Origin of the sequence: Flavobacterium sp. CECT 9288, assembly GCF_918731615.1 — a bacterium.
In the GTDB taxonomy this organism is placed as follows: Bacteria; Bacteroidota; Bacteroidia; order Flavobacteriales; family Flavobacteriaceae; genus Flavobacterium.
Genome location: NZ_OU957226.1, coordinates 2,566,543 through 2,797,228, shown reverse-complemented (window position 1 = coordinate 2,797,228; position 230,686 = coordinate 2,566,543). Strand labels below are relative to the sequence as shown.

Sequence of the window (230,686 nt, the reverse complement as noted above, 5' to 3'; positions counted from 1 at the left end):
TAATTGAACAAGTTTTTACCGAAGTGAAAGCTTATGGTCATGAAGATCCAAGAAAGAAATTAATTGCAGGTATTGTATTAACTGGTGGTGGAGCTCAGTTGAAACATATAAAACAACTAGTAGAATATATTACAGGAATGGATACCAGAATAGGATATCCAAATGAGCACCTAGCAGGGAATTCAGATGAGGAAATATCAAGTCCTTTATATGCAACAGCTGTGGGGTTAGTAATGAAAAGTATAGAAAACAAAACTCAAAGTGCAGTACGATTGGATCTTGTTGCTCCAGTAAAAGAGCAACCAGTTTATAGAGCGCCCGTGGCTGTGGCACCAACTCCTGTAAATGAAGTGTCTGAAATTGCAATAGAGGAAGAATACCATATTAAAGAGAAACAACCGGATTCTACCGCAACTAGAATTCAAAAAAACTTCTTTGATCGTTATGTGGATAGGATCAAAGAATTTCTTGATAATGCAGAATAAAACTCAAAAAAGAAGCTAAGAATTAATAATAATTTCAAAAAACCCAAAATTATGCCAAGCAACACAGAATTTGGAAGTATTTCATTTGATTTACCTAAAAACCAATCAAATGTAATAAAAGTTATAGGGGTCGGTGGAGGCGGAAGTAACGCTATCAACCACATGTTTAAGCAAGGAATAAAAGGCGTTGACTTCATAGTGTGTAATACAGATTCTCAAGCTTTACATAGCAGTTCAGTGCCAAATAAAATACAGTTGGGTGTTCATCTTACCGAGGGGTTAGGCGCAGGTGCTAATCCTGATGTAGGACAGCAGTCAGCTATAGAGAGCATCTCCGAAATTGAAAAAATGTTGGATCAAAATACCAAGATGGTTTTTATTACCGCTGGTATGGGTGGTGGTACAGGTACCGGTGCAGCTCCAGTAATTGCTCAACTAGCTAAGGAAAGAGATATTTTAACAGTAGGTATAGTTACGCTACCGTTTCTTTTTGAAGGTAAAGTGCGTCAAGAGCAAGCTTTAATTGGAATTGAAAAATTACGTAAACAAGTAGATTCCTTAATTGTTATAAACAATAACAAACTAAGAGAAGTTTATGGAAACCTTGGTTTTAAAGCAGGATTTTCTAAAGCGGATGAAGTCTTGGCAACTGCTTCACGCGGAATTGCCGAAGTAATTACGCATCACTATACTCAAAATATCGATTTAAGAGATGCTAAAACGGTTTTGTATAATAGTGGAACCGCAATTATGGGTTCATCAGTTTCATCAGGTGAGAACAGAGCAAAAGAGGCTATTATTGCAGCTCTAGATTCGCCATTATTAAACGATAACAAAATTACTGGTGCCAAAAACGTATTGTTGCTTATCGTTTCTGGTACTAATGAAATTACTATCGATGAAATTGGGGAAATCAATGATCACATTCAAAACGAAGCGGGACATAATGCCAATATCATCATGGGTGTAGGTGAGGATGAGTCTCTTGGTGATGCTATTGCAGTAACTATTATTGCAACAGGATTTGATATAGAACAACAAAATGAGATTGTAAACACAGAGCCTAAAAAGATAATTCATACGCTAGGGGATGAGCAAAAAAGTGTGTACAATTTAATAAACAATTCTGTAACTGCATTTGACTTAAATATGGAGACTCCAAAAGCGTCTTCTGCAAATGATAGAATTGTATTTGATTTAATGGAGGACGAAGTAGTTGTAAAAACTCCAGTTGTAAACACACCAACGATCAATAATGAAGACTTGGTTGAAATGTCTGATTTTATAAACAATTTAGACGTAACATTCGAAATTGTTTCACCTATTACTGATATCGATTTTATAGTTTCTACTCCAGCAGTAGAGCCACAATTGGTGCAAGCAAAAACAACAGAAAAACAAGAGCAAACATCATTTTCATTTGATTTACCTCTTTTTAAATCAGAAGTGTCAGAACAAAAACAAGACAATAACGTAATTTTTGAATTGACAAATGAGACTAAAGAAATTAAAGTAAATGAAGCAGTTCAATTTGTACCAGTAACAGAGCTTTCAGACAATGGAATTATCAAATATTCGTTAGAGGAGTATATGGATGAAGAACCAGAGTTTATGCCAAAAGCTGCAGTAAAAGCAACTGAAGTGGTTACGCCAGCTGAATTGAATATCACTTTGAAACAAGTAGATACTACAACAGCTGAGCATATGGATTTTGAAAGCATTGCTCCTACAGAAATGACGATTGAAGAATCATTACGAATGAGAGCTGATGAGCGTAGAAAGAAATTAAAAGATTTCAATTATAAGTTCCATAATAATGTTTCTAAAATTGATGAATATGAGAAAGAACCTGCTTACAAACGATTGGGTATAAATATCTCAAATAATCAAATGAATACTGCAAATTCAAGGATATCTGTTGGTACAGATAGTAACAATGATTTGCAATTGCGTTCTAATAATTCGTATTTACACGATAACGTAGATTAAGGTGTTAATTAATTCTAGGAAACCCGAAAATTAATATGATTTTCGGGTTTCTTTTTTTACTACAATCCACCAGATAGCAGTTGCTATTCCCGTTAAAATACTGTAATTTTGTTGGGCCTGAATCCAGCTGTTGTTGCAAGCTTTTTGTACAAAACGCTTTTTTTCTACAGTCTTAAAAGAGCTTCTTTCAGTCGCTTTTTAACTCTTAGAAAAAAATTGCTTTTTGCCCTAAAAAGGCTTTTCACGACCATCTGGGGCAGTAAGCAACAGTGCGCCGTAACTGCTGTTTCATCATAATTGAAAAAACAAAGACATAAGATATGAGTTTATCAACATTAATCATGGACGAAATGAAGACCGCCATGAGAGCTAAAGATACCGTTGCACTTGAAGCATTAAGAGCAATAAAATCAGAACTATTACTAGCACAAACGGCAACAGGATCTAAAGAAGAAATTTCAGAAGACGATGAAGTAAAGTTGCTACAAAAACTTGTAAAAACACGTAAAGAAAGTGCCCGAATCTTCACAGAGCAAAACCGTTTAGATCTTGCTGAACCAGAATTAGCGCAAATAGCAGTTATTGAGAAATTCTTACCAGCTCAACTAAGTGAAGCAGAAGTTGAAGCCGTTATTGCAGCAATTATTGCCGAAACCGGAGCATCAGGTATTGCTTCTATGGGGAAAGTTATGGGATTAGCATCAGCAAAACTTGGTGGAACTGCTGAAGGGAAAACGATTTCTACAATAGTTAAAAAATTATTGACCTAAATTTTAAGATACAAGATTAACAATTATAAATCTAGAATCGTTAATCACAAATCTCTAATCAAATGGCTGTGTAGTTCAACTGGATAGAATATCAGATTTCGACTCTGAGGGTTGCAGGTTCGAACCCTGTCGCGGCCACTTTTTAACTTTTAAATGCCTTAGAAAATTACAAGTTATCTTGAGTTTTTTGAGGCATTTTTTTAATGAATTACTTTAATATGGTTGTCCAAGTAGTTTTGACAGTTTTTATAGGTCTCTTTTTTCTTTTATTTATACTGTTTAATGTTATTGAGCCCTCTTATATGATGTTCTTTAATAAGCCATTGTTCATACATTGGTATCCTTTCTCTAAAAGACTGAAGCCACATCAGCGTAAAATTTTATCAGACGATTTTCCTTATTACAGTACCTTATCGGCTAAAAGAAAAGAGTATTTTGAACATAGAATACTTATGTTCACAAAACAATATCAATTTATAGGTAAAGATCTTGTAGTTACAGAGCAAATGCGATTGCTAATAGCAGCTACTTATGTCATGCTTACCTTTGGGATGCGTAATTATCTTGTTCCGTTGTTCAAGCGAATTGTTATTTATCCTACGGCTTACTTCTCAACCGAAAATGAAGTTTTTCACAAAGGCGAGTTTAATCCCATGATGAAAGCAGTAGTTTTTTCTTGGGAGGATTTTATCTTAGGTCATTTAAGTTCAACTGATAATTTGAATCTAGGATTACATGAATTTACGCATGTACTGCATTTTCATTGTATGAAAAATAACGATCCCAGTTCTATTATCTTTTTTGATGCCTTTAATGAAGTAGTCAAGTATTTTTCTGATTCGGTTTTAAGCTCCTCATTAAGCGATGCTCAGTATTTTAGATCCTATGCGTATGAAAATCAATTTGAATTTTTAGCAGTAGTTTTAGAACATTTCTTTGAAACACCAGCTCAATTTAAAACCGTACATCCAGATTTGTATGATCATGTTGTTACCATGATAAACTACAGAGAAAATCAATAAAAATGGCGCACTAGGCGCCATTTTGTATTAAAAAGTAGTAAGCTTTTTTAGATCTTGAATTGTTTGTACAGGGTCTGTTGCTTTAAAAACAAAACTTCCTGCAACAAGAACATCGGCTCCAGCTTCAACAAGTTGTTTTGCATTAGCACTAGTTACACCTCCATCAACTTCAATAAGGGTGTCTGCTCCTTTTCTTGTAATTAAGGCTTTTAGTTTTTCAACTTTAGAATAGGTGTTTTCAATAAATGATTGACCACCAAAACCAGGATTCACACTCATGATACAAACCAAATCAATGTCATTAATCACATCTTCTAACAAATCAATTGGAGTATGCGGATTGATGGCAACTCCAGCTTTCATTCGTTCTGCTTTTATGGCCTGTAGTGTTCTGTGCAAGTGTGTACACGCTTCGTAATGTACGCTAAGGATATTGGCTCCAAGTCCAGCAAATGTTTTGATGTAGCGATCTGGATCTACAATCATTAAATGGACATCAATTGTTTTGGTAGCGTGTTTAGCAATGGCTTCAAGTACTGGCATTCCGTATGAAATATTAGGTACAAAAACGCCGTCCATGATGTCTATATGAAACCAATCGGCTTCACTATTGTTGATCATTTCAATGTCTCGCTGTAGGTTTCCAAAATCAGCCGCTAATACTGATGGAGCAATAAGTGTATTTTTCATTGTGTAGTTGTTTAAGCTGAATATGTTTTCAGATTCTTAAGTTGTTGTTGGTGCAAAAATAGTTTTTTTAGACCAATTGAGGTGCTTTTTCATCAATAAGAAACAACGACTTTTAGTAACGAAGGTTGCGTAAGGGATAGAAGCGGCATCCTCGTAGTTCAACGGAGAGATACAGCGAATAGCCCGACCCGAAGTTTTTACGGAAGGTTACGCCTTTAAAGTGAGAAGTGAATAGTGAGTAGTGAACAGTATTCAGTGATTCGTTCTCAGTAAATAGTGATTTGTGGTTATATTGAAAAAAATGAAATCTCGGAAACCCGATCTGCCGTGGCGGAGAACAGACCGAGGTTTTATTAAAAAAATAAAACCTCGGTAATCAGCCGAGGTTTCAATCATCAATCAAAAAACGAACAGTTAATCAGACTGTTGTTTGCTTTAAAAAAGTTTCAAGTTTAAGGTTTCAAGATGTTTTGAGCAACTTGAAACTTGAAACAAATATAGTTATCCTAAATAGGTTTTTAAAATTTTACTTCTAGAAGTATGTTTTAATCTACGGATTGCTTTTTCCTTGATTTGACGCACACGCTCACGAGTTAGGTCGAAAGTTTCTCCAATTTCTTCTAAAGTCATTGGGTGTTGGTCACCAAGACCAAAGTACAAACGAACTACATCAGCCTCACGAGGTGTAAGAGTTTCAAGAGAACGCTCAATTTCGGTGCGTAATGACTCGTGAATTAACTCTCTATCTGGGTTTGGAGACTCTCCAGAACGCAATACATCGTAAAGGTTAGAATCTTCACCTTCTACAAGTGGAGCATCCATTGATAAGTGACGACCAGAGTTTTTCATAGACTCTTTTACATCATTTACGGTCATGTCAAGTTCTTTTGCAATTTCCTCAGCAGATGGCGGACGCTCGTTAGATTGCTCTAGTAAAGCGTACATCTTGTTAATTTTATTGATAGAACCAATTTTGTTCAAAGGCAAACGTACAATACGAGACTGCTCAGCCAAAGCTTGCAAAATCGATTGACGAATCCACCATACAGCATACGAAATGAATTTGAAACCACGAGTTTCATCAAAACGTTGTGCTGCTTTTATAAGCCCAAGATTTCCTTCATTAATTAAATCGGGAAGGGTTAAACCTTGATTTTGATATTGTTTTGCCACCGATACTACGAAACGTAAGTTGGCTTTTGTTAATTTCTCTAAGGCGCGCTGGTCACCAGCTTTAATCTTTTGTGCTAACTCTACCTCTTCATCAGCCGTGATAAGATCAACTTTTCCAATTTCTTGTAAGTATTTGTCTAATGATGCAGTTTCACGATTCGTTACCTGCTTGGTAATTTTAAGTTGTCTCATGGTGTTGTCTCCTCAATTTTAAAGTGTACAAATAGTTATACGTAAGGAGTTGCAAAAAAGTTACATTTATTTTTAAATTTTATTTTAAAACGTTTTTTTTGGGCATTTTCGCCGCGGCGAATCGGGCTATACGTTACAATCTTTTTATTCGCCGCGACGAATAAAAAGGATTTTCACTGCTATCCCTAATGCGGAGTCTTTCTTTTTTAGAACGTTATGTGCTTTAATAAAAACAAAAATCCCGTTCGCAATGCGAACGGGATTTTCTATAAATAAACCTTTAGTAAACTAAGATCTGATTACTCTTTTTTCTCCTCACGTGGAGGTCTTGGTAAAAGAGCTTTTTTTGATACTTTCTCTTTTCTAGTTTTAGTATCAAGTCCTGGGTATTTTACTTGGAATACATCGCCCATGTTTACTACAGCATTAACGTTTTAAGTACGTTCCCAAGCTAATTCAGATACGTGTATAAGAAAGTGTGTTTTTTTGTACGCGTTGTAAAAACGTGTATAAATAAGTTGTATTTTTATACACAAAAATAGATTTTTTGGAACGTGAACTTAAAATTCATCGACACACGGCAAGAACCTATTTGAATGCTTTGGCTGATGATGAAAATAAGTTTTTGACTAAAATTAAAATTGGAAAGAGTAATTATTTTATCAATGAAAAATTACTTACAGTTCTTAAAAACAGGTAAAAACAAAAGTTCCACTTACCATAGCGCACGGGTGTTTTCTTTTTCAAACCACCATCCACTAGGTTAGGTTTTTGGTAAATGGTTGAACAAATAATGAATCACTGCCCTTAAATAAAAAAATCATCCGATAATTGACTCTTTGCTTTTAGAATTACACTTACATTTAATAAAACGGAAAGGCTATCATAGAATGTGTGGTTTCTTTGTGTCTTTACACCCTATTAAGTGCCCTACTATTCATTTGCTTTAGTGCTGCACTATAAAAAAATAAGATAAACCCAGACTTGCTCTGTGTTTTTTATTTATAAATTTAATCCCAAAACAAAAATCCCGTTCGCATTGACGAACGGGATTTTCTATAAATAAACCTTTAGTAAACTAAGATCTGATTACTCTTTTTTCTCCTCGCGTGGAGGTCTAGCGATAAGTGCTTTACGAGACACTTTTTCTTTTCTAGTTTTTGGATCAAGTCCTAGGTATTTCACTTGAAACACATCGCCCATGTTTACAACATCAGTAACGTTTTCAGTTCTTTCCCAAGCTAGTTCAGATACGTGTAATAAAACTTCATTTCCTGGAGCTGCTGTATATTCTACAACCGCACCAAAATCAAGCATTTTAATTACTTTCACTTCGTAAGCTTCACCCATTTGTGGTTTGAAGGTAATAGATTGAATTTTAGCCAATACTGCTTCAATTCCAGCAGGATCAGTACCTAAAATTTCAATAACACCTTGCTCGTCTACCTCATTGATTACGATAGTAGTTCCTGTAGCTTTTTGTAATTCTTGAATCACTTTTCCACCAGGTCCAATTAAAGCACCAATAAAGTTACCAGGAATAGTTCTAGTGATAATTTTTGGAGCGTATGGTTTCACATCTTCTTTTGGAGCAGCAAGAGTTTCAATTAATTTTCCAAGAATATGCAAACGACCGTCACGAGCTTGAGCTAATGCAGCTTCCATAATCTCGTATTTCAAACCGTCAATCTTGATGTCCATTTGGCAAGCGGTAATTCCTTCAGAAGTTCCAGTTACTTTAAAGTCCATGTCTCCTAAATGATCTTCGTCACCAAGAATATCAGACAATACAGCAAAACGTTCTCCGTCTGTAATTAATCCCATAGCAATTCCAGAAACTGGACGGATCATTTGGATACCAGCATCCATTAATGATAATGTACCAGCACAAACGGTAGCCATAGAGGATGAACCATTCGATTCTAATACTTCAGAAACTACACGAATTGTATAAGGACAATCAGCAGGGATCATGTTTTTCAAGGCACGTTGTGCCAAGTTTCCGTGACCAACTTCTCTTCTTGAAGTTCCTCTTAAAGGACGAGCTTCACCAGTTGAGAAAGGAGGGAAGTTGTAATGCAAGTAGAATTTTTCTTCACCTTGTTCAGATGGAGAATCAATTTGGTTTGCTTCTCTAGAAGTTCCTAAAGTAGCTGTAGCCAAAGCTTGTGTTTCTCCACGTGTAAACAATGCAGATCCGTGTACTGATGGTAAATAATCTACCTCACACCAGATTGGTCTGATTTCTGTAGTTTTTCTTCCGTCTAAACGAGTTCCTAAATCTAGGGTTACGTTACGAACAGCTTCTTTATTGGTTTTATAGAAGTATTTAGAAACTAAATCTCCGTTTTCAGCCAATTCTTCTTCAGTAAATAAAGCTTTTACTTCTTCTTTTACTTCTGCAAATGCAGCAGTACGTTCTTGTTTAGAAGAACCTTTGCTAGCAATAGCATATATTTTATCGTAAGCTGCTTCCTTTACTTTAGCGTAAATAGCATCATCAGATTTTTCATTTTCGTATTCACGTACTTCTTTTTTTCCAAAAGCGGCAGCTAATCTTTCTTGCGCAGCAATTTGTACTTTAATGTGTTCGTGAGCAAATTTAATTGCTTCTAACATTTCTGCTTCTGAAATCTCTTTCATTTCTCCTTCTACCATGGCGATAGAATCGGTTGAAGCTCCAATCATCATGTCAATGTCTGACAAAGCTAATTGAGCGCGAGAAGGGTTGATAATGAATTTACCATCAATACGACCAACTCTAGCTTCAGAAATTAAAGTTTCAAATGGAATATCAGATAATGCAAGTGCTGCCGAAGCTGCTAATCCTGCTAATGCATCTGGCATTACATCCTCATCATGAGACATCAATTGAATCATAACTTGAACTTCAGCATGGTAATCATCTGGGAAAAGCGGACGCAATACACGGTCTACCAATCTCATGGTTAATACTTCGCTATCACTAGGGCGTGCTTCTCTTTTGAAGAAACCACCAGGGAAACGACCTGCTGCAGCAAATTTTTCACGATAATCTACCGTTAAAGGTAAAAAATCAATACCTGGACTTGCTTTTCTTGCGGAAACAACTGTACCTAAAATAACAGTTTTTCCAATTCTTACTACTACAGATCCATCAGCTTGTTTGGCTAAACGACCTGTCTCGATTGTGATGCTTCTGCCATCACCTAAATCGATACTTTCTACAAATAATTGTGGAATCATAAATTTAATTTTTTAGTTAAACATGGGTTCTAGTTGTGTTGTAGTTGTTGTTGTGCGTAGTTAATGCCTAAAACCCAATGAAAAACCAAACTTTTTTTAATAATCAATCTAAATGGATTGATTTTGTGGTTTTGTCTTAGCTCTAATCCCTTTTGTGTCAGGACTTCTGTAATGATTTAAGACAATAATATATAAAATAAAAAAAGAGGCACTTTCGCACCTCTTTTCTATTGATTATTTTCTGATATTCAATACTTTGATAATTTCACGGTATCTGTTGATTTCTTTCTTTTTCAAGTAATCTAACAACGATCTTCTTTTACCTACTAGTAATACTAATGAGCGCTCTGTGTTATAATCATGACGATTTTTTTTCAAGTGCTCCGTTAAGTGACTAATTCTGTAAGTAAACAAAGCGATTTGCGCTTCAGCTTTTCCAGTATTCGTTTTTTCTCCGTGTTGTGCGAAGATTTCTTCTTTAATCTCTTTAGTTAAATACATTCCAATATTATTTAATGATTCTTATGTATGTCTGCCATCTATTGGTAGACGGGTGCAAAAGTATAAAATAATTATGAATAAGGAAACAATAATGGCTATTTATTTTTTGAGGTTATTGTAAATTATCTTGAGCCTTGTAGTGAAATAGGTATGGAATATAGTACTCGTACTTTTTGACCCCTTAGAATTCCTGGTTTCCATTTTCCGTAACTTTTTACAACTCTAATTGCCTCACGATCTAAAGTGTCAATTAGGGATTTGAGAGTTTTTAATTCGATCAATTCTCCTGTTTTTTCAACAATAAAAGAAGTTATTATTTTTCCTTTTAGATTGTCATAAGCCCTTGGAATTTGGAAATTTTTACCAATGTGTTTGTAAAAGTCATTTATTCCCTTTAGTGGCTCAGGATTAATTTTCAAATCTGTATATCTGTATTCGTTATTTTCATCATCTGTGCTTGTACCTGATTTCAATTTACCATTTTCGTATTCTTCGGTATAGCTTTTGCCATTATTGAAAGATCCAGTCCATACTCCCTCTTTAAAACCATTTTTGTAATTGCCTTTATCAAGACAACCTTCAGTTGTATTTTCAAAAGAACCATTTCCATTTACCACTGTTTGAGTACCATCGGATTTCCAAAAGTTTTTCATTTTTTGTACTGTAGAAAATTGGTCATCCGTTTCTAGATATTCTGATTCAGATTCCTTTGTACCGTTTTCGTGCCAAAGCTCTTCGTTTCCAATTATTCTACCTTTGAGGTAGTTAGTAACGCTCTTTTTATTTCCGTTTTCGTAATAATTAATGAACTCTCCTGATCGATTTTGAGCATTGTCCGTGAGTGCTTGACCTGACATTGATATGGCTCCGGATTTATAATACTCTTTAAAACTATACAAATTCGTCGTCGTATCGAAAGATTCAATCACACGATAGTACAAGTGATTATCGTAGTTTGTTTCTACACCCAGTGAGTCAAGATATATTTTTTTACCGACTGATTCTTGACCGAAGCCTAATACAGGTACTAAAATTAAACACCAAAGGATAAGTTTTGAGTATTTATTGACTTGTTTTTTATTTTTCATGCTAAAATAATGTTGCTACCTCTTGATTTACAAATTCCAAGAAACGCTCATCTTCTTCAGTAAAGGGATCTATAACATGGCTGTCAATATCAATTTGACCTATGTTTTGTCCATTTACAAAAAGAGGTACAACGATTTCAGATTTTACAGTAAAACTACAAGCAATATAATTGTCTTGAGCGCTTACATCGGGCACCACAAAATTTGCATTTGACTCGGCAACTTGTCCGCAAATTCCTTTTCCGAAAGGGATTACAGTGTGATCTGTTTCTGCGCCTACATAAGGACCTAAATGTAGAGTTTTGGCTTCATGGTTGGCAAAATAAAAGCCTACCCAATTGTAATAGGAAATAGAGCTGCTTAATAGTTGGCAAATTTCTAATAATTTTTCATCCCTTGTTTGTTCAGGACGTGCTATGATTTCGGATACTTTTGGTTTTAAATCTTGAAATGTCATTTTTCTTAAATTTTAGTTAGTACAAAAGTATTTAAAGAGATTTCTATATTTTACATAAATTTGTTAAAAAAATTATTTTGAAAAAATATTTAGAACGCTACAAACCCTTTTTACAATTCTTAGGTTTGTTTTTTATAAGTTATTTGGTTTTTACATTGTGTTATCAATATTATCTTGGAACTTTTGAAAATAATGAAGTTGATGGATTTACTAGAGTTGTGAGTATAAATACGGCCCAAGTACTTCAAGTTTTCACAGAGGGATCTTATGTGATCAAAGATGCATCTCAAGATTATATCAAATTGATTTATTGTGGAAAATACGTAGCTAAAATTGTGGAGGGTTGCAATGCTATGAGTGTCGTTATTTTATTTGCCTCGTTTATAATTGCTTTTTCAGGAAGATTCAAACCAACGTTTTTATATATTGTTTTGGGTAGTTTATTTATTTACATACTCAATGTGATACGAATAGCATTGTTAAGTTCGTTGATTTTTCATTATCCTGAACAAGAACCTTTATTGCATGGGGTAATTTTTCCGCTGTACATTTATGGTGTTGTTTTTATTTTATGGATTTATTGGGTTCAAAAACATTCAAAGTATGCGTCAAAAAAAACAAAATAAAGTATTTAGAATCTTAGCCATTGTAACATTGGTTTTTCTAATAATTCTAGTTAGAGCATTCGAAAATCAATTGTTTAATGATCCTTTATTGGAGTTTTTTAAAAAGGATTTTTCTAGTTTGAGTCTGCCTGATGTTTCAAATTATGCTTATTTTATTGTGTTGTTTTTTCGATATGCCATAAATACGATGTTGTCATTAGGTATTATTTATTTTGTATTTAATGAAATTGAATTGGTAAAATTATCTCTGGTTTTATATTTGTTGTTTTTTGCGCTTTTGATCATTGGTTTTTTTACTGTTGCCAATATTTCGTACGAGAATCAAAAATGGCATCTGTTTTACATTAGAAGATTTATCATACAGCCGATTTTTTTATTGCTGTTTGTTGCTGGTTTTTACTATCAAAAGAGAGGATTGCGGTAGTTTTGTTGCATAGTAACCGTTAATAAAACTTTAAAATAAAGTATTATATTGCTCCAGAAACTTATTATGCTTACTTTCACGCACTATAAATTTAGGTTTAAAATATTTTTAGAATGAACGAATTTGATTGGAAAAATTTAATTGACCCGCTTTTTTACATCCATTTTGACATAAACGGAATCAAGTTGGGAATTTATATAGTTTTATTTATTGTTTTTGCTGAAACCGGACTTTTTGCAGGTTTCTTTCTGCCAGGTGATAGTTTGTTGTTTTTGGCTGGGATCTACAGTCGAGAATTAATTGAAAATATATTTATAATTGACAATGATTTTTTGAATGTAGTTTTGTTATCTACTTTGGTAGCTTTAGCTGGAATTTTAGGAAACATCGTAGGCTACTGGTTTGGTTCTAAAAGCGGCTATTACTTATACAATAAAGAAGATAGCTTTTGGTTTAAACGCAAATATTTGGTTCAGTCTAAAGATTTCTTTGAAAAATATGGTGGTAAGGCAATTATTTTTGCTCGTTTTTTACCAATTTTTAGAACATTTGCGCCTATAGTTGCAGGAATTGTATCAATGGATAAGAACAAGTTTATGTTTTATAACATCCTAAGTTCTTTTATTTGGTCATTTACTTTAATTTTCGCAGGACATTATTTGTATGGTTTTTTGTTAGAGAATTATCAAATTGATTTAAAAGAGCATATAGAGCTGATTGTATTAGCTTTAGTGGGTATTACAGTTCTACCAGTGATTTATAAGTTTAGTAAAAAATCAAAGGTTCAAGAGTGATTTAATTGGGACTTTAATAGCAATTGATTAACATGAAAAAGGATGTAGTTTATAGAAAACTACATCCTTTTTTTTATGTTGAAATTTTAGGAGTTTAAGAGTATTATATTTTCAAGAAAAAGTCTTTAGAATTTCCACAGATAAAAATAATCTGAAATTGTATGATCTAATCAGGATATACTATATTTTTCATTTCTTTATGGACTAAAAAAAACCCGAAGCAATTTGCTTCGGGTTTAGTTATTTTTTAATGATAACTCTTAAATAAAGATTACATCATCCCTGGCATACCACCACCCATTGGCATTCCGCCACCAGCGTTTTCTTCTTTAATGTCAATTAGAGCACATTCGGTAGTTAAAATCATACCAGCTACTGATGCAGCATTTTCTAAAGCTACACGTGTTACTTTTTTAGGATCAATAATACCAGCAGCAAGCATATCTACATATTCGTCAGTTTTAGCATTGTAGCCAAAATCTCCTGAACCTTCAGCAACTTTTGCTACTACTACTGAACCTTCAAGACCAGCATTTTCTACAATAGTTCTCAACGGAGCTTCTACAGCGCGGGATACAATTTGTATTCCTGTTGCTTCATCAGCATTGTCTGCAATAATTGAGCTTAGAACATTTTTAGCTCTTAATAATGCAACACCACCACCAGCAACAATACCTTCTTCTACTGCAGCACGAGTTGCGTGTAAAGCATCATCAACTCTGTCTTTCTTTTCTTTCATTTCAACTTCAGATGCAGCTCCTACATAAAGTACAGCAACACCACCAGCTAATTTAGCCAAGCGCTCTTGTAATTTTTCTTTATCGTAATCAGATGTTGTTGCTTCCATCTGACCTTTGATTTGGTTTACACGGTTTTTAATCATGTCTGCATCCCCAGCACCACTTACAATAGTCGTATTGTCTTTATCAATAGTTACTTTTTTAGAAGTACCTAACATTTCAATAGTAGTGTTTTCAAGAGTGTATCCTCTTTCTTCAGAAATTACAGTTCCACCAGTTAAGATAGCGATGTCTTCTAACATTGCTTTTCTTCTGTCACCAAAACCAGGTGCTTTTACAGCAGCGATTTTCAAGGCTCCACGTAATTTATTTACTACTAGTGTTGATAAAGCTTCTCCATCTACATCTTCAGCGATAATCAATAATGGTTTTCCAGATTGAGCAACTGGCTCAAGAACTGGTAATAATTCTTTCAGTGAAGAAACCTTTTTGTCATATAAAAGTATGTATGGATTTTCCAATTCTACTTCCATTTTTTCAGAATTAGTTACAAAATAAGGAGAAAGGTATCCTCTGTCAAATTGCATTCCTTCTACTACATCAACATACGTATCAGTACCTTTAGCTTCTTCAACCGTAATCACTCCTTCTTTTCCAACTTTTGCGAAAGCAGTAGCGATTAACTCACCAATTACTTCATCATTGTTAGCAGAGATAGAAGCAATTTGTTTGATTTTCTCAGAATCACTTCCTACTACTTTTGCTTGCTGTGCTAAGTCGGCAACGATGGCTTCAACCGCTTTGTCAATTCCTCTCTTTAAGTCCATTGGATTTGCTCCTGCAGCTACGTTTTTCAAGCCTTCTTTTACGATTGCTTGTGCCAAAACAGTTGCAGTTGTAGTTCCGTCTCCAGCTAAATCATTTGTTTTAGAAGCGACTTCTTTTACCATTTGAGCTCCCATGTTTTCTAATGGGTCTTTCAATTCAATTTCTTTGGCTACAGTAACACCATCTTTGGTTACGTTTGGTCCACCAAATGCCTTTCCAATGATTACATTACGTCCTTTTGGTCCTAATGTTACTTTTACAGCATTTGCTAATGCATCAACACCACGTTTTAATCCGTCACGTGCTTCTATATCAAATTTTATATCTTTTGCCATTTTTTCAAAAATTGTTTAATTGTTTTAAGTATTGAAAGTTTCAATTTTTTTTATTGCCTTTATGGGATTCTCTAGACTATACTATCGCTAGAATGTCGTCTTCACGCATAATTAAGTAGTCAACACCTTCTAGTTTCAATTCTGTACCAGCATATTTGCCATAAAGTACGGTATCTCCAATTTTCACTGTCATCGTATGCTCTTTTGTTCCGTTTCCTACCGCAACAACGGTTCCTTTTTGAGGTTTTTCCTTGGCAGTATCAGGAATATAGATGCCAGATGCTGTTTTTGTTTCAGCAGCCATAGGCTCAATTAGAACTCTATCCGAAAGTGGTTTAATGTTTAAATTCATGGTCGTATGTTTTTATATAAAATTAAAAAGTTGTGATTATGTTTTTTCAGAAATTGTGCCATCTTGCTTGAACTGACATATTTTCCTAAAAAAAATGCCAGCTTTGACAGGCTGGCATTTAATATATATGTAATATTATTTATTTTGCTGGAGCTGGAGTAGCTGGAGCGTTTTGTACTGGTACAGCTGGAGTAGTTGGCGCAGTAGTACTTGTATTTTCAATTATCTTAGAATCAGTATCGCTAAGCGTTCCTGTAAAACTTAAACTTGAAAACAAGATCAATAATATAAGGATTGTTGCTAAAGTCCATGTACTTTTATCTAAAAAATCAGTAGTTTTTTGAACTCCGCCTAACATTTGAGAACCTCCAATGTTTGAAGATAATCCACCACCTTTAGGGTTTTGAACCATTATAACTACGATTAATAAAAAACATACTATAGTTATTAAAACTAAAAAAATTGAAAATGTGCTCATTGTTTAATTATTATTATGTTGTAAAATCTTAATATCCGAAATGCGGTTCGCAAAGAAACTACTTTTTTCTGGATATTTCAAAATTAATATTTCATAAGCTTGAATTGCTTTTTGATATTTTTTTTGTTCCAAATATACTCGTGCGAGCGTTTCGGTCATTAATGATGAATTATCAGTTGTATTGATATCAATGGTAATAGGTGTTGTTACTCCATGTTTTCCGGGTGTGATTTTTGGACTGGTCTCAATAAACTTGTCAATTAGTTCTAGTTTTTTTCTTTTTTCCTCATCCATTAAAGTTTCTGGTTCAGGTGCTGTTTCGTCACGTTTTATAGGCTCGGTACGAGATAATTGAAGCCATTCTTGAAACGAATGTTGCTCTTGTTTTGAAAAATCAAGTGGAGTTCCTATGGCCAGTTTTTCCTCTATTTGATGGGATCGTTCCGCAGGTTCAACAATACTAGATTTAGTAATGGAATTTAAAATTGATTTTTCAAGAGTATTTACACTTGGTTCTACTTTTTTTTCTGGAGCAATAATTTCACTGTCAATTACTTGAATCTCTTGAATTTCCTTTGCTTTTTTCTCATACAAGCTAGTATGAATAGAAATAAAAGTTTCGGATGTTATGAAATCAAATAATATAGATCTATCTGTGGTGTGGGCAGCTGTACGTTTAAGTGCGTAATTATATTTGTAACTGTCTTGGTTATAAAGTCCTTTTAATTGAAGCGCTCTTGCACTTTGAAAATACGGAAATTCATCTATTATCTGATCTAAATCTTGTGTTTGTTGCACCTGAATGGAATCCGGATTGTTGATTAAGTGGGTAAAGTCAGTTACATTCATGGTATTAATTGTTTCAGTTATTCCTATTCAACTATAGAATTTTTGTACTTTTAAACATTTGGTTACTTACCATTTTGCTAATGATTCATTAAAAATTTCTTGTGTAATTCTTTCAAAAATTTCTTTTAAAGCATTGTTTAATGTTGCTCCAGTAAGTTGTTGATCAGCTGGGTAGTCAAAGAAAAATGAGAATGGTTTTTCAAAATTATCTGTTTCTTTCTTTTTATTTGTAAAACGTACATTTACTCTTACTGTTAGTCGGTTTTGCGCAGCACGTTGATCAGCAGTAGCGGTCATGGGACTAATACGGTATTCTACTATTTCTCCCTCATAAGTCAAATCGGCACTGTTTTTTACTAAGTTTAAATTAGTTTGATTTTGAATTAAATCCTGAAGTTCAAGTGTAAAAGTTCTATCAATACCAGGTTCAATAAGTTCAGCATTGTTTTGAAAAAAACCAACCTGAAAAGTTTCGGCGTCTATTTTGCCAGTTCCTGTGAAGTTATACACGGAGCATCCTTGGAAAGAAGAAGCAAATAATAATACAAGTACGAATTTTAAATATTTCATGTAAAAGAGTAAAAGTTAATTTCGATTTGTTTGACCTGTTAAGTCTAGTGACATTAAATTACAAGTCAAATTGTTTAATTTTTCTATATAAAGTACGTTCGGATATTCCTAGTTCATCAGCAGCGGCTTTTCGTTTTCCTTTGTTTTTTTCTAATGATTTTTTGATCATTTCTATTTCTTTCTGCTCGAGTCTCAGGGTTTCTTCTTCCTCGATTGTTTCGGCAAATAAATAATTATCTTCAGGTTCTTGGTACAAACTTTCGTTATTCAAGGTTGTAATTTGGTTGGTTCTAGGGGATTCTTCAAAGTCTATTTCGTTGTCATTTTCCTTAGAACCGTATATTTTTTTGATCAAACTTTGATTGGTCTCTTGCACTTTTGAACTTCCATTCTGAATCAGTTCCAGAGTCAATTTTTTCAAGTCATTCAAATCACTTTTCATATCAAAAAGGACTTTGTATAAAATTTCTCTTTCGGTACTGAAATCGTTTTCACTTTTTTTATCCTTGATTACAGAGGGTAGGTTGCTGCCTTGTTCTGGTAAGTAAGATTGTAAAGTAGAGGAGGTGATGTCTCTGCTTGTTTCTAAAACTGAAATTTGTTCAGCCACGTTTCGCAACTGACGAATGTTACCACTCCAACGAAATTTTTGCAACAAGTGAACAGCACTTTCCTCTAATTTTAGTGGTGGCATTTTATATTTGTGTGCAAAATCAGCAACAAACTTTCTGAATAATAAGTGAATATCGTCTTTTCTATCTCTTAAAGGAGGCAAGGTGATATCAACGGTACTCAATCTGTAGTATAAATCTTCTCTGAATTTTCCTTTTTCTATGGCGTCAAATAAATTAACATTGGTAGCTGCCACAATTCGAACATCAGTTTTCTGTACCTGAGAGGAACCTACCTTAATAAACTCACCATTTTCAAGAACACGCAACAAGCGTACTTGGGTGGTAAGGGGTAATTCGCCCACTTCATCAAGGAAAATGGTACCACCATCAGCTACTTCAAAGTAGCCTTCTCTGGTACTTGTAGCGCCTGTAAACGCTCCTTTTTCATGACCAAAAAGTTCACTATCTATGGTTCCCTCTGGAATTGCTCCACAGTTTACGGCAATGTATTTTCCGTGTTTTCTATGAGAAAGCGAGTGTATGATTCTAGGTATGTTTTCTTTTCCTACGCCGCTTTCACCGGTTACCAGCACGGTAATATCAGTTGGGGCAACTTGTATGGCTTTTTCAATGGCACGATTCAGTTTTGGGTCATTCCCAATAATCTCGAAGCGCTGTTTTATTGATTGTACTGATTCCATTTGATTTTTGTTTAAAGTTTTTTTTGTTTCAGGTTTCAAGTTATAATGTGAACTTTAAACCTGAAACTTGAAACTAACTTTTCTAATTCATTTCAGAATATCCAACCGCTTCCCCTTTTAAAGTTCCGCTTGTGCAAGAAGTAATTTTGACATTTACAAAATCTCCAATGTTGTAATTCTCTTTTGGAAAAACTACCGTTATACTCTGCGAATTTCTTCCAGAGAATTCTTCTGTTGATTTTTTAGAAACTTTTTCGACTAAAACTTCTACTGTTTGACCTATGAATTCTTCACTTCTAAACCAAGCGTGTTTCTGTTGTAAATCTACAATTTCTTGTAATCTACGGGCTTTAGTTTCTTCTGGGACATCATCTTCCATTTTTCTTCCAGCCAATGTTCCTGGACGTTCAGAATACGAATACATATAGCCAAAATTATACTTCACGTACTCCATTAAACTCATTGTGTCTTTATGATCCTCTTCAGTTTCTGTTGGAAATCCTGCAATCATATCTTGCGAAATAGAGCAATTTGGTATTATAGTCCTAATTTTATCTATCAAAGTCATGTATTCTTCACGAGTGTGTAAACGATTCATTTCTTTGAGGATTCGGTTACTTCCAGACTGAACCGGTAAATGAATGTGCTTGCAAATATTAGGATGCTTAGCAATTACATGCAATACACTTTCATGCATGTCTTGTGGGTTAGAAGTTGAAAATCGAATTCTCATTTTAGGGAAACCTACAGCAACCATCTCAAGCAATTGATCAAAATCAACAGCTGTAGCTTTTTGCATTTCGCTAGCATTTTCAAAATCCTTTTTCAAACCACCACCGTACCAGAGGTAGCTATCTACATTTTGTCCAAGTAATGTAATTTCTTTAAATCCTTTGTCCCATAAATCTTGAACTTCTGCCATGATACTTTGAGGTTCACGACTGCGTTCACGTCCACGGGTAAAAGGCACTACACAAAAAGTACACATATTATCGCAACCACGAGTGATAGAAACTAAGGCCGTAATCCCATTGCTCATCAATCTAACCGGAGAAATATCGCCATAGGTTTCGTCTTTTGATAAAATAACATTTATAGCATCTCTGCCTTCCTCAACTTCTTGTAATAAATTGGGTAAATCTTTGTAAGCATCAGGACCTACAACAAGATCTACAATTTTTTCTTCCTCAAGAAATTGACTTTTCAAACGCTCTGCCATACACCCCAAAACCCCAACTTTCATTTTAGGGTTAATGCGTTTAACGGCATTGTATTTTTCTAAACGTTTTCTAATGGTTTGCTCTGCTTTATCGCGTATAGAACAGGTATTTACCAGAACTAAGTCGGCATCCTCCAGAACTTGAGTGGTATTATATCCATTTCCAGATAAAATGGAAGCTACAATTTCGCTATCCGAAAAATTCATCGCACAGCCATAGCTTTCTATAAAAAGTTTCTTTGTATTCTCAGGTTTATTCTCTAAAACGAGACTTTCGCCTTGTTTGCTTTCTTCAATAATCTTTTCCATGCTATTTTTTCAAAGCACAAAGATAAGCTAAAACAAATAAATATGACAACTTGTCAGATTAAGAATTAACAGTATTTTATGTTTGATTTTTTATAGCTATTCTTGTTTTTCAATTTATTCTTTTTCTTAACGGTCGCCAATAAAAAGATCACTTTCTGGTTATTGATTTAAACGGGAAATACCACTTTTTAGCTCACTTATTTAGTGTTTAATTGATATTATTATTCACAAGATATGCAATATACATAGTGTCCAATAAACATCCTCAAAAAGGGGCAATGATCACAAGAAAGTCTCTGGCAATAAGTTTCAATTCATTCAAATGTTATTTCAAAAGCTTAATATTTAAAAAAAATAGATACTTTTGTCCCAGAAAAATAGACGAATGGCAAAGAATTTAGTTATAGTAGAGTCCCCAGCAAAGGCAAAAACAATCGAAAAATTCCTAGGTACAGATTATCAAGTGGAGTCCAGTTACGGGCACATTGCTGATCTACCTTCAAAGGAAATAGGAGTAGATGTAGATCATAATTTCAAGCCTAAGTATGAGGTTTCTGCTGATAAAAAAGCTTTGGTCACCAAGCTGAAAGGGTTAGCTAAGAAAGCCGATATGGTTTGGTTAGCAAGTGATGAGGATCGCGAGGGTGAGGCTATTTCTTGGCACCTTGCCGAAGAGCTTAATTTAGATAAAAACAAAACCAAAAGAATTGTTTTTCATGAAATTACAAAAACAGCTATTTTAAAAGCAATTGATAATCCAAGAGAGATTGACTACAATTTAGTTAATGCACAACAAGCGAGACGTGTTTTAGATCGTTTAGTTGGTTATGAATTATCTCCTGTTTTGTGGAGAAAAATTAAGGGTGGTTTATCTGCAGGTCGTGTCCAGTCAGTATCTGTGCGTTTAATTGTAGAACGCGAACGAGAAATTCAAAATTTCAAAGCCGTTGCCACCTACTCAGTTGTTGCCGAGTTTACAAATGAGTCTGGAAAAATATTCAAGGCTAAATTGCCTAAAAATTTTAATACAAAACAAGAAGCTCAAGATTTTTTAAACAAAAATATTGGTTCTACATATAAGGTATCAGATTTAGAAACAAAACCTACCAAAAAATCTCCAACAGGTCCTTTTACTACTTCTACTTTACAACAAGAAGCAGCACGTAAACTGTATTTGCCAGTGGGTATAACCATGCAACTTGCACAGCGTTTGTATGAAGCGGGATTGATTACCTACATGAGAACGGATAGCGTTAATTTATCCAAAGATGCAATGGAAGCTGCTCAAGCTGAAATCATCAAATCCTACGGAAAAGAGTTTTCGAAACCAAGAACGTTTACTAATAAAAGCAAAGGAGCACAAGAGGCGCACGAGGCAATTCGTCCAACGGATATGTCACGTCATACAGTAGACATTGACCGTGATCAAGCACGTTTGTATGATTTGATTTGGAAAAGGACATTGGCCTCGCAAATGAGTGATGCGCAATTAGAACGTACCAATGTAAAAATTGAAGCCAGCAATCACAATGAAATATTCACTGCGTCTGGAGAGGTATTGCTTTTTGAAGGTTTCTTAAAAGTGTATCTGGAAGGGCATGATGATGATGAGGAAGAGCAGGAGGGAATGTTGCCCGCAATGAAAGTGAACGAAAAATTGCAAAACAATTATATCACAGCAACTGAGAGGTATTCTAGAGCTCCAGCTCGTTTTACCGAAGCTTCTTTGGTAAAAAAACTAGAAGAACTAGGAATAGGTCGTCCATCTACTTATGCACCTACAATTTCTACCATCATTAACAGGAATTACGTTGAAAAAGGAAATTTAGACGGTCAAGAGCGTAATTATACACAGTTGATTTTGCAATCTGGTAAGGTAGATGAGAAAGCACTTAAAGAAAACACTGGATCAGATAAAGGGAAATTAGTACCAACTGATATCGGAACTATTGTAACGGACTTCCTTGTCAAGAATTTCGGAAATATTCTAGATTATAATTTTACGGCAAAAGTAGAGCAGGACTTTGATGAAATTGCCGAAGGAAATATTGTTTGGACCAAAATGATGCAGGAGTTTTACGATAAATTTCATCCAACGGTGAAAGATGTAGAAGCGAATGCTGAGCGAGAAAGTGGCGAAAGAATTCTAGGGACTGACCCTAAAACAGGAAAACCAGTTTCTGTTCGTTTGGGGAAATTTGGACCGATGGCTCAAATAGGAGCTCCTGATGATGAAGATAAAAAGTTCGCCAGTTTGATGAACGATCAAAACATTGGTAATATTACTCTTGAAGAAACTTTAAATTTATTTTTATTACCAAAGAATTTAGGAGAGTATAAAGGAGAAGAAGTTGAGGTGAGTAATGGTCGTTATGGTCCTTATATTCGTCATGGCGCTGCATTTGTATCTTTGCCAAAAGGAGAGAACCCATTAGATGTTGATTATAAAAGAGCTCAAGAATTAATTGATGAAAAAGCTTTGGCAGATGCGCCTATTGCTGTTTATAAAGGTGAAGGTGTTCAAAAAGGTGTTGGTCGATTTGGGGCTTTTATCAAATGGAGCGGATTGTTTATCAATGTGAGCAAAAAATACAATTTTGATAATTTATCTCAATCAGATATTGAGGCCTTGATTGAAGATAAGCTTCAAAAAAATATTGATAAAGTATTACACAATTGGGAAGAAGAAGGAATTCTTGTAGAAAAAGCACGTTGGGGACGCTCGGTTATTACAAAAGGCAAAATTAAAATTGAATTAAGTAAAGATGTTGATGCGTCAAAACTAACACTTGAAGAAGTTCAAGAAATGATTGCCAAAAAAACACCTGCTAAAAAAGTAGCTGCTAAAAAAGCACCTGCAACAAAGGCAACTGCAAAGAAAGCCGCCGTAAAAAAACCGGCCGTTAAAAAGAAATAATTAATAATTTAATTTGTTCGCTACACAATTTTAAGTAAACAATGTAGTGAAGATGAAAAAAGAATAAATGGAATTTGATTTTTTAAACCCCGTTGATGATGAGGTTCTAGAATTTTGTTTTGGATTGACTTCACAACAACTTGGTAGTAAGGTTGTGATGCATACACAGGATCAATTTCCAGATGTAAACAAAATCAAATTAGCAATTATAGGAGTTTTAGATAATAGAGGACAATCTGTTGAAACTAAGAATGTATGTTTAATTTCTTTAAGAAAGGAACTATATAGCTTGTTTCCTGGCAACTGGGAAACGTCAATTGCTGATTTAGGAAACATACTAGCTGGAAATACAGTGTCCGACACTCATTTTGCGGTTAAAAAAATCGCATCAGAACTCTTGAAATCAGGAGTAATTCCTATTGTCTTGGGAGGTTCTCAAGATATCACGTATGGCCTGTATAGAGCTTATGACGTGTTGGAGCAAATGGTTAATATAGTTTCAATTGATAGTAAATTTGATTTTGGAAAAGATGAAGAAGAACTATCATCTACATCTTATTTAACAAAAATTATTGTCGATGAGCCAAATAATTTATTTAATTTTTGTAATTTAGGCTATCAAACGTATTTTAACTCTCAGGAAGAAATTGATTTAATTGAAAAATTATTTTTTGATGCCTATCGCCTTGGTGAGGTTTCAAATAATATTTTGATAACAGAACCTGTTTTTAGGGATGCTGACCTTGTAAGTGTAGATTTAAATGCTGTTAAATCTTCGGATTCTGGGAATTTTATTTCGTTTCAGCCAAATGGTTTTAATGGTAAAGAAATATGTTCTTTGGCTCGTTATGCAGGTATTAGCGATAAGGTAAGTTCTTTTGGAGTTTTTAATTTTAATGGAACACGTCAAGAATCTATACTTGTTGCACAAATAATTTGGTATTTTATTGAAGGAGTTCAATACAGATCAAATGAATACCCTTTTGGCAGTAAAGAGTCTTATTTAAAGTACATTGTGCCGCTGGATGAAGAAGAATTGATATTTTATAAAAGTGATAAAACAGAAAGATGGTGGATTGAAATACCATTTATTTCAAATGTTAATAATAAATTAAAAAGAAATACGTTATTACCATGTTCTTACGATGAATATCTCCTTGCATGCAATAATGAGTTGCCAGAAAGGTGGTGGAAAGCACAAAGAAAAAACCTTGTTTAGAGATATTTAACATAGATATATGATTTTTTTATAAAAAACGATTTGTTTAGTATAAAAAAATTGTTTTTGTTAAAAATAATAAATAGGTTTACACCCTCAAATTTAATGAATAGATAACCGAAATTATATGAATAAGTTCATAGCTTTTACGACGATTTTAACCCTATTGATTAGCTGTGCTAAATCAAGTGATAAAGGGGAATTAGTTGGTGTTAATGGTGGAAAGTGGCACCCTGAGAAACCATACGGAATGACTTTAGTCCCTGGAGGCTCATTTATTATGGGTAAATCAGACGCAGATTTAGCAAATGTTGAGGATGCTCCTACAAAAACAGTAACGGTGCGTTCATTTTATATGGATGAAACTGAAATTACAAATAGTGAATACCGTCAGTTTGTAGAATGGGTTAAAGATTCAACCATAAGAGTTAAATTAGCAATAATGGCTGATTTAAATGGTCAACCTGCTACAACTGGATCTGGTAAAGGAAGTAAATCAGGAAGTATAGCTGATTATGCTTTTAGCGATTCAGATACTACAAAGATGACTGCATATGACAAATATATGTATGACAACTATTATAGTATTGGTACTGAAGATGATCAATATGCTGGTAGAAAATTAAATAGAAAAGTAAAGCTTGCTAAAGGACCGAAAGAATATCCTGATGCAGCGTATACTGAGGTAATGGATTCGATGTATCTTCCAAGCGAAGAATCATATAATGGTTTGAGAACAATTGACGTAAATAAATTAAAATTTCGTTATTCTTGGATGGATATACAGGCAGCTGCAAAAGCTAAAGTAGGTCGTAGAAAAGATTTTATCAAAACGGAAGAGGTAAACGTATATCCTGATACTACTGTTTGGATTAAAGATTTCGCTTATTCTTATAATGAGCCAATGCACAACGATTATTTTTGGCACAAAGCATACGGGGATTATCCAGTAGTAGGGGTTAAGTGGACTCAAGCAAAAGCATTTTGTGCTTGGAGAACATTAAATAAAAATAGTTATATTAAATCTAAAACTAAAGGTCAAGATTTAATTAATCAATTTAGATTGCCTACAGAGGCAGAATGGGAATATTCTGCAAGAGGTGGTTTAGAATCAGCAACCTATCCATGGGGTGGTCCTTACACTAAAAATGATAGAGGTTGTTTTTTAGCTAATTTTAAGCCTAATAGAGGAGATTATGCTGCGGATGAGGCTTTGTATACAGTTGAGGCTAAATCTTATGAGCCTAATGGTTATAATTTATACAACATGGCTGGAAATGTGTCAGAGTGGACTGACTCTGCGTATGATTCAAATGCTTATGAATACGTTTCTTCAATGAATCCTAATGTTTTAGATGCTTCTAACAAACGTAAAGTATTAAGAGGCGGATCATGGAAAGATGTTGCTTACTTCTTACAAGTAAGTACTAGAGACTATGAATATGCTGATTCTGCAAGAAGTTATATTGGCTTTAGAACAGTTCAGGATTACATGGGCTTGCAAACCACTGGTAACAGTAAAAAAAAGAAATAAAATAAACAAAAACCCAATCTATTAAAATTTAAAATTTATTATTATGGCATTATTAGGAAAAAAAGCAATGAATTTCGCTTACGGTATGGGGGCTGCGGTTGTAATCCTTGGAGCATTATTTAAAATTACTCACATTGAATTTGGTTTTTTAACAGGTAATTTGATGCTTACTATTGGTCTTGTTGTTGAGGCTTTGATTTTCGCATTATCTGCTTTTGAACCTGTTGATGATGAGTTGGACTGGACTTTAGTTTATCCTGAATTAGCAAATGGACAAGCTAAACCTGCTACTAAAAAAGTAGAGACTATAGCTGATACGCAAGGTTTATTGTCGCAAAAGTTAGATGCTATGCTTAAAGATGCTAAAATTGATGGTGAATTAATGGCAAGTTTAGGAAGCAGTATCAAGAATTTTGAATCAGCTGCAAAAGGAATTGCTCCTACAGTAGATTCAATTGCTTCTACAAAAAAATACAGTGAAGAGTTAACTCTTGCTGCATCTCAAATGGAATCTTTAAACAGTTTATATAAGGTACAATTGGAAAGTGCTTCTAGAAATGCTCAAATCAATGAGGAAGTAGCGCAAAACAATATGAAGCTTAAAGAGCAAATGCAATCTTTAACTTCAAACTTATCTTCTTTGAATTCAGTTTACGGAGGAATGCTTTCTGCTATGAACAATAAAGGATAATTAGTTTCGAACTATTATATTAATTTAAACTAATTATTAGAAAATATGGCAGGAGGAAAACTAACCCCTAGACAGAAGATGATAAACCTGATGTACTTGGTTTTCATCGCAATGTTAGCATTAAATATGTCCAAAGAAGTATTATCTGCTTTTGGAATTATGAATGAAAAATTTGAAGGTTCTAATAGTGCTGCAGAGCAATCAAATGCACAAATGTTGATGAGTTTAGATGCTAAGGCTGCTGAAGCCGGTGGTGAATTTACTGCTGCATCTGGAACCGCACATAAAGTAGAAGCCATCACAAAGAAGTTTTACGATTACATCGCTAATTTAAAAGTAGATGTTTTAAAAGGAACCGAAGTTGATCCAGAAACGGGTAAATTACCTTATGAGTCAATGGATAAGGGCGATAACTTAGATCAATCTTGGTTTGGTCCTGCAGGATATTCTGCAAAAGGGAACGAAGTTGTTAAAACTGTAGAGCAATACAAAGCAGATATGAAAGCTGCATTAGGAGATAATAAAAAACTTTCTGCAATTGTTTCTGAAGTTGAATCTAAATTCTCTTTACAACCTGTTAAAAATAAAGACGGAATTTCTATTCCTTATTTAGATTACAATTTCAAAGGTTTTCCAGCTGTTGCATCATTAGCTAAATTATCTGCTTGGCAAAATGATGTTAAGAAAATGGAGACTGATGTTTATAATACGTTGTTAGGAAAAGCGGCCGTTGCTGCTGCTTCATACAGTAATTATCAAGCAATTGTTGTATTAGATAAAAGTGCATATTTTCAAGGAGAGCAAGTTACTGGTAAAGTAGTTTTAGGAAGATATGATGAAAATACAAAACCTACTTCATTTTCAGGACCAGGTAAAATTGTTAACGGTCAAGCTGTTATTGCTATGACTGCTGGAAATGTAGGTGAGCAATCTATCAATGGACAATTTACTTTCCTTGAGGATGGTAAAAACATTCCATTAAAATTCGCTGGTAAATATGTTGTAGTTCCTAGACCAAATTCGGCTACTATCTCTGCTGATAAAATGAATGTTGTTTATAGAGGTGTTCAAAACCCTATAACAATTTCATTTGCAGGTATTCCAGATAATCAAGTAAATGCATCGGCACCTGGATTATCAAAAGTAGGTAATGGTAAATATGTTATGTCTCCTGGAGCAGGTAATGAAGTTATTATCAATGTTTCTGGTAAAATGGCTGACGGTAAAGTAGCTTCTGATAAAAAAGTATTTAGAATTAAAGGAATCCCTGGTCCAACAGGAACAATTAGAGGAGAAATGGGTGTTGTTAAAGGGCCTAAATCTAACTTAGAAATTTCTACTGTAGGAGCTAAACTTGTTGACTTTGATTTTGAAGTGGGACTAAGTGTTATTGGTTTTAACCTTAAGGTTACAGGCCAGCCAACAGTAGTTGTACAAGGAAACAAATTGAATGCGCAGTGTAAAGCTGTACTTTCTAAGGCAGGTAGAGGTGATCAAGTTACCATTTCCGAAATAAAAACAAAACTTGATGGTGCTGGTAGTTATTTATTACCAAGAACTGCTCCGGTTATTTTTGAAATACAATAATAAATTGTATTTTATAAATCCTTTTCAATATCAATAAGAATACCACTATGAATATCAAAAATTTATTTATCGCAATCGTCGCTTTATCGGGTTGTTTTGTGTCAAGTGCACAATCCAATTTATTGAATGCGAAAACTCCAGATCAAATTGGATTAAAAACAGCTGCGCAACTTGACTCGGATAATGATAAGCCCCTTGCTTATGGTTATGTTCATGATAGAGATGTGTTGATGGGTAAAACAACGTGGGAAATTATAGATCTTAGTGAAAAGATTAATTTTTCTTTGTATTTCCCTATTGATACTGCCAATATCGGTAATGATAGAAGATCTTTGTATGATGTATTGTCTAAAGCAATTAAAAGTGGTAAAATAACTGAAGTGTATACGGATAGTTATTTTAATACAAAAAAATCGCTTAAAGATATCCAAGCTTCATTAACAAGAATTGATACAACGGATGCAGGTAGAGAGCAAATTAATGCTGGAAGTAAAGTTTCTGAAGAGTATATATTAACAGAAAATCTTTCTGCTCAAGATGTAACACAATATAAAATCAAAGGGTATTGGTATTTTGACAAACGTCAAAGTGAATTGAAATATCGTTTGTTAGGTATTTGTCCTGTTACTCCAGATGTGTATACTATGAACAGTGAAGAGAAAGATTATATTGAATTATTTTGGATCTTTTTCCCAGCTGCTAGAGAGGTATTGCATGATGCTAAAGCTTTTAATGATAAAAACTCTGCATTGCCAATTTCATTTGATCAAATTTTAAACTCAAGACGTTTCAATGCCACAATTTATAAAGAGGAAAATGTTTATGGTGACAGAAGAATTGATGAGTACATGAAAGACAATGCTCAAAATCAATTATTAGAATCTGAAAGAGTGAAAGATAAAATTCGAAACTTTGAATCAGATATGTGGAACTACTAGTAGTTTTCAATAAGTATAAAAAAACTCTTACCACAAGGTAAGAGTTTTTTGTTTGAAGCTCTTTTCTTTAAAATTTATTTTATTTAAATGTTAGATTATATTATAGTTGGTTCTGGTTTAGCTGGTTTGTCATTTGCTGAATATGCCTTGCGCAATCATAAATCTATTATGGTTTTTGACAATAATTCTCAAAACTCATCTAAAATTGCAGGAGGTTTATACAATCCTGTTATTTTAAAGCGATTCAGTGAAGTCTGGAATGCGCAACAACAATTGGATGTTATGAATGAATTTTATACCATTTTAGAAAAAAAACTAAATAAACAATTTGATTTTAAGACTCCTATTTTAAGGAAATTTTATTCTGTTGAAGAACAAAATAATTGGTTTCTAGCGGCAGATAAAAAAGGTTTAGAGCCTTTTCTTTCCACTAATTTAATTTATAAAAATGTAAATGGAATAGATGCTCCCTTTGGTTATGGAGAAGTTTTACAAACGGGTTATGTAGACACTGCTTCTTTTTTAGAATCTTTCTGTTTTTATTTAAAAAAACTAGACGTATTTATCCCTGAAAGTTTTGATTACAATGAATTAATTCAAGATCAAGATGGGGTTTCTTATAATGGTTTAAAAGCAAGACATATTGTTTTTGCGGAAGGTTTTGGGCTATATGCCAATCCTTATTTTAATTATTTACCGTTGGATGGAACTAAGGGTGAATTATTTATTATAAAAGCAAGTAATCTAGATCTAGACGTAATTATTAATACTAGTGTTTTTATTTTACCATTAGGAAATGATTTATTCAAAGTGGGAGCTACTTACAATTGGCGAGAGAAAGATGATCTTCCCACAGAAGCTGGTAAAATTGAACTGATTGATCGGATTAAAGAAATTTTAGCTTGTGATTTTACGATAGAAGCCCATTTTGCAGGAGTAAGGCCAACAGTTAAGGATAGGAGACCTCTTATTGGTACGCATCCAGAATACAAGCGTTTTCATGTTTTAAATGGTCTTGGGACACGTGGAGTAATGCTGGGACCTGCTATGGCTCAAGAACTATTCAACCATATTGAAAACCAAAAAATATTAGAACCCGTTATTGATATTAAACGGTATGAATCTAAATATTATTCTTAATTCTTTTTTATAGTTGCATTTGGATCGTAAGAAATAAACATGTTGATGTATATATTTCTGGACCATCTAAGGACAAATGGAAAAGTTATAATGAGGGTAGCTATAATGGCAGCGAAAGCTATTTTTAAGTTTGTATTAAATAAAATAAATGAGACAACAAATGCTGCTATACCTAAAGCAACATTAAGTCCGTAACTAACATACATGGCTCCATAAAAAAATGAAGGTTCTATTTGGTAACGCAATCCACAATGACTACAATTTTCTTTCATTTTTAGAATTTTTGTCAATTGAAATGGATTTTTTTCCAAATACATGCTCTCATTCTGGCATTTAGGACAAGTTCCTGTTAAAATGCTATATAATTTGGATCCTTTTTTTAACATTTGCAAAAAATTAATTTTTTCTTTTTGAAAAGCAGTGTTTGTTGTTACAAATTTACACATTCATTAAGGAAATAAATCATAATACATGCTTAATATACACAATTTATCTGTTTCTTTTGGTGGTACTTATTTGTTTGAAGAAGTTACTTTTCGTCTAGGTGCTGGGGACAGAGTAGGCCTTGTTGGAAAAAATGGAGCGGGGAAGTCTACCATGCTTAAAATGTTGGCAAGAGATTTTGCACCAGATTCAGGTGTGATTTCACAAGAGAAAGACATTAGAATGGGTTTTTTGCGTCAAGATATTGATTTTGAGCAAGGAAGAACAGTTCTTGAAGAAGCGTATGAAGCTTTTACTGAAATTAAAATTGTTGAAAAAAAGCTTGAAGAAATAAACCATCTGTTGGTTACTAGAACAGATTATGAAAGTGATGCTTACAGCCAAATTATTGAAGATTTATCAGATTACACCCATCGATTTGAGCTTTTAGGAGGATATAATTATGTGGGAGACACCGAAAAAATCTTGTTGGGATTGGGTTTTAAAAGAGAAGTTTTTGACAATCAAACTGAAACTTTTTCTGGAGGTTGGAGAATGCGAATTGAACTAGCAAAATTATTACTTCAGGCGAATGATGTATTGTTATTGGATGAGCCAACAAACCACTTAGATATCGAGAGTATTATTTGGTTGGAAAGTTTTTTAAGAAATTATCCAGGTGTTGTTGTAATTGTTTCGCATGATAAAATGTTTCTTGATAACGTTACGAATAGAACTATTGAGATTTCTCTAGGGAAGGCTTATGATTTCAATAAACCGTATTCACAATATCTTGAACTTCGTCATGAAATTCGAGAAAAGCAATTGGCAACTCAAAAAAACCAAGCTAAAAAAATTGAAGAGACCGAAAAATTGATCGAAAAATTTCGTGCCAAAGCCTCTAAGGCATCGATGGCTCAGTCTTTAATAAAAAAACTAGATAAAGTTGAACGTATAGAGGTTGACGAAGATGATAATTCGGTAATGAATATTTCTTTTCCAGTTTCTAAAGAACCGGGCAGAGTTGTTATTGAGGCCGAAGATGTAACCAAAAGTTATGGTGACAATACTATTTTAAAAGACATTAGTTTATTAGTAGAACGCGGAAGTAAAATTGCTTTTGTAGGTCAAAATGGTCAAGGTAAATCTACATTCATAAAAGCAATCGTAAACGAATTTGAGTATCAAGGGACTATTAAACTAGGACACAATGTGCAATTGGGTTATTTTGCTCAAAATCAAGCAGAATATCTTGATGGTGAAATTACATTGTTACAGACTATGGAAGATGCCGCTGCAGATACGAACCGTATGAAGGTTAGGGATATGTTGGGTTCGTTTTTGTTTAGAGGAGACGATGTTGAGAAAAAAGTAAAGGTACTTTCAGGAGGTGAAAGAAACCGTCTTGCGTTGTGTAAATTATTATTACAGCCTATCAATGTACTGTTGATGGATGAGCCTACGAATCACTTAGATATTAAGTCAAAAAATGTTTTGAAAGCTGCCTTGCAAAAATTTGGAGGAACATTATTATTGGTTTCTCACGATCGTGATTTTTTACAAGGAATGTCTAATATTGTGTATGAATTTAAAGATCAAAAAATTAAGGAGTATTTAGGAGATATCAATTATTTCTTAGAACAGCGCAATTTGGAAAACATGCGCGAAGTAGAGAAAAAAGATATTGAAAAGGCTGCTGCACCAAAGGAGAGCAATAAAACCTCTTATGAAGATCAAAAAAAGGGTAAAGCACTTCAAAATAAATTGAGTAAAATAGAGAGTCAAATTAAACAATTAGAACGCGACATTCAGCAGGATGATAAGATGCTGACTTCTAATTATGACAAACATATAGAAGATGCTAAGTTTTTTACGGCTTACAATAAAAAGAAAACAGAACTGGACCAGTTATTGTTAGACTGGGAAATAATTCAAGAAGAAATTGATAATTTATAATGTTACTTAGAGCTCCTTTTGGAGCTCTTTTTTTTTAGTTGATAATACCAATAGATTTAGAATGAGAAATCGCCTCGCTACTTTCCTTAAAATAGCACACAGCAACGTTAAGTGAAGTTAAGTTGTTTAAAACTAAACTGACTTTTTCTTTTTTTGAACTGCCTGTTTGCCTGATGTAAACCGCTTTTACCGTTACAGGAAATATTTTACAAATGGATTCGTATAAATAAGGATCATGCTGAGAGTCATCACCAAGTAGTACATATTCAAGATTGGGGTAAAATTCAAGAATATGTTTTATTTTTTCGAATTTGTGATTGTGACCGCCTCTGCCCGTCATAAAAAAATCGGTTAAACTGCTTTTAATATCTTTTAATAACAACACCGCTTTTGGGAGTTTGTGAATTGCCGTAAAATTGATAATAAAACGGTATAAATTCCATTCACTACTAGAAACATAAAAAAAAGCATTGAATTCGGACTCGTTATTTCTTCCCGCAGAGCTCAACGCTTGGTAATGAGTAACTACATCATCGTAAATTTTGCGTTTGTTTATGTTTTTAAACAGAAGGACATACAACTTCAATAAAGGATTGAAGGTATAGGAAACCAGAAAGGTATCATCAATATCTGATATGATTCCTAAATTTCCCTTGTGCGGCCTGATATAGCTTTCTTTTTTTATGATGGTTTCTTTTTCATAAGTCATGCTTACTTCATAGTCAATCCATCCATAATCGCTGTTGGGATCTAGAGGAATACAAAACTTAAAATAGCCATCATCAAGCGTTTTAGTGTGTATTTTAGAACCATTTAGTTCTAAGTAAACATCGGCATTGGCTTGTGTTTTCATCTGAAACATTTTGATTACCGATGTAGCATTTTTGAGGTTTTTCTTTTGAAAATTATACTCTTCTAACGTAGTTGGTTTAAATACATGACCCATGACAATTAATTCTTGTTCATTTGCATAACCACGGTATAATTTTAAAATAGGCTTCATAAATTTTGTATTTTTGAAAAAAGTTAAAGTAGAGGTTTTAATCGAAAAAAAGAAAAGAAATTTGAAAAAGAATATCTTATTTGTTGTAAATCCTATTTCTGGAGATATTGATAAATCAGCCTTGATAGAATCTGTATCTCAATTTGCCGCAAAAGAAAATTTGAATATCATAGTTTATACAACTACAGGTGAAAATGATATTCAAAATATAAAAGACCTATATACTAACTATAAGCCTGCACGCATAATCGTTGCAGGAGGTGATGGTACCATCAAAATGGTTGCCGAAGCCATGGAAAAAGAGGATGTGATATTAGGAATATTACCAGCAGGCTCTGCCAATGGTTTGGCTGTTGATCTCAATTTACCTACAACTGTAGAGGAGAATCTATCAATTGCATTTTTGAATGATTACTTAGCTATTGATATGATTTCAATCAACGGAAAAAAAAGTATTCATTTAAGTGATATTGGTCTTAATGCAGCATTGGTAAAAAATTATGAAAGCAGTAGTGTAAGAGGAATGTGGGGTTATGCTTTGCAAACCGTGTCTACATTAATGGAGCTTGATGATCCTTTTATAGCCACTATTACTGGAGATTTTCCAACTATTGTGAGCGAAGCTAGAATGGTGGTTATAGCTAATTCTCAAAAATATGGTACTGGTGTTACTATAAATCCTCATGGAGTAATGAACGATGGAAAATTTGAATTGGTAGTGTTGAAAAATATGGATTTACTCTTGTTGGGTAAAATAATAACGGGAAATATGCCTCTTGATGATGAGGATGTTGCTATTATATCAACAAATAAAGCTCAAATTTCGCTCAATGTACCTGCAGACTTTCAAATAGATGGTGAGTATTGTGGTAAAGAAACCAAATTAAATATTGAAATACTTAAAGGACAAATGAAAGTGGCTATTCCTGATATTGATAGCTCAATTATTTAAAAGGATTACGCTCTTGCCAAATGGTTTCGGGTTCTAAGTATCTGAATACTTTTGGTAATAAAAGATTAAATATAGAAGATTCATGGCGCATCAAACCAAATACTATCTCCGGTTTAGCACCTACAGAACTTTTTATTTCTAATGCTGTTCTGGCAAATACAATTGATTTAAATTTTTTATTTATAGAATAAGCTATCATATCATAAAGCATATTCAAATAAAGCATCTTTTCTCGTTGAATGGTTTCATCATAGCCCAAAAAATAGGTATCCATAATAGATCCGTTTTTTATTAATGTGTTGAAACCAATGAGTTTTCCGTTCAAGAAATATCCATAAAAAAGAAATTTATCCTTAAACTGCTCTTTAAAAACACTAAAATGATTTTTGGGTAGAAAAAAAGTGTTAAAAGGTGCATTTTTTGCCACATAAAGATACAATTCGTAGATAGTGTCTTCAAGGGCTATGATTTCCTCTAGAGGTAATTTTCTTTTTTCAATTCCAATAGCCCTTTTACGACCTCTTTTATATTGATCTCTGTATTTTTTCGATAATGAATTGATATAATCAGTTTCTTGGTGCCAATTAGTATCAATTGTAAAAATCATATTGGGCTGAGTAGAAAACTTGAAATCTTTTCTAAAAGCGGGGATTCTAAACAGTTCGAATTCTTTGGAATTATAATCCTTAAAAGATGTAATGTGTATTTTTATACCTTTTTGTGCAAATTTATTTTTTAATTCTTGAACCGCTTCATGTAACGATTGAATTGCTTTTGCAGGATTAGCATTCGAGCTTAAGGAAAAAGAATTTTGGCCTGTGAGCATGTTGTTGCCAACAATCAATACATGCGAAGCTATTTTTTTAAAAACAAAATTCCGGATCCTATTCTTGATACTGTTATCACGTTCGCCAAAGCTATCTAGTGCATTTAAATCAATAAATTGAGAAATAGCAATCCCAATTAAGTCATCTTGGTTGAAGATACCAATGAAATGGCATTGCATATTTGTAGGGCAAGCATTTTCAAGTACTTGAAGGTATTTTTTGGATAAAAAAACAGTCGTAGAAGCAAGATTATCCCAATTTAAGGGTAATAAAGCGGTATTATCGAAAATTTTGAACGAATATGATGAATCCAAATTGAATGTAAATATTTATACAAAATTAGTTATTTATGTTCAATGATTTACATTAAAGTATTGTTCTAAAAATTGATGTATATATAAAGTAAAATTTAATACAGGAAACCAGAAGTTTATTTGAATAGTATACAAAGGGATGCTTAAACAATAGTTGATATTATTAGTCAATGGGGTGTAATTGTTGTATCTTTAGCAATACACATTTAGGGATTATAAATCAATTTAATATTTATGAAAACATATACTGAAACAACTATTCAAAAGGAATTGGTTGCATTGCAAGATTGGAACTTTATTGAGAATGCATTAGAGAAAAAATATGTTTTTAAGAATTTTACTCAAGCAATGGGTTTTATAGTTCAAGTAGGTATTATTGCTACCTCTTTTGATCACCATCCTGATTGGTCAAATTCCTATAATAAAGTGCATCTTAAACTCAGTACACATGATGCTGGTGGAGTAACACTTAAAGACATCCAGCTTGCAACAGCTATAAATGAAATACCTTAATTTGCTAGCAGACAATGAATTTGTGTTTTTGAATAGTAGAGTTTTAATGTTCATTAGTAATTGTAAACAAATTTTTAATATTTAAATATTTTATATTAACAGTATTAGATCATAGTGTTTTAATTGAATTCATAAAAATGTAGGACTTTAGTCCAATAAAAATCTAAAAAGATGTAGTTCGTCGATTTTATTTGCTGTATAACTATAAAAAAACTAATTTTATGTTAATATGTAACGTAACAATCAAGGTATGAAAAGAGCTATACTGTTTTTATTGATTCTTTTGAGCAGTAATGTAATTACTGCAGCAATCTCTCCAAAAGAAAAAGAGGCTTTGATAAAATTGTACCAAGTTACAGGTGGTCCACAATGGAAAGTAAAGTGGGATTTAAAAACTTCAGAAACATCATGGTACGGTGTTAAAATTGAGGGTAATAAAGTTATTGCGTTAGATCTATCAGATAATAATTTAACAGGCAAGATTCCTAGTGAAATTTCTAATTTAGTGAATTTGCAGGTTTTAAATTTACACAAAAATCAACTTTCAGGGAACATACCTCAATCTTTAGGGAAGTTAAAGTTATTAAGAATTTTGGACCTTTCGTTCAATCAGTTATTTGGGCCAATTCCTACTTCATTATGTCAATTAGATAAATTGAATACACTTGATTTGTATATGAATAATTTATCTGGTACTCTACCAAGTCAGTTGGGATTATTAACACAATTAGAAAACTTGTCCCTTTTTAATAATGAAATTACAGGGGAGATTCCTAGCTCACTTTATGAACTTAAAGGATTAAAAACATTAATGTTAAACAGTAATAAATTAATAGGAAGCTTGAGTAAAGATATTGAAAATATGATTTTTTTAGAAAACTTAAGTTTGTTTGATAACAATATGAATGGTCAAGTTCCTATGGAATTAAAAAAGTTAAGCAGGTTAAAGGAAATGAATTTGTCTTATAATAAATTTAATGGATTTGTGTCCAAAGATTTAGCAGTGTTAGATGTTATGAATATGACAATGTTGAATGAAAAAGGTTTGGCTGTGGCTTTAACGGTAGTTTCCGATAGGAATTCTGCAATCGTATCAGAAGATTAAAGTTTAATAAATAATTTAGTTGGTTTTAAATTTAATAAACGTAGTTGAATTAAATCTGTAAGTAATTACAGGTTTTTTTTTGTGGAGTAGTTTTTGAGATACGCGCTAACAGTTTCTATTTTTTCTTTTTGAATGGGTTTTAGTGTGCATTTAGGTGAGAACTTGATAGTGTATAACTTCTTTTGAGGCTATTGTATAAATATTTCGTGATTGAAAGAGCTTTTTCAAAGTAGTCTGAAACAAAAAAACACCAGCTTTTTCAACTGGTGTTTTCTTAATAGTTCTAATAGTATAATTCCCAAACCGTTTTATAAAGATATAAAGATATTGAAACTGTAAAATGATTAATTCAAAATTTTTTGAATTTTCCAGCAATGCTAGGTTAATACTTTTATAATTCAGTTTGTAAAACCTTTTTAGAATTATTTGGTTTTAGAAAAAGAAATAACCTACAGATACTTGAAATACTTCGTTTCTATATTTACTAGAAGAATTATCTAAATTATTAATGTTTGATAATCCAAAATTATATCTTGCTCCAAAATTAAGTCCGTTTTCTAGTTTGTAACCAATTCCTAAATTAGCAGCTAAGTCAACTTTCTTAAACGTATCTTTTACGTTTGTGCTTTCATTTTTGGCCGAAAGTAAATACCCAATTTGTGGTCCAGCTTCAAGACTCAACCCTTTTGTTAGATAATATTTTGCCATTAACGGAACGTTTAAATAATTTAATCCAACAATGTTTCCGTCACTTCCTTTAAAGCTGTAACCTTGACCGGAAAGCATAAGTTCTGGTTGAAAAGAAAATTTTTTCGCAATTGGAATCTCAGTTACTAATCCGAAATTAAAGGCAGAAACAGGTTCAAGACTGCTGGTGTTATCACCAGTAATGCTACTAATGTTAATACCTACTTTTGCACCAAATTTAATTTTTTGCGCGTTTGCATTTGTAAATCCTAAAACTGTAAGAACAGCTAGTACTAAAAATTTTTTCATAAAAATTGTTTTTTAATTATTGAAGTGCAAAACTCACACAAGAAGAACTAGAAAAGGTGCCAAAAACTTCAAATTGTATAAATCGGTACTTATTTATTAGAATTCCGATACTCATTTGGTGTTTGACCAGTAGCTTTTTTAAAAGCTTTGTAAAAAGTGGTTTTTGAAGTAAAACCGGACTCTAGTCCCATCGTCAATAAATTGTAATTTTCATATTCAGAATTAGAGATCATTTCCTTCACCGCTTCAACCCGATATTGATTGATGTAATTGGCAAAGTTGTCACCTGTTACCGTATTTACAATTTGTGAAACATATCCAGCACTTATGCCTAGTTTTTCAGCAATTTTTTCTCTGTTCAAGGTACAATCGGTATAAATGTGATGTTCCTTACAAAGAAGATCAAGTTTTTGAAAATAAAGATTATCTACTGTGATAGATTCCCGATATTCTTCTGGGCTGTCATTTTCATTAATTTCCAAATTACTGTATGAAATAGTTAAATCGTTATTTAGAAAAGTAGAGATAGCATCCTTGTTTTTTGCGAGTCTGTACTTGTAAATGCCTACATATGCTGTCCAATGAATAATGAAAGTTGCAGATAAAGCCACGATACTCATAGCAGAAGAAATATCATATTGAAGAAATATGGCGACTAACCAGGTAATAATCCAAGAGAATAACAAAGATGTAAAAAGGGTTAATAACGTAACTACCCATTTTTTTTCTTCTGAATCCTTTAAATGTTTCATCATAAAATAAGAGTAAATCAACAGAAAAGGGATGAATGTAAGGACTAAAAAAAGATGAAATAGACTCAGTGTTTCAATGATAACAATTCCTGGTTTTGGAATAGTATAAATTCCTGCTACACGATCAAGATCGTTTGTAATGTTGAGTACAGCGGAAAATGCAAATGGAACAAAACATAAATATATTTTTTGTTTGCTTTTTACAGTGTCATCAATCCGATTTACAATATATAGGAATAGGAATGCAGGTAATAGTAATGCCCACTCTACATTGTCAATAAAATGTAGAAAAGGATAGGGAGTATATGCTTCTTCTAATTCAAAGACATAATTCAGTAAAAGGATAGAAAGTGTAAATAGCAAGTATGCCACATATTTATTTGAATTACTATTAAATAAGGAAGACCTTAAAATAACTAATCCCAAGACTATTCCCTGAAAAATGGCGATATTTAAAAGTGTAGTATAAATCAATTTCTTATTATAAAAGTTATTTTTCTAATCTGTTTTCGGATACCATTGAAAGGAGTCGTTTTTTAAAACATGACTTATTTCATACGAATTCACGGAACGAATTTATAACAATACAGATAACTTTCTTATGGGATTATGAAATGATTAACTAAAAGGACAAGCTGCCTCAAGAGTCCCAATGATAAGACAAAGGTCTTCTTTGTGCGCACAATCTAAGTATTTTTGTCCTTTGAACGAGATAACAAAAAAGCTTCAGATTTCTCTGAAGCTTTTCAAGTAGTGGTAAATGGTGAAATAGCTACCAATTGTTTTTTTTACGAAATATTTTTCAAGAAGTGTAAAAGTTTTATTTCCTTTTGGATGAATCGTATCATAAAAAATGCAAATAGAAATAAAAATATATATCCGCTTAATAAAATGTAAAGATAAAAGCCTCTTGAGAAAATGGATTTAAAAACAGGTAAAAGCAATGTAAATCCAGCAGTATACGTGAGGTAAATGATAGGAGTAAGGATGTAATGTATTTTTTTTCTCCAAGTATAAAACTGATGTGCTAGTTTACTGTATTCTATTAATGTGAGATCAGTATTTAAATTGGCTAGCTTTTTTACACTGATCCATTCTAAGGCTACACGGCTCACAAGCATGGCAATCATAATGCACAAGCCAATACTAAATTGAACATTTCTATAAGCACCTGACCAGATATAATAGAAGATTAATATTACAGAAGTCAAGCTCAAAATTACTCTGGTCCAGAAATGACCGCGTTTAATTTTTTTAGTATGTGACTCCGCTTTTTTTATGATTTCGGTGGGAGTTGGTTGTGATTCAGATGCTGTCTGCTGATCCCAGATATTTTGTAATTCTTCAAATGTTTTCATTTTGTACACATTGAGTTAAACTTTTTTTGATTCTGTGAATTCTAACGCGAAGTGTTTCTTCGGTTATCCCGATTACTTCTGATATTTCCTGATATTCTAAACCGTCTAAAGTCATCAGGATGATCATCTTGTTCGTTTCTTCCAATTTTTGTATGCATTGATACATTTGTCTAAGCTGCTCATCTTTTTCGCTAGAATAGTTTTCTGCAACAACCTGAGGCAGAATATCGGTCCTGATTTCTTTCTTTGTAGATGATTTTCTCAAATAAAGAAGGCAAGTGTTTACTGCAATTCTGTAAATCCAAGTGCTGATATTTGATTCATTTCTAAAAGTGTCTAACTTCTCCCAGACTTTGATGAAGATTTCCTGAGTCGCATCAGAGGCCAATGCCGTATCGCCACAAAAATATCCTTTGCACAATCGAAACACTTTATTGTAATGCTTATAGTATATCTCGTCGAATAGTTCTTTTTTAGCCACCTTATTTTAATTCAAGTTTTACTTTATCCATAAACCATTCCGGTTGATCGTACATAACAAAATGAGCGGAGTTTGCTGCATATTCAATTTTAACAGAAGGCAGATTTTCATACTGGGCTTTATAAGTGTTTTGTACTGTGGTAAGATCTGGATTTGAAGCAGCTAAAATTACAACAGGAATTTTAATTTTAGAAATTTCTTTTCGTAGGTCTAAATTTAGCATGTCAATATAACCGTGAACGTAAGTTTTTCTGTCCACAAGACGCATCCATTCATTGATTGTTTTTTGTTTTTCTTTGTTCATACACATAAAAGAAGTCGACTGCGAATTCATTCCGTCAAACGCTTTTAGATCCATGTTAAGCATCATTTTACTTTGCGGATTGTCATACGGTATAATTTCTCCTTTGTAGTTAGGTATCATTAAAGCGGCAGTCGCAGGCAAAGCATCAACAATAATTAATTTTTTGAACAAATTGGTTTCCTGAGAGGCTAACCACAAACTTAAAGTACCTCCTAAACTATGACCAATTAATGTAGCATTCTTAATTTTTTTTGTTTTTACATAGGAAATGACTTGATCTTTGATGGTAGCTAACCAAGGAGTTTCTATTGGTGGGACATTGCCAAATCCAGCAAAAGTAAAAATATGACATTCGTTATTTTTAGAAAGCTCTGCTACTGTTTCATTCCAAACTTCTCCGGTGCAGCCAAAACCAGGAAACAACATTACGGGAGCTCCTTTTCCTTTTACCTCTACTTTGAAGGCAGTTTGAGCAAAAACAGATTTTGAGATCAAAAGGAAAAATGCAATAATTAAAATAGATTTTGTTTTCATAAGATATATTTTTTTAAAGTTTACCTTTTGATACAGTACTATATTAATTGTTACCTCAAAAAAGCATTTTTTTTTTAAATTTTTTTTCGAGAATCAAATTTTGGGTTTAAAGTCCAGTAAATGAGAGTGATTGGTGTTTTTTTAAAAGCAAAAAACACCAGCTTTTCAAGTGTTGTTTTCGTAATAGTTCTCTCTCTTTCAGAAACGTGTCATATAAAAAGCTGTGGAGAGTGTCTCCGACTTCGCACTCGTAATCTGAATCAATCTTTATTAAATCTATGATAACCGCAGATTAAATAATACCGATAGAACGAATAAGTCTGTACACCCCGCTCTCCGAAGAATATCTTATTAAAAGCTATGCGAACGTCTCCGACTTCGCACCCGCAATCTGAATAATCTTTATTAAATCTAATATAACCACAGATTCGCAGATTAAAATAATGCCATAATCTGCGAATTTGCGGTGCAACACAATATAAAATTACGCGAAATCAGAGACATTCGCGGAGTAGAGTAAGATAGGAGAAAATTTAAAAAAATAATGGTTGTTAAACATAAACCCATGATGCTGTAGGAATGAGACATTCAGGCGCTGCAGCCCAATTAGAAAAATATTATTCTAAAATAAGTGATTAAATATGAGGAAATTAACTTTAAGTGATAGGTTTTTACCACATCAATTTATTAGAATTGAAAATGAAGCTGGTATTAAAATACCTGATAACATTAAAGATTTTATTTCAAAGTATGCTGATTTGTCTGTAAAGGAAAATAAGTTTATAAATAACGATGGAAAGTTATTTGAAATTTCACAATTTATAACTTACAGGATTATGTACGATTTTATTAAAGAATTCAAAGAAGAAGGTTTGGGTAAAAAACTACCTTTTGCTATTGATAATGGAGGTTGGGTATTTTGCATATCATTTGATAAAGAATCAATTGATAAAATTTTGTTATATCAAATGGAAGTGGAATGGGTTACAAAAAATGATGCTTTTGAATTAGTAGCTAATAGCTTAGAAGAATTTATAAATGGCTTGCAGGTAGAAACTGCTAACGATTTATAGAACTCGCTCTCCGAAGAATATCTTTTCAAATGCTGTGCGAATGTCTCCGCAATCTGAATAATCTTCATTAAAGCTAAGATAAACAAAAAAAGCTCCAGATTTCTCTGAAGCTTTCCTAGTAGTCCGCCGTGGCGGAGACTCGAACCTGTGTCCGCCGCGGCGCATAAGAGCCCGACTAGTTATATAATTTGAGAATTAAATTTTTAATAAACTCCCTGCCAATTCCTGACTTTAAATATTTTTCTCTTTTCATGGCCTCAGCTTTAGAAGAGAAAAATTCAACATAAATTACAGTCCAAGGTCTAAATTTCAAGGTGTGTCCTTTGGTGCCTAAAACGTTATGTGATTTGAAACGTTCTATGAGATTAGATGTAAATCCTGTATAGTTTTTATTGAATTTTTCAGAATATAAAATGTAAACCACAAATTCATCCATGATAGAAAGTTTTTAAAAACAAAAAACACCAGCTTTTTCTGAAGCTTTTATAGTAGTCTCGCACTGGTGGAGACTCGTATCTGTGTCCGCCGTGGCGGATATGAGCCCTCCTAATTCGTGTCGACAATCTGAATCAAGCTTCATTAAAGCTAAGATAAACAAAAAAAGCTTCAGATTTCTCTGAAGCTTTTCTAGTAGCGGGAACAGGACTCGAACCTGTGACCTTCGGGTTATGAGCCCGACGAGCTGCCTACTGCTCTATCCCGCGATGTGCGTTTGTATTTTCAATAAGATTACATTTTTGAACCTGTGTCCGCCGTGGCGGATATGAGCCCGACGAGCTGCCTACTGCTCTATCCCGCGATGTGCGTTTTGTAATCTCAGTAAAACTAACTTAGTAGCGGGAACAGGACTCGAACCTGTGACCTTCGGGTTATGAGCCCGACGAGCTGCCTACTGCTCTATCCCGCGATATATTTTTAATCAATGTTTCAGAACTTGTGTCCGCCGTGGCGAATATGAAACCCTACGAAAGCATTACTGCTCTATCCCGCGTTGTTTCGGGTGCAAAGATACAATCAATTTCTGCATTTCACAACATTATTTTAAAAAAATGTTTTATTTCGTCTATTCACTTGATATGACTACCTTTGTGGCATAAATTTTAGTAGAAATGTCACATAAAGCAGGTTTTGTAAACATCATCGGGAATCCAAATGTTGGTAAATCAACATTAATGAATGCCTTTGTTGGAGAGCGATTATCAATTATTACATCAAAAGCACAAACAACTCGTCATAGAATTCTAGGTATTGTAAACGGTGAGGATTTTCAAATGATCTTATCGGATACGCCAGGAATCATTAAGCCTGCCTACGAAATGCAGGAATCAATGATGAACTTCGTGAAATCGGCTTTTGAAGATGCTGATGTGTTGATTTACATGGTCGAAATAGGGGAGCAGGAACTTAAGGATGAAGCGTTTTTTAATAAAATCATCCACTCGAAAATTCCAGTTTTGTTATTGCTTAATAAAATTGACAATTCGAACCAAGAACAATTAGAGCAACAAGTGGCTTTTTGGACAGAGAAAGTGCCGAATGCTGAAATATATCCAATATCAGCGTTGCAAAATTTTAATGTCCCTGAGGTTTTTCAAAGAATCATTACACTTTTGCCAGAGTCGCCTGCGTATTACCCAAAGGATCAGTTGACGGATAAGCCAGAGCGTTTTTTTGTGAATGAAACCATTCGTGAAAAAATCTTGTTGAATTATAGCAAAGAGATTCCGTACGCAGTTGAAATTGTTACCGAAGAATTTTTTGAAGACGATAATATCATTCGCATTCGTTCTTTGATTATGGTGGAACGCGAAACTCAAAAAGGAATTGTGATTGGTCATAAAGGTGCCGCTTTAAAAAAGGTAGGAACTGAGGCGCGTGAAGATTTAGAGAAGTTCTTTGGAAAACAAATTCACATTGAGCTTTACGTAAAAGTGAACAAAAACTGGAGAAGTAACGCGAATATGTTGAAGCGTTTTGGGTATAATCAATAGTGAGGAGTGAGAGGTGAGAGGTGAGAGGTGAGAGGTGAAAAGTGAGAAGTGAAAAGTGAGAAGTGAAAAGTGAGAATTGAAAAGTTAGGAGTGAGAGGTGAGAAGTGAAAAGTGAGAGGTGAGGAGTGAATTGATGGTAATTTTTTAGTTTTCATTTAAATGCAATATTTAAAATCAGTACTAGAGTTAGTCTCTTGTACTGATTTTTTTTTAGCCCAGAGCGAAAAGGAAACCCCGCAGCGAAAAAAAGGATGCTGTTGCTGCGCGTGCAGAGCGACCAAAGGAAGCTCCTGCACGGGCTTTGCAACAGCTCCTTGAGGCGCGAGGAGTTGTATTGTAGTGCTGGAATAGCTCCTAAAGACTTTAAAAGCGATAAAAATATTTTGATAAATGATGTATTTTTATTGTTTATCAATAAATATTGATATATTTGTGTTTTAATTTTAAATACTTTGTATCATGTCTAGAAAAACCAATTTTGTTTTTAAAGTACTGCAAGTGGTATCTTGGATTATTTTTGTGGGGCTGTGCATCCAGGCGGGTGGCTTTATTTTCAACACTGTTTTTACGTTGCTGCTCAATCCAGCTGGGGCAAGTAAGTTTTGGACAGAGGTTGATTTGGAAGCTTTGTATTACTTCAACCAGTCGCATTATGTGACTTTGACTGTTTTAATGTGTATTGTTGCGGTGTTGAAAGCGATCTTGTTTTATACTATTGTACTAGTTTTTCACAATAAAAAAATCAATTTGGCGCAGCCTTTTAATGATTCTTTGAAGAAATTTATTGATTTGGTGGCTACTATTTCTTTTGGAATCGGGCTTTTTTCTTTGTGGGGAGCAGGCTTTACACAGAATTTAATTAAAGGCGGACTACAAATGCCTAATGTTGCCGATTTAAGTTTTGGTGGTGGTGATGTGTGGTGGTTTACGAGTGTCATTTTATTGGTAATTGGGCAAATTATAAAAAAGGGAATCGAAATGCAGCAAGAAAACGAACTAACCATTTAAGTTATGGCAATAATTGTAAACCTAGATGTGATGATGGCCAAGCGGAAGATGTCATTGAACGAGCTTTCGGAGAAGGTGGATTTAACCTTGTCAAATTTATCCATATTAAAAACAGGAAAGGCTAAGGCGGTTCGGTTTAGTACTTTGGAAGCTATTTGTAAAGCCTTAGATTGCCAGCCAGGCGATATTTTAGAATATTCGAAGAACGAATAAATACATAGGGTAGTGGTACGGTTGTGAGTTTTGTTTTGAAGATGAGGTGGTTAGGTTTTGCTAATGTGGCTAATATTCGAAAAAAATTGATAATCACGCTTTTAAACACTACCTTTGCCACCCGAAACGGAAAAATAAGGTTTCGGAAAAACGAATTTTCAAATTATATTATGAATAACATTGTTGCGATAGTAGGAAGACCTAATGTGGGGAAATCGACCCTTTTTAATAGGCTGATACAAAGAAGAGAAGCTATTGTAGATTCAGTATCTGGGGTGACCCGCGATAGAAACTATGGTAAAAGCGAGTGGAACGGAAAAGAATTTTCTGTAATTGATACTGGTGGTTACATAAAAGGTTCTGATGACGTGTTTGAGGGCGAGATCCGCAAGCAAGTTGAACTGGCTATTGATGAGGCCGATGTAATCATTTTTGTGGTTGATGTTGAGGAAGGCATTACGCCTATGGATGATGTTGTGGCGCGCTTGTTGCGTAAAGTGACTAAGCCGGTTTTGCTGGCGGTAAACAAGGTAGACAACGCCATGCGTGAGAAAGATGCCTTAGAGTTTTACAACTTAGGTTTAGGTGAATACTATACGTTTGCGAGTATATCAGGTAGTGGAACAGGAGATTTATTGGATGCCTTAATTGATGCTTTTCCAGTAAAACCAGAACCGGTTCAAGAGGAAGTGGTATTGCCACGTTTTGCAGTAGTTGGGCGACCAAATGCTGGTAAATCAAGTTTTATCAATGCCTTGATTGGTAAAGAACGTTTTATGGTTACGGACATTGCGGGTACTACGCGTGATGCTATTGATACGAAGTTTGACCGTTTTGGGTTTGAATTTAACTTGGTGGATACTGCGGGAATTCGTCGTAAGGCTAAGGTTAAGGAAGATTTAGAATTTTACTCGGTAATGCGTTCTGTACGTGCTATTGAACATGCTGATATTTGTATCCTTGTCATTGACGCCACGCGTGGATTTGAAGGACAAGACCAAAGTATTTTTTGGTTGGCCGAAAAAAACCGCAAAGGTGTTGTAATCTTGGTAAACAAATGGGATTTGGTTGAAAAAGATACCATGTCAACCCGCGATTACGAAGAGAAAATCAAGAAAGAATTAATGCCGTTTACGGATGTGCCAATTCTTTTTGTTTCGGCTTTGACCAAGCAGCGTTTGCTAAAAGCATTAGAAGCAACGGTAAAAGTGTATGAAAACAGACAGCAGCGTATTGCGACTTCTAAATTTAACGAATTCATGCTTAAGGTAATTGAGGCCTATCCGCCACCAGCTACCAAAGGGAAATATGTAAAAATTAAATATTGCATGCAGTTGCCTACACAAACGCCTCAGTTTGTATTTTTTGCCAACATGCCACAATATGTTAAGGAACCGTACAAACGTTACCTTGAAAATAAAATTAGAGAAAATTGGGATTTTTCAGGAGTGCCAATTGATATTTATATTAGAGAGAAATAAAACTAGAAAACCACTTTGTAACGAAGTGGTTTTTTTGTTTTAGCAGATACCAAAAGCCTAAGATTTTATTCTTGGGCTTTTTTTGTAGTATGTATTACTAGTTTTCGGATTTGTAAGTTATTGGAAGATTTCTATTGTTAAGAAAATTATTATGATTATTTTCGTAGAAATAAGAGCTATTGAAATGGTATGAAGCTATCTATATTAGGAAAGATTGGATTTGTTTCATAAAACATATTGATTAGTTATATGCAATCTTAAAAAACTACATAATAAAAAACAAACAGACAATATGGAACCAATAACATTAATTACAACAGCCATTTCATTAGCAACACCTTACCTACTTAAAACAGGAGAAAGTATTGCAGAAGGAATTGGAGAAGATATATGGAAATTAATCAAAAAACCTTTCACAAAAGACAAAGAAACTGAATTTTTAATTGATGTTAACATAAAAGAAGAAAGAGACAAGTTATCCAACCTTTTATTAGAAGTAATAAGCAAAGACAATATTTTCAAACAAGAACTTGAGAAAGCTGTAGAAAAAGGACAAAAGAATTTAAATTTTTATTATCAACAAAACATTAACAACAATGGAGAAATAGAAAAGCAAATTAATATTCAACATAACACAGGAAATATTCAGATGTAATGAGTCAGAATATAGACAATAATAGTAATCAAATTCAGAATCAATTAAACATTGGCGTCAATCAAGCTCCAATTTATTTAATAAAACAAACAAGGTTTGCTAAACGATTTGAAAAACTAAATAAAGAAGTTGCAAGTGATGAAAGATATGAGGGTATTATGGAATCATTAAAATATTATCTAACAAGTCGTGATGGTATTGATATGCCAACAAAACTTCAAGATGGTGGCTTTAAAGAAAGTGAGATTATTGAAGCTACTCGAAAAAAAGAAAAATTTGCTAAACGTCTTGAACTTAATAAGTTTTTTGAATCTGCACAGTGGATAGATTGCCAATTATTCGGTAAAATTAAAATGGACTTTGAAGCGTTTGTTTTGCCATTAGTAAATGGAGAAGCAACAAAGGACGAAATTCTAAAAGAAGTAGTTATAAAAGTTGTTCAACCAGTTCTTGATTTAATAAATATAGAGGGAGAAAATGATGAAGTTTTAAATTATAATGCTGACGATATTTTTGGTATGGTTTATTACTTAACAGGGCAATGTCACTTAAATTGGAAAAATTATGATAGTATATAATCAAGCTTTTGACCTCTATCATACTATTTTTAGACTTCTTCATTTTCTAAATAAATTTGAAAATGAAACAATTTTAGAAATTGAAAGAGTTAGAATATGGGATTTTTACTTGCTTTTCCCAAGTAAAATTCACGATATACGTTTAAAACAAAACGAATCAGATATTAGAAGAATCAGAAAAGAGTTTATTAAAGATTATAATAATCCTTATGAACGTATACCAGAGAATAGAAAGATTTTTGAAAAAATCAGACCTTATCAACAAGCTGCACTTAATTGCATTGCCTCCTACGGTATAATTGATAAATCATTATTAAATCAACAAAGAATTTCAATAATTAACAAAGGTATTCTTGTTGATTTTGTCAATAATTTTGAAGAATTAACGCCGAAGGAAAAAAATGTGATTGCCTTAATGACTTCACATTTTAATCAAGTTTCATTATTTGGAACTGATGGATTAAAAAATAGAACAAACCTACTAGAAAGCAAATACGATGCGTAATAATATTTTTCTAAATAGACTACGAATTATAACGGACGATAATAAAATAGCTTATGATGAAAAATTTCATAAGGGAGTTAATATCATTAGAGGAGATAATAGTAGTGGTAAATCAACAATTACACATTTTATATTTTATGTATTAGGTGGCGCTTTCAATGATTTTGTTCCTGAAGCTAGATTGTGTTCGCAAGCAATTGCAGAAGTAGAAATGAATAATGCAATATTTACAATAAAACGTGATATTGTAAAAGATGAAGATGGAAACATAAGTACTCAAACTCCTCTCTATTTTTATTGGGGTAATATGGAAGAGAGTTTTAACCCTCCTTTTGATAAGGGATGGCAAAAATTCGGCTATAAAACAACCGAAACAAGCAAAAGCTTCTCAAATGTGTTATTTGATAATCTTGGCTTACCAATTGTTAAAGGAGATAATAATATTACGTTTCACCAAATTTTGCGACTATTATATATTGATCAAGATTCGCCAACTAGTTCGTTGTTTTACTATGAACATTTTGACAGTCAATTAACTAGAGAAACTGTTTCAGACTTGTTACTTGGTGTCTATAATGAAAAATTGTATGAAAATAAGAAACGTTTAATATCAGCCGAGAAAGAATTTGAGGGGATAAAAAGTGAAATAAAAGCTACATCTCACTTTTTTTCTGACCCTTTATCTTTAAGTCCTGTTCATTTAACGACGGCTATTGAGAACAGAGAAAAAGATATATCAGATATTCAGGATGAAATTGTATCTATAAGAAATAAAGAGAAAGAAGTAAATTATGAAGAGGGTTCTAAGTTATCTTTCCAAAAATTAACCGAAGATTCAATTATTCAAAGAAAAATTGTAATTGATTTAGAAGAACAAATCTCTTTTTTGAATAATGAGATTGAGGATTCTACATATTTTGTAGAAACATTAAGCAAAAAGATTAAAGCCTTAAAAAATTCAATTCATACAAGAGAGTTTTTAGGTAATCTGCCTTTAGAATATTGTCCTGAATGCCTCACTAGAATTAAACCAAAAGAAGACGGTTCAAATTGTAAATTGTGTAAAGAACCAATTGATGAATCATTTGGTGTTGTTCAAGCTAGAAGAATGGAATTAGAAATTGGTTTTCAAATTAATGAATCGCAAAAATTACTAGAACTGAATAAACGTAATTTATTAACAATAGAGTCAAAATATACTGCCGAAATTGGCAAACTTCAAGACTTGCAAAAACAGGTAAATATTGCATTGGTAGATGTAAAGTCATTCAATGAAGAAACTATTGATAATCTTAATAGTAAAAAAGGATTTATTGACGGGGAAATTCTTCAATATAGAACTATGTTAGAAAATGCAGAACTTTATGATAAGTTAATCCAAAAAAAGAATCAACTTGAAAAAGAGGTAAATTTTTTAAAAACTTATATATTTAGAGCTGAAAAGGCTCAAGTAAAATTAAAAGAAGCAATTAATGAGAAAATCCGAGAAGAGGGCGTTTACTTACTTAACAATGACTTGGATAGACAAGACGAATTTAAGAATGCAAGCGACTTCTTTATTGACTATTCTAATAATATAGCATTCTTATCAAATAAATTCTCAAAATATTCAGCAAGTTCAAATTTCTATTTGAAGGTTTCTGCAAGATTCTCCATTTTTTTAGCATCATTACATATAGATGGTATGAGATACCCAAGATTCATATTTGCAGATAATATGGAGGACAAAGGTATAGAAACGAAAAGAGCTCAAAATCTACAAAAATTATTAATTGACAGAGTTGGGAATTACGACCCAAATAGCTACCAAATGATTTATACAACTTCTTACATTACAGACGAACTAAACCAGAGTAATCTAGTTGTTGGAGAATATTATACGAAAGAAAATCCAAGTTTGAAAAACATCCCTAAACAATAAAGACTGCATATAACAGCTAGTGAGCAATAGGCTGGAATCAGGCTTAACGGGAAGATTGTTTTGTATTTGTAATATTTTGCAAATCCAAAGAATTAGCTTAATTTAGTCATAAATCAGCTATATTACCAAGAACGATAGTCCCGAAGAAATTCGGGATTATTTTTAGGATTTGTTTTTCCAATTCAAACGATGAAAAACACTCAATCGGATAATATCACGATCAAAAAAATCAACACCGCTAGGTCGCCTTTGATAACTGTTGAGGTAGCCTAACTCATACGAAAAATGGTTGCTAGCTTGAAAATGTATCGCTGCGTAAATTCTGTTTTGGTCAAAGGTGTTTTTACGGGTTGATTTTCCAGCATTCAACATGATTTCATCAGAGAGAATGGCTTTAATAGCTTGGTTTTCTTTTTTCCAAAACGTATAATCTCCCTGTAGGCGGTATCTAAAACGCCATGAAAAAGTACTTCCGGGTAGTAATCCCGCGGCATTAGCGTTGTGAATAAAACGTTCCTCTACCTGAAAACGCTGGTTGAGCACTAGTTTTTTGCCGCTGATTCTCCAAGTCAAGTCTTGTTGCCCGCGGTATTCAGGAATTCTAAAGTCGGGATTGATTTCTGGGATTTGCGTAGTAACAGAAAAATGAGCTAAACCAGCACCGGTTTCCAGATGGCTGTTTATTCTGTAACGTCCTTGCATACGCAACACGTAAACATTTTGCTGAATGGGTTTTGTGAAAACTCTATTGTCAATTTCAGAATGTAAGGACCATTTTTCACTCAACAGCAATTGGTTGTAATAGCGCGTCCATACAATACTTTGGTGGTCCACTTTTTTTACGGTTTGTGCTTGTAGCCCCAAACAGAGTAGTGTACAAATGAAAAGGAATTTATGAGTCATTAGTTTTAAAAATGGTTGCAAATGTACACAAAGTCAGCCATTTTAAAGCAGTTAGGTATCTGTTGATTTAATTCATTACTTATAAAAAAAACAGCACCGCTAACTCATAGGATAGCGGTGCTGTATTATTAAGGGATAAAGTTGCTGTTTACAACGAATACTTCAAGGTAATTCCGTAGGTTCTTTGGTCGCCTAAAACACCGGCATAATGTCCAGAATTTCCGCCAGCTGGTAATAATTGCTCAAAGTAATCTTTGTTCAATAAGTTTCGACCCCAAAAGTTAACAGATAATCCTTCGGTTGCTCTAAATCCGAAACGACCGTTAAAGATAGCATATCCTTGAACCACCAAGTATTTTGAAGCCGATGGACTTGATGAAAATTCAGAACGTGCATACGAGTCAATTGCCACAAAGAATTTACCTAGGTTGCTAAAAAACTTAGCTGATTTGGTATATTCTCCGCCTAAACTTCCGGCCCATTTTGAAACACCAGGCAAAGTAGTTCCAGACACATCTTTGAATGATACAGGAGCTCCCGTTTCTTCAAGTGGTAGCGGAGCATTAGTGAATTTAATATATTTTCCATCCGTGTAGCTTAATGCCCCGTTGAAAGTAAAATGTTCATTGACTACAAAACTAGCATCCACTTCGGCACCTCGTACACGTACTTTGTCTGCATTGGCTAGGTAACCACGATTTACTCCTAATTCAGCTGCCTGTACATTGGTTTGGAAATCTTTGATATCCGTATTGTACAAAGTCAGGTTTAAAATAGCTCTTTTGAACGGAGAGGTTTTTATTCCAATTTCATAGTGATTTACGTCTTCGGGTCTAATTACAGCAAGATCAGCCAATGTTTGTCCTGCAGCAGGAGTAGGCAATCCGGCTACGTTTACGCCCACTGGTTTGTAACTTTTAGCATAAGTAGCGTAGCCATTAATTTTATCAGTCGCTTTGTAATTCACGGTTATATTTCCTGAAAAGTCAAATTTGTCTTTGTTAGCAGAGAAGGTTTGGTTGGTGTACACCGCTCTTTTTATTGCCAATAATTGTGGGTCGTTGGTTTGTAAACCTCCGTACGTTTGACGGTCGTAATTTGATTCCTTTTTGTCGTAATTGTAGCGTAAGCCTGGTAGGATGTGCAATCTATCCGTAACTTGCCAATCTAATTGACCAAACAAAGCCGCACTTACAGCATGAATATCAGCAATAGTGCGTATTCCGTAACCTTCAAGCAATCCTGGTTCAGCCCATCTAGCAAGAGGTACAGGAGTTGAAACCCCATTATTGTTGTAGTTTACTGGCGATTGAGAAAAACGCCATTGTGCATTTCCAGATTCTTCTGTTCCTCTAATCTTAACAGTTTGATCGATAAAAAAGGCACCAATTACTCCGCTTAATTTAGAAGACACTTGTCCTGCATAGCGAATTTCTTGAGTCAACTGCGTATGTCTGGCTGGATTTTGTGATTTCGCCAAAACTTGAAGTCCTGTAAAATCTCTATCGTTTGAAGGATCCCAGTTCCAAAAACGCCATGCTGTAGTTGAGGTCAAAGTTCCTTTACCTATTTTAGTATCTACGTTAAGCGATGCGCCACCTAAATCTTGTCCAGAACGCCATGGCGTATCGTGATCAATTTTACGGTCAAAAGCATTTCTGCTCGGGAGTTGGTAATTCAAATCGGCAATGATGGCATCAAATTGGCGGTAAGCGGCTCTTTGCGTTGGCGCTACACCAGCAATAACTTGCGCATATCCATCAGGACGCTGTGTAGTGATGTCAGCAGCGAATAAAATGTTCGTGTTTTCAGAAGCATTGTACAATAATTGGCCTCTAATTCCTTGATTGTTTAAGGTATTTGTAGGTCTTCCAGTGGCTACGTTGTCAATTAATCCGTCTCTTTGTGTTCCAGAAAATGAGATTCGACCAGCTAGTTTTTTACTTAACGCACCTGTTATTGATGTTTTAGCTTGCAGGAAACCGTAATTTCCATAGCTCACTTCAAAATCAGCACCAGATGTGAAACTTGGTTTTCTGGTGGTAATGTTAAAAGCACCTGAGGTTGTGTTTTTGCCAAAAAGTGATCCTTGTGGTCCGCGCAATACTTCAATGCGATCAATATCTACAAAGTCTAAAGTGGTGGCTGCTGGACGCGAATAATACACACCGTCAACATAAAAACCAACACCAGGATCAATCCCATCATTAGTAAGTCCGTATGGCGAACCAAGTCCTCTAATGTTGATACCCGTATTTCTAGGATTTGAGGAGTACAATTGTACCGAAGGAATCAATTCTTTCACTCGATTTACATTGAAAGCACCTGCTTGTTCTGCTTGTTTTCCAGTTACTACAGATACAGCAATTGGAATATCTTGTACTTTTTCTATTCTTCTACGAGAGGTAACAACCACTTCAGAGAGTACTTTTTCTTCTCCGTATGAAATGATAATCTCCAGTGGTTTTACGTTGGTAGGCAATTCGGTGATTTTAATTTCTTTGGTGTTGTAGCCTGCGTATTGTACAATAAGTGTGAAAGGAAGTGACTTTGCTTCAATACTGAAAGTTCCATCAGCTAGCGTTGTAGTAGTGTTTGTGGTACCTTTTAGAACGATGTTGACACCTTCAATTGGGGCATCTTGTTCGTCTTTTACTTTTCCTTCAAGAAGTACTTGAGCAAAAGAAGTGGAGAAAACTAGAAAAAATAATAAAGTTGTGCTTAGTTTTAGATAAATATTTTTCATTATAGTATGTATATGTAATTAGTAGAGTTTTAAAATAATTTTTTTATTTCTAACACATACACATCATACAGCCGATTGATCTGGGGTTTAATTTTTTGAAAACTTCTGGGGATTTTTGTACTTGCATCTTTTTCATCTTGCTTTAAATAGAGTTACTATTAATATTTTGGTGCAAATATATATAAATTCTATAAAAATAGTAGAGTTTAAAATAAAATTTTTATTTTTTGACTAATGAGGCTATGGTAATGCCTTGCATGGCTTTTAAGGTCTCATCTCGAATAAGCATTAAACCATGACGTAGGCTGCATTCAGACTCTGTTTTACAATCTGAACAAGGCTCATAAAAATTTAAAGATGCGCAAGGTAATAATGCAATAGCTCCATCAAACAGGCGGTGTATGTCAGCTAGCGTGATGTCATTTCCTGATTTTAAAAGATAATAACCTCCAAATTTTCCTTGCTTGCTACCCACAAAATGACCCCGTTTTAGATCCAATAAAATTTGCTCCAAAAATTTTTTTGGAATAGAAGCCGACTCGGCAATTTCAATTGTTTTAGAGATATGGTCTGCGTCCTGCACGGCTAGATAGAGCAGTGCTTTAAGGGCATATTTGGTTTTTTGTGAAAGCATGGAAATAGTTTTATAATAACACTCTCATTTCAGCAAAGCCACAAACAAGAGTGTTACAATTATAAATGAAATTGTATTTTAAAATTACGGTCGAAATTATCTTACCAGTCGCCTCCAGATCCTCCTCCAGAAAAACCGCCTCCGCCAAATCCACCACCGAATCCGCCTCCACCAAATCCTCCTCCAGAAGAACCACCACCAAAACCTCCGCCTCCGCCACCACGGCCAAGACTGCTAAGTATGATGACATCCATAAGGCTAGGGCCAAAGCCACCACCGCGATTTCCAGAGTTGCCACCACCGCCTTTATTTCGGGAAGCTAGTACGATGATAACTACTATAATGACTACAATTGGGACAATAGGAAATTTTTTTTCTTTTGATTTCTCTACTCGTTTCCCTTTGTATTTTCCCTTAAAAACATCAAAAAGTGCATCAGTTCCTTTATCAAGTCCATTGTAATAACTTCCGGCTTTAAATTCGGGAATAATAATGTTTCGAGTTATTTCACCGCCAATTCCGGCCGTCAATCGATCTTCAAGACCATATCCTGCTGAAATCCATATTTTTCGTTCCGCTTTAGCTAATAAAATAAGAACACCATTATCATTTTGTGCAGTACCACCAATTCCCCAAGTTTGCCCCCATTTAGGAGTTAGAATTCCTATGTCTTCGCCCTTAAGGCTTTCAATGGTAATAACCACAATTTGAGTAGTAGTAGAGTCTGCATATTTGACTAATTTTTCCTCAAGCTGTGCTTTTTCGCTATCGCTTAAAACCTTAGCATAATCATAAACTGAAGTTTGAAAAGTTGGTTTTTCCGGAATTGTAAATTGTGCAAAGCTTATTTGTGCGAAAAATAAAGTGACAAATAGTTTTAGATACAACAAGGTATTCTTTTTTTGTACTACCATTATCCTCTAGATATTTCGTTTGATAATTCATTTGTATCTCCTTCTTGCCAAGGGAAATAGTGTTGCAATTGTTGTCCCGCGCTTGTAATGCCATCAATTAGTCCTTGTTTAAAATTTCCTTTTTTGAAGTGCGCTACCATTACATCACGAGTACTGTCCCAAAAATCACTTTTCACAGCATCATTGATTCCTTTATCACCGCAAATGACAAAATTACGATCTTCAACCGCTAGATAGATCAAAACACCATTTTGGAGTTCAGTTGCATCCATTTTAAGTTCGTTAAAAACTTCCATAGCACGATCAAAATGATCCATAGTGGTGGTTTTTTCGATGTGAACTCTAATCTCGCCCGAAGTGTTTTTTTCAGCATTACAAATAGCTGTTACAATTTCTTGTTCCTCTTCTTTGGTTAAAAAATCTTCTACTTTTGACATCGGAAATAGTTTTGAGTGAAAAATAACGATTTTCAATCCCACTATTTTGCAAGTAGTAATCAAAAATCGTTATTCAAAATAAAAAATAAGGTTTAGAATTTTACTTCAACAGGTTTTTCAGCACCTTCAACAGCAGTAAAATAGGTTTTCTCTTTAAAACCAAAAAGACCTGCAAAAAGACTGTTAGGGAATGTTTTGATATGAGAGTTGTATGGCTTAACAGCTTCATTAAAACGTGTTCTTGCCGTTAAAATTTGATTTTCAGTACTTGCTAACTCATCTTGTAATTTCAAGAAGTTTTGATTAGCTTTCAATTCAGGATATGCCTCAACAGAAACTAATAATCTTGATAAAGAGCTGCTTACTCCGCTCTGAGCTTTGTTAAATTCAGCTAATTGCTCAGGTGTAATATTGGCTGGATCAATTTTTACTGAAGTTGCTTTAGAACGTGCTTCAATTACAGCAGTCAATGTGCTTTTTTCAAAATCGGCGGCTCCTTTTACAGTGTTTACTAAGTTGCCTATAAGGTCATTTCTTCTTTGATAAGCAGTTTGTACATCACCCCAAGACTGTTCTACATCTTGATTTAAAGTTACGGCAGTGTTGTTGATCCCTTTAACCCAGCTGTACATTACAAAAATTACAACTGCTACTATAATCCAAGGCAAAAATCTTCTCATGTTTGTTTAATTTAGTGTTTAAAATTTAGTTATTTAGTTTTTCTCACACGGGTGAGGTTTGTTTTAAAGTTCGTTTTTTATGTTGGTTAATTGCATTCGTATCGCTTCTAGTTTTCTAATAATTTCAAATTTATCCAAGGTTTTCTTTTGACCTTCTTTTAGATGAATTTTCGCTCCTTCAAGTGTAAAACCTCTTTCTTTTACCAAATGATAAATCAATTGCAAATTGGTAATATCCTCAGGCGTAAACATTCTGTTGCCCTTTGCATTTTTCTTGGGTTTTAAAATATCAAATTCACTATCCCAAAACCGAATGAGTGATGCATTTACATCAAAAGCTTTGGCTACTTCGCCTATGCTATAGTATCGTTTGTCTTTTGAAAGTTCAATGTGCATTTTTATCTATTTTCTAATTTTTTGTAATTCTAATTTTTGTTGTCCAATGAAATTTCATCTTTCACATCTCACTTTTCACATTTCACATTTCACATTTCACATTTCACATTTCACATCTCACATTTCACATCTCACTATTCTAATCCAGCGACTGATTTTCTTGATTCGCTAATTGTGAAATAGCTACATATTCAACCGCCGATATGTTTCCGTAATAAAAATTAAGTGGGTTCACTACTTTTTTATCTTTTAACACCTCATAATGTAAATGCGGAGCTTCAGATCGGCCAGTACTTCCTACGTAACCTATAATGTCACCTCTTTTTACACGCTGTCCTGCTCTTGTATTGTACTTGCTCAAGTGTGCGTATAAAGTTTCATATCCAAATCCGTGCCGAATTACAATATGATTTCCGTAGCCTGATGCCGTGTTGTCCGCTTTTGCCACAACACCATCACCAGTAGCATAAATTGGTGTTCCACTTTTAGCTGTAAAATCCATGCCTTCATGCATTTTACGGGCTTTCGTAAAAGGATCTGTTCGGTATCCAAAACCAGATGCCATGTGTTTTAAGTTTTCATTTCGTACCGGTTGAATGGCAGGAATAGCTGATAAAAATTCACTTTTAGCTTCGGCTAATTTTAAAATTTCGTCTAGTGACTTTGATTGAATGGCTAATTGTTTACTCATAACATCAATCCTTTTAGTGGTATTGATGACTAATTGTGAATTATTATAACCTTCCAGCAATTCATATCTATTTTTACCCTGAAAACCAGCTTTCCTAATAGAGTCTGGGATTGCAGTTTTGTTAAAATACACCCTATAAACATTGTTGTCACGTTCTTCTATTGCGTCAAGCGCACCGTTCACCTGATCCATTTTTTTATTGAGAATGGCATAATTCAATTTTAAATTTTCAATCTCTCGGGCTTGCAAGCGGTCTTTTGGTGTTTCAAAAAAAGGCGTGTTCAATAAAACGATGAAACTCAAAAAACCAAACAACGCGGCAGCTAGTATAAACAGAATAATAACACCAAATTTTCTTCTTTTTTGTGTTTTTATTTTCCTGTAGGCTAGATTTTCAGAATCGTAATAATATTTTACTTTCGACATATTTTAAAATACCCTATTTTTGCACACTATAATGGGTTAGACGAACAAATTTAAGAAATGTTTCATTTGTTACCGTCTTTTTTTAAGAATAAATAAATTAGGTGCCTGTTCCAGCTATTCGTTACAAGTTTACCTTTTTGCCCTCTTTTTTTCTTTGGATCCAGCAGGAGCTTCCTACGGTCGCTCTGCTAGCTCTAGAAAAAATAGTAGGCAAAAATGCAAAGCTTTCCACTACTATCTGGGGCAAAAAAGAGTGAAAGATTAAAAGATTGAAAAATTCAATTCTTAGCAATCTTTAAATATTTAAATCAAATCAATGACATCACAAGACGTACGCAAGCAATTTTTAGAATTTTTCGCCTCAAATGGGCATTTAATTGTTCCATCAGCACCTATTGTCCTGAAGGATGATCCCACCTTGATGTTTAATAATTCTGGAATGGCTCAGTTCAAAGAGTTTTTTTTAGGAAACGGAACTCCAAAAAATAATCGAATAGCCGATACTCAAAAATGCTTGCGCGTATCAGGAAAACATAACGATCTCGAGGATGTAGGTTTTGATACCTACCACCACACCATGTTTGAAATGTTAGGAAACTGGTCATTTGGTGATTATTTCAAAAAAGAAGCTATCAATTGGGCTTGGCAATTATTAACAGAGGTCTATAAAATCCCAAAAGAAAATTTATACGTTTCTGTTTTTGAAGGAAGTACAGAAGATAATGTTCCTTTTGATCAAGAAGCGTGGGATATCTGGAAAACATTAATTGATGAAGACCGAATCATCCTTGGAAACAAGAAAGACAACTTCTGGGAAATGGGAGATCAAGGACCTTGTGGACCATGCTCTGAGATACACGTTGATTTGCGTACCGATGCTGAAAAAGCTTTGGTTTCAGGAAAAAGTCTTGTAAACAATGATCATCCACAAGTAGTTGAAATATGGAATAATGTATTCATGGAGTTCAACCGTAAAGCCGATGGATCTCTTGAAAAACTTCCAGCACAGCACGTAGATACCGGAATGGGATTTGAGCGTTTGTGTATGGCTTTGCAAGGCAAAACATCTAATTATGACACTGATGTTTTTACACCACTTATTGAGAAAGTAGAACAAATTACAGGTTTTAAATACACATCTGATGAAGTGAAAAACATTTCAGAGGAACAGGATAAAACTAATATTGCCATTCGTGTCATTGTGGATCACGTGCGTGCGGTTGCCTTTGCAATTGCTGACGGACAATTGCCATCAAACACAGGAGCTGGTTACGTAATTCGTAGAATTTTGCGTCGTGCTATTCGTTACGGATTTACATTTTTGGATACCAAAGAACCTTTTATCAATAAACTGGTAGCCGTTTTGGCAAATCAAATGGGTGAGTTTTTTCCAGAGATTAAAGCTCAACAACAATTGGTTACCAATGTAATTCGCGAGGAAGAAGCTTCGTTTTTACGAACTTTAGACCAAGGATTGCAATTGTTAGACAAAGTGGTTGCGGAAACATCAGGAAATGAAGTTTCAGGAGCAAAAGTTTTTGAATTGTACGATACCTTCGGTTTTCCAAAAGATTTGACTGCTTTGATTTTAAAAGAAAAAGGATACACCTACAACGAAACAGATTTTGAAGTTGAATTGCAAAAACAAAAAGCGCGTTCGCGTGCTGCATCTGAAGTTTCAACCGAAGATTGGTCGGTTTTAATTCCTGGAAATGTAGAAACTTTTGTGGGTTACGATCAAACAGAAAACGAAGTAAAAATTACTCGTATCAGAAAAGTAGATTCTAAAAAAGACGGAATTTTATACCAAATCGTTTTAGATAATACGCCTTTTTATCCAGAAGGTGGTGGACAAGTAGGAGATAAGGGAACTTTAGTTTCTGCTAACGAAACGATTGATATCATTGATACAAAAAAAGAAAATAACTTAATATTACATTTTGCAAAACAGCTTCCAGAAAATATTGAGGCTGGTTTTACAGCAAAAGTAAATACCGATTTAAGAACGTCAACTTCTAAGAATCACTCGGCTACGCACTTGATGCATTTGGCTTTGAGAAGTATTTTAGGAACGCATGTCGAGCAAAAAGGATCCTTAGTAAATCCAAACTATTTGCGTTTTGACTTTTCGCATTTTTCTAAAGTTTCAGATGAGGAATTGCGTCAAGTAGAGGCAAGTGTGAATGCTCAAATTGAAGCGCAGTTGCAATTGGTAGAACACCGTAATATTCCAATAAAAGAAGCATTAGACAAAGGTGCAATGGCTTTGTTTGGTGAAAAATATGGCGATTCAGTTCGAATGATAGAATTTGGCGAAAGCAAAGAACTTTGTGGTGGAATTCACGTAAAAAATACAGCTGAAATCTGGCATTTCAAAATCATTTCTGAAGGTGCAGTTGCAGCAGGAATTCGTAGAGTTGAAGCCATTACGGGTGATGCAGTGAAGAATTTCTATCAAAATCAAGAAAATACTTTGGCGGAGATCAAAGAAACGTTGAAAAATCCACAAGATGTTTTAAAATCAGTAACTTCATTACAAGATGATAATGCGAAGTTAAAAAAACAGATTGAGCAATTGTTAAAAGAGAAAATCGACGGATTAAAGAATGTTTTGCTTGCTGATTTTCAAGAGGTAAACGGTGTTAACTTTTTGGCGAAGCAAGTAGATTTATCAATGAGTTCTACTAAAGATTTGGCGCAAGCCATTGGAACAGCTAAACCAAATTCATTTGTATTTTTAGCTTCAATTGAAGATAATACACCAAATATTCATTGCTATATTTCTAAAGAATTGGTTGCAGAAAAAGGCTTGAATGCTGGAACTGTCATTAGAGAATTAGGGAAATTAATCGATGGAAATGGTGGTGGACAGCCGTTTTTCGCTTCTGGAAAAGGAAAGAATGTAAGCGGAATCCAACAAGCATTAGACGAGGCAATAACATTTTTAGGTTAAACAAAAATTAAAATTCATACGCAAACCCTTTTTGAATAGTTTTGAAAAGGGTTTGTTTTTTTACAGAAATACAGTTGTTTTGATTGTGAAATGAATACTATTTAAAGCCCGTTTTTAAAGGTGAATTTAGTAATCTAACTAGAATTTTTGTATTCTGTTGGTATGTAGTTATTTATATTTAACTTTGTTCCGAAAATAAAAAGATTGAATTGAGTCTTTATGAAAAATAAAAAAGTGTTACGTTTTTTCTTGTCTTTTATTGTTTTAACATTTGTTTCATGTTCAAAGGATACTGATGATGGTTTTAAATTGCTTCAAAAAGCACTTGAAACTACTGCAAGAGGGAATACACAAACTTATTTATATGCTTACAATGGGAGTAAGATAGTTAGTATTGATGGCACTCAGGAACGCACAGACTTTACATACACCGATGGTTTGATTTCTAAAATGGTTACGCTTAATAAAACAAACCAACTTCTTGAAACTATTGAATACAGCTATTTTAAAGGGAAATTAGTGAGCGTTTCTTCTGTAGGAAATTACAAAATAAAGTATACCCATAATGCAGATAAAACAGTTTCCTTTGAAAAATTTACCCTAGGTACAGGAAATGTTGAGGTTAAAGAATATCACGGAACGTTACATTTTACCAATGATAATTTAACTAAAGAAGAGCGTATTTATGACAATTCTCTAGCGGGAGAGGAATCTAAGTATAGCATTAGTTTTGATTATGACAATAAAAGAAATCCATTATTTAATATTGCAGGGTTCAAAGAATTATTAAATCAAAATGATAAAATTTCTATCAATAATAATGTTATCAGTACAGTAATTACGAGCACTTCAATAAACGGTCAAATTACATCCTCTGCTACAACATATAAAAACGCATTTACCTATGATTTAGAGAATTATCCTAAAGAACGAGTTTCTGAATCTACGCCTTTAGCTAGTGGATTCGTGGGGTATTTGAAAATAGAATATTTTTATTAAGATAAAATTTCTCAAATACAACCCTTTCAAAGTTTAAATTTTGAAAGGGTTTTTTTATTGTCATGAATTAGGAATAAAGAACAAAATCTCATTTAATTCGCTAAAATTGTTGAAATTTGCTGCAAATACAATTCCATGCAATTCAGAACCGAAATTCCCATTCCTACCAGTAAATATCCTATTGATTACAATTCTAAAATCATGTCAATAGGTTCTTGTTTTGCGGTGAACATGGCCGAAAAACTGGATCTTTTTAAATTTCAAAACAGCTGTAATCCGTTTGGGATTTTGTTTCATCCATTGGCAATTGAAAAACTCCTTAATTTTGCTGTTTCCGAAAAGAAATTTACAGAAGAAGATGTGTTTTTTTATAACGAACGTTGGCATTGTTTTGATGTGCATTCAGATTGTAGTAATGCTGATAAACACGAATTACTGGATAACTTGAATGGGATTGTTACAGCAACGAAACAAAAACTAACTCAATCAACGCATGTCATTATCACCTATGGAACCTCATGGGTGTATCGCAATATAGAAAGTCAAGCCATTGTGGCAAATTGTCATAAAGTACCACAAAAACAATTTCAGAAAGAATTACTTTCAGTTACAGCAATACAAGAAAGTATAACCAAAACAGTAGGTTTAATACATTCTCTAAATCCTGAATGCCAGCTTATTTTTACAGTTTCTCCAGTACGACACATCAAAGACGGTTTTGTTGAAAACCAAAGGAGCAAAGCGAATATAGTTTCTGCTTTACATACTGTTTTGCAAGTTCCCCCTTCGGGCGCGGAGGGGGCTTATTTTCCTTCGTATGAGATCATGATGGACGAACTGCGAGATTATCGGTTTTATGCTGATGATATGCTGCATCCTAATACTCTAGCTATCGATTATATTTGGCAACGCTTTAAACAAACTACTATTTCTGAAAAGGCTCATTCTCTGATGGATGAGGTAGAAGCAATCCAAAAAAGTCTTGCTCACAAGCCATTCAACCCCAACTCTGAAAGTCATATTAAATTTGAGACAAGACTTAAGGAAAAAATAACTACCTTAGAACAACAATATTCATTTATGAAATTTTAATTATGCTCAAAAGAATACTTATCGGAATAGGAATTATAATTGGTGTCTTTTTATTGTTTAAATATTGCGATTTTAAGAAAAATGAGGATCAAGATATTACCTATAATACCAATCTCATTCAGCAGCAAATTCTTAACGTGGGCAAGTTGGTTGTTACCGAAGGGCATTTCTCTGAAGTGATCACCTATAAAAACCAACAGAAATATTTAATGGACATGCTTTCTTTTGAGAAAAAAGCCTTAGTTGTTGTAAATGCTGATGTTACTGTGGCCTATGATTTACATCTTATGAAGTACGACATTGATTCTATTAATAAGACAATTACAATTGTGAGTATTCCCAAAGAAGAAATCAAAATCAGTCCGGATATTCAGTTTTATGATGTAGAACAAAGTAAGTTGAATCCGTTTACAGGGGATGATTACAATAAAATCAATAAGTCTGTTAAAGCAAATCTGGCTAAGAAAATTGAAAAATCAAGTTTAAAAACAAACGCTCAAAACAGATTGATCAGCGAATTGTCTAAACTATTAATCACAACAAGTCAATTGGGTTGGACCTTAAAATACGAGGGACAGGTGATCACAACCGAAAAAGAATTTGGTCAAAAAATAAAACTGTAAAACGAAAAAATAACCGCAGATTCACAGATTTTTTAGAAGTAATTAAAATCTGCGAATCTGCGGTTTATTGCTTTTAAGCTTTCGCTTTATCAAAAATCAAGTCCAAACCTCCTGTAACTAAGTGAGATACTTCGGGTCTTTTCTGTTTCATTTGATCTAAAAATACCAAAACTTCTTGAAGTAATTGAGGTTCATTTCTTTCCTGCAATAATTCCGTTATTTCAACAGCTAACAACCAATCGTTAGGATGATTGCTCTGTATTTTTTCGAAAATGGGTCTCAAAGACGTTTCTTTATCATTTGTTTCTCTGATATTTCGAACCGTTTGATATAAAACTTCTAAATCATCACGCTCAGCGGTATGTTTTGCTTTTATGGTAGTACTCGATGGCAAATGCGAAATCAAATCAAAACTATTTACATCAGCAGGGCCAGAAAATGCAGAAGTTACTTTCTTCCCCACCGCCATATCATAAACGCCCCATTCTGGCTGGAATAAAACCGTTTCACCATGTGTTACTGTGCAATTTTTAAAACGAATCAAAGTAATTTCGCCTTGTAAGTTTCTAGAGCCTGTAATAATTTCACCTTTAACCGTAATACCGCCCTCAAACTCTAGTGTAACCGTTTTTGATTCGAGTATGTCATAAGCGTTCAAGTCTTTTGGACTCATATCCTCAATAGCTAGATTGATCCCTTGAAGTTTACCTATTGGGCTACCAAAACCTTCAGCATGTGTCAAAGTTCCATGACCTACTAATTCTTTTTCTCTATATGCGAGCGCCGTTTTTCCGGTAGTTTGTATGTAAATGGGTTTGCCTTCATGTTCGATAACCGAGCTGAAAACACCTGAAATTTGTAGTCCAGTACTCAATTCGATCGTTCCTAAGGCATTCGAATCAATCAATTTGTTAATACCAGATAATCCACCAGTACGCAACGCCATTTTATTAGCAAACTCTTCTAAAACTAAATTTAAATAGGCAAATGTAGGTGTAACATACAGTTGCGGTTGCAATTTTGTAATATCAAAACTTTGATTGGCTGCAGAAATATCATACGGTATTTTCTTCACTTCCTGAGTCATACAATGCGCACTCTCGCCTATTGAGGAAAGCAAACCAGCACCATATATTTTAGGATTTTCAACCGTACCAATCAATCCGTACTCAACCGTCCACCAGTGTAAGTTGCGTATTTGGGCCATTTCTGAGAGTTCGCCCATGTTATTTTGCAAATCTTCAACTGCTTTTTCGGCAGCATCAATCGTAGCTTGTGGCGTACCTTCGGCTTCTTTTACGATTGAAAGCAGTCGGATAGCTTCATACATTTCGTAATCCTTGTGCGAAGAAATTGCTTTGCAACCTATTTCTCCAAAACGACGAAGGTATTCCGCATATTCTGGATTGGCAATAATTGGTGCGTGACCAGCACCTTCGTGAATAATATCGGGTGCAGGAGTATATTCAATATGCTCGAGTTGACGAATATCCGATGCAATTACAAGCACATTATAGGCTTGAAATTCCATAAAAGCATTGGGCGGAATAAAACCATCAACTGCAACGGCAGCCCAGCCTATTTCGGTCAAAATGCGGTTCATGCCATACATACTCGGGATATTGTCAATCTCAATCCCCGTTTTTTTCAACCCTTCTAGGTAGGAATTATGCGCCACTTTAGATAAATAATCCACGTTTTTACGCATCACATAACGCCAAACCGCCTGATTTATAGGTGTATAATCACTATAATCCTGAGGTTTAATAAATTGTTGTAAGTGTTTTGGCAATCGGTCTAATAACGGATTGCTTTCTATAGTTGTGTTCATGTCGAAAACGTTGTAGTTTTTATGCAAAAATACGAAATTCAGGAGCTAATTCCCGCTTTTCATTGCAAGTTTTTGCAAACCCGTTTGTTTTTCTAAAGTTTATAAAAGAGCTTCCTGCGGTCGCTTTTTATAAACAAGAAAAACCAAAACGGCTTTTTCAAAAAGCTTTCCATTGCAATCGGGGCTAGGGGAGTTGCGAATGATAAGATGTTTTTTGATTTCCTACTCCATCACTTCAAACAAAAAGAACTGTGTTTTCTGTTTCTCAGCAAAATTGTTGTCAGAAACCAAGATTAAAGATCGATTGCCATTAGCTAATTTAGGGCCAAACGTAATTCCTTCGATATTATCAATAAAAATTCCTAAATCATCCATGTTTAGAACCAGTTTTTTAGATCCCAATTGTATGTTTTGGTTCAGTAAGGAGGTGTTATTTTTAACGTTAGTTGCTTTTTTTAGATCACACAAAAAAACTTTTACGGTGCATTCTTGCGTTCCCGTGGAGTAGGAGCGTTCCACAACAAGTAGTTTATTTTTACTGTAATACTGAATTGCCGAAATTCCATTGACAGCAAAAGCACCACTCGGATTGGGTTCGCGGGCAATAGGGTCTAAAAGATAGCCGTATTGAGCCGTATTTTTTCCGGTGTTGGCATTAAACTGGTACAAACGTATCAAACCTCCTTTGCTGGTTGTGGCTTGGTTACCATCTTCAAATAGTGGTTCTTCAATATTGGTGTAAATGTTTTTATAGTTTTTATCAAAAGTTATGCCTTCTAAAGTGCCATTGTTTCTTGGTCCTTTTTCTATTTTTTGCATTTTTAGATTTTCTGGGAATGTTACATCTCCTAGAAAATCACCATTTAAAGTCATGAAGTTCAAGGAAGGATTTTGCAAAACTTCCTTATCTGCGGTTATCACTCGAGCTCCTTCGCTACTCCATACCAAAGTGTTTGTTTTTGGATTAAATCGGATGTCTTCTGGATCTGTTGAGGTGTTTGGTGCAGTGTTCCAGTTGCCATATACTTTTCCGGTTTCATTTTTTAAAGTACTCATGCTTTGAAATATAACATTTTTCAGAAGGTTATTTTCCAAAGCTATGGTGGCAGTGTAATAACGAGCCTCATTAAAAATCGATCGATCATCGGAAATGATGTAATACAACTCTTTTTTTGGATCATAATCAATACCAGATAAGCCACCAATTTTTGTATTTTGAAATTGGGCATCAAATGGAACTTCAATAGTGTTTAAGAGTTTTAATTTTGGGATGTGACTGTGTTCAGCGCTTTGTTTTACATTGGCACAAGAGAAAAGAAATACAGGAAAAACAACTAAAAAAAGTAATTTGCGCATAGAATTGATTGTGTATTGGATAAAATAAGGTAACTGCAATAAATAGCGTTACGATGGATTAATCTGATTTTTTTCGGCTTTACGAAAATAGTCAATCTTGTAATGAAACATATCTGCCATAGCTTTTGCTCTGTATTTGGCTTCATCTGCCAGTGGCCCTTGGAATAATTGATCGGTAGTTTGTGTAAATAGTTCCATCCAACGGTTAAAATGATCTTTACCAATAGGGAGCTGCTTGTGAGGCGGAAAGGGACTTCCAGAATACGAATGAACTTCTAGCAAAATAGTTTCCCAAAATCCATACATTTTTTCTAAATGTTCCGGCCAACGGTTGCCTATTTTTTCGTTAAAAATAGGTCCTATTATTTCGTCTTTTTGCACTTGAGCATAAAAAGTATTGACTAAGAGTTTAATATCGTCTAAGGAAGCAATATCGGTTTGTGGTATCATAATTTCTATAAAAAAAGCCTATGCAAAGGTAGGCTTTATGTTTGATTGTAGTAATGTCTATTTTTCTTTTGGCGGAAATTGTTCTAGAATTTTGGCAACAAATTCGTTGATTCGTTCTTCTTTGTCTCTGCGGTTTTGAGTTAAATTCCCAACACCTTCGCCTTGCCAAAAGGCATGTATGTTGTTGAAATAAATGATGTAATTGACATTTTTTCTGTGGGAATTCTAAAATAACAACTTCGATTTTGTAAAAAAAGGTTTTTAAGGCCGCCACATGCATGGCCGCCTTTTTTTAACCTATGAGTTGGGTGAATAAATCTTGTTTTTCGTTGAGGTATTGGTATTCGAAACCCATTTTATTCATATTGTCTTTGATAGCTAGTACATCGTTTGGATTTTTCACTTCTAAACCTACAACAACGGAGCCTACTTCTCGGCTATTTTTTTTGGCAAATTGGAAGTAAGTGATATCATCGTCTGGTCCTAAAATGGCATTGACAAATTCTTTTAATGCTCCTGGGCGTTGCGGAAATTGTATCATAAAATAATGCATTAATCCTTCATAAAGTAAAGAGCGTTCCTTGATTTCGGCGGTGCGTTCAATGTCGTTGTTACTGCCGCTTACCACACAAACCACAGTTTTTCCTTGGATTTGGTCTTTGTAAAAATCCAATGCTGCAATGGTCAAAGCGCCTGCGGGTTCTACGACCATCGCTTCTTCGTTATACAAACGTAAAATGGTAGTACAAACTTTTCCTTCGGGAACTAGAATGATATCGTCTAGATTTTTTTTGCAAATGGCAAAAGTTTGGTTGCCTACTTGTTTTACTGCTGCTCCGTCTACAAACTTGTCTATGGTTTCTAAGGGTGTATTGGCTTGATTAGCAATCGATGTTTTCATTGAAGGAGCGCCTTGTGGTTCAACGCCAATGATTTTGGTATTTGGGCTAAGGTGTTTGAAAACCGTGGACAGCCCAGAAGCTAAACCGCCACCGCCAATGGGAACAAAAACATAATCGATGGGAGGTTGGTATTGTTCGAGAATTTCGAGTCCTACGGTACCTTGTCCCGCAATGACTTTTTCATCATCAAAAGGATGGATGAACGCTTTTTGGTTGTCCTTGGCATCGGCAACTGCTTTGGCATAGGCATCATCAAAGGTATCACCAATTAAAATAATTTCGACCCACTTTTTACCAAAGAGCTGTACTTGCTTTACTTTTTGATTGGGCGTGGTTTTGGGCATATAGATTTTACCTTGTATTTGTAAAAGAAGACAAGAGTACGCCACACCTTGTGCGTGATTACCGGCGCTCGCGCAAACAATGCCGTTTGTTTTTTCGCTTTCTGTTAAAGATTTTATTTTATTATAAGCACCTCTTATTTTATAGGAACGTACTACTTGTAGGTCTTCTCTTTTAAGCAAAATAGAGGCCTTAAATTCTTCTGAAAGATTAAGGTTTTCTGTTAAAGGAGTAACGGGAACTACATTAACTAATTCTTGTTGGGCTTGTTGTATGGATTGAAATAAGTTCATTTTTGTTTTTAATTGAATTCTAATATTGCTTGTGTTAGGGTGTTTTGTAATGCGTAAAAGTGCTCGTTGGTTATTTTGCCGCCACAAATCCAATGCTCTTTTTCTTGAAATAGATAAGAGATAGGAAACTGTGTAATTTGATCATTGTGAATAATCGGGATTTTAAAAAGTATGATTGTATGGGTTTCTAGCTCTTTTTGATTTTGAGAGAAGCAACAAAAAACCTCGATAATTCGTTCCAAAATAGCCACTATAGTTTTGCTATTCGTTTCATTATCCCAATAGCCAATCCTGATTTTGTATAATGAAGTGAACTCACAAAAATCTACCCAAAAATGGTCGATTTTTATCTTTTTCCTAGTGAATACTAGGATAATTTTACTGATTAGTGTTGCTTCTTTTTCGCAAAACAGCGTAACGGTTATTTTTTCTTTCATAGCAATTGTAATTCATTTTTAGTCAAAAAAAAAAGCCTTTCTCGTTTATAGAGAAAGGCTTCATGGTTATGCATAACATCCTAACTCGTCAATAAAAACGAATAATAATGATGTTAATAATAATAGTGTTTTGATTCATATTTAAAAAAAAAACCTCCCAATTGGGAGGTTCTATATTGTTAATACTATACAGCGCCTCACATTCTCATCGAATGATAATTGAAATGCTGTTAATAATTGTGTTATTGTTTTTCATAATTGAGACGCAAAAGTAATTAATTTTTATTTAAAATAACCAAAAAGAAATAGAATGAATGATAATCACTTTGGCTTTTTTTGCAAATAAACGTATGCATGCTTTACTAAATTGTTTTTTGTTACAATAAATGTTAATACAAGCGTAACTTTTTTCTATTTTCCTATTTTTCCCTTTGTAAGACGTACAAGTAAACACTTAAAGTTGAAATTAAGTTTATAGGCGTGTTAAATCAGTTTCTATTGTTAGATAAATTGAACGAGAGGTATTTATTGATTTTTGGGAGCGCAGAAAAGTAACACAGAGAAAACAACTAATAATAGTATTCTGTGCATAGAATTAATAGTTTTTTATAAAAATAAGGTAGCTGCAAATCATAGCCTTACGATGGATTAATCTGGTTTTTTTCGGCGTTACGAAAATAGTCAATCTTGTAATGAAACATATCTGCCATGGCTTTTGCTCTGTATTTGGCTTCATCTGCTAGCGGCCCATGGAATAATTGATCGGTAGTTTGTGTAAATAGTTCCATCCAACGGTTAAAATGATCTTTACCAATAGGGAGCTGCTTGTGAGGCGGAAAGGGACTCCCAGAATACGAATGAACTTCTAGCAAAATAGTTTCCCAAAATCCATACATTTTTTCTAAATGTTCCGGCCAACGGTTGCCTATTTTTTCGTTAAAAATAGGCCTTATTATTTCGTCTTTTTGCACTTGAGCATAAAAAGTATTGACTAAGAGTTTAATATCGTCTAAGGAAGCAATATCGGTTTGTGGTATCATAATTTCTATAAAAAAAGCCTACGCAAAGGTAGGCTTTATGTTTGATTGTAGTAATGTCTATTTTTCTTTTGGCGGAAATTGTTCTAGAATTTTAGTAACAAATTCGTTGATTCGTTCTTCTTTGTCTCTACGGTTTTGAGTTAAGTTACCAACACCTTCACCTTGCCAAATGAGTTCTTTCTTTTTAGCATCAATCAAGTCAATAAAAAGGGTGCCCTCAGTTGAAGTGCTAGCAATTGTATTTTGTCCTCCCCACATGAAAGGATTCCAGCCCCATCCCCAGCCATAACCCCATCCAGCGTTAAACTGATTGACATCAACTCGTTCTCTTTCTTTAGTGAAAATATTTATAAGTAAATCTGGATTTTCACTCTTAGTCATTCCTTTTGCACTTAATTCACGGTCAATAGCGTTTAAGATTCGTTTTTTATCCAGCTGTGATATTTCAACTTTATCGATTCCATTTTTGTGAAAAGCATACGTCTTGTAGGCGGTAAAATCAGCTTTATTATCAAAATCAGAGTACACTCTAACCGAACTGCAGGAAGCAAATACAAAGAGTAAGAGTACGGGAATAAATTTTAGTGTTTTCATAATATTTTATTTTAGTGTTTCAAGTTTGAGGTTTCAGGTTTGAAAAGTTTAACTTGAAACCTGAAACTATAATAAATCTTCGTCAACTACATTAGGGATGGTAACTTTCAATAAAGGTTGCGTTTCCATGGCTCTTTTTATAGCAAAAATAGCTCCTTCGTTTCTTGCCCAGCTTCGTCTTGAAATTCCGTTGTTTACATCCCAAAAAAGCATTGATTCTAAGCGTTTTGAAGCTTCTTTAGTTCCATCAAGAACCATACCAAAACCACCATTAATTACCTCGCCCCAACCAACACCGCCGCCATTGTGAATTGAAACCCAAGTAGCACCGCGAAAGCTATCGCCAATGACGTTTTGGATAGCCATATCAGCAGTGAATCTTGACCCGTCGTAAATATTGGATGTTTCTCGGTATGGAGAATCGGTTCCAGAAACATCGTGATGATCTCGACCTAAAATTATGTAGCCAATTTCTTTGCGAGCAATTGCTTGATTGAAGGCTTCGGCGATTTTAATTCGTCCTTCGGCATCAGCATATAGAATTCTGGCTTGTGATCCAACCACTAATTTATTTTCTTGCGCACCTTTAATCCACTGAATATTATCCGCCATTTGTTGTTGGATTTCTTCTGGAGAGTTTTTCATCATTTCCTCTAGAACAGCACAGGCAATTGTATCGGTTTTTGCTAAATCTTCAGGATTTCCTGAGGCGCAAACCCAACGGAATGGTCCAAATCCGTAGTCGAAACACATTGGTCCCATAATATCTTGAACATAACTATTGTATTTGAAATCGATGTGATTTTCGGCAAAAACATCTGCTCCAGCGCGAGAAGCTTCTAATAAAAAGGCATTTCCATAATCGAAGAAATACGTTCCTTTTTCAGTATGTTTATTTATCGCAGCCGCATGACGACGCAATGTTTTTTGAACTTCTTCCTTGAATTTATCAGGATTATTTGCCATTAAATCATTGGATTCTTCGAAAGTATATCCGATTGGATAATAACCTCCAGCCCAAGGATTGTGCAGTGAAGTTTGATCAGAACCTAAATCGATATGCAGGTTTTCTTGGTCAAAACGTTCCCAAACATCAACTATATTTCCAAGGTAAGCAATAGAAACTACTTCATTATTTGCCAAAGCATTTTTAACTCGTGGCACTAATTCATCAATATTTTCAATAATTTCATTAATCCAACCTTGTGAATGACGAATGTGTGTAATTTTTGGGTTTACCTCGGCACAAACTGTAACGCAACCAGCGATATTTCCTGCTTTTGGTTGTGCGCCACTCATTCCGCCAAGTCCAGAAGTAACGAATAATCCTCCTTTTGGAGATTTTTTTATTTTTCTGAATCCGTTTAAAACCGTGATTGTAGTTCCGTGAACAATTCCTTGTGGACCAATGTACATGTAGCTTCCGGCTGTCATTTGTCCGTATTGAGAAACGCCCAAAGCATTCATTTTTTCCCAATCATCTGGTTTGGAATAATTTGGAATAACCATTCCGTTAGTAACAACAACTCTTGGCGCTTCTTTGTGAGATGGAAATAATCCCATGGGATGACCTGAATACATCGCTAATGTTTGTTCTTCGGTCATTTCTGTCAAATATTTCATCGTCAATAAATACTGCGCCCAATTAGAGAAAACTGCTCCATTACCACCATAAGTAATTAGTTCATGTGGATGCTGGGCTACGGCATAATCCAAATTGTTTTGAATCATCAACATAATGGCTTTTGCTTGTTCGCATTTTCCAGGATATTCATAAATTGGTCGTGCGTACATTTTGTAATCAGGACGTAGGCGATACATGTAAATTCTTCCGTAAGTTTCAAGCTCAGCTTTGAATTCGGGAAGTAATTCCGCATGATGTTGAGGTTCAAAATAGCGCAAAGCGTTTTTTAGTGCTAATTTTTTTTCATCATCCGAAAGGATCTCTTTTCGCTTTGGCGCATGATTAATTTCGGTTTGTGTCGTTAGGTCAGCTAATCGCTTTATGTCATACGGTTTTGGATTTGGTAAAACCGAAGGAATTCCTTGTACTATTTGTTCTTGAAAAGTCATTTTTAATGTAGATTCGTTATTTTTTGATGTACAGTTTTGTTAAAGAAGCACTTACTTCTTATAAAAAAATGCAACGACTAAGGATAACGAATATCCGACCTATGGTAGGATTTGTGAATTTTGATTCTATATTTCTGTGAACAAATATCCATGTTATGCTTGTGTTTTTTAAACTGACACTCTAGTAGTGTTTGTTATTTAGATTCTAAAATGTAATTACTTTTTATTAGTTCCTGTTTTTTTATCAAAGCCGTAAGGACAATGTCTGCAGTTGTTTTTACAACAATAACCTCGTTTAAGGTGGTGTTTTTCGGTAAAACATTTATATCCTTCTGGTGTGTAATAGAAATCTTCCCCTTCTATCAATTTATTTTCATTACTTTGGCTCATTATTTTTTCATACTACTTTGGAAAATATAATTTTACAATTCCACAAAATATTCGTTTTTTAAGGTTTTGTATGACTACAAATTTATAAATTTTAGTGCTAATGTTTTTGATTGTGTCCAAATATTTAATTCCAAAAGGATATCGTGGATTAACGATTTTTCCTTTTGTGATAGTAAAATTCAGGGAAGATAAAGAAAATCCAATTTTACTAAATCATGAACGCATACATATCAGGCAACAAATAGAGTTACTTATTCTCCCTTTTTATATTTGGTATCTCTTGGAGTATTGCATTCGATTGTTACAACTCAAAAATAGTTATCTCGCTTACAAAAACATTTCCTTTGAGCGAGAATGTTATGCAATGGAGCAAAATTTAGATTATTTAAAAAAGCGTCCTTTTTTTAATTTTTTTAAATATCTCTACACCTAATTCAGTTCGGTATTTTTTTCCATCTCTTCTTGATAGTTTTATGTCATCAACAGGTAAAAATCTGAATTTATTTCACTTTTTGTAATTTTAAATTTGAAAGAAAAAACATAATTTTTATTAAAAAATATGTATTTTATCGACAAAATATACACTTTATCGTTTTTTTTGTTCTTTTGTAATTTATTTTTTTTGTAGCTTTATAAAATAAAATTCTGTTTCATGCTATTGCTTCTACTATTTTCTTCTAAGATTTCGAAACAAATTAGCTGAGCTGTTTTTATAAAAAAAGAAATTTAATATCTCTTAATTTAAAAGCTTATGAACACATCAATACTTCAAAAAGGAGCTTTCTTTTTTCTTCTCATTTTTTTTCAAAATGAAAGTATGGCACAACTGTATGTTAGTCCAAATAGTTATGTATTTGCTACAAATGAGGTGGTTTATGTAAAAGAACAAGTAGAGCTCAATGCAACTACGAGCAATTTCTATTTAAGAGATAGTGCTCAGCTGTTACAAGGTACAACAACTAATAGTGGTAATAGCGGATTAGGGAATTTGTCGGTTTATCAAGAAGGATCGACTAATAATTTTCATTATAATTATTGGTGTTCACCAGTAGGATCAAGTCTTGCAACTGTTGGGAATTCAGCTTTTTCTATTACACAACTCAAGGATGTTGCGAGCTTGACAGGATTTAATAATCCAGTTATTTTAGCAACAAATAATTACAATGGTACTGCTAGTCCTCTAGCTATTGCACCTTTTTGGGTTAATAAATTAATAGGCTCTTCAAATTATGGGAATTGGACAGCAGTAGGTGGTGCTGGGACTTTAAATGCAGGTGAAGGCTTCTCTATGAAGGGAACGTCTGGAACCAACGCAATCACTGTAAATGGAGTTCAAAACAATCCAGGAAGCAAACAGCGTTATGATTTTAGAGGAAAACCAAATGACGGTACCATATCAATACCTGTGGGAGCGTTACAATTTACGCTTACAGGCAATCCCTATCCATCTGCAATTGATCTTGCCGCATTTTTGATAGAACAAACAAATTGTACAGGAATTGCTTATTTTTGGGAACAAGATAAAACAGTAAACTCACACTATATTGCTGATTATAAAGGAGGTTACGGTACTTATTCCCCAGTGGCCAGAGGAGGAACTGGTATTTATGTTCCAGCTACTTTTTTTTCCTATGATGGATCTGGAAATCCTGGACCTTCAACAGGAGTAGGTACTGCTTTTGAAAGAAGATTTTCACCAATAGGTCAGGGGTTTATGATAGATGGTGTTGTAAATGGCGCTGTTGAAATGAAGAATAGCTACAGAATTTATGTAAAAGAAGGAGTGGCTAACAACTCACAGTTTGAAAAATCAACAAACAACCCTAAAACCAATACTGAAAAAGATTATTTATCAAAAATAAAATCAATATCTGGATTTGATTATAAAACCGTTAGTGTGGCTCCAACCCCTCAAATTAGATTAAATACTTTAATGAATAATCAAGGTGTAAGGCAACTTGCATTAGCATTTGTACCTGAGGCTACAGATGGACCTGATCGTGCTATGGATGCTATGTCAAGTAGTGAGAACTCTCCTACTGATGTATATTTTTTAATTAACAATATAGAATATATAATTAATGCCACCAATTTTGACATTAATAAAAAAATTCCAATAGGTTTTCGAAATACAAAAACAGCTATTTATAAAATTACTGTCAAGGATATTATCAATTTTCCTGATGTGGATGCTATTTTTTTGCATGACAAAGTAAAAGATACCTATCACGACATTAAAAATAGTTTCCATGAAATGGAATTACCAGCTGGGAAAAATAACACACAATTTGAAATTACTTTTAAAGACAACAAAACATTAGATGTTGATGGTGTTGCTAAAGAAGATTTTATAGTTTATCAAAACAATCCATTAAAAAGCTTAACCATAAGCAACCCAAATGGGCTTGAGCTTGCTTCTTGTGGGGTGTATGATGTTGCTGGAAAGTTAATTTTTACTCAAGAGGACTTGGGGGATCAAGCATCGTATTCGTTTTCGACCGCTAGTTATGGTGACGGAATTTATATTGTAAAGTTGACTACTAAAGACAATAAAGTTTTCGGAAAAAAAGTAATCATTAAAAATTAATTTTAATAGCACACAAATTCTGAATGCAATCTGAGAAGGTTGCATTTTTTATACATTTTAGTTTTACCTTTGTATTAAAATCAAATATTTTGAATCAAAAGGTAGCGAAACTGTTCTCTAATTCCATTGAATTATACATCAAAAGAGAGGACTTATTACATCCATTTGTATCAGGAAATAAATTCAGAAAGCTTAAATATAATATTCTTGAAGCTAAGGAATTGCAAGAAAAACAGTTGCTCACTTTTGGAGGAGCATTTTCAAATCATATTGCGGCTGTAGCTTATGCAGGGTATGAAAATGGTTTTAAAACTATTGGTATTATTCGAGGGGATGAATTAAAGAACCAAACGGTTCTAAATCCCACATTAGCGTTTGCAAAGCAATGCGGAATGGAATTTGAGTTTGTTTCAAGATCAGATTATCAGCATAAGAATGAACCAGAAAATCTTGCAAAATGGACCGAAAAATGGGGAGCTTTTTATATGATTCCTGAGGGTGGAACTAATGCATTAGCCATACAAGGATGTCAGGAAATAGTAAATGAGGAGGATAGTTATTTTGATTATATCTGTTGCTCCGTTGGAACAGGAGGAACTATTTCAGGTATTATAAATAGTATTTTGCCACATCAAAAAGTTTTAGGATTTCCTGCTTTAAAAGGTGATTTTTTGAAAGAGGAAATTTGTAATTTTGTAAAGAAAAAAAACTGGGAGTTACAAACAGATTATCATTTTGGGGGTTACGGCAAGGTAAACGATACTTTGATACAATTTATCAATCAGTTTTATCAAGATTTTAAAATACCTCTAGACCCTATTTATACTGGAAAAATGGTTTATGGAGTTCTTGATTTGATGGAGAAAAATTATTTTCCCGAAAATTCGAAAATTTTAATGATCCATACAGGAGGTCTACAAGGTATTCAAGGCATGAATATCAAGTTAAAAAACAAACAATTACCAACTATTAATATCCATGTTTAAAAAATATATAGTCTTGCTTGTAGTGCTAGTATTAGCAAGTTGTAATGCTACTAAACCTGTCATTGTAACTAAAAAAAGCACACCAAGAGCAAGTGTTCCAACTGTTGTAAAGGGCAAACCCGAAACTAATAGATCAGCTAAAAAGCCGGATACCAAAGTACCAACAAAACCAAATGTTTCGGTATCCCAAAAAACGAAAACAACGGCAAATAATGCACCAAAAGAAGTTATAGTTTCTACCTCTAAAACGGTTGTGACCAGTGATATAATTACCTTGTATGTTTCTAAATTTAAAGATATTGCTATGGGTAATATGAGAAACTACGGCATTCCAGCGAGTATTATTTTGGCACAAGGAATCCTTGAATCTGGAGCAGGCAACGGTGATTTGGCCTTGAGTGCTAACAATCACTTCGGGATTAAATGTCATGTGGGTTGGACAGGAGAATCAGTCAATCATGATGATGATGCCTCTCAGGAATGTTTTAGAAAATATGAAAATCCATCAGAGTCTTTTAAGGATCATGCACTCTTTTTAACGAGTAGAAACAGGTATTCTAAATTATTTGAAAATCAAAAAGGCGATTACAAGGCTTGGGCCAAAGGTTTACGAGCAGCTGGTTACGCCACAGATCCTAAGTATCCTGATAAATTAATTTCATATATAGAAAGATACCAGTTACATCAATACGATGATTTGGTTTTAGGGATCAATTCAAATGCTAAAATTAAGGAAATTACAGATGAATTAAATATTTCTAATAAGGAGTCAGTAGTTTGGAATTCTGACAGTTATGAAGTTCAAAAAGGAGATACTTTATATTCTATTGCAAAGAAATTTGCCTTACAAGTAGAGGATTTAAAACAAAAAAATAATCTTACTGATAACGCACTCGCTATTGGTCAGCGGTTAATTGTAAAATAAGTATAAACACATAATTAGTATTCATTAGATGTTATATAAAAGAAGTAGTCAGCTTTTTGCTGAAGCAGAAAAAGTAATTCCTGGAGGTGTCAATTCTCCTGTTCGTGCCTTTAAAGCAGTAGGTGGTACGCCTATTTTTGTAAAAAGTGCCAAAGGTGCTTACCTGTATGATGAAGATGGAAATAAACTAATAGATTACATCAATTCATGGGGGCCAATGATTTTAGGCCATGCGTATGAGCCTGTTGTTGAAGCTGTCGTTGAAAGAGCAAAATTAGGAACCTCTTTTGGGATGCCAACTGAGCTTGAAACTCAAATTGCTGCTTTAGCCGTTAAAATGGTACCCAATATTGATAAAATTCGTTTTGTAAACTCAGGGACCGAAGCCTGTATGAGTGCCATCAGACTAGCACGTGGGTATACCAAAAGAGATAAAATCATAAAATTTGCAGGTTGTTATCACGGACATTCCGATTCTTTCTTGATTCAAGCAGGAAGTGGCGCTATTACCTTTGGGTCTCCTAATAGTCCAGGGGTAACCGCTGGAACGGCTAAGGATACTTTGCTAGCACGATACAATGACTTATCCAATGTAGCTGAATTAATTACAGCAAATCCTAATGAAATTGCAGCCATAATTGTTGAACCTGTGGCGGGTAATATGGGTTGTATTCCACCTAAAGAAGGTTTTTTAGAGGGCTTACGCCAATTGTGTACAGATAATGGAATCCTACTTATTTTTGATGAAGTAATGACCGGTTTTAGACTTGCATCAGGCGGAGTTCAAGAGCTTGTTGGAGTTACTTCAGATATTGTTTGTTTTGGAAAAGTAATAGGTGGAGGTTTACCTGTAGGTGCCTTTGCAGCACGCGCTGAAATTATGAATTATCTTGCGCCATTAGGTCCTGTTTACCAAGCAGGAACTTTGTCTGGAAATCCATTGGCAATGGCCGCAGGATTAGCCATGCTACAAGCCTTAGATGCAGATAGAGACGTGTTTAATCGATTAAAAGACAAAACAGCTTACTTAGCAGCAGGAATAGATAGAGTTTTGCGCAATAACAACGTGGTGTTTACAATAAATACCATTGGATCTATGATTTCAGTGCATTTTGATGAAAACGCAGTAGTAGATTTTCAAACAGCTGCAAAAGGAGACAATGAAACCTTTAAGAAATTCTTTCATGGCTTACTCCAAGAAGGAATTTACATAGCGCCTTCTGCTTATGAAACTTGGTTTATTACCGATGCGCTTACGTATGAAGATCTAGATTTCACCATTCAAGCCATCGATAAAGTGTCTAAAACTTTTTAAAAAAAGGATTGACGTAAAAAATATTTACATAAAAACGCCCCCAAAAAGTTAGATACTATTCGGGGGTGTTTTTTATAAAATAATCATTTATTTTCTGTGAGACTCCATTCTATTTGCTTTTTTGCCATGCTGATACGCTAGTCTTTTAGCAGCTCGCTGGTGTCTTTCTGTTCTTGAAGCATCCCATTTTTTAAACTGCTCGTTTGAAAGAATTTTTTTCATTCGTTCTTTCATCACTATTTGATTGTCTAGCATTTGGTTTTTAAGATCAAAACGCTCATTAGATGTTAGTTGTTTTTTTTCTGCCGTTTTGTTTGCTTTTCTATCAGCAAGCAGCGCTTCACGTTTAGTGCTTTGTTCTGCAAGAAGTGTACTAATTTCTTTTTGCTGCGATGCATTAAGATCTAGTTCCAGAGTCATTTTCTTGACCTGTAAGGCTCTTTTTTGATCAGTACTCATGCGTTCCATTTTAGCACCCTCAGTTCTTGTTTTTCTTTCTTGAGCTTGACTTGTTATTCCAAAAGCCAAAACCATTACAATCAATAATTTTTTCATTTTTTTTAGTTTTAAAGTTTATTGCTATAGGACAAATACAAAACAAAAAAGTTTAATACTTAACAAAAAATTATCTAGAAAATGGTTGTTATGGAGGATTATTTCTTTCAATTTTAGTAATATAGAAACGCTTTTTTAAGTTTATATACTTTTTTTTCAACAGAATTGGATTGTATTTACCCGTTCTTTTTACTCTTTTTTTTAAATGTAAAGCATGAGAATTTTAAAGTGTAGTAAGCAAATTACAGTTTGATTTTCATTGGATAACCAAAAAAAATAGATTTGGTAAAACCAAATTAAATATCGTTTCGTAAATGTTTGTATAACCAAATAAAAAAAACGATGAAAAAGAAACAACTTAATTTAGGCTTTGCTTCCTTGCTAGGAGTAGCATTTTTGTCCCTTACGGCAATTTCATGTAATGACGATGATTCAAATAGTTCTAATAAACCTGCAGAAGCAGTTGCGCCTGATGTAAATTTTACAGCTTTGGCAAGTAATAACACTATTATTACTTACAACGCACGTACATTGAGCGCACCTATTGCAACAGTGCCTATTGTAGGATTACCAGCAGCTGAGAAAATTGTGAGCATTGATTATAGACCAGCAACGGGACAGCTATACGGATTGGGTTCATCAAGTCGTTTGTATTTTATAAATGAAAAAAGTGGTGTTGCAACTGCACTTGGGGCTACTTCATTTGCACCTGTTTTAGCATCTGCAAACGCGTCGATAGATTTTAATCCTACTGTTGATAGAATAAGATTAGTGACAGATTCTGGTCAAAATTTAAGATTACACCCAGAATTGGGAACTGTTGTTGCTACAGACGGAGTTATCAATGGTGGTATCAGTCCAAAAATTGGCGCCATTGCATACACTAACAGTATGGCGGGAGCTGCCACAACGATGTTGTATGATATTGACTTTGAACAAGATAAATTATATTTACAAACCCCTCCTAATGATGGTGGATTACAATTGGTGGGTGATCTAGGAATAAACTTTGAAGGCCAGGGCGATATGGATATTGTACCTGATAATTCTACTGCATTAGCCGTGACTAACAATAATAATGTTTCTTCTTTATTTTCTATTGATTTAACAACTGGTAAAGCTGCAAACATAGGGAAGTTTGTGGAGCAAATTGTAAGTATTGCTTTTAAAACAAATCCTATTGCTTATGCTACTACAAGCTCAAATATGTTGTTTCGTTTTAATCCAACAACTGGAACTAATAATTCAGTTGCTTTAACAGGTTTAGCAACAAATGAATCTATCGTAGGTCTTGATTTTAGACCTGCAAATGGTGGATTGTATGCGGTATCAAATCAAAGTAGACTTTTTACAGTGAATACCGCAAACGGTGCCTTAACTGTTGTAGGTTCTACATTTGGAACTGCGTTAGTAGGGACTGCTTTTGGTTTTGATTTTAATCCTACTGTTGATAGAATACGTTTAGTTAGTAATACAGGTCAAAATTTACGTTTACACCCAGATTTAGGAACGGTTGCAGCAGTTGATGGGAATTTAAATCCTGGAACTCCAGCTGTTACTGCGGGTGCTTACACAAATAATATAGCGGGTGCAACAACAACGGTTTTATTTGTAATAGACTCACAAACAGATACTCTTTTCCGTCAAGATCCACCTAATAACGGAACTCTTGTATCCATAGGAAGTTTAGGAATTAATGTAGATGCTGATAGCGGATTTGACATTGGAGGAAACAGTACTACAGCATTTGCATTGCTAAAAGTAAATAATGTTACCGCTGTATACAGTATCAGTCTAGCTACAGGTGCGGCAACAAAAATCACAGATGTAAATGTTCAAGCTACTGCAATGGCTTTAGGTTTAGGTTTTTAATATTTAGTTAGTTTTGTTTTGAATTAGTAAGCCGACTCCTTGCAGGGAGTCGGCTTGTTTTTTTGATTACTTTTTTATTTTAAAAATGCAATGCAAAACCAATGTTTAACTGGAACGTGTTGTCGTAAAACTGTTTGTGTGTTGCAAAATTATATCGTATTCCAGGTTCTATACTTACATTTTTGCCTAAAAATAGTGCATAGCCTATTTGTGTTCCTACGTAGGTAGGATTTAAATCAGCTTGACCAAAACCTATACCATTATACGAAAGTTCAACAGGAATCATGCCTTTGATATAATATTTAGCACCAACTTTGTAGGCAATTGGATTACCTACACCATCAACTTCTCCATAACCCAATCCTAATTTTAATGCTAGATTGTCTTTTATAAAATAGCCACCTTCTGCACCAATGTTAAATGCGTTTACACCATCTGTATTGCTAAAATACAAAGCTGTAGAACCTACATTGTTACCAAAACCAGTATTGGCTTCAATAAGCCATTTTCTTTTTAAGAGCTGACTGTCTTTTGCTTGTCCATTTGCAAATGCAAATGCGCACAATGCAAATAATGTTGCTGTAATTTTTTTCATATCTATTTTTTTGAAGTAAAAGTAGAAATTAAACTTAGTTACGTATGATTTTTAAGACAGATTTAACTTTCGTGTCTGCTTCGAAAAATGCGTCAGCTAACTGCAAGTGTTTTTAATGCATCTGCTACACTTTTTACTTGAACTAACAAAATGTATAGTTGATGTTGCTTTTCTTTTTCTAAAAAGCACAAAATAAATGCTGTTTATAGCATTGAAAGCATGATATTTATCAGTTTTTAAACGGTTTTCTTTCGCGATTTTTGTGGTTTATATATAAAACTCATTTTAGCATGACTACACGTAAACCACTTCATACCTTTCATATCCCAGTTATGGGACTTGCTTATACGATTGATAGCCCGATACGAGTGGCTAAGTATGGAATTTCCTCCGTGATTTCAATTATGGATGATGAACTTATCGAAAAAATGAATGCTTTTTACAGTAAGAAATTCGATTTGCCGTATCAGGAAATTACCCAAAAAATACATGACTATCGGGCAGAACGTATTGCTTCTTATCTGAATTTGGTAGACAAAATCGTGAAGGAAAAATTCGAAAATTTCAAAACAGAATTATCCGAGAGTAAATCAGCTTTGGAAAATTACATCACCATGCTTCCTAACAAATCAGAGATTAAAGCAGGTCTACAAAACTTGATGCAGGACGGTTTTGCTTTTAAAGAAAATATCAAAAATTATCTCGAGAAAAATCTTTTCCCAGGTGATATTGATGTTAATATTATGACCAAATTAGATAAGGACAATTTTATCAAAGACGAACAATTGCCAATTGCTTTTAATGATGCACATGCAGCACTTCGCGGGTTTGTGAACAGTACGTTAGAATCTTCGGTTGTTTTATCGGCTGGGATGAACCCAAGATTATACAGCTACTTCGAAAGTTTTTCAGCTTTCTTTCCAGATAAAAATAATACACTGAAAAAGAAAATTACACTAAAAGTGAGTGACTTTCGTTCGGCTATGATTCAAGGGAATTTTTTGGCTAAAAAAGGACTTTGGGTTTCTGAATATCGAATCGAATCTGGACTGAATTGTGGCGGACATGCTTTTGCTACTGAAGGTTATTTGTTGGGACCTATTCTGGAAGAATTCAAACAGAAAAAAGAGCAATTGATTCAATCTGCGCATGAGTTGATGGTGAAAGCATTGGGACAAAAAGAAATGCATGTTCCACAACATCCTTTGGATTTAAAAATTACGGTTCAAGGCGGCGTAGGAACTGCTGAAGAACACGATTTTCTATTGAATCATTATGAGGTAGATTCTGTGGGTTGGGGTTCACCGTTTTTGTTAGTTCCTGAAGCTACTTCGGTTGATACACACACCAGAGCACTATTGGCTGGAGCCAAAGAAGATGATTTTTATTTAAGTCAGATTTCGCCGTTGGGGATTCCTTTCAATACATTGCGAGGCACAACGAATGAAAAATTAAAATTGAAACGAATTGAGGAAAGCAAAGCAGGAAGTTCGTGTCCAAAACGATTTTTGGCGTTAAGCAAAGAATACGATGCCAAAGGAATTTGTACATCTTCTAAGAAATACCAAGATTTAAAACTAGAAGAATTACTTCTCGAAAAAAATATTTTAACTGCGGATGCTTTCGAAAAAAAGAAAAATAGTATCACGGAGAAAGCCTGTCTTTGTGTGGGTTTAGCCAATGCTTCGTATCTTGAAAATGAAATCAAGATAAAAGGACAGGCGCAAGGTGTAATCATTTGCCCAGGACCTAATATGGCGTATTTTGATAAAGAAGTTTCGCTGTCTAAAATGGTACAGCATATTTACGGAAACGCTTCTGTATTGACGGTTATTGATCGTCCAAATCTATTTGTGAAAGAGTTAAAAATGTATTTGGATTATCTTAAAAATGAAATTTCAGCGGTTACCGAAGAAATAACTTTGGGACAAATTAAAAAATGGAATTCGTTCAAAAATAATTTGCTAGAAGGGATTGAATATTATGAAGATTTATTTTCAAAAACTTCATTTTTTGAAAGCATTAAAAATCAGATGCAGAGTCAACTTAATATTTGTAAAGGCGCATTAATTGCTATCGAGATTCCAAATTTAGTGACAGCTTAATAAAAACAGACTTGAATTTATTCAAGCTTATTGAAAACAAAAAAAAGAGCTTCAATTGAAGCTCTTTTTTTATAAATATAGTTCTCGAATAAACTTATTCTTTTAATCTACAAGATTTTACATCACCATCAACTACAACTTCGGTCATCCCTAATGATGAAAGGTTTTTCATGGCTTTGTCCCATTTTTTACCACTCAATTGAGATTGGATTTTCAATAAACCAAATTCCATTTGATTGTTATTTACTTGTAAAAGTGTTACAATTAATTTTTCGTCTTCTTCAAGCTCAATTTTTACTTGTTTTTTCTCAGGACGCATTTGTGGAAACAACAATACTTCTTGAATAGAAGAATTATTAGTTAAAAACATCATCAAACGATCCATTCCAATTCCTAATCCAGACGTAGGTGGCATACCATATTCCAATGCTCTCAAGAAATCTTCATCAATAGTACCGTTCGCTTCGTCATCACCTTTTTCTGCTAAGCGCATTTGGTCCTCAAAACGCTCTCTTTGATCAATAGGATCATTAAGTTCTGAGTAGGCATTGGCAACTTCCTTTCCACATACCATTAATTCAAAACGTTCTGTAAGTTCTGGATTATCACGGTGTTGTTTACAAAGCGGAGACATTTCTTTTGGATAATCAGTAATAAACGTAGGTTGAATGTAGTTTCCTTCGCATTTAGCGCCAAAAATTTCATCAATAAGTTTTCCTTTCCCCATGGTTTTGTCTACATCAATGCCCATGCCTCTAGCTGCTTCAAACAATTCGGCTTCGTTTTTACCAGAAATATCAAAACCGGTAAAATGCTTGATAGAATCCGTCATGGTAACACGCGCATACGGTGCTTTAAAATTTACCGTATGTTCGCCAAAAGTAGCTTCGCTAGTTCCATTAACCGCTATGGCACAATGCTCTAGTAGGTTTTCGGTAAATTTCATCATCCAGTTGTAGTCTTTGTAGGCTACATATATTTCCATAGCGGTAAATTCCGGGTTGTGCGTTCTGTCCATTCCTTCGTTACGAAAGTTTTTAGAGAATTCATAAACCCCATCAAATCCACCTACAATCAATCTTTTTAAATACAATTCATTTGCAATACGCATGTAAAGCGGAATGTCAAGTGAGTTGTGGTGTGTAATAAACGGTCTAGCCGCAGCGCCACCAGGAATAGGCTGTAAAACAGGAGTTTCAACCTCAAGGTATCCTTTGTCATTAAAAAAAGAACGCATAGCGTTAAACAATTTAGTTCTCTTAATAAAAGTAGCTTTTACATGATCATTAACCGTCAAATCTACATAACGACGGCGGTATCTTTGTTCAGGATCTGCAAAGGCATCGTAAGTTTTTCCGTCAGCATCTGTTTTTACAACTGGTAATGGTTTTAGAGCTTTAGATAGAACACTAAGTTCATGAACATGCACTGATATTTCGCCTACTTGAGTCTTAAAAACCGTACCGCGCACACCAATAAAATCGCCGATATCCAATAATTTTTTGAAAACAACATTGTACATCGTTTTCTCCTCATCATTTGAAATATCATCGCGAGAAATGTATACTTGTATACGTCCTTCGGCATCTTTTAATTCAGCAAATGAAGCTTTCCCCATAATGCGTTTTCCCATCAATCTACCTGCTAAAACTACCTCTTTGCCTTCGTACTTTTCAAAGTCAGCAAGGATTTCGCTTGAGTAAACTGTTGTAACAAATTCTGCTGCAGGATAAGGCTCAATGCCTAGGTTTCGCAATTCTGTGAGTGCCTCTCTACGTAATATTTCTTGTTCAGATAATGCCATTATATGCTGTTTTTAAGTCCGCAAAGATACTATTTAAGTTTTAAAAATTAAAGTTTATCAAGGACCCTTTTTTTTCTTTTTTGATGCACACAATCATCTTTCAATTGGCGTCTATTCCTGCTATTCGCTCTATCTTTTTTTCTTGTAAAAACAAGAAAAAAAGGATGCCGCTGCTATCAGGGCAATACTAGAAAATTTATTTTTTTCAGGAGTCTAAAAGTAGTATAATTCATGTATATTTGTCTTTAATATATCACCCTAACTCTTATGAAAAAATACTTAGGCTTAATAGGCCTCATTTTATTGACAAGTTGTCAAATTACCGAAACACTTACCATAAACAGTGATGGATCGGGTAAAATAACTCAAGAAGTTTTAAGGGATGAGCAAAGCTATCAATTGTTAGTGGGAGAGGAATATTCTAAAGAAGAAGAATACCAAGATACTACCTATGTTTTTAAGGGTGTCATCGCTAAAAACCAAGAAACTTTTTCGAGACTGACAAAATTTGAAAAAGAGGTTTTCGAAAAATTCAATCCAGTAACGGTTCATATAAAAAAGAGTTCAATCGAAAAACATTTCAAAACTACTTTTACGCAAGAATTTAAGGTGGTTGAAGAAGTGGCCGACCTTTTAAAAACCGAAAATTATGTAAGTGATATTATTCATAATTATGCATTGGCTGCCGAGGAACATTATTTTAGTGTACAATATAGCTATGATGGTAATATTTTCAAACGGATTGTTAAAATCACAGATCCAGAAAGACTTAAAACGGAGCAAGCAAGAGTAGAGGCTAACAAAAAATATTACGCTTCATTAAAACTTGTAGAAAATTTTGTGCTCAAATACCAGTTTCCATTAAAGATAAAATCGGTTTCAAACCCAAATGCTAAAATTAGTTCTGATCAAAAATCATTGCAATTAGATTTTAAAATCACAGATTGTCTGTACAATCCAGACAGTACTAATCTGGAGGTGGTTTTGGAGTAATAATGAGTTCGGATTCTTTTGTAAAGAGTTTGTATCTTTGAAAAAAAATAATATGAAAAAAATAGCAGTATTTCTTTTGGTTCTCATTTCAATAGTGAGTTGTACCATAAAAGAGAAAATGGTAATAAATGAAAACGGTTCAGGAACATTTTCGTACGGATTTGATATGGCTGCTTTATTAAAAATGGGAGGGCCAAAAAGTGACTCTGCAAAAGTTTCTAAAAATGTAGATACCGTTTTTACATTCAAGGAAATGTTTGCAAAAATGAGTGATAGCATTGGTAAACTCTCTATCGTAGAAAAAGAGCAGTTAAAATTACTTGAGGATTTTAAAATCAATTTAAAAGTAAATGAAGAAAAACAGCTGTTTGAATACAATATGGCATTTGATTTTGCGTCTTTAGATAGCTTGAAAAATATGGTGTCTCCTCTAAAAAGTGCTGAGGTTTTGTCATTATCAGATAAAAGGTTAGGAGGTAAGGTTTCTAAAAAATCAGAGGACGAGAATGATTTCAGAACTTCGTTTGTTTATGATGGTACTAGTTTTGAAAAGAAAGTATTAGATAAAAATAATAAAGAAATAAAAAATGCAGTGTCTACTTCTAAAAATAAAAAAAAGAGTGCTAAAAAAGAAGCTGATGATGAATTCTCAAAAAAAATGCAGGATATGTTTAAGGAATGTAAATATTCTTTAGAATATCATTTCCCAAAAAAGATAAAAAGCATCTCATTAAAGGATGCTAAGATTTCAGAAGATAAAAAAAGCTTTGTTGTTGAGGTACCTATAGAAAACTTAAAAGAGAATAGTGATCAACTAGGATTTAAAGTGCTGTTTGAAAATTAAATAAAATGAACAAAGAAATCCAACTTCAAGACCTAGGAAATAATGATTACAAGGCTACTTGGGAATACCAAGAAGAATTATTCAAGGGTATTGTAGATTTAAAAATTCGGAATCGTCGAGAGGAACTTGAATTGGCTACGCCTAATTATTTTCTTTTTGTAGAGCATCCGCATGTATATACACTTGGTAAAAGCGGTGACTTGACTAACTTGCTTTTATCTGAAAAGCAACTGGAAGCCAAAGGAGCTACTTTTTATAAAATTAATAGAGGCGGTGATATTACCTACCACGGCCCAGGACAAATAGTAGGCTACCCAATTATCGATTTAGAAAATTTTTTCACAGACATTCACAAGTATCTTCGTTTATTAGAAGAGTCAATTATTCTTACGCTACAAGAATACGGTCTTGCCTGTGGGCGCAGCGAAGGGGAGACAGGTGTTTGGCTTGGTGTAGGAACACCATTTGCTAGAAAAATATGTGCCATGGGAGTTCGAGCATCACGATGGGTTACCATGCATGGGTTTGCATTGAATGTAAATGTAGACTTAGGTTATTTTGATAATATTATTCCTTGTGGTATAAAAGGAAAAGCTGTGACTTCACTAAATGTGGAGCTAGGAGTAAAAGAAGTGAATGAAAGTGAAGTGAAAGAAAAAATCCTGCATCATTTTAAAAATCTTTTTGAATGTACTTTGGTTAAAGAATAAATTTTAAAAAGTTCATAGACTTATTTTCTAATTTATAAAAAGGTATAGATGAACTCAAGTTTATTTTTCAATTATCAACTTGTTTGTCTTAAATAAAACTTTTTTTGATTATATATAGGTAGAGTTTTTCATGAAATATACAACTTCATATAGGCTTCATTGAAAGTTTTAAAAAAGTATAATTCTAGTAATTTGATTGGTTATTCTATAAATTAAGCTTTAATTGCTCAGGTAAAAGTCTAAAACTCAAACGATGGTATTTTGTGATACCATATTTTTTTATAGCCTCTCTATGGTCTTTAGTGGGGTATCCTTTATTTTTATTCCAGTTATACATAGGGAATTCTTCATGAATACGGTTCATGTATTCATCCCTATATGTTTTGGCTAATATTGAAGCAGCAGCTATACTTTGGTACTTTGCATCACCTTTTATTATACATGCACTTGGCGTGTTAGTTAAGAAGTCTATTTCATCTGCAGTAAAAAGTAAGCCGCCGCGATTTTTAATTCCAGTTTTAGGTAAAAAAGGAGAGTTGCCATCTATAATTATGGATAAAGGCTTTGGATTTAATTTTAATACGCATTCCTGCATGGCTTTTATTGATGCGTTCAAAATATTTATGTCATCAATAATAACAGGTTCAAGATGTGTTACAGCATAGGTCAGCGCTTTTTCTTGAATAATAGGTCTTAATTCATTTCTGTTTTTAGCAGATAATTTTTTACTATCGTTCAACAAAGGAATAGTGCAGTTTTCAGGAAGTATTACTGCGGCTGCTGTAACAGGTCCAGCTAAACAGCCTCTTCCGGCTTCGTCAGCTCCTGCTTCTAGGGATGTATTCAAAAGGTGAGATAGCAACATATATTTTTTTTGTAAAATTATAATTAAAATTGATGATTGACATTTAATTGGCTAATATGTTTGAATTTTACAATGATTTTTAATTACAAGTTTGAAATGTTTATTTTATAACAAATGGCGTTTGTGCTGATTTTTTAATTATGAACTATGATGCACTTAATCATTAACTCAAATTAGAAATTGTTACACAAATGCTTTAGCTACCTATTTAAGATAGGAGTTATTAATGTTGGTTGTTTTGGGTGAGTCAAATTTGTTAACTTACTTGATGTGCGGCTTATCTGTTAGAATATTAAAAGTCTGGGATTTATAAATAGAATAAAGAATGAAATGACAAATTTATTTATTTAGTGCATCGTTTTTAATTCAATACTAATTCGATATAAAATTTTTGATATGAAGTATATAATGTGTTTAATATTGCTAATATAAGTATCATTGGTTTATTGAATTGTTATCTCATAAAGTTGATTTAAAATTAAGGTGCAAATCACAAGCTTATTTTTTTTATAAATGCGTTCAATTCCTTAATAGCTTATTAGGTTAAACTTTTTATGGCTATACTCACGCTTAAAATGATTAAGAAAGAGAAGTGATCTTATAATTATTTCAGTTCCTGCTATTGACAGGCAGATTTTAGAAGTTTTGAATTGTGCAGAACTAAATTTCTATTTGTACAAGAGCAATTAAATTTAGTAATACTATTTAAATTTGATTTAATATAACAATTGGATTAGTAATTTTTTTTTAATTAGTTTAGTTATTATTAGAACAAATAGTTATTAAATAAGTACAGCGTTATTAATTGTAAGATTTAACTCTCTTTATTTATCAAAGTTTAGTCAAACTTCATGAAAAACCCCTTTTGTAGAATTTTAAATCACTACAAAAAAGATTTTTTTTTTATTAAACTAAACAAGGGTTACTTAAAAAAGGGTGTTAAATCACTAAAAAAACTACAAAAATATAAGTTTATTCATATTTTTATGTAATTCTGCCTTTTTTTAACAATCAATTACGGACTTTGACTGAATTTATAATGTAATTAATATTAACTATTAAAAGTTTGTTAATTAATAATTAATTAATAGTTTTGTGTTTTAACAAACTCAAAAAAAATAAATTTATGAGATCAAAATTCAAATGGATTTTTTCGTTGCTATTGGCACTGTCAATGCAATTTGCTTTGGCACAGGAGAGAACTATTACGGGGACTGTAACAGATCCTACAGGACCACTTCCCGGTGTTAACGTTTTAATTAAAGGTTCAAAGTCTGGTGTGCAAACTACTTTGGATGGTAAGTATTCGATTAAAGCAAAAATTGGAGATGTTTTAATTTTCTCTTTTGTAGGGATGCAAGATTATCAAGCTACTGTTGGAGCTTCTAGCTCTTTAAATGTTAAAATGAAGGACTCCAGCGTTAATCTACAAGAAGTTGTAGTTGGAGCATATGGTAGAACTTCTACAAAAGCAAAGACTATAGGTGCTACTTCTACTGTTACTGCTAAAGTTCTTGAAGGAAGACCTAACGTGAATGTTCTTCAGTCTTTACAAGGACAATTAGCAGGTGCCAATATAGCATTAGCATCTGGTCAGCCAGGTACTAATAAAATTGATATCATCATTAGGGGAGCTAGTTCGCTAAGTGCGAGTCTTGATCCATTATTTGTTATTGATGGTGTACCACAAACTCAAGCATTCTTTAGAAACTTAAATTCAAACGATATTGAAAGTGTTTCAGTTTTAAAAGATGCTTCTGCAACTTCTATTTATGGTAATAGAGGTACAAATGGTGTAATTGTTGTTACAACTAAAAAAGGAGATTTCAAATCTGATCTAGCAGTAACATATTCTTCTTCTTATGGAGTAGCTGAGTTTAGAGGTGATGATTACAATCTAATAGACGCAAGACAACATTTGAACTTACAAAAAACTCTTGGTGTTGGTCCTGGTGCTACTGGTGTTGGTCCTGGTATTACAGTAGATGTAAATAATATTAATAGCTACGCTGTAAACACAGATTGGAAAAAAGTCTTCTTCAGAACGGGTAAAACGAATAGTCAAGACGTTAGTTTTTCACTTGGAAGTGAAAACACTAGAAGTTATACTTCATTTAGTTATTTTGAGCAAGAAGGTATTGTACCTACAACTGATTTTAAGAGATTTACGTTCAGATCTAACTTTAATGGTAAATCGGCAAACAATAGATTTACATACGGAACAACTTTCACGGGCTCATTTTCTAAAAGAAAACAGTTAGAACAAGAAACTAGAGCAGGAATTAGTGATAACGTTTTACAAAACCCACTTAATGGTTACTTATTGTCGCCAACTTACTTAAGAACTGATACTTACAAGAGTGGTCAACAGTTATTTACCCAATTTGGTTCTCCACAGGGTGCAATTACTCCATTCATGTTGCAAGATTTATTGAACGGAAATAATGCACCGAGTTTCTTCCAAGAAGTTAAAACTATAGGTTCTGCTAATGCTGCTTATAAGTTGACTAAAAACTTTACTGTAAAATCTACTTTTGGTGTTGATTATGCCGAAGATAAAAGAGTTTTCGCAATTGGACCAGAAGCATATTTATCTGTTGCAAGAGCTGTTGGAGCAGGCCAGCCATTTCATGGTCTTGAAACGCAAAGATCTAACAGGGAATTCTCTTTCAATTTAGTTAATCAATTAAATTATAAAATTGAAACGGGTAAACATTCATTAGATGTTTCAGCATATATGGAATATTTAAAAGCACACAGAAGATCATTTCTATTTCAACAGATTGGTTTAAATCCTTTGGCTTGGGTTCCAGGTGCTGGTACTGGATACATTCCATATAGTTTGGCTTTACCTTTCACTTATGCTCCAACAATTGGTGCTGGTGCAGTAAATACAGGATTGTTTTCATATTTTGGCGTTGCTGATTATGATTATGATGGGAAATATGGTATATCTGCAACACTTAGAAGAGATTCGAGTCCTAAGTTTATAAATGAGTACAAGTGGGCCACTTTCTATTCAGTAGGAGGTAGATGGAATATTAGTAAGGAAAACTTTATGGCTAACAGCAATTTCTTTACTGATTTGAAATTGAGAGCTTCTTATGGTACTTCTGGAAATCAAAACATCACCGCGAGAGATGAGGATAGTGATCAAGGTGCTATTTTCAATTCTATGCAAATTGTTCGTGATTTAAATTCTTCTCAGCAAGGTTATGGTAATGCGCCTTCGTTCGGTATAGCTAGTATTGCAAATGTTAATGCAAGATGGGAAACTGTTGCACAAGCAAACATTGGTATTGATTTTAACATTAAAAACAGATTGTCAGGTTCTGTTGATGTTTATCAGAAAAAAACAACCGATTTGTATACTAATATACCAATTTCTTACGCAAATGGTATAACCAATCTTGCAGGTAATAATGGTGAACTTGGTAATAAAGGTGTAGAGTTATCTTTAAGATATGAGGTATTAAAAAATACTGATTTTAAATTATCGGTATATGCTAATGGGGCTTACAATAAAAATGAAATACTTAATTTAGGAGTATTGGATAATGGTTCAGGACTTCAAAACATCGGTGCAATTCAAGCTAATGCAATTGGTGGTCCTTCTAATCAATATTTTGTTGTTCCTTACAAAGGAGTAAATCCTGCAACTGGTAACTTGTTGTTTACCGATATTAATGGTAACGATACTGAAGCTCCTACTAATGCTGATAGAAGATTAACAAATAAAAATAGGCTGCCAGTATATCAAGGTGGATTTGGATTAAATTCTTCATACAAAGGTTTTTTCTTAGATGCTGCTTTTGCTTACTCTGCTAAATTCTTTAGATTCGATGTTGATTATCAATCATTAATGGATGTTAGAAATGTTGAAGAATATAGAGTTTCTGCTGATTTATTAAATGCATGGACTCCTACAAATACAAATACTGATGTACCTTCATATGCTGTGAACAACCTTGATGCTACCGATATTTCGGATAGATTTTTAAGAGATGCTTCATTCATACGTCTAAGAAACTTGAGTATTGGTTATAGCGTACCAGCTAAACTTTTAAGTCAAACATTTATCAAAAGTGTTCGTTTTAGATTACAGGGAGAAAATATACTAACATTTACAAAGTGGAAAGGTTTTGATCCAGAAACTTTTAGAGCTACTACAACGGGTTATTTTCCAACTCCAAAACTTTACACTTTTGGTGTAGATATTAATTTTTAAATAATAGAAAAATGAAAAAAGGAATATTAATATTTAGCATTTTTGCAATGCTTTTCTCCTGTAGTGACGCGACAGATATTTTGCAACCAGGTGAATTAAATGATGCTCGTTTGTTTACTTCAATTAATAACATAGAGTTGTTTTTGACTGAAACTTACGATCGTTTAAGTACAGAAAATGAAATAATGGCTTCTTCATTGTTAACTGATGAAGTAGCTATGGGTAATAGTTTGGTTTCCAATGATACGCAAAGGTTTTTTGTTTTAACAACAAATGGTTTTGCAGCAAACATCTGGTTAAGTCATTACAATACAATTAATTATTGTAACCGATTAATTCGTGGCGCTGCTTTATATACTCCTACAGCTGCTGAAACTCCAAGATATAATTCAATTCTAGCACAAGCAAGAGCAATAAGAGCATTTTCTCACTTTCAATTGTTGACATATTTCTCAACAGACTTAAGTAATGATGCTGCTTTAGGTGTAATGAAAGTTGATTTTGTACCTGCAGTTGATCAAGACATTCCTAGATCAACAAATGGGGAAGTTTTTAAGTTGATAGAAGATGATTTGGCTTTCGCTGAAGCTAACTTAATAAATCCTACAGGAGCTAACGCTTATAAATTTGTTAGTCTTAATTTTATTAAAGCTTTCAAATCGAGAATGTATTTGTACAGAAAAGATTATCCAAAAGCTTTGGCTAGTGCTAATGATGTTATAGCTAGTTCAGGTTTGGTTCTATCTACCTCTACAGTTACAGTTGCTAATTTTCCTTTAACTTCTGCTACGGTGGTTCCAAGCGGTTCTGCCAATGGTGCAAATACAATCAACGTTGATCCTACTTCTGATTTTCCAGTTCAGAGAGCATTGTATTTAGTGGACCAATGGGTTTCAGCAAGTAGTCCGATGTACAGAAGAATGTGGGTAGATGCTGCACAAGGTGAGATATTATTCGCTCTTGATAAACCGATTAATAGAACTAATTTCAGCAGTAGATACAACACAAATGGATCTTATATTACTGGTGCGCCATTGTATGATATGGGAAGAACTTTGTTCAATCTGTATACTCAACCTTTAGGTGGTGGAGCAGAAGATTTCAGAAGATGGTGTTTTGTAGATCGTTCAGCAACTATTTCAGCAACACCTGCTACAGCTACTAGAACTAGTGAGACTATCGTTATTGATAAATATCCAGGTAAAAATGGTGGTCATACAGCTAATGATTTAAAAGTTTTCCGTTTATCTGAAATTTATTTTATCAAAGCTGAGTGTTTGATTAGAAGCGGTATGTTAAATGGAAGTACTGGTGCAGCTGATCTAATTCGTCAAGTAAGACAAGCTAGAAGTTACACTGGTGGTGTTGTTCCATTACCTGTATACGCTAACGCTACTGCAGCTTTAGCCGATGTTTTGTTAGAAAGAAGAAAAGAACTTTCTTTTGAAGGTCATAGATATATAGATCTTAAAAGATTAGGTGCGGATGCTGGCGTATCAGGTACTGATAGAGATGCTCAAGATGCAATCAATTCATCAGCAACTAATCCTGTAAATATTAACATTACAGATTATAGATTTACATTACCAATTCCACAAGCGGAAATTAATGTTAATCCATTGGTACCAAATCCAGGATATAATTAATTTGTATTGATTACATTATAATTATAGTTTTTTATTAAGCTGCGAGATTTTATCTCGCAGCTTTTTTTTTGAATCATGTGAACTATGTTTTTTTAAATTTCAATTGTTTAATTTATTTTGAAATAAAACTTAGGTATTGTTTGATAAAATTTATCTTTGCACTCAAGGCAATACTATTTATCAAATGAAAAATTTTTTTATTTTTTTTTTTATTTTTTTTCAATTTACTTTTTTTGCACAATCAAAAAATGAATCTATTGTACAAAAACCGAAATCAATAAGAATTCCGGATTCACTTAAAAACAAAAAAGTAGCATCTATTGATCTTTATAAAGTAATCACACTTGATAACGACACCACTTATATAGACACTTCTTTGACCATTCAAAAAGAATACAGTCATAATTATTTACGTAAAGATATTTTTGGTTTACTTCCATTTGCTAATGATGGTCAAACCTATAATACTTTACAGTATAGTCTAAGAGAGTACAATTCGTTACCTGAGTTTGGTTTCAAAGCCAAGCATTTTAATTTTCTTGAAGCACAACACTTACGTTACTATTCGGTTGCAACACCTGTTACTGAGTTGTATTTTAAAACGACCATAAATAGAGGTCAATCTGTTGATGCTTTTATTACTTTAAATACTTCAGACAATCTTAATTTTTCTATTGCATATAAAGGCCTTCGCTCTGAGGGGGAATATTTGAACCAATTATCTAGTACGGGTAATTTTAGGTTTACTTCTAGCTATAATACAAAAAACAAGCGTTATTTTGCAAAGGCGCATTATACTTTTCAAGACATTTTAAATGAAGAGAATGGAGGGATTACTACTATTGAAGATTTTGAAAGTGAAAATGCAAGCTTTAATAATAGACAACGTTTTGAAGTGTATTTTACAGACGCAAAATCTTTCCTAAAAGGTAAAAGATTTTTTCTGGATCATAATTTCAGAATAAATCCAAAAAAAGGTAACACAAATTTGTATGTTTCGCATCAAGTTAATTATGAGAATAAATTTTTCGAGTTCAATCAGCGCACTGTTTTCTCAACGGTTGGTTCTTCAACTGTTGATCGTTTTGGGGAGTCGTTTCTTAATTCAAATATTAACGACCAAACGCGTTATAATAAATTGTACAATAAAGTAGGCTTGACTTTAGAAAATAGTTTACTGGGTAAATTTTATTTTTTTATTGATGATTTTAGATCAAATTCGTATTACAATAGGATTTTAATATTTAACAATCAAACTAACATTCCTAGTTCTTTAAGTCAAGATATTAATACAGTATTAGGTAAATACGCTTTTGATCGAGAAAAATTCTCGGGTGATTTCTCATATCAACGCTCTATAACACCGCAATCTCTATCAAATCTGGATGCAAATTTTAAATTTAATTTTAATGAAGATTTTCAACTGTCTTTGCAATATCAAAATTTGAATAAATTACCAAATAATAATTATAACTTATACCAAAGTAGCTATATACAGTACAACTGGTCTAATGATTTTAAAAATGAAAAAATTAATATATTAAATGCTAATCTAGTTTCACCTTGGGTTGATATTGATTTTCAATATACCATGCTCAATGATTATTTATACTTTACGAACATCGCAACAGTTCAGCAAAAGAGTGTTCGAACTCAAATTGTAGCTCCAGCACAGTACAATGAAACTATAAATTATGCATCTTTAAAGTTAAGCAAAGAAATTAGTTTTGGAAATTTTGCTTTAGATAATACTGTTTTGTTTCAAAAAACAACACAAGACGAACTTGTTTTAAACGTGCCGGAATTGGTAACCCGAAACACCATTTATTATTCTAATTATTTCTTCAAAAACGCATTGTTTTTGCAAACAGGAGTTTCTTTAAATTATTTTACCAATTATTTTGCAAACGAATACAATCCTCTAATAGGTGAGTTTTTTGTTCAAAATGAGAAACAAATTGGGAATCACCCTTATTTAGATTTTTTTATTAATGCAAAAATTCAAAGAACTAGAATATACTTAAAAGCAGAACATTTTAATTCTAGTTTTACAGGAAACAATTTTTATTCTTCGCCAAACAATCCATCACGTGATTTCACTATTCGCTTTGGTTTAATCTGGAATTTTTTCAATTAATATTTTAGGGCGTTTTTCCGTGCTATGCGCTCTATCTTTTCTTGCTTAAAGAAAGCAAGAAAAGGATGCCGCTTCTATCACGAACGCAATCTGTCTTGAGCAAGAATAATTTCTAACAAAACACTATCTTTGCATTCGTTTTTGTAACAAATCTTAAATTTAAATACACTTTTTTATGCATTACGCAGAAAATATATTAGGTACCATTGGTAATACCCCGTTAGTAAAACTAAACAAAGTTACTGCCGAGGTGGAGGCACTCGTTCTAGCAAAAGTAGAAACGTTTAATCCAGGAAATTCTGTAAAGGATAGAATGGCAGTAAAAATGATTGAAGATGCCGAGGCTGATGGTAGATTGCAACCCGGAGGAACCATTATTGAAGGTACATCTGGTAATACAGGAATGGGACTTGCACTAGTAGCAATCATCAAAGGATACAAATTGATTTGTGTTATTTCGGACAAGCAATCAAAAGAAAAAATGGATATTCTACGTGCTGTAGGGGCAAAAGTTGTTGTATGTCCTACTGATGTGGAACCAACTGATCCAAGATCATATTACTCGGTTTCAAAACGACTAGCTGAGGAAACACCTAATTCATGGTACGTAAATCAATACGATAATCCATCTAATGCAATTGCGCATTATGAGCAAACGGGTCCTGAAATTTGGGAACAAACAAATGGTAAAATTACTCATTTTGTAGTTGGTGTAGGTACTGGTGGAACGATATCCGGAACTGCTAAGTATTTAAAAGAACAAAATCCAAACATCAAAATCTGGGGAATTGACACTTATGGTTCAGTATTTAAAAAGTACCATGAAACGGGAATTTTTGATGAAAATGAAATTTATTCCTATATCACCGAAGGTATTGGGGAAGATATTCTTCCTAAAAACGTCGATTTTTCTCTTATTGATGGGTTCACAAAAGTTACAGATAAAGATGCTGCAGTTTACACTCGAAAAATTGCACTTGAGGAAGGGATATTTGTTGGGAACTCGGCAGGTGCTGCTATCAAAGGATTGTTGCAATTGAAAGAGCATTTTAAGCCAGAGGATGTGGTAGTGGTACTTTTTCATGATTCAGGAAGCCGTTACGTAGGGAAAATGTATAATGATGAATGGATGCGTGAACGTGGATTTTTAGAAGAAGAAGTAACTAAAGCAGAGGATGTAATAAAGGATCATATTGATAAGCCACTTATTGTTGTTCGTACCGAAGAGCTAGTTTCTCATGCTATTGAGCGCATGCGTAAATACAAGATTTCTCAAATTCCGGTAATTGATATTACTGGTTTTGTAGGCTCTGTTGACGAAAGTGATTTGTTTCAAAGTTATGTTGCAGATAAAAATGTAGCTGATAAACCAATAAAAGAGGTGATGGGCAAACCTTTTCCCGTAGTGAAGCATGGAACTCCTATTGAAGAGGTTTCTAAATTATTTACTAAAGAAAACGAAGCTGTCTTAGTTGAACTTGCTAATGGTAATCACCATATTATTACCAAGTATGATATTATTGGTTCTATTAAATAGATAGTTAATAATAGCATTTGAGGCCTACTTTGTTTTTACAATGTAGGCTTTTTTGTTTTGATGCAGTCGTTTTATGAACAGGTTAAAAGGGTTTTTGAGTTTCAGGAACTTATTTTTGATGTATTTTTGTAAATGTAACCTTAATAGAGAATTATAGTGACTTTTACTGCAATAGATTTTGAAACAGCAATTGGTTATCACCCTTGTTCTGTAGGTATTGTAACTGTTGAAAACGGTATTATTGTTGATGAATTTGTTACCTTGATACAGCCACCTAATAATTATTATTCCCCATACACAATTCAAGTGCATGGAATTCATCCATACGATACAGAGTACGCAAAGACTTTTGCTGAAATATATCCTGAAATTCACAAAAGGCTTTGTAATCGTGTAATTGTAGCACATAACGAGAGTTTTGATCGGAATGTTTTGGCTAAGTCCATGGCGAATAATTACTTGGATTATTCGGATTTAAATATCGCAGATCGATGGGAATGTACGGTCAAAATATACCGAAGCAAAGGATTGAAGCCTACAAAACTAAGTGATTGTTGTCGCGAAATGAATATAGAGCTTAATCACCATGAAGCGCTGTCCGATGCTCGTGCTTGTGCGCAATTGTATTTGATGAAATAAAAGTTTTACTCCAGTTTTGTAGCTGTTATTTTTATACTTGTAAGTAGAATATTTTCATTACTTTAGTGTAATGTGAAATATAAAAAGTATGAAAGAAGATTTTCTTCATTATATTTGGAAGTTTAAGAAATTCAACGTCCTCGATTTAAAAACGCAACAAGGTGAGTCTTTGAATATTATCCACTCAGGACAATATCTTGAACTTTCTGGACCAGATTTTTTTAACGCTCAGATAATGATTGAGGGTCAAAAATGGGCGGGAAATATTGAAATACATATAAAATCTTCAGATTGGTATGTACATCATCATGAAAAAGATGATGCCTATGACAGTGTTATTTTGCATGTTGTTTGGGAACATGACACCGAAATTTTCAGGAAAAATAACACCGAAATTCCAGTATTGGAGCTAAAAAATTTTGTTGATTCTTCTATTCTTAGCAACTATCAATCTCTGGTTGCTCCTAAATCATGGATTTTTTGTGAGAAGCAAATCAATCAAGTTGATGATTTTGTTCTAAATAATTGGCAAGAACGGTTGTTTTTTGAACGTTTAGAACGTAAATCCAAAACTATTTTTGAAATGTTGAAGCAAACTAATCAAGATTGGGAAGCGGTTTTGTTTTGTCTTCTAGCCAAGAATTTTGGGCTTAACACTAATGGTGATACTTTTTTAACGATAGCACAATCTATTCCATTTGCTATCATAAGAAAAGAAAGTTTTGAAGTTGAAAATCTAGAAGCTTTACTTTTTGGTACCGCTGGATTATTAGATACAGAAAAAGAAGATAATTACTTTAAGGATTTAAAGTTCAGGTATTTTTATTTACTTCATAAATACCAAATTGAAAAAGAAATTATAGAGCCGGTTCAGTTTTTTAAACATCGCCCTGATAATTTTCCTACCATAAGACTGTCTCAATTATGTAATTTGTTTCATTTACAACAAAATTTATTTTCGAAAATTAGTACTCTAAAGTCTCTGCAAAATTGTTATAGTTTATTTCAAATCACTTCTTCAGAATATTGGAGTACACATTACCAGTTTGATAAAGCGAGTCCTAAAAAGAGAAAAGCACTCTCTAAATCGTTTATTGATTTGATTGTAATTAATACTATAATACCTCTGCAGTTTGCCTATTTTAAAAGTTTAGGTAAAGAGGTTTCCGAAGATTTTATTAACCTTCTCAAAGAAATCACACCCGAAAAGAATTCAATTATTGATAAGTTTAGTTCATTTGGGATCAAATCAAAAAATGCTTTTGACACACAAACTCTTTTGCAATTAAAAAATGAGTATTGTAATCAAAGTAAGTGTTTACAATGTAGTATTGGCACTGATTTGCTTAAAAACAAATAATTATGTATAAGTACATGTGATAATAATTGTAATTTTGTGTTTCTATACTCAAGTATTATGTCAGCAATTTTAAAGCTAAAATTTTTTTTCGAGAAACACGGGTTTCATGTGTCTTCTAGGTTAGCAGACACTTTAGGAATGCGTGCCAGTAGTGTTCGTCTGTTCTTTATATACTTATCCTTTGTAACAGTAGGGTTGTGGTTTGCAGTATATCTTACGCTAGCATTCTGGATGAAATTAAAAGATCTCATTCGCGCTAAGCGTACTTCTGTTTTTGATCTATAAAAAAAGGCTCCTTAGTTAAAAGGAGCCTTTCTTGTTTTTATTCTTGTATGTCATTGTTCAATTTCGAATTTCGTTTTCCGTAAAGGAAATAAATCAGAATTCCAATTGCTAACCATCCAAGTGAGAATAATTGAGCTTGAATACTTAAATTAATCATCAACCAAGTGTTGATTGCAATTCCACAAATAGCAATTACTGGTAAAGCAGGAACTTTAAATGTACGAACTAATTCTGGTTGTTTAACTCTAAGCATCCATACTGCAATACATACCATTGTAAAGGCAAATAAAGTACCAAAACTTGTCATTTCTGCTAGTTTACTAATAGGTGTAAAGGCAGCAACAGTGGCAATAAATCCACCTAAAATCATCAAGTTTGTTTTAGGAGTTCCAGATAATGGATTGATTTTTGAGAATACAGGTGGGATTAATCCATCTTTTGACATTCCTAAAAATATACGAGATTGTCCCATGATCATTACCATTAATACTGATATTAAACCTACAGTAGCAGCAATGGTAATAATGTAACCAGCCCAAGCTTGACCAGCAATATCAAATGCGTAAGCAACAGGAGCTTTTATCGCTTCAGGATATTTTCCTAGTGGATTGAAATCTTGGTAGCTAATCATACCAGTTAAAACTAAAGAAACCAATATATATAGAATAGTACATACTAATAACGATGCAATAATTGCAAATGGCACATCTTTCTTAGGGTTGATTGCTTCACCTGCTTGAGTAGAAACAGCATCAAAACCTACATAAGCAAAGAAAATAGCCGCTGCTCCAGAAATAACTCCATTAATTCCATACGCTTGATGCGGTTTTTCGTCAACAATAATGGTTTGTACTTCAGGGATAAATGGTGTCCAGTTGTCTACATCTATAAAAAATGCTCCAGCAATAATAACAAAAATTACTGCAGATACTTTTAAAATTACAATAAAGTTGTTAGCACTAGCTGCCTTTTCAGTTCCTTTAATTAGTAATGAAATTACTAAAAGTACAATTAAAAAAGCAGGTAAGTTCATAGAAAAACCTTCACCAGTGTAACTAGCTGGATCTGCAGTTAGCCATTCCGGGAGTTGAACTCCAAACATTTTGAGCATTTTATTAAAATATCCTGACCACGAAACGGCGACCGTCATAGATCCCATTGCGTATTCTAATATTAATCCCCAACCGATTATCCAAGCAAATATTTCTCCAATAGTTCCATATGCATAAGCGTAAGCAGATCCTTCAACAGGTAAAATAGAAGCAAATTCTGAATAACATAATGCTGCAAATACACAGGCAATACCTGCAATTACAAATGAAAGCGCTAGTGCTGGACCAGCATGATTATAGGCTCCAGTACCTGTAAGAACAAATATTCCTCCTCCGATAATTGCTCCAATACCAATTGCAGTAAGACTCCACTTTCCTAAAACTCTTTTTAATTGACTTTTTTTCATATCAGCTTCAAAAGCTGATACTGGTTTAACTCTCCAAATTGACATGGTTGTTTAATGTTTTAAGTTATTAAGCTCCAAATGTATTGTTTTTTATAAAAAATAAAAACAATAATTGATTTTTAACTCATAAAAAATAGTTTAATATCCTTTTTCAGCTCTTTTTTGTCGATTTATTATAATTACTCTTATATTTTTGTTCTAAATACTCATGTTGTTTAAGGATAGATTCTATATTTTTTTTATTTTTATATTTATTTAACTTTTAAAGATTTCAATCAAATTATGAACTTCAAAACTTTTGAATCCTTTTTAAAGTTCAATAAAGAACAACGTCTTGGAATTATAGTGTTATTTACCATCATTATTTTTTTACAAATATGCTATTATTGTTATGATTTTAGTACTACTATTAAACAGTCACCACAGGAGTTACAGTGGATTGCGTTGCAGTCAACTTTGGATTATGAGAAGAATGTTAATGAAAATATACCAAAGCAACAATATGCATTTAATCCCAATTTCATTTCAGATTACAAAGGCTATAAATTAGGGATGTCTACACAAGAAATAGACAGGTTACTTGCTTTTAGAAAGCAGAATAAATTTGTAAATTCTCCAGAGGAATTCCAGCGTGTTACACAAATTTCAGATTCATTACTTGAATCTATATCTCCTTTGTTTAAGTTTCCTAATTGGGTTGGGTATAAAAAAAGCACTACTACTTATAAAGAATATAAAAATCAGGAGTATCAGGCTTTCGCCAAAAAAGAAAAGGTTTCAGTATTAGATATCAATCAAGCTGATAAAGAAGCTTTGATGAAGGTCTACGGAATAGGAGATGCTATTTCTTCCCGAATTTTGAAACAAAAAGAAACTCTTGGAGGGTTTGTCTCAATGGAGCAAATGGATGAGATATGGGGGCTGTCTCCAGAAGTTATAGAGAAATTAAATATTCATTTTAAAGTTGGAGTGCTTCCTAATACTAAGAAAATTGACATTAATAATGCGTCTTTAAAAGAGCTTAGCCAGTTTCATTACTTTAGATACGCGCTTGCGAAAGAAATCATCACCTACAGAAGTATGAATGGAAACATAAAAAATATTGAGGATTTAACAAAAATTAAGGGATTTCCTGTTGATAAAGCAAAAATAATTGCCTTATATTTGGACTTTAAATAGAACTATCAAAAAACTAGAATAAAAAGTGCGTTTTTTTTATCATAATTTGTACAAACGTAATTTTATTGTTCTTTCCAATTTTGATTTTTTGCCACTTATCCAGAAACTGACTTTATATCTAGTTTCTACCAATCTAAAATTTGTTAAAAAAGAAAAAAACATATGAATTCAATTTACTTCACAGAGGAGCACCAAGCATTTAGAGAAAGTTTAAAAGGTTTTTTACAAAAAGAAGTGGTTCCGCACATTGAGAAATGGGAAAAAACAGGAACAATAGAGCGCTTTATTTGGGAGAAATTCGGGGAAATGGGTTATTTTGGTATTGCTTACCCAGAGGCATACGGAGGTCTTGGTTTAGACTTATTTTACACGGTTATTTTCCTTGAGGAATTACAAAAAATAAAATCATCTGGTTTTGCAGCAGCCATGTGGGCTCATGCTTATTTGGCTATGACACACTTAAATGCTGAGGGTGACGAAAGAATTAAACAAGACTACTTAGTGCCAAGTATCGCTGGAAAGAAAATAGGTGCTTTATGTATCTCGGAGCCTTTTGGAGGTAGTGATGTTGCGGGAATGCGAACTAATGCCGTGAAAAAAGGTGACAAATATGTGATTAATGGTTCGAAAACATTTATCACAAATGGTGTTTATGCCGATTATTACATTGTGGCTGCCAAGACAAACCCAGAACTTGGTAACAAGGGAATTAGTATTTTCTTAATGGATACAAGTCTTAAGGGAATATCAGCTTCAAAACTTGATAAACTAGGCTGGAGAGCATCGGATACAGCAGAGATTGCTTTTGATAATGTAGAAATCCCTGCTGAAAATTTAATGGGTGAAGAAGGAAAAGGATTTCCGTACATCATGCAGCATTTTGCTTTAGAGCGTTTAATTATGGCAATCAATGCGCATGCTAGAGGTGAATATGCTATTGATTATACTATTGAATATATGTCTCAACGTGAGGCTTTTGGTAAAAAAATCAGTAAGTTTCAAGCATTAAGACATACGCTTGTTGAACATGCAACGGAGGTTGAGCATTGTAAAATTTTCAATTATGCTGCAGTAGCCCGTCTTGATAAAGGGGAGTATGTGGTTAAAGAAGCAACAATGGCAAAGTTAAAATCGACAAAAGTAGCTGATGAAACCATTTACAGTTGTTTGCAAATGCTTGGAGGCTACGGTTACATGGAAGAGTATCCATTAGCACGTTTGTTTAGAGATAGTCGTTTAGGGCCTATTGGTGGAGGAACATCTGAAATCTTAAAAGAAATTTTAGGAAAAATGATCATTGATAATCAAAATTATGAGCCGGCTGTAAAATAGTTTGGTTCCCTCATGTGTACGGCACGAGTTATAAATATTAGTAAGAGTCTTGTTTTTCAAGGCTCTTTTTTTGTGTGAAGGATAGAAGTGGAAATCCTTTATGGATGCGTAGCAGTAAATAAAGATTGTAGCGCATAGCCTGACGGCAAAAAGATAGTATTTCAATAGATAAAAAATACTTCCTTGCCGGCACACTCAAAATAAATAACAATAAATAGCGATAAAGTAAAAATAATGTCTACTTTTGCAGCCTAAAGAAAGGGGGTGTCTATATTATGTTAATTATACCAATTAAAGACGGAGAAAATATCGATAGAGCGTTAAAACGTTACAAAAGAAAATTTGATAAAACAGGAACTGTTCGTCAATTAAGAGCGCGTACTGCTTTTATTAAACCTTCAGTAACGAATAGAATCAAAATTCAAAAAGCGGCTTATATCCAAAATATGAGAGATAACTTAGAGAGTTAATCTATTTTACAGAAAAATAAAACCGTTAGTCATCAAAATTTAATAACTTTGATGCTAACGGTTTTTTTATGACTACTAATAAAGATGCATTTCGAGATTATCTCACCTTGGAGAAAAAATATTCAGCACACACCATTATGGCTTATTGTGTGGATGTGGATTCATTTTCGGAATACATTAAAAAAGAATTTGACCAAGAAACTATAGATCATGTTCATTATGTTCAAATAAGAAACTGGATAGTCTCACTAGTGGATATGTCGGTTTCGAATAGTTCTGTCAATCGTAAAGTAGCTTCCCTTAAAGCCTACTTTAAATTTTTAATGAAGATAAAGCAAATTGAGATAAGCCCTTTGCTAAAACATAAAGCTCTCAAAACGGCTAAAAAAGTACAAATACCTTTTTCGGAAAATGAAATGCAAAATCTTTTGTTTGGAACCCAGCATGCTGAAGGTTTTGAGCAAATAAGAAATGCTCTAGTTGTAGAGTTGTTTTATGCTACCGGTGTTCGCCGGACGGAGTTAATACATTTAAAAAATTCAGATGTAAATTTGTCAAACAACACTATAAAAGTATTAGGAAAACGAAATAAAGAGCGAATAGTTCCATTGTTGCCTATACTTAAAGATCAAATATCTCGTTATCAAGAAGAAAGAAGAACGCTAGTTATGATTAATGATGAGGAGTTTTTTTTTCTAACTAAAAAAGGAGATAAATTAAGTAATTCCTTTGTGTATCGATTAATAAATTCGTACTTTAGTAACATATCAGAGAAGGTAAAAAAGAGTCCGCATATTCTAAGACATACTTTCGCTACACATTTATTAAATAACGGAGCTGATTTAAACTCAGTAAAAGAGTTGCTTGGTCACTCGAGTTTAGCTTCTACGCAAGTTTATACCCATAACAGTTTAGCTGAGTTGAAAAACGTATATGCAAAGGCTCATCCTCGAGAAAGTAAAAATAAAATTTGAACCATTAAATAAAGAAGATCATGAAGGTAAGTGTACATGCAGTTAACTTTACAGTTGACAAGAAGCTAGTTGATTTTATTCAAGAAAGATTGGATAAGTTAGAAAAGTACTATGACAAGGTGGTGTCGTCGGATGTTTTTTTGAAAGTAGAAAAAACTAGCGAAAAGGAAAATAAAATTGCCGAAGTAAAAATAATTGTTCCTGGTGATGAATTTCTGGTCAAAAAGCAGTGTAAAACCTTTGAAGAAGCGATAGAGTTATCTTCGGAATCTCTAGAGCGAATGTTGCTCAAGAGAAAAGAAAAGATTAGTTCTCATATTTAATATAAATTTTTTTCAAAAAATGTTTTGATTGAGAGATAAAATCTATACATTTGCAGTCCGTTAGAAATAGCGGACTTTTTTTATTGATTTGCCAGCGTAGCTCAGTTGGCTAGAGCAGCTGATTTGTAATCAGCAGGTCGTGGGTTCGAGTCCCTCCGCCGGCTCAAATTATTGAGGTATAAAATAAAAAAAGTTGGGGAGATACTCAAGCGGCCAACGAGGGCAGACTGTAAATCTGCTGTGTGAACTTCGCAGGTTCGAATCCTGCTCTCCCCACTAGAAAACTTGAATTGTGTTTTTTTTGAATTGAAAAATTTAAAAATTGTAATTCGAGCTCTTTGATAAGAGGTTCTGCCGACTTAGCTCAGAGGTAGAGTGCTTCCTTGGTAAGGAAGAGGTCACGGGTTCAATTCCCGTAGTTGGCTCAAGTAAGTAGGAAATAAAAATTAATATATAACAAGATTAAAATTAAGTAAAATGGCAAAAGAAACCTTTAACCGTTCGAAACCACACTTAAATATTGGTACGATCGGACACGTAGATCACGGTAAAACTACTTTAACAGCAGCAATCACAAAAGTATTATCTGATGCTGGTTACTGTCAAGCAAAATCATTTGATCAAATTGATAATGCTCCTGAAGAAAAAGAAAGAGGTATTACAATTAATACATCGCACGTTGAGTACGAAACTGCTAATCGTCACTATGCACACGTTGACTGTCCAGGTCACGCGGATTACGTGAAGAACATGGTTACAGGAGCTGCTCAAATGGATGGAGCTATTCTTGTTGTAGCTGCAACTGATGGGCCAATGCCACAAACACGTGAGCACATCCTTTTAGGTCGCCAAGTAGGTATTCCTAGAATGGTAGTTTTCATGAACAAAGTGGATATGGTTGATGATGCTGAGTTATTAGAGTTGGTTGAAATGGAAATTAGAGACTTATTGTCTTTCTATGAGTACGATGGAGACAACTGTCCAGTTATTCAAGGTTCTGCTTTAGGTGGATTGAATAATGATGCTGCTTGGGTACCTAAAATTCTTGAATTGATGGAGGCTGTAGATTCTTGGATCGAAGAGCCAATCAGAGATACAGATAAGCCTTTCTTGATGCCAGTTGAGGATGTATTTACAATTACTGGTCGTGGAACTGTTGCTACAGGTCGTATCGAAACAGGTATTGCTAATACAGGAGATCCAGTTGAAATCATTGGTATGGGAGCTGAAAAATTGACTTCTACTATCACTGGAGTTGAGATGTTCCGTAAAATCCTTGATAGAGGTGAAGCTGGAGATAACGTAGGTTTATTGTTAAGAGGTGTTGATAAAGAATCTATCAAAAGAGGAATGGTTATCATTAAGCCAGGATCTGTTAAGCCACACGCAACTTTCAAAGCTGAGGTTTATATCTTGAAAAAAGAAGAAGGTGGACGTCACACTCCATTTCATAACAACTACCGTCCACAGTTCTATGTACGTACAACTGACGTAACAGGAGTTATCACTTTACCAGAAGGTGTAGAGATGGTAATGCCAGGAGATAACTTAACTATCAATGTATCTTTGTTAAGCCCAATCGCAATGAGCGTTGGTTTACGTTTCGCTATCCGTGAAGGTGGTAGAACAGTAGGAGCTGGACAAGTTACTGAGATTGTAGGTTAATCTACAAAAAAATAAATTCAAAAACAATGTCGTTTAACGACGACATTGTTTTTTATTCTACGGGCGTAGTTCAAGGGTAGAATAGCGGTCTCCAAAACCGTTGATGGGGGTTCGAATCCCTCCGCCCGTGCAAAAAATATATCACAATGACAAAAGTTGTAAATTACATATCAGAAGCATTTGAAGAATTGAAATCAAATGTAACTTGGCCAGAATGGTCTGAGGTACAACGTCTCACGATTGTTGTGGCTGTTTTTTCTGTTTTATTTGCCTTGGGAACATGGGGAGTTGATGAAATTTTCGCAAAAGCTTTAGCAGGATTTTTTAACTGGATAAAAGCTTAATTTTTTTGTTATGGCAGATGTGAATGTTAAAAAATGGTATGTCGTTAGAGCGGTAAGTGGCCAAGAAAATAAAGTTAAAGCTTATATTGAGACTGAAATTGCAAGATTAGAAATGACTGATTATGTTTCTCAAGTTCTAGTTCCTACTGAAAAAGTAGTAACTGTTAAAGAAGGGAAAAAATTAGTTAAAGATAAAGTTTACTTTCCTGGCTATGTCATGATAGAAGCGAATCTTGTTGGAGAAATACCTCATATCATAAAATCAATTACTAGCGTTATTGGTTTTTTAGGTGAGATTAAAGGTGGAGAGCCTGTTCCTTTAAGGATGTCTGAGGTTAACAGAATGTTAGGTAAGGTTGATGAACTTGCTGTAAATACTGATACTAGATCTATTCCTTTTAATGTAGGAGAGACAATTAAAGTGATTGATGGTCCATTTAATGGATTTAATGGTTCAGTTGAAAAAATAAATGAAGAAAAGCGTAAACTAGAAGTAATGGTTAAAATTTTTGGTAGAAAAACACCATTAGAACTTAGTTTTATGCAAGTTGAAAAAGTATAATTTTTGTTACATCTATAATATCCACTGTAATCGCTTCCAATGATTATGGTGTTAAATTTTTTAAAAAATGGCTAAAGAAATTAGTAAGGTAGTTAAACTACAAGTTAAGGGAGGTGCTGCGAATCCGTCGCCACCGGTTGGACCTGCTTTAGGAGCTGCTGGGGTTAATATCATGGAGTTCTGTAAGCAGTTTAATGCTAGAACACAAGATAAACCTGGCAAAATATGCCCAGTACAAATTACTGTGTATAAAGACAAATCATTTGATTTTGTTGTAAAAACTCCTCCAGCTGCCGTTCAATTATTGGAGGCTGCAAAGCTAAAGTCTGGATCAGGTGAACCAAATCGTAAAAAAGTAGCAAGTGTTACTTGGGATGTTATCAAGGCGATAGCTGAGGATAAAATGGTAGATTTAAATGCATTCACAATCGAATCTGCAATGAGCATGATCGCTGGAACTGCTAGATCTATGGGTATAACTGTATCAGGAGATGCTCCTTTTTAATTAAGAGAAAGAAATGGCAAAATTAACAAAAAAGCAAAAAGAGGCTGCTTCTAAAATTGAGAAGAACAAACTATACTCTTTGAAAGATGCTGCTGCATTAATCAAAGTTATAGCTTCTGCAAAATTTGATGAGTCTGTTGATATCGCAGTACGTTTGGGTGTAGATCCAAGAAAAGCGAATCAAATGGTAAGAGGTGTTGTTACATTACCTCACGGTACTGGTAAAGATGTAAAAGTTTTAGCATTAGTTACTCCAGATAAAGAAGCTGAGGCTTTAGCAGCTGGTGCTGATTATGTAGGTCTTGATGACTATTTACAAAAAATCAAAGATGGTTGGACAGATGTTGATGTAATTATCACGATGCCAGCTGTTATGGGTAAATTAGGTCCTTTAGGTCGTATATTAGGACCAAGAGGTTTAATGCCAAACCCTAAAACAGGTACAGTGACTATGGATGTTGCTAAAGCTGTTCAAGAGGTTAAAGCTGGTAAAATTGACTTTAAAGTTGATAAAACTGGAATTGTTCATGCTGGAATTGGTAAAGTTTCTTTTGGAGCTGAGCAAATCTATGACAATGCACACGAAATTATTCAAACATTAATTAAACTTAAGCCAACTGCTGCTAAAGGTACATACATTAAAGGTATACACCTTACAAGCACAATGAGTCCTGCTATTGCATTGGATCCTAAAGCAGTATAATTGGTAGTTAATAACTTTTAGTATGACTAGAGAAGAAAAATCAATCGCGATTGAAAATTTAACTGCACAGTTAGCTGGTACAAATATTATATATGTATCTGATATTTCAGGACTTAACGCAGAAACTACTTCAAGTTTAAGAAGAGCTTGTTTTAAAGCAGGTATAAAATTAGAGGTTGTAAAAAACACTTTGCTTGCAAAAGCAATGGAAGCTTCTGATAATGATTATGGTGATTTACCTTCAGTATTGAGTGGTAATAGCGCTATCTTTATTTCAGATGTGGCTAATGCTCCAGGAAAAATCATTAAAGATTTTAGAAAAAAATCAGCTAAGCCAATTTTAAAAGGTGCTTACATTAACTCTGAAATTTATTTAGGTGACGATCAATTAGATGCATTAGCAACTATCAAATCTAAAGAAGAGCTTATTGGTGAAATCATTGGATTATTACAATCACCTGCACAGAGAGTTATTTCTGCTTTACAAAACCAATTCGCTGGTAGCGAAGAAGTCTCTGAAGAAGTTGAAGCTTAATAATTTTAGATTTTATCTAATATTATTTGAATTACGCGCACAATAAATAAATTATATTTTACAAATCATTTTAAAACGATAAAAAAATGGCAGATTTGAAACAATTCGCAGAACAATTAGTTAACCTTACAGTTAAAGAAGTTAACGAATTAGCAACAATATTAAAAGATGAGTACGGAATCGAACCAGCTGCGGCAGCTGTAGTAGTTTCAGGTGGTGGTGAAGCTGCTGCTGAAGATGTTCAAACTGAATTTACAGTTGTATTGAAAGAGGCTGGTGCTTCTAAATTAGCAGTTGTAAAATTAGTTAAAGAACTTACAGGTTTAGGTTTGAAAGAAGCTAAAGATGTAGTTGATAGCGCTCCAAGTAACGTTAAAGAAGGTGTAACTAAAGAAGAGGCTGAAGGTCTTAAAAAATCTTTAGAAGAAGCTGGAGCTGTTGTTGAGCTTAAATAATTAAACTCCGTTTAATGAATACGGTTTAGGTCATGGGTTTAATCACCTTTTGACCTAAACCATTTTTTCGTATAATTAAAATCTAGTGTTTTTAGATGCTTTTTTTATTTATCGAAATATATTTTACCCATTACGATGAAAAAAAATTAATAGATAATAAGAAAGTAGTTATCCTTAATTAATTTTTAAAAGATGTAATGCATGTGAAATAATCATACAAATAGCTTGTTATTTGTATAATAAAATTACTTTTTAATCAAAATTTTGTTCATTGATGCTAACAAATCAGACTGAAAGATTGAATTTTGCCTCAACTAAAAACATTCCTGATTATCCAGATTTTCTAGATGTTCAGGTTAAATCGTTTAAAGATTTTTTTCAATTAGAAACTAAATCAGACGAAAGAGGTGACGAAGGGCTTTACAATACCTTCATGGAGAATTTTCCAATTACTGATACGAGAAATAATTTCGTATTAGAATTCCTTGATTACTTTGTAGACCCACCACGTTATACAATTCAAGAATGTATAGAAAGAGGTCTTACCTATAGTGTACCTTTAAAAGCTAGGTTAAAACTATATTGTACCGACCCAGAACACGAAGATTTTGAAACGATTGTTCAAGATGTTTATTTAGGAACAATTCCTTATATGACACCAAGTGGTACTTTTGTAATCAATGGTGCTGAGCGTGTAGTTGTATCTCAATTACATCGTTCGCCTGGAGTTTTCTTTGGTCAATCATTCCATGCCAATGGGACAAAATTGTATTCTGCGAGAGTAATTCCGTTTAAAGGTTCTTGGATTGAATTTTCTACAGATATCAATAGTGTAATGTATGCTTATATTGATAGAAAGAAAAAACTTCCTGTAACAACTTTATTCAGAGCTATTGGTTTTGAAAGAGATAAGGATATTCTTGAAATTTTTGATCTTGCTGAAGAAATTAAGGTTTCGAAAACAGGTCTTAAAAAATATATCGGTAGAAAATTAGCGGCACGTGTATTGAATACATGGCATGAAGATTTTGTTGATGAAGATACTGGTGAGGTAGTTTCTATCGAACGTAACGAAATAATCCTTGATAGAGATACAATTATCGATAAAGATAATGTAGAAGAGATCATTGATTCTAACGTTAAATCTATTTTGTTACACAAAGAAGATGCAAATCAAGGTGATTATGCGATCATTCATAATACCTTACAAAAAGACCCAACAAACTCTGAAAAAGAGGCTGTTGAGCATATCTACAGACAATTACGTAACGCTGAACCGCCTGATGAGGAAACCGCTCGTGGTATCATTGATAAATTATTTTTCTCTGATCAACGTTATAACTTAGGTGAAGTAGGTCGTTATAGAATTAATAAAAAATTAGGTTTAGATACCCCAATGGAAAAGCAAGTCTTGACCAAAGAGGATATCATCACTATTGTTAAATATTTGATTGAATTAATCAACTCAAAAGCTGAGATTGATGATATTGATCACTTATCTAATCGTCGTGTAAGAACAGTTGGAGAGCAATTGTCTCAACAATTTGGTGTTGGTTTAGCTCGTATGGCTAGAACCATTCGTGAGAGAATGAACGTTAGAGATAATGAGGTGTTTACACCGATAGATTTGATTAATGCTAAAACATTATCATCTGTAATCAACTCTTTCTTTGGAACAAACCAGTTGTCTCAGTTTATGGATCAAACAAATCCATTAGCAGAGATTACGCACAAGAGAAGATTATCTGCACTAGGACCAGGTGGACTTTCGAGAGAGAGAGCTGGTTTTGAGGTACGTGACGTTCACTATACGCATTACGGACGTTTATGTCCAATTGAAACTCCAGAGGGACCAAACATTGGTTTGATTTCATCTCTTGGTGTTTATGCTAAAGTAAACGGAATGGGTTTCATTGAAACACCTTACCGTAAAGTAACTAACGGAGTTGTAGATTTAGAGTCTACTCCAGTTTACTTAAGTGCTGAAGAAGAAGAAGGTATGTTGATTGCACAAGCAAACATTCAAATGGATGCTGCTGGTAAAATTACTGCTGAGGATGTTATTGCTCGTCAAGAAGGTGATTTCCCAGTAATTGAGCCTTCAAAAGTTGATTATACTGACGTTGCGCCTAACCAGATTGCATCAATTTCTGCATCTTTGATTCCTTTCTTGGAACATGATGATGCGAACAGAGCCTTGATGGGATCTAACATGATGCGTCAGGCGGTTCCTTTGATTCGTCCTGAAGCTCCAATTGTAGGTACAGGTTTAGAGCGTCAAGTTGCTTCTGATTCTAGAGTGTTGATAAATGCTGAAGGTGATGGAGTTATTGAGTACGTTGATGCTAATATAATCACTATCAAATACGATCGTTCTGAGGAAGAAAGAATGGTTAGTTTTGAACCAGATGAAAAAACATATAATTTAATTAAATTTAGAAAAACCAACCAAGGTACAAGTATCAACCTTAAACCTATCGTAAGAAAAGGGGATAGAGTTGTTGCTGGTCAAGTACTATCGGAAGGTTACGCAACTCAAAATGGAGAGTTAGCTCTTGGACGTAACTTGAAAGTGGCGTTTATGCCTTGGAAAGGTTACAATTTTGAGGATGCGATTGTAATTTCTGAAAAAGTAGTTCGTGACGATATTTTTACTTCTATCCACGTTGATGATTATTCATTAGAGGTTAGAGATACTAAATTAGGTAACGAAGAATTAACGAATGATATTCCTAACGTTTCTGAAGAAGCTACTAAAGATTTGGATGAAAACGGTATGATTAGAATTGGTGCCGAGGTAAAACCTGGTGACATTCTTATCGGAAAGATTACTCCAAAAGGAGAATCAGATCCTACGCCGGAAGAGAAATTGCTTCGTGCAATCTTCGGGGACAAAGCAGGTGATGTTAAAGATGCTTCTTTGAAAGCTTCTCCTTCTTTACATGGTGTTGTTTTAGACAAGAAATTGTTTGCAAGAGCGGTAAAAGATAAGCGTAAACGTACACAAGACAAGGATGCTTTAGGTGCACTTGAAATGGAGTTTGAAGTGAAATTTGTTGAATTGAAAGACAAATTAGTTGAAAAACTTTTCTTGATCGTTAACGGAAAAACATCTCAAGGTGTAATGAATGATTTGGGTGAAGAAGTTTTACCAAAAGGTAAAAAATATACTCAAAAAATGCTTTATGCAGTAGAGGATTTTGCTCACTTAAGTAAAGGTCAATGGGTAGCTGATGATGCTACTAATACTATGGTTAATGATTTAATTCATAACTATAAAATTAAATTGAACGACTTACAAGGTGCATTACGTAGAGAGAAATTCACGATTACTGTTGGAGATGAATTGCCAGCAGGAATTTTGAAATTAGCTAAAGTATACATCGCGAAAAAACGTAAGTTAAAAGTGGGTGATAAAATGGCGGGTCGTCACGGTAACAAAGGTATTGTTGCTCGTATCGTGCGTCATGAAGATATGCCTTTCCTTGAAGATGGAACACCAGTTGATATCGTGTTGAACCCACTTGGGGTACCTTCTCGTATGAACATTGGTCAGATTTATGAAACGGTATTAGGATGGGCTGGTATGAACTTGGGTAGAAAATTTGCTACACCAATTTTTGATGGAGCATCTTTAGACGAAATCAATGCTTTAACTGATGAAGCTGGAGTACCTCGTTTTGGTCATACGCATTTGTATGATGGTGGTACTGGAGAGCGTTTCCACCAAGCTGCAACTGTAGGTGTTATCTATATGTTGAAATTAGGTCACATGGTTGATGACAAGATGCACGCACGTTCTATCGGGCCGTACTCTTTAATCACTCAACAACCACTTGGAGGTAAAGCTCAATTTGGAGGTCAACGTTTTGGAGAGATGGAGGTTTGGGCACTTGAGGCTTATGGAGCTTCTAGTACACTTCGTGAAATCTTGACAGTGAAATCTGACGACGTAATTGGTAGAGCTAAAACGTACGAGGCAATCGTTAAAGGAGAGTCTATGCCAGAACCAGGATTACCTGAATCATTCAATGTATTGATGCATGAATTGAAAGGTCTTGGACTTGATATTCGTTTAGAAGAATAAATAAATTTTGTCAACTGTAGAGATGCGATTAATCGCATCTCTACTTTGGCTTTTATATAAGTTTTTAGGATTTAGACCCGTAACCCGTTCCGATTTTTTATAAAAACTCTTAGATTTTTATAATTAGCACTTCAAAATAAAGAGGTTTGAAGTTTAGAGAAGTAACCCGAGGTAGTGTTTAAGTCAAAAGTTTGAAAGTCAAAAGTAAATAGTCATTCGTGACTTTAAAACTTTATGACATTTGACTTTAGACTAAAATCAAATCAATTTTTTAATTGCAAATAAATCAATAGTAAAAACTATGATGAATAATAGAAATAACAACAATAAAGATAAAAACCCTGTAAAAAGGTTTAATAAAATCTCAATCGGTCTTGCATCACCTGAATCTATCTTGAAAGAATCAAGAGGAGAGGTTTTAAAACCGGAAACAATCAACTACAGAACGCACAAACCAGAGCGTGACGGATTATTTTGCGAAAGAATTTTCGGACCTGTAAAGGATTTTGAATGTGCTTGTGGTAAATATAAAAGAATACGTTACAAAGGGATTATCTGTGATCGTTGTGGTGTAGAAGTTACTGAGAAAAAAGTACGTAGAGATAGAGTAGGTCACATCAATTTGGTTGTGCCAATTGCTCACATCTGGTATTTCCGTTCTTTACCAAACAAAATTGGTTATATACTTGGTCTTCCATCTAAGAAATTAGATATGATTATTTACTACGAAAGATACGTAGTAATCCAAGCGGGTATTGCTAAAAATCCTGATGGGGAATCATTACAAAGATTAGATTTCTTAACCGAAGAAGAGTATTTGAATATTTTAGATACACTTCCTGCAGACAACCAATATTTAGATGATTTTGATCCTAATAAATTTGTTGCCAAAATGGGAGCAGAGTGTATTATGGATTTGTTAGCAAGAATTGATCTTGATGCATTGTCTTACTCATTAAGACATAGCGCTAACAATGAAACATCTAAACAACGTAAAACTGAAGCTTTAAAAAGATTACAAGTAGTTGAATCTTTCCGTGAGTCTAACTTAAACCGCGAAAACCGTCCTGAGTGGATGATTATGAAAGTGGTACCAGTTATTCCACCAGAATTGCGTCCGCTTGTGCCACTTGATGGAGGTCGTTTTGCAACTTCAGATTTAAATGATTTATACCGTCGTGTAATCATCCGTAACAACCGTTTGAAAAGATTAATGGAAATCAAAGCTCCAGAAGTTATCTTGAGAAACGAGAAACGTATGTTGCAAGAATCTGTAGATTCATTATTTGACAACACGCGTAAAGCATCTGCTGTTAAAACCGAATCAAACAGACCATTGAAATCACTTTCTGACTCGTTAAAAGGTAAGCAAGGTCGTTTCCGTCAAAACTTATTGGGTAAACGTGTGGATTATTCTGCTCGTTCGGTAATTGTTGTTGGACCTGAATTAAAATTATCAGAGTGCGGTATTCCTAAGGATATGGCAGCTGAATTGTACAAACCTTTTGTGATTCGTAAATTAATCGAAAGAGGAATTGTAAAAACAGTTAAATCTGCTAAAAAAATAATTGATAAAAAAGAGCCTGTAGTTTGGGATATCCTTGAAAATGTAATCAAAGGTCACCCAATCTTGCTAAACCGTGCTCCTACTTTGCACAGACTAGGTATTCAAGCATTCCAACCAAAATTAATTGAAGGAAAAGCAATCCAATTGCACCCTTTAGTTTGTACGGCATTTAATGCGGATTTTGATGGGGATCAAATGGCGGTACACTTACCATTAGGACCAGAGGCTATCTTAGAGGCTCAGTTATTAATGTTAGGTTCGCACAACATCTTGAACCCTGCAAATGGTGCTCCAATTACGGTACCATCTCAGGATATGGTCTTGGGTCTATATTATATGACCAAAGAACGTTTGTCAACTCCTGAAATGAAAATTTTAGGTGAAGGAATTACTTTTTATTCTGCAGAAGAGGTAAATATCGCTTTGAATGAAGGTAGAGTAGAGTTGAATGCTCGTGTTAAAATTAGAGCAAAAGATTTTAACGAAGCAGGTGAATTAGTATACAAAGTTATTCAAACTACTGCTGGACGTGTATTGTTTAACGAGGTTGTTCCTGAAGCAGCTGGTTATATCAATGACGTATTGACAAAGAAAAACTTAAGAGATATTATTGGACACGTTTTAAGCTGTACAGATGTTCCTACAACTGCTGCTTTCTTGGACAATATGAAAGATATGGGATATAAATTTGCCTTCAAAGGTGGTTTATCATTCTCATTAGGAGATATTAGAATTCCAGATCAAAAGCCTCAGTTAATTGCTGATGCAAGAGAGCAAGTTCAAGGTATTTCTGCAAATTATAACATGGGTCTTATTACCAATAACGAACGTTACAACCAAGTTATTGATGTTTGGACTTCTGCTAATGCGCAGTTAACGGAGTTAGCAATGAAAAACATTAGAGAAGATCAGCAAGGATTTAACTCTGTTTACATGATGCTTGACTCTGGAGCGAGGGGTTCTAAGGAACAAATTCGTCAGTTAACTGGTATGCGTGGTTTGATGGCTAAGCCTAAAAAATCTACTGCTGGTGGTGGTGAAATTATTGAAAACCCAATTCTTTCTAACTTTAAAGAAGGTCTTTCGATTCTTGAGTACTTTATCTCTACTCACGGTGCTCGTAAAGGTCTTGCGGATACCGCTCTTAAGACAGCCGATGCTGGATACTTGACTCGTAGATTACATGACGTTTCACAAGACGTAATTGTAAACATCGATGATTGTGGTACTTTAAGAGGTGTTGAAGTTTCAGCATTGAAAAAGAACGAAGAAATTGTAGAATCATTAGGAGAGAGAATCTTAGGACGTGTAGTTTTACAAGATTTAATAAATCCTTTGACAAGTGAGGTAATAGTTCGTTCAGGTGAGCAAATCACCGAAGCGATTATGAAAGTTATAGATGCTTCTCCTATCGAGAAAGTTGAAGTTCGTTCTCCATTGACATGTGAGGCTCTAAAAGGAATTTGTGCTAAGTGCTACGGTCGTAACCTAGCAACTGGTAAAATGACACAAAGAGGTGAAGCAGTTGGTGTAATTGCAGCACAATCTATTGGAGAACCAGGAACACAGTTGACATTACGTACTTTCCACGTTGGAGGGGTTGCGGGTGGTATATCTGAAGAATCAAGTATCATCACTAAATTTGCTGGTAAACTTGAAATCGAAGATCTTAAAACTGTTAAAGGTGAAGATAGCGAAGGAAATTCAGTTGATATCGTTGTTTCTCGTTCTACAGAATTAAAGTTAATTGACGAAAGAACAGGTATTTTATTAAGTACCAATAACATTCCTTACGGTTCTAGTATTTTTGTTGCAGATGGTCAATCTGTTGCAAAAGGGGATGTGATTTGTAAATGGGATCCATATAACGGAGTTATTGTTTCTGAGTTTACTGGTAAAATTGCTTACGAAGATTTAGAGCAAGGACAATCGTTCATGGTTGAGATCGATGAGCAAACTGGTTTCCAAGAAAAAGTAATTTCTGAATCAAGAGCTAAAAAATTAATTCCAACATTATTGGTTTACGGTAAAGATGGAGAATTAATTCGTTCTTACAACTTACCAGTTGGAGCCCACTTGATGGTTGAAAACGGTGAGAAAATTAAAGCAGGTAAAGTATTGGTAAAAATTCCACGTCGTTCTTCTAAATCAGGAGATATTACCGGAGGTTTACCAAGAATTACAGAGTTGTTAGAAGCTCGTAATCCATCTAATCCAGCTGTAGTTTCTGAAATTGATGGTGTAGTTTCTTTTGGAAAAATCAAAAGAGGTAACCGCGAAATTGTTATCGAATCTAAATTCGGAGATGTTCGTAAATACCTAGTTAAATTATCAAGTCAAATTCTTGTTCAAGAAAATGACTTCGTAAGAGCAGGTGTACCATTGTCTGACGGAGCAATTACTCCAGATGATATTTTAAGAATTCAAGGTCCAGCTGCTGTACAACAGTACTTGGTAAATGAAATTCAAGAAGTATACCGTTTACAAGGTGTAAAAATTAACGACAAACATTTCGAGGTTGTTATTCGTCAAATGATGCGTAAGGTAAGAGTACAAGATCCAGGTGATACTTTATTCTTAGAAGATCAATTGATTCATACTAAAGATTTCATCGTTCAAAACGATAAGTTATACGGTATGAAAGTCGTAGAAGATGCTGGAGATTCAGCTGTATTAAAAGAAGGACAAATCATTACGCCTCGTGAGTTGCGTGACGAAAACTCTTTATTGAAACGTACAGATAAAAATCTAGTAGTAGCTCGTGATGTGGTAACTGCAACAGCAACACCAGTATTACAGGGTATTACAAGAGCGTCGTTACAAACTAAATCATTCATCTCTGCGGCATCGTTCCAGGAAACTACTAAAGTATTAAATGAAGCTGCAGTTGCAGGTAAAATTGATTACTTAGAAGGATTGAAAGAAAATGTAATTGTAGGTCACAGAATCCCAGCCGGTACAGGTATGAGAGAGTACGATCACACAATTGTAGGTTCAAAAGATGATTACAATGATATGATGGCTAATAAAGAGGAGTATATCTATTAAGGTTTTAGTGCCTAGTCCTTAGTGATTTTCATAGAGTTTAATCACTGAGGACTAATGTACTAAACACTAAATACTAAAAATATGAAAGATCAACAACAAGAGCAAATTAATATAGAACTAGATGAAGTAACTGCTGAAGGAATTTATTCTAATTTAGCAATTATCAACCATTCTTCTTCAGAATTTGTTTTAGATTTTGTTAGTATTATGCCTGGAATTCCAAAAGCGAAGGTGAAGTCAAGAATTGTCTTGACGCCACAGCACGCTAAAAGATTATTAAAGGCTATTGGGGAAAACATTCATCGATTTGAAATTGCCCATGGCGAAATCAAAGACACGGAACAGTTGCCCATACCGCTCAACTTTGGCCCAGCCGGTCAAGCATAAATTTCTAAAGCTCCAGTATTTAACTGGAGCTTTTTTTTAGGGTATAATCATGTAAATTGATTTGAATTTTAAGTTGTTAAATTGATATTACTAAAAGGAAATCCATGTGTTTAAAATGTTAATATTGTACACTTTAATATTAAATTTGCGCTTTAATCGACTATAATGGCGCTTTATCGAAAATGTTTTTTACGACTAAACAAATGATATACTTTTGTTTCGGATTTGAGTATCTACTCACTGAAAAAAAAATATTATTATTTATGAAATATATCGGATCTATAGATTACAATAAATTAGCATTGAAATGTTTCTTGTTTTTAGCTTTTGTATTGTTCTCAAATGTTTCTTTAGCTCAAACTTCATCTACACTAGTTGAAAACAATCCTGTTGAAAGTGTTGTTACAAAAAATGAAAGTGCTGCTAAAACTAATACTACTAATAATGTAAATTTTGTTCTTTGGTTTATGGGTACAAAGCAAGATACAAAAACAAATACTTCTGTTGAAGAGACCACTACAAAAAAGCAAATTATCATATCAGGTACTGCTCCTAATAGAATTTTAATTAAAACCTTCTTGAAAAAAGCAATTAATTCAGATGTTATGGTGGCTTAAAAATATAAAAACAAAAAAACGCTAATTGAAAGATTAGCGTTTTTTTTGATATTTATGTCCCGTCCTGAAATAGCGATACGCAAAAACAATCGTTATGGAAGAATACACGAATTATGTAAAGCGCACCCAGCGAGATTACAGCATGTCCTTAAAACTTCAAATCGTTAGAGAAGTTGAGCAAGGTAGTTCATCAATTACCCAAATTAGAAAACAATATGGCATTCAAAGCCATGCTACAGTTCTGGGCTGGTTACGAAAATTTGGTAACTTTGATTGGGAAAACCAACCCCCTTTGAATATGGCAAAGTCACCCGAACAAAAAATTATGGAACTTGAAGTCCAAGTCAAGCTATTAGAAAAACAAAAGGCTCTTTTAGAACGACAAGCTTACGTTGCAGATAAAAAAGCAATCTTGTTTGACATGATGATTGATTTAGCTGAGAAAGAATATCATATAGATATCCGAAAAAACTCTGCACCCGAACAATCGCCCGCTTTAGAGCAAAAGAACAAAAAACAGTAGCGTTTACCTGTTATTTGTTCGGGATAGACAGACAGGTTTATTATCGAAAGACTAGAAGAATAGCATCCAAACAAAACAAAGCCAAAGAAGTGATTTTGATGGTGAATAATATCAGGAAGACAATGCCTAGAATAGGTACTCGAAAACTATATTATCTTTTGTTTGATAAACTTCAATTAATGAAAATTGGAAGAGATAAGTTCTTTGATATACTCAGAGCCAATCATTTATTGATACATCCTAAACGAAGTTATCATGTAACGACTAACTCACATCATCGATTTAATAAACATCAAAATCGAATTCTAGATTTAGAAATTAACAGACCAGAGCAAGTTTGGGTCTCTGATATAACCTATATAGGAAAAAGAGATAATCCTTGCTATTTAAGCTTAGTCACAGATGCTTATTCTAAAAAGATTATGGGATATTATGTTGCCGATAACATGAACACAGAAAGCAGTTTGAAGGCTTTTAAAATGGCTCTTAAACACAGAAACAACAAAAACTTACCATTGATACATCATTCAGACAGAGGGATTCAATATTGTGCTAATGACTACCAAATGCAACTTAATAAAAATAAAATTCTATGCAGTATGACACAAAACTCTGACCCTTATGAAAATGCAGTGGCAGAAAGGATCAATGGTATTTTAAAACAGGAATTTAGGATTGACAAATACAATCAAAAAGCAGAAATCATGCAAAAAATTGTAAAAGAAGCTATTGATATCTATAATGAAATCAGACCTCATTATTCTAATTACATGCTTACTCCAAATCAGATGCATCACCAAAACAAAATTAAAATGAGAACCTATAAAACAAAAAACAGTAGCAAACCAGAGCTTGCTACTGTCTAAAATTGTACTTTTATTTTTTATTAATCCTGTATCACTTTTTCAGGACTAGACATTATTTAGATTGGAACTATTCAAATTCTGACGTAAAAAATAATTTCACATTTGGATATTTATTTTGCGTCATTTGGATTGTAAAATCAGAATCTGCTAGAAATACCAATTGTCCGTATTTATCATGCGCTAAGAATTTTTGTTTGATCCTTCTGAACTCTTTAAATTCTTCACTTTTTGGATCATTTGGTTTAACCCAGCAGGCTTTGTGAACAGGAAAATTTTCATACGTGCATTTGGCTCCATATTCATGTTCCAAACGGTATTGAATTACCTCATATTGTAATGCACCCACTGTTCCAATGATTTTTCTGTTATTCATTTCTAGTGTAAACAATTGCGCTACTCCTTCATCCATTAACTGATCAATTCCTTTGTCCAGCTGTTTGGCTTTCATAGGGTCAGCGTTATTGATGTATCTAAAGTGTTCAGGCGAAAAACTTGGAATTCCTTTAAAGCTCATTAATTCTCCTTCGGTCAGTGTATCACCAATTTTAAAGTTTCCTGTGTCATGAAGTCCAACAATATCTCCTGGATAAGAGATGTCTACAATTTCTTTTTTTTCAGCAAAAAAGGCGTTAGGACTAGAGAATTTTAAATTTTTCTTTTGGCGAACGTGATAATACGGTTTGTTTCTTTCAAAAGTACCCGACACGATTTTAATAAATGCTAGTCGGTCTCGATGTTTTGGATCCATATTGGCATGGATTTTAAATACAAAACCAGACATTTTTTGTTCTTCTGGATCAACTATCCTTGTTTCGGAGTCTTTAGGTCTTGGCGAAGGTGCAATTTCTACAAAGCAGTCAAGTAATTCTCTAACACCAAAATTGTTTAATGCTGATCCAAAAAAAACGGGTTGTAGTTTTCCGTCTAAATAATCTTGTCTGTCAAATTTTGGATACACTTCGTCAATTAACTCTAATTCTTCTCTAAGTTTATCGGCTGGTTTTTGACCAATTATTTTTTCAAGCTCAGGACTTTGTACATCTGAGAAAGCAATAGTTTCTTCGATGTTTTTTCTACTATCTCCACTAAATAAATTGATATTTTGTTCCCAAAGATTATAAATTCCTTGAAAGTCATATCCCATCCCAATAGGGAAACTCAAAGGTGTTACAGTAAGTCCAAGTTTTTGTTCTACTTCGTCCATTAAGTCGAAAGCATCTTTTCCTTCTCTATCTAATTTATTTATAAATACAATAATTGGAATTTTGCGCATTCTACAAACTGCTACAAGCTTCTCAGTTTGTTCCTCTACACCTTTAGCCACGTCAATTACCACAATTACACTATCAACTGCTGTTAAAGTTCTAAAAGTGTCTTCAGCAAAATCCTTATGTCCAGGTGTATCAAGTATGTTTATTTTCTTGTCTTGGTAATTAAATGCAAGTACAGAGGTAGATACAGAAATCCCTCTTTGGCGTTCAATTTCCATAAAGTCACTCGTTGCCCCTTTCTTTATTTTATTATTTTTTACGGCACCTGCTTCTTGAATTGCTCCTCCAAAAAGAAGTAATTTTTCAGTCAATGTCGTTTTTCCAGCATCAGGATGTGAGATAATCCCGAAAGTTCTTCTGCGTTGTATTTCTTCTAAAAAGCCCATATGTATATCAATAGTTTGCAAAAGTACTATTTATATACGCTATTTGAAAATTTGATCTGTTTAAAAGGTATTTTCGTATTGTGTAAACGTTTCCAAATAAAAGAGGCTGCCTAAAAAAGACAGCCTTAAAGAAAAATTATTACATGTTGATGGACCAAACAGAATATCCATTAGGAGGACATTGTATTTTTACCCATTTGTCAGCTTGAGTTGTTGGGTACCAGCCAGAGTTGCCTGTAAAATCTTTTATTTGTGCATTAGACCAGTTAGTTTGTATCCAGCGCTCTTGCCAGTTTGAAGAGTTGTTGATGTAAACGACTAATCCTGGATTGCCATTATAGCCGTTTCTTCTCGCTATGTATTCATCATTATCTGTGTATAAAATAGAAGTGTTTCCGGTTGCTTTGTTGTTGTGAATCCAAATTAGATTATTCAATTTGGTTTTATTTAGCCACTCTTCATAATCGCGGTAAAAAATAGTTGGATATCCTTCATGCGTTAAAATGTAGGCGTAAGCCAATTCCTTTTTCCAAATTTCATCAGTATCATGATTCGCAACAAAAGTAACCGCTTTGTACGGATTTCTTTTCCACATCATATCATCATTCAAAACATTTAGATTATTGCCATCAAAAGCATCATTCATTTTATAGTAGCAAGCAAAGTCAAAAACAGAGCTATTTGCGTTATTTGCCCAGTCATTAAGTAAATTTACATTAGAATCCCATAGTTCACCTACAGAAAATCCGCCAACATTAGCATTCCAATCTTTAACGACCCAAGCACCAAAACCTTTTACGTAATCAAATCTCCAGCCGTCAAATTTCATGGTGTTTTTATAAAATTTACCCACACCATCTGCTCTTTTCCAAAGCCAATCTTGTACATTAGGAGCTACGTGAGCAAGATCTGGAAAACCACCAAAAATACCTTCGTCATTATTCCCAAAAGCGTTTTTGTAAAAGTCAGCGCTTGTTCGTTTAAATTTCCCTGATGCAACACCCGTAAAGTTAGTGTAGGTTTGTGTTCCTGTGAAAGGATTGTTTTCTAATTGACCGCCACTATTATGATTGAGGACCATGTCAGCATATACTTGCATGTTTTCGGCGTGTACTTTTGTAATCAAACTTTCTAATTCGGTTTTAGAGCCAAAACGTGTTTCAACAGTTCCGTTTTGATTAAAATTACCAAAATCAAAATAGTCAGTAGGGTCATATCCCATAGAGAATGGTCCATTTTGGGCTTTTGATACAGGAGGTAGCCAGATTGAGCCAATACCAGCGTTTGACCAAGCCGTAATTTTTGAGTTTACTACATTCCACCATGTTCCGCCGGCAGGTACATCCCAGTAAAAAGCTTGCATCATGACGCCTCCACCCGGATTTGAAACATATCTTCCAGAAGGGATGTTAGTTTGTTTCCCAGTGCTAAAAGGTTTTCCGTCATGTTTAGTAACTTGAATGATTTTAAACTGAGATGCTTGTTCTATGGCATCTTTTTGCAATTCGTCTGATGTGGAACAAGCGTTTAAACTTAAAAAAAGCGATGCGATGGCACAGGTTTTTAATACGTGTTTTTTCATAATAATTTTGGTTAATCGTTTTAGTTAGAATTGGGTCACTGTTATCATTCTTTGAGAAAGAAACTTATAGATTAAGAAAACTGTATTTATTATTTATATCTAAATTTTATGGTAATAAATAAGCGGTTTTTTAATTTTATTATGTTTTATTTTCTTAAATTGATAATAATAGCTAATTTAATTATTATTTAGAGCGATGATAATTAGTTAAATTTATATTCACTCCGAAAACGATGTAGTGTTTACAACTTTGCAGTTTAAAAGTTAAAAAATGAGAATTTTAAGATTTAATTGTAAGCAAGAATTTCGAAAATAAAGCAGAAAAAACATTTTCAATGTTTTTATTTAGAGGATTTTTAAAGAATATATAAGATATCGTGAGAGGGAATTTATGTCACAAGGTTTGAACTTTAATAAATTTCTTTAAAATATTAGAGATTACTTGCGCTATAATTTTTTGTTAATAGTAGTAGGTATACTTGTATAATGTAATTGAATTGTTATTTTTGTTCGTTTTTAAAAATATAAGACAACTAGATGACGTTTTTAAAGTAAATATTTCAACTTTAGAATGTTATCCTCCAATTAGAAATAGCGTAAAATAGTTTCTATTTGATGACTTTGTTTTAAAAGAACCTATTTAAATACAAATTAAATTAATGCCAATAAATTCAATACCAATGAAGTCCAATAATAATAGAATTACACTTACTGTTTTGTTTTTAATGTTTATGAGTGTAGTTGTGAACGCACAAGAAATTATTAAGGATTCCGTAATTGCCCCTGTAAAAAAAGTAAAGTCAACTGGTAAGCAGAAAGTTGATGGTGTTGTAGCAACCGTAGGGGATTATATCATCTTAGACTCAGATATAGATAAAACGTATTTAGAAATTCAAGCTGGCGGAGGTAATGCTTCGGAATATGATCGTTGTCAAATGCTAGGGAAACTGCTAGAGGACAAGTTATATGCGCATCAAGCAGTTCAGGATAGTATTATTGTGACCGATGCTGAGGTTAAAGGTATGATGGAAGAACGATTGAATTACATGGTAGACAAAATTGGGTCTATGGAAAAAGTGGTTCAATATTATAAAAAAGATTCTGAGGAAGAATTTAGAACTTATTTTGCTGATATCTTAAAGGAAGGAAAACTTACTTCGGAAATGCAAAAAAAGATTATTGATGCTGTAGAAATTACTCCAGAAGAGGTTCGAAATTATTTTAAACAAATACCAGCGGCTGATTTGCCATTTTTTGGTGTAGAACTTGAAGTAGCACAAATTGTGGTTATGCCAAAAGTTTCTGCAGAAGACAAACAAAAAGTCATTGACAAACTCAATGGGTTTAAAAAAGAAGTAGAGGAAGGGGCTAGTTTTTCAACAAAGGCAGTTTTGTATACGCAAGATCCAGCTTCTAAGTCAACTGGAGGGTATTATAAAATGAATCGGTCAACTCCATTTGTAAAAGAGTTTAAAGAAGTGGCATTCAGTTTAGAAGAAGGAGAAGTGTCAGCTCCATTCGAAACGGTTTTTGGGTACCACATTATTCTAGTAGAAAAAATTAAAGGACAGGAGAGAGAGATTCGTCATATATTATTGTCTCCTACTGTAACAGAGCAGTCTTTGAAGGAAGCTAAAGAATTGATAACTTTAATTAAAAAAAGAATAGAGGAAAAGGACATCACTTTTGCGGAAGCTGCAAGAACTTTATCTGATGAAAAAGAAACAAGAGCAAATGGCGGTGCTTTAATCAATCCACAAACACAAGATACTCGTTTTGAGTTGACTAAAATGGATCCTTCTTTTTACAGCCAAGTTTCAAATTTAAAAGAAAATGAAGTTTCTGCACCTATTTTAGATCAAAGTGAAGAAGGTAAAAAAAGTTATAAAATTATTACGGTTACCAATAGAATTGATGAGCATACAGCAGATTATGCTAAGGATTACATCAAAATTAAAGACTTAGCGTTAAAACAAAAACGAATCACTGAAATAGGAAAATGGTTTGATGAAAAAATCAAAGAGACCTACATCAAGATTCAGGGGGAATATAGAGATTGTAAATTCACGAACAATTGGTTAAAAAAATAGACTTATTTTTAGGGTTTAAAACTTAAAAAATTTCTGTAAATAAATAAAAAGAGTTAGTTTTATGCTTGCATTAACTAGCTCTTTTTTAATTTAAAAAATATATACATGTCAGATGTTGCAGCAATACATAATTTAGTTCAAAAACGAAATGAATTAAAAAAAGAAATCGCAAAAATTATTGTAGGACAAGATGCTGTTGTCGATCAAATATTACTTTGTATTTTTTCAGGTGGACATGCTTTATTAGTGGGTGTTCCTGGATTAGCAAAAACACTTATGGTGAATACGCTGGCTCAGGCTTTAGGGCTTGAGTTTAAGAGAATCCAATTTACTCCAGATTTAATGCCATCGGATATTTTAGGAAGTGAAATTTTAGATGAAAGCAGACAATTCAAATTCATAAAAGGACCTATTTTTTCGAATATTGTTCTAGCAGATGAGATTAACCGAACACCTCCTAAAACGCAAGCAGCTTTGCTTGAGGCTATGCAAGAAAGATCTGTTACAATTGCTGGGAATAATTACAAATTGAATTTGCCCTATTTTGTTTTGGCAACTCAAAACCCAATTGAGCAGGAAGGTACCTATCCTTTGCCCGAAGCGCAACTGGATCGTTTTATGTTTGCTATAAAACTTGAGTATCCAAGTTTTAAAGAGGAAGTGCAAGTGGTAAAGCAAACTACATCTAATGAGAAAGTAGTTGTAAATTCACTATTTACTGCACAAGAGATTATTGATTTTCAAGAATTGATTCGCAGAATTCCAGTTGCGGACAATGTTATAGAATATGCGGTGCGCTTGGTGAGTAAAACGCGTCCAGATAATTCCTTGTCAAATGAATTTGTGAAAAATTATTTAGATTGGGGAGCAGGACCCAGAGCCTCTCAAAATTTGATTTTGGCTGCCAAAGCCAATGCTGCTTTTAATGGAAAATTTTCTCCAGACATAGAAGATGTTCAAGCCGTGGCAACCGGAATTTTGAGACACCGAATCATTAAAAATTATAAAGCAGATGCCGAAGGAATAACTGAAGAAATGATTATCGAGAAGCTATTATAACGTTGTAGTTGGCTTATTTAGAAAGGTTCTTTGTTGTAAAAGCAACAATGAACCTTTTTTTATTTGGGTCCAAATTCAAGGATTGCTAAAAACGGCTTTTTTAAATACCAAATAAATAAAATTTCATTAAAATTTTGAATTATCTGCATTGAATATGATTTTTTATATGGTTTTAGGAATAATAATTTTTAAAAACGGGACTTCTATTAAATTTTTTTAAATCTCAGCTTTAATTCTTAAATTTGCTAAACAAAATAACATTTAATTCTTATGTCTCAATTCTGCATTAAATTTTTAGTGCAATTAGACTTAATATATCACACTTATGAGTACTTATAACGATTACATTATTGAGATTGAAGAGCGTAAAGTTCAAGGTCTTCACCCAAAACCAATTGATTCAGCAGAATTGCTAATCGAAATCGTAGCACAAATTAAAGATACAAATAACGCAAATAGAGCAGATTCTCTTAAGTTTTTTATCTACAATACCTTACCAGGAACTACAAGTGCTGCTACTGAAAAAGCAAAATTTTTAAAAGAAATTATTCTTGGAGAAGAAGTGGTAAATGAAATTACTCCTGCTTTTGCTTTTGAATTATTATCTCACATGAAAGGTGGTCCTTCAATTGAAGTGTTATTAGATTTAGCTTTAGGAAATGATGTTGCAATTGCTAAAGATGCTGCTAAAGTTCTTAAAACTCAAGTGTATCTTTACGATGCCGATATGGATCGTTTGAAAGCTGCATTTGAAAGTAATAATGAAGTAGCTAGAGAAATTTTAGAAAGTTATGCTCAAGCAGAATTCTTTACAAAACTTCCAGAAGTAGCTGAAGAAATTAAAGTAGTAACGTTTATCGCAGGTGAAGGAGATATTTCAACAGATTTACTTTCTCCAGGTAACCAAGCACACTCACGTTCAGATCGTGAATTGCACGGTAAATGTATGATTACACCTCAAGCACAAGATGAAATCAAAGCCTTGCAAGCACAACATCCAGATAAATCTGTAATGTTAATTGCAGAAAGAGGTACAATGGGAGTTGGTTCATCTCGTATGTCAGGTGTAAATAACGTAGCGCTTTGGACAGGTAAACAAGCAAGTCCATATGTGCCATTTGTAAATTTTATGCCAATTGTTGCCGGTACAAACGGAATTTCTCCAATTTTCTTAACTACAGTTGATGTAACTGGTGGTATTGGTTTAGATTTGAAAAACTGGGTAAAAAAGACAGACGCTAATGGAGAAGTGGTTCGTAATGAAAGTGGTGATCCAGTTTTAGAAGAAGTATATTCTGTAGCTACTGGAACAGTGCTTACCATCAATACAAAAACAAAAAAATTATACAACGGAGACAACGAATTAATTGATATTTCTAAAGCTTTCACGCCTCAGAAAATGGAATTCATCAAAGCAGGTGGTTCTTATGCGATTGTTTTTGGTAAAAAACTTCAAACTTTTGCAGCAAAAACGTTAGGAATTGAAGCGCCTTTAGTGTATGCGCCTTCAAAAGAAGTTTCAATTGAAGGACAAGGTCTTACTGCTGTTGAGAAAATCTTTAACAGAAATGCTGTAGGGACTATTTCTAAAAAAGCATTACACGCTGGTTCTGATGTTCGTGTTGAAGTAAATATCGTTGGTTCTCAAGATACAACGGGATTAATGACGGCTCAAGAATTAGAGTCTATGGCAGCAACAGTGATTTCGCCAATAGTTGATGGTGCTTACCAATCAGGTTGTCATACTGCTTCAGTTTGGGATAAAAAGGCGCAAGCTAACATTCCAAAATTGATGAAATTCATGAACGATTTTGGTTTGATTACTGCACGTGACCCAAAAGGTCAATACCATGCTATGACTGACGTAATTCATAAAGTTCTTAACGATATAGTAATTGACGATTGGGCTATCATTATTGGTGGTGATTCACATACACGAATGTCAAAAGGAGTAGCATTTGGTGCCGATTCAGGTACAGTTGCTTTAGCTCTTGCAACAGGAGAAGCTTCTATGCCAATTCCTGAATCTGTAAAAGTAACTTTCAAAGGCCAAATGGCAACTTACATGGATTTCCGTGATGTGGTTCATGCTACTCAAGCGCAAATGTTACAAAAATTTGGAGGAGAAAATGTTTTCCAAGGAAGAATTATTGAAGTGCATTTAGGAACGCTTACAGCCGATCAAGCCTTTACATTTACAGATTGGACTGCTGAAATGAAAGCCAAAGCTTCGATTTGTATTTCAGAAGATGATACATTAATTGAATCTTTGGAAATTGCAAAAGGAAGAATCCAGATCATGATTGATAAAGGAATGGATAACAAAACGCAAGTTCTTCAAGGCTTAATCAACAAAGCAAACAAGAGAATTGCTGAGATTAAATCAGGTGATAAACCAGCTTTAACTCCAGATGCGAATGCAAAATATTATGCTGAGGTTGAAATTGATTTGGACGTGATTAATGAGCCAATGATTGCTGATCCAGATGTAAATAACAAAGATGTTTCTAAAAGATATACTCACGATACCATTCGTCCACTTTCATTCTATGGTGGGGATAAAAAAGTAGATTTAGGATTCATCGGTTCTTGTATGGTGCATAAAGGTGATATGAAAATCTTAGCGCAAATGCTTAAAAACGTAGAGGAACAAACTGGTAAAGTAGAATTTAAAGCGCCATTAGTAGTAGCGCCACCTACGTACAACATTGTTGATGAATTAAAAGCAGAAGGAGATTGGGAAGTTTTACAAAGATATTCTGGTTTCGAGTTTGATGATAACGCTCCAAAAGGTGCTGCACGTACAGAATATGAAAACATGTTGTATTTAGAGCGTCCAGGTTGTAACTTATGTATGGGGAACCAAGAAAAAGCTTCAAAAGGAGATACGGTTATGGCAACATCTACTCGTTTGTTCCAAGGTCGTGTAGTAGAAGATACAGCTGAGAAAAAAGGAGAATCATTACTTTCTTCTACTCCAGTTGTTGTATTGTCTACTATTTTAGGAAGAACTCCTACTATTGAAGAATATAAAATAGCAGTTAAAGGTATCAATTTAACCAAGTTTGCTCCTTCAAATAAGCAATCCGTTTTATAAAGAGATACGTTAAATTTTTTGTAAAAAGCTCGAGTTTAGGTACTCGAGCTTTTTTTTGTGTAATAGCTGTCCTAATTTTTCGTAAATTGTAAATAAGTTTAGTAACATTTAAAATGAAATTATGGCCTTTGATATAGAAATGATAAAAAGAGTGTATAGCAACATGGTACATCGTGTTGATGCAGCACGAAAAGTTGTAGGTAGACCGCTTACATTAAGCGAGAAAATTTTGTACAATCACCTTTGGGAAGGCATGCCTAACCAAGCTTTTACTCGTGGTGTTGATTATGTTGATTTTGCACCAGATAGAGTTGCATGCCAAGATGCTACAGCACAAATGGCCTTATTGCAGTTTATGCATGCGGGTAAAAAGACGGTAGCTGTACCCACAACAGTTCATTGTGATCACTTAATTTTGGCAAAAAATGGAGCTAAATCCGATTTGGCTGTAGCCAATACACAATCCAAAGAAGTTTTTGATTTCCTTTCCTCAGTTTCCAATAAATACGGAATCGGGTTCTGGAAACCAGGTTCAGGAATTATTCATCAAATCGTTTTAGAAAATTATGCTTTCCCAGGAGGTCTGATGATTGGTACTGATTCACATACCGTTAATGCGGGTGGTTTGGGAATGCTCGCCATTGGTGTTGGTGGAGCTGATGCTGTTGATGTGATGTCTGGAATGTCTTGGGAATTGAAATTTCCTAAATTAATTGGAGTTAAATTAACGGGTAAGTTATCTGGATGGACTGCTCCAAAAGACGTTATTTTAAAAGTAGCTGATATCCTGACTGTAAAAGGAGGCACAGGAGCTATTGTTGAATATTTTGGAGAAGGAGCAACTTCAATGTCATGTACAGGTAAAGGAACTATTTGCAACATGGGTGCTGAGATTGGAGCAACAACATCTACATTTGGTTATGATGAATCCATGCGCAGGTATTTAGCGGCAACGGGCAGACAAGATGTGGTAGATGCAGCAGACCATGTAGCAGCATATTTAACCGCAGATCCTGAGGTTTATGCAGATCCTGAAACTTATTTCGACCAAGTAATTGAAATTAATCTTTCTGAATTAGAACCACATATTAATGGACCTTTTACGCCAGATAGAGGAACACCAGTTTCTCAAATGAAAGCAGAAGCGGCTGCAAATGGTTGGCCAATTAAAGTAGAATGGGGTTTGATAGGGTCTTGTACCAACTCCTCTTATGAAGATATGGCACGAGCGGCATCGATTGTAAACCAAGCGGTAGCACATGGTATTACTCCAAAAGCAGAATTCGGAATCAATCCAGGATCAGAACAAATTAGATATACGATTGAAAGAGATGGAATTATTGCCACTTTCGAAAAAATGGGAACCAAAGTATTTACCAATGCTTGCGGACCGTGCATCGGGCAATGGGATAGAGCAGGAGCGGATAAAGAAGAAAAAAATACCATTGTGCATTCGTTCAATCGAAACTTTTCGAAAAGAGCCGATGGAAATCCTAACACCCATGCTTTTGTAACTTCCCCAGAAATGGTTGCGGCTCTGGCTATTTCGGGACGTTTGGATTTTAATCCGATTACAGATACCTTGATAAATGATAAAGGTGAAGAGGTGAAATTAAAGGCTCCTTTTGGAGATGAACTGCCACAAAAAGGTTTTGCAGTAGAAGATAATGGATTTCAAGTACCAGCTGAAGATGGTTCTGGAGTTCAAATTTTAGTTAGTGAAACGTCTGATAGGCTGCAACTTTTAGCTCCATTTGAAGCCTGGGATCGAAAAAATATTACAGGAGCAAAGTTATTGATAAAGGCTTTTGGCAAGTGTACTACAGATCACATATCAATGGCTGGTCCTTGGTTACGTTTTAGAGGTCATTTAGATAACATTTCTAACAATATGTTGATTGGTGCCGTTAGCGCGTTTACTCAAAAAACGAACGCTGTAAAAAATCAAGTAACAGGTGAATATGACGCTGTTCCTGCGGTGGCAAGGGCTTACAAAGCAGCTGGAATTCCGTCAATAGTTGTGGGAGATCACAATTATGGAGAAGGTTCTTCACGTGAACATGCCGCTATGGAGCCTCGATTTTTAGGGGTGAAAGCCGTACTTGTTAAATCGTTTGCACGCATACATGAAACGAATTTAAAAAAACAAGGTATGCTGGCTTTGACTTTTACAAATGAAAATGATTATGATAAAATTCAAGAAGACGATACTATTAATTTTCTTGACTTAATATCATTTGCACCTGCAAAACCACTCACACTAGAGTTTGTTCACTCAGATGGTAGTAGTGATCGAATTCTTGCAAATCATACTTATAATGAAAGTCAAATAGGTTGGTTTGAGGCAGGATCAGCTTTAAATTTAATTGCTGCAGCAAGTAATTTATAAACAGATTTTATATCTTTTAAAACTCTCAAAGCTATTTTGAGAGTTTTTTTGTGATATAAATTACTTGAGTTGACTTAAGAAGTAAGAATAGTAATAAATATCAAGTAAGCTAGTTCGTTTAATTTTTCTAAAGAATTCGTTAAAATGGATTTTTTCAACGTTAAAGTTCTAAAAAAGGGTGTGTTTTTTGACTAAATCAATTAAATTAGCTTTTTTGAAATGATTAAATAAAAATTTAATTCATTTTCAGGAATTTTTGAATTTAATGCAATCCTAATCCCAATCGCTAATATTTAGATTGGAAAAACTCTTTCAGACAAAGAGATTAAGGTAGTTGCATTTTTATATTGTTTAGAAATGAAAAGTTATATATCATTTTTTTAATCAATTAACTGAGAACCAAATCACGCTCTCTATGTTTTTAAAGAGCACCAAACAAATAAATATGAATTTACGATTACTAACAGCTTTATTTTTTCTAAATAGTATTGCTATTTTCTCGCAAGAGCGAGTCATAAAACATACTATCGTAAAAGGAGAAACCGTATCCAGTATTGCTGATAAATATGAAGTGAAGCAAAGTGAGATTATAAAATTAAACCCAAGTGCCAAAAAATTATTAAAACTGAATGCCATTTTGATAATCCCACAAGAGGCTAAAAACAAAAGTGTTTCCAAAAGTAATTCGATCTTAAGTCAAAAAACAAAAGATCATGAAGTACAAGCCAAAGAAACGTTATACGGAATAGCTAAACAATACGGAATTGCATTTAAAGTTCTGAAAGAATTAAATCCAACGCTAGGAGAAAGTGAACTGCGAATAGGTCAAAAAATTAATATTCCTGAAAACGCATTTTTATCTAGTAAAACGGAATTGGATGTTGCAAATCGCACCGAAAGAGGTAATAGCGAAGATCAAAATGAAGTTAAAAGCACTTTTACAAGAGCAGTTTTACCAAAAGAGACAAAGTATTCTATCACACGAAAATACGGTATTACAATCAAAGAATTTGACAAAGCAAATCCTGAAATAGGCGTAAAAGCATTGCGGGCGGGTCAAATGATAACAATCCCGGGCACAGAGGTTGTATCACAAAGTCAAACTATCCCTCTTGAAGAAACTAGTAAAACAATTGTTGCAGCAAGTCCCAAAAATGAAAATTTGGAAACAATACCAGCTACAAGTAGCGTAGTAGAAAAAGTAACAGATAATTCAGCTAATCCTAGTCAGTCTAATATTGCAACAGCAACATTAAGTTCTAATTCCCAAGCTATATTAAGAGAGGTTTTACCTAAGGAAACTAAGTATGCTATAGCTAAACAATATGGTATCACTGTTCAAGAATTAGAGAAACAAAATCCTACAATAAAAAACGGACTTCTTGTAGGGGATAAACTTTCTATTATTTCACCAATAACTTCAAATACTGTACTTGAAACAGCTGGAGATATAAAAATTACTGATGCGGCTATAGAAAGTAAAAAAATTGACTTTAATACCTCCGTTAAACCATCATTTAATCACGATTTTTTAGACCAGTTGATTTCTAGAGCCTCAGAAAATATAGGAACTCGATACCGAAGTGGAGGCACTAGCAAAGAGGGCTTTGATTGTTCTGGATTGATGTGTTCTACATTTGGTTCTTTTGATATTAAATTGCCACGAACTTCAAGAGAGCAATCTGCAGTGGGCACTAAGATTAGTACAGATGAAGCTCAAAAAGGAGATTTGATTTTTTTTAAAACCAATGGTAGAGGGCAAATCAATCACGTGGGAATGGTTGTTGAGGTTTGTGAAGGTGAAATTAAATTTATTCATTCCTCTACAAGTAACGGTGTAATTATTTCTTCGACAAAAGAGCGATATTACGAAAAGAACTTCTCGCAAATCAACAGAGTTGTGCAATAAGTGCAATACAAAATGTATCAAAAAAGCCTCTTTTTTATTAAGAAAAGAGGCTTTTTTGATGAAAATGAAACTTTTATTTAGAATCAATAACTGAAATAACCGTTTTAATATTTGATATCCATTCTTTTACTGTTCCAATGTTTGTGTTTATTGCTATACTGTTGTTGTGATAAGGCTTGTAGATATCAATGTTTGGCCTTGAAAACAAACCTACTGTAGGAGTTAAACCTGCACTTGCTAAATGCATAATGCCACTATCAGCGCCTATGAAAAGTTTTGTGTTTGCAACTACAGCAGCTATTTCTCTCACATCTTTACTATAAAATGAAGTTGCCTTAAAATTGATTTGTGAAACATTTTCAACGGGTAAAATTTCTAAGATATTGTAGTCAGAAAATTCTAATTTTAGACCCACATAAAATTCTTCCCACCACGTTGTAGAGTAACATTTGTCAGCCGTAGCATAAGTAAAAATACAAATGGTTTCTTTGTCATTTGATACTAAAGCATCAACAGCGTTCTTACCTTGTAGTAATTCCGCTGCTGTCAGTTTGATGTCTAGTGGAGGCAAAGCTGCATGATTCTCGGGGAAACCTAATTTAGTTAGAAAACTACGGAATTCATAGATAGGAAACTTTGCAATATGATCGTAATCAGGATATTTCATTCGGAGTACTTCGTCTTCTTCTCCAAAAAATTTGTATTTTGCATTTGCAAATTGTGCTGATAACCTACCAGAAGAGGAGTTTTTATCCACATTTATGACAATATCATATTTTTCACTTTTGATTTTCACCCATACTTTAAAATAAGTAATAAGATCTTTAAAAGGTTTTTTAGGTAATTCTATTATGTTATTGATGTTGTCATAGTTTTTAAAAACAATTGGTGCCAAGCCTCCCTTTACAAACAAATCTATATTACAATCTGGAAAAGTGTTTTTGACATCCTGAACAAGCGGAGTAATTAGTAGTAAGTTCCCAAGCCTGTGATTGGGTCTAGAAATTAAGACTTTTTTAATTGTTATTTTTTGAGAAGGATCTATGGCATAGTTGTTAGCAGATTTGCCAATATTTTTTGTAAGTCCACGAGTTACAGTTCGTCGCAGCACATTGATTTTTGTTAGAAGGCTCATGTTATATATGAAATGTTATACTGTTCTATTTTGGACAAATGTACAATTTACTTGTTTACATTGTTTTTTTGAGTAAAAAAGTATTATTTCGAACTGGTTCGAAAATTGAAAGGGCTTTACAGAACGTGAGTTTTGTATTGTTTCTCTCTGGTTGAAATTCATTTTTGTTGCTGAATAAATACACTTTTCATGAAGTACAACAAAATAGAATTAATGTAAATAACCCTATTCAGATATAAAATACTACTCTATTTTGAATAGGTTCTAAAATATTTTGCAATCTTTGAATTCTAAAAAAAAATACATCAATATGAGCAAGACTAAATTAACAATCAATAAAAATGGTTCTATAAAAATAGAAGGTGATTTTGAAATTACAGATTGCAATGGTCAAACCTACGGATTAGAAGGAAGAACAGCATTGGGCCTTTGTCGTTGTGGTTTATCTGCTAACAAACCTTTTTGTGATGGTGCACACCGCAATAGTTTTGAGCATGAGCCAGCTGCATTTGACTTACCACCGATGAAAACAAAGTAAGATCGTTTTCTGATTCCAGTAAATAGGAAAAGCTACATCGTAATGAGTGTAGCTTTTCTTGTTTTTGTGGGTATTTAATAGAATTATAAAACCCTATTTACTTTTCAAACTACTAATAATCGCCATTACATCTTGATCACCAAATCCTTCTTTTTCGGCTGCAGCATAACTGTCATACAAAGGATGAATGAGTGGCGAATCTAATCCTGCAGCTTTGGCTAAGCCTAAATCTTTAACCAAATGTTTTAAGGCAAATGCCGCTGGATACGAATCGCTTAAAATAGAAGGTGTTTTGATATTTGTGATGCCGTTACCACAAGCGCCTTGATTGATAATGTAAAGCATGTTTTCTTTGCTAACGCCGTTTTTCTCGGCAAATAAAACCGTTTCGGCTATTCCTTGAAGATTTAATCCTAATAGGTAATTGATGGCTAATTTAGCTGAACTTGCCACGCCGGGTTCGCCTACATGAATGGCAATTTTACCCAAAACATCAAATATCGGTTTTACTTTCTCGAAATTTTCTGGAGTAGCACCCACCAAAATTACGAGTGTTCCATCTTGCGCTGGTTTTACACTTCCCGAAACGGGCGCATCTATAAAAGCTACTTGATGTTGGTTGCAAATGGTATTTAAATATCGAGAGGTTTCAGGAGAAACGGTACTCATATTGATAATTGTTTTTCCTGAATTAGCTTTCGATAACAAACCGGTTGTACCTTCAAAAACTTCTTTTACTGCTGCGTCATTAGATAACATAGTTAACACCACGTCACAGGTTGCCATAATTTCTTGTAAACTGTCTGCTGATTTTGCTCCTGCAGCCAGTAAAGGTGCTTCTTTTTCTTTGGTTCTATTAAAAACGGATACATTAAAACTCGCTTTCAGTAGGTTAAGCACCATTGGGTTACCCATGTTGCCCAGACCAACCCATCCTAATTGTATATTTTTCATAATGTTCTAGTTCAAAAAATGATTTGTTTTCTTTTTGGTTTTAAATGCATACTTGCAAAAGGTAAACAACACTAAAGTACGGTTTAATTTTGGAAAATATACCATCTTGCCGATAGCACATTTAGGAGTGAGGACTTTTGGTTTTAAACTTATAAATAACTCATAAGTCTCGCCAACAAAAAACCGATTCCAACTCCAATCACAGACCAAAGAATCCTCTGTTTGATATTAATTTTAGCGGATTGTTCTTCAAGCAACAGATCATTTTCCATCAATTGCATTTTCATATTTCCTGAAAAGTATCTGACTTTTAAAACTAAATTCCTGCCTTGAAGTTTTATGGGATGATTTTCACCTGAGAAAGAAAACTTACTTGAAACTTTTTTTCCGTTTAAAAGCACTTTTTCAACTCCAAGAATAGTGTTCCAAAATTCTATTGTGTTGTTTTCAATAGTAAATTCAGCGTGTTTCATCGTATAATAAATGAGAATTGTTATGCAATTTGGCGTTATGATTTTAGTTTTTACGAATGAATTACAAAGTAGCTTTACGCCAATTGTACAATAACAATCGTCTTCTATCATCAATATCATTCACTCTTACCTCAGTAATATCCTCTATTTTAAAAAGTGAAGTTCCTAGATCTTCTCCGTTTTTTGCTACACAATTCAAAATAAAATCTTCATCAGAAAGGTTTTTTACAAAACCTGAGAAAAATTCATTTCCGTTGATTTCAAAACTCGCCATTTGATCCTGAGCATTATGCAATTGTAAAACAGCACTAAACTGCCAGTTTTCGGATTGATTCAAGTGAATAGCAAAGTTGGATGGCTTGTCAATAATGTCCGAATACTCAATAAGGCACTCCATAACCTTAATGTAATCATCATTGAAGTCTACATTTTTTATGTTTTGCAATCTGATAAAAATAATTCCATCTGGTTTTCCAAAACGGGTGTAATGCCTAAACCCTATATATTCTTCGTTAATTTCAGTGATGTATCCTACAAGAGAGCCTTTGTCTGAGTTGTATTGCCAAATGGAAATTATTTCTTTGTTTTCCTTAGATTTTTGTAATATCGACTGTAAAATACTGGTACTCATCTGGGGCGATTTCTTTTTTGGTTGAAATAATTTTTTTAAAAATAGAATCATGATGGTTGGCTTGGTTAATCTATTTTATAAAATGTGTCTGAACCGATTCTCTCTTTAAAACCGATTTTGATTATGTTTTGTTAGTATGATACTATTTTATTTGCTAGAACTAATTGTAAATTTTTTAAGTTGCTTTTTTTAGTTTTTGTTCACCAAATCAATTAAAATTCCTATTACTACAGGTATTACCCAAAAAAATATCATACCTAATAGGTACGCACCCAATGCCTTAATATAGCTCATAACTTTGCCTTTATTAAAAAAATCTCCTACTGCCCAAGAACTATACAATATACCTACGGCACCTGCAAATGTCATAATTTTGAAATGTGTTACACCTTCAATGATTACAAAAACTGAAAATATCAGCATTGCCATTCCCAAAACAAAACATAGCATTATCAAGATTTCGTAGAAGTTATAGCTGGACTTTTTAAAAAATATTTTCAACCACATTGCTATTAATACTCCCATCAATATGTTTGCATATCCATAATGTCCTTGTAACCATTTTACAATTATGCTTGTTGTATCATTCTGAGCTCCTTGGTATTTTACATATCCATCCTCAAGGTTGAAAAAGTTATTTAGGATGGTGTAAATTAGAGAAGTGACAATTATAAATATAACTGGTTTCACAAGTCGGGTTCTATTTTGTGTGAAATAATCTCTGATGTTTTTTCCAGGATTAACTAGTAACTCTTTAACGGTAAATAAAATGCCCCGTTCAAAATGTAAAACGTGTTCTATTTCATGAATTATGTAGTGTCCGTTAATTCTTTTTAATTCAGCTGGCTGTCCGCACTCTGGACAATACTTTGAGGTTAATTCTTGATTACAATTGTTACAATTCATGTTTATAGATTCTTAATTATTTTGCCTATAGGTTAATAGCTATACCGTTTGGTTCAAAGGGTAAGTGAATTTAATCGTAAATATAATTGATTTTAACTACAAAATAAGAACAGTATCATTATGAATATGTTTTGTTTTAGGTACTAGCTGATTATTTGAAATTTATGCTGTGGTATTAAATTTTATTTCTTTTTGAGTTCTTTCATTAAATCTTCTAGATAGTCTGTTTGGATTTCTTGAATTTCAAGTAGTTTTTTGTTTTGATGGGCTAACAAATGGTCAATTTTTTCACTTAAAAGTTTTATTTCAAGTTCGGCTTTTAAATTGATTTTATAATCATGTTCGCTTCTCTGTCTGTCTTTTTGTTCCTGTCGGTTTTGGCTCATCATAATAATAGGTGCTTGGATAGCTGCTAATCAAGAAAGAATCAGGTTAAGCAATATAAAGGGAAATGGGTCAAATGGTTTTGTAGTTAAAAACCAAATATTAATGATCATCCAAATTAAGATGAAAGAAAAGAAAGTGATGATGAACATCCAACTACCACCAAATGCAGCAACATTATCAGCAAGTTTTTGTCCAAAAGTGAGTTCAGCCTCCATTTCATCTTGAATATTTTCAGAAAGAATGGAGTTGTTTTTTATGGCCTCCATTACATCTTGATCAATGGCTGCAATTTCTCCTTTTTCTAGAATGATTAAGGAGGTTAAATAAAGGCGTCTGTATTGATTTAATTCGTCAATAGAAATATAATCGTCTTGTTTTAAGTCGGGAAAGTTTGATTTGATTAAATTGAAAATTCCTTCTCTTATATCCCAACATTTTACCTCTTCACCCTTTTGAATTTCTTTTTTACTGATGTGGCTTGTTTTCATTTGGGTTTTATATTATTTGATACTATTTAATTTTCTTCTTTTAGCTAAAGAATTAATTTCAAAAGCACTTTTCAAGACTTATTATTATCATAGCCAATATGCTTTAAAAACGCTGTATGTATACGTAAATATAGTTGTTCTAAATTACAAAACCGTAATGTATTCTAATTTTAAAGTTTGCTTTTGAATCTAATAAAAAATAGAACAGTAAGCCTTACAAGCGCGCTTTCTATTCAATAAAGCACGCTTTGTCATTGCTATATTGATGTTCTTATTGATAAAATCATAGATTTTTTTTAACAAAAACTTTTACAGAAGCTTACATTTTTATCAGTGCTATCTCTTTTTCAAGACTCCTATTTCTGACTCAAACAACATCGGACCTTCGCTTTGTTTTACCGTAAAATTGTATTCGTTATGCATGCTCAAGACTAAGCCGTACTGTTCGTTCATTTGTCTGAATACGTAAAAAGAAAGTATTTTTTGTTCTTTATCATAGTTCCAACTTCCAACTTCTGTGGTCATATAATCTTTTGTCTGTTTCGAGAGATAGCCATTGTATCGTTTTAAATCATTACCCAATCTAATGGTGCGAAAATTATCAGCAGTAGTTAGCGTATAAGACCCTACAAACTGCTCTAATTGTTCCATTCTAGCATCGTAGTAAACACCGGCTTCACAATTTAGATTTAACAATAAATCAGTGTTAAGGGCTATGTTTTTTAAATTTTCAAACTCAGAAGCATTTACAATTTCTAATACCTTGATTCGCTGTACGCAACTGTTTGGATTAGTTGTTTCTTGCGTTATGTCAGTTGCAAAGACCAAAACGGGACTGTTTAATTTCTTGATTTCGGCAATGGCTATTTTAAAACGGAACGCTCTATCCTTTCCAAAAGGTATAAATTTTTTAGGATCAAATTGCTTTCCTTCTTCCGTCCAATAAATTTTACCTGTTTCTGGTAAGCCGTAAGATTCGACTTTTCCAAATAACTCTAGGTTTTGCGAAAAGCCCTTTGATGAAACAATAAGTAGTAAAAGGAAAACTATTTTTTTCATTTTTTTTGGGATTTAGGTATGTTTTATAATGTTACTTTTTTTATGTAGTAGCGTTACAAAACCTACATATTTTTTTAAAAGTACGTGATTAGCTCCATCTAATCGAGGGAACTACTTTATTTTTTACAACACTCTATTTTCGATTTCAGCTTTTCGATCTAAATTATTACCGATTAACTGCCCAACAGCGATTCCAAAGACCATACCTACTGGTAAACCTAGTGCTATTTTTCCTAATGCAGCACCAATAGCTATCCCGATTGACATTCCTAATACCATACCCTGACTGGTATAACTTTTTTTGAATTTACCTTTTGGGATATAATTGTAGTTTTCTTTTACAAAGGTTTGTAAATTAGTAATGTCATTCAAATTTTTTGTTTTATACTGAATTTTTTGATTCGCTGTCTTAGGTTGGATACCATTAATAACCTCTTCTATTTTTGAGCAAAGTAATTCGCTTTCAGGAATATGGTTGTCTTCAATTTTGATTAGTAAGTTTTTTAAATACTCAAAATTAACAGTAACCTTCTCTTGGGGAGTATAATTTTCAGTTTTCTCATTTAAAACCTCTTGCATTTTTTGCGTCTAATTTGTCATAACTTTTTTGGTTTGAAATTATCAGTTTTTAATTTGCTGTTAGCTTTAATGCATCTTTGTTTTTGGCCTGAGAACGAGAAGCTCGCGCCAGCTTAGTGAACGGAACGAAACTTCTCCCACTCGCAGGGGAATTATTGTTTATCGATTTTTTTTTTATTAAAACTAACAATAAAAACTCCTACGAAAACAATAAATAAACCTCCAAAATGTAAAAGCGCATTACTCTCACCATTTTTTGAGTTGTTTCCCATTTCAAAACCCATCATCGCTAATCCGATTACACTAACAATTATTCCAAAAATATTCTTCCTACTCATCTGTTTACTTTTTAAATTTTTATATTTCTACTTTTTAATGTTTGTCCAATTTATTAAACTGTTTAAAAACAAACTATTTTAATTACGATTTAATTTAGTACTCCAGCTAAAGCGAGGGTCCCGCTCGTGAACACAAATACTAACTCAATATTTCAAAAAAAACTAAATACTGGTGCAAACTAAAATCGTTTTAAACTTTAATACCCATTATGAGCGAGAAGCTCATACTAGAGTGTGAGTTTTCGGTAGTTGATTTTTACTTTTATCCAAGAATAAAAACATCCATTCCCAAATATTTAGTTTCGGATAAAACCTTCATCCCGTTCTTTATAGCAACGTTTATAGAAGCTATGTTTTCTTTGTCTATTATTGAAACAAATTGATTTGAAATGTTATTTTCAAGCCCAAATTTTTTTAACTGTGTTGAGATTTCTGTAGCAAATCCTTTTCCCCAAAACTCTTGTTTTAAGGAATACGATATTTCCATTTGTGCTTTGCCATCAACTTCACGTGGTATAATTCCACTTACCCCAATAAACTCCCCCGAATTTTTCTCAATAGCTGCAAGATGCCCAAGTCCTTGATTTTCGTAGCGCTCTAATTGTTTGGATATCCAGTCAGTTGCTAGCGTACTAGGTGATTTTGACATGTCAATACCAACATACTTTAACATTTGATTATCTACAAAAAAGCCAGTCCATTTTTCAACGTCAGACATTGTTAACTTTCTTAATATTACTCGTTCTGTTTCTTGGTTAAAATACTCCACTATATTTTATTTGTGTTATTTTGTTTGTTTACTATGCTACTCGTTTTCAATTACTGTTAATTTTTCGTAACTAGACCGTGTTTTTTAACTTCCTAATTTTCCATATCTTACATGTTCTGAAAAATATAAAACAATTATTTTTTTGCCTTTTTTGTAGGGATAAAATAATTCATAGTCACCATCGTGATTGCTATATCTCAATTCTTCACTTTTTCCGCTAAATACTTTGTCTAAATATTCTCTTTCTTCTTGAGTTGTTTTGTACAGATACTCTTTTTTATTCGGTTCAATAGTGTCGTTTAACTTTTCATAATTACTTTGGTTAAATCCTAAATAAACAGGTGAACCATTTATACTATCCTTAACTAATAAATTTACACTTGGAAAATTCTTATCTGTTTCTGAATAGATTTCTAAAATAGTACTAGTTTCATTTATATATTCTTCTGAAAATTCATAATTGACTATTTTTGAACTATTCTTTTCGTTTTTCTCTAAAATTGATTTTGCCGATTTGATCAGCATTTTTTCTTTTTTGTTGGATGTTAAATAATCGCCACCAAATAATATCATTCCAATTATTGGAAAAATTATAAAAAGAATTAAATATGTTTTTTTATTCGATTTTGTATTAGTGTCATCATTATTTTTCGTTTCTGCAATTCTTGTTAGATTGAACATTACGTTTATAATTAGTGAGCCAACCATTAAAGCAAGAATACCCAAAACGCTCAGATAAAACGTTTCTGTCATATTTTCTCTAAAAACTTTTAATCCAAAAACTTGAATTATAATAAATGTAAAAACCCAATAAACTAATAGAAGTATCGCTGTGATTCCAATTGCGTTGCTAAGTTTTACAAGTTGTTTCGGGGTCATAATTTTATTTTTTTAGTTAATTTTATTTTTCGTTTTTTCGAGTGATATGTATGTGAATTTTGTTTGCTATCAAGGGTTTAGCACTGAGTTAAGATTTGTTTTTCGGTTATCACTAAACTTCCAAATACAAAACCAACTTTCAATTCTGTCAATTGCCCAAATCTGTTGCAGAAGCTGAAGGTAGAATAGTTTTACTCAAATTGTATGTCGCTTACTTTTTCATCTTTATAGTATAATTCATAATCCGAATCTTTGTTAACTACTAAAATTGCAAAAAACAATTCTGCTGTAAATTTTTTATAGGTAGTTTCTCCAAAATATAATGTGCTCAATTTTGGTTTTTCTGTTGTCCCAAAATTTATTTTCATTTCAAAGTTTTTATAACCTTCAATATCGAAAAGGTTGAAATAATCTTTTTCAGAAGGATCATAAGGAGGTAACAGATAGCCATTAATTTCTTCACCATTTTCTTTATAGATTTTATCTTTTCTAAATGGAATTAATTCTGGATATCCAATTATTCCAGCATATCCTTTATAGTCCGCAAGTCTATACCGAATTTTATTTTTAGTGTCTAAAAGTGAAAATGCACTTAACTTTGTCTTGTTATCTAATTTAGATTCAATTTTGGTTTTAATCATGACTTTTCTTAAATCATCACTAGTTACTTTTAGTTGTCTTATTCCAAAAACACTTACGTTATCAACTAATTTCGATTTTAAAATTTCAATTTTTGTTTCTTCTTTTGTTGTAAATTGAGCGTACAAACTGAAACTTATATTAATGGTAATAAGCAGTATTATTTTTTTAACCTTCATTTTTTATTTATAAAATTATTTTATGTTTTCTCTAAAGTTGTTGCCAGCGTTTACTCATCTGCCGCGAGCGTCTCGCTCATGAAGGCTGTTAAATCACAAAATTTGATGACTGGCACAAACTAAAATCCTATTTAATCTATTCACCACGAGTGTGGTAGTTATTTGCTGTTGTAAATATCACAATCAATTACAGCATCTATATCATTTACAAATTGTATTGTTTCTTTGCTAAAATGAAGCCCTGGAGTTTCGTCTCCTAATTTAATTACAATTTCCAAAATAAAATCAACTTCTGGATTTTCAGATTTCAATTTTAAAAACTCGGATTTATGTTCGTTAAGTTTAGCAACAAGTTTTTCAATCTCTTCAAAATAATAAGGATAAGTTAAATCTCCTGAAGAATATTCCCAAATTGTGCATACTGGAACTTTACCTCGCTCAAACATTTTTTGAAAACGTGTTGGCTGAATACTGAGGTATTTCTTAAATGTCTCCAATTCAAAACTTTCATCCTCAGTTTTTATTGCAAAGTATGTATATCCGGTGGTTTCTATCATTATTCTGTGTTCTGTTTTGGTCTATATCCCAGCTAGCGCGAGCGTCACGCTCGTGAATCTAGTTTCTTTCTCAATGTTTTAAAAATCTAATGATTGGTACAAACTAAAATAATAGTTATCCGTCAAGGCCATCACTAGCGTCCCGCTTGCGCTAGCGGGGGTAACTGTTTCTAGTTATTGTTATTTTTTCTCAGCCAAATATAAATTCGCAATTTCTTCAATGAAATTTTCAGGACGTGAACCCACTAAATTTGTCAAAATCACTACTGAAATATTGTCTTTTGGATAAATGTATAAAGCATTTCTATTGCCACCTAATGAAGCAATTACAGGATTATTTTCTCTTGAAGAGGAATAAAAACCAATCGAACTCTGATTCAGAAAACCGTTTTCTTGATATATGTCTCCGTTCTCTAATCGTATAGGCGTACAAAGAGTCTTTACATTTTCGGCATTAATTAATTGATTACTTTGTAATGCCATTACCCATTGTGCTATTTCGGTTGCAGTTGAATAGATTCCGCCAGCTGGATACAAATTTGAAGGTATGGGTTGATACACATTGGTTAGCATGTTATTTCTAAAATACGAGTAGGGCTTTGCAGAGTGCTTAATTATGTTGTAAAAATCGCCTACACCAGCTTTGGTGGAATTCTTCATTCCCGCTTTTTTATACTGGTTTTCTGAAATGAATTTTTCAAATGACTGTCCACTTATTTTTTCAATAAGCATTCCAAGCAGCAGGTAATTCGCTTGACAGTCTCTAAATTCTTTACCAGGTTTAAAAACAAGAGGTAATTCTTTTATTTTTTGAAATAAAGTCTCACTATTTTCTGACAACATATTTCCTTGTGAATCCCAAATTTCAGGAAGACCCGATTGATGCGTCACTATTTGTTTTACTGTAATATTTTGCCAACTTTTAGGCAGCTTATCCAAATATTTTGAAATAGGCTCGTCAAGATTTAATTTGCCATTTTCGACTAATTGCATAACAGCAACTCCTGTAAATGCTTTAGTCATGGAATTAATACTAAAAATAGTTTGGCTGTCAACTGCAATCGAATCTTCAACGGATGCTAACCCGTAGTGACTTGTTCTAATGATTGCATTATCTTTAATTACCGCTAATTGCAAACCAACAATTTTATTTTTTTGCATTAGGTTTTTTATCACATCATCAACTTTATCAACTTGTGAATAAGTAAAATTACTGACAGCAAAAAAGGCAAGTAAGAGCATTGTTTTTCTCATATTTTCTATATTTTATTGGATTGATTTGTTCGGTTTTTGCCACTGTTGGCGCTAGCGTTACCCTCGAGTGGGCTCGTATTTCTATTTCAAATTCTAAAAAAAACATATGTTCCAATTAGACAAAAAACAACAGTAGTTAATATTCCAATTTTAGTTAATTCTTTCAAATTGGTTTTTTTATTTTCGTTCTTTGTTATTCTGTTGATTAAATAATTTATCAATACTAATAAGCTGATACCTATAATTCCTAAAAGGCTAAATGCACCAAATCTATAAAAATAGGATATCGGTAATTGTCTTACTAACTCTTCTTTGTTTTCAATAGAACCCAGGTAAAAGGCCATACTTAAAAATCCAGATATTCCTGAAATCAATAGTATTGCGATGATGTTTAGGACTTTCAATTTTTTATTTATTGTTTTTTTTCATCTGGCGCGAGCATCTCGCTCTTGAACATAATTAATATCTCTTTGTATTTTAAAAAAAATCTAATGACTGTCACAAACTAAAATTTTATTGATCTATAAATAGCTAACACGAGCTAGAATTATTCACAATCTAAGCCAAAATCTAATAAAAATATTTTATCATCACGATATACTTTAAATTTAAAAGTTCCACGGTTTTTAACTATTGAATCGCCAACTTGTAAATTACTCCAAATACCATTCGTATAATATGTATCGATTTTAAGTCTATTTTTAAGTACAATTAGTTTTTGCTTTCTGTTTATTGTATCATCAACTATATCATTTATTACATCTGAAAATTCCATCTCCTTTTTCTTTAAACATTTATTTCGATCCTCATTGAGATCAAAAAAGGTGAAAGAATAATAAAAAAAAAGAAATAGAAAAATAATCGTAAATAGTTTTATTGAAATGTTGACTAGTTTTTTAAAATTCATTATTATTTCTATTGATATGGTAATAAAGTACTAATTTGAAAATCCCCTAAGTTTTTCGCGTTCATCTCGCTCATGAAGGCTGTTAAATGACAAAATCTAATGACTGACACAAACCAAAATCCTATTTATCCATTCATCACGAGCGAGACGCTCGCGCTAGCCTTTAGATTTTAAGTTCAACTTAAAAGAAAACCAACAAAAGTAATAACAAATAGAATCGCCATTACTCCATTCAGAATAAATCCAAATACACTTCTAATTCCAGTTGGCTCCTGAAGGCTTTTGAATGAATATACAATTCCAATTATAGAAATAAGACCGATTAGTAAGCCAATTATAGCAGTAAAATAGTTAGAAATATCAAGCCCAAATACTCCCCAAATTAAGAATAAAAATAAAAGTATCGCTATTATTCCTAAGGTAAATGCTACGTTAGAGTTGGTGCGTTGTGTTATTCTTAGACTCATATTTCATGTGATTTGTTCTATTTGTCTGCAAGCTAGCGCGAGCGTCACGCTCGTGATCCTAGTTTCTTTCTCAATGTTTTAAAAAATCTAATGACTGCTACAAACTAAAATCATAGTAATCCGTTGACATCATAACGAGCGGGAACTGTTACTTACTCGCTCTTAACTGTAATTTTTATATTTATTATTTGTTTCGGAATTTAAAATTTTAAAAAACAAATAGAATGCCGCATAAGTTAATGTTTCTGAAATCGAAATAATTTTATCAACTCTATTTTTTAAAGCGTCAATAGTAGAAAGATTGAAGGTTAGTTCATTATCCGCATATGGTCCGCCATGGACATAAGAAGATAATATGTTATAAAATTCAAGAAGCTCTACGTTTACTATAATCTTTTTCTTTTCTGACTCATTTTCATTTGAGTACTCCATTAGTCTTTTAGCAATTACGTCTAATTTTGAAAAAACATTACCAATAGAATTAACTTTATCAATCTCTGCTTGAGTTATGTTTGGAAACTTGATTTTAAGTAAATCAAGATAATTAAATTTTGTTCCATTTTTTATATTACTTACTTTATTAATATAATTTTCTTGTTTTAAATATTCAGATTGTGTATATATAAAGTAATACGAAATTCCCACAAAGTCATCTTTCTTTTTTTCAAGTTGAGTTACTGCATAAAAAAAAATTAAATAATGTTCTATTTGTGATCGTTGAAGAATTGACATAGAGTAAACATCAGTATTAATTATCCCTATTGATTCATTCATTTTATAAATCTGACATAACTTATTATATAGTAAGATCAGAGTAATTCTATATTTTGATTTTTGAATGTCATTTTCAATTTTTTTAGAATTTAAAGTACAAAAATCATTAATTCTAATTAGTTTTTCTTTCATATAATTCTAGTTAATAGTTACGAGTATGACTTTGTTGATGATTATGAAGATGAGTATTTTCGGCTAAACGATAATATGATTTAAAAAGGATAACCCAGCTAGCGCGAGCGTCCCGCTCGTGAACATAATTAATATTTTCAATATTTTAAAAAAATCTAATGACTTGTACAAACTAAAATCATATTAATCCGTTAACACCCTCACGAGCCCGACGCTAGCGCTAGCGGGGGGGGGGTAGCGATTGTTGCAATCTACGCTATGTTTTTATTTTCCATTCACTTTTAATTGCATTTTATTTTTGCCTGTCAATGAATCATCAATTTTAATTGGTAAAGGATTTTTCAATTTAGTGTCTTTAGAAATAATATTTTTTGGTGTCTGAGATTCTTGTTTAGGTTCTTTAATTGCAATTAATATGGCAAACATTGATAAAAGGAAAGATATAATTGAAATGATAAAGCTCCAAAATGCTCTTGAACGTTCAGTTTTAATTCGTAGATATTTTTCATCTTCGTACGCATATATTCCCGAATTTGTAATTAAGTAGCCAGAGAAATCATATTCGGGATAGAAGTTATGGAATCTGATTTCTTGGTTGGCTGACAAAGAAGCTAATATAACTTTAATGGTGTCGTAATCCAATTTTTGCTTTTTCACAATTTGATCAAGTGTTAAAAGCGCTTCTCTATCATCGTGATATTCGTCAATAAAATTTAGTTTTACATCCAACAACAATTTTAAAACTTTATGTTTGGCTTCATTGTAATTCATCTCGATATGATTATTTCTTTATTAATGTCCTAAAATTCTTTGATTTCCCAAGCGATAACTGCTAACTTTTGGATTGGTCTAACAAAATTAACATAGAACCTTAAAATTAGGCTTGCTTTATCTGGCGTGAGCTAGATCGATTTTCAAATATAAGAATAATTGTATTACAAAACGGTAAAGGCGTTTTATTAGTTGCAAGCTTTTCGTACTTAAAACCCTAGTGCAGCACTTCTCTTTTTCTGAGGTTGAACATGAAAAGGAGGATTTTGCATGAAGGATAGTAGCGGCATCCTTTATTTTCTTTCTTTAAGAAAATAAAGATAAAGCGCATAGCCTGACGCAGCTGTAGCCGTGCGGAAGCTGGGACATGCCCAAAATAAGCATATCTGAATTTAGATTTCTAAAAAAAGTATATCTTTAGCCCACAACTAACCAAAAAACCATTTTATGGAAGACCAAAAACCAGACAATTTTAAGAGAGAATTAGGACTACTTGACGGGACCATGCTTGTGGTGGGCTCTATGATAGGATCGGGGATATTTATTGTAAGCTCGGATATGGTGCGACAACTCGGCTCTGCCGGCTGGCTGATTGCTATGTGGGTGCTTACGGGCGTGATTACCGTGATTGCTGCGGTGAGTTACGGCGAGTTGAGCGCGATGTTCCCTACGGCGGGTGGGCAGTATGTGTATATTAAGGAAGCTTATGGTAAACTCATTGGGTTTTTGTACGGATGGAGCTTTTTTGCGGTGATTCAAACCGGTACTATTGCGGCGGTGGGTGTGGCTTTTGCCAAGTTTGCAGCTTACTTGTATGCGCCTTTGAGTGATAAAAATATTTTGTATGAAATAGGCGACTTTAAACTAAACGCAGCCCAAATTGTTTCTATTGTTACGATTGTGTTGTTGAGTTATGTGAACAGTCGCGGAGTGAAAAACTCGAAGATTTTGCAAACGGTGCTTACGGTGATCAAAGTACTCTCGTTAGCGGGTTTGATTATTTTTGGTTTTATGGCTGCCGATAGTGCGGTGTGGGATGCGAATTGGGCTAACGCATGGCAAGCTCAAAGTTTGAATGTGGAAACAGGCGAGTGGGTGCCTATTGGTGGTATTGCATTGATATCGGGCATTTCGGCGGCCTTTGTGGGATCGCAATTCTCGAGTGTGGCTTGGGAAGGCGTTACTTTTATTGCAGGCGAAATTAAAAACCCAAAACGCAATGTGGGTTTGAGTTTGTTTCTAGGAACATTATTGGTGAGTGTGATTTATATTGTAGCCAATGTGATGTACTTGGCGGTGGTGCCTTTGTTTGATATTGCTACTGCCGAATCAGATCGTGTGGCTGTGGTGGCTTCGCAAACTATTTTTGGGTCGGTAGGAACTTTGATTATTGCCGTGATGATTATGATTTCGACTTTTGCGTGTAACAATGGTTTGATTATGGCGGGTGCTCGCGTGTATTATACGATGGCTCAGGATGGTGTTTTCTTTAAAAAAGCGGCTTCGTTAAACAAAGCTAGTGTACCAGAATGGTCTATTTGGGCGCAATGTATCTGGGCATCGGCCTTGTGTTTGACGGGTAAGTATGGGGATTTACTTGATTTTGTGGTGATTATTGTACTGGTGTTTTACATCTTAACCATATTAGGAATTTTTATTTTACGTAAAAAAATGCCAAATGCAGAGCGTCCGTATAAGGCTTTTGGTTATCCGGTATTGCCTGCTTTGTATATTTTGATTTCTTCGGCGATATGTTTGGCGTTATTGTACACAAAACCAACTACCTGTGGTTGGGGTGTGTTGATTATGCTTATTGGCATCCCGATTTACTATATGACTAAGGCGAAGGAGTAGGGTTTTTTAATTATGAGTTATGAATTATTAATTAGTAAGCTGTGAGATGTATTATATCATTCATGAATTTAAAATAGTTCAACTTATATGAACTTATATTCCTTATATGTTTAAAAATACTTGTAGTAAAGTGTTTTTAAAAAATCAATAAAAAATCTGCTAAATCTGCGATATCTGCGTGCCAATTCGGTACCACGACAAAAATCATAAACAAAAAAATCCGTCTCGTTCTAAAACAAGACGGATTTTAAATTTTATTCAAGTCGGGAAGTGGTTGTCTTAAATTTAAAACTATTGACTAAAACTAAAACTAAAAAAATTTCAACCACCCACCACAACTTGTAAACAGTAGGCTAGTAGTACGTAAAACGTCTTACTTTAGCAATATATTTAGCCAAGCGAATTACTTGGTGGCTGTACCCGTATTCATTATCATACCAAATGTAAAGCACAATATTTTTCCCATCTGCAGACACAATAGTAGCATTACTGTCATAGATAGCAGGCGCCGAAGTACCTACAATATCAGAAGAAACTAATTCGTTATTCAATGAATATTTTATTTGCTCTACAAGCTCCCCTTCAAGAGCATATTTTTTCATAATTCCATTGATGGCCTCTACAGAAGTGGTTTTTGAAACCTCAAGGTTTAACACAACCAGCGAACCATTAGGAACAGGAACTCTAATAGCATTTGAAGTTAATTTTCCAGCTAAGCTAGGCAATGCTTTTGCAACAGCACTTCCTGCACCAGTTTCAGTAATTACCATATTCAACGCTGCTGCTCTACCACGGCGGTATTTCTTGTGCATGTTGTCTACCAAGTTCTGATCATTAGTATACGCATGGATGGTTTCTAAATGTCCTTTTACAACACCTAGGGTATCTTCAACCGCTTTCAAAATCGGAGTAATGGCATTGGTAGTACAAGAAGCTGCAGAGAAAATATTGATTTCATCCGGGTTGTACTCGTTGTGGTTTACACCGTGTACAATATTAGGAACTCCTTTTCCAGGAGCGGTAAGCAATACTTTATCGGCTCCTTTTGAAGTTAAATGGCGGCTCAAAGCTTCTTGAGTTGTAAAAGCACCTGTATTGTCAATTACAAGAGCATTGTTGATGTCAAATTGCGTATAATCAATTTCTTCTGGACTGTTTGCAGTAATGATATGAACGGTTGTTCCATTGATGATTAAAGCATTGTTTGCAGGATCTGCAGTTACTGAACCTTCAAAATCTCCATGAATAGAATCATAGCGCAACAATGAAGCTCTTTTTTCAAGAGAAACAGCATCGTTTTTATCACGGGTTACAATAGCACGTAAGCGCAATTGACTTCCTTTTCCCGTTTTTGACATTAATTCTCTTGCTAGTAAACGACCAATACGTCCAAAACCGTATAAGACAACATCTTTTGGATGAATTTCTTCAGAATCTTTAGCGTTTTTTAGTTTGTCAATTACAAAATATTTAGCATCTGGGTATTTGTCCTCTTCTAATCCGTATTCATAGGTAAGTTTACCAATGTCTAATTTTGCAGGAAGTAAGTTCAACTCTAAAATAGCTTTTGCAATTTTAACCGAATCAAATACTGAAATAGGTTTGCCTACAAACTCAGCAGCATATTCATGTAAATTGATAATCTCACTTACATTTCTGTCTAATAATTGATTGCGGAATAAGACCATCTCAATTGATTTGTCATACCATAAATCACTGATGATTTTAATCAGTTCTACTCCTGCACGTCGCCTGTCGGCTTGCAAAGAGACTTCTTTTTCGTATAAAGTAGTAGTTGCCATGTTGAAAATTTAAGGAAAATAAGGTGTTGTATTTTTTAAAATTTTTGGCAAAAATACCCATTTCAATCGATTTCGTAGCGTGTTTTAAGATTTTTTTGCAAAATAAAAAAGCCACCTTGTTTAGCAAGATGGCTTAGTATTCAATTTTAAAAATAAACTTACATGTAAAAACGTAGCAGTTCACCATTTTTACTGATCAATTCTATGCGTACCTTTTGATCAGCTTCTATTTTTCCAAATCTTTTCGATACCGTTTCTACATCTGTTGCTTTTACGTTATCAATACTTAAAATTATACTTCCCACTAGTTCCTCTTCATACTGTTGCCACTGTTCATCGCTAATACCTTTAATGCGCACACCGTGATCAATTTTATATTTCTTTTTATCAGCAGCTTCAATGTTTTCAAGTGTTATACCTTTGAACTCCGCATTAAAAAACTCGTTTTTACTCAAAGTCACAGGAACGGTTTTAGTTTTTCCGTCTCTAATATAGGTAACTTGAACTTTGTCATTTGGTCTTTTCGTATTGATGTATCCAGAAAGATCTGCAAATGATGTAATATTTTGTTCGTCTAATTTGACAATCACATCTCCGTTGGTTAAGCCAGCTTTGTCAGCACCAGAATTTTTCGTTACCCTTTTTATATAAAATCCTTGGGTTAAACTAATACCGTATTCTTTAGAATTCATACTATTCAATTCGCCACCTTCAACGCCTAGAATTCCGCGTTGTACATTCCCAAATTCCATTAAATCTTCAATAATTTTGCGGGTTATGTTTGAGGGAACCGCAAAAGAGTATCCGGTATAACTTCCTGTTGGCGAAGAGATCATAGTATTGATACCAATCAATTCACCACGAGTGTTTACTAAGGCACCACCACTGTTTCCTGGGTTTACCGCCGCATCCGTTTGAATGAACGATTGAATTCCGCTGGTGTCTAAATTTCTGGCTTTCGCCGAAACGATACCCGCCGTAACAGTCGAATTCAGATTATACGGATTTCCTACTGCCAATACCCATTCACCCACTTTCACCGAATCAGAATTGGCGAAAGCCGTATATTGAAGCTTTTCGCCAGCATCAATTTTTAGCAAAGCAATGTCCATTTTGGAGTCGGTACCAATTAATTTTGCTTTGTATGATTTCTTATTGTTGAGTGTAATTTCAATTTCAGAGGCATCTTTCACCACGTGATTGTTCGTTACAATATAGCCGTCTTCAGAAATAATTACTCCAGATCCCGTTCCTACTTGTTCTTGTGATTGTCCACCTCTATAACCGTAAAAATATTCTAATATTGGGTTAGAAACAGTGGTTCTGGAAACGTTTTTCACGTGTACTACGGTATGAATGGTTTTATCAGCGGCCTCAGTAAAATCAAGTATTTCCGATGATAAACCAACACGCTTACCGTACGAGTTGGAAGCCATGGTAACTACTGAGCCATTATCTTTTGAAAAATAACCATCAGTATCAAATAATAGCTTGTAAGAACCTAAGGTAACTACACCACTTAATAAAGAAACTCCAAATAATGTTGATAAATTTTTCATAGTCAATTTCGTTTTTAAAAAAATATATAGGTAAAATTAAAACTTTTTTGGATTGTTAAAATACCGTTTAACGCTCTTTAACAATGATTAACATTTCATTAATAGTTTGTACTTTTGTGTTTCACAAAATTAAAAAAATGCAATTAGAATTTTATAAATACCAAGGCACAGGCAATGATTTTGTAATGATTGACAACCGTACCGAATTTTTTCCAAAAGAGAACACAAAATTGATTGCTCAACTGTGTGACCGCCGATTTGGAATAGGAGGCGATGGTTTAATTTTGTTAGAAAATGACTTGGATACCGATTTTAAAATGGTGTATTACAACTCAGATGGAAACCAGAGTTCTATGTGTGGTAATGGTGGACGCTGTTTAGTGGCTTTCGCCAAAAAGCTTCAGGTTATTGAAAACAAAACTACATTTATTGCTACAGATGGTTTGCATCATGCTACCATTGACGAGAACGAAATTGTAGCTCTGCAAATGATTGATGTTGCAACCGTAAATGTGACTCCTGATTATGTGTTTTTAAATACAGGTTCACCACATCACGTGCAACTGGTTAAAGATCTAGAAAACTACGATGTAAAAAATATTGGAGCATCAATTAGATACGGAGATTTATACGGACAAGCAGGTAGTAATGTTAATTTTGTAGAGCAAATTAATGAAAATACCTTTTCTCTTCGAACGTATGAAAGAGGCGTTGAAGACGAAACACTTTCTTGCGGAACAGGCGCTACAGCAGTTGCAATAGCCATGAATGTACTCGGAAAAACAACTGCAACTGCTATTAACTTAAATGTTGAAGGCGGAAAATTAACTGTTTCATTTGATAATAATGAGGGTGTGTTTACCAATGTTTTTCTGAAAGGCCCAGCTCAATTTGTTTTTCAAGGTACAATTGAGATTTAATTTTTAGAAACTAGTATTAAAATTAAGCTAGGTTTATCTCTGTGTAACTTTGTGAAAAAAATAAATGAAAACATTAAAAGGCGATAATATTTACATTCGGGCATTAGAACCCAATGATTTAGAATTTATTTACGCAATTGAAAACGACCAAAGCATTTGGGAAGTAAGCAATACAAACACTCCATACAGTAGGTTTCTAGTCAAGCAATATTTAGAAAATGCACATCAAGATATTTACGAAGCTAAGCAGTTGCGTCTTGCTATTTGCCAAGATCAAGATTTTCCTGCGCTAGGATTGATAGATTTATTTGATTTCGATCCAAGGAATAATAGGGCAGGTGTGGGGATTGTAATTCAAAAGAACGAAAACCGAAATCAGAATATTGGCTCCGAAGCTTTGGAATTATTAATCGAATATGCATTCTATAATCTAAACTTACATCAATTATATGCAAATATTGGTGCCGAAAATGTAGCAAGTACCGCACTTTTTACTAAATTTGGATTTGAAATGATTGGTATAAAAAAAGATTGGACTTTGCATCAAGGAAATTACAAAGATGAAGCCATGTACCAGCTTATCAATACTAAATTTTAATTTTTCAAATTAAGATATAAGTATTTTTAAATCAATTATTTATGCTTCCGTAAAAAAAACTAAAAGCTTAAAAAAATAATACCACCCTATGAATACTAAGAAAATTATTAGCATTGTCTCAGTTGTTTTAATATCTGGATTGATGATCTATGGCATGATTTTATTAAAACAAATTTTCTCTGCCAATACTAAGTTTCCTGAGCAAGAAGTGTACGTTTATGTACCTACCGATTCTAAATATGAAGATGTCAAGAAAATTTTAAGCCCTTACGTAGAAAATTTAGAGCGTTTTGAGCTTGTAGCTTCTAAGCGAGGCTATATTGAAAATGTAATTCCAGGACGTTTTGTGATTAAAAAAGGAATGAGCAGCTATGATCTTGTAAAAACCTTACGTTTAAATTCGCCAGTAAAATTAGCATTCAACAATCAAGAACGAATAGAAAATCTTGCAGGTCGTGTAGGATCTCAGATAGAAGCGGATAGTTTGGTTTTGCTCAATACATTTAAAGATTCGGTTTTTTTGCAAGAAAACGGATTCAATGAGGAAAATATTTTAGCCATGTTTATTCCCAATACCTATGAAATTTATTGGAATACTCCAGCCGAAAAATTTCGAGATAAAATGATTAAAGAGTACCGCAACTTCTGGAACAAAGAGCGTACTGCAAAGGCAAAAGCGCAAGGCCTTACTCCAGTTGAAGCTACAATTTTAGCCTCAATTGTTCACAAAGAGTCGGTTAAAAAAGATGAAAGACCAAGAATTGCAGGAGTATATCTTAACCGATTGAAATTAGAAATGCCTTTACAAGCAGATCCTACGGTGATTTTTGCCATGAAAAAGAAAGCCAATGATTTTAACCAAGTAATCAAAAGAGTTTTTTACAATGACTTGACCATGCCTCATCCTTACAATACGTATATGAATGTGGGACTTCCTCCAGGACCTATTGCTATGCCTGATATTACTGCATTAGAGGCTGTTTTAAATCCAGAAAAAAATGATTTCATTTATTTTTGCGCTAGTGTTGACCGTTTTGGGTATCATGAATTTGCCGCTACATTGCCAGAACATAATGTAAACGCAAAAAAATATTCAGATTGGATTAACAATCAAGGTGTAGTAAGATAGTTGTGAACACTATTTTAAGATATATTTTTGTTGCTGTGTTTTTTTCTCAAATTGGCTTTTGCCAAAGCAAATTAAACAAGTTTCTAAAACCCTCGGATACAATACAAGTGCAAAGGCAAAAAACAGTGTTGGTTTCCCAAGCTGTGGTTGCAACAGGTACATTGCTTGCTTTGAATCAATTATGGTATGCTAATTATCCTAAATCTGATTTTCATTTTGTTAATGATAATGCAGAGTGGTTGCAAATGGATAAAGTAGGGCATGTTTTTTCATCCTATCAATTGGGGAGTTTTAGTGCTCAAATGCTCCATTGGAGTGGAGCTTCTAAAAAAAATCAACTACTTTACGGTGCAGGATTGGGTTTTGCATTCTTGACCGCAGTTGAGGTTATGGACGGTCAATCCTCAGAGTGGGGAGCTTCTATAGGTGATGTTGTTGCTAATGCTGCAGGAACGGGCTTGTACGTGTCACAAGAATTACTATGGGATGAACAACGCATACTGCCTAAATTTTCTTTTCATACTTCACCTTATGCACAATACCGTCCAGCAGTGTTAGGGAAATCCGTATCAGAACAAATCATAAAGGATTATAACGGACAAACGTATTGGCTCTCGATTAATTTACATTCCTTTGCTAAAAATTCTAAAATACCAAAATGGTTGAATGTTGCTTTGGGTTATGGAGCCGAAGGAATGGTAGCTGGAAATACTGCTACACTTGCTCCAAATGCGGCTTTTAATCCACAACGATACAGACAGTTTTACTTCAGTTTAGATGTTGACTTGACTAAAATCAAAACCAATTCTCATTTTTTGAAGACGGTTTTCTCGGTTTTTAATACGGTCAAAATTCCTGCACCTACAATAGAGTTCTCGCACTTAAACGGTATTAAATACCACTTCATCTATTTTTAGATAAGTTTAACGTGCTGATTATCAAGCTTGCTATTTTTTTTGTATCTTTGCGCATAGAAATTTCTTAACGGGACAGCGTTTTGAAGAAAAACAATTTATGATAAAGAAGTGGTATTTTTACACTAGTCTAGCTGTGATAACAGTATTTTTGAGCTTAGGTTTTAAACCTTTAAACTTAGAAACCAACCCGTGGTTTTTGATTAATGAACAAGATGGAACTCATTATTTATTCCCATCTGAAGAGCCAAGCGAATACGCTAATTTTAGTATTCCTTTCACTGGAAATTTTTTTATTGGTTTTAAAGAAGCCATAGGAACAAGAGAATCTCAAAGCAAGTACAAAAAAATTAATTCATTAGGATATTTAGGTAAATATCAATTTGGAATTGAAACTTTAAAATCAGTAGGTGTTCATAATAGCACCGCTTTTTTAAACAGCCCTGAACTTCAAGAAAAGGCTTTCATAGCACTTTTATCTAAGAACAAATGGGAATTACGCAATGAAATTGAAAAGTACAATGGCACCGTACTTCATGGTGTTCGAGTTACAGAATCTGGAATTTTAGCAGCAGCTCATCTAGGAGGTGCGGGATCTGTTAAAAAATATTTTAGATACAAAGGCAAACGCAATTTTAAAGATGCTTACGGAACTTCAATTAAGAGTTATATGAAACTTTTTGGAGGTTTTGACACTTCGTTTATTGTGCCAGATAATAATGCAACGGTGCATAATATCTAATTCGTTTTAATTCGATTTTATTTAATTAAGAGCAAAATTATTGTCATTAAATATTTAGGAAGATGTATTCTAAATGTTTTACAAAACAAAAAAATCACCATTTAGGTGATTTTTTTGTGCTTTTACTAAAGTTTTATTCAAAACTTTCGAGCAGTATTTCAAGTATTTTGATTGCTGCATCACTTATTTTTGTTCCAGGTCCAAAAACAGCTACCGCTCCAGCATCAAATAAAAATTGATAATCTTGAGCAGGGATTACTCCGCCTACAACCACCATGATATCTTCTCGTCCGTATTTTTTTAGTTCGTCAATTACTTGTGGCACGAGTGTTTTGTGTCCAGCAGCAAGTGAGGAAACACCTAGAATATGCACGTCATTTTCTACAGCTTGTTTGGCAGCTTCTTCGGGTGTTTGAAAAAGCGGACCAATATCCACATCAAATCCCACATCGGCATAACCAGTTGCTACTACTTTAGCACCTCTGTCGTGTCCGTCTTGCCCCATTTTTGCAATCATGATTCGAGGGCGACGGCCTTCTTTTACTGCAAATTCGTCGGCCAGTTGTTTTGCTTTTTCAAAACTTTTGTCGTCTTTTATTTCTTTACTATACACACCACTAAATGATTTTATTTGCGCTTTATACCTGCCAAAAACGGCTTCTAAGGCGTCACTAATTTCCCCAAGTGTAGTTCTGTTTCTGGCTGCTTCAACTGCAATTTCAAGTAAATTTCCCTCGCCAGTTTGAGCGCAAAGAGTCAGTTTTTTTAGTGAATCTTGTACTTTTTGGGTATCTCTAGACGCTTTAATTCGCTCTAATTGTTCTAGTTGCTGCTTTCGAACCATTTGATTGTCTACGTCAAGAATCTGTAATGGATCTTCCTTTTCTAATCGATATTGATTTACACCTACAATAATATCTTGTCCGCTGTCTATTCGGGCTTGCTTTCTTGCGGCAGCTTCTTCAATACGTAATTTTGGGATGCCAGATTCAATAGCTTTGGTCATTCCGCCAAGTTCTTCAACTTCTTCGATTAATTTCCATGCGTTTTCGGCAATTTCATTCGTCAAACTCTCTACATAATAACTGCCAGCCCATGGATCTACTGTTTTTGTAATTTTAGTTTCTTCTTGTAAATATAGCTGAGTATTTCTTGCAATCCTAGCTGAGAAATCTGTTGGCAATGCAATGGCTTCATCAAGTGCATTGGTATGTAAAGATTGTGTGCCACCAAAAGCGGCAGCAGCAGCTTCTATACAAGTTCTTGCTACATTATTAAATGGATCTTGTTCGGTTAAACTCCATCCCGATGTTTGACAATGCGTTCGTAACGCCAAAGACTTATCATCTTTCGGTTCGAATTGTTTGACTAATTTAGCCCAAATCATTCTGCCAGCTCGCATTTTTGCAATTTCCATAAAATGATTCATTCCTATTGCCCAGAAAAAAGACAAACGCGGAGCAAATTCGTCTATTTTCATTCCTGTGGCTAAACCAGTTCTGATGTATTCTAATCCATCTGCTAATGTGTACGCAAGTTCAATATCGGCTGTTGCTCCGGCTTCTTGCATGTGGTAACCAGAAATTGAAATGGAATTGAATTTAGGCATGTTTTTACTGGTATACTCAAAGATATCAGCAATTATTTTCATAGAAGGTGTAGGCGGATAAATATAGGTATTACGCACCATGAACTCCTTTAGAATATCATTTTGAATGGTTCCAGAAAGTAATTCAGCTTTAACACCTTGCTCTTCTGCAGCTACAATATAAAAAGCCATTATAGGTAAAACAGCACCGTTCATGGTCATGGATACTGACATTTCATCAAGAGGGATTTGGTCAAAAAGCACCTTCATATCCTCAACTGAATCTATAGCCACACCTGCTTTTCCTACATCGCCTACAACACGTTCGTGATCTGAATCATATCCTCTATGGGTAGGTAAGTCAAAAGCTACTGAAAGTCCTTTTTGTCCTGCAGCTAAGTTTCTGCGGTAAAAAGCATTACTTTCTTCGGCTGTAGAAAATCCAGCATATTGTCTTACTGTCCAAGGACGGCGAACATACATGGTAGCATACGGTCCACGTAAATTGGGTGCGAAACCAGCTCCAAAATCTAGATGTGTCAGCTTGTCAATATCTTGCTGTGTGTACGTAGGTTTTAGCTCTATTCCCTCTGCCGTTAGAAATGCATCAGCCACAGCATTTTCATTCTCCACATTTATAGGGTTGCTTTCTAATTTTATATGTTGTAAATCTTTTCTTTTCATTTGTTTGTTACAAAGATTATAGTTTTTGAAATTTTAATTCCTTTCAATCCATATTTCGGCATTTCTTGAAGTATGAAAAATAGCTTTAATGACAATTGTGTGATCATAGCTGTTGAAATGAATTAAGTATGGAAAATTTTCAATTAAAGCTACTCTAGTCTCATCATATCTTATTTGAAAAAGTAGCGGATTTGATTTAATTACTTTTAAACTTTCCTTGAAAGAATTGGTGAACTTAATGCCCAATATTGGTTGGATGCTTTTGTACCATTTCAAAGCTGTTTTGAAATCAAGTTTAGCTTCTTCTATAATTACAATTTTATAACTCACTGTCAATATCTTTTAGAAAATCATCGATATCTTGAGCTGAAGACGGATTTTTAAGATATTTCTCAGTTCTTTCTCTAACTTGGTCCATTTGCCATTGAGGGATTTCTACATTATTCAACTTGGGAAGAATAATCACTTCAACTTCATCAGCATTAAAATCATCTGGCAGTGTAATACTTATTTTGTGATTTTTTACCTTAACAATTTGTCTTATGGCGTCCATTATTTTAAATTTTAAGTAAAGTAAATATAGTCTTTTCCATTGGTATTGAATTAAATAACAATTTCGTCCTGACTATTCAAGCTCTAATCGTTCTTGTTCTATTTTTTCTGCCAAACGTTTTTCAATGATGGGTGTAATCAAGGTTTTTCTTGGCTTGACTTTTACAAAAGGAAATAACTCTAAATCATGTTTCATTTTATCCTGTTTGTTAGGATGTTTGTTAGTTCCTAACAAAATTTCTTTGCCAGAATCAAATAGTTCTTGCGCTGCATCTGCACTTTCTTGAATTTTCCTTTTTATGGTTCCTTCATTTAATTGTTTTAGGAAACCTCCATTTGCCTCAATGTCTTTAAACAAGGCTAAAGCTTTTTCTGCAAGTTGTTGCGTTAGATTTTCAATATAATAACTGCCATCGGCGGGGTTGTTTACTTTGTCAAAATAACTTTCGTTTTTAAGAATTAGCAATTGATTACGGGCTATTCTATCTCCAAATTCATTATCCTTATGGTACAAGGCATCGTAAGGTAAATTGGCAACAGTATCAGCACCGCCAAGTATTGCACTCATACATTCGGTAGTGGTGCGCAACATATTTACGTTATAATCATACAAAGTTTTATTTCTTTTGGTAGGAAAAGCGATAATGTTACACGGTAGCGTATGGTTATATTCTTTAGCAATTAAGTTAAATAGGATACGCAGTGCACGCAATTTTGCAATTTCAAAGAAATAGTTAGTCCCAACGGCTATTTCAAAAACGATAGGTTTTGAAATTGATTCCACACGATTAAAATACTCATTTACATGTCCTAAACTATATGCAATTTGCTGCACAATTGTAGCACCAGCATTTTGATACAATGCGCCGTTTACACTAATAAAAGAAACTGATTTTGTGGATGACGCTATAATATTCAAGCTATCAAAATTACTTTTTTCTTGTGTTGAAAACCAATTCCCATCTTTGGCAAGTTGGCCTATTGGATCTAAATTACAAAAAATAGTAACGTTACTTTTTTTAGCAAAATCCTCTATTTTTTTCACGAAATCGATTGAAAAAAATCTTAGGTTAAAATAGACGGTAATCCCTTGAAGAGCTATTTTTTCTAATAAAAGGGTGATGTCTACAGTTTCGTCTTCAATAGTAAACCTCAAGCTATCAGCGCCTCTATTTAATGCGTCTTGAGCTCTTTCAATTGATTTTGAGACATCAAAAACAAAAATATTTTGACAAATTTTGAACTCAGTAGCTTTTGTTCCACTGTTTAAAGCGGGACTAGTTTCATCTTTGTGGTAAAATGGTTTTACCATGATATCCTCAGGGGAATTCCAAACTAAGGTTTCGTTATAATCCGCTCCTTTGAGTTCGTACTGGATTTTTTGTTTCCATTGTTTGGACGAAACAGGATCAAAATCTTCAAAAAGGTTTGTATTCATCTTTTTTATAGTTTTCATCATCTTTATCCCTAAAAAAAGGACACCGATTTATGTTGTTTTATTGGGCTGTTAGCGTATGTAATAATCCTTATGCAATGCGAAATCAGAAATAGAATTTTACTTTTTTAAAGTATCGTTTTCAAATTCTATAATGTAAATGTCTTCGCTATCTTTTTTCATGTAATATTTTTCCCGAGCATATTTTTCTATTTGTTCGGAATTTTTTAATTGCTTGATATTTTCTTTATCTTTCTTAATTTCCTCTTTATAATAAGTTGCATTTTCCTCTAAATCGTGGATTTGTTCATCTAAAATCCGATGGTTAAAATAAGAGTAATTATCTAAAAAAATCATCCAGATACAAAAAAACAAGGACACCCAAACATACTTATTACTCAAGAATCTAAGCCAAGGATTGTTTTTAAATTTGTTTTTCATGTTCTACTATAATGCTATTAGATACTGGATCAGTATTTTTTATAAAGATACGGTAATTTATGAAATCCTTTGGTTAATTACTGCTCTAACCACATCAATTGCCACGGTGTTGTACTTGTCATTAGGAATAATGATATCAGCAAAAGCTTTTGTAGGTTCTATAAACTGCTCATGCATTGGTTTCAATGTATTTTGATATCGGTTGATTACTTCGTTCATATCGCGACCACGTTCTGCAATGTCGCGTTTCATCCGTCGAATTAGGCGCTCATCACTATCAGCGTGAACGTATATTTTAACATCAAATAATTCTCTTAACTCTGGATTTGCAAGGATAAGAATTCCCTCTACAATCATTACTTTTCTAGGATGTGTAAAAACAGTATCGTCTGTTCTATTATGAGTTACAAAAGAATACACAGGTTGGTGAATGTTATTTCCTGCTTTTAGTTCTTTTAAATGCGAAACTAATAAAGGAAAATCAATGGCTCTAGGATGGTCAAAGTTGATTAAGGCTCTTTCATCAAATGAGAGTCCGTGGTTCTCTTTGTAGTATGAATCTTGGGAAATAATTCCTACCTCAGTTTGCGGCAACTCATTCATTATTTGATGTACAACAGTTGTTTTACCGCTACCTGTTCCTCCTGCAATTCCTATAATTAGCATATGTGTATTATTATGTTTTTAATGTGGCAAAAATAGGAATTTTAATGGGGTAGTTTTTCATTTTTAGAATAAAAATTAGTGCAATAACATGCTTTTTTTTGTCCTTTATGAATGCGGATTTAGTATCTTTATTATTTAAAATCTAAGCCATCGTGTACACACAAATTAATGCTAATATTAGTAGGTATGTCTCTTTTAGTTCAAGCGAGTTAGAAATTTTTAATTCTCTTTTAACGCATAAATTTGTGCCTAAAAAATCCATGTTGCTGCAGGAAGGTGAGAAATGTAACTTCGAAATTTTTGTAATTAAAGGCTGTGTCCGAAAGTATTATATTGATGCCAATGGATTTGAAGTCATTTTACAATTTGCCATAGAAAATGCTTGGGTAAGTGATAGTTCATTTAGTATTTATGAAAGCAATCCCAGTCGGGTTTTTATAGAAACTCTTGAGGATTGTGAGTTTTTTGTTTTTAGTCCAGATACTAAAGAGGAATTATTTGCGACAGCACCACGATTCGAAAGGGCTTTTAGGATTTTAATGCAACGAAGTTTGGCGGTAACTCAAGAGCGTTTGTTTCTTACTATGGCTAAAACCGCTACCGAAAAATACAAAGAATTCACAGCGCAATATCCCACTCTCTCGCAACGTGTGGCACAACATTATATTGCTTCTTATTTGGGCATTTCGGCTGAATTTTTAAGCAAAATAAGAACAAAAATGACTAAGAAATAATGTAGAAAATTGTTTTTCTTGTCCTAGTTCAATGTCCTAGTTTCTTTTTTGTTGCAATTTTGTACTCTAATTTTAAATTACTACATCATGGAAAACACAACGATACCTCAAGAAAATGCTTTAACTCATTATGAACTATACAAAGCAGATACTCGTGGGCATGCTAATCATGGCTGGTTAGAGTCCTATCACACTTTTAGTTTTGCTAATTACCACAACAAAGATCGAATGAATTTTGGAGTACTTCGTGTTTTAAATGATGATAGAGTGAATCAAGGTATGGGTTTTGGGAAACATCCACATGATAACATGGAAATAATATCCATTCCATTAGAAGGAGATCTTGAACATCAAGACAGCATGGGAAATACAACGGTGATCAAAGAAGGAGATATTCAAGTGATGAGTGCTGGTACTGGAATTTTTCATAGCGAGTACAATAAAAATCAAGATCAATTGGTTAAGTTTTTGCAAATTTGGATTTATCCAAATAAAAAAAATGTAACTCCACGTTACGACCAAATCACTCTTGATTTAACGGACCGTCATAATAAATTGCAACAAATTTTATCTCCTAATCCAGAGGATGAGGGCGTGTGGATTCATCAAGACGCTTGGTTTCATATTGGCAAGTTTGATAACATGCATTCAGTTAATTACCAATTGAAGAAATCTGGAAATGGCGTTTATGCTTTTATTTTGAAAGGTGATTTTACAATAGGGGGTATTTCTTTAAATGAACGTGATGGTTTAGGGATTTGGGATACGAATACCTTTGATATTGTTGCAAATAGTGAAGAAGCTCAAATTTTATTGATGGAAGTTCCTATGCAATTGTAATACAGGTAATTGAAAATTTTGTGTTTTATAGAGTTCGTTTTTTCTAAATGATTTGTAGGAGTAATAAATTTAATGGTTAATAAACATTCTTTGTATGAGCATTTCACCCCAAATAAATATTTTATATGTAGGCTTACATAAAGAAATAACTGCAACTGTAGTGCGATTGATTAATGCAAATGAAAACTGGAACGGAATAGGAGTGTGTGATGTTCATCAAGCAAGGCAGTCTTTTGCCGAAATTCCATTTTCACTAGTGTTATTGGGATCTGGTTTAGATGAGGAATGTGAAACCGAATTATGTTCTTTTTTTAGAAAAGAAAATTCAAATATAAAAATAGTACAACATTACGGCGGAGGAAGTGGCTTGCTCAAAAGCGAAATCCTATTAGCCTTGGAAATTTAAAAAAGTAAAAGAGGATAGTAAAACAAACTGAACTGCCCCCAAAAAGTTAGACGCTATTTGGGGGCATTTTTATGGAAAGAAAAGTCAAGTACAATTATGAATTTAAACTTCGCTGTGTGGCAGAAGTTCTAAGAAAACATCGTTCGGTTTATTCGGTAGCCTATGAAAATGGTATATCAAGTTCTAATCTTGATCGCTGGATTAAGTTTTATATTGAATTTGGAAATGAGGGTCTTTTACCAAGACAGAAAAACAAAAACTATAGTATAAACTTTAAACTGAAAGTACTACGAGCTATTGAAAATAAGTCAATATCTTTGAGTAAAGCTTGTTTAACTTTTAATATTCCAAGAGAGTCAACTATAACAAGTTGGCAAAGAAAATACGAAATTGAAGGAGCAGCAGGTTTACAAGATAAACCTAAAGGCAGACCTGTAACTATGAATTTTAAGAGAAAGCAACGAAAAACAGATAAACCATTAACCAGAGAAGAAGAACTTCTAAAAGAACTTGAATATTTACGAGCAGAGAACGAAATTTTAAAAAAGTTCAATGCCTTAGTTCAAGCCGAACAAGCCAAGCAAAACAAAAGGCTCAAACCATAATGGAATTAAGGCATAAATACGATTTAGAGGTTCTACTCAATTGTATGAAAATGGTCAGAAGTAGTTATTATTACTATGAAAAAAGAAGTCAATTAGTTGACAAATACAAGGATATTAAAGAATTGATTAAGCAGATTTACAATCACCATAAAGGCAGATTGGGTTATCGTCGTATTACTTTAGTAATCAGACAAAAGGGAATTATAATTAATCACAAAACAGTATTACGATTGATGAAAAGTTTAGGATTGAAAAGTTTAATACGAGTTAAAAAATACAAATCCTACAAAGGCGAACAAGGAAAAATAACTCCAAATATTTTACAACGCAATTTTAAAGCAGCAAATCCCTATGAAAAATGGGCAACTGATGTAACAGAGTTTAATGTTTCAGGCAACAAATTATATCTATCACCTATTATTGATTTATATAATGGAGAAATAATAAGTTACGAATTATCTGAAAGACCTAATTTTAATCAAATAACCAACATGCTTAAAAAGTCTTTTAAACGAATACCTAATAATACCAATCTAATACTGCACTCAGATCAGGGCTGGCAATATCAAATGAAACAATATCAAACACTATTGAAAGAAAAAGGATTAGTACAAAGTATGTCTAGAAAAGGAAACTGTTTGGATAATGCAATTATTGAAAACTTCTTTGGAATATTAAAATCAGAACTGTTTTATATTATGAAATTTAGAGACATAAACCACTTAAAAACTGAAATTATACAATATATCAAATATTACAATAATGAAAGAATAAAACTCAATTTAAAAGGAATGAGCCCGATACAATATCGAGCTCATTATTATCAAAATTAATTATAAATTTGTCTAAACTTTGGGGTGCAGTATAAACGTTGAACTATCCTCTTTTTATATCTAAAAAAACGTGTAATTATTTATTTTTTTTAGCCTTGATCATCATTTCTAGTTGATCCCAAAGTTCCTCTGGAATAGCTTCCAGTAAATTAAATTGACCAGCTCCTTTAAGCCATTCACCGCCATCAATAGTAATAACATCTCCGTTGATATAGGCTGAAAAATCAGATACTAAATAAGCTGCAAGGTTAGCTAATTCTTGGTGATCACCCACACGTTTTAAAGGCACTTTTTTTGCCATATCAAACTTCTCGGCTAAATCTCCAGGAAGTAATCTATCCCAAGCTCCCTTTGTAGGGAACGGTCCTGGCGCAATAGCATTAGTACGAATGCCATATTTAGCCCATTCTACAGCTAAACTTCTAGTCATGGCTAACACTCCCGCTTTTGCAGTAGCACTTGGCACTACATAAGCTGATCCTGTCCAAGCATAAGTGGTTACAATATTTAAAACAGTTGATGAGGCTTGTTTGGTATCGATCCAATGTTTTCCAAAAGCCAACGTACAGTTTTTAGTTCCTTTAAGTACAATATCAATAACGGTATCAAATGCATTTGACGAAAGTCGCTCAGTAGGTGAAATGAAATTTCCAGCAGCATTGTTAAGCAATACATCTACTTTTTCAAAGGTTTTTAAAACTTCTTGAAGCATATTTTCTACTTCTTCATAATGACGTACATCACATTGAATAGGCAAACAAGTTCCACCAGTTTCCTGCTCCAACTCAGCAGCTGTATTTTTTAACTTTTCAATATCTCTTGAAGAAATAGCAACTTTTGCTCCTAATTCTAAGAAATATTTGGTCATCGCTTTACCTAGTCCGCTGCCACCACCTGTTACAACAATTACTTTTCCTTGTAGCGCATCGTCGCGTAACATTTTATCTGTATAACTCATATCTTGATATTTTTTAATGTAAATATAATAAAATAAAAATAGTATGCATGCATAATAAAAAGAAATACTTTGAAATAATTAAACTGTACACAATCGTAATGCTGCTTCTTTGAGAGTGTAATCGTCCTTAGCAAAACAAAAACGGATGAGTTTTAAATCTCTACCATCAGCATAAAAGGTTGAAATTGGAATTGCAGCAACGCCATAATCGGTAATTAAACGTTTGCAAAAATCCACGTCATTTTCCTGAGATATCTTGGCATAAGAAGCTACCTGAAAGTATGTTCCTTCACAGGGTAGCAGGTCAAATCTGCTAGAAATAAGCAGTTCTTTAAAATAATCGCGCTTTGCTTGGTATTGTTTTTTAATTTCAGAAAGATCAACAATATCAATGTATTCGCTAATGGTCATTTGGCTTATGCTATTCACGCTAAAAACAAGGAACTGATGTACTTTTTTAATTTCAATCATCAATGTTTCGGGAGCCACAACATATCCTATTTTCCAACCTGTGATGTGAAAGGATTTACCAAAAGAGGAGATCATGACACAGCGATCCCGAATTTTTTTTCTAGTGTGCGCTGATATATGTTTGTCTTCAAATGTGATGTATTCATACACTTCATCTGAAAGCAATATAATGTTAGGATGTTTTTCCAGAGTAGTCTCTAGACTTTCAATGTCCTCATTACTCAATATTTTTCCGGTAGGATTATGCGGATTTGTGATAATAATCATTCTGGTTTTTGAGGTACAAGCACTCGCAATTCGCTCCCAATTTGGTGTATAATCATCATGAAGCGGAATCCTAATAGGTGTAGCTTGACTTAGTAAAACTGGAGCCTCATAACAATCATAACTGGGATCCAGAATAATCACTTCGTCACCACTATTTACTAGAGCCATAATGGTTGTAAAAATCCCTTGTGTAGCGCCCGCAGTCACTAGGATTTCAGTTTCAGGATTCAAAATTCTGTCGTAAGAACGTTCTACCAACTTAGAAATTTGATGTAGTAAAGGAGGATATCCTGCCATGGGTGTATATTGATGCACATTTTCTTGGGACAAACGCGCCACAATAGCAGTCAACTTTTCATCAACAGGAAAGTTAGGAAATCCTTGGGATAGATTAATGGCATTGTGTTCTGACGCCATTTTAGACATTATTGTAAAAATACTCGTTTTTACATTCGGAAGTTTACTCATGAAATAGTCAATTAAAACACGTTAAAAATAAGGATTTAATACATACCATCAGTGCTATCAAACAAAAAAGAGATTTCTTTAATAGGCAGAGTTGTTTTCCTTTGGGCGTGACCCTACAAAAAAAGGGGCTTGATCACCGTAACAGTGACAAAGCCCCTTTTTTTGTAGCGTCGGGCTATACGCAGTACTTCGGTACTTGCTGCTATCCCTCACGCAAACAAATCTACATCTTATGAATAATAAAAATAGTAGGTCGTTTATGTAAATCAATAGTCTCTTTTTTCCAAGCTGCTATTTTTTTGGTCTTAATATATTCAGTAGGCAACGTAATATCAGTTGCAATACACAAGTGTGTCTCTGGATGCAATATTTGAATTAAGTCTTCCAGTAACTTATTATTTCGATAAGGAGTTTCAATAAAAATCTGAGACTGATTTTTTTCAAATGAGATTCTCTCTAAGGTTTTTAAACTGGATTTTTTTTCGTCTTTCTCAATGGGTAAATAACCATGAAAAGTAAAACTTTGTCCATTCATTCCAGATGCCATCATTGCTAGTAATATTGAGGATGGTCCTACTAATGGAACTACTTGTATACCTTTTTCATGTGCTAGTTTTACAATCACGGCACCAGGATCGGCCACGCCAGGACAGCCGGCTTCGCTCATAAGCCCCATGCTATGGCCTTCAAGCAAAGGTTTTATAAACTCAAGATGTTCTTTCGTTTCGGTATGTTTGTTTAAAACATAAAGGGTAAGATCAGCTTGCTTTTTTTCGGGACATACTAATTTGATTGATTTTCTGGCTGTTTTGTCATTTTCAACAATATAATAGTCTAGTAATTCTATGTTTCTTTTTATAGTTTGCGGAAAAACATCCATAGGATCACAATCACCCATTGTTGTAGGGATTAAATAAAGTTTGCCTAGAGAAGTTTTACTGTTCATATACTGTAATTTTAAGTCTTGAATGATTACTTTTTAGAAAACTAAATTGCATCAATATAATTAGGGGTGTTGTTTTTTTAGTTTGTCTGCAATGATATCGCAAACTTCGTTTAGCATGTTGAAAACCATTTCAAATCCATTTGATAATCCATAATAAGGATCAGGAACATCAACATTTTCACCTGGAAATAATTCATTCAAGATCATTTTAACTTTTGCTTGATGCTCAGGAGTTGCTGCAAGTTGCATAACATCATCATAATTTGAACTGTCCATTACGTAAATGTAGTCATAAAGGTCAAAATCTTTTGGACTAAAATGTTTGCCTCTTTGATGTGCAATAGAAATGTTATTTTTTTTTGCAACTGCTATAGAACGATCATCAGGTGATTTACCCACGTGCCAAGAACCGGTACCGGCTGAGTCTACAATAAATTTTTCAGGATCAAGTTTAGATGCCAATACTCCCTCAGCCAATGGTGACCGACAGATATTACCCAAACAAACCATGAGAATTTTAGTAGGCATGAGGTATTTACAACGTTAATTTTTTATTGATATCGTCAACAAATTTTTTGAATTGTTTGTCAGTAGCAACAAGGTTATCAACTGTTTTACAAGCATGTAAAACAGTAGCATGATCACGATCACCTATCTGTGAACCAATATTAGCTAGTGACGCTTTGGTAAACTTTTTGGCAAAAAACATAGCAAGTTGACGGGCTTGTACCACATGTCTTTTTCTAGTTTTTGATTGTAGAGTCTCTAAATCTAATTGAAAGTAATCTGAAACTATTTTTTGAATGTAATCAATTGAAATTTCACGTTTTACATTTTTAACGAATTTTTCAACTACACTTTTCGCTAGGTCAAGAGTTACTTCTTTTTTATTGAATGAGGATTGTGCTATCAATGAAATGATGGCACCTTCTAGCTCCCTAACATTTGATTTGATATTGCGAGCTACGTACTCAATAATATCCTCAGGTATTTCAACTCCATCTCTATATAAAATATTTTTTAAGATAGAAATTCTAGTTTCATAATCGGGTTGGTGAATTTCAGCAGACAATCCCCATTTGAATCTTGAAAGCAAACGCTGTTCAATGTCTTGCATGTCAACAGGAGCTTTGTCAGATGTTAGAATTACCTGTTTTCCGTTTTGATGCAAGTAGTTGAATATGTGGAAAAACACATCCTGAGTGCCTGATTTACCAGAAAGGAATTGAACATCATCAATGATTAAAACATCAATCAATTGATAAAAATGGATAAAATCGTTTCGGTTATTTTTCTTAACCGAGTCAATATATTGCTGCGTAAATATCTCAGCAGAAATATACAAAACAGTTTTCTCTGGATATTTATCTTTTATTTCTACACCTATTGCATGTGCAAGGTGCGTTTTACCTAGTCCTACACCTCCAAAGATTAGTAAAGGATTAAATGATGTTCCACCAGGTTTATTGGCCACAGCCATCCCTGCTGAACGAGCCAATCTGTTGGAGTCTCCTTCAAGAAAATTATCAAAACTATAATTGGCGTTAAGCTGTGATTCAATCTTAAGATTTCGAATACCCGGAATTACGAAAGGATTTTTGAGCTCTGGGTTTAAATTTTTAAATGGAGCATCAACTTCTTGAGGTTTCATGGAAACCCTGTTAGCACTTGGCAACTGTTCTGTAAACGGTTGTTTGTTGCCATAGGTGTTTTCCATTCTAATTTTATAAAGTAACTTAGCATTTTTTCCAAGTTCTTTAGTCAAGGCTACTTTTAAAAGTTTTACATAGTGTTCCTCTAACCATTCGTAGAAAAATTTACTAGGTACTTGAATATATAATGCGTTATCGGTAAGTTCAACTGACTTGATAGGTTCGAACCAAGTTTTATAGGCTTGGTCTTGAATGTTGTCTTTTATGAAAGACAAACAGTTTTCCCATACTGATTGAGCAGTTTTGTTCATATATTCTAAATAAATTGTTTTTTATTTGTAATTTTTAGATTACTAAAAAAAAGATGTTTTGTTACTTATTATTGGGGAAACAAATATGTGAACAAATTTCTGTAAAAAAAAATATATAGGGTAATAATTTTATCTAATATTGTTGTAAGGCACTATTTTTAATTAAATTTTTTAATTCATTATTAATGAAAGATCATCAAGTACAAGTTAGAGTTCGATACTCTGAAACAGACCAAATGGGAGTGGTTTATCACGGAAATTACATACCTTATTTTGAAATAGGAAGAGTGGAATGGCTTAGAAATAAAGGGGTTTCGTATAAAGTAATGGAAGAAAGCGGTATTGCACTTCCTATAGTTTCTATGAATATAAATTATAAAAAATCAGCTCGCTATGATGAACTTTTAACAGTTCATACGGTTTTTAAAAGCCAGTCGTCTGTTAAGATAGAATTTGATTGCGCTATATACAATGAACAGGAAGAGTTATTAACAACTGCCCAATTTATTTTGGTTTTTGTGTCCTTAAAAACAGGTCGTCCGGTGGCTCCTCCAGATTATATTTTGGAATTGTTAAAAGCGATGGAATAAAATAAAAAAGACGCAGTTTTTTGTGAATTTAAACACGAATAATTTTGATTTCAAAAATAGAATTAAAAATGTCGAATATCATTTCGGCATTTTTTTTTCGTGTTTTTATTTCTATTATGCCTTCGGGTTGTTGTGTCAAACTATTAATTTCCATGGTTTGTGTCACGATATCTAACTTTTTTTCTTTCACCACGCGCATGATTTTATTCATGAATTGGTAATCAAACATAATTTTAAAATGAATGTCAATTGTTTTTTCGATAATCTCGCATTCTGATAAGGCCATTTGTGCTGCCGTTTTATAGGCAGATATTAATCCGCCAACACCTAATTTTACACCGCCAAAGATGCGCACGACTACAACAAGAATGTTTGTGACATCAAAAGATAGTATTTGCCCGTAAATTGGCATTCCAGCGCTGTTGCTTGGTTCTCCATCATCGTTTGCTCTATAGGTGTAAGTTGAAGTCCCCATTTGATACGCATAGCAAAAATGTCCTGCGTTTGGGTGAAGTTTGCGTAAACTTTCTAGTATGGTTTTTACATTTTCTTCACTGCTTGCGGGGAATGCATAGCCAAAAAACTTGCTGTTTTTTTCTTTGAATAGAATTTCACTAGAAGGCGTGTCAATGGTTTTATAGGTGTCTTTCACAATAAATTTAAAATCTTATGGTATTTTAGAATTTGCTAAAGCGTTACAAATTTATTTTTTCGAATAAATCAACAACGTCTTCCGTACCAACTTGTAAATTCCAAACCTGTAAGCCAGTTTTTAATGCTGCATCTGTGTTTTCTTTTTTGTCATCAACAAAAAGGGTATTGGTTGGAATTAAATGGTTAGAATCTAAAAGGTGCTTGTAAATTTCTAGATCGGGTTTGCGCATGCCTAGATCAAAGGAGAAATATACTTTTTCAAAACATTTATAAAAAGTGCTGCAAAACGCCGCGCCGCTTTGTTTTTCAAATTGCTCAATGTGAATAGCATCTGTATTAGACAATAAAAACAACCGGTATTTTTTGGACAATAAAACTAAAAAATCCAATCGATACTGTGGAAAATCAAGCAGAATGGAATTCCATGCTTTCAAAATCTCAGTTTTGTTAGCTTGCGGAATTTGTTTTTGTAAACCATCTAAAAATTCATGACGGGATATTTTTCCAGTTTCAAATGCCACGTTCAATGCGTCCAGGGTGCTGTTCCATTGTTGTAAGCCTAGTTTTTCGAAGGCTTTTGGAGTGGCTTGTTTGTCTAAATTGATGAAAATATCACCAAAATCAAATATAATAGTATCAATCATGATTTTTTATCAATAATAGTTCGTCTGTTAAAAGGTGTTTTTTTTGCACTATAGTTTTATTTATTTGCGGTGCTTTAATTCCGTTATAAAGAGGTTTGTCTCCAATGAAAACTCTTGCTTCGTCCCAGAGTTGTGCGTCTATAAAAGTTTGCAAAGTTCTTTGTCCACCTTCAATAATAACCGATTGAATGTTCATTTCATAAAGCGTTTGGACAATTTGAGGGGCAATATTTTCTTTGAAATCAATTGTTTTTTCAGCAGTGTTTTCTATATCTTTTGCAAATGGGAGACTTGTAAAAACAACCGTTTGAGCTTGATTGTCAAAAATGGCACTTTCTTTTGAGATCCTATTGTTTTGGTCTAAGATCAGTCTAATAGGGTTTTTTCCGTACCAGTCACGTACATTAAGTGTGGGATTGTCATCAATAACGGTTTGAGTACCCACTAGTATAGCTTGTTCCTCGGTACGCCATTTGTGAACCAGCTGTCTAGAATACGGATTAGTAATCCAAACGGGTTTTTGTTCAAAACGTTCTTTTGGAGCTATAAAACCATCTTGGCTTTCGGCCCATTTCAAGATGATATAAGGTCTTTTTTTTTCGTGAAAAGTAAAAAATCGTTTGTTGAGTTCCAGACAATCTTGTTCTAGTACGCCTACAGTAACGTTAATGCCAGCCTCAAGAAGTCTTTTTATACCATTTCCAGCCACTTTTATATTAGGGTCTACAGTGCCTATAACTACATTCGGTATTTTATGTTTGATAATCAAATCACAGCAAGGCGGTGTTTTGCCAAAGTGGCTACAAGGTTCCAAGCTTACATAAATGGTAGCGTTTTTTAATAAAGACGCATCGTGTACAGATTGTATTGCATTGACTTCGGCATGCGGTTCTCCCGCTTTTTTATGCCAACCTTCGCCTATAATGATGTTGTTATGTACAATTACACTTCCCACAAGCGGGTTAGGATAGGTTGTGCCTAGGCCGTTTTGGGCCAGTTGTATGCAACGGCTGATGTATTTTTCATGTATATTCACGGTGCAAAAGTAATACTTTTTGAGCTTTTCATTTTGTTAAAATGTTTTACGTCTTAATAGTAAAGTATTTCTATTTTTGCATTAGTAACCTGATTTTTGAAATATGGAAAATTACAGCATTAGAAAAATAAATAAAGAAGATAATGCAGCAGTGGCTCAATTGATTCGCTCTGTTTTTGACGAAATGGATATTCCAAAAGTAGGTACAGCTTACGAAGATCCATATCTAGATTTGATGTTTGAGGAGTATAGCAAGCCAAGATCTGTGTATTATGTTGTAGAGCATAATGATAGGATTGTAGGCGCGGCTGGAATTGCGCCACTGGCTAATGAAGCGGTTTCTATATGTGAATTGCAAAAAATGTATTTTTTACCTGAGACTCGTGGAATGGGAATAGGAACTGAGATGATGGAAGTATGTTTGCAAAGTGCTCGAAATTTTGGCTACGAAAAATGCTATCTTGAAACAATGCCATTCATGCATGATGCTCAAAAATTGTATAAAAAAACAGGTTTTGTAAATATTGACGGACCTATGGGTTCTACCGGTCACAGCAGTTGCCCGGTGTGGATGTTGAAGGATTTATAAAATTAATTCAAGCAGTACTTTGCCCTAAAAATGTCCCTCACACATGAAAATAAAAGAATACAGAAAGCAATTTATACAAGATTTAACGGCTCTTTATGGTGAAGATGAAGCCGAAAGTTTCTTTTATTTGATTTTAGAAAACCAACAGCAATTAAAAAGAATCGATTTAGCTTTACAACCGGATTTGATTCTTTCAACTGATGCACTTAAAGTTTGGGATCAATTTTTACAGCAATTAAAAAACGAAATCCCGGTGCAATATGTTTTGGGGAGTACTAGTTTTTTTGGATTGGATTTTGAGGTTAATACTAATGTTTTAATTCCAAGACCCGAGACGGAAGAATTGGTTGAATGGATTCTGAATAGTTTGCAATCTACTGTTACTAATCAAAAAGTAAAAATTATTGATATAGGAACGGGTAGCGGCTGTATTGCAATTTCTTTAGCAAAAAATATTCCGCACGCTCATGTTACGGCTCTTGACGTATCTGTTGATGCCTTGGTAACAGCCCAAAAAAATGCACAAAATAACCAAGTCACTGTTGCTTTTAAAAACCAAAACATTTTAGAAACGTATGATTTACAAGAGCAGTTTGATGTAATTGTTTCTAATCCGCCATACGTTCGCAATCTTGAAAAAGTAGAGATTAAGAAAAACGTTTTGGATTACGAGCCGCATCTGGCGCTTTTTGTAGAAAATGACAATGCGTTGATTTTTTACAAGAAAATAGCCGAATTGGCGCAGAAAAATCTGAAACCAAATGGCTTTCTTTTTTTTGAAATCAATCAGTATTTAGGTAAGGAAACGGTGGATTTACTTGAAAACTTGAATTTTAAAAATATCGAATTAAGAAAAGATATCTACGGGAATGACAGAATGATACGGTGTAATTACAGTAAACTAGACTAGCAAAAAAAACAGTTTCTTGTTACCAAAAACAAACTACTGGGCACTTTGCGTGAGGGGTAGCAGCACGTTACCATGTAACGCGTATGACCCGACGCTATAAAGAAAAGGGGCAACAATCCAGTACGATTTGTTGCCCCTTTTTTTTATAGGGTCACGCCCTAATTTTATTGTGAAATGTCTATTACTCGTATCGCAATGCCTCAATAGGATCTAAAACAGCAGCTTTAATGGCTGGATATAAACCTGATGCAATGGCTACTATAAAACTGGTGATAAAAGCTGCCATTATTGCACCCCACGGAATCACAAAAGCAAAATCCATGGCAGTTGCTATTCCAAAACCAATTAGGATTCCCATTACAATTCCTACTAAGCCACCCATTTGACCTATAAGTAGGGTTTCAATGAAGAATTGAATGGCGATGGTTGTTTTTTTGGCACCAAGAGCTTTTCTTACCCCAATTTCTCGAGTTCTCTCTGTTACCGATACGATCATAATGTTCATCAATGCAATAGAAGAACCTAAAACAGTAATAATTCCAATAAGCCATGAGGCTAGTCCTAGGTATTGTGTAATTCCTAGAATTCGATTAATTAAATCATCACTTCGTACAATTCCAAAATTATTATCTTTTATAGGACTCAGTTTTCTAACCCTACGCATCACGCTCGTTGCGTTGTCGAGCGCTTGCTCTAACACTTCTTTTTTATTAACCATAACACTTACGGTATAATTAATGTTAGGCGCTGTAAAGAGGGAACGTGCTACTTGAATAGGAATTAGAATTCTTAAATCTTGACTGTTCCCAAAAGTAGAACCTTTTTCTTTTAACACCCCAATAACTCTAAATTTTGCCCCACGTATAGAAAGTACCTTATCTATAGGATTGACATCTTTAAAAAGTCCTTTTTCAAAATCAGAACCTACAACGCACACATACGCATTATTGTCAATATCAAAACGAGTAAAATTCCTGCCAGAACTGGTTTCAAGACCAGAGTTTGTCATAAAGTATTCATCAACACCTACAACAGAGTTTTCAGGATCGGTTTTATTAGATTCAAATTTAACCTCGGCTCTAGCTGTAGCAATAAAGGACAGCGAGGTTTCGGTTAGTGGATAGTTGTATTTGTTTTTAAAAGCCACCGCTTCGGGATATGAAATAATAGGATTGATTATTTCACGTTCTTCTCGGCCCTGTCTTCTTACGGTGTTTTCATATTGCTTTATATTAAAGGTGTTGGCACCCATAGAAGCAAAATCAGAGGAAATAGTATTCTCCAGTGCAGATACAACCGTAAGAATACTCACTAAAGCCGTGATTCCTATGGCGATAATCATCACCGTAAGAACCGTTCGCAGCAATTGCGTTCTAATAGAACCAGACGCAATTCGAACATTTTCTTTAAATAATTTTAACATCATACCCATTTGACACGAATTTACATTTTTTGTTACAAAATTTTACAACCAAAAAAATATTTTCATAACAGTTTTCTATTTTAGGAGCTATTTCCGGCTTTTGTTGCAATACCGCACTTTAACTTCTTTGTTTTCTATCTTACTTAAAGGAGCTTCCGCTGGTCGCTCTTTAAGCAAGGAAAACATAACAATTTAAAGTGCTTTATTTTCACGACAATCCGGGCTAAGCAAGTAATAATAAAATGTGGTTTTTTGTAAACAGAATAATTTTAAAAATAAGATATTTGCAACCAGAAAAGGATTGCCTAACAAGGCATAATTATAAGGACAGCAAAAAAAAAGATTCATGGCATCAAAACCTAGCATACCAAAAGGAACCCGAGATTTTTCGCCAGCAGATGTGGCCAAAAGAAATTATATCATTCAAATCATTAAAAGCAATTTCGAGAAATTTGGCTTTCAACCCATAGAAACGCCATCGTTTGAAAACTCTGAAACCTTAATGGGTAAGTACGGAGAAGAAGGCGATCGATTGATTTTTAAAATATTAAATTCTGGAGACTATCTTTCTAAAGCCAACGAAAGTCATCTAGAAAGTAAAGACAGTACAAAATTAACGTCAAGCATTTCAGAGAAAGCCTTGCGTTATGATTTGACGGTACCTTTTGCACGTTACGTGGTGCAACATCAAAACGATATTGAATTTCCGTTTAAGCGCTATCAAATTCAACCCGTTTGGAGAGCTGATCGACCTCAAAAAGGACGTTTTAGAGAGTTTTATCAATGTGATGCCGATGTTGTTGGGTCAAAATCTTTGTGGCAAGAAGTAGAATTGGTTCAATTGTATGACACCGTTTTTACAGCATTAGGTTTACATGGCGTTACCATCAAAATCAATAATAGAAAAATTTTATCTGGAATTGCAGCCGTAATTGGAGCCTCTGACAAGCTTATAGATTTCACAGTAGCTCTTGACAAACTAGACAAAATAGGCGAGGACGGAGTCAAGAAAGAAATGATAGAAAAAGGAATTCCAGAGGAAGCCCTGTCAAAAGTTCAGCCTCTGTTTAATTTCACGGGTACTATCACTGAGAAAATCGAGAAGCTTTCTGTTTTATTACAAGACTCAGAAGAGGGTATGAAAGGTGTGGAAGAGTTGCGTTTTATTTGTGAAACGGTTTCAAAACTAGGGCTGTCAACAGCTGTTTTAGATCTAGATGTTACATTAGCAAGAGGTTTAAATTATTACACAGGCGCTATTTTTGAAGTAGCACCACCAAAAACTGTTGCCATGGGATCCATCGGTGGCGGAGGACGTTATGATGATTTAACGGGTATTTTTGGTTTAAAAAACATGAGTGGTGTGGGAATATCTTTTGGTCTTGACCGCATTTATTTGGTGGTAGAAGAGCTAAAGTTGTTTCCAGAAACAGTAGCAGCAACATCTAAAGCTTTGTTTATCAATTACGGAAATGACGAGGCATTTTATGCCATGCAAGCCATAAAGGAGCTTAGGGAAGCGGGTATAAAAGTAGAGTTGTATCCAGATGCTGTAAAAGTGGCAAAGCAGTTTCAGCATGCTGACAAGCGCGGAATACCATTTGCAATTATTGCAGGAGAACAAGAATTAGAATCTAAAACATTTGCTCTTAAAAATTTACTTTCAGGAGAACAACAGGTTCTCGATTTAGAAGGATTAAAAAACCATTTGTTACTAAACTAAAAAAAAGCTTCGTTGAAAAACGAAGCTTTTTTTATATAACGTAAATGTGAATTAATAATTTGTCATTCTATTTCATTTGAAATGAATAAAACCATTTACAAATATAGTGTAAAAATTGTGTGACACTCTTAAAAAAAACCTAAATTTTTTTTAAATAGTAATTAAGATTAGGGTTTTAAATAGCAATTGTTCATTTCTCATAAAATGATTATAGTGTTTTAAGAAGCCACTTTGTTCTTTTGGCAAGACAATTTAGATGCTTACAACACTTTTTTAACAGTTTACAGAATATAAGTGTGACAATTTGACATTTTAAGAGAATTGGCAGTACTTTTGCAATTCAAAAAAAGATTAAAATGAAGTTTAAGAATATTTTTAAAAATAAGAGCACTATGACCACTGAAAATACAGAAATCGATCAAGAATTACAGGACGCAACATTAGAAAATAATGCAAATGAAGAGCAGGTTATTGTTGAGGAATTAAGTGTCGAGGAACAATTAACACAAGATTTAGCAAAAGAAAAAGATAAATACCTAAGGTTGTTTGCAGAGTTTGAAAATTACAAAAGAAGAACAACTAAGGAACGTATTGAGCTGTTTAAAACAGCAAATCAAGAAGTGTTACTTGCTATGTTACCTGTTTTAGATGATTTTGATAGAGCGATTATTGAAATTAATAAATCAGAGGATGAATTGCTTACTAAAGGTGTTGAACTTATTCATGAAAAACTAAAAAATACACTTGTAGGTAAAGGATTAGAGCAAGTTGAGGTTAAGGCAGGAGACGCATTTGATGCTGATTTCGCCGAAGCTATTACGCAAATTCCAGCTCCATCAGACAGTATGAAAGGTAAAATTGTGGATGTGCTAGAAAAAGGATACAAACTTGGAGATAAGATTATTCGTTTTCCAAAAGTGGTAATCGGTCAATAATACAACTGCGATGCTGGTTGAAAGTGTCATTTTAAGTATAAATGTGGAGTAGTAGCTTTTTTTAGATACTACTAAAAACATTCGCACTAAATAAAAAATACAAATGAAAAAAGATTTTTACGAAATATTAGGCATTACTAAAAGTGCAACTGCTGCAGAAATAAAAAAAGCATACAGAAAAAGTGCCTTGCAACATCACCCGGATAAAAATCCAGGAGATAAAGCAGCCGAAGAGAAATTTAAGTTAGCGGCAGAAGCTTATGAAGTATTGAGTGATCCACAAAAAAAGGCAAAATACGATCAGTACGGTCATCAAGCATTTGATGGTTCAGGCGGTTTTGGCGGAGGTGGTCATGGCGGCATGAACATGGATGATATTTTCAGTCAGTTTGGAGATATTTTTGGAGGTGGTTTTGGTGGTTTTGGTGGCGGCGGTGGCGGCGGAGTTCGTCGTGCTAAAGGAAGCAACCTGCGCATAAAAGTGAAACTTACTCTTGAAGAAATTGCAAACGGTGTTGAAAAGAAGGTTAAAGTAAAAAGGAAAGTTCAAGCCCCAGGCGTTTCGTATAAAACGTGCTCTACTTGTAATGGTCAAGGTCAGGTCATGAGAGTTACGAACACTATTTTGGGTAGAATGCAATCTGCTACAACGTGTTCTTCTTGTAACGGTTCTGGTCAAATATTAGATAAAAAACCATCTGAAGCAGATTCACAAGGAATGATTCTTGAAGACGAAACCGTTTCTATAAAAATACCAGCCGGTGTAGTTGATGGCATGCAGTTAAAAGTTTCTAATAAAGGAAACGATGCGCCAGGAAACAGTATTCCAGGTGACTTGATTGTTGCTATTGAGGAACTAGAGCATGATTTCTTGAAACGTGAAGGTGAAAACTTGCACTATGATTTATACATCAGTTTTGCTGAGGCTGTTCTTGGGATTTCAAAAGATATTGAAGCCGTAAACGGAAAAGTAAGAATCAAATTAGAGGAAGGAATTCAATCTGGTAAAATTTTAAGGTTAAAAGGTAAAGGGATACCAAGTATCAATGGTTACGGGAATGGTGATTTATTGGTTCATGTGAACGTATGGACTCCAAAAACATTGAACAAAGAACAAAAACAGTTTTTTGAGAAGAATTTAACCGATGATAATTTTATTCCAAATCCTGAGAAATCAGATAAGTCATTTTTTGAAAAAGTAAAAGACATGTTCTCTTAATTCAAAAATGTAAATTTTGAATTTAGACTTTCATACAAAACCCATCCTTATGCACAAGGATGGGTTTTTTGTGAAATACAATTTGTTATTTTGGTGTCAGCAAAAAGCATTTTACGCAAGGCTAAAAAATTAAGTTTTAACCAAAATAAAATACTACTTATATCAAACTATTATAAGTATTTCGATACTAATTATTTACTTTTACACCATTAAAATATAAGTATGAGTACTATTCTTGAAATCAATCAAGTTGTAAAACAATACGGCGATTATAAGGCACTTAATGCAGTATCGCTCAATATACCTAAAGGCAGTATTTACGGACTCTTGGGGCCAAATGGAGCTGGTAAAACTTCACTAATTCGAATTATCAATCAAATTACAATGCCTGATAGTGGCACTGTAATTTTTGATGGGGAAAAATTACAACCCAAGCATGTACAACACATAGGATATTTACCAGAGGAAAGAGGCTTGTACAACACTATGAAAGTAGGAGAGCAATGCCTTTATCTAGCACAAATGAAAGGTCTTTCAAAGGCTGAGGCCAAAATACAATTGGAATATTGGTTTGATAGACTAGGTATTCAAGGCTGGTGGAATAAAAAGATTCAAGAACTTTCTAAAGGGATGGCTCAAAAAATTCAATTTGTTGTTTGTGTGTTGCATAAACCCAAATTACTCATTTTTGACGAACCTTTTTCAGGTTTTGACCCTGTGAATGCCATCATTATCAAAGATGAAATTCTAGCTCTGAGAGATCAAGGTGCAACAATAATTTTCTCTACCCACCGTATGGAAAGTGTGGAGGAAATGTGCGATCATATTGCATTGATTCACAAATCAAATAAATTAATTGAAGGGAAGCTAAATGATGTCAAGAGGCAATTTAAAACCAATACTTTTGAAGTAGGCATACTTTCGGATAAGCCCGAAGCTTTAATGCAAGCGCTATCTCAAAACTTTAGCACAAATCCTGCTCAATTTAAATCGTTAAATAATGAGTTTAAATTAGACATTCAATTAGGGAATGCATCACCAAATGAGTTGCTGAACAGCTTAACTCCTTTTGGTCAAATCACACATTTTGTAGAAAAAATCCCGAGTGTGAATGATATTTTCATTCAAACCGTTAGCGGTTCTTAACAAGACATGAGCATTTAAAAAAAAATAAACTAAATAACCATTTTTTGATTCCTCTTTTTTGGGAATTTTGGACAAATCAAAACTAAAAAATGTCAATAATTACATTAATCATCAAGCGAGAGTTTATTACCAAGGTACGCAACAAGTCCTTTATTGTAATGACTTTTTTAAGTCCATTGCTATTTGTGGCCATTGCAGTTTTTGTAGCGTACTTGAGCAGTATGAAACCAGATACAAAGCGTATTGCCATACATGATAAATCGGGATTGTTTGTACAAGAATTTTTAAATAAAAACAGTAAAAAAGCCACGTATGACTATCAAGATTTAACAGCTGTTGATTTAAATTTTTTAAAAGATAGTATCAGTGCTGAGGCATACGAAGGAATTATTTATATCCCAAAAGTTCAGGATACCAAACTGTTAGAAAATAAAATTCAATACATATCAAATGATAGCCCAGGCATTGCATTTATTGAAAACATGCAAGATGTTGTGGCTAATAAGTTGACAAAGGCAAATTTAGTACAAGCTAAACTCGATACACTTGCCATCAAAAAAGCACAGGCAAAAGTTGTTATTAACATTACAAAAGCATCTGGAGAAGAGAGTCTCAAAGGCTTAAACGAAATTAAAATTGGAATAGGAGGAGCATTTGGTTACCTTATCATGATGTTTATTATCATTTATGGCAACATGGTCATGCGTAGCGTAATAGAGGAAAAAACAAGCAGAATTGTAGAAATTATTATCTCCTCTGTCAAACCATTTCAATTAATGATGGGGAAAATTATAGGGACAGCTCTGGCAGGATTGCTACAATTTTTTATTTGGGCGTGTTTAGGGTTTTTATTGCTTTTCTCTGTGTCACTATTTTTTGGAGTTAATATAGGACCTGTTTCTGGTGCTCAAGATGTACTTTCGGCACAGCCAGAAATGAGTAGTTCAGCCGCACTTTATATCAAGGAATTATGGAACTTGCCTATTGCAGGTATACTAGCGGGTTTTGTAGTTTATTTTATAGGAGGATATTTGTTATACAGCTCTTTCTATGCCGCAATAGGAGCCGCAGTAGACAATCAAACCGATTCTCAACAGTTTTTAATGCCCATCATTATGCCGCTTATACTCAGCGTATATGTAGGTTTCTTTACTGTTATCAATGATCCACACGGTACAGTGGCAGTAGTTTTTTCAATGATTCCGCTTACTTCGCCCATAGTTATGCTCATGAGAATTCCCTTTGGCGTACCTTTGTGGCAAATAGCCATATCAGTAACGTTACTTTTTGCTTCTTTTTTATCCGTAGTTTGGTTTGCTGGTAAAATTTACCGAATCGGAATTTTAATGTATGGTAAAAAACCAACATGGAAAGAGTTGTATCGATGGTTGAAATAGTAAAATAATTTATAAAATGCTGTTCAAGAGTATTTTTCAGGAGCTGTTTCCCGCTTTTCATTTCAATCTTTCCTGCTCTGCTAGCGCGCCGCAGTAAAGGATTTCCATTGTAATCGGGGCTAGAGAATCCCGTAAGAAAGTTGAATTTTGCAATAAAAATAATTTGGTGTTCTAAGCCAATCAAAAATAGAAATATGTCAAAAATACTTATCATTGAGGATGAGGCAGCCATTAGAAGAGTGCTCTCAAAAATCCTATCAGAAGAAAATGATAGCTACCAAGTAGAGGAGGCAGAGGATGGTGCAGTGGGTTTGGAAAAAATTAAAACCACCGATTATGACCTGGTTCTATGCGATATAAAAATGCCAAAAATGGATGGTGTTGAAGTGCTAGAAGCAGTCAAAAAAATCAAACCAGAAATCCCAATGGTTATGATATCCGGGCATGGTGACATGGAAACAGCTATCAATACCATGCGTTTAGGAGCTTTTGATTACATTTCTAAACCACCTGATTTAAACCGATTATTGAATACGGTTCGAAATGCTTTGGACAAAAAACAACTCGTAGTTGAGAATAAAATCCTAAAGAAAAAAGTCAGCAAGAATTATGAAATGATTGGTGAGAGTGATCCCATTAATCATATTAAAATCATGATTGATAAAGTAGCTCAAACCGAGGCAAGAGTATTGATTACAGGACCTAACGGTACCGGAAAAGAATTAGTAGCGCATCAATTGCATGAAAAAAGCGAACGTGCAAACTTTCCTTTAATCGAAGTAAATTGTGCTGCAATCCCTTCTGAATTGATAGAAAGTGAATTATTTGGTCATGTAAAAGGAGCTTTTACATCAGCAGTAAAAGACCGTGCAGGAAAATTTGAAGCGGCAGATAAAGGAACTATTTTCTTAGATGAAATTGGTGACATGAGCCTTTCGGCGCAAGCCAAAGTTTTAAGAGCGCTACAAGAAAGTATGATTACTCGTGTAGGAGCAGATAAAGACATAAAAGTTGATGTAAGAGTAGTTGCTGCTACAAATAAGGATTTAAAAGTTGAAATTGCCGAAGGACGTTTTAGAGAGGATTTATACCACAGACTGGCTGTAATCCTTATAAAAATACCAGCTCTTAATGACAGGCGTGATGATATTCCACTGTTGATCAAGCATTTTACTGATAAAATAGCCTCTGAGCAAGGAAATACGGTAAAGAAATTTTCGGCTGCTGCAATTAAACTTTTACAAGAATACGATTGGACGGGGAATATTAGGGAATTACGCAATGTTGTGGAACGCTTGATTATCCTTGGCGGAAGCGAGATTTCAGAGAATGATGTGAAGTTATTTGCATCAAAATAATTAAATAATTTAGAGGTTGAATCATTTAAAAATTAGTGAGCTAATCATTTAATTTTTAAATTTTTGAATCTTTCAATCTAAAAAGAATGAAATTAAAAAAATTAAACGAGACGCTGCAACAAAACTTAATTGACAACGGGTTCTTAGAGGCGAATGATATTCAGAAAGAGACTTTTGGTACTTTAAAAAGTGGTTCCGACGCTATTATTGTAGCACCAGCGGGCAGCGGAAAATCAACTACAATTGTGATCAATGTGATTCAACGCTTGGTTGGCTCTGTTGAGGAGTCGCCACGTGCTTTAATCATTGTATCGGATAAAGAGAAAGTGGTTGAGATGGTAGCGCAGTTTGAAAAATTGGCCAAATACACGGACCTAGAAATATATGGTGTGCATGACAAAGGCGATATGGATTATGATAAAAATTACATTTCAACCGGTATTGATGTTTTGATTGGGACGCCTAATAAATTGAGTGAAATGTTTTCATCGGCGGGCTACAACGTGAACCGATTGAAAATGTTTATTCTAGACGATGCTGATCCTATTTTGAAATTGCGTCATGAAACCAAAATCATGCGAATCTCGAATAGTATTGACAAAACCCAACGCATTATTTTCACCGAGCAGTTCACAGAACGAATTGAAATCATGACCGAGAGAATGTTGATTGAGCCTTTTGAATTTGATTTTTATGAATACGAAGATGAGGATGAAGAGGACGAAGATGAAGAATCTGAAGAAAACGAGGAAGAAAATAATGATGATAATTAAAAAATAGGAATAGCATGGGATTAATGAAAGTCTTTTCAGGAAGTGAAATTTTGGCGCAAGCCTTACAAGAAAGATTAGAAACAGCGGGTGTTGAAACCTTAAAAAAGGACAACATTCAATCTTCACGTTTGGGAGGTTTTGGCGGTAGTGATTTAGCAGTAGAACTTTTTATTCAAGAAACTGATTTTGCTAAAGCCAATCCAGTTATTGAAGATTTTAGAATGAATATCTAAGCTAGTCTGTGACTGATTTTTTAGCTGTAAAATAAAAATTATGAAATACAAAATGCTTGTCCTAGACATGGACGATACCTTGTTGACGGATGATCATACCATTTCTGAAGAGAATAGAAAAATGATTGCTAGGGCGCAAGATTTAGGCGTTGAGGTAGTTTTAGCATCAGGTAGACCTACACCAGCCATGACGCAATTTGCTCATGAGCTGAAAAATAATTTCATGATTTCTTTTAATGGAGCAGTAGTCTCTGATTTGAATACTAGTGAAATTCTTTTTGAAAAATCTTTGACCAAAGAGCAAATTCATATACTCCATGAATACAGTTTAAAAAGTAATACCCACATCATTACCTATATTAATGATGTCATTATTAGCGAGACTCACTCAGAGTTTATTGAGGTAGAACGAAGTATTACAGGCCTTGAACATCATTTAGTACCTGATTTTAAAGCTGCTGTTACTACTAATGCAGTAAAATGTATCTTGCTGGAAGAACCTTCTTACTTAAAAGAAGTGGAAAAAGATCTAAAAAACGCTATGCCAGATTTAAGTGTTTCCATGTCTAAACCATTTTTTCTAGAAGTAGCACCAAACGGAATTGATAAAGCAGCAAGTATTGCTTTTTTAGCCAAAAAATTAGCAATTGATCAAAGCGAAATCATTGCTGTGGGGAATGCAGGAAATGATTTATCAATGATTCAATATGCTGGACTTGGCGTGTGGGTAGATAATGTTACACCAGAGTTACGCATGTACGGAGATGAAATTGTGGCATCAAATAACAATCATGGTGTTGCCGAAGTTATTGAACGTTTTATTTTGAACGGAAACTAATAAAAAAGCGATACATTTTTTTAAATGTATCGCTGAATATAGTTTTATCGTTTTGTAGTTCTCTATAGTTTAGCTACTGATATAAAGTATTTATTGCCGTCTCCCATAGTTAATTTCACACGCTCGTCACAAATATCAATAGCATGAGTTTTACTTACATAACAATTGCATGAAGTATTCTTGTCTTTTGACATTGGGGTGTCACACTTGACATTTTTGAAGGTAGCGAGTTGTGGGTTGTATAATGAAACTAGATCTGTAGATGCTGTTACCAGTGAAATAATGCTGGCGCTATTATCATTTGCAATACGATACACAATTCTGTCTGTGTAATTTACGCCATCAATAACAACTTTGCGAATGTAGGTGTACGCAATAGAGCTTGTTTCGGCTTCTTTTATTTCAAATTTAAAACCTAATGTTCTAATTTCTAAATCAAATTTTTGTTGTGAGTTGTAATTTGCCCAAGAACTCAATGTAGTCACTGATGGGAATGTGTTGGTTTTTGGAGCAGGATTTTGACCATAACAGCCTAGAGCTGCTAAAAGAATGAAGTAGATTGTGGGGAAAAATGTTTTCATTGTAGTTATAAAATGTTGCCTACTCTAGTTGGTTTTCGGCTTACCCAGTTGTTAATCATTTGTTTTTGAGTAGTTTAAAATAAATTAAATTACAATGGAAAGATAGTGTATAAAATATCAATCTCAAAGTGTCATTTGATTATTGTACTATTTTATAACATTTCTTAATTACACTATTACTATAACGGATTTTAGGATCTTTTTAGTATTTCATTTTTAAATAGCATTGCTTTTTATTTTAGGTTCAAATTTAGAGCCATTTTAATTGCGAATGCACTTCTTTCAAAATCATAACAATCAATTAATAATTTCGATATATGGATTGCAATATCCTAACTATTGATTGCTACCTATTTTTATTTTCAAAAAAGTATGCCTGTTTTTTTGTTTTTTTCGAAGGAGGAGGAAGTACATTTTGGCGCAAGCTATTGCGCCATTTTTTTTAAACCATTAAGAAATTAAGGGATTTAAGATTTGTTCTTAAGCTTGATTTTTTAATGGTTTTTATTTTTTAAAAATTTTGTATGTTTTTTTTGTCATTCCCAAGAAGGAGGAATCTTAGAAAGTTATTAGTTTTGTTAGATCAATAATTATAGTAAAATTGATTTTTTAGGTTTCAAGATTTTTGTTTTTTTGTTTATTATGTTGCAAACGCTATTATTTGTTCTATAATTTAAGTTAACACTCGTTTCAAACAAGCCACTGTGATATTAAATCAAGTTATGATGCCGCTATTCTATCGGGTTTAGATTTATATTACTTTTATTTTCGGTAAAAATGGAATTCCAAGTACACAAAAAACTCAAATACAGCAAATTCAAATCTTATAAGCAAACGGTGGTATGTTTTTTTTATTTATTGATAGCTTCTACATAATAATTATTACCCAATTGATTTAATGTTATAATTTGATTTTGAAAAACCTCAAGTAATGTTGGAATACCATTTGTTTTGTATTGTTTTATTATTGAATTGAAGTTATTTTTTTCGAAAACATCAATTCGAGAGTAATTTGGTACAGTGAAATAAATAAAACTATTTTCAACAATTTTTACATCGCCAAAAAAAGCATCCTGATAATATTTATTAGTAGTTACCTCAGTAAAACTCTCATAGTTGACATCAGATTGATAACCATATTTAGTACTTACAAAAAAAGTTTTATCGCCTGATAAAGCAAATAATCTACTATCAGATTTCGATTCATTAAAGAGAAAGTCAGTAGCAACATTATTACCATTTATGTTTAGTCTTCTTATAGCAGATGTACTATCATATTCTAACCCTTCACTCCATACATTAAAAAAATAGTTTTCTTTAGCATAGATCAATTTTGAAGTACCACTCATGTTGGATCCCCCATTTCTATTTAGAACTTTTTTTGTGATGCGGTTATAGACCAGCGGTCCTCCTCCATCTGCATATGGATGCTTCTCTAGAAATAATATATTATCATTAATCGGAATTGCTGATAATATATTATAGTCTGTAATTAAGAATATCGTTTCCTTAATTTTACGTGTTGCTAAATCAATAACAAAAACTTTACCATCTTTACTTGGTACATATAAATCTTCAACTCCTTGATATTTACCTATAGAACAAAAGAAAATTGGAGCAGTTACGACTACTTTTTGTCTAGTTAAAGATTTAATGTTGTAAAATAATACTTCACCTCCATCACTATTTATAATGATTAGTTCGTCTTCATTAAAAGGATTTTTAAGAGTTTGATTTGGCTTAAAATTTAGAATTCTAGGGTTTTGTATGCTTAGATAGTTTTTACTACGTATAACCTTACCATTGACTAGCTTTGAAACCGCGTAGAATATTTGACCTTTTGAGTATGAAGTCGCATCAATAAAACTATTTTCATTTTGCTTGCTACTGACTTTTAAAGTGTTTTTATAGTTAGTAAAATCTTCATTATTTAAATAGTCTTCATTTACAGCGTATACTGTATAATTTTCAAAACTCAGATTTGAATCTTTTTCCCATTCCAATTTTAAATTACCGTTTTCTAATTGCACTAGAGAGTTAAGCGAAAATGATAAATCCTTGTTTTCATAAAAAAGAGAATTCTTACTAGCTAAACCCTCAATCCTATTTTCCTCATTATAGTACTCAGTAACTACTGCATATCCTGAAAAGGAGTCGAATGGAACATTATTGTCTATAAATTCATTTTTCAAATTGTTGGTACTTTCAAATACCAATTCGCCTGACGATACTATTGCTATTGGAAAGAAATAGTTATTCGTGTATGAATTAAGCCTATACACTTTGTAACTTTTAAATTTTTTAATAACCACTGGTTTCCAAATCAACTTTAACTGATCTTTAGTCCCAGTTAAACTAATTAATTCAGTTTGCGGTTCAAAAACAGCGTTATCAGGAATAGGTGTTTCATTATCGCTTGAGCAATTGACAAATAATACTAGTGTGATTAACTTTAAGAATTGTTTTATAACTCTATTTTGTTTCATAATTAGATTTGAAATAAATTATTTATTGTTGAACAGTACTTCAATTCTTCATATTAAAATGTTTCGATAGCACATTTTATATTAAAATCGAAATTGTAACCATATCCGAAACTCCAATAGGATATTGGTTCGTAGCCACCAACGACTTTTAAACCACTACTTGTAACCATTGGAAAAAAGGGGTAAAGTTTAGTTTTAATCTCTTCGATAAGTTCATAATTGGAGTTGAATTTATGAATTACTTTTTCTCCTTGCACTGTTGCATATAAATTATCTTGGTTATCATAGGCAAATTGGAAATAACGTTTTCCAGTAAGCTCATATAAGTTTTTTTCTATTTTAAAGTTATTGATATTAAAAACGCAACCATTAATTGAGGTAATTATTTTAGATTTTGATGTATTCCATGCAAATATATTTGCATCAGTTGAATTTGCCTTAATTAAAGTATTTGAATTATTATATGAGGTATAAAAACAAGCAGGACAAGTTAAAAAAGTAGGGGAGTATTCGAAAATATCAAGCCAACTACTAGAATTATAGCTAATTAAAGAAAATAATTTATTTGAACTATAAAATTCTAAATAATCAGAAAATCCTCCTCCACCCGTATTAACATTTTTACCTGTTGTCATTTCGTAATAACACCAAATATCCTTGTCTATATAATATATCAGATCTCCTAATACTGCAAAAGCATTCAATTTCTCGACAATCTTTGTATTATAAGTAGATATAGTTTTATAATCATTGGCATTTATTCTATAAATAGCGCCTTTTGTGTCTGCAAGAAATATTTCGTTAATATTTACAAATTGAATTTTATTATTTAGCAAACTTCCGTCTTTAAAAACTTTTGTATCGGTTAGTTTGTTTTGTGCACTATTGTATTTTTTTAAAAATCCCGTGCCTTCTTTGTCTAATATGTGGAAAATGTCATTTAGATTTGGATCTTTTAGTACTTGAAATGGAACACGATCAAACAGAACTAATTCTCGAATAAATCTTTGTGGCTCACTCGTCAAATTCCCTATAATTGAAGATTTTTTCCTCTGGTCTTGATAATTAATTTTAATTCTATAAGTTACGTTTTTTTTGTAGGGTACATCAATATCAACGAATACTGTTTCATTTGAAGGTAAGTTTGCTATCAATGTTTCCTGTTCATAATCTGAATCATTGTTTTTGGAAAGTCTATATATTAATAAATCTTCAATAATTAACCCATTAGGTCTAGTAATTTCCCAATTGATTTTTACCCTACTATAAGAAGGTTCAAAATTAGTGATAGCTATTTCTAATGCTGCATTTTCCTTATCTTCATCAGTACTGCATCCTAGGATAATGAATGCAAGCAAAGTGAATATTATGTTGTATTTCATTTTACTATAATCCATTTAAAATTTCCTTCCTTAATTTTTGAGTAAACAATGTGTTTTGATGATACACAGTCCAACTATTTCTAGTAAAATAAATTTCGTTGTTTACTGTAAAAAAACTTGAACCATAAGCTAATACAGAAGTATAGTCTAGTATTTTGTATCCATTTGTGTTGACATTGTATAGTTCATTATTTGAATTTGGACGAAGTCCAAAAATTTTATTCGAATATTCAAATAACAACGCATATGGTATGTTTGCTATTACATCCAAGTTTGGATTAATTTTATAGCTCTTGTAATTACCTGTAAAAATTGTAATATAAATGTCGTTTCCTACAAAAAAATATTTACACTCACCACATCCACTTGTATCACAACTAGGAAATGTTGAAAAAGTGGAAGCTGGTAGTGTTTTCCACGAATTTGTGCTTTCAGAATATTGATGTTTTTGTTTAATTACTGTTGATGTTCCATTATTGTGAACAACACCGCCTATAAAGTAAAAATTGTTTTGGTATGCAAAAAGAATAGGATTATCAATCTTATTTCCAAACGGAAGTGAAATTGGAGTTTCCACCATTGTACTCAAATCAAATTTTGACAATGAATAATTACCTGCGGTAGATTTTTTATACAAATAAACTGTTTTTTTTCCATCAAAAGCAATTTTAGACAGATATCCAGTATAACTAAATGATGATAATTCTGTCCACTTTTCAGTAGTTGGGGAAAATTCTAGCAAAGAATAATTAAAATTAAAATCATATGATGCTTTGTTTTTAAATTTAAATTGATATGCTTTGTTGTTATATACAATAACTGAATGTTGAATATTTATATCTTTCAAATAATCTACCATAATGACATCATTTAATATAGGAACATCACAATCAAAAGTAGTAGTCAGACCTGCAGTTTTATATTTAACATTAGTAATTTTAAAATCCTTGTGCGGACCAGGAGGAACATCAATACTTAATTTATTATTTGAAGCTATAAAATAGCAGGGAATATCATTTATAAAGACTTCTCCAAAATCTAAATTAGGATTAAAATTTTCTCCAAAAACTATAAGCTGCCCTCCAAGCCAAGTGGAACTATTATTGATCCCTGAAATCATTGGTGAATCTAAAAGCAATGGTAGGGTTGAAGCTACTTCTTGAAGTTGTGCTGTTACTTTGATTTCTAGATTCGCAGTTTTTATTTTATTAGGGATTTCAATTTCAATTTTATTATAATCAACATTTTTAATTATAGCCTTTTCATTGTTAACAGATACAGTTATAAAATCTTTCAATAAGTCAAAGTTTTCACCATAAATTGTAAAAGTTTCATTAAAGGTAATCTTGTCACTACTATATTTACTAATTGTAGGTTTTTTTAAAGAAAATGTTTGATTAAGAATTGTTTTGTTTTCATTTAAATCAATTACTTTGAGAATTGGAGTATTGGTTTTGATTGTTCTAGGAACAATAACCATAATTTCTTTGTCCGATACATAATTCACTTGAGCTTCTTCTAAATCAAAAAAGACTTGTAATTTTCCAATTTCAAAATTCTTTATTTCAATCACTATTGGCTGTCCTAATAATCCAGATTCAGGAAAGTTTACTAGTGTTGGAGGTATATATTTTGTTTCTTCGGAACTGCAGGAAATTAAAATAGTAGAGATAAGAATGAAGATAATTGAGAAGGTTCTAGCCAGTGTAGTCATAAATTATTAAATTATTTTGTAAAAATAAAGTTTTTTTATTGAAAGAGTATTCTTTAATGTTTCAGTTTACTATAATTTTCTTTCAGAGCGTTTTCATAATAGAGGTTTTACAATTTTTTTATTTTACATATTGGGTTATCCATTTTAAAAAAAATAATGCAAATCGAAGTTAATATCACAAATCAAATAAAAAGCTAAAATCTTAAAATACAAACTTTTGTTATTTCAAAATCCTGCAGTACTTATTGTAAATCTGTGCAATCCTTAAGAAAAAAAATTAGATATACGAGCGATCGGTTTGTTTATCTAGTTTGCAATCTTGCCAAACGACTGTCGGGGAATGTATTTATTTTTTCGTCCATTTTATAAATTCATTCATAACTTCCGTCCAGTGTTCTTTTTCGTAATTTGCTCTTCCATCTTCTTGAACTTCAAAAAAGTTATGCTCTAAGTTTAAGTATCTTTTATAAGTTAAATTTTCTTTTGCGTTTTGGATATAAAACAAAGGAACTAAATCGCATAAATCAGCGGCAATATCATTTGTTCCATAAGCTAAATATGTAGGGATTTTGATTTTTAACCAATCATTTATTAATGGTCTTGAAAATGATTTCCAAGCCAATAAATCTGGATTTTTACTTAAAGTTTCTTTATCATAAGATTCTCTATACATCTGATATTTGTTTTCGATATATTCATTAGCTTGTTCCCAAGTTATCTCTTTTCTTTCGGCTTTTTTTCTGTAATCTCTGATGCTTTGATCAATTCTTCCAAATGGATTTGCTCCAAATAACCCTAAATGTGTAACTTTTTTGTTATTTAAAGCAATGAGTGTTGCCACTTTTGAACCTTGAGAATGTCCAGCAACTATTAATTTTGAATTATCCACCCATTTTTGTTTTCGTAAAAAATTTAAAACTTTTTCTGCTCTACTTTCATAGTTTTCTAAAAAATCTGCTTTCACATATTCTTTATCAAATTCTTCGGGTTCTTCTTCTTTTGGAATATAGCAATAAGATTTATTTAAGTGTTTTTCCTCAACAATTACTGGAGTTTTAGGCATTGAAATGACAATTAAATGGTAATTCTTTTTTATTTCGTCAATATCGAAATTTGTAATCCCACCACCAATCATCCACATGTTTTCTGTTGCTGGCTGTACGAATAACGGCATTGGCAAGGAACCTTGGCAAAATAAAAAAACAGGTTTTATTTCCTCTAAATTAGTGTCGATCAATACAAAATTGATAGTATCTTTTTCTTTTTTGATACTGAATTGGATTGCTTGATTATTTATTATATCGAGTTTTTGTCCAAAACTGATTTGGATAAAAACAAACAGTAGTAATGTCGTTTTTAATTTTTTCATAGTATATTTTCAATTCCATGCTTTTCAGCGTGTTCTAATCTAAGGGACTTAACTCTTCAACCATTTTATTGATTTTTGGTTGTATGATCCAAATGCCAATAGGATAAAACCACATGATAAAAAATTCTCCAGCAAAGTCGCCAAATTTCACAGCGCGTTGTAATTCAACAGTCTTAAATGTTTTTGCTACAAAATACATGGAATATAAAATACAAAAGATAGAGAAGAAATGTAGCGGGAATATGATAACAAAGTAACTGGCAATAATAGCAATATTTGGTTCAGGGTTTGCGGTGTCAAATCCATCTATTGCAATGTTTATAAAAAGCATCAACAGTAATAGATAAACTAGCGGAATAAAAAAGAAAATTTTAAACTTTTTCACTTTCATGCTTATGTCTTGAGGTACTTTTTTTTGCAACCCAATTGCTATGGACCAAAACCAACCAAATAATAGTGCCATAAATAATAGCATAAGCAGTGGAAAGTATTTCATGTAACTAAAAATTATGGTTGGGTCAGGAGTGGTTTGCGTTGTTATTGTTGCAAATAGGGTACTCATCAATATTATTTGAAAAATTAACGGAATTCCGAAAGTCAAAATAAAAAGTTGCCAATGTTTTGCTTTTAAAAATCGTTCAGTCATTTTGAGGTTTGGTTTGGAGTTAGTTATTTTTTCGATTTTATTTTATACTTCTTTAATTATAATTATCAATATTATAAGTCCAGTAAAAGTCAAAATGTAATCTAGAGGATTTAAATTTCTATTGTCCTTTGGAGAAAACCATGCCGCCATCATAAATTCTTGCTTCGTAGTAAGAAGGCTTAAAAATCTAAAAACTGTAAATATTATAATCATAGCCAATAGATTCAAGTCATAGTCGGCGAATGTACCTATTGCTGAATCGAAATCAGGGTTGCTTTTCAGTAGGTCTACAAGATACCATTGGGATATTCCAATTACAAACCAAATTAATGATACTGTCGGTATACGGAGTCTTTTATAATACATTAAAAACAAAGAGAATGGTCCTCCAAAAGTCAACGCAAGCAAGATCATATTTATATTCTCTTGCCTTAGAATGGAGAATTTATATGAAACCCCTATGAATGCACCAAAAAGCAAATATAATGAGACTACAACATAATCTATTTTATCAATTCTCGTTTCGTTCATTTTTAAAATTTACTCATAACGTTATGGAATTAAAGCTTGAAGCTCGCACTAGCCCATTGTTGACTCATGCACGGACTAGCGGGAGGTTATAAATTATGTTAAACTATTTATCACGCTTTATTAAATTTTTAGGTACTAATGATTTTTGGATTCCTGCTTTTGGCGGAGTTTCGGGGTCTGCTTTATATCTTTGGTTTACTTCTTGAGTTATTATAGTAGATATTATACCTAGAACACCACCAAGAAGGTATTTATAAAAATCCATTTTCATTTCTTTGGATTGAATGTCGTATTTTTTTAACATCCATTTAAGTATAGTCTTTTGAATCAAATTTAATTTTACATAAAAAAGCAAACTATCTTTTATTCGAATTGTGGCTGCAAAATTTTTGTGATAATCATTAATTTCGTTTAAAAAAAGTATAGTATATGTATTTGGCTTTATAGGGAAATACTGTTCTCCGTATTTAATCTTTAAAAAATTAATATTTTCAACATTTTCTATAAATTCCAAAAGTATATCGCCTTTTAAAACTATAGTTCCATATTCAAGATTCCAGTTATTATTTAATGGAGAGTAAGCTTTAAGTTTTAACTTCATAAAATTAATTTTAAAAATTAATGTAGGATTATTATAGTTAATCAGATAATTTCATTTTCGTAGATAATCAGTAACTCATACTATGTTTAAGTCTTTATGCAACAAATCTTGAATCAGGATTAGTTTGTATTTTTCAAATATAGAAATAATAATTTCATTACAAAAGTAAAAGCGTTTTTCTTGTTTAGGTCGTTTTGGTATGCAATAAGCGAGTTCGCGTGAGGGACAAATTGTTTTAGTTCCTTCAAGAATTGTAATAAAAAGTATCTTTGTAAACCTATAACCAAGTATTGGAGTTAGTGGTGGTTTTTCTTAGGTTCAAAGATTGTTTTAAATTTAAATTTATGAAATATATTATTTTATTGTGTTTTTTTCTGTCTTCTTGTGGACCATTTTATGATTGTGATTCTTCAGCTGAAGATTTAAAAGATGATGAATGTCTTATAATTGTTGAGAAGATACCAAGTAATACAGACGGAAGATTTGATTATAGAGGAATTAATCCATTTACTAATAAAAAATGTAAGTGTGATTCAGATAGAAGCGATAGATGGTGGGCTAAATTTAAGGAGCAAATAGAAATAGGAGATACAATCATAAAACGTAAAGGCGAATTATTATTTAATATTCATAAAAAAGATACTATTTTGAGTTTTAATTTTGAATGTAAGGGTAAAATATACAAATAAAAGCCAGTTCCCTATGGTGCTCGTTTGAAACGTGGATTACCTAGACAGCTTACCAGAAAGGTTCAACTCCGCCAGTACGAGCTTCAACTCAAATCAATTGAAAATATTTAGTATGTATTACATTTAGTTTGCATTTACCAAATATAGAAATAATAAATTTATTACAAAAGCAATAGTGTTTCTTTTTGCCGTAGTTTTGGGATGCAATGAGTTGGTTTGCGTGAGGGATAGCAGCGGGATCCTTTATTTTTTTTCTTTAAAAAAATAAAGATAAAGCGCATAGCCCGACCCGCAGTTTACGGAGGGGCACGCCCTATTTAATAAAAATTCAATTCGTTGTCGTTTTCTCGTATTTGTTCGTAAATTTGCGCACGCTATTTTTTTGACAACGATTTCATTAGATAGCGCTTACTTATGGAAAAACGCAAAAAAGTAGCCTTTTATACTTTAGGCTGTAAACTCAATTTCTCAGAAACATCAACTATTGCGCGCAATCTTCAAGACGAGGGGTTTGATCGCGTTGATTTTGAAGAAGTGGCTGATATGTATGTGATTAATACGTGTTCAGTTACTGAAAATGCCGATAAACAGTTCAAACAAGTGGTGCGTAAGGCCATGAAGCTCAACGATAAAGCTTTTGTGGCTGCGGTGGGTTGTTATGCGCAACTTAAACCGGAGGAATTGGCGGCGGTGGATGGCGTAGATTTGGTTCTTGGTGCTACCGAAAAATTCAAACTAGCCGATTATATCAATGATTTGTCTAAAAATGATATGGGCGAGGTGCATTCCTGCGAGATTGCCGAAGCTGATTTTTATGTAGGCAGTTATTCTATAGGCGATAGAACGCGCGCGTTTTTGAAAGTTCAGGATGGTTGCGATTATAAATGTACGTATTGCACGATTCCGCTGGCGAGAGGAATTTCTAGAAGTGACGAGTTAGAAAATGTATTGAAAAATGCAGCCGAAATTTCGAAACAAGGCATTAAAGAAATCGTACTTACTGGTGTAAATATTGGTGATTACGGTAAAGGGGAATTTGGAAATAAGAAACATGAACATACTTTTTTGGAATTGGTTCAGGCTTTGGATGAAGTAGACGGTATTGAGCGCTTGCGAATATCCTCTATTGAACCGAATTTATTGAAAAACGAAACGATAGAATTTGTGTCGAAAAGTAGAACTTTTGTACCGCATTTTCATATTCCGTTGCAATCAGGAAGTAATGATATTTTGAAATTAATGAAGCGTCGTTACTTACGCGAAATATATACAGAGCGAGTGAATAAGATTCGTGAGGTGATGCCACATGCATGTATAGGTGTGGATGTCATTGTAGGTTTTCCGGGTGAAACGGATGAGCATTTTCTGGAAACGTACCATTTTTTGAATGATTTGGATATTTCGTACTTGCACGTTTTTACGTATTCAGAGCGTGATAATACTGAGGCTGCTGCTATGAGTGGTGTAGTTCCGGCAAATGTGCGTGCAAAACGTAGTAAAATGTTACGTGGATTATCTGTGAAAAAACGTCGTGCTTTTTATGAAAGCCAATTGGGAACGCAACGCAAAGTGTTGTTTGAAAGTGAAAATAAAGAAGGCTACATTCACGGATTTACTGAGAATTACGTAAAAGTAAAAACGCCTTGGAATCCAGAATTGGTGAATACGCTACACGATATCAACTTGACTCGAATTGATGAAGATGGCAGTGTGCGCATGGATTTTGTATCTGTGTTGGTTTAGGTTTTAAACATATAAGTCATTTAAGTAAAATATTTTAAACCATTAAGTGAGTTAAGTTTATTAAGTTTTAGGCTTAATTTTCTTAATGGTTTTTTTGTTTTATGATTTAAAGATATAAGTCAATTATGTAAAACATTTTTAAACCATTAAGTGAGTTAAGTTCATTAAGTTTTAGGCTTAATTTTCTTCATTTTCTTAATGGTTTTTTTGTTTTAGGTTTTAAACATATAAGTCAAGTCATTTAAGTAAATCATTTTTATAAACCATTAAGTAAGTTAAGGTCATTAAGTTTTAGGCTTAATTTTCTTCATTTTCTTAATGGTTTTTTTGTTTTAGTTTTTAAACATATAAGTCATTTAAGTAAATCATTTTTAAACCATTAAGCGAGTTAAGTTCATTAAGTGTTTGGCTTCATTTTCTTCATTCTCTTAGTGGTTTTTATGTTTTAGGTTTAAACATATAAGTCAAGTCATTTAAGTAAATCATTTTTATAAACCATTAAGTAAGTTAAGTTAATTAAGTTTTAGGCTTAATTTTCTTCATTTTCTTAATGGTTTTTTTGTTTTAGTTTTTAAACATATAAGTCATTTAAGTAAATCATTTTTAAACCATTAAGTAAGTTAAGGTCATTAAGTTTTAGGCTTAATTTTCTTCATTCTTTTAATGGTTTTTATGTTTTAGGTTTAAACATATAAGTATAACATTTTTAAACCATTAAGTAAGTTAAGTTAATTAAGTTTTACTCTTAATTTTCTTCATTTTTTTAATAGTTTTTATTTTAGATGACGTTAACTGCAGTGTCAATTTAAACCATTAAGTAAGTTAAGTTCATTAAGATTTACGCTTAATTTTCTTCATTTTCTTAATGGTTTTATGTTTTAAACATATAAGTCATTTAAGTAAAATAACTTTAAACCATTAAGTACGTTAAGTTTATTAAGTTTTAGTCTTCATTTTCTTGATTTTTTTAATAGTTAATATGAAGGTTAATTGTGTAACAACTAATACTAATTGTGTAACAGACTGGGCGGTTGATTGAGGTACTTTTAAATTAATTAAAATTTAACCTTATGAAGCCAATAGTTTATATCCTTAGTGCATTAGTTTGCTCTGTTTTGTTTTCTTGTAAAGAGAGCGCGGCAAGTTCTAAAAACAAAAATCAAACAGAAAAAATTCCAACTAAAATAGAACGAAAAAAACCAGGTACCATCACTTATAATTTTGAAAACACGAAAGAATGGCTGAAGAAAGCTACAAACGATAGCACTCAATTGCAACTTGCGTATGCGATTAATAGAACAGACGCTGAGAATTTCAAAAAAATAGATTCGGTTTTAGTTCCCAATGATTTTACGGGCGATATTGCTTATTATTTGCCTTTTCCTTTGAAGGTTTCGGCTTTAAAGGAAGTTGAAAAGATTATCTATTTTTCGTATCCAACTCAAACTTTTGCTGCTTATGAAAACGGCGAATTGATTTATACCGGCCCAACCAATATGGGAAGGGAAAAGGATAAAACTCCAACAGGTTTGTTTTTTACTAACTGGAAAGCCGAAAAAACGACCAGTACTTTTAACGACGAGTGGGATTTAAAATGGAATTTTAACATCGAAAATAAATTGGGTGTTGGTTTTCATCAATATGCTTTGCCGGGTTATCCAGCTTCGCATTCTTGTTTGAGACTTCAAGAAGCAGATGCCAAAAAACTGTACAATTGGGCGGACGAATGGATACTTCAAGATGATCAAAATGTGAAAGTAAAAGGAACTCCTGTCATTGTTTTTGGAGCCTATCCGTTTGGTAAAACCAAACCTTGGTATGTCTTGGTTGATGATGCCAAAGGTTTACAGCTAAGTGAAAGTGATATTGAAAGAGAAACAAAACCACACTTGAATTCCATTTTAAAAGAACAGAAAAATAGAGCTACGCAACAAAATAAGGAATAGAGACAACTTATAAAAAAATAAAAAACCATTGAGAAAGCGATTTTAATTTGCTTCTCAATGGTTTTTAGTTTTTATACTGTAAGCTTTTAAATTTTACGGATTAGTAGACCAAAGACTACTGTTTTTTACAAACACGCGACGGTTTAGTTTCAGTTGCGCGATTACGAGCTCTGCCATATCTTCGGCTTGCATCACTTTATCCGGATTTCCGTCCGTAAGTTTTAGTTCTTTGGCCATGTCAGTAGCCACGGTGCTTGGCGTAAGTGCGGTAACACGAATGTTGTGTTTGCGCATTTCTTGCATCAATGAATCGGTTAGTCCTAACAAAGCAAATTTAGAGGCACTATAAGCGCTCGTCATGGCATTTCCGGCCAATCCAGCGGTTGATGAGATGTTGATAATATCTCCAGTTTGTCTTTCAATCATGTTTGGAACAACGGCTCTGGTTACGTAATACGGTCCCATTAAATTCACTTGAATAATGCGTTCCCAATCGGTTGGTTCTAATTCTAAGAATTTTCCAAACGATGCAATACCAGCGTTATTGATCAAAATATCAATAGCGCCAAATTCGCTTAGTGCTTTTTCTACCGCAGCGTTTACAGAGTTGATATCAGCAACATCTGCAGTAACAGCCAAGGCTTTTACACGTAAAGAACGTACTTTTGCAGCTACACTGTCAATTTCTTCTTGAGTGCGCGCTACTAAAATTACGTTTACGCCTTCTTTGGCTAATGCCAATGCAATTGCTTTACCTATTCCTTTTCCAGCACCAGTAACAAGTGCCGTTTTATTTTTTAAATCAGTCATTTGATGTGTTGTTTTAGTTCCAAAACAAAGTTAAGGCATTTGCTTAGGGTAGAGGTTGTCTTTAACTTAAAATTAAAGCCAAAATATTTTAGAACTATTTCTCAACTTTTGGAGTTAAAAGAATGAAGTTTTCAATTGAAAAATGAAATAAAAAAAGAGCTAACAGGTTTTCAAAACCTATTAGCTCTAAAACTTAATAAATTATTTCACAGTTTCTACCAAACGGACAAACTCTGCTTTATAACCGTCTTCGTCATTGGACAATCCTTCTTTTGCCAGTTTTTTGATTTCTTCAGAGGATTTATTAGATATTAGTTTTGAATCTCTCAATTTCAACCCAAACCAAGCTACAGCGGAACTAAATTTAAAATCATCGGACGAGTTTTTTAATGGAATGGATTTGTTTTCAATAGCCTTTACCATTTCGATACTTTTGTCACCATCAGGTTTTTTATATCGGAATTTTATAGTTGCCAATTCATCAGAATAATCACTTCGATTTGAGCTTGTTTTGGTGTATTTTAAATCCGGTTGATTGTTGATAAATTCATTTCCCACACCAGTTGGAATCACTTCGTACAGAGCAGTTACTGTATGGCCGCTGCCTAATTCTCCTGCATCAATGGTATCGTTTGTAAAATCTTCAGGACGCAATTTTCTGTTTTCGTAGCCAATTAATCGGTACGCCTGAACATGTTTTGGATTGAATTCGATTTGGATTTTCACGTCTTTGGCGATAGCAAACATTGAACCTTTGAATTCTTTACCTAAGAAACGATTGGCTTCTTGAATATTGTCGATATAAGCATAATTTCCATTGCCTTTGTCGGCTAAAGTTTCCATTTTGCTGTCTTTGTAATTACCCATTCCATAACCCAAACAAGTTAAGAAAACTCCCGATTTTCTTTTTTCTTCAATCAACGTTTGCATATCAGTATTGGATGAAGTACCTACGTTAAAATCACCATCAGTAGCCAGAATTACTCGGTTGTTTCCTCCTTTGATAAAATTTTCTTCTGCCAATTTATAAGCCAATTCTATTCCTGCACCACCAGCCGTGCTTCCGCCAGCATTGAGTTTTTCCAACGCATCGATGATAGTTTGTTTTTCGTCTCCAGTTGTTGGAGGCAAAACCATTCCCGCTGCTCCGGCATAAACCACAATGGCTACTTTGTCTTTTTTTCGGAGTTCGTTTACCAAAATTTTCAGTGATTGTTTCAGCAATGGCAATTTGTTGGGATCACTCATCGAACCTGAAACATCAATCAAGAAAACCAAGTTGGAAGCTGGCAGATTATCCGTTGGAATATTTTTGCCTTGCAAACCAATTTTTAGCAATTGGTGTTTTGGATTCCAAGGACAATCGCTGTATTCCGTATTAATCGAAAACGGATTTTGGTCTTGTGGTTGTGGATATTTGTACTTGAAAAAGTTCATCATTTCTTCAACTCTCACGGCATCTTTCGGCACGGTTTGTCCGTTGTTGATGAAACGTCTTATGTTGGTATAAGAAGCGTTGTCAACATCGATGGAGAAAGTGGAAAGTGGTGCTGTTTTTGGACTTTCGAATTGATTTTCTACAAAATTTTCATAGTCCTCTTGTGAAACTTCGATAGATTTTGGTGGAACTACTATTTGTTCTTACTTTTTATTTTTGCTCAGTTTTTTGAGTCTTTTTTCTAGTTCTTTTTTAGAAAGATTTTGATAAGTTCCGTTTTTTGTTGTTAGTAAAATGACACCATTTGATGCTCTACTTCCGTATAAAGAAGTTGCTGCGATGTCCTTTAGGACGTTTACAGTTTTAATATTTTCGGGTTTTAATTGTTTGAACTCCTCAGGATTCACAGGAACACCATCAATAATGTATAAAGGTTCGTTTGATTGTGTAATGGATGCTTTCCCGCGGATTCTAATTGTTGGAGATGGTTTAGGCGAGTCTTGGCTTAAATATCCAGGATTGTTTGTAATTTGAACTCCTGCAATTTTACCTTGAAGGGCTTGACTAACATTTGCTGATTTTTGTTTCATCAAATCAGTACCAGAAATCATAGCAACAGAACTCATCAAAACTGATTTTTTTGGCTTAGATGCATAACCAGTAACTACAACTTCATTCAAAGCCATGGAATTATTAACCAGTTTCATATTTATTTTATCATTTTCACCAACAGTAGCATAACTGTTTTCATATCCTATATATGAAAAAACAAGTTCATCTCCTTTTTCAGCTTTGATGCTAAATTTTCCATCAAAGTTAGTTGCGACACCTTTTGTTATTCCTTTAATATATACATTTACCCCAGGGAGTGGTAAGTCCTGTTCGTCTGTAACTATGCCTGAAATCATTCTTGTTGTGGCATCGTAAGTAGATGTGATTTTAGCTTTTGCCTTATTTTCTTCTAATGCAAGTGCTTCGACTATATAGGCGTTAACATTCGCTTCTTTGTCCTTGCTCAATTCGATGTCTTTTGAATTACTAGAAGTTATTTGATTGATGTTACTATTTATTTGAGTTGTTGTTTTTACTACGACTACAGGTTTTTCAATTTGTTTTTTTAGAATAACTTCAGCATCTGGTTTTATGGTTTTTGAAAGTCTCTCGGTTTGTTTAGGCTCTGTTTTTTCTTGTGTAACTATGCTGTTTTCTTTCGTTCCGCTTGGCTTGACTACTTTTGAATCGGTTTTAATAAACTGATATCCCAATGAGAAAAACAATAGGAGTGAAGCGGCAATGGTTAATTTTTTCCAAAGTGCAATAGCTTTTTTGTCTTCTTTTTCGTCTAGTTTTTCTTCTACTCGCATCCAAATTTTTTCCATTGCAGGAAAGTCTTTTTCTTCTGCTTTATGGGATGCATTCTTTATTTTTTCGAATATTTTATCTTGATTGTCCATGACTATTTCGCTTTTTGGTAATACAAATTGTTTACTAATTCCTTCAGTTTGGTTTTCGAAGCATTCAATTGTGATTTGGATGTGCCTTCGGAAATGTTCAGCATAACTGCAATTTCTTTGTGGCCATAGCCCTCGATAACGAAAAGATTAAAAATCGTCTTGCAACCTTCAGGAATGTGATTGAGCAAATTCAGCAAATCTTCCTCTTCGAGGTCCGTTATTTCATCAGTAAAAGGTTGCGAAAGGGTTTTGACATCATCGAGATGCAAATTGAAATTGGTGTTTTTCTTGATGGTAGCCAAACAATGATTGACTGTAATTTTTCGGGACCAAGCTTCAAAAGCTCCAAATTCTTTGAGCTGGTCGAGTTTGGTAAAAATAGTATAGAAAGCGTCGGCCAATGCCTCTTCTATTTCTTCCTCTTTCTTTAGGTAGCGCTTGCAAGTGCGGTACAATTTTGGAGCCATAAGCTCATACACTTGACGCTGGGCATCTCGTTGCATTTTTTTGCAGTCAGAAATTAAATTTTCGTTTATCACAATTTATGTCTTTCTACTAAAGAGATTAAAAAAATGAAAAAGGTTGGGATGGAGATAAAATATTTTTTGATTTATTGCTTTGAAAAGGATAATTTATAAATATACGTTTCTAAAACTTCAGTGTCTTTGTCTTCACAAAGCAGGAACTCAATTTTTTCTTTTGAATTGGTGTATAAAGTCAATCCTTCGAATTTATGGGTATCGCTAATTTTTTGAGTGAAATTGATTTTCATGGTTTTCAAGTCGATGCTCCCAATTAAGCTTCCTAAAACTTCGCCATCATCATACGTTGATTGTGTATCTTCGGCAGAGGCCAAAAAATAAAGCGTATCGTCTACAAGAATTGCATCGGTAAAGCTGCTGCGTACTCCTTTTATTTTAGGTAATTTGTAAGCATTGGACAGAATTTGAAAATCGTTTGTTAGGTTTTTTCCGGCTATGGTAAAAAGTACATTTTTATTCGAAATTCCGTTTCCGCGGTTCAATAAATACCAATTTTGACCATTATACGTGGCGCCTTCAATATTGAAATCTTCGGGATTAATCTCGCCAAAGTTTTGCATGACAGCATACAAATCGGTTAGATCGTGAGTTGCAATTATTTTTTTATCGGCATCGTTTAGCTGAATCATTTTGTTTCTATTGGCGGTTGACCCAGATCCAAAAACATAAAGACTATCTCCAAAGTATGCGATAGCTTCAAAATCGGCTTTATCTTTTTTAGGGGTGTTTTCAATAGGATTTTCGAGCAATGGATGGCGTTGTAATTCTTTAGAATCCAATTGATATTCATAAAGGAATCCGCTGTTATCACCTATTATTAGGAGGGAATTATTTTTATAGATAAGTCCTGAAGCTGAACCAATACCGATGATGTGAAAGAGAATTTCGAGTTTGAATTTTTCCATGATTTGTGTTTTTTACAGCAAGTCCCTAGCCCTGATGGAAGCGTTATCCTTTTACGAACGCCTTTTTTTGGCGGAGGAAAAGATTCAAGCGTACAGCGGGAAAAAGCTCCTTGTAATTTCTTATATTTGAGAAGTAAAGATAAATTATTTCCTATGAAGTCTATAAATCCGGATGATTTTAAAGTTGTTGATAAAATTAACTTGTCAAAATTGCCAACCAATTTAGAAATTGGTGCCAGTGATGAAAAAAAAGAAGACAAATTAAAGAATGTCACTGAAAAATTAAGTGCCCTTCAAGATGTCATGTACGCGCATAATAAGTATGGTGTTTTGATTTGTTTGCAAGGAATGGACACTTCTGGAAAGGACAGTTTGATTCGGGAAGTTTTTAAGGAATTTAATTCGAGAGGAGTGGTGGTACATAGTTTTAAAACGCCCAATTCTACCGAGTTAGAGCATGATTATTTGTGGAGGCATTATTTAGTTTTACCTGAAAAGGGAAAGTTTGCAGTGTTTAATAGATCGCATTATGAAAATGTTTTGGTGACGAGAGTGCATCCCGAGTATATTTTGAACGAAAATCTACCAGGAATTGAAGACGTGGCAGACATTACGCCGGAGTTTTGGGAAAATAGAATGGAGCAGATCAATAATTTTGAAAAGCATATTACGCAAAATGGAACCATTATGCTAAAGTTCTTTTTGCATTTGAGTAAAGAGGAGCAAAGGCAGCGCTTGCTACGCCGATTAGAAGAGAGGGAACACAACTGGAAATTTTCGGTAGGAGATTTAAAAGAGCGTGATCAATGGGATAATTATATGCATTTTTATGAAGAAGCCATAAACAAGACAAGTTCTGAGCATGCGCCATGGTATGTTGTTCCAGCCGATGATAAAGAAATGGCACGTTATATTGTGGCTAAGATTATTTGGGAAGAAATGCAAAAACACACTGATATTAAGGAGCCAGAGATGGATGATAAGGTCAAGGCTAATATGGAATTGTATAAAGAAATGTTAGAAAAGGAATAGACAAAAAAAATGCGCTGAATTTCAGCGCATTTTTTTATAACTAATTTTATGAGGTCTTATAGTTTAAAACCGTAAGCCAAACGTACACCAACTTGTCCAACTCCTCTACCAAGAGTTCCATTGTTGTTTAAACGATCTAAATGATTGTAATGTGTATAGTTCAACGATACATCAATATATTTAGTAGCGTATCCAATACTTGGAGACAATAATAATGATGTTTTATCTCTGGTATTGTCTACATTACTTACTGCAAATGCTGCACCTGCTTCACCCATTACATAAAACTGATCGTCCCAAATAAATGCTTTGAAACCTGCTTTTGCCGGGATTAAACCTAAGTCTTTTCCGTCAGCTTTACTAACAAACAAATTAGTGTATCCTGTAGTTAAGGTCAAAGAGTATCTTTTTGATAAATCATATTGACCTCTTACGTCAGCACCAAGTGCTAATTTGTATGGGTCATTAGTTGAGTAACCTGCATTTAATCCTACACCTAAACGGAAACCTTGATCATAATTCTCTGCTGTGTTTGTTTCTTGTGCTTGAGTTGTTGAAGCAAACATCATTGCTACTGCTACTAAAAATCCTGTTTTAATTTTTCCTGCGATTGTCATAATTGTAAAATTTAATATTAATATTTTGTGTCATTTTGCTTTTGTTATTCGTGCAATACAACGGTACAAATATAGACTTGGAGTTTTGTAGGCATGTTATACAATTTAACGGGTTTGTTACAGAATTTCTTGTTTTGGGGAGTAACAATGAAAAAAGCTAGTTTAATAATGGACTAGCAATGCTAGAATTGAAAGCTTCTAATTATCTTTGCCTTCAAAAAATAACAAAGTGAATTTATCTCAGTACGTCAAAGAGTTTTCTTATAACATCAAATTAGCCTATCCTGTCATTCTAGGAATGTTGGGGCATACATTAATAGGTATTGTAGATAATTTTATGGTAGGGAAATTAGGCTCTACTGAATTAGCAGCAGTTTCACTTGGAAATAGTTTTATTTTTATTGCAATGTCTATAGGCATTGGGTTTTCTACGGCAATAACACCGCTTATTGCAGAGGCCGATGCTGAAAAAGACAATCAAAAAATCCGAACTACTTTTCATCACGGATTATTGCTATGTACCATTTTGGGACTTGTGTTGTTTGTGGTTACGGTACTTTCTAAACAAGTAATGTATATCATGCATCAGCCCAAAGAAGTAGCTGATCTTGCTGCTCCTTATATTGATTGGGTTGCTTTTTCTATGATTCCGGTAATCATGTACCAAGGATACAAGCAGTTTGCAGATGGTTTATCAAAAACGAAATATTCTATGTATGCTATTTTGCTGGCAAATGTGGTGCATGTTTTTTTTAACTATGTATTGATTTATGGAATTTGGATTTTTCCAAAATTAGGAATTCTAGGGGCAGCATTAGGAACGGTTTTATCCCGAATCATGATGGTGGTTTTTATGCATTATTTATTGAAAAGAAACGCCGATTTGAAAAAATACTTTAAGAATTTTAGTTTCAAAGAAATAAAAAAATCGATTCTTAAAAAAATCATTAATTTAGGAATGCCCTCAGCCATGCAAATGCTTTTTGAGGTGACTTTGTTTACGGCGGCAATTTGGCTTTCTGGATCATTAGGAAAAAATAGCCAAGCAGCTAATCAAATAGCGTTAATCCTGGCATCATCTACCTTTATGGTAGCCATGGGACTTAGTGTAACAGCCATGATACGAGTAAGTAATACCAAGGGATTGAATGATTTTAAGCAACTTATTGTAGTAGCACGCTCTATTTTTATTTTAGCTATTTTACTAGAAATATTTTTTGCAATTTTATTTGTTATCTTTCATCAAGTGTTACCACATTTTTTCTTAAACATGTCCGATGCGAGTCAACTAGTTGATAATAATGAAATTATAGCGATCACTTCAAAACTATTGTTGATTGCGGCTATATTTCAAATTTCAGATGGGATTCAAGTAGTTGTTTTGGGTGCACTTAGAGGTCTTCAAGATGTAAAAATCCCTATGTACATTACCTTTGTAGCCTATTGGGTTGTTGGTTTTCCTATATCGTATTATTTAGGAAAGTACACAGAGCTCAAAGCTGTGGGTATCTGGATAGGACTTTTAGCAGGTTTAACAATTGCTGCATTATTTTTGTATATTCGCTTTGCAAGATTGACAAAACGTTTGGTACAACAAAACGAGAACTAAACTTAAATATTTAACATTACATTCATGGAATTACCAAAATTTTTACTGGGCGACAATACTGATTTTCCCGAAGATATATTTATCATTCACCTAGATTACCCACGTTTTATAATTAATTTGAAAGACGATGAGGTAGAGTTTATGGAAGAAGCGGAGGATTTAGATGAAGCCGAATTAAATACAGAAATGGAAGGATTAATTGTTCTTGCTAATGAGTTTTATGACCGAGAAATGGAACGCTACGAGAAAGAGTAAGTTTTACTTTTTTTTGAAATAGGTTTCTAATAATTTTTGAGCGGCTGCAAAGGGTGAAATTTCATCATTTTGCACCGCTTTTTTCGTAGAGGTTAATGATTTTTGAATTTCTGGATTGCTGAAAAAATTGGTTTTCAATTGCTCGTTGATCGTCTCAAGCATCCAATATTGATTTTGTTCTTTTCTTTTTTCAAAAAAATAGGCATTGCTTTTGGTTAGGCTTAAGAATTTCTCGATGGTAGTCCAAACTTCGCTGATTCCTTCTTGTGTTATGGCGCTACAAGCTGCCGTGGTTGGTGTCCAGCCTGATTTTTTGGCCGGAAAAAGATGCAAAGCTCTGTTGAATTCTAATTTGGCAAGATTGGCTCTTTTGATATTATCGCCATCGGCTTTGTTGATCACAATAGCATCGGCCATTTCCATAATCCCGCGTTTAATGCCTTGTAATTCATCGCCTGCACCAGATATTTTTAATAACAGAAAAAAATCAACCATACTGTGAACAGCCGTTTCGCTTTGGCCCACGCCAACAGTTTCTATAATAATAATATCAAAACCTGCAGCTTCACAAAGTGTAATGGTTTCACGAGTTTTACGGGCTACACCTCCTAATGTTTCTCCTGAGGCTGATGGACGGATAAACGCATTTTTATCTTTGACTAGTTCTTCCATACGAGTTTTATCACCCAGAATACTTCCGTGTGAAATAGTACTACTAGGATCAACGGCCAGTACGGCTACTTTTTTTCCTAAGCTCGTTAAGTATTTTCCAAAAGCTTCAATAAAAGTACTTTTTCCAACGCCGGGAACGCCTGTAATTCCAATTCGCACCGATTTATTGGCGTGCGGTAAGCAAGCTGTGATTACTTCATTGGCTTTAGCCAAATGAGTACTGCTGGTACTTTCTACAAGAGTAATGGCTCGGCTCAAGGCAGTAATATTTTCGGCTAAAATACCTTCAACAAGTTCTTTTGAGGACGGTTGTATTTTTCTAAAACGCTGAATAACTCCAACAGATGTTGTGCTGATCATTTCGGGAGGAGTAATTCCGGGTTTTTCGTGAAGTGCGCTTGGGTTTTTGTCTTTTTGTTCCAAAATATGGTGGCGTTGAACTGTAAAAGTACTAAAAACAAAAACAGTTTCAAATAAGCTTTTACTTTTTGAAACTGTTTTTTTAGATGCTAGTTGTGTACTAATATGCCGCTGTAAATCGTACTTGATGATGCTTTGGTTCTTCGGCTTCATCGGCAATAACAACTGCAAGATCCTCTACAGATAGGATGCTTCTATTGTCTTCGTTAAAGACAGGATTTTCTAAACCCAAACGGTATTTTCCAGTTCTTCCTGTAGTGATTCCTTGATGCATCTCTAAAGCTGGACTAAAGAATGTCCAATTCAATTCTTTTTCCTCTTTGATATGATTCAAATAATCCCTTGCAGCGGTAGCGCCCATATAATATTCTTTTGGGAAATCAGGTGTGTCTACTGCTTGAACATTCGGAGCAACATACAAACTACCGCCTCCTCCAATAGTGAGGAATCGTTTTACATCTGATTTTTTTACAGCTTCCTGAATTGTTTTTGAGGCTTCAAGAAAATCGTTGTAAAAGTTTGGATTGGTCCAACCTGCACTATAGGCGTTAATCACAAGATCATTCCCTGCAATGGCCTCAAGTAATTCCGTTTCAACATGGGCATTGGCCTTAATCCATTTTACGTGTTCTTTGTTTTCGTCTTTTGGGTTTCTCGCAATTGCAGTAATTTCATGATTACGCGCGTTTAATTCGTTTAGAATAGCGGTGCCTACAAATCCAGTGGCTCCAATGATAGCAATTTTCATAATGTTGGGTTTTAATACGTAATAAAAAATGTTACAGTTTTAGTTAAAAAAAAGTTTAAAATTGATTCGAAAATTTTTCGAGTGTTATATTGCTCAATTCAGAGCTGATTTTAGTGTTGATCTCATCATACAAATCGGTTAGTTTTTCATTCATTTTTCTTCCGATAGGGCATTTTGGATTGGGCGTGTTTTTTGCATAGCCTAAGTTAACGGTTTCAAAAGTCATTTTAAATATGGTATCTAAAGTAAGGGACGCTGCCGATACGGATAATTTACTACCTCCATTTTTACCTTCTTTACTAACTACAATATTATTTTTTTTAAGGTTTGCTATCTCTTTCCGAACCAAAACGGGGTGTACATTCATACTCGACGCCAAGAACTCTGAGGATAAAAATTCCTCAGGAAATTGATGCAGCAATGTGAGAATGTGAATGGTTATAGCAAACTTACCTGAAATCATACTGTAATAAAATATGTTACAAATATACAATGTATTTTTAATTTACCAATTTTAAAATGTTTTTTTCTTGGTGATGCGCCTATTTGTAAATTCATTTGATTCAATTCATAAAATAGGGGTACTTTTGTAGTAAATTAAGCTATGACCAATTTTATATTAATTTTTGTTTTTTTAGTACTCGGTATTGTTTTGCAACATTGCAAAGGATTTCCAGTAAACATTTATAAATTACTGAATAAAATTGTAATTTATATTTGTCTTCCTGCGCTTGCATTATTTTACATCCCCAAAATAAAATGGAGTACGGAGTTGCTTTTTCCTATTGGCGTTGCTTGGATAGGCTTTGTAGGCGCGTATCTCTTTTTTACTTTGCTTGGAAGAAAATTTGGTTGGTCTAATAAACTCATTGGATGTTTGATTCTAACGGCAGGACTAGGAAACACTTCCTTTCTAGGATTTCCCATAATTGAAGCTTTGTATGGTGAAGAAGGATTGAAAACAGCGATCTTGGTTGATCAACCTGGATCTTTTGTGGTACTTTCTACACTAGGTATTCTTGTCGCTACTATGTATTCTAGTAGTCAATCTAATGGATTTGATATTTTAAAAAAAATCCTTTTTTTTCCTCCTTTTATTACATTCATTATTGCCTGCGTCATGAATAATTTAGGATATGATTTCATTGATACGCTTCAATTTGGATTACAAAAAGTAGGAAGTGGCGTAACACCAATAGCATTGTTATCAGTAGGATTGCAATTAAAATTTGAACGTAAAAGTCAACATTGGCGTTTTTTAGGACTCGGACTTCTATATAAATTAATCCTAACGCCTGCACTTATTTATTTGTTATATGTAGTGCTTTTGCAACAGCATTCTAAAATTATTCAAGTAGCAATGATGGAAGCTGCCATGGCTCCAATGATTACAGCTTGTATTTTAGCTGCTTCCCATGGTTTAAAACCTCGTTTAAGCAGTATGATGATTGGTTTTGGAATCCCATTATCGTTTGTCACTTTGTTGTTTTGGTATTTTTTAGTACAGTTTATTTAAACTGATTTATCACAACTAAATCTTATATACGCTTATCTATTTTTTGAATATGAATACATCTACTAATTCGGTGTCCAAAAGTGATACAAATCCTATTGCACAGCAAACCGTTTATTCCATCTTGTTCTCTATTGCGTTTGCACATTTATTAAACGATTTGCTGCAAGCTGTTATTCCGGCATCATATCCCATTTTAAAGCAAAATTTTAATTTGACTTTTTCACAAATAGGTCTAATTACGTTAGCTTATCAACTGGCCGCTTCTATTTTGCAGCCATTAGTTGGTTTGTATACAGACAAGAGGCCAAAGCCTTTCTCACAAATCTTCGGGATGTTATTTTCTATGTCAGGAATTATATGTTTGTCTTACGCTTCTAGTTTTGAAATGATTATTATTGCTGTTGTTTTGGTAGGAATAGGATCTTCTATTTTTCATCCCGAAGCTTCTAGAATATCGTTTCTAGCCTCTGGTGGCAAACGAGGATTGGCACAATCCATTTTTCAGCTAGGAGGTAATGCAGGTACTGCTATTGGGCCTTTATTAATTGCTTTAATTGTAGTTCCTAATTCACAGTTTTATATCATTTGGTTTGTTGCAGCGGCTTTAATTGGCCTAATGGTTTTGAGTAGAATTGCCTTATGGTACCAGCATCATTTGAGTTTGCGAAGCACCAAGAAAACAGTAATTGCTCTACCGGATTTATCCCAAAATACCATTGTTTTAGCTGTGGTAGTTTTGTTGGTTTTGATTTTTTCAAAGTTCTTTTATATGGCTAGTATGTCTAGTTATATCACTTTCTATCTTATTGAAAAATTTGGATTACCCGTTCAAGATGCACAGTTTTATTTGGTTTTATTTTTAGTTTCTTGTGCCATAGGGACACTTTTAGGCGGGCCAATTGGCGATAAGTTTGGAAGAAAATATGTAATCTGGTTCTCTGTTTTAGGGGCTGCACCTTTCACCTTATTGTTGCCGTATGCTGATTTATTTTGGACAGGAGTTTTATCAGTGCTTATTGGAATCATCATGTCATCTGCTTTTCCAGCAATTTTAGTCTATGCGCAAGAGCTATTGCCTAAAAAACTCGGAATGGTTTCAGGATTGTTTTATGGTTTTGCTTTTGGAATGGGAGGTTTAGGTTCTGCTTTACTAGGCCGTCTTGCTGATCAAACTAGTATAACCCATGTTTATTTTATATGTGCTTATCTTCCGTTGATTGGTATAATAGCGCTCTTTTTGCCGAATTTAAAGAAGAAATAGAACGTCTTAAAATTTTATAATAGTTACCAATTCTATTTCTTATTCGTAATTAACAAACCTGTAATAATGATTCCCATGCTGATCATTTGCGAAAGTGAAATTTCTTGATTCAGAAATAAATAGGCTAACAGGCCACTAAATACGGGGATTAAGTAGTAAATTAAAGCTGTTTTTGAGGTGCCTATCAAACGAATAGCTTCGTTCCATACATAAAATGAAATTAAGGAGGCGCAAACGCCAACATAACCCGTAATTAAGATGGTTTTTGAATCCAGAGTTACTTTTTTAAAGTAAATGTGTTCTATAATGTAAACTGGAATCAGAAAAATAGTTCCAATGACAAACACACTGAATAGAAATACTTTTGGAGCCAAGGCATCTGGTTTCTTGCGAACTAAAATGGTGTAACTGGCAAAGAAAAAGCAAGCTAAAAGCATTAAAACATCTCCAATGGCAAATTGTATATGCAGTAATGCCTGAAATGATCCTTTGGAAATAAGAACCAAAACGCCAGTTATAATGATTACAATTCCAATAGTTTGATTAGTTGAAACTTTTTCTTTGAAAATAACACGGGACAATAATACTATAAATAATGGAATTGAAATCGCAATTAATGACAAGTTTACCGCACTAGTTGTTTTGCCCGCAAAGTAAATAAGTGTGTTAAAAATGGTGATGCCTAACAAAGCTGTAAGTGCTAAGTATTTAATGTGCTTTTTAACTGTTGAAATTGTGTCAATTGTTGCTTTTAAAGCAAATGGTGCCAAAACAATACAAGCCACCGCCCAGCGCCAAAATGCTAAGCCAATAGGAGGAATGTGACCTTTGATCCCGCTTGCAATAACCATATTTCCTGACCAAAGTAAAGTAGCTAGTAAAGCAAATAAAACTCCCTTTATAGTGTTATTCATTACAAGAGGCTATTTATTTTGGCATACTGCAAGAGCATAATTGTTTTAGCATCTTTTAGTTCGCCACTTTCAATCATAGCGTATGCAACTTCAAATGGCATTTCAATTACCTCGATATTTTCCTCCTCATGTTCAACTCCACCACCTTCGCTTACTTTCATGCTAGCATCATATTCACCGGTAAATAAATAGAGAATTTCTGTAACAGCACCAGGTGACATATACGTTTCCATGATTCTTTTTACTTTTGAAATTCGGTATCCCGTTTCTTCTTCAGTTTCTCTTATAATGCATTGTTCAGGATTGTCTTGATCAAGAAGTCCTGCGCAAACTTCAATCATCATCCCGCTTTCATTGCCGTTTAAATAGGTGGGAAGTCTAAACTGTTTTGTAAGTATAACTGTTTTAAAATGTGTGTTGTATAACAATATGGCAGCTCCATTACCTCTATCATAGACCTCCCTTTTTTGAGTAATCCATGAGTTGTCTTTTTTTTGATAATCAAATGTTACTTTGTTTAGTTGATACCAGTTGTCAGAGAGGATTTCAGTGCTTTGGATTTTAATATTTGGATTTTTCATTTAATTTATTTTTTTTTGAACAAAAAAAACGTCCCGTTGAATCGGGACGTTTAGGATGTTTATTTTAAGATCGTTTGTTTTCTATCTGGACCTACAGATACTATTTTGATAGGCACTTCAACTTCTTTTTCAATAAAAGCAATGTACTCTTTTAATTCAATAGGCAACTCGTCATAAGTGGTCATGCCCGTTAAATCTTGTTTCCATCCTTTAAATTCTTGGTAAACTGGAGTTACATTTTCTGGCTCAATGTTATACGGGAAATGCGAAATTTTTTCACCTTTATAATTGTAATCCGTACAAACTTTTAGAGTTTCAAATCCAGATAGCACGTCACCTTTCATCATCATCAATTGGGTTACACCATTTACTTGTACAGCATATTTTAATGCTACAAGATCAAGCCATCCACATCTTCTTTGTCTTCCGGTTACTGATCCAAATTCGTTTCCTACGCGTGCCATAGTTGCTCCATCTTCGTCAAAAAGTTCTGTTGGGAACGGTCCACTTCCCACACGAGTAACATAGGCTTTAAAAATTCCGTAAACTTCTTTAATTTTATTTGGAGCAATACCTAAACCAGTACAAGCACCCGCAGCTGTAGTATTTGATGATGTTACAAAAGGATACGTTCCAAAATCTACATCTAGTAAAGAACCTTGAGCACCTTCGCACAGGATTGATTTACCAGCCTTTTGAGCTTGGTGTAAATATTCTTCACTGTCAATAAAATCTAATTTTTTTAATTCTTCAATTGCTGCAAAGAATTCAGTTTCCATTTCAGCTAAATTGTATTGAATTGAAACATCGTAAAACTTGATCATTTCTTCATGCTTGTCAGCCAATGCTCTGTAACGATCTGCAAAATCTTCGAGTTCAATATCACCTACACGAATTCCGTTTCTACCTGTTTTGTCCATATAGGTTGGTCCAATACCTTTTAAGGTTGAACCAATTTTGGCTTTCCCTTTTGATGCTTCAGAAGCAGCATCTAGCAAGCGGTGAGTAGGTAAGATTAAGTGTGCTTTTCTTGAAATGATTAATTTACTTTTGATATCTAAATTAAATTTCTCTAGGCCTTCAATTTCTTTTTGAAAAACTACAGGGTCAATAACAACTCCATTTCCTATTATGTTTACAGCAGTTTTATGAAAAATACCAGATGGGATAGTTCTTAAAACATGTTTTATCCCATCAAATTCAAGTGTATGGCCTGCATTTGGACCTCCTTGAAAACGGGCAATAATGTCATATTTTGAAGTAAGAACATCAACAATTTTTCCTTTTCCCTCATCTCCCCATTGTAATCCTAGTAATAAATCTACCGTCATTCTAAGTGTTATTTGTAGTTAATTTTATATTTGTAAGAACTAGTGTTCTTTATTGTTTTTGTTTTTTATTGCCGTAAAGATAAAGCGAGTGATTGGTAATTTCAATATCAAAAATCTCTTCAATAGTTTTCTTGATGGTTTGAATTCTTGGATCACAAAACTCTATAACTTCACCGGTATCAGTCATGATAATGTGGTCGTGTTGCTTGTCAAAATAGGATTTTTCATAGTGGGCTTGATTTTGACCAAATTGATGCTTTCTTACCAAGGCACAATCTAGCAGTAACTCAATAGTGTTGTAAAGTGTAGCCCTACTCACACGGTAGTTTTTGTTTTTCATTTTGATGTATAAATTTTCTACATCAAAATGTTCTTCGCTATCATAGATTTCTTGCAGGATAGCATATCGCTCAGGTGTTTTGCGATGCCCTTTTTTTTCAAGATAAATCGTAAATACATTTCGTACGATTTCTTGGTTTTTTGAGTTGTCTGTGGCAATAAGTGTCATATGCTGGCAAAGATAATTTTTTTAGTTTAAAATGTAAAGTTTTCTTTTTTTGAATAGCAATTAGTTATCTCAGGATTTCCAAAATAAATACGTTGACAACTAATGATTTCGTGCTCTCATTAGGTTTTGTATTCCCTTGTAACTTTGTCAATTCCGTCAATTTTTTTAATATTATTAATCATTTTTTTCAAAATAGTGTTGTTTTGAACAATGACAGTTACTTGTCCGTGAAAAATACCTGCATCTGTACTCAGTGAAATACTTTGAATGTTGACATTCATATTGCTTGAAATTACCTTTGTAAGCTCATTTGCAAGTCCTAGTACATCCATTCCAGTAATATTGATAATGGCTTTAAATTCTTCTTGAGAAGAGTCAATCCATTTTGCTAACATGATTCTATATGCATAATTTGATTGCATTCCTATGGCGTTAGGGCAATCTTTTTTATGAACCTTAATGCCTTCATTGATGGTAACAAATCCAAAAACATCATCACCAGGAATAGGATTGCAACAAGGAGATAATTTATAATCTAGCTTATCATGTTCTTTACCAAAAACCAGCATGTCATAATTACTACTGATAATGGGTTTGTGAATGTCCTCATCAGATGTATGACTAGGAGAACGTTTTATTTTATTCTTGAAAAAATTAATGAATGTATTGCTTTTTTGAGCAGCATAGTCTTTAAGTTGCTGGTTTTCTATGGCACCTATTCCTACTCTGTAAAATAAATCAAGACTTGTTTTAAGTTTAAAGAAATTTACGAGCTCATTAATTACCTGTTCACTCAAGGTTATTTTTAAATGTTTTAATTTACGAGTAAGAAGTTCTTTTCCTTCTTCGCCAATTTTTTTGGTGTTTTCGTTTAAAACATTTTTAATTTTTGTTTTGGCTCTAGAGGTTGTAACATAATCCAGCCAGTTTATAGTAGGTTTTTGATGCTGAGATGTGATCACTTCTATTTGATCCCCGCTTTTTAATTCAAAGTTTAAGGGAACTAATTTGCCATTTACACGTGTTCCTCTGGTTCTGATTCCTATTTCTGAGTGTATGCTAAATGCAAAGTCTAGTGAGGTAGCGCCTTTTGGCAATGATTTTATTTCTCCTTTTGGCGTAAAGACAAAAATTTCTTTTGAATATAAATTCATTTTAAAATCCTCTACAAAGTCAACGGCATTTGTTTCAGAGTTTTCTAACGCTTCTTTCAAGAGGTTAAGCCATACATCCAGACCACTTTCTTCGGTAGCTCCGTTTTTGTATTTGTAGTGTGCAGCATATCCTTTTTCTGCAATTTCATCCATACGTTCACTACGAACTTGCACTTCTACCCAGCGTCCTTTAGGCCCCATAACAGTTATGTGTAAGGCTTCATAACCGGTTGATTTAGGCGATGATATCCAGTCTCTCAATCGACTAGGACTAGGTCTATAATGATCTGTTACAATAGAATATATTTTCCAGGCAATGAATTTTTCTTCATGAGCATTTGATTTGTACACTATTCGTAAAGCAAATTTGTCATACACTTCATCAAAACTCACATTTTGAGCTTTCATTTTTCTACGAATAGAGTAAATGGATTTAGGCCTGCCTTTAATAGCATACTCAACACCCTCAAGGTCTAAAGCTGCTTTAATCACATCTGAAATATCAGCAATGTAGGTGTCTTGTTCCTCTTTTGTCTCTTTTATTTTGCTAACAATTTCATGGTAAATTGCAGGTTCTGTATATTTTAAGCCTAAATCTTCTAGTTTGGTTTTAATATTATACAACCCCAATCGGTGAGCAAGCGGTGCGTAGATATACAGTGTTTCTGATGCAATTTTAGTTTGCTTATCCTCCCGCATAGAATCCATGGTTTGCATGTTGTGCAATCTATCTGCGAGTTTTATCAATATTACACGTACATCATCATTGAGCGTTAAGATCATTTTGCGGAAATTTTCCGCTTGTAAAGAGGCGTTCAAGTCTTTTTGTACCAATGAGATTTTAGTCAATCCCTCTACAATTTGCGCTACTTTGGGGTTGAATAAACGTTCAATATCTTGCACAGTTGTTGGGGTGTCCTCAACCACATCATGCAGTAAGGCTGCAGCAATTGAAGTTGCTCCAAGACCAATCTCTGACGCTACAATTTTGGCCACAGCTATAGGATGAAAAATATAGGCCTCGCCAGATTTTCTTCTTTGGTCTTTATGGGCTTCAACAGATACATCAAATGCTTTACGAATGAGTTTTTTATCCTCTTCGGTTAGGGTTTGGTAACTAATCCTAAGTAATTCTTTATATTCGTGTGCAATTGCTTTATTTTCTTTCTCGATATCAATTTCTATCATAACAGCTTTGTATAATCACTAAATTTAGCAATTTATTGTAATATTTGCAAATCAAAAAGGTGTTTTATCATTTTTCTTAGCACTTAAAAAGAGGGCATAAGTAAGTTTAAATTTTAAAAACCTCTTTGTCTTTTGGCTTCAAAAATAAGTATTGCAGCTGCTACCGACACATTCATAGAATCAATTTCACCTTGCATTGGTATAATTATGTTTTGTGTTGCTGCATTTCGCCAATCCTCTGTAAGTCCTGTTGCTTCTGTTCCTACAACTAGTGCCGTTGGGGCAGTGTAGTCTTCTAAATGATAGGAGTTTGAGTTTTGTAAGGTGGCACAGTAAAAGTTGATTTTTTTATCTTTTAAAAAAGCAATAATTTCTGCCGTGGTTCCAGTTGCAATTTGGTTGGTAAACAAGCATCCTACACTGGAGCGAACTATATTAGGATTATACAAATCACTTTTTGGGTTTGCAATGATTACGGCATCTAGATTAGCGGCATCGGCAGTACGCAGCAATGCACCTATATTTCCTGGTTTTTCTGGAGCTTCAGCAATAAGGATTAGAGGGTTTTCAGAGAGTTTAAGATCAGTTAATTGCATAGATTTTGTTTTGGCTACAGCCAAAACTCCTTCGGTAGTATCTCTATAAGCTAGTTTTTGATACACTTCTTTGTTTATAGAAATTAACTCAGCAGTTGCTGATAATTGCAATGCTTCGGTTTCTGAAATAATCTCTGGAAGAAATAAAATTTGATCCAGAACATATCCACCTTTAACTGCAATTTCAATTTCTCTTTTCCCTTCTATTAAAAAAGTTCCAGATTGTTTTCGTGCTTTAGCCTTTTCCTGTAGTAGCACTAAGGATTTTATATATGGATTTTGAACTGAAGTAATTTGTTTCAAGATTTTGATCTATTTGATTTATAGCTACAAAGATACATAGAGAAATGACAGTTTTAAAGCCCTTTTATTTAATATTTAATACAAAGCAAGAGCGCTAGAATTTAGGGATACTAGAGGTGAATTGACGCAGATTTTATCTATTTTTGGCAAAAAACTAGTTTTAAATGTTTCATTTTCTAGATCTTATTGGTACCATGGCTTTTGCACTTTCGGGTGCATTAACAGCTATGAGTAAAAAAATGGACCCTTTTGGTGTTTTTATTATAGCATTTGTAACGGCTGTGGGCGGTGGAACATTGCGTGACATTTTGATTGGGCGCACTCCTGTAGGATGGATGCTTGACTTGGATTATGTTTATGTTATTGCAGTGGGTTTTGTATTGGCAATTATTTTCAGAAAAAAATTTGACAAACTTAGGACTTCCTTATTTTTGTTTGATACCATAGGATTGGGTGTTTTTACACTCATTGGTTTTGAAAAAGGAATTCACATTGGTTTACATCCTATAATATGTGTAGCGCTGGGTACTATGACGGCTTGTTTTGGAGGCGTAATTCGGGATATATTATGTACTGAAATTCCAGTTATTTTTAGGCGGGAGATTTACGCTACCCTTTGTATCTTGGGCGGAATTGTCTTCTTTATACTTCGGGATTTAAACCTAGAAAATGATGTGCTGTATTTAACAACTTCGTCTATAATTATTTCGCTCAGATTGATGGCAGTCAAGTTTAAATGGTATTTACCTACCTTAGAAAAGAAATAAAAAAATGATTACTTTAATGCTGTCTAAAATTTAAAAGTGAAGCAATTTTACATAAAAAAATACGAACCTACTGATTATAAACTGTGGAATGATTTTATTGGTCAAGCCAAAAATGCTACTTTTTTATTTCATAGGGATTTTATGGAGTACCATAAAGATCGTTTTGTTGATTTTTCACTTTTGATTTATTTCAACTCACAATTAATTGGAATAATGCCAGCGAACAGAGTTGAGGATACTGTTTTTTCTCATCAAGGTCTTACTTATGGTGGTCTTGTTACAACGGATAAATCTAAGCTCAAAACTATTCTCATGGCCTTTAAGGAGGTTTTATATTTCCTAAATCAAAATACGGTTCAAAAATTGTATCTAAAAGCAATTCCATCCATATATTGTAACAAACCATCTGATGAATTGCTCTATGCCTTATTTTTGGCCGATGCCAAATTAGTTAGAAGAGATTCTCTTGCCGTAATTGATTTGTCCCAAAAAGTAGTTTTTGATAGATCTAGAAAAAACGGAATTATAAGAGGCGTTAAAAATAACCTAGAAGTAAGAGAAGAAAATAGCTGTAATGCATTTTGGAACCAAGTGTTGATTCCCAATTTAAAAGCACAACATCAAATAGAGCCTGTGCATACAGTTCAAGAAATGGAGTTTTTAAAAGCAAATTTTCCTGGACAAATTAGGCAGTTTAATGTATACAACAAAGATGTTATTGTTGCAGGTGCAACCATATTTGAAACCGACACAGTGGCCCATTGTCAATACCTATCTAAATTTGAAAATGGAAAAAAATTAGGAAGCCTTGACATTTTATTCCAACATTTAATTTATCAAGTTTTTGCTCATAAGCGATATTTTGATTTTGGGATTTCAAATGAACAAAATGGGAAGTTGCTCAACGATGGTTTGTCATACTGGAAAGAAAGTTTTGGAGCTAGAACAATAATTCAAGATTTTTATGAAGTACAAACGGCTGATTATGAAAAGTTAACTGCTATTTTTGTAATTAAAAATTAAGTCTTGATAGATGATTAAATTCCTAGATTTAAAGAAAATAAATGCACCTTATGAAAGTGCTTTTCAAGATAAATTGAAAAAAGTACTGGATAATGGTTGGTATATACTAGGGAGTGAGTTGCAAGATTTTGAACGGGATTTTGCTTTATACTGCGGTACTAAGTTTTGTATAGGTGTAGGCAATGGTTTTGATGCACTTTTATTGCTTTTTAAAGGATACATTCAATTAGGTAAATTAAAAAAAGGAGATGCTGTCATTGTTCCTGCCAATACGTATATTGCCAGTATACTAGCTATTTTACAAGCTGATCTTGTACCTGTACTAGTAGAGCCAAAGCTTAGTACGTTCAATATTGATACCAATGCTATTCTAAAACATATTACTTCAAATACCAAGGCTATTTTAGTTGTTCATTTATACGGACAATTGGCAGATATGGATGCTATATTTGCCCTTGCAAATGCTCATGATTTAATAGTACTAGAAGATGCAGCTCAAGCTCATGGTGCTCAAATTACGAGTGGTAAAGCCAGTCGAGAATTACAAGAGGAGCCACTATCCCGCAATCAAGCCTATAGTTTTTATCCAAGTAAAAATCTGGGAGCATTAGGAGATGGTGGTGCTATTACTACCAATGATGCTGCGCTTGCTGAAGTTTTAAGGTACTTACGAAATTATGGTTCTAAGGTTAAATACAAAAACGATTTTATTGGAGTAAACTCTAGATTAGATGAGGTTCAAGCAGCATTTTTAAATGTAAAATTACCTTTTCTAGACGCGGCTAATGCTCATCGAATAGCAGTTGCACAGCGATATTTAAATGAAATAAAAAATGAAAAGATAATATTACCTAGTATTTCAAATTCTATTGGTCATGAAACTAGTCATGTATTTCACTTGTTTGTGATTAGAACACTTGATCGAGATGATCTGCAAAGATATTTAAGCGAAAATGATATTGAAACGGTAGTGCATTATCCTATACCGCCACACAAGCAAAAAGCTTTTGAATTTTTAAACCAATATTCATTTCCCATAACCGAGAAAATACACAACGAGGTTTTGAGTATACCCATGAGTCCTGTTATGACTGAGGACGAAGTTAGTTATGTGATAACGATTTTAAATAAATATTAGTTTTGAACATATTAAGTAAAATTATTCAAAATAAGTTGTTTAAAATCGCTACTTGGAATAGCTTGAGTGTTGCCATAAAAATAGTCTCAGGATTACTCACATCAAAGATTTTAGCTGTTTTTGTAGGACCTAGCGGAATGGCATTGGTGGGTAATTTACGTGTTTTTTTTACTTCACTGGAGAATATTTCAACTTTAGGTTTTCAAAATGGCATTGTAAAATATGTTGCTGAAGCCGAAAATAACGATTTGGAACTCAAGAAAGTTTTAGCCACAGTAACTATGAGTTTGCTTGCCGTTGCAGTAGTTTTGAGTTCTGTCTTGTACTTTTTGGCATCCTATTGGAATTTTTTGCTATTTGGAGAAAATTTCGACTTTGCTTTTGTTATAAAAGTCTTGGCATTTTCTTTACCATGGTATACCATTTCTGTGTTTTTTACCGCTGTTATCAATGGACTTGGTAAATACAAAAAAGTTATTTGGATCAATACAATAGGGAATGTATTGGGTTTTTTATTGTCTATAATATTAATTATTAATTACAAAACAACGGGTGCGTTACTTGCGCTTGTTTTAATGCCAGCAACACTTTTTTTTGCAGCCGTTTTTTTTGCCAATAAAGAAATTGCATTTATATCCTTATTTTCTTGGAAAGAATTTGATTTTGCTATTCTAAAAAAATTAGGATCTTATACCGTAATGACTTTGGCTACAGCTGTTGTGGGTCCATTGATTTATCTCGCCATCCGGAAAAATATCATCTTAAATTTAGGACTTGAACAAGCTGGATATTGGGAAACGATGCAGCGAATTTCAATGTATTACATGATGTTTGTGACCACTATAATAAGCGTATATTTTTTACCGCAATTGGCTACAGCCAAAAACAATTTGGCAACAAAAAAAATGTTTTTGGAATTTTATAAATTAGTTTTGCCACTTTTTATAGTTGCCATGGTGGTATTGTATTGCCTACGATTTTACATCATCGATCTTCTTTTTACTCCTGCTTTCCGTCCAGTTGCGGCCCTGTTTTTTTGGCAATTATTTGGAGATGTATTCAAGGTTGCTGCTTTAATTTTAGGGTGTCAATTTTTTGCCAAAAAGCTTACCGTAGCATTCTTAGTGACAGAGTTTTTTTCCTTATTTATGATGTTTTTTTTATGTACTTTTTTGTTGGAAAAATATGGTATAGAAGGTATAGTATTGGCGCAAGCAATTGATAATGTGATCTATTTTTGTATGTTACTTTTTTACTTCCGTACAATTTTTAAAAGTAATACTTAGTTGTTGGGTGAAAATTTCTGTCGATAAAAATCACTTAAATACAATAGATTGTTAGTTATTAGAGTATTAGTTTGTCTGTATTTTATATTCAAATGGTTATTTTTACATAGATATTTTGAAATTCAAAGGCCCCCAGATCTTTATAATTTCATTACTAATTAAATAACTAACTTTAACTAATTCATTATGAAATTTGTATTACAACCTACACTTTTTTTTATTTTGTTTCTTTGGAATCCAATGATCAGCCTAGGACAAACTCAGCCTTTTCCAGCTAATAAAGTCTATTCTCATGGTTTAATGGCTACGAACAGAAGCGGTCAAGATGCAGTGAGCAATTATGCTATTTGGAAAACAAATTTTTTAGAATCCTGTTCAAACAACAGATACAGAGTAAAATTTGATTCACCTTCCCAAACAGTTTCTGAAGGTGTTGCTTATGGAATGTTATTAACTGCTTACGCTACAGATAAAGCTATTTTTGATGGATTATGGAATTATTATAAAGACAATCGTAATGCGAATGGAGTTATGAATTGGAAAATCAATGGATGCTCTGGTGTGATAGGCAATAATGGCGCAACTGATGCTGAGTTAGATGCGGCTATGGCACTAATTGTTGCTGATTATCAATGGGGAAGTTCAGGAACTAATAATTATAGAGCCGATGCTACAGCCTTAATTAGCACTATAAAAAATAAAGAAATTGAATTGAATACTTTTGTTATCAAGCCTGGTGATGCTTTTGGGGGCTCTTCCCTCACAAATCCTTCTTATTTGTCACCTGCATATTGTAGAGCTTTTGGTGTTTTTACAAATGATGTTGTTTATTGGGATACTGTGGCGGCAAAATGTTATACCATTTTAGAAAATAACTTGGTACAAAATAATGCCACTGGTGCTTTGGTTTCCGATTGGTGTCAGGCTAATGGGAATTACTCAAATGAAGCCTCTGGATATGTAAATCAAGGTAGAACATACAACTATGATGCGGCAAGAACACCTTGGAGAATTGCTACTGATTATGTGTGGTATGGGAATACTGCAGGAAAAACTTTAAGTAAGAAAGCTTCAGATTTTGTTCGTGTAAACCTAGGAGGAACACAGAATATAAAAGACGGTTACAATCAAAACGGAACGCTTATAGGACAATGGCATAACGCTACCTTTGTAGGCGCGTTTGCTACTGCTGCGATGGGCGGAGAAAATCAATCTCATCTTGATAATTCCTATGCCGATTTAAAAAATTTAAATGAGCCTAATAGCTACTTTAATCATACCCTAAAAACACTGTATT

Annotated in this window: 210 protein-coding genes, 7 tRNA genes and 2 pseudogenes (2 of these 219 running past the window's edge); 113 read left to right on the top strand and 106 right to left on the bottom strand. The window is 33.7% G+C overall.

All coding sequences use genetic code 11. The annotated features are described in order from the left end of the window. From ftsA to LQ189_RS12340, 5 genes are all read left to right on the top strand, one after another. Positions 1 to 485: the final stretch of a cell division protein FtsA gene (gene ftsA / locus LQ189_RS12360; protein WP_086453028.1), read on the top strand. It extends 907 nt beyond the left edge of the window; only the last 485 of its 1,392 coding nucleotides appear in the window; its start codon lies off the left edge, out of view; it ends in the stop codon at positions 483 to 485. 51 nt (positions 486 to 536) lie between these two features. Further along, positions 537 to 2,474, top strand: a complete 1,938-nt coding sequence (gene ftsZ, locus LQ189_RS12355) for a cell division protein FtsZ (RefSeq protein WP_221917720.1) — start codon at positions 537 to 539, stop codon at positions 2,472 to 2,474. Positions 2,475 to 2,794: 320 nt separating this feature from the next. Next, on the top strand, positions 2,795 to 3,244 hold the full coding sequence (locus LQ189_RS12350; protein WP_230157518.1) for a GatB/YqeY domain-containing protein: 450 nt from the start codon (positions 2,795 to 2,797) through the stop codon (positions 3,242 to 3,244). A 64-nt stretch (positions 3,245 to 3,308) separates the two neighbouring features. Beyond that, a tRNA-Arg gene (locus tag LQ189_RS12345) sits at positions 3,309 to 3,382 on the top strand. Positions 3,383 to 3,447: 65 nt separating this feature from the next. Continuing rightward, entirely contained in the window at positions 3,448 to 4,266 is an 819-nt protein-coding gene (locus tag LQ189_RS12340) for a zinc-dependent peptidase (protein WP_370634855.1), read from the top strand. Between the two features lie 27 nt (positions 4,267 to 4,293). Here LQ189_RS12340 and rpe read toward each other — a convergent pair whose 3' ends face one another. Both rpe and LQ189_RS12330 read right to left on the bottom strand, forming a co-directional pair. Further along, on the bottom strand, positions 4,294 to 4,956 hold the full coding sequence (gene rpe / locus LQ189_RS12335) for a ribulose-phosphate 3-epimerase (RefSeq protein ID WP_230157516.1): 663 nt from the start codon (positions 4,954 to 4,956) through the stop codon (positions 4,294 to 4,296). 501 nt (positions 4,957 to 5,457) lie between these two features. Further along, the gene (locus LQ189_RS12330; RefSeq protein ID WP_026707723.1) at positions 5,458 to 6,321 is read right to left on the bottom strand and encodes an RNA polymerase sigma factor RpoD/SigA; all 864 of its coding nucleotides are present in this window, start codon (positions 6,319 to 6,321) and stop codon (positions 5,458 to 5,460) included. Between the two features lie 538 nt (positions 6,322 to 6,859). Here LQ189_RS12330 and LQ189_RS12325 point away from each other — a divergent pair. Then, positions 6,860 to 7,021, top strand: a complete 162-nt coding sequence (locus LQ189_RS12325) for a hypothetical protein (protein ID WP_370634897.1) — start codon at positions 6,860 to 6,862, stop codon at positions 7,019 to 7,021. Positions 7,022 to 7,410: 389 nt separating this feature from the next. On the opposite strand, the gene LQ189_RS12320 is transcribed toward LQ189_RS12325, so the two are convergent. From LQ189_RS12320 to LQ189_RS12305, 4 genes are all read right to left on the bottom strand, one after another. Next, complete coding sequence (locus LQ189_RS12320; RefSeq protein WP_230157512.1) at positions 7,411 to 9,546, bottom strand: polyribonucleotide nucleotidyltransferase; 2,136 nt, start codon at positions 9,544 to 9,546, stop codon at positions 7,411 to 7,413. Positions 9,547 to 9,780: 234 nt separating this feature from the next. Then, complete coding sequence (gene rpsO / locus LQ189_RS12315; protein ID WP_086453034.1) at positions 9,781 to 10,047, bottom strand: 30S ribosomal protein S15; 267 nt, start codon at positions 10,045 to 10,047, stop codon at positions 9,781 to 9,783. A gap of 122 nt (positions 10,048 to 10,169) precedes the next feature. Beyond that, positions 10,170 to 11,135: an energy transducer TonB gene (locus tag LQ189_RS12310; RefSeq protein WP_230157510.1), complete on the bottom strand. Its 966-nt coding sequence runs from the start codon at positions 11,133 to 11,135 to the stop codon at positions 10,170 to 10,172. Between the two features lies 1 nt (position 11,136). After that, positions 11,137 to 11,592: a GAF domain-containing protein gene (locus tag LQ189_RS12305; protein ID WP_230157502.1), complete on the bottom strand. Its 456-nt coding sequence runs from the start codon at positions 11,590 to 11,592 to the stop codon at positions 11,137 to 11,139. Between the two features lie 77 nt (positions 11,593 to 11,669). Here LQ189_RS12305 and xrtF point away from each other — a divergent pair, with 77 nt between their 5' ends. The 3 genes from xrtF (at position 11,670) to LQ189_RS12290 (ending at position 13,436) form a co-directional block, all read left to right on the top strand. Further along, the gene (gene xrtF, locus LQ189_RS12300; protein WP_230157493.1) at positions 11,670 to 12,218 is read left to right on the top strand and encodes an exosortase family protein XrtF; all 549 of its coding nucleotides are present in this window, start codon (positions 11,670 to 11,672) and stop codon (positions 12,216 to 12,218) included. After that, the gene (locus tag LQ189_RS12295) at positions 12,196 to 12,642 is read left to right on the top strand and encodes an exosortase F system-associated protein (protein WP_230157491.1); all 447 of its coding nucleotides are present in this window, start codon (positions 12,196 to 12,198) and stop codon (positions 12,640 to 12,642) included. The genes xrtF and LQ189_RS12295 overlap by 23 nt, the downstream gene beginning before the upstream one ends. A 113-nt stretch (positions 12,643 to 12,755) precedes the next feature. Next, complete coding sequence (locus tag LQ189_RS12290; protein ID WP_086454309.1) at positions 12,756 to 13,436, top strand: DedA family protein; 681 nt, start codon at positions 12,756 to 12,758, stop codon at positions 13,434 to 13,436. A gap of 271 nt (positions 13,437 to 13,707) precedes the next feature. Here the strand turns inward: LQ189_RS12290 and groL are convergent, their stop codons facing one another. From groL to miaB, 7 genes are all read right to left on the bottom strand, one after another. After that, complete coding sequence (gene groL / locus LQ189_RS12285; protein ID WP_230157489.1) at positions 13,708 to 15,339, bottom strand: chaperonin GroEL; 1,632 nt, start codon at positions 15,337 to 15,339, stop codon at positions 13,708 to 13,710. 76 nt (positions 15,340 to 15,415) lie between these two features. Beyond that, complete coding sequence (gene groES, locus LQ189_RS12280; RefSeq protein ID WP_144889261.1) at positions 15,416 to 15,691, bottom strand: co-chaperone GroES; 276 nt, start codon at positions 15,689 to 15,691, stop codon at positions 15,416 to 15,418. Between the two features lie 139 nt (positions 15,692 to 15,830). Continuing rightward, positions 15,831 to 16,169 carry a preprotein translocase subunit SecG gene (gene secG / locus LQ189_RS12275; protein WP_230157487.1) on the bottom strand — a complete coding sequence of 113 codons (339 nt, stop codon included), beginning with the start codon at positions 16,167 to 16,169 and terminating at the stop codon, positions 15,831 to 15,833. 3 nt (positions 16,170 to 16,172) lie between these two features. After that, positions 16,173 to 17,018: a tetratricopeptide repeat protein gene (locus LQ189_RS12270; protein ID WP_230157485.1), complete on the bottom strand. Its 846-nt coding sequence runs from the start codon at positions 17,016 to 17,018 to the stop codon at positions 16,173 to 16,175. Between the two features lie 66 nt (positions 17,019 to 17,084). Next, on the bottom strand, positions 17,085 to 17,588 hold the full coding sequence (locus LQ189_RS12265; protein ID WP_230157483.1) for an LptE family protein: 504 nt from the start codon (positions 17,586 to 17,588) through the stop codon (positions 17,085 to 17,087). Between the two features lie 58 nt (positions 17,589 to 17,646). After that, a complete protein-coding gene (locus tag LQ189_RS12260) occupies positions 17,647 to 18,903 on the bottom strand; it encodes a sigma-54-dependent Fis family transcriptional regulator (RefSeq protein ID WP_086454313.1) in 1,257 nt (418 codons plus the stop codon). Between the two features lie 82 nt (positions 18,904 to 18,985). Then, positions 18,986 to 20,431, bottom strand: a complete 1,446-nt coding sequence (miaB, locus tag LQ189_RS12255; protein WP_230157481.1) for a tRNA (N6-isopentenyl adenosine(37)-C2)-methylthiotransferase MiaB — start codon at positions 20,429 to 20,431, stop codon at positions 18,986 to 18,988. A 385-nt stretch (positions 20,432 to 20,816) separates the two neighbouring features. Between miaB and topA the strand changes: the two genes are divergently transcribed. The 7 genes from topA (at position 20,817) to LQ189_RS12220 (ending at position 30,457) form a co-directional block, all read left to right on the top strand. Beyond that, the gene (gene topA / locus LQ189_RS12250) at positions 20,817 to 23,348 is read left to right on the top strand and encodes a type I DNA topoisomerase (protein WP_230157473.1); all 2,532 of its coding nucleotides are present in this window, start codon (positions 20,817 to 20,819) and stop codon (positions 23,346 to 23,348) included. A 67-nt stretch (positions 23,349 to 23,415) separates the two neighbouring features. Continuing rightward, positions 23,416 to 24,567: a formimidoylglutamase gene (locus LQ189_RS12245; protein WP_086453986.1), complete on the top strand. Its 1,152-nt coding sequence runs from the start codon at positions 23,416 to 23,418 to the stop codon at positions 24,565 to 24,567. Positions 24,568 to 24,694: 127 nt separating this feature from the next. Next, positions 24,695 to 26,101, top strand: coding sequence for a gliding motility lipoprotein GldK (gldK, locus tag LQ189_RS12240; RefSeq protein ID WP_230157470.1), 1,407 nt, complete (start codon positions 24,695 to 24,697; stop codon positions 26,099 to 26,101). Positions 26,102 to 26,144: 43 nt separating this feature from the next. After that, complete coding sequence (gldL, locus tag LQ189_RS12235; RefSeq protein WP_230157468.1) at positions 26,145 to 26,792, top strand: gliding motility protein GldL; 648 nt, start codon at positions 26,145 to 26,147, stop codon at positions 26,790 to 26,792. A gap of 45 nt (positions 26,793 to 26,837) precedes the next feature. Continuing rightward, entirely contained in the window at positions 26,838 to 28,379 is a 1,542-nt protein-coding gene (gldM, locus tag LQ189_RS12230) for a gliding motility protein GldM (protein WP_230157466.1), read from the top strand. 47 nt (positions 28,380 to 28,426) lie between these two features. Beyond that, on the top strand, positions 28,427 to 29,317 hold the full coding sequence (gene gldN, locus LQ189_RS12225) for a gliding motility protein GldN (protein WP_086453990.1): 891 nt from the start codon (positions 28,427 to 28,429) through the stop codon (positions 29,315 to 29,317). Between the two features lie 87 nt (positions 29,318 to 29,404). After that, the gene (locus LQ189_RS12220) at positions 29,405 to 30,457 is read left to right on the top strand and encodes an FAD-binding oxidoreductase (RefSeq protein ID WP_230157464.1); all 1,053 of its coding nucleotides are present in this window, start codon (positions 29,405 to 29,407) and stop codon (positions 30,455 to 30,457) included. On the opposite strand, the gene LQ189_RS12215 is transcribed toward LQ189_RS12220, so the two are convergent. Next, positions 30,454 to 30,843: a DUF983 domain-containing protein gene (locus tag LQ189_RS12215; protein ID WP_230157462.1), complete on the bottom strand. Its 390-nt coding sequence runs from the start codon at positions 30,841 to 30,843 to the stop codon at positions 30,454 to 30,456. The two genes, LQ189_RS12220 and LQ189_RS12215, sit on opposite strands and share 4 nt — an antisense overlap. Positions 30,844 to 30,928: 85 nt before the next feature. Here LQ189_RS12215 and abc-f point away from each other — a divergent pair, with 85 nt between their 5' ends. Then, complete coding sequence (abc-f, locus tag LQ189_RS12210; RefSeq protein WP_230157460.1) at positions 30,929 to 32,836, top strand: ribosomal protection-like ABC-F family protein; 1,908 nt, start codon at positions 30,929 to 30,931, stop codon at positions 32,834 to 32,836. A 34-nt stretch (positions 32,837 to 32,870) separates the two neighbouring features. Here abc-f and LQ189_RS12205 read toward each other — a convergent pair whose 3' ends face one another. Further along, positions 32,871 to 33,839 carry an App1 family protein gene (locus LQ189_RS12205; protein WP_230157458.1) on the bottom strand — a complete coding sequence of 323 codons (969 nt, stop codon included), beginning with the start codon at positions 33,837 to 33,839 and terminating at the stop codon, positions 32,871 to 32,873. A gap of 61 nt (positions 33,840 to 33,900) precedes the next feature. Between LQ189_RS12205 and LQ189_RS12200 the strand changes: the two genes are divergently transcribed. Beyond that, on the top strand, positions 33,901 to 34,791 hold the full coding sequence (locus tag LQ189_RS12200; RefSeq protein ID WP_230157455.1) for a diacylglycerol kinase family protein: 891 nt from the start codon (positions 33,901 to 33,903) through the stop codon (positions 34,789 to 34,791). On the opposite strand, the gene LQ189_RS12195 is transcribed toward LQ189_RS12200, so the two are convergent. Next, complete coding sequence (locus tag LQ189_RS12195; RefSeq protein ID WP_230157453.1) at positions 34,784 to 35,932, bottom strand: 8-amino-7-oxononanoate synthase; 1,149 nt, start codon at positions 35,930 to 35,932, stop codon at positions 34,784 to 34,786. The genes LQ189_RS12200 and LQ189_RS12195 overlap by 8 nt on opposite strands. Positions 35,933 to 36,166: 234 nt before the next feature. Between LQ189_RS12195 and LQ189_RS12190 the strand changes: the two genes are divergently transcribed. Together LQ189_RS12190 and LQ189_RS12185 are read left to right on the top strand one after the other, a co-directional pair. Further along, entirely contained in the window at positions 36,167 to 36,445 is a 279-nt protein-coding gene (locus LQ189_RS12190) for a 4a-hydroxytetrahydrobiopterin dehydratase (protein ID WP_086453996.1), read from the top strand. Between the two features lie 250 nt (positions 36,446 to 36,695). Then, positions 36,696 to 37,550: a Two component regulator three Y domain protein gene (locus LQ189_RS12185; RefSeq protein ID WP_086453997.1), complete on the top strand. Its 855-nt coding sequence runs from the start codon at positions 36,696 to 36,698 to the stop codon at positions 37,548 to 37,550. 432 nt (positions 37,551 to 37,982) lie between these two features. Here the strand turns inward: LQ189_RS12185 and LQ189_RS12180 are convergent, their stop codons facing one another. From LQ189_RS12180 to LQ189_RS12160, 5 genes are all read right to left on the bottom strand, one after another. Further along, complete coding sequence (locus LQ189_RS12180) at positions 37,983 to 38,546, bottom strand: porin family protein (RefSeq protein WP_230157452.1); 564 nt, start codon at positions 38,544 to 38,546, stop codon at positions 37,983 to 37,985. An 89-nt stretch (positions 38,547 to 38,635) separates the two neighbouring features. Then, the gene (locus LQ189_RS12175; protein ID WP_230157450.1) at positions 38,636 to 39,670 is read right to left on the bottom strand and encodes an AraC family transcriptional regulator; all 1,035 of its coding nucleotides are present in this window, start codon (positions 39,668 to 39,670) and stop codon (positions 38,636 to 38,638) included. 416 nt (positions 39,671 to 40,086) lie between these two features. Continuing rightward, positions 40,087 to 40,656, bottom strand: a complete 570-nt coding sequence (locus LQ189_RS12170; protein WP_230157448.1) for a hypothetical protein — start codon at positions 40,654 to 40,656, stop codon at positions 40,087 to 40,089. After that, positions 40,643 to 41,137, bottom strand: a complete 495-nt coding sequence (locus tag LQ189_RS12165; protein ID WP_230157447.1) for an RNA polymerase sigma factor — start codon at positions 41,135 to 41,137, stop codon at positions 40,643 to 40,645. The genes LQ189_RS12170 and LQ189_RS12165 overlap by 14 nt, the downstream gene beginning before the upstream one ends. Before the next feature lies 1 nt (position 41,138). Then, positions 41,139 to 41,975 (bottom strand): alpha/beta fold hydrolase, encoded by an 837-nt coding sequence (locus LQ189_RS12160; protein ID WP_230157446.1) that lies wholly within the window; start codon positions 41,973 to 41,975, stop codon positions 41,139 to 41,141. 641 nt (positions 41,976 to 42,616) lie between these two features. On the opposite strand from LQ189_RS12160, the gene LQ189_RS12155 reads away from it, so the two are divergent. Then, entirely contained in the window at positions 42,617 to 43,048 is a 432-nt protein-coding gene (locus tag LQ189_RS12155; RefSeq protein WP_230157444.1) for an SMI1/KNR4 family protein, read from the top strand. Positions 43,049 to 43,223: 175 nt separating this feature from the next. On the opposite strand, the gene LQ189_RS12150 is transcribed toward LQ189_RS12155, so the two are convergent. The 3 genes from LQ189_RS12150 to LQ189_RS12140 all read right to left on the bottom strand — a co-directional run bounded on the left by LQ189_RS12150 (position 43,224) and on the right by LQ189_RS12140 (position 43,955). Further along, complete coding sequence (locus tag LQ189_RS12150) at positions 43,224 to 43,484, bottom strand: GIY-YIG nuclease family protein (protein WP_230157442.1); 261 nt, start codon at positions 43,482 to 43,484, stop codon at positions 43,224 to 43,226. 195 nt (positions 43,485 to 43,679) lie between these two features. Further along, a tRNA-Met gene (locus LQ189_RS12145) sits at positions 43,680 to 43,752 on the bottom strand. 130 nt (positions 43,753 to 43,882) lie between these two features. Next, positions 43,883 to 43,955 (bottom strand) — tRNA-Met (locus LQ189_RS12140). Between the two features lie 202 nt (positions 43,956 to 44,157). On the opposite strand from LQ189_RS12140, the gene era reads away from it, so the two are divergent. The 8 genes from era to LQ189_RS12100 all read left to right on the top strand — a co-directional run bounded on the left by era (position 44,158) and on the right by LQ189_RS12100 (position 51,400). After that, positions 44,158 to 45,039 (top strand): GTPase Era, encoded by an 882-nt coding sequence (gene era, locus LQ189_RS12135; protein ID WP_144889172.1) that lies wholly within the window; start codon positions 44,158 to 44,160, stop codon positions 45,037 to 45,039. Positions 45,040 to 45,498: 459 nt separating this feature from the next. Continuing rightward, complete coding sequence (locus tag LQ189_RS12130; RefSeq protein ID WP_230157440.1) at positions 45,499 to 46,047, top strand: DUF2975 domain-containing protein; 549 nt, start codon at positions 45,499 to 45,501, stop codon at positions 46,045 to 46,047. A gap of 3 nt (positions 46,048 to 46,050) precedes the next feature. Next, on the top strand, positions 46,051 to 46,260 hold the full coding sequence (locus tag LQ189_RS12125; RefSeq protein WP_086453359.1) for a helix-turn-helix transcriptional regulator: 210 nt from the start codon (positions 46,051 to 46,053) through the stop codon (positions 46,258 to 46,260). A gap of 170 nt (positions 46,261 to 46,430) precedes the next feature. Then, positions 46,431 to 47,741 carry a ribosome biogenesis GTPase Der gene (der, locus tag LQ189_RS12120; protein WP_144889166.1) on the top strand — a complete coding sequence of 437 codons (1,311 nt, stop codon included), beginning with the start codon at positions 46,431 to 46,433 and terminating at the stop codon, positions 47,739 to 47,741. Between the two features lie 292 nt (positions 47,742 to 48,033). Further along, positions 48,034 to 48,396: a hypothetical protein gene (locus LQ189_RS12115; protein ID WP_230157438.1), complete on the top strand. Its 363-nt coding sequence runs from the start codon at positions 48,034 to 48,036 to the stop codon at positions 48,394 to 48,396. After that, entirely contained in the window at positions 48,396 to 48,974 is a 579-nt protein-coding gene (locus LQ189_RS12110) for an ABC-three component system protein (RefSeq protein ID WP_227141743.1), read from the top strand. Before LQ189_RS12115 ends, LQ189_RS12110 begins: the two co-directional genes overlap by 1 nt. Beyond that, positions 48,961 to 49,479, top strand: a complete 519-nt coding sequence (locus tag LQ189_RS12105; RefSeq protein ID WP_230157437.1) for an ABC-three component system middle component 5 — start codon at positions 48,961 to 48,963, stop codon at positions 49,477 to 49,479. The genes LQ189_RS12110 and LQ189_RS12105 overlap by 14 nt, the downstream gene beginning before the upstream one ends. Continuing rightward, the gene (locus LQ189_RS12100) at positions 49,472 to 51,400 is read left to right on the top strand and encodes a hypothetical protein (protein ID WP_230157435.1); all 1,929 of its coding nucleotides are present in this window, start codon (positions 49,472 to 49,474) and stop codon (positions 51,398 to 51,400) included. The genes LQ189_RS12105 and LQ189_RS12100 overlap by 8 nt, the downstream gene beginning before the upstream one ends. A 162-nt stretch (positions 51,401 to 51,562) precedes the next feature. On the opposite strand, the gene LQ189_RS12095 is transcribed toward LQ189_RS12100, so the two are convergent. The 8 genes from LQ189_RS12095 to LQ189_RS12060 all read right to left on the bottom strand — a co-directional run bounded on the left by LQ189_RS12095 (position 51,563) and on the right by LQ189_RS12060 (position 59,227). After that, entirely contained in the window at positions 51,563 to 52,303 is a 741-nt protein-coding gene (locus LQ189_RS12095) for a DUF2490 domain-containing protein (protein ID WP_230157433.1), read from the bottom strand. Between the two features lie 148 nt (positions 52,304 to 52,451). After that, complete coding sequence (locus LQ189_RS12090; RefSeq protein ID WP_230157431.1) at positions 52,452 to 55,049, bottom strand: TonB-dependent receptor; 2,598 nt, start codon at positions 55,047 to 55,049, stop codon at positions 52,452 to 52,454. A 220-nt stretch (positions 55,050 to 55,269) separates the two neighbouring features. After that, complete coding sequence (locus LQ189_RS12085) at positions 55,270 to 55,683, bottom strand: Rrf2 family transcriptional regulator (RefSeq protein ID WP_230157429.1); 414 nt, start codon at positions 55,681 to 55,683, stop codon at positions 55,270 to 55,272. Positions 55,684 to 55,784: 101 nt separating this feature from the next. Further along, the gene (locus LQ189_RS12080; protein ID WP_230157427.1) at positions 55,785 to 56,597 is read right to left on the bottom strand and encodes a YgcG family protein; all 813 of its coding nucleotides are present in this window, start codon (positions 56,595 to 56,597) and stop codon (positions 55,785 to 55,787) included. Then, positions 56,597 to 57,034 carry a TPM domain-containing protein gene (locus tag LQ189_RS12075; RefSeq protein WP_086454136.1) on the bottom strand — a complete coding sequence of 146 codons (438 nt, stop codon included), beginning with the start codon at positions 57,032 to 57,034 and terminating at the stop codon, positions 56,597 to 56,599. Before LQ189_RS12075 ends, LQ189_RS12080 begins: the two co-directional genes overlap by 1 nt. Before the next feature lie 92 nt (positions 57,035 to 57,126). Further along, positions 57,127 to 57,714 (bottom strand): LemA family protein, encoded by a 588-nt coding sequence (locus tag LQ189_RS12070; protein WP_086454137.1) that lies wholly within the window; start codon positions 57,712 to 57,714, stop codon positions 57,127 to 57,129. A 63-nt stretch (positions 57,715 to 57,777) separates the two neighbouring features. Then, positions 57,778 to 58,110 (bottom strand): MerR family transcriptional regulator, encoded by a 333-nt coding sequence (locus LQ189_RS12065; RefSeq protein WP_230157425.1) that lies wholly within the window; start codon positions 58,108 to 58,110, stop codon positions 57,778 to 57,780. Positions 58,111 to 58,249: 139 nt separating this feature from the next. Next, a complete protein-coding gene (locus tag LQ189_RS12060; protein ID WP_086454139.1) occupies positions 58,250 to 59,227 on the bottom strand; it encodes a M23 family metallopeptidase in 978 nt (325 codons plus the stop codon). 316 nt (positions 59,228 to 59,543) lie between these two features. Here LQ189_RS12060 and alaS point away from each other — a divergent pair, with 316 nt between their 5' ends. From alaS to LQ189_RS12040, 4 genes are all read left to right on the top strand, one after another. After that, on the top strand, positions 59,544 to 62,180 hold the full coding sequence (gene alaS, locus LQ189_RS12055; protein ID WP_230157423.1) for an alanine--tRNA ligase: 2,637 nt from the start codon (positions 59,544 to 59,546) through the stop codon (positions 62,178 to 62,180). 219 nt (positions 62,181 to 62,399) lie between these two features. Further along, positions 62,400 to 63,179, top strand: coding sequence for a hypothetical protein (locus LQ189_RS12050; RefSeq protein WP_230157421.1), 780 nt, complete (start codon positions 62,400 to 62,402; stop codon positions 63,177 to 63,179). A gap of 135 nt (positions 63,180 to 63,314) precedes the next feature. After that, positions 63,315 to 64,271, top strand: a complete 957-nt coding sequence (locus tag LQ189_RS12045; protein ID WP_230157419.1) for a GSCFA domain-containing protein — start codon at positions 63,315 to 63,317, stop codon at positions 64,269 to 64,271. Between the two features lie 2 nt (positions 64,272 to 64,273). Then, complete coding sequence (locus LQ189_RS12040) at positions 64,274 to 64,894, top strand: DUF4230 domain-containing protein (protein ID WP_182651553.1); 621 nt, start codon at positions 64,274 to 64,276, stop codon at positions 64,892 to 64,894. Positions 64,895 to 64,967: 73 nt separating this feature from the next. Here LQ189_RS12040 and LQ189_RS12035 read toward each other — a convergent pair whose 3' ends face one another. The 10 genes from LQ189_RS12035 to LQ189_RS11990 all read right to left on the bottom strand — a co-directional run bounded on the left by LQ189_RS12035 (position 64,968) and on the right by LQ189_RS11990 (position 74,602). Continuing rightward, positions 64,968 to 66,725, bottom strand: a complete 1,758-nt coding sequence (locus LQ189_RS12035; RefSeq protein ID WP_230157416.1) for an aromatic amino acid hydroxylase — start codon at positions 66,723 to 66,725, stop codon at positions 64,968 to 64,970. 222 nt (positions 66,726 to 66,947) lie between these two features. Beyond that, complete coding sequence (locus tag LQ189_RS12030) at positions 66,948 to 68,081, bottom strand: esterase-like activity of phytase family protein (protein WP_230157414.1); 1,134 nt, start codon at positions 68,079 to 68,081, stop codon at positions 66,948 to 66,950. Between the two features lie 48 nt (positions 68,082 to 68,129). After that, entirely contained in the window at positions 68,130 to 68,531 is a 402-nt protein-coding gene (locus LQ189_RS12025) for a group III truncated hemoglobin (protein ID WP_230157412.1), read from the bottom strand. A 57-nt stretch (positions 68,532 to 68,588) separates the two neighbouring features. Then, the gene (locus LQ189_RS12020) at positions 68,589 to 68,711 is read right to left on the bottom strand and encodes a DUF4136 domain-containing protein (RefSeq protein ID WP_370634896.1); all 123 of its coding nucleotides are present in this window, start codon (positions 68,709 to 68,711) and stop codon (positions 68,589 to 68,591) included. A 112-nt stretch (positions 68,712 to 68,823) separates the two neighbouring features. Further along, positions 68,824 to 70,068, bottom strand: coding sequence for a threonine ammonia-lyase IlvA (gene ilvA / locus LQ189_RS12015; protein ID WP_230157410.1), 1,245 nt, complete (start codon positions 70,066 to 70,068; stop codon positions 68,824 to 68,826). A gap of 8 nt (positions 70,069 to 70,076) precedes the next feature. Then, entirely contained in the window at positions 70,077 to 70,505 is a 429-nt protein-coding gene (locus LQ189_RS12010) for a hypothetical protein (RefSeq protein WP_230157401.1), read from the bottom strand. 638 nt (positions 70,506 to 71,143) lie between these two features. After that, positions 71,144 to 71,545, bottom strand: a complete 402-nt coding sequence (locus LQ189_RS12005; protein ID WP_230157399.1) for a group III truncated hemoglobin — start codon at positions 71,543 to 71,545, stop codon at positions 71,144 to 71,146. A gap of 57 nt (positions 71,546 to 71,602) precedes the next feature. Further along, entirely contained in the window at positions 71,603 to 72,139 is a 537-nt protein-coding gene (locus LQ189_RS12000; RefSeq protein WP_086455261.1) for a DUF4136 domain-containing protein, read from the bottom strand. 66 nt (positions 72,140 to 72,205) lie between these two features. After that, positions 72,206 to 74,212, bottom strand: a complete 2,007-nt coding sequence (locus LQ189_RS11995; protein ID WP_230157397.1) for a urocanate hydratase — start codon at positions 74,210 to 74,212, stop codon at positions 72,206 to 72,208. A gap of 216 nt (positions 74,213 to 74,428) precedes the next feature. Next, positions 74,429 to 74,602, bottom strand: coding sequence for a DUF5522 domain-containing protein (locus tag LQ189_RS11990; protein WP_220485246.1), 174 nt, complete (start codon positions 74,600 to 74,602; stop codon positions 74,429 to 74,431). A gap of 751 nt (positions 74,603 to 75,353) precedes the next feature. On the opposite strand from LQ189_RS11990, the gene LQ189_RS11980 reads away from it, so the two are divergent. From LQ189_RS11980 to hemL, 4 genes are all read left to right on the top strand, one after another. After that, the gene (locus LQ189_RS11980) at positions 75,354 to 77,189 is read left to right on the top strand and encodes a T9SS type A sorting domain-containing protein (protein WP_230157395.1); all 1,836 of its coding nucleotides are present in this window, start codon (positions 75,354 to 75,356) and stop codon (positions 77,187 to 77,189) included. 89 nt (positions 77,190 to 77,278) lie between these two features. Continuing rightward, positions 77,279 to 78,175, top strand: coding sequence for a 1-aminocyclopropane-1-carboxylate deaminase/D-cysteine desulfhydrase (locus LQ189_RS11975; RefSeq protein WP_230157393.1), 897 nt, complete (start codon positions 77,279 to 77,281; stop codon positions 78,173 to 78,175). Next, positions 78,168 to 79,100 (top strand): glucosaminidase domain-containing protein, encoded by a 933-nt coding sequence (locus LQ189_RS11970; protein WP_230157391.1) that lies wholly within the window; start codon positions 78,168 to 78,170, stop codon positions 79,098 to 79,100. Before LQ189_RS11975 ends, LQ189_RS11970 begins: the two co-directional genes overlap by 8 nt. A gap of 28 nt (positions 79,101 to 79,128) precedes the next feature. Further along, complete coding sequence (hemL, locus tag LQ189_RS11965) at positions 79,129 to 80,415, top strand: glutamate-1-semialdehyde 2,1-aminomutase (protein WP_230157386.1); 1,287 nt, start codon at positions 79,129 to 79,131, stop codon at positions 80,413 to 80,415. 87 nt (positions 80,416 to 80,502) lie between these two features. Here hemL and LQ189_RS11960 read toward each other — a convergent pair whose 3' ends face one another. After that, the gene (locus LQ189_RS11960; RefSeq protein WP_230157385.1) at positions 80,503 to 80,970 is read right to left on the bottom strand and encodes a hypothetical protein; all 468 of its coding nucleotides are present in this window, start codon (positions 80,968 to 80,970) and stop codon (positions 80,503 to 80,505) included. 342 nt (positions 80,971 to 81,312) lie between these two features. Here LQ189_RS11960 and LQ189_RS11955 point away from each other — a divergent pair, with 342 nt between their 5' ends. Then, positions 81,313 to 82,842 (top strand): DUF4394 domain-containing protein, encoded by a 1,530-nt coding sequence (locus LQ189_RS11955; protein ID WP_230157384.1) that lies wholly within the window; start codon positions 81,313 to 81,315, stop codon positions 82,840 to 82,842. Positions 82,843 to 82,921: 79 nt separating this feature from the next. Here the strand turns inward: LQ189_RS11955 and LQ189_RS11950 are convergent, their stop codons facing one another. Beyond that, complete coding sequence (locus LQ189_RS11950; protein ID WP_230157383.1) at positions 82,922 to 83,437, bottom strand: porin family protein; 516 nt, start codon at positions 83,435 to 83,437, stop codon at positions 82,922 to 82,924. Positions 83,438 to 83,727: 290 nt separating this feature from the next. Between LQ189_RS11950 and LQ189_RS11945 the strand changes: the two genes are divergently transcribed. Continuing rightward, on the top strand, positions 83,728 to 85,542 hold the full coding sequence (locus tag LQ189_RS11945) for a hypothetical protein (protein WP_230157377.1): 1,815 nt from the start codon (positions 83,728 to 83,730) through the stop codon (positions 85,540 to 85,542). 94 nt (positions 85,543 to 85,636) lie between these two features. Here the strand turns inward: LQ189_RS11945 and lysS are convergent, their stop codons facing one another. Next, the gene (lysS, locus tag LQ189_RS11940) at positions 85,637 to 87,346 is read right to left on the bottom strand and encodes a lysine--tRNA ligase (protein ID WP_230157375.1); all 1,710 of its coding nucleotides are present in this window, start codon (positions 87,344 to 87,346) and stop codon (positions 85,637 to 85,639) included. 267 nt (positions 87,347 to 87,613) lie between these two features. Between lysS and LQ189_RS11935 the strand changes: the two genes are divergently transcribed. Genes LQ189_RS11935 through lipB form a run of 3 tightly spaced genes read left to right on the top strand, consistent with a single transcriptional unit; the run spans position 87,614 to position 89,893 of the window. Then, positions 87,614 to 88,339: a hypothetical protein gene (locus LQ189_RS11935; RefSeq protein ID WP_230157373.1), complete on the top strand. Its 726-nt coding sequence runs from the start codon at positions 87,614 to 87,616 to the stop codon at positions 88,337 to 88,339. 52 nt (positions 88,340 to 88,391) lie between these two features. Further along, entirely contained in the window at positions 88,392 to 89,183 is a 792-nt protein-coding gene (locus LQ189_RS11930; protein ID WP_230157371.1) for a hypothetical protein, read from the top strand. 5 nt (positions 89,184 to 89,188) lie between these two features. After that, on the top strand, positions 89,189 to 89,893 hold the full coding sequence (gene lipB, locus LQ189_RS11925; protein ID WP_230157369.1) for a lipoyl(octanoyl) transferase LipB: 705 nt from the start codon (positions 89,189 to 89,191) through the stop codon (positions 89,891 to 89,893). A gap of 205 nt (positions 89,894 to 90,098) precedes the next feature. Here the strand turns inward: lipB and LQ189_RS11920 are convergent, their stop codons facing one another. Beyond that, complete coding sequence (locus LQ189_RS11920; RefSeq protein WP_230157367.1) at positions 90,099 to 90,758, bottom strand: ribonuclease HII; 660 nt, start codon at positions 90,756 to 90,758, stop codon at positions 90,099 to 90,101. Between the two features lie 1,126 nt (positions 90,759 to 91,884). Here LQ189_RS11920 and LQ189_RS11915 point away from each other — a divergent pair. The 7 genes from LQ189_RS11915 (at position 91,885) to LQ189_RS11885 (ending at position 102,590) form a co-directional block, all read left to right on the top strand. Then, positions 91,885 to 94,986 carry a SusC/RagA family TonB-linked outer membrane protein gene (locus LQ189_RS11915; RefSeq protein ID WP_230157365.1) on the top strand — a complete coding sequence of 1,034 codons (3,102 nt, stop codon included), beginning with the start codon at positions 91,885 to 91,887 and terminating at the stop codon, positions 94,984 to 94,986. An 11-nt stretch (positions 94,987 to 94,997) separates the two neighbouring features. Beyond that, positions 94,998 to 96,632: a RagB/SusD family nutrient uptake outer membrane protein gene (locus LQ189_RS11910; protein WP_230157363.1), complete on the top strand. Its 1,635-nt coding sequence runs from the start codon at positions 94,998 to 95,000 to the stop codon at positions 96,630 to 96,632. Positions 96,633 to 96,816: 184 nt separating this feature from the next. After that, positions 96,817 to 98,769 carry a putative porin gene (locus LQ189_RS11905; protein ID WP_230157356.1) on the top strand — a complete coding sequence of 651 codons (1,953 nt, stop codon included), beginning with the start codon at positions 96,817 to 96,819 and terminating at the stop codon, positions 98,767 to 98,769. Positions 98,770 to 98,944: 175 nt separating this feature from the next. Continuing rightward, positions 98,945 to 100,306, top strand: a complete 1,362-nt coding sequence (locus LQ189_RS11900) for a pyridoxal-phosphate dependent enzyme (RefSeq protein WP_086454435.1) — start codon at positions 98,945 to 98,947, stop codon at positions 100,304 to 100,306. Between the two features lie 156 nt (positions 100,307 to 100,462). After that, positions 100,463 to 100,945 carry a 3'-5' exonuclease gene (locus tag LQ189_RS11895; RefSeq protein WP_086454434.1) on the top strand — a complete coding sequence of 161 codons (483 nt, stop codon included), beginning with the start codon at positions 100,463 to 100,465 and terminating at the stop codon, positions 100,943 to 100,945. Between the two features lie 88 nt (positions 100,946 to 101,033). Further along, complete coding sequence (locus LQ189_RS11890) at positions 101,034 to 102,305, top strand: DUF2851 family protein (RefSeq protein ID WP_230157354.1); 1,272 nt, start codon at positions 101,034 to 101,036, stop codon at positions 102,303 to 102,305. Positions 102,306 to 102,362: 57 nt separating this feature from the next. Then, a complete protein-coding gene (locus LQ189_RS11885) occupies positions 102,363 to 102,590 on the top strand; it encodes a PspC family transcriptional regulator (protein WP_086454432.1) in 228 nt (75 codons plus the stop codon). A 37-nt stretch (positions 102,591 to 102,627) separates the two neighbouring features. Here the strand turns inward: LQ189_RS11885 and LQ189_RS11880 are convergent, their stop codons facing one another. Then, positions 102,628 to 104,094, bottom strand: coding sequence for an APC family permease (locus LQ189_RS11880; RefSeq protein WP_086454431.1), 1,467 nt, complete (start codon positions 104,092 to 104,094; stop codon positions 102,628 to 102,630). Positions 104,095 to 104,331: 237 nt separating this feature from the next. Here LQ189_RS11880 and LQ189_RS11875 point away from each other — a divergent pair, with 237 nt between their 5' ends. The 22 genes from LQ189_RS11875 (at position 104,332) to LQ189_RS11770 (ending at position 124,191) form a co-directional block, all read left to right on the top strand. After that, a complete protein-coding gene (locus LQ189_RS11875) occupies positions 104,332 to 105,228 on the top strand; it encodes a helix-hairpin-helix domain-containing protein (RefSeq protein ID WP_230157352.1) in 897 nt (298 codons plus the stop codon). A gap of 162 nt (positions 105,229 to 105,390) precedes the next feature. Continuing rightward, entirely contained in the window at positions 105,391 to 106,560 is a 1,170-nt protein-coding gene (locus LQ189_RS11870; RefSeq protein WP_230157350.1) for an acyl-CoA dehydrogenase family protein, read from the top strand. Between the two features lie 275 nt (positions 106,561 to 106,835). Continuing rightward, positions 106,836 to 107,030, top strand: coding sequence for a 30S ribosomal protein S21 (gene rpsU / locus LQ189_RS11865; protein WP_035670421.1), 195 nt, complete (start codon positions 106,836 to 106,838; stop codon positions 107,028 to 107,030). Between the two features lie 68 nt (positions 107,031 to 107,098). Further along, positions 107,099 to 108,004, top strand: coding sequence for a tyrosine-type recombinase/integrase (locus LQ189_RS11860; RefSeq protein ID WP_230157348.1), 906 nt, complete (start codon positions 107,099 to 107,101; stop codon positions 108,002 to 108,004). Positions 108,005 to 108,024: 20 nt separating this feature from the next. Then, positions 108,025 to 108,327 carry a ribosome hibernation-promoting factor, HPF/YfiA family gene (gene hpf, locus LQ189_RS11855; RefSeq protein WP_086454427.1) on the top strand — a complete coding sequence of 101 codons (303 nt, stop codon included), beginning with the start codon at positions 108,025 to 108,027 and terminating at the stop codon, positions 108,325 to 108,327. Between the two features lie 90 nt (positions 108,328 to 108,417). Continuing rightward, positions 108,418 to 108,491 (top strand) — tRNA-Thr (locus LQ189_RS11850). 31 nt (positions 108,492 to 108,522) lie between these two features. Then, positions 108,523 to 108,603, top strand: a tRNA-Tyr gene (locus LQ189_RS11845). Positions 108,604 to 108,680: 77 nt separating this feature from the next. Then, positions 108,681 to 108,752 (top strand) — tRNA-Thr (locus LQ189_RS11840). Between the two features lie 52 nt (positions 108,753 to 108,804). Continuing rightward, positions 108,805 to 109,992: an elongation factor Tu gene (gene tuf / locus LQ189_RS11835; RefSeq protein WP_221917633.1), complete on the top strand. Its 1,188-nt coding sequence runs from the start codon at positions 108,805 to 108,807 to the stop codon at positions 109,990 to 109,992. A gap of 59 nt (positions 109,993 to 110,051) precedes the next feature. Then, positions 110,052 to 110,122 (top strand) — tRNA-Trp (locus LQ189_RS11830). 16 nt (positions 110,123 to 110,138) lie between these two features. Further along, the gene (secE, locus tag LQ189_RS11825) at positions 110,139 to 110,336 is read left to right on the top strand and encodes a preprotein translocase subunit SecE (RefSeq protein ID WP_086455318.1); all 198 of its coding nucleotides are present in this window, start codon (positions 110,139 to 110,141) and stop codon (positions 110,334 to 110,336) included. A gap of 10 nt (positions 110,337 to 110,346) precedes the next feature. Next, positions 110,347 to 110,898 carry a transcription termination/antitermination protein NusG gene (gene nusG / locus LQ189_RS11820; RefSeq protein ID WP_086455317.1) on the top strand — a complete coding sequence of 184 codons (552 nt, stop codon included), beginning with the start codon at positions 110,347 to 110,349 and terminating at the stop codon, positions 110,896 to 110,898. A 67-nt stretch (positions 110,899 to 110,965) separates the two neighbouring features. After that, on the top strand, positions 110,966 to 111,403 hold the full coding sequence (gene rplK / locus LQ189_RS11815; protein WP_007807442.1) for a 50S ribosomal protein L11: 438 nt from the start codon (positions 110,966 to 110,968) through the stop codon (positions 111,401 to 111,403). 13 nt (positions 111,404 to 111,416) lie between these two features. After that, positions 111,417 to 112,106, top strand: coding sequence for a 50S ribosomal protein L1 (gene rplA, locus LQ189_RS11810; protein WP_039111376.1), 690 nt, complete (start codon positions 111,417 to 111,419; stop codon positions 112,104 to 112,106). Between the two features lie 22 nt (positions 112,107 to 112,128). Beyond that, positions 112,129 to 112,641: a 50S ribosomal protein L10 gene (gene rplJ / locus LQ189_RS11805; protein ID WP_086455316.1), complete on the top strand. Its 513-nt coding sequence runs from the start codon at positions 112,129 to 112,131 to the stop codon at positions 112,639 to 112,641. Positions 112,642 to 112,727: 86 nt separating this feature from the next. Then, positions 112,728 to 113,096 (top strand): 50S ribosomal protein L7/L12, encoded by a 369-nt coding sequence (gene rplL / locus LQ189_RS11800; protein ID WP_086455315.1) that lies wholly within the window; start codon positions 112,728 to 112,730, stop codon positions 113,094 to 113,096. 274 nt (positions 113,097 to 113,370) lie between these two features. Next, on the top strand, positions 113,371 to 117,183 hold the full coding sequence (rpoB, locus tag LQ189_RS11795) for a DNA-directed RNA polymerase subunit beta (RefSeq protein ID WP_086455275.1): 3,813 nt from the start codon (positions 113,371 to 113,373) through the stop codon (positions 117,181 to 117,183). Positions 117,184 to 117,484: 301 nt separating this feature from the next. Then, on the top strand, positions 117,485 to 121,798 hold the full coding sequence (gene rpoC / locus LQ189_RS11790; RefSeq protein ID WP_230157334.1) for a DNA-directed RNA polymerase subunit beta': 4,314 nt from the start codon (positions 117,485 to 117,487) through the stop codon (positions 121,796 to 121,798). An 81-nt stretch (positions 121,799 to 121,879) separates the two neighbouring features. Further along, a complete protein-coding gene (locus LQ189_RS11785; protein ID WP_086455114.1) occupies positions 121,880 to 122,185 on the top strand; it encodes a DUF3467 domain-containing protein in 306 nt (101 codons plus the stop codon). Between the two features lie 263 nt (positions 122,186 to 122,448). Then, a complete protein-coding gene (locus LQ189_RS11780; protein WP_230157332.1) occupies positions 122,449 to 122,802 on the top strand; it encodes a hypothetical protein in 354 nt (117 codons plus the stop codon). A gap of 94 nt (positions 122,803 to 122,896) precedes the next feature. Next, a complete protein-coding gene (locus LQ189_RS11775) occupies positions 122,897 to 123,325 on the top strand; it encodes a hypothetical protein (RefSeq protein ID WP_230153925.1) in 429 nt (142 codons plus the stop codon). A 14-nt stretch (positions 123,326 to 123,339) separates the two neighbouring features. Further along, on the top strand, positions 123,340 to 124,191 hold the full coding sequence (locus tag LQ189_RS11770) for an IS3 family transposase (protein WP_221917391.1): 852 nt from the start codon (positions 123,340 to 123,342) through the stop codon (positions 124,189 to 124,191). A 67-nt stretch (positions 124,192 to 124,258) separates the two neighbouring features. Here the strand turns inward: LQ189_RS11770 and LQ189_RS11765 are convergent, their stop codons facing one another. Both LQ189_RS11765 and LQ189_RS11760 read right to left on the bottom strand, forming a co-directional pair. Then, entirely contained in the window at positions 124,259 to 125,848 is a 1,590-nt protein-coding gene (locus LQ189_RS11765) for a peptide chain release factor 3 (protein ID WP_230158669.1), read from the bottom strand. A 139-nt stretch (positions 125,849 to 125,987) separates the two neighbouring features. Then, positions 125,988 to 127,430 (bottom strand): alpha-amylase, encoded by a 1,443-nt coding sequence (locus LQ189_RS11760; protein WP_086455398.1) that lies wholly within the window; start codon positions 127,428 to 127,430, stop codon positions 125,988 to 125,990. A gap of 680 nt (positions 127,431 to 128,110) precedes the next feature. Here LQ189_RS11760 and LQ189_RS11755 point away from each other — a divergent pair. The 5 genes from LQ189_RS11755 (at position 128,111) to LQ189_RS11735 (ending at position 137,974) form a co-directional block, all read left to right on the top strand. Beyond that, positions 128,111 to 129,520 carry a peptidylprolyl isomerase gene (locus tag LQ189_RS11755; RefSeq protein WP_370634851.1) on the top strand — a complete coding sequence of 470 codons (1,410 nt, stop codon included), beginning with the start codon at positions 128,111 to 128,113 and terminating at the stop codon, positions 129,518 to 129,520. A 105-nt stretch (positions 129,521 to 129,625) separates the two neighbouring features. Next, positions 129,626 to 130,579: a MoxR family ATPase gene (locus LQ189_RS11750; protein WP_230157322.1), complete on the top strand. Its 954-nt coding sequence runs from the start codon at positions 129,626 to 129,628 to the stop codon at positions 130,577 to 130,579. 325 nt (positions 130,580 to 130,904) lie between these two features. Further along, a complete protein-coding gene (locus LQ189_RS11745; protein WP_230157320.1) occupies positions 130,905 to 133,676 on the top strand; it encodes a bifunctional aconitate hydratase 2/2-methylisocitrate dehydratase in 2,772 nt (923 codons plus the stop codon). A gap of 121 nt (positions 133,677 to 133,797) precedes the next feature. Further along, on the top strand, positions 133,798 to 136,065 hold the full coding sequence (locus LQ189_RS11740; protein ID WP_230157318.1) for an aconitate hydratase: 2,268 nt from the start codon (positions 133,798 to 133,800) through the stop codon (positions 136,063 to 136,065). A 445-nt stretch (positions 136,066 to 136,510) separates the two neighbouring features. After that, positions 136,511 to 137,974 (top strand): peptidoglycan endopeptidase, encoded by a 1,464-nt coding sequence (locus LQ189_RS11735; protein ID WP_230157316.1) that lies wholly within the window; start codon positions 136,511 to 136,513, stop codon positions 137,972 to 137,974. A gap of 73 nt (positions 137,975 to 138,047) precedes the next feature. On the opposite strand, the gene LQ189_RS11730 is transcribed toward LQ189_RS11735, so the two are convergent. Then, a complete protein-coding gene (locus tag LQ189_RS11730) occupies positions 138,048 to 139,109 on the bottom strand; it encodes a glycosyltransferase family 9 protein (protein ID WP_230157309.1) in 1,062 nt (353 codons plus the stop codon). A 310-nt stretch (positions 139,110 to 139,419) separates the two neighbouring features. On the opposite strand from LQ189_RS11730, the gene LQ189_RS11725 reads away from it, so the two are divergent. Further along, positions 139,420 to 139,647 carry a CDGSH iron-sulfur domain-containing protein gene (locus LQ189_RS11725; RefSeq protein ID WP_230157307.1) on the top strand — a complete coding sequence of 76 codons (228 nt, stop codon included), beginning with the start codon at positions 139,420 to 139,422 and terminating at the stop codon, positions 139,645 to 139,647. A 93-nt stretch (positions 139,648 to 139,740) separates the two neighbouring features. Here the strand turns inward: LQ189_RS11725 and LQ189_RS11720 are convergent, their stop codons facing one another. From LQ189_RS11720 to LQ189_RS11640, 17 genes and pseudogenes are all read right to left on the bottom strand, one after another. After that, entirely contained in the window at positions 139,741 to 140,601 is an 861-nt protein-coding gene (locus LQ189_RS11720; RefSeq protein WP_230157305.1) for an NAD(P)-dependent oxidoreductase, read from the bottom strand. A gap of 149 nt (positions 140,602 to 140,750) precedes the next feature. After that, entirely contained in the window at positions 140,751 to 141,074 is a 324-nt protein-coding gene (locus LQ189_RS11715) for a hypothetical protein (protein WP_230157303.1), read from the bottom strand. A 61-nt stretch (positions 141,075 to 141,135) separates the two neighbouring features. Beyond that, positions 141,136 to 141,705, bottom strand: a complete 570-nt coding sequence (locus LQ189_RS11710) for a hypothetical protein (protein ID WP_230157301.1) — start codon at positions 141,703 to 141,705, stop codon at positions 141,136 to 141,138. A gap of 189 nt (positions 141,706 to 141,894) precedes the next feature. Then, on the bottom strand, positions 141,895 to 142,611 hold the full coding sequence (locus LQ189_RS11705; RefSeq protein WP_230157299.1) for a DUF3667 domain-containing protein: 717 nt from the start codon (positions 142,609 to 142,611) through the stop codon (positions 141,895 to 141,897). 182 nt (positions 142,612 to 142,793) lie between these two features. Then, positions 142,794 to 143,486: pseudogene (locus LQ189_RS16315) on the bottom strand (DUF1003 domain-containing protein). Between the two features lie 336 nt (positions 143,487 to 143,822). Beyond that, on the bottom strand, positions 143,823 to 144,545 hold the full coding sequence (locus tag LQ189_RS11695) for a hypothetical protein (RefSeq protein WP_230157297.1): 723 nt from the start codon (positions 144,543 to 144,545) through the stop codon (positions 143,823 to 143,825). Positions 144,546 to 144,668: 123 nt separating this feature from the next. Next, entirely contained in the window at positions 144,669 to 145,124 is a 456-nt protein-coding gene (locus tag LQ189_RS11690; protein ID WP_230157295.1) for a hypothetical protein, read from the bottom strand. Between the two features lie 152 nt (positions 145,125 to 145,276). Beyond that, positions 145,277 to 145,462, bottom strand: coding sequence for a hypothetical protein (locus tag LQ189_RS11685; RefSeq protein WP_230157293.1), 186 nt, complete (start codon positions 145,460 to 145,462; stop codon positions 145,277 to 145,279). Between the two features lie 262 nt (positions 145,463 to 145,724). Further along, on the bottom strand, positions 145,725 to 146,231 hold the full coding sequence (locus tag LQ189_RS11680; RefSeq protein WP_255667842.1) for a GNAT family N-acetyltransferase: 507 nt from the start codon (positions 146,229 to 146,231) through the stop codon (positions 145,725 to 145,727). An 84-nt stretch (positions 146,232 to 146,315) separates the two neighbouring features. Beyond that, positions 146,316 to 146,984 (bottom strand): hypothetical protein, encoded by a 669-nt coding sequence (locus LQ189_RS11675; RefSeq protein ID WP_230157283.1) that lies wholly within the window; start codon positions 146,982 to 146,984, stop codon positions 146,316 to 146,318. A 317-nt stretch (positions 146,985 to 147,301) separates the two neighbouring features. Then, positions 147,302 to 147,928 (bottom strand): hypothetical protein, encoded by a 627-nt coding sequence (locus tag LQ189_RS11670; protein WP_230157281.1) that lies wholly within the window; start codon positions 147,926 to 147,928, stop codon positions 147,302 to 147,304. 158 nt (positions 147,929 to 148,086) lie between these two features. Further along, positions 148,087 to 148,485, bottom strand: a complete 399-nt coding sequence (locus LQ189_RS11665; RefSeq protein WP_230157279.1) for a DUF4279 domain-containing protein — start codon at positions 148,483 to 148,485, stop codon at positions 148,087 to 148,089. Between the two features lie 180 nt (positions 148,486 to 148,665). Then, positions 148,666 to 149,739 carry a serine hydrolase gene (locus LQ189_RS11660; protein WP_230157277.1) on the bottom strand — a complete coding sequence of 358 codons (1,074 nt, stop codon included), beginning with the start codon at positions 149,737 to 149,739 and terminating at the stop codon, positions 148,666 to 148,668. 547 nt (positions 149,740 to 150,286) lie between these two features. Continuing rightward, positions 150,287 to 150,514 (bottom strand): hypothetical protein, encoded by a 228-nt coding sequence (locus LQ189_RS11655; RefSeq protein WP_230157276.1) that lies wholly within the window; start codon positions 150,512 to 150,514, stop codon positions 150,287 to 150,289. Positions 150,515 to 150,822: 308 nt separating this feature from the next. After that, positions 150,823 to 151,113, bottom strand: a complete 291-nt coding sequence (locus LQ189_RS11650) for a hypothetical protein (RefSeq protein WP_230157268.1) — start codon at positions 151,111 to 151,113, stop codon at positions 150,823 to 150,825. A gap of 162 nt (positions 151,114 to 151,275) precedes the next feature. Then, complete coding sequence (locus LQ189_RS11645) at positions 151,276 to 152,019, bottom strand: hypothetical protein (protein WP_230157266.1); 744 nt, start codon at positions 152,017 to 152,019, stop codon at positions 151,276 to 151,278. Positions 152,020 to 152,283: 264 nt separating this feature from the next. Further along, positions 152,284 to 152,790: a hypothetical protein gene (locus tag LQ189_RS11640; RefSeq protein ID WP_230157264.1), complete on the bottom strand. Its 507-nt coding sequence runs from the start codon at positions 152,788 to 152,790 to the stop codon at positions 152,284 to 152,286. Positions 152,791 to 153,237: 447 nt separating this feature from the next. Here LQ189_RS11640 and LQ189_RS11635 point away from each other — a divergent pair, with 447 nt between their 5' ends. Continuing rightward, positions 153,238 to 154,644, top strand: coding sequence for an APC family permease (locus tag LQ189_RS11635; RefSeq protein WP_230157262.1), 1,407 nt, complete (start codon positions 153,238 to 153,240; stop codon positions 154,642 to 154,644). A 353-nt stretch (positions 154,645 to 154,997) separates the two neighbouring features. On the opposite strand, the gene LQ189_RS11630 is transcribed toward LQ189_RS11635, so the two are convergent. Further along, positions 154,998 to 156,446: a glyceraldehyde-3-phosphate dehydrogenase gene (locus tag LQ189_RS11630; RefSeq protein WP_086455090.1), complete on the bottom strand. Its 1,449-nt coding sequence runs from the start codon at positions 156,444 to 156,446 to the stop codon at positions 154,998 to 155,000. A 158-nt stretch (positions 156,447 to 156,604) separates the two neighbouring features. Continuing rightward, complete coding sequence (locus LQ189_RS11625; RefSeq protein ID WP_086455089.1) at positions 156,605 to 158,005, bottom strand: trypsin-like peptidase domain-containing protein; 1,401 nt, start codon at positions 158,003 to 158,005, stop codon at positions 156,605 to 156,607. 137 nt (positions 158,006 to 158,142) lie between these two features. Between LQ189_RS11625 and dapF the strand changes: the two genes are divergently transcribed. The 5 genes from dapF to LQ189_RS11600 all read left to right on the top strand — a co-directional run bounded on the left by dapF (position 158,143) and on the right by LQ189_RS11600 (position 162,308). After that, positions 158,143 to 158,925, top strand: a complete 783-nt coding sequence (gene dapF, locus LQ189_RS11620; protein WP_230157260.1) for a diaminopimelate epimerase — start codon at positions 158,143 to 158,145, stop codon at positions 158,923 to 158,925. A 64-nt stretch (positions 158,926 to 158,989) separates the two neighbouring features. Further along, entirely contained in the window at positions 158,990 to 159,523 is a 534-nt protein-coding gene (locus LQ189_RS11615; RefSeq protein ID WP_230157259.1) for a GNAT family N-acetyltransferase, read from the top strand. Positions 159,524 to 159,611: 88 nt separating this feature from the next. After that, positions 159,612 to 160,652 (top strand): endolytic transglycosylase MltG, encoded by a 1,041-nt coding sequence (gene mltG / locus LQ189_RS11610; RefSeq protein WP_230157257.1) that lies wholly within the window; start codon positions 159,612 to 159,614, stop codon positions 160,650 to 160,652. A gap of 2 nt (positions 160,653 to 160,654) precedes the next feature. Next, positions 160,655 to 161,569: a DUF2279 domain-containing protein gene (locus LQ189_RS11605; protein WP_370634849.1), complete on the top strand. Its 915-nt coding sequence runs from the start codon at positions 160,655 to 160,657 to the stop codon at positions 161,567 to 161,569. Between the two features lie 97 nt (positions 161,570 to 161,666). Then, on the top strand, positions 161,667 to 162,308 hold the full coding sequence (locus LQ189_RS11600) for a peptidoglycan-binding protein LysM (RefSeq protein WP_086454252.1): 642 nt from the start codon (positions 161,667 to 161,669) through the stop codon (positions 162,306 to 162,308). Positions 162,309 to 162,441: 133 nt separating this feature from the next. Here the strand turns inward: LQ189_RS11600 and scpA are convergent, their stop codons facing one another. The 6 genes from scpA to udk form a co-directional block, all read right to left on the bottom strand. Then, positions 162,442 to 164,580 (bottom strand): methylmalonyl-CoA mutase, encoded by a 2,139-nt coding sequence (scpA, locus tag LQ189_RS11595; RefSeq protein WP_230157255.1) that lies wholly within the window; start codon positions 164,578 to 164,580, stop codon positions 162,442 to 162,444. A gap of 33 nt (positions 164,581 to 164,613) precedes the next feature. Continuing rightward, positions 164,614 to 164,910 carry a hypothetical protein gene (locus LQ189_RS11590; RefSeq protein WP_086454254.1) on the bottom strand — a complete coding sequence of 99 codons (297 nt, stop codon included), beginning with the start codon at positions 164,908 to 164,910 and terminating at the stop codon, positions 164,614 to 164,616. Beyond that, positions 164,900 to 165,133 (bottom strand): hypothetical protein, encoded by a 234-nt coding sequence (locus LQ189_RS11585; protein ID WP_086454255.1) that lies wholly within the window; start codon positions 165,131 to 165,133, stop codon positions 164,900 to 164,902. The genes LQ189_RS11590 and LQ189_RS11585 overlap by 11 nt, the downstream gene beginning before the upstream one ends. A gap of 72 nt (positions 165,134 to 165,205) precedes the next feature. Beyond that, a complete protein-coding gene (locus tag LQ189_RS11580; protein WP_230157252.1) occupies positions 165,206 to 166,570 on the bottom strand; it encodes a methylmalonyl-CoA mutase subunit beta in 1,365 nt (454 codons plus the stop codon). Between the two features lie 117 nt (positions 166,571 to 166,687). Beyond that, complete coding sequence (locus LQ189_RS11575; protein WP_230157250.1) at positions 166,688 to 167,008, bottom strand: septum formation initiator family protein; 321 nt, start codon at positions 167,006 to 167,008, stop codon at positions 166,688 to 166,690. 57 nt (positions 167,009 to 167,065) lie between these two features. Beyond that, positions 167,066 to 167,674: a uridine kinase gene (gene udk / locus LQ189_RS11570; protein ID WP_086454257.1), complete on the bottom strand. Its 609-nt coding sequence runs from the start codon at positions 167,672 to 167,674 to the stop codon at positions 167,066 to 167,068. Between the two features lie 152 nt (positions 167,675 to 167,826). Here udk and LQ189_RS11565 point away from each other — a divergent pair, with 152 nt between their 5' ends. From LQ189_RS11565 to LQ189_RS11545, 5 genes are all read left to right on the top strand, one after another. Further along, complete coding sequence (locus LQ189_RS11565) at positions 167,827 to 168,408, top strand: Crp/Fnr family transcriptional regulator (protein ID WP_230157248.1); 582 nt, start codon at positions 167,827 to 167,829, stop codon at positions 168,406 to 168,408. 87 nt (positions 168,409 to 168,495) lie between these two features. Then, positions 168,496 to 169,248, top strand: a complete 753-nt coding sequence (locus tag LQ189_RS11560) for a pirin family protein (RefSeq protein ID WP_230157245.1) — start codon at positions 168,496 to 168,498, stop codon at positions 169,246 to 169,248. Between the two features lie 94 nt (positions 169,249 to 169,342). Then, positions 169,343 to 169,654: a hypothetical protein gene (locus tag LQ189_RS11555; protein ID WP_230157243.1), complete on the top strand. Its 312-nt coding sequence runs from the start codon at positions 169,343 to 169,345 to the stop codon at positions 169,652 to 169,654. A 71-nt stretch (positions 169,655 to 169,725) separates the two neighbouring features. Beyond that, positions 169,726 to 170,259, top strand: coding sequence for a helix-turn-helix domain-containing protein (locus LQ189_RS11550; protein WP_255667772.1), 534 nt, complete (start codon positions 169,726 to 169,728; stop codon positions 170,257 to 170,259). Continuing rightward, on the top strand, positions 170,169 to 171,092 hold the full coding sequence (locus tag LQ189_RS11545) for an IS3 family transposase (RefSeq protein ID WP_230158597.1): 924 nt from the start codon (positions 170,169 to 170,171) through the stop codon (positions 171,090 to 171,092). The genes LQ189_RS11550 and LQ189_RS11545 overlap by 91 nt, the downstream gene beginning before the upstream one ends. A 76-nt stretch (positions 171,093 to 171,168) precedes the next feature. On the opposite strand, the gene LQ189_RS11540 is transcribed toward LQ189_RS11545, so the two are convergent. From LQ189_RS11540 to dnaA, 5 genes are all read right to left on the bottom strand, one after another. After that, on the bottom strand, positions 171,169 to 172,050 hold the full coding sequence (locus LQ189_RS11540; RefSeq protein ID WP_230157241.1) for an SDR family oxidoreductase: 882 nt from the start codon (positions 172,048 to 172,050) through the stop codon (positions 171,169 to 171,171). A gap of 78 nt (positions 172,051 to 172,128) precedes the next feature. Continuing rightward, on the bottom strand, positions 172,129 to 173,256 hold the full coding sequence (locus LQ189_RS11535; RefSeq protein WP_230157239.1) for a methionine aminotransferase: 1,128 nt from the start codon (positions 173,254 to 173,256) through the stop codon (positions 172,129 to 172,131). Between the two features lie 223 nt (positions 173,257 to 173,479). Continuing rightward, positions 173,480 to 174,202: an SAM-dependent methyltransferase gene (locus tag LQ189_RS11530; RefSeq protein ID WP_230157237.1), complete on the bottom strand. Its 723-nt coding sequence runs from the start codon at positions 174,200 to 174,202 to the stop codon at positions 173,480 to 173,482. A 60-nt stretch (positions 174,203 to 174,262) separates the two neighbouring features. Continuing rightward, a complete protein-coding gene (locus tag LQ189_RS11525; protein ID WP_230157235.1) occupies positions 174,263 to 174,730 on the bottom strand; it encodes a low molecular weight protein-tyrosine-phosphatase in 468 nt (155 codons plus the stop codon). A gap of 7 nt (positions 174,731 to 174,737) precedes the next feature. Beyond that, positions 174,738 to 176,165, bottom strand: a complete 1,428-nt coding sequence (dnaA, locus tag LQ189_RS11520) for a chromosomal replication initiator protein DnaA (protein WP_086453784.1) — start codon at positions 176,163 to 176,165, stop codon at positions 174,738 to 174,740. A 185-nt stretch (positions 176,166 to 176,350) separates the two neighbouring features. Between dnaA and LQ189_RS11515 the strand changes: the two genes are divergently transcribed. Further along, positions 176,351 to 176,755 (top strand): thioesterase family protein, encoded by a 405-nt coding sequence (locus LQ189_RS11515; protein WP_086453783.1) that lies wholly within the window; start codon positions 176,351 to 176,353, stop codon positions 176,753 to 176,755. Between the two features lie 28 nt (positions 176,756 to 176,783). Here the strand turns inward: LQ189_RS11515 and LQ189_RS11510 are convergent, their stop codons facing one another. Genes LQ189_RS11510 through ribD form a run of 3 tightly spaced genes read right to left on the bottom strand, consistent with a single transcriptional unit; the run spans position 176,784 to position 179,089 of the window. After that, positions 176,784 to 177,410: a YigZ family protein gene (locus tag LQ189_RS11510; RefSeq protein WP_158728719.1), complete on the bottom strand. Its 627-nt coding sequence runs from the start codon at positions 177,408 to 177,410 to the stop codon at positions 176,784 to 176,786. Between the two features lie 40 nt (positions 177,411 to 177,450). Beyond that, entirely contained in the window at positions 177,451 to 178,053 is a 603-nt protein-coding gene (locus LQ189_RS11505; RefSeq protein WP_230157233.1) for an HAD family phosphatase, read from the bottom strand. After that, on the bottom strand, positions 178,046 to 179,089 hold the full coding sequence (gene ribD, locus LQ189_RS11500; protein WP_230157232.1) for a bifunctional diaminohydroxyphosphoribosylaminopyrimidine deaminase/5-amino-6-(5-phosphoribosylamino)uracil reductase RibD: 1,044 nt from the start codon (positions 179,087 to 179,089) through the stop codon (positions 178,046 to 178,048). Before ribD ends, LQ189_RS11505 begins: the two co-directional genes overlap by 8 nt. Before the next feature lie 103 nt (positions 179,090 to 179,192). Here ribD and LQ189_RS11495 point away from each other — a divergent pair, with 103 nt between their 5' ends. Together LQ189_RS11495 and prmC are read left to right on the top strand one after the other, a co-directional pair. Then, entirely contained in the window at positions 179,193 to 179,678 is a 486-nt protein-coding gene (locus LQ189_RS11495; RefSeq protein ID WP_230157224.1) for a GNAT family N-acetyltransferase, read from the top strand. Between the two features lie 43 nt (positions 179,679 to 179,721). After that, on the top strand, positions 179,722 to 180,588 hold the full coding sequence (gene prmC, locus LQ189_RS11490; RefSeq protein WP_230157222.1) for a peptide chain release factor N(5)-glutamine methyltransferase: 867 nt from the start codon (positions 179,722 to 179,724) through the stop codon (positions 180,586 to 180,588). Positions 180,589 to 180,769: 181 nt separating this feature from the next. Here the strand turns inward: prmC and LQ189_RS11485 are convergent, their stop codons facing one another. Then, on the bottom strand, positions 180,770 to 182,014 hold the full coding sequence (locus LQ189_RS11485; protein WP_199250881.1) for an ABC transporter permease: 1,245 nt from the start codon (positions 182,012 to 182,014) through the stop codon (positions 180,770 to 180,772). 343 nt (positions 182,015 to 182,357) lie between these two features. On the opposite strand from LQ189_RS11485, the gene hisS reads away from it, so the two are divergent. From hisS to LQ189_RS11440, 9 genes are all read left to right on the top strand, one after another. Beyond that, positions 182,358 to 183,734 carry a histidine--tRNA ligase gene (gene hisS / locus LQ189_RS11480; RefSeq protein ID WP_230157215.1) on the top strand — a complete coding sequence of 459 codons (1,377 nt, stop codon included), beginning with the start codon at positions 182,358 to 182,360 and terminating at the stop codon, positions 183,732 to 183,734. A gap of 356 nt (positions 183,735 to 184,090) precedes the next feature. Next, positions 184,091 to 184,669, top strand: coding sequence for a nucleotide exchange factor GrpE (locus LQ189_RS11475; protein WP_086453775.1), 579 nt, complete (start codon positions 184,091 to 184,093; stop codon positions 184,667 to 184,669). 103 nt (positions 184,670 to 184,772) lie between these two features. Next, positions 184,773 to 185,888 (top strand): molecular chaperone DnaJ, encoded by a 1,116-nt coding sequence (gene dnaJ, locus LQ189_RS11470; RefSeq protein ID WP_086453774.1) that lies wholly within the window; start codon positions 184,773 to 184,775, stop codon positions 185,886 to 185,888. 222 nt (positions 185,889 to 186,110) lie between these two features. Then, on the top strand, positions 186,111 to 187,034 hold the full coding sequence (locus LQ189_RS11465; protein ID WP_230157213.1) for an ABC transporter ATP-binding protein: 924 nt from the start codon (positions 186,111 to 186,113) through the stop codon (positions 187,032 to 187,034). Between the two features lie 89 nt (positions 187,035 to 187,123). Then, complete coding sequence (locus LQ189_RS11460; protein ID WP_230157211.1) at positions 187,124 to 188,431, top strand: ABC transporter permease; 1,308 nt, start codon at positions 187,124 to 187,126, stop codon at positions 188,429 to 188,431. Between the two features lie 194 nt (positions 188,432 to 188,625). Then, on the top strand, positions 188,626 to 189,789 hold the full coding sequence (locus tag LQ189_RS11455) for a sigma-54 dependent transcriptional regulator (protein WP_230157209.1): 1,164 nt from the start codon (positions 188,626 to 188,628) through the stop codon (positions 189,787 to 189,789). An 86-nt stretch (positions 189,790 to 189,875) separates the two neighbouring features. Continuing rightward, positions 189,876 to 190,562, top strand: a complete 687-nt coding sequence (locus tag LQ189_RS11450) for a DEAD/DEAH box helicase (protein WP_230157207.1) — start codon at positions 189,876 to 189,878, stop codon at positions 190,560 to 190,562. Between the two features lie 14 nt (positions 190,563 to 190,576). Beyond that, positions 190,577 to 190,795: a putative signal transducing protein gene (locus LQ189_RS11445; RefSeq protein ID WP_086453769.1), complete on the top strand. Its 219-nt coding sequence runs from the start codon at positions 190,577 to 190,579 to the stop codon at positions 190,793 to 190,795. A 40-nt stretch (positions 190,796 to 190,835) separates the two neighbouring features. Next, positions 190,836 to 191,633 (top strand): Cof-type HAD-IIB family hydrolase, encoded by a 798-nt coding sequence (locus LQ189_RS11440; protein WP_230157200.1) that lies wholly within the window; start codon positions 190,836 to 190,838, stop codon positions 191,631 to 191,633. Between the two features lie 62 nt (positions 191,634 to 191,695). Here the strand turns inward: LQ189_RS11440 and LQ189_RS11435 are convergent, their stop codons facing one another. The 8 genes from LQ189_RS11435 to LQ189_RS11400 all read right to left on the bottom strand — a co-directional run bounded on the left by LQ189_RS11435 (position 191,696) and on the right by LQ189_RS11400 (position 200,943). Further along, a complete protein-coding gene (locus tag LQ189_RS11435; RefSeq protein ID WP_230157199.1) occupies positions 191,696 to 192,214 on the bottom strand; it encodes a hypothetical protein in 519 nt (172 codons plus the stop codon). A gap of 851 nt (positions 192,215 to 193,065) precedes the next feature. Next, positions 193,066 to 194,700 carry a hypothetical protein gene (locus tag LQ189_RS11430; protein ID WP_230157192.1) on the bottom strand — a complete coding sequence of 545 codons (1,635 nt, stop codon included), beginning with the start codon at positions 194,698 to 194,700 and terminating at the stop codon, positions 193,066 to 193,068. 53 nt (positions 194,701 to 194,753) lie between these two features. After that, on the bottom strand, positions 194,754 to 196,082 hold the full coding sequence (locus tag LQ189_RS11425) for a hypothetical protein (protein WP_230157190.1): 1,329 nt from the start codon (positions 196,080 to 196,082) through the stop codon (positions 194,754 to 194,756). A 4-nt stretch (positions 196,083 to 196,086) separates the two neighbouring features. After that, the gene (locus tag LQ189_RS11420) at positions 196,087 to 197,796 is read right to left on the bottom strand and encodes an IPT/TIG domain-containing protein (RefSeq protein ID WP_230157188.1); all 1,710 of its coding nucleotides are present in this window, start codon (positions 197,794 to 197,796) and stop codon (positions 196,087 to 196,089) included. Between the two features lie 346 nt (positions 197,797 to 198,142). Continuing rightward, complete coding sequence (locus tag LQ189_RS11415) at positions 198,143 to 199,165, bottom strand: hypothetical protein (RefSeq protein WP_230157186.1); 1,023 nt, start codon at positions 199,163 to 199,165, stop codon at positions 198,143 to 198,145. A 34-nt stretch (positions 199,166 to 199,199) separates the two neighbouring features. Then, positions 199,200 to 199,811, bottom strand: a complete 612-nt coding sequence (locus tag LQ189_RS11410) for a hypothetical protein (protein ID WP_230157184.1) — start codon at positions 199,809 to 199,811, stop codon at positions 199,200 to 199,202. Positions 199,812 to 199,853: 42 nt separating this feature from the next. Next, a complete protein-coding gene (locus LQ189_RS11405; RefSeq protein WP_230157176.1) occupies positions 199,854 to 200,342 on the bottom strand; it encodes a hypothetical protein in 489 nt (162 codons plus the stop codon). Positions 200,343 to 200,445: 103 nt separating this feature from the next. After that, positions 200,446 to 200,943 (bottom strand): hypothetical protein, encoded by a 498-nt coding sequence (locus tag LQ189_RS11400; RefSeq protein WP_230157174.1) that lies wholly within the window; start codon positions 200,941 to 200,943, stop codon positions 200,446 to 200,448. A 344-nt stretch (positions 200,944 to 201,287) separates the two neighbouring features. Here LQ189_RS11400 and LQ189_RS11395 point away from each other — a divergent pair, with 344 nt between their 5' ends. The 3 genes from LQ189_RS11395 (at position 201,288) to LQ189_RS11385 (ending at position 205,321) form a co-directional block, all read left to right on the top strand. Then, positions 201,288 to 201,632 (top strand): hypothetical protein, encoded by a 345-nt coding sequence (locus tag LQ189_RS11395; protein ID WP_230157172.1) that lies wholly within the window; start codon positions 201,288 to 201,290, stop codon positions 201,630 to 201,632. Positions 201,633 to 202,046: 414 nt separating this feature from the next. Continuing rightward, a complete protein-coding gene (gene mtaB, locus LQ189_RS11390; RefSeq protein ID WP_230157169.1) occupies positions 202,047 to 203,375 on the top strand; it encodes a tRNA (N(6)-L-threonylcarbamoyladenosine(37)-C(2))-methylthiotransferase MtaB in 1,329 nt (442 codons plus the stop codon). A 1,070-nt stretch (positions 203,376 to 204,445) separates the two neighbouring features. Next, positions 204,446 to 205,321 carry a L,D-transpeptidase gene (locus LQ189_RS11385; RefSeq protein ID WP_230157167.1) on the top strand — a complete coding sequence of 292 codons (876 nt, stop codon included), beginning with the start codon at positions 204,446 to 204,448 and terminating at the stop codon, positions 205,319 to 205,321. Positions 205,322 to 205,414: 93 nt separating this feature from the next. Here the strand turns inward: LQ189_RS11385 and LQ189_RS11380 are convergent, their stop codons facing one another. The 4 genes and pseudogenes from LQ189_RS11380 to LQ189_RS11365 all read right to left on the bottom strand — a co-directional run bounded on the left by LQ189_RS11380 (position 205,415) and on the right by LQ189_RS11365 (position 210,470). Then, positions 205,415 to 206,131 carry a 3-ketoacyl-ACP reductase gene (locus tag LQ189_RS11380; protein WP_230157165.1) on the bottom strand — a complete coding sequence of 239 codons (717 nt, stop codon included), beginning with the start codon at positions 206,129 to 206,131 and terminating at the stop codon, positions 205,415 to 205,417. A gap of 201 nt (positions 206,132 to 206,332) precedes the next feature. Beyond that, positions 206,333 to 208,477 (bottom strand): annotated as a pseudogene (locus tag LQ189_RS11375) (von Willebrand factor type A domain-containing protein). A 548-nt stretch (positions 208,478 to 209,025) separates the two neighbouring features. Beyond that, a complete protein-coding gene (locus LQ189_RS11370; protein WP_230157163.1) occupies positions 209,026 to 209,526 on the bottom strand; it encodes an RNA polymerase sigma factor in 501 nt (166 codons plus the stop codon). A 107-nt stretch (positions 209,527 to 209,633) separates the two neighbouring features. Further along, positions 209,634 to 210,470: a hypothetical protein gene (locus LQ189_RS11365; protein WP_230157156.1), complete on the bottom strand. Its 837-nt coding sequence runs from the start codon at positions 210,468 to 210,470 to the stop codon at positions 209,634 to 209,636. A 153-nt stretch (positions 210,471 to 210,623) separates the two neighbouring features. Here LQ189_RS11365 and LQ189_RS11360 point away from each other — a divergent pair, with 153 nt between their 5' ends. Continuing rightward, a complete protein-coding gene (locus LQ189_RS11360) occupies positions 210,624 to 211,502 on the top strand; it encodes a PPK2 family polyphosphate kinase (protein ID WP_230158665.1) in 879 nt (292 codons plus the stop codon). Between the two features lie 56 nt (positions 211,503 to 211,558). On the opposite strand, the gene LQ189_RS11355 is transcribed toward LQ189_RS11360, so the two are convergent. Next, positions 211,559 to 212,119, bottom strand: coding sequence for a hypothetical protein (locus LQ189_RS11355; protein ID WP_086453597.1), 561 nt, complete (start codon positions 212,117 to 212,119; stop codon positions 211,559 to 211,561). Between the two features lie 229 nt (positions 212,120 to 212,348). On the opposite strand from LQ189_RS11355, the gene LQ189_RS11350 reads away from it, so the two are divergent. Then, positions 212,349 to 213,728 (top strand): MATE family efflux transporter, encoded by a 1,380-nt coding sequence (locus tag LQ189_RS11350; protein WP_230157154.1) that lies wholly within the window; start codon positions 212,349 to 212,351, stop codon positions 213,726 to 213,728. Between the two features lie 24 nt (positions 213,729 to 213,752). Further along, positions 213,753 to 213,983, top strand: coding sequence for a hypothetical protein (locus LQ189_RS11345; RefSeq protein ID WP_086453598.1), 231 nt, complete (start codon positions 213,753 to 213,755; stop codon positions 213,981 to 213,983). 3 nt (positions 213,984 to 213,986) lie between these two features. On the opposite strand, the gene meaB is transcribed toward LQ189_RS11345, so the two are convergent. From meaB to LQ189_RS11330, 3 genes are all read right to left on the bottom strand, one after another. Beyond that, positions 213,987 to 215,078, bottom strand: coding sequence for a methylmalonyl Co-A mutase-associated GTPase MeaB (gene meaB, locus LQ189_RS11340; protein WP_370634894.1), 1,092 nt, complete (start codon positions 215,076 to 215,078; stop codon positions 213,987 to 213,989). Between the two features lie 97 nt (positions 215,079 to 215,175). Further along, positions 215,176 to 215,823 (bottom strand): NAD(P)-dependent oxidoreductase, encoded by a 648-nt coding sequence (locus tag LQ189_RS11335; RefSeq protein ID WP_230157145.1) that lies wholly within the window; start codon positions 215,821 to 215,823, stop codon positions 215,176 to 215,178. 55 nt (positions 215,824 to 215,878) lie between these two features. Continuing rightward, positions 215,879 to 216,286, bottom strand: a complete 408-nt coding sequence (locus LQ189_RS11330) for an Rrf2 family transcriptional regulator (protein ID WP_086453600.1) — start codon at positions 216,284 to 216,286, stop codon at positions 215,879 to 215,881. Between the two features lie 141 nt (positions 216,287 to 216,427). Here LQ189_RS11330 and LQ189_RS11325 point away from each other — a divergent pair, with 141 nt between their 5' ends. Beyond that, a complete protein-coding gene (locus LQ189_RS11325; RefSeq protein WP_230157144.1) occupies positions 216,428 to 217,339 on the top strand; it encodes an AEC family transporter in 912 nt (303 codons plus the stop codon). Positions 217,340 to 217,388: 49 nt separating this feature from the next. Next, positions 217,389 to 218,600, top strand: coding sequence for an MFS transporter (locus tag LQ189_RS11320; RefSeq protein ID WP_230157142.1), 1,212 nt, complete (start codon positions 217,389 to 217,391; stop codon positions 218,598 to 218,600). 32 nt (positions 218,601 to 218,632) lie between these two features. Here the strand turns inward: LQ189_RS11320 and LQ189_RS11315 are convergent, their stop codons facing one another. From LQ189_RS11315 to LQ189_RS11290, 6 genes are all read right to left on the bottom strand, one after another. Then, positions 218,633 to 219,514, bottom strand: a complete 882-nt coding sequence (locus LQ189_RS11315) for a DMT family transporter (protein WP_230157140.1) — start codon at positions 219,512 to 219,514, stop codon at positions 218,633 to 218,635. Next, the gene (nudK, locus tag LQ189_RS11310) at positions 219,514 to 220,095 is read right to left on the bottom strand and encodes a GDP-mannose pyrophosphatase NudK (RefSeq protein ID WP_230157138.1); all 582 of its coding nucleotides are present in this window, start codon (positions 220,093 to 220,095) and stop codon (positions 219,514 to 219,516) included. The genes LQ189_RS11315 and nudK overlap by 1 nt, the downstream gene beginning before the upstream one ends. Positions 220,096 to 220,154: 59 nt before the next feature. Beyond that, a complete protein-coding gene (locus tag LQ189_RS11305; RefSeq protein WP_230157136.1) occupies positions 220,155 to 221,426 on the bottom strand; it encodes an adenylosuccinate synthase in 1,272 nt (423 codons plus the stop codon). Positions 221,427 to 221,475: 49 nt separating this feature from the next. Further along, complete coding sequence (locus LQ189_RS11300; RefSeq protein WP_086453606.1) at positions 221,476 to 221,934, bottom strand: Fur family transcriptional regulator; 459 nt, start codon at positions 221,932 to 221,934, stop codon at positions 221,476 to 221,478. A 119-nt stretch (positions 221,935 to 222,053) separates the two neighbouring features. Continuing rightward, a complete protein-coding gene (locus LQ189_RS11295; protein ID WP_230157128.1) occupies positions 222,054 to 224,276 on the bottom strand; it encodes a bifunctional (p)ppGpp synthetase/guanosine-3',5'-bis(diphosphate) 3'-pyrophosphohydrolase in 2,223 nt (740 codons plus the stop codon). A 113-nt stretch (positions 224,277 to 224,389) separates the two neighbouring features. Then, positions 224,390 to 225,175 (bottom strand): RNA methyltransferase, encoded by a 786-nt coding sequence (locus LQ189_RS11290; protein ID WP_230157126.1) that lies wholly within the window; start codon positions 225,173 to 225,175, stop codon positions 224,390 to 224,392. Between the two features lie 164 nt (positions 225,176 to 225,339). On the opposite strand from LQ189_RS11290, the gene LQ189_RS11285 reads away from it, so the two are divergent. The 5 genes from LQ189_RS11285 to LQ189_RS11265 form a co-directional block, all read left to right on the top strand. After that, positions 225,340 to 225,942 (top strand): trimeric intracellular cation channel family protein, encoded by a 603-nt coding sequence (locus LQ189_RS11285; RefSeq protein ID WP_230157124.1) that lies wholly within the window; start codon positions 225,340 to 225,342, stop codon positions 225,940 to 225,942. 36 nt (positions 225,943 to 225,978) lie between these two features. Then, the gene (locus LQ189_RS11280; RefSeq protein WP_230157122.1) at positions 225,979 to 226,965 is read left to right on the top strand and encodes a GNAT family N-acetyltransferase; all 987 of its coding nucleotides are present in this window, start codon (positions 225,979 to 225,981) and stop codon (positions 226,963 to 226,965) included. Positions 226,966 to 226,975: 10 nt separating this feature from the next. Then, complete coding sequence (locus tag LQ189_RS11275) at positions 226,976 to 228,103, top strand: DegT/DnrJ/EryC1/StrS aminotransferase family protein (protein WP_230157120.1); 1,128 nt, start codon at positions 226,976 to 226,978, stop codon at positions 228,101 to 228,103. Between the two features lie 2 nt (positions 228,104 to 228,105). Next, positions 228,106 to 229,389, top strand: coding sequence for an O-antigen translocase (locus LQ189_RS11270; protein WP_230157118.1), 1,284 nt, complete (start codon positions 228,106 to 228,108; stop codon positions 229,387 to 229,389). Positions 229,390 to 229,575: 186 nt separating this feature from the next. After that, positions 229,576 to 230,686: the 5' portion of a glycosyl hydrolase family 8 gene (locus LQ189_RS11265; RefSeq protein WP_230157106.1), read on the top strand. 299 nt of this gene lie beyond the right edge of the window; 1,111 of the gene's 1,410 nt are visible here — the first part of the coding sequence; it begins with the start codon at positions 229,576 to 229,578; its stop codon lies beyond the right edge, outside the window.

Excerpts from the sequence above, each read along its gene's own strand:
- ftsZ (WP_221917720.1), top strand. The coding sequence starts at position 537 with ATGCCAAGCAACACAGAATTTGGAAGTATTTCATTTGATTTACCTAAA.
- LQ189_RS12350 (WP_230157518.1), top strand. The coding sequence starts at position 2,795 with ATGAGTTTATCAACATTAATCATGGACGAAATGAAGACCGCCATGAGA.
- LQ189_RS12340 (WP_370634855.1), top strand. The coding sequence starts at position 3,448 with ATGAATTACTTTAATATGGTTGTCCAAGTAGTTTTGACAGTTTTTATA.
- rpe (WP_230157516.1), bottom strand. The coding sequence starts at position 4,956 with ATGAAAAATACACTTATTGCTCCATCAGTATTAGCGGCTGATTTTGGA.
- LQ189_RS12330 (WP_026707723.1), bottom strand. The coding sequence starts at position 6,321 with ATGAGACAACTTAAAATTACCAAGCAGGTAACGAATCGTGAAACTGCA.
- LQ189_RS12320 (WP_230157512.1), bottom strand. The coding sequence starts at position 9,546 with ATGATTCCACAATTATTTGTAGAAAGTATCGATTTAGGTGATGGCAGA.
- rpsO (WP_086453034.1), bottom strand. The coding sequence starts at position 10,047 with ATGTATTTAACTAAAGAGATTAAAGAAGAAATCTTCGCACAACACGGA.
- LQ189_RS12310 (WP_230157510.1), bottom strand. The coding sequence starts at position 11,135 with ATGAAAAATAAAAAACAAGTCAATAAATACTCAAAACTTATCCTTTGG.
- LQ189_RS12305 (WP_230157502.1), bottom strand. The coding sequence starts at position 11,592 with ATGACATTTCAAGATTTAAAACCAAAAGTATCCGAAATCATAGCACGT.
- LQ189_RS12295 (WP_230157491.1), top strand. The coding sequence starts at position 12,196 with ATGCGTCAAAAAAAACAAAATAAAGTATTTAGAATCTTAGCCATTGTA.
- LQ189_RS12290 (WP_086454309.1), top strand. The coding sequence starts at position 12,756 with ATGAACGAATTTGATTGGAAAAATTTAATTGACCCGCTTTTTTACATC.
- groL (WP_230157489.1), bottom strand. The coding sequence starts at position 15,339 with ATGGCAAAAGATATAAAATTTGATATAGAAGCACGTGACGGATTAAAA.
- groES (WP_144889261.1), bottom strand. The coding sequence starts at position 15,691 with ATGAATTTAAACATTAAACCACTTTCGGATAGAGTTCTAATTGAGCCT.
- secG (WP_230157487.1), bottom strand. The coding sequence starts at position 16,169 with ATGAGCACATTTTCAATTTTTTTAGTTTTAATAACTATAGTATGTTTT.
- LQ189_RS12270 (WP_230157485.1), bottom strand. The coding sequence starts at position 17,018 with ATGAATGTAACTGACTTTACCCACTTAATCAACAATCCGGATTCCATT.
- LQ189_RS12265 (WP_230157483.1), bottom strand. The coding sequence starts at position 17,588 with ATGAAATATTTAAAATTCGTACTTGTATTATTATTTGCTTCTTCTTTC.
- LQ189_RS12260 (WP_086454313.1), bottom strand. The coding sequence starts at position 18,903 with ATGGAATCAGTACAATCAATAAAACAGCGCTTCGAGATTATTGGGAAT.
- miaB (WP_230157481.1), bottom strand. The coding sequence starts at position 20,431 with ATGGAAAAGATTATTGAAGAAAGCAAACAAGGCGAAAGTCTCGTTTTA.
- topA (WP_230157473.1), top strand. The coding sequence starts at position 20,817 with ATGGCAAAGAATTTAGTTATAGTAGAGTCCCCAGCAAAGGCAAAAACA.
- LQ189_RS12245 (WP_086453986.1), top strand. The coding sequence starts at position 23,416 with ATGGAATTTGATTTTTTAAACCCCGTTGATGATGAGGTTCTAGAATTT.
- gldK (WP_230157470.1), top strand. The coding sequence starts at position 24,695 with ATGAATAAGTTCATAGCTTTTACGACGATTTTAACCCTATTGATTAGC.
- gldL (WP_230157468.1), top strand. The coding sequence starts at position 26,145 with ATGGCATTATTAGGAAAAAAAGCAATGAATTTCGCTTACGGTATGGGG.
- gldM (WP_230157466.1), top strand. The coding sequence starts at position 26,838 with ATGGCAGGAGGAAAACTAACCCCTAGACAGAAGATGATAAACCTGATG.
- gldN (WP_086453990.1), top strand. The coding sequence starts at position 28,427 with ATGAATATCAAAAATTTATTTATCGCAATCGTCGCTTTATCGGGTTGT.
- LQ189_RS12220 (WP_230157464.1), top strand. The coding sequence starts at position 29,405 with ATGTTAGATTATATTATAGTTGGTTCTGGTTTAGCTGGTTTGTCATTT.
- LQ189_RS12215 (WP_230157462.1), bottom strand. The coding sequence starts at position 30,843 with ATGTTAAAAAAAGGATCCAAATTATATAGCATTTTAACAGGAACTTGT.
- abc-f (WP_230157460.1), top strand. The coding sequence starts at position 30,929 with ATGCTTAATATACACAATTTATCTGTTTCTTTTGGTGGTACTTATTTG.
- LQ189_RS12205 (WP_230157458.1), bottom strand. The coding sequence starts at position 33,839 with ATGAAGCCTATTTTAAAATTATACCGTGGTTATGCAAATGAACAAGAA.
- LQ189_RS12190 (WP_086453996.1), top strand. The coding sequence starts at position 36,167 with ATGAAAACATATACTGAAACAACTATTCAAAAGGAATTGGTTGCATTG.
- LQ189_RS12185 (WP_086453997.1), top strand. The coding sequence starts at position 36,696 with ATGAAAAGAGCTATACTGTTTTTATTGATTCTTTTGAGCAGTAATGTA.
- LQ189_RS12180 (WP_230157452.1), bottom strand. The coding sequence starts at position 38,546 with ATGAAAAAATTTTTAGTACTAGCTGTTCTTACAGTTTTAGGATTTACA.
- LQ189_RS12170 (WP_230157448.1), bottom strand. The coding sequence starts at position 40,656 with ATGAAAACATTTGAAGAATTACAAAATATCTGGGATCAGCAGACAGCA.
- LQ189_RS12160 (WP_230157446.1), bottom strand. The coding sequence starts at position 41,975 with ATGAAAACAAAATCTATTTTAATTATTGCATTTTTCCTTTTGATCTCA.
- LQ189_RS12155 (WP_230157444.1), top strand. The coding sequence starts at position 42,617 with ATGAGGAAATTAACTTTAAGTGATAGGTTTTTACCACATCAATTTATT.
- LQ189_RS12150 (WP_230157442.1), bottom strand. The coding sequence starts at position 43,484 with ATGGATGAATTTGTGGTTTACATTTTATATTCTGAAAAATTCAATAAA.
- era (WP_144889172.1), top strand. The coding sequence starts at position 44,158 with ATGTCACATAAAGCAGGTTTTGTAAACATCATCGGGAATCCAAATGTT.
- LQ189_RS12130 (WP_230157440.1), top strand. The coding sequence starts at position 45,499 with ATGTCTAGAAAAACCAATTTTGTTTTTAAAGTACTGCAAGTGGTATCT.
- LQ189_RS12125 (WP_086453359.1), top strand. The coding sequence starts at position 46,051 with ATGGCAATAATTGTAAACCTAGATGTGATGATGGCCAAGCGGAAGATG.
- der (WP_144889166.1), top strand. The coding sequence starts at position 46,431 with ATGAATAACATTGTTGCGATAGTAGGAAGACCTAATGTGGGGAAATCG.
- LQ189_RS12115 (WP_230157438.1), top strand. The coding sequence starts at position 48,034 with ATGGAACCAATAACATTAATTACAACAGCCATTTCATTAGCAACACCT.
- LQ189_RS12110 (WP_227141743.1), top strand. The coding sequence starts at position 48,396 with ATGAGTCAGAATATAGACAATAATAGTAATCAAATTCAGAATCAATTA.
- LQ189_RS12105 (WP_230157437.1), top strand. The coding sequence starts at position 48,961 with ATGATAGTATATAATCAAGCTTTTGACCTCTATCATACTATTTTTAGA.
- LQ189_RS12100 (WP_230157435.1), top strand. The coding sequence starts at position 49,472 with ATGCGTAATAATATTTTTCTAAATAGACTACGAATTATAACGGACGAT.
- LQ189_RS12095 (WP_230157433.1), bottom strand. The coding sequence starts at position 52,303 with ATGACTCATAAATTCCTTTTCATTTGTACACTACTCTGTTTGGGGCTA.
- LQ189_RS12090 (WP_230157431.1), bottom strand. The coding sequence starts at position 55,049 with ATGAAAAATATTTATCTAAAACTAAGCACAACTTTATTATTTTTTCTA.
- LQ189_RS12085 (WP_230157429.1), bottom strand. The coding sequence starts at position 55,683 with ATGCTTTCACAAAAAACCAAATATGCCCTTAAAGCACTGCTCTATCTA.
- LQ189_RS12080 (WP_230157427.1), bottom strand. The coding sequence starts at position 56,597 with ATGGTAGTACAAAAAAAGAATACCTTGTTGTATCTAAAACTATTTGTC.
- LQ189_RS12075 (WP_086454136.1), bottom strand. The coding sequence starts at position 57,034 with ATGTCAAAAGTAGAAGATTTTTTAACCAAAGAAGAGGAACAAGAAATT.
- LQ189_RS12070 (WP_086454137.1), bottom strand. The coding sequence starts at position 57,714 with ATGAGAAGATTTTTGCCTTGGATTATAGTAGCAGTTGTAATTTTTGTA.
- LQ189_RS12065 (WP_230157425.1), bottom strand. The coding sequence starts at position 58,110 with ATGCACATTGAACTTTCAAAAGACAAACGATACTATAGCATAGGCGAA.
- LQ189_RS12060 (WP_086454139.1), bottom strand. The coding sequence starts at position 59,227 with ATGTCGAAAGTAAAATATTATTACGATTCTGAAAATCTAGCCTACAGG.
- alaS (WP_230157423.1), top strand. The coding sequence starts at position 59,544 with ATGACATCACAAGACGTACGCAAGCAATTTTTAGAATTTTTCGCCTCA.
- LQ189_RS12050 (WP_230157421.1), top strand. The coding sequence starts at position 62,400 with ATGAAAAATAAAAAAGTGTTACGTTTTTTCTTGTCTTTTATTGTTTTA.
- LQ189_RS12045 (WP_230157419.1), top strand. The coding sequence starts at position 63,315 with ATGCAATTCAGAACCGAAATTCCCATTCCTACCAGTAAATATCCTATT.
- LQ189_RS12040 (WP_182651553.1), top strand. The coding sequence starts at position 64,274 with ATGCTCAAAAGAATACTTATCGGAATAGGAATTATAATTGGTGTCTTT.
- LQ189_RS12035 (WP_230157416.1), bottom strand. The coding sequence starts at position 66,725 with ATGAACACAACTATAGAAAGCAATCCGTTATTAGACCGATTGCCAAAA.
- LQ189_RS12030 (WP_230157414.1), bottom strand. The coding sequence starts at position 68,081 with ATGCGCAAATTACTTTTTTTAGTTGTTTTTCCTGTATTTCTTTTCTCT.
- LQ189_RS12025 (WP_230157412.1), bottom strand. The coding sequence starts at position 68,531 with ATGATACCACAAACCGATATTGCTTCCTTAGACGATATTAAACTCTTA.
- ilvA (WP_230157410.1), bottom strand. The coding sequence starts at position 70,068 with ATGAACTTATTTCAATCCATACAACAAGCCCAACAAGAATTAGTTAAT.
- LQ189_RS12010 (WP_230157401.1), bottom strand. The coding sequence starts at position 70,505 with ATGAAAGAAAAAATAACCGTTACGCTGTTTTGCGAAAAAGAAGCAACA.
- LQ189_RS12005 (WP_230157399.1), bottom strand. The coding sequence starts at position 71,545 with ATGATACCACAAACCGATATTGCTTCCTTAGACGATATTAAACTCTTA.
- LQ189_RS12000 (WP_086455261.1), bottom strand. The coding sequence starts at position 72,139 with ATGAAAACACTAAAATTTATTCCCGTACTCTTACTCTTTGTATTTGCT.
- LQ189_RS11995 (WP_230157397.1), bottom strand. The coding sequence starts at position 74,212 with ATGACTTTTCAAGAACAAATAGTACAAGGAATTCCTTCGGTTTTACCA.
- LQ189_RS11990 (WP_220485246.1), bottom strand. The coding sequence starts at position 74,602 with ATGAGCCAAAGTAATGAAAATAAATTGATAGAAGGGGAAGATTTCTAT.
- LQ189_RS11980 (WP_230157395.1), top strand. The coding sequence starts at position 75,354 with ATGAACACATCAATACTTCAAAAAGGAGCTTTCTTTTTTCTTCTCATT.
- LQ189_RS11970 (WP_230157391.1), top strand. The coding sequence starts at position 78,168 with ATGTTTAAAAAATATATAGTCTTGCTTGTAGTGCTAGTATTAGCAAGT.
- hemL (WP_230157386.1), top strand. The coding sequence starts at position 79,129 with ATGTTATATAAAAGAAGTAGTCAGCTTTTTGCTGAAGCAGAAAAAGTA.
- LQ189_RS11960 (WP_230157385.1), bottom strand. The coding sequence starts at position 80,970 with ATGAAAAAATTATTGATTGTAATGGTTTTGGCTTTTGGAATAACAAGT.
- LQ189_RS11955 (WP_230157384.1), top strand. The coding sequence starts at position 81,313 with ATGAAAAAGAAACAACTTAATTTAGGCTTTGCTTCCTTGCTAGGAGTA.
- LQ189_RS11950 (WP_230157383.1), bottom strand. The coding sequence starts at position 83,437 with ATGAAAAAAATTACAGCAACATTATTTGCATTGTGCGCATTTGCATTT.
- LQ189_RS11945 (WP_230157377.1), top strand. The coding sequence starts at position 83,728 with ATGACTACACGTAAACCACTTCATACCTTTCATATCCCAGTTATGGGA.
- lysS (WP_230157375.1), bottom strand. The coding sequence starts at position 87,346 with ATGGCATTATCTGAACAAGAAATATTACGTAGAGAGGCACTCACAGAA.
- LQ189_RS11935 (WP_230157373.1), top strand. The coding sequence starts at position 87,614 with ATGAAAAAATACTTAGGCTTAATAGGCCTCATTTTATTGACAAGTTGT.
- LQ189_RS11930 (WP_230157371.1), top strand. The coding sequence starts at position 88,392 with ATGAAAAAAATAGCAGTATTTCTTTTGGTTCTCATTTCAATAGTGAGT.
- lipB (WP_230157369.1), top strand. The coding sequence starts at position 89,189 with ATGAACAAAGAAATCCAACTTCAAGACCTAGGAAATAATGATTACAAG.
- LQ189_RS11920 (WP_230157367.1), bottom strand. The coding sequence starts at position 90,758 with ATGTTGCTATCTCACCTTTTGAATACATCCCTAGAAGCAGGAGCTGAC.
- LQ189_RS11915 (WP_230157365.1), top strand. The coding sequence starts at position 91,885 with ATGAGATCAAAATTCAAATGGATTTTTTCGTTGCTATTGGCACTGTCA.
- LQ189_RS11910 (WP_230157363.1), top strand. The coding sequence starts at position 94,998 with ATGAAAAAAGGAATATTAATATTTAGCATTTTTGCAATGCTTTTCTCC.
- LQ189_RS11905 (WP_230157356.1), top strand. The coding sequence starts at position 96,817 with ATGAAAAATTTTTTTATTTTTTTTTTTATTTTTTTTCAATTTACTTTT.
- LQ189_RS11900 (WP_086454435.1), top strand. The coding sequence starts at position 98,945 with ATGCATTACGCAGAAAATATATTAGGTACCATTGGTAATACCCCGTTA.
- LQ189_RS11890 (WP_230157354.1), top strand. The coding sequence starts at position 101,034 with ATGAAAGAAGATTTTCTTCATTATATTTGGAAGTTTAAGAAATTCAAC.
- LQ189_RS11885 (WP_086454432.1), top strand. The coding sequence starts at position 102,363 with ATGTCAGCAATTTTAAAGCTAAAATTTTTTTTCGAGAAACACGGGTTT.
- LQ189_RS11880 (WP_086454431.1), bottom strand. The coding sequence starts at position 104,094 with ATGTCAATTTGGAGAGTTAAACCAGTATCAGCTTTTGAAGCTGATATG.
- LQ189_RS11875 (WP_230157352.1), top strand. The coding sequence starts at position 104,332 with ATGAACTTCAAAACTTTTGAATCCTTTTTAAAGTTCAATAAAGAACAA.
- LQ189_RS11870 (WP_230157350.1), top strand. The coding sequence starts at position 105,391 with ATGAATTCAATTTACTTCACAGAGGAGCACCAAGCATTTAGAGAAAGT.
- rpsU (WP_035670421.1), top strand. The coding sequence starts at position 106,836 with ATGTTAATTATACCAATTAAAGACGGAGAAAATATCGATAGAGCGTTA.
- LQ189_RS11860 (WP_230157348.1), top strand. The coding sequence starts at position 107,099 with ATGACTACTAATAAAGATGCATTTCGAGATTATCTCACCTTGGAGAAA.
- hpf (WP_086454427.1), top strand. The coding sequence starts at position 108,025 with ATGAAGGTAAGTGTACATGCAGTTAACTTTACAGTTGACAAGAAGCTA.
- tuf (WP_221917633.1), top strand. The coding sequence starts at position 108,805 with ATGGCAAAAGAAACCTTTAACCGTTCGAAACCACACTTAAATATTGGT.
- secE (WP_086455318.1), top strand. The coding sequence starts at position 110,139 with ATGACAAAAGTTGTAAATTACATATCAGAAGCATTTGAAGAATTGAAA.
- nusG (WP_086455317.1), top strand. The coding sequence starts at position 110,347 with ATGGCAGATGTGAATGTTAAAAAATGGTATGTCGTTAGAGCGGTAAGT.
- rplK (WP_007807442.1), top strand. The coding sequence starts at position 110,966 with ATGGCTAAAGAAATTAGTAAGGTAGTTAAACTACAAGTTAAGGGAGGT.
- rplA (WP_039111376.1), top strand. The coding sequence starts at position 111,417 with ATGGCAAAATTAACAAAAAAGCAAAAAGAGGCTGCTTCTAAAATTGAG.
- rplJ (WP_086455316.1), top strand. The coding sequence starts at position 112,129 with ATGACTAGAGAAGAAAAATCAATCGCGATTGAAAATTTAACTGCACAG.
- rplL (WP_086455315.1), top strand. The coding sequence starts at position 112,728 with ATGGCAGATTTGAAACAATTCGCAGAACAATTAGTTAACCTTACAGTT.
- rpoB (WP_086455275.1), top strand. The coding sequence starts at position 113,371 with ATGCTAACAAATCAGACTGAAAGATTGAATTTTGCCTCAACTAAAAAC.
- rpoC (WP_230157334.1), top strand. The coding sequence starts at position 117,485 with ATGATGAATAATAGAAATAACAACAATAAAGATAAAAACCCTGTAAAA.
- LQ189_RS11785 (WP_086455114.1), top strand. The coding sequence starts at position 121,880 with ATGAAAGATCAACAACAAGAGCAAATTAATATAGAACTAGATGAAGTA.
- LQ189_RS11780 (WP_230157332.1), top strand. The coding sequence starts at position 122,449 with ATGAAATATATCGGATCTATAGATTACAATAAATTAGCATTGAAATGT.
- LQ189_RS11775 (WP_230153925.1), top strand. The coding sequence starts at position 122,897 with ATGGAAGAATACACGAATTATGTAAAGCGCACCCAGCGAGATTACAGC.
- LQ189_RS11765 (WP_230158669.1), bottom strand. The coding sequence starts at position 125,848 with ATGGGCTTTTTAGAAGAAATACAACGCAGAAGAACTTTCGGGATTATC.
- LQ189_RS11760 (WP_086455398.1), bottom strand. The coding sequence starts at position 127,430 with ATGAAAAAACACGTATTAAAAACCTGTGCCATCGCATCGCTTTTTTTA.
- LQ189_RS11755 (WP_370634851.1), top strand. The coding sequence starts at position 128,111 with ATGAAGTCCAATAATAATAGAATTACACTTACTGTTTTGTTTTTAATG.
- LQ189_RS11750 (WP_230157322.1), top strand. The coding sequence starts at position 129,626 with ATGTCAGATGTTGCAGCAATACATAATTTAGTTCAAAAACGAAATGAA.
- LQ189_RS11745 (WP_230157320.1), top strand. The coding sequence starts at position 130,905 with ATGAGTACTTATAACGATTACATTATTGAGATTGAAGAGCGTAAAGTT.
- LQ189_RS11740 (WP_230157318.1), top strand. The coding sequence starts at position 133,798 with ATGGCCTTTGATATAGAAATGATAAAAAGAGTGTATAGCAACATGGTA.
- LQ189_RS11735 (WP_230157316.1), top strand. The coding sequence starts at position 136,511 with ATGAATTTACGATTACTAACAGCTTTATTTTTTCTAAATAGTATTGCT.
- LQ189_RS11730 (WP_230157309.1), bottom strand. The coding sequence starts at position 139,109 with ATGAGCCTTCTAACAAAAATCAATGTGCTGCGACGAACTGTAACTCGT.
- LQ189_RS11725 (WP_230157307.1), top strand. The coding sequence starts at position 139,420 with ATGAGCAAGACTAAATTAACAATCAATAAAAATGGTTCTATAAAAATA.
- LQ189_RS11720 (WP_230157305.1), bottom strand. The coding sequence starts at position 140,601 with ATGAAAAATATACAATTAGGATGGGTTGGTCTGGGCAACATGGGTAAC.
- LQ189_RS11715 (WP_230157303.1), bottom strand. The coding sequence starts at position 141,074 with ATGAAACACGCTGAATTTACTATTGAAAACAACACAATAGAATTTTGG.
- LQ189_RS11710 (WP_230157301.1), bottom strand. The coding sequence starts at position 141,705 with ATGAGTACCAGTATTTTACAGTCGATATTACAAAAATCTAAGGAAAAC.
- LQ189_RS11705 (WP_230157299.1), bottom strand. The coding sequence starts at position 142,611 with ATGAATTGTAACAATTGTAATCAAGAATTAACCTCAAAGTATTGTCCA.
- LQ189_RS11695 (WP_230157297.1), bottom strand. The coding sequence starts at position 144,545 with ATGAAAAAAATAGTTTTCCTTTTACTACTTATTGTTTCATCAAAGGGC.
- LQ189_RS11690 (WP_230157295.1), bottom strand. The coding sequence starts at position 145,124 with ATGCAAGAGGTTTTAAATGAGAAAACTGAAAATTATACTCCCCAAGAG.
- LQ189_RS11685 (WP_230157293.1), bottom strand. The coding sequence starts at position 145,462 with ATGAGTAGGAAGAATATTTTTGGAATAATTGTTAGTGTAATCGGATTA.
- LQ189_RS11675 (WP_230157283.1), bottom strand. The coding sequence starts at position 146,984 with ATGACAGAAACGTTTTATCTGAGCGTTTTGGGTATTCTTGCTTTAATG.
- LQ189_RS11670 (WP_230157281.1), bottom strand. The coding sequence starts at position 147,928 with ATGAAGGTTAAAAAAATAATACTGCTTATTACCATTAATATAAGTTTC.
- LQ189_RS11665 (WP_230157279.1), bottom strand. The coding sequence starts at position 148,485 with ATGATAGAAACCACCGGATATACATACTTTGCAATAAAAACTGAGGAT.
- LQ189_RS11660 (WP_230157277.1), bottom strand. The coding sequence starts at position 149,739 with ATGAGAAAAACAATGCTCTTACTTGCCTTTTTTGCTGTCAGTAATTTT.
- LQ189_RS11655 (WP_230157276.1), bottom strand. The coding sequence starts at position 150,514 with ATGGAATTTTCAGATGTAATAAATGATATAGTTGATGATACAATAAAC.
- LQ189_RS11650 (WP_230157268.1), bottom strand. The coding sequence starts at position 151,113 with ATGAGTCTAAGAATAACACAACGCACCAACTCTAACGTAGCATTTACC.
- LQ189_RS11645 (WP_230157266.1), bottom strand. The coding sequence starts at position 152,019 with ATGAAAGAAAAACTAATTAGAATTAATGATTTTTGTACTTTAAATTCT.
- LQ189_RS11640 (WP_230157264.1), bottom strand. The coding sequence starts at position 152,790 with ATGAATTACAATGAAGCCAAACATAAAGTTTTAAAATTGTTGTTGGAT.
- LQ189_RS11635 (WP_230157262.1), top strand. The coding sequence starts at position 153,238 with ATGGAAGACCAAAAACCAGACAATTTTAAGAGAGAATTAGGACTACTT.
- LQ189_RS11630 (WP_086455090.1), bottom strand. The coding sequence starts at position 156,446 with ATGGCAACTACTACTTTATACGAAAAAGAAGTCTCTTTGCAAGCCGAC.
- LQ189_RS11625 (WP_086455089.1), bottom strand. The coding sequence starts at position 158,005 with ATGAAAAATTTATCAACATTATTTGGAGTTTCTTTATTAAGTGGTGTA.
- dapF (WP_230157260.1), top strand. The coding sequence starts at position 158,143 with ATGCAATTAGAATTTTATAAATACCAAGGCACAGGCAATGATTTTGTA.
- LQ189_RS11615 (WP_230157259.1), top strand. The coding sequence starts at position 158,990 with ATGAAAACATTAAAAGGCGATAATATTTACATTCGGGCATTAGAACCC.
- mltG (WP_230157257.1), top strand. The coding sequence starts at position 159,612 with ATGAATACTAAGAAAATTATTAGCATTGTCTCAGTTGTTTTAATATCT.
- LQ189_RS11600 (WP_086454252.1), top strand. The coding sequence starts at position 161,667 with ATGATAAAGAAGTGGTATTTTTACACTAGTCTAGCTGTGATAACAGTA.
- scpA (WP_230157255.1), bottom strand. The coding sequence starts at position 164,580 with ATGAAAAGAAAAGATTTACAACATATAAAATTAGAAAGCAACCCTATA.
- LQ189_RS11585 (WP_086454255.1), bottom strand. The coding sequence starts at position 165,133 with ATGGACGCCATAAGACAAATTGTTAAGGTAAAAAATCACAAAATAAGT.
- LQ189_RS11580 (WP_230157252.1), bottom strand. The coding sequence starts at position 166,570 with ATGAATACAAACCTTTTTGAAGATTTTGATCCTGTTTCGTCCAAACAA.
- LQ189_RS11575 (WP_230157250.1), bottom strand. The coding sequence starts at position 167,008 with ATGAAAAACAAATTTAAAAACAATCCTTGGCTTAGATTCTTGAGTAAT.
- udk (WP_086454257.1), bottom strand. The coding sequence starts at position 167,674 with ATGCTAATTATAGGAATTGCAGGAGGAACAGGTAGCGGTAAAACAACT.
- LQ189_RS11560 (WP_230157245.1), top strand. The coding sequence starts at position 168,496 with ATGGAAAACACAACGATACCTCAAGAAAATGCTTTAACTCATTATGAA.
- LQ189_RS11555 (WP_230157243.1), top strand. The coding sequence starts at position 169,343 with ATGAGCATTTCACCCCAAATAAATATTTTATATGTAGGCTTACATAAA.
- LQ189_RS11550 (WP_255667772.1), top strand. The coding sequence starts at position 169,726 with ATGGAAAGAAAAGTCAAGTACAATTATGAATTTAAACTTCGCTGTGTG.
- LQ189_RS11540 (WP_230157241.1), bottom strand. The coding sequence starts at position 172,050 with ATGAGTTATACAGATAAAATGTTACGCGACGATGCGCTACAAGGAAAA.
- LQ189_RS11535 (WP_230157239.1), bottom strand. The coding sequence starts at position 173,256 with ATGAGTAAACTTCCGAATGTAAAAACGAGTATTTTTACAATAATGTCT.
- LQ189_RS11530 (WP_230157237.1), bottom strand. The coding sequence starts at position 174,202 with ATGAACAGTAAAACTTCTCTAGGCAAACTTTATTTAATCCCTACAACA.
- LQ189_RS11525 (WP_230157235.1), bottom strand. The coding sequence starts at position 174,730 with ATGCCTACTAAAATTCTCATGGTTTGTTTGGGTAATATCTGTCGGTCA.
- dnaA (WP_086453784.1), bottom strand. The coding sequence starts at position 176,165 with ATGAACAAAACTGCTCAATCAGTATGGGAAAACTGTTTGTCTTTCATA.
- LQ189_RS11515 (WP_086453783.1), top strand. The coding sequence starts at position 176,351 with ATGAAAGATCATCAAGTACAAGTTAGAGTTCGATACTCTGAAACAGAC.
- LQ189_RS11505 (WP_230157233.1), bottom strand. The coding sequence starts at position 178,053 with ATGATTGATACTATTATATTTGATTTTGGTGATATTTTCATCAATTTA.
- LQ189_RS11495 (WP_230157224.1), top strand. The coding sequence starts at position 179,193 with ATGGAAAATTACAGCATTAGAAAAATAAATAAAGAAGATAATGCAGCA.
- prmC (WP_230157222.1), top strand. The coding sequence starts at position 179,722 with ATGAAAATAAAAGAATACAGAAAGCAATTTATACAAGATTTAACGGCT.
- LQ189_RS11485 (WP_199250881.1), bottom strand. The coding sequence starts at position 182,014 with ATGATGTTAAAATTATTTAAAGAAAATGTTCGAATTGCGTCTGGTTCT.
- hisS (WP_230157215.1), top strand. The coding sequence starts at position 182,358 with ATGGCATCAAAACCTAGCATACCAAAAGGAACCCGAGATTTTTCGCCA.
- LQ189_RS11475 (WP_086453775.1), top strand. The coding sequence starts at position 184,091 with ATGAAGTTTAAGAATATTTTTAAAAATAAGAGCACTATGACCACTGAA.
- dnaJ (WP_086453774.1), top strand. The coding sequence starts at position 184,773 with ATGAAAAAAGATTTTTACGAAATATTAGGCATTACTAAAAGTGCAACT.
- LQ189_RS11465 (WP_230157213.1), top strand. The coding sequence starts at position 186,111 with ATGAGTACTATTCTTGAAATCAATCAAGTTGTAAAACAATACGGCGAT.
- LQ189_RS11460 (WP_230157211.1), top strand. The coding sequence starts at position 187,124 with ATGTCAATAATTACATTAATCATCAAGCGAGAGTTTATTACCAAGGTA.
- LQ189_RS11455 (WP_230157209.1), top strand. The coding sequence starts at position 188,626 with ATGTCAAAAATACTTATCATTGAGGATGAGGCAGCCATTAGAAGAGTG.
- LQ189_RS11450 (WP_230157207.1), top strand. The coding sequence starts at position 189,876 with ATGAAATTAAAAAAATTAAACGAGACGCTGCAACAAAACTTAATTGAC.
- LQ189_RS11445 (WP_086453769.1), top strand. The coding sequence starts at position 190,577 with ATGGGATTAATGAAAGTCTTTTCAGGAAGTGAAATTTTGGCGCAAGCC.
- LQ189_RS11440 (WP_230157200.1), top strand. The coding sequence starts at position 190,836 with ATGAAATACAAAATGCTTGTCCTAGACATGGACGATACCTTGTTGACG.
- LQ189_RS11435 (WP_230157199.1), bottom strand. The coding sequence starts at position 192,214 with ATGAAAACATTTTTCCCCACAATCTACTTCATTCTTTTAGCAGCTCTA.
- LQ189_RS11430 (WP_230157192.1), bottom strand. The coding sequence starts at position 194,700 with ATGAAACAAAATAGAGTTATAAAACAATTCTTAAAGTTAATCACACTA.
- LQ189_RS11425 (WP_230157190.1), bottom strand. The coding sequence starts at position 196,082 with ATGAAATACAACATAATATTCACTTTGCTTGCATTCATTATCCTAGGA.
- LQ189_RS11420 (WP_230157188.1), bottom strand. The coding sequence starts at position 197,796 with ATGACTACACTGGCTAGAACCTTCTCAATTATCTTCATTCTTATCTCT.
- LQ189_RS11415 (WP_230157186.1), bottom strand. The coding sequence starts at position 199,165 with ATGAAAAAATTAAAAACGACATTACTACTGTTTGTTTTTATCCAAATC.
- LQ189_RS11410 (WP_230157184.1), bottom strand. The coding sequence starts at position 199,811 with ATGACTGAACGATTTTTAAAAGCAAAACATTGGCAACTTTTTATTTTG.
- LQ189_RS11405 (WP_230157176.1), bottom strand. The coding sequence starts at position 200,342 with ATGAACGAAACGAGAATTGATAAAATAGATTATGTTGTAGTCTCATTA.
- LQ189_RS11400 (WP_230157174.1), bottom strand. The coding sequence starts at position 200,943 with ATGAAGTTAAAACTTAAAGCTTACTCTCCATTAAATAATAACTGGAAT.
- LQ189_RS11395 (WP_230157172.1), top strand. The coding sequence starts at position 201,288 with ATGAAATATATTATTTTATTGTGTTTTTTTCTGTCTTCTTGTGGACCA.
- mtaB (WP_230157169.1), top strand. The coding sequence starts at position 202,047 with ATGGAAAAACGCAAAAAAGTAGCCTTTTATACTTTAGGCTGTAAACTC.
- LQ189_RS11385 (WP_230157167.1), top strand. The coding sequence starts at position 204,446 with ATGAAGCCAATAGTTTATATCCTTAGTGCATTAGTTTGCTCTGTTTTG.
- LQ189_RS11380 (WP_230157165.1), bottom strand. The coding sequence starts at position 206,131 with ATGACTGATTTAAAAAATAAAACGGCACTTGTTACTGGTGCTGGAAAA.
- LQ189_RS11370 (WP_230157163.1), bottom strand. The coding sequence starts at position 209,526 with ATGCAACGAGATGCCCAGCGTCAAGTGTATGAGCTTATGGCTCCAAAA.
- LQ189_RS11365 (WP_230157156.1), bottom strand. The coding sequence starts at position 210,470 with ATGGAAAAATTCAAACTCGAAATTCTCTTTCACATCATCGGTATTGGT.
- LQ189_RS11360 (WP_230158665.1), top strand. The coding sequence starts at position 210,624 with ATGAAGTCTATAAATCCGGATGATTTTAAAGTTGTTGATAAAATTAAC.
- LQ189_RS11355 (WP_086453597.1), bottom strand. The coding sequence starts at position 212,119 with ATGACAATCGCAGGAAAAATTAAAACAGGATTTTTAGTAGCAGTAGCA.
- LQ189_RS11345 (WP_086453598.1), top strand. The coding sequence starts at position 213,753 with ATGGAATTACCAAAATTTTTACTGGGCGACAATACTGATTTTCCCGAA.
- LQ189_RS11335 (WP_230157145.1), bottom strand. The coding sequence starts at position 215,823 with ATGAAAATTGCTATCATTGGAGCCACTGGATTTGTAGGCACCGCTATT.
- LQ189_RS11330 (WP_086453600.1), bottom strand. The coding sequence starts at position 216,286 with ATGATTTCAGGTAAGTTTGCTATAACCATTCACATTCTCACATTGCTG.
- LQ189_RS11325 (WP_230157144.1), top strand. The coding sequence starts at position 216,428 with ATGACCAATTTTATATTAATTTTTGTTTTTTTAGTACTCGGTATTGTT.
- LQ189_RS11320 (WP_230157142.1), top strand. The coding sequence starts at position 217,389 with ATGAATACATCTACTAATTCGGTGTCCAAAAGTGATACAAATCCTATT.
- LQ189_RS11315 (WP_230157140.1), bottom strand. The coding sequence starts at position 219,514 with ATGAATAACACTATAAAGGGAGTTTTATTTGCTTTACTAGCTACTTTA.
- nudK (WP_230157138.1), bottom strand. The coding sequence starts at position 220,095 with ATGAAAAATCCAAATATTAAAATCCAAAGCACTGAAATCCTCTCTGAC.
- LQ189_RS11305 (WP_230157136.1), bottom strand. The coding sequence starts at position 221,426 with ATGACGGTAGATTTATTACTAGGATTACAATGGGGAGATGAGGGAAAA.
- LQ189_RS11300 (WP_086453606.1), bottom strand. The coding sequence starts at position 221,934 with ATGACACTTATTGCCACAGACAACTCAAAAAACCAAGAAATCGTACGA.
- LQ189_RS11295 (WP_230157128.1), bottom strand. The coding sequence starts at position 224,276 with ATGATAGAAATTGATATCGAGAAAGAAAATAAAGCAATTGCACACGAA.
- LQ189_RS11285 (WP_230157124.1), top strand. The coding sequence starts at position 225,340 with ATGTTTCATTTTCTAGATCTTATTGGTACCATGGCTTTTGCACTTTCG.
- LQ189_RS11275 (WP_230157120.1), top strand. The coding sequence starts at position 226,976 with ATGATTAAATTCCTAGATTTAAAGAAAATAAATGCACCTTATGAAAGT.